Source organism: Streptomyces sp. NBC_01549 (genome assembly GCF_026339955.1).
Taxonomy (GTDB): Bacteria; Actinomycetota; Actinomycetes; order Streptomycetales; family Streptomycetaceae; genus Streptomyces.
This window is the reverse complement of record NZ_JAPEPW010000001.1, coordinates 3,072,348-3,299,875: the sequence shown is the minus strand read 5'-3', so window position 1 is coordinate 3,299,875 and position 227,528 is coordinate 3,072,348. Positions and strand designations below refer to the sequence as shown.

Below are 227,528 nucleotides of genomic sequence, written 5' to 3'. Positions count from 1 at the left end.
CCCCGTGAGGTGGGCGCGGTCCTGGGGTGGCCCGGGGCCTGGCGGATGGCGCGGCGGCACTGGCGGTACGGGGCGGGGGAGCTGCGGCGGTCGGTGTCCAAGGCGGCGTTCACCGGGGCCGTGCGGCGGCTGCTGCCGGCGGTGACGCCGGACGACCTGATCCCGGCCTCGGCCGGTGTCCGGGCCCAGGCCGTCCTGAGGGACGGCTCCCTGGTGGACGACTTCCTCATCGAGGAGGGCCCGCGGACGGTGCATGTTCTGAACGCACCGTCTCCCGCCGCCACGGCGTCGCTCCCGATCGGGCGCGAGGTCGCGCGGAGAGCACTGGAGGTGCTGGCGGGGACGTGACGGGGTGACGGGCCGGGCTCTGAGACGGGTAGGGGCGCCAGGCTGCTCCCGGGGGCGCCGTAAAATCGTCCTCACTGTGTCTGACTCCATTGACTCCCCCGAAGAGCCTCGGTCCAGCTCCGCCGCCGGAGGTGAGCCCTGTCGGCGTGCCCGTGCCAAGGGGGAGCCCCGGTTCCCCGACGGCCCGAAGGCCGACCCCGCCGGATCGCACTTCGAGCGGCGGATCCGGAGTTTCCAGCCGCGGCGCAGCCGGGTCACCACGGGCCAGGCGGACGCGTTGCAGCGGCTGTGGCCCAAGTGGGGACTCGACATCGACGGCCAGCGGGTGATCGATCTCACGGAGTTGTTCGGGGGCGAGCGGCCCGTCGTGCTCGAGATCGGGTTCGGGATGGGCGAGGCCACCGCACGGATGGCGGCGGAGGACCCGGAGACGGGGATCCTGGCCGTCGACGTGCACACTCCGGGCCAGGGCAACCTGCTGAACCTCGCGGACCAGAACGGACTCACCAACATCCGGGTCGGCAACGGTGACGCGATCATCCTGCTCAGGGAGATGCTCACGCCCGACTCACTCGCCGGGCTGCGCGTGTACTTCCCCGACCCCTGGCCCAAGAAGCGGCACCACAAGCGACGGCTGATCCAGCCGGAGTTCCTCACCCTCGCCGCGACCCGCCTCAGGCCCGGCGCCCTGGTGCACTGCGCGACCGACTGGGAGCCGTACGCCGAGCAGATGCTGGAAGTGCTGAGCGCGCACCCGGACTTCGAGAACACCCAGCCGGACGGCGGTTACGCGCCGCGTCCGGACTTCCGGCCGCTGACCCGTTTCGAGGGCCAGGGACTGGAGAAGGGTCATGTGGTGAACGACCTCCTGTTCCGCCGCGTACAGCACCGAGACCAGCACACATCCGGCGGCTGAAGGCCCGCGGACGAACACCACCAGGCGCCGTCGCGGGCAGCGCCCCTCCCTCGTTAGGGTCAATGCCGTGTCCACCTTTCCCGCGTACCCGACGCATCCCGGCGGTCTCACCGGTGGGCCGGCCGAGGGTGCGCTGCGACACGCACACTGGTGGCAGCGGAAGTGGGTGCGCTACGGCGCGCTGATCACCCTGCTCGCGCTCTCCGGCCTCGTCATCCTGGCCCTGGTCCGCCAACAGACCGGCACCGAGGGCTTCCTGGTGGGCCTCGGCCTCGCCGTGCTGCCCGTGCCGCTGCTCGTCGCCGCGTTCCGCTGGCTGGACCGGGTGGAGCCCAGCCCCTGGCGGAATCTGCTCTTCGCGTTCGCCTGGGGCGCCTGCGCGGCGGCGCTGATAGCGATCGTCGCCAACAGTTTCGCGACCAGATGGATAGCGACCGCCACCGCCGACCCGTCCAGCGCCGACACTCTCGGCGCGACCCTCATAGCGCCGGTCGTGGAGGAGTCCGCGAAGGCCGCCGCCGTGCTCCTGGTCTTTCTGTTCCGCCGCCGGGACTTCACGGGGATCGTCGACGGGGTCGTCATAGCCGGAATCACCGCGACCGGCTTCGCGTTCACCGAGAACATCCTCTACATCGGCACCGCCTTCGGCACGGACCAGCTCAGCGGCGACCGTGGTCTGGCCTCCGTCACCGCCGCGACCTTCTTCGTCCGCGTCGTGATGTCGCCCTTCGCGCACCCCCTGTTCACCGTGCTCACCGGCATCGGCTTCGGCGTCGCGGCGCTGTCCGCCGAGCGCCAGCATGTCCGCCGCGTCCTGCTCCCCCTGACCGGACTGCTGCTCGCGATGGGCATGCACTCCATGTGGAACGGCTCGTCGAACTTCGGGGAGTACGGCTTCTACGCGGTGTACGGGGCGTTCATGGTGCCCGCGTTCGGTCTGCTCACCTTCCTCGTCATCTGGACGCGGCAGCGGGAGCTGAAGACCGTACGGACCGAACTTCCGGCGTACGCGGCGGCCGGGTGGCTGACCGCGCCCGAGCCTTACGTACTCGGCTCGATGAAGGCCCGGCGGCTGGCCCGCGAGTACGCCGCCCACCACTTCGGCAAGGCGGCGGCGCGCTCGGTCGCGGAGTACGAGGCGTACGCGACCTCGCTGGCGTTTCTGCGGCACCGGGGGCGCAGCGGGCGCGCCAATCCCGACTTCGTCGTACGGGAGCGGGAGTTGCTGCAGGAGCTGTGGCGACGCCGGGAGGTCGCCCGCCCCTCTCTCGCGTACGCGGCCCACAGAGCGGCCCCGAGCGTGCCCGTACCGCCGCAGCTGCCGCCGTCGTGGCCCGGGTACGGCTACACGCCGGTGCCCGGTCAGCCGAACCCGGCCGGCGCGCCCCCGAACCCCGCGAGCGCGCCCCCGTACGCCGCCGGTGCGACGCCATATCCCGCCCCGGCGACGCCGTATCCCACGTACAACCCCTACCAGTCCTAGGGCCTGTCCGGCGGCTTCAGGCCGACGCTTCCGTCAGCCTGGCCACTTCCGCGTCCGTCAGGGTCAGGTCCGCGACCGCCAGCAGGGCCGGCAGCTGGCCGACCGTCCGTGCGGAGGCGATGGGCGCCGCGACCGTCGGCCGGGCGGAGAGCCAGGCGAGGGCGACCGTGGCGACCTCGGCGTCATGGGCCTGGGCGACCTCGTCGAGGGCGGTCAGGACGCGGATGCCGCGCTCGGTGTCGAGGTGCTTGCCCGCGCCCTCGGCCCGCGCGGAGTCGACCGTCGTACCCGGGCGGTACTTGCCGGTGAGGAAGCCGGACGCGAGCGCGAAGTATGGGACGGCGGCCAGGCCGGTCCGGGAGGCGACCTCCTGGAGCGGGCCCTCGTAGGTGTCGCGTGACACGAGGTTGTAGTGGGGCTGGAGGGCGACGTAACGCGCGAGCCCCTCGCGGTCGGAGAACTCCACGGACTCCGCGAGCCGCTCGGCGGAGATGTTGGAGGCGGCGATCTCCCGGACCTTGCCGGCCCGGACCAGTTCGTCCAGCGCGCCGATGATCTCCTCGACGGGAACCGAGAGGTCGTCGAAGTGGGTGTAGTAGAGGTCGATGTAGTCCGTGCCGAGGCGGCGCAGCGAGGCGTCGGCGGCGGCCTTGATGTTCGCCGCGGACAGGCCCTTGTACTCGGGGTGGGTACTGACCTTGGTGGCCAGGACGACCTCGGAGCGGTTGCCACGCGCGGCGAACCACTTGCCGATGATCGTCTCCGACTCACCGCCCTTGTGGCCGGGGACCCAGGCGGAGTAGCCGTCGGCGGTGTCGACGAAGTTGCCGCCGCCGGCCGTGTACGCGTCGAGCACGGCGAAGGACTGCGCCTCGTCGGCGGTCCAGCCGAAGACGTTGCCGCCGAGGGAGAGCGGGAAGACCTCGAGGTCGGAGGAGCCTAGCTTGCGGAGAGAAGTCATGCCCTAATTCAACAGCCGTACCGGATGGCTGTATTCCGCATGTAGCTCCCCCGGCCTCCGGGGATGATCAGGGGTTCAGGCCCTTACTGTGCAGCCACGCCATCGGGTCGATCGCGCTGCCGCCGCCCGGATGGACCTCCAGGTGCAGATGCGGCCCGGTCACGTTGCCGGTCGCGCCCACGCGTCCGATGACGTCGCCGGTGGCCACCTTCTGCCCCACGCTGACACTGATGGACGACTGGTGGCAGAACCACAGCTCCGTGCCGTCCTCGAGGGTGAGGATCGTGCGGTAGCCGTACGAGCCGGCCCAGCCCGCCTCCGTGATCGTGCCGCTGTGGATCGCCTTGATCAGCGTGCCGGTGGGGGCCGCGAAGTCGAGGCCGGTGTGGTACCCGGAAGACCACATGGAACCGGCGTCACCGAAGCGGGAGGTCAGGGTGTACGAGGAGGTGGGCAGCGAGTAGCTCTTGGCGAGCTCGGCCAGGCGCGCGGCCTCGGCCTTCTGCTTGGCGTCCTCGTCCGCCTTCTTCTTCGCGGCAACGACCTTGGCCTCGGCGTCGTCCTTCTGCTGGGCGGCCAGCGCGACCGCCTTCTTCGCCGCGGCGGACTCGGCGGCGGCCTGGGCCGCCTTGTCGACCTGGTCCTGCTGCGACTCGGCCTGCAGGATGATGCGGGCGCGCAGTGCCTCGCCCGCGTCCTTGTTGCCCTGCGCGGCGTCGGCGCTGGTCACACCGGCGCTGGTGAGCGGGGTGGTCGAGCCCTTCGGCGTGCTGGAACCGCCGTCGGATATCAGCGCCTTGGCGGATTGGGTGACCGAGGAGAGGTCGGGCAGTGAGATGGACACCGGCGGCTTGCCGGGCGCCGCGGTGGCCATGCCGCCCGCGCCGACGGCGGCGATGACACCGACGCCCAGGACCGTGGAGCTGCGCGCGAGTCCCCCGCCGCGCTGCTTGGAGACGCGGTGCCGGCCGCGGAGGGGACGGATGGAATCCTCGGTGGGGTTCCACTCCTCCCAGGGGCCCTCGTCCTTGCCGTAGGCGTAGCCAAAAGTCTGGGTGTCGTTCGGCGGGAACGAAGTGGGCTGGGCAGGCCGGTTGGACGCCACGTGGGCGTGCTCCTTTCCTTCCTTCTCGCCTACCGGGTTAGCTGACGGGTTCGGAGCAGGAAGGTCTCCTACGCGCGTCAACCCACGGTGTCTCCACCGTGAAAGACGCTCGATTCACCCCAAGTTGGTGGTTCCCCGGTTCCCTTGCGGGATTCGGCGCGTGCGCACGGAGCCGACTCTTGTGACGGCTGGGACGACCGCGCTGCGTTATCGAACGTTAATAGACGCGGGTACCGGATTCCAAGCTGTTCGTACTGATCGTTAACCACTTTTGGCCAGGACTTACCGACCATGAGCGGCGGAAATCGGGCGAGTTGGCCACAGCTCCCTACCTGGCAGTTATCTGGCGGTGTGTCAGTCGTTATGCGGAGGGACATCGGCCGGTCACCCCTCGTGACAACGATCAAGAGCGCCCTCCCGCCGCTACGAGCGGCGCACGGCAAGCAGCGCCATGTCGTCCGTCAGGGCGCCGCCCGTGTGCCGCCGGGCCTCCTCGGCGAGCGTGACCAGCAGGGCGTCGGGGCCCGGGAAGGTCCGTCCGGCCAGGCGAGCGGCCGGATCGTAGAAACGTCCCTGTGCGTCGCGGGCCTCGGACAGTCCATCCGTGTGGAAGAGGAGCGTGGCCCCGTGCGGGAACTCCGTCTCCTCCGCACGGTCCGGCCAGGTGCCCAACTCGCCCATGCCGAGCGGCAGTGCGGGGTTCGCGGCGGCGAGCGTGACCAGCGTTCCGTCCGCGTGCAGGAGCAGCGGCGGCGGGTGGCCGCGGTTGACGATCCGTACGAGGCCGCCCTCCCGCGAGATCTCCGCGAGGACGGCGGTGGTGAACCCCTCGAAGGCGTCGAGGCCCTCGCGCCGGGTGCCCTCGCGGGCCAGCGCCCGCTCCAGCCGCTGCGCGACCGCTTCCGGCGTGGCCTCCTGCTCGGCCGCCTCCCGGAACGCCCCGATGACCACCGCGACGGCGGACACCGCCTCCATGCCCTTCCCGCGCACGTCGCCCACCACCAGCCGTACGCCGTGCGGGGAGTCCTGCACGGCGTACAGGTCGCCGCCGATGAACGCGCCCGCCTGCGCCGCCTCGTAGCGCGCCGCGACCTCGAGGCCGCCGATCCGCTCGTCGGGCTTCGGCAGGACGGCACGCTGGGCCGCCTCGGCGATCTGGTGGGCCGAGGCGAGCCGTTCGTCGGTGCGGCGGACGAGGATGTTGATGAGCACGGCCAGCACACCGACGGTCGCCACGGTGGCGACCTCCGTGATCGCGTCCACCTTGAACACGACGCCGAACCGGACGTGGATCGTGAGCACCGAGACGAGCGCGGTGACGCCGGTGAGCAGGGTGCCGCGCAGCGAGAAGAGCGGGGCGGCCACAAGCGGAGCGGCGGTGAAGAGGGGGCCCGCGGTGAAGGCCATCGGGGTGAAGTAGTCGTAGAACGCGCCGACCAGGATGAGCAGCGCGGGCAGTACCCGGACGAGGCTGCGCGCGTACGAGATGCGGCGCCGGTCCGCCTCGGCCGGGTCGGGCAGCGGCTCGCCCCCCAGCCCCGGATCGGGCACGGGGTCCTCGCGCAACCGCCCACCGGACCTGTCGTACGGCTCGTCGCATGGCTCTCCGGCCCGCTGCGCACCTCCTTGCTGCTGCCCCACCCGTCCAGGTTTCCCGGAGCGGGGGCGAGGGGCGAGCGGTGAGGGCCGACCGGGGGATGCGTCGGTCCGGGATGCGTCAGTCCGGGCCCGGCCACCTGACGCCGCCCGCTCCGCCCCGCCCGTGGTGGTGCCCGGCCGGGGCGACGACGGTCCCGCCGTCCGGCACGAGGTCATGACCCCCGTGACAGGCCCCGAGGAACAGCGCGCACACGGCGAGCAGCAGCGCGAGCGCCGACGCGCGCCGCTCCAGCCACCGAAGACAACTCATAGTGAGGAGAAGACTACTGATAGTCGCGTCGGCAGGGAAAACCCGGGCCGGACGGTAAAACGGGAAAACCGGGCCGGTGAAGGGGAAAAACCAAGGGCCGGAACTCGTTTCCGAGTTCCGGCCCTTGGCCTTCAGTAGCGGGGACAGGATTTGAACCTGCGACCTCTGGGTTATGAGCCCAGCGAGCTACCGAGCTGCTCCACCCCGCGTCGTTGAAATTAGTGTACGCCATCCGCGGGGCCCGATTCACCAGGGTTTTCGCGGACGACCGCGAGGCTCCTACCCGGCCGGAAGAAGTGGCCGCCCCTACCCGGCCGCAAGAAGGTGACGGTTCGGCGCCACGGCCCGCTCCTCGAACTCCGGCAGTACGACCACGTCCGCCCCCGCGGCCACGAGCAGCCCGTTCCCGTCGGCCCCCGTCACGAACGTGTCGGGCTCGCGCCACGCGGTGACCACCCGCCGTACCCCCGCGTCGAGGATCAGCCGCGCACAGGGCGCGGGCCGGGACGCCCGCCGCGCGCACGGCTCCAGGCTGCTGTAGACGGTGGCGGAGCCCAGGCGTGGATCCGCGGGATCGATCTTCGCGAGCGCCGCCTCCTCGGCGTGCACGACGGGATCGTCGCCTTCCCGCGAGTGCCCGCGCGCCAGCTCGGTGCCGTCGGCCGCCACCACCACCGCCCCCACGCTGAACGCGGTCTCCGAGGGCGGGCACAGCGCCGCGAGCTCGCAGGCGACCTCCAGCCAGTGCCGGTCCGCGGCGGAGGCGAGAGCGCCGGCCCCGGGTGCGGTGGGGGCGTAGCGGATGAGGACGACGTCCCCGACCGGCCGTGTCTCCACCAGCCGCATCCGCCCGGGCGGATATCCACCCGGCCCGAACAGCCGTGGCGCGTCCGGCTCCCCCACGAAGAGCGGGGCGACGGCGAGCTGCAGTTCGTCCGCCAGCCCCTGCGCCATCAGCTGGGTGTGCACACGCCCCCCGCCCTCGACCATGAGCCGCCGCACCCCGCGTACGTCGTGGAGATGTTCGAGTACGACGCGCCAGTCCAGCTCGGCGCCGGTCGGGACCACGTCGACGTCCAGCCCGCGCAGGGCGTCGCAGGCACGCTCGGCGCCCTTGTCCGTCGTATAGACGACCTTCTCGCCGCCCGTGTGCCAGAACTGGGCGTCCGGGTCGAGGTCGCCGGAGCCGCTGACGGTGACCTTGAGCGGGTACTCCGGGCGTCCCGCGGCGATCCGCGCCGCCCGCCGCTCGGCGGAGTTGACCAGCAGCCGGGGGTTGTCCGCCCGGATGGTGCCGGCGCCGATCAGGATCGCGTCGCTGGCCGCCCGCACCTCGTCGACCCGGTCGAAGTCCGCCGGGCCCGAGAGCAGCAGGCGTTCGGGGCCGGTGTCGTCCAGGAAGCCGTCCAGGGAGACGGCGGCGGACAACAGGACATAGGGGTGGGGCATGACCCTCCAGCTCCGAGCGCACGGTTCAAGTTTTAAACAATACCTACACTGGCGGCATGACGACCCGCTGGCTCTCCCCCGCCGAGCAGCGTGCCTGGCGCGCGTACAACGCCGCCACCTCGCTCCTGGAGGACACGATCGACCGGCAGCTCCAGGCCGAGACGGGCATGCCCCACCTTCACTACTCCATCCTGGCCATGCTGTCCGAGGCGCCGGACCGGCGGCTGCGGATGACCGACCTCGCCGAGATCCTGAAGATCACCCGCAGCCGGCTGACGTACGGCGTGACCCGGCTGGCGAACGACGGTCTGGTACGCCGTGAGGGCTGCCACAGCGACAAGCGCACCCAGATCGCGGTCCTCACGGACGAGGGCATGGCCGTTCTGGAGCGGGCGGCGCCGGGCCACGCGGAACAGGTCATGACGGCGGTCTTCGACCGGCTGACCCCGGAGCAGGTCGGGCAGCTGGAAGAGATCTGCGGGGCCATCACGCGCGGCATCCAGGGAGAGAATCCCGGGGCCTGCGGGGAAGATCTGCCGTGGCGACGGCGTTCCTCGTAAGTCGGCGACGGCGTTCTTCGTCAGCCGCACGGCGACGTTCCTCGTGAGCCGTGCGACACGCAATCGACCAAAGCCGTTGCTTGAACGTTAAAGCACCGTGTACTGTCTGTCTCCGAGGCAGTGCTTCAAATGTGAAGCATAACCGGCGCAACTCGCACCACACCCGCTGACCGGAGAGACAACATGCGCGATTTCCCCACCGCCACGGTGCGCACCCGCGTCACTGTGCCCCTGCGTTTCGGCGACGGCTACTCGGTCGACGCGGAGTTGGTCACCTTCCACGGCCTGACCGACGGCAAGGAACACCTCGCCGTCGTGCTCGGCAAGCCCGGCGCGACCCCGCTGGTGCGGCTGCACTCCGAATGCCTGACCGGTGACGTCTTCGGATCGGCCCGCTGCGACTGCGGTCCGCAGCTGCGCGAGGCGGTGGAACAGATCGCGGAGCGCGGCGGGGTGCTCCTGTACCTCCGTCAGGAGGGCCGCGGCATCGGCCTCTACAACAAGCTCGACGCGTACGCCCTCCAGGACCAGGGCCTCGACACGTACGCCGCCAACGCCGCGCTCGGCCTGCCCGAGGACGGCCGCGACTACACGGCGGCCGCCCAGATGCTCCAGGCCCTCGGCATCGACGACCTGGACCTGCTGTCCAACAACCCGGACAAGGCCGAGCAGCTGCGCGACCTCGGTGTGACGGTCTCCCACCGCGTCCCGACGGGCGTCTTCACCACCGCCCACAACGTGCGTTACCTGCGCGCCAAGGTCCTGCAGACCCAGCACACGCTCCCGCTGCCGGAGCTCACCGCGGGCTGAGCCATCGGGCCCCGCACCCCCAAAGCACACCGAAGCCCCGGGTCAGATCCCTCTGACCCGGGGCTTTTCGGTCCCGTCGACGTTGGCGCCATGCCCTGATTGCCCAAATCACAAGCGCAGCACCTAACACCAGAACCCCAACGACTGGGGGCAGAATCACCCACCCTGGAACGTATCTCGACTCAAGTGAGTCAAAAACGGACTACAGGCGGGCACTTGGCGATCAATTAGTGATGGACCGCGCACATACCGACCTCCAGAATGCACAGCGGCGCGGACCCACCCGGGGACCGCCTGAGCCCCGGGAAGGATCGGCGGGGCCTGGCCCGTTCGTGGCGACCGACGCCAGTGTCCGCTGTTGCGGAAGACGGATTCGAGGTAGGCGGCGGCATCGCCAACACGACGTCCGTGTGCGTGAGTCCGACCCTCGCCGCCCCCACCGCGAAGTTGCTGTCACTGGACGCCGTCCCAGCGCCGTCCCAGCGGGGCGATCGCGTTCTCACGCACCGGTACCTTGCGCGCCGGGGCGCTGCTTCTGGGCGTCGACGACGGCCCGCTCCAGCACGGCGGTGGATTCGATGACCGTGCCGGGCTTGACGCCGTCGGCCTGCTTGACCTGGACAGCGCGGCTGCCGAGATAGGCGTACGTCTTGGGGTCGAAGATCCACTCGGTGCGGTCGCCGCTCTTCTGGTCGACGTGGGCCAGGGCGATGCCCTCGCGTCCCGCGGCGTCCTTGGCATGGTCCACCACCACGACCCCGGGGATCTTGGCCGCGGCCCGGTACAGCGCTGCGTTCAGCTTCGCCGGTACGAGCTCCTCAATGAGCAGGTCACCGACCGTGGTGAAGGCCTGCTGGTCGGGGGAGTTCCCCTGGCCCTTGGTCTCCTTGTAGATCTTCTCCAGCAGGACGTCCGGGTCGGTGGGCAGCGTCTTGAGGTAGTCGTAGGAGGGGGCGCCCAAGCTGGGCTCGACGTCGCTGTCGAGGGTGATGCCGCCCTTGGGCTTGTAGCCGGGCTCGTCCAGCCAGCCCTGCTTGCCGTCGGGGGAATTCCACACCTCACGGATGTGCAGAGGCTGGACCCAGGCCTTGGACTTGTCCGTGTCGGTGTGCGAGACGGAGAGGAAGGAGACCTCGCTCTTGACGTAGACGTACTGGCCCGGGCCGGGTTCGGGCGTCTTGCGCGCCGAGGCGGCGGCGGCGATGTGCTCGACGGTGGAGGCGAGCTGGGCGGTACTGCCGGGCTCGATACGCACGACCGGCGCCTCGACCGGGGGCGGGGTGGCCACGGCCGGATCGACGCCCCCGGAACCGGTCAGCGCGGTGAAGGCGAATGCGCCGGCCAGCGCGGCGGCGGTGACCGGGACACCGATCAGCAGGAGACGGCGTGCCGGGCGGCGGGCCGGCGCAGGGGCGGGCGCGGGGGCGGGTGCGGTGCGCTGGATCTCGTTCATCAGGTGCTCCTCGAGAAGCAGGTGACGGTCGAGCGACAGGTGCGGGTCTCCCGGCGCCGGCAGCAACCGGGCCAGCTCCGCGTGGTCCAGCGACTCCTCACGCCGAGACTTCTTGCGGATCATTCGGACCTCTCCTCGTACGACTCGTGTGACCGGGCCGCAGAAGTGCGGCCGCCCTGTTCTTGTCCGTGGCGCGGTAGCGGTTCCCTGCGTTTCCTCAGGTCTTCGTCGGCCAGCTTGCTCAGCCGCTTACGGGCGCGGAACAGGCGCGAGCGCACGGTGCCGACCGGAACGCCGAGCACGGCCGCCGCCTCCGCGTAGCCGAGCCCGGACCACACACAGAGTGTGAAGACCTCGCGCTCGCTCCGGTTCAGCTTCTTCAGCACCCGCTGGGCGGCAGCCAGCTGGTCGGCATCGGCTATGCGGCCGACGAGTTCGTCGGCGAAGTCCGGGACCGTTTCCTTGGCCGGCAGGCGCTCCAGGGCCCGCTTGTGGCGGCGCGCGGCGCGGGTGGTGTTGCGCAGTACGTTCACGGCGATGCCCATGAGCCAGGGGCGCGGGCTGTCGCCCTCGTCCCGCAGTTTGACGCGCAGCCGCCACGCCTCCAAGAAGGTCAGCGAGACGATGTCCTCGGCGACGGTCCAGTCCCCGGTCACGCGCACCGCGTGCCGGTGGATCAGTCGGGCGTGGTCACGGAAGAGCTCGCGGAACGCCTCGGGGTCGCCTGCCCGTATCCGGGTGTGCAATGAGTAGTCCACGTCCATCCTTGTCCACGCGGCAGGGCAGGTTCCCGTGGCGTGCGTCACACGGTCGGGAGACATGGGCTCCGCGGCCGGCTCGCATCACGGCCGCCGTCTCCGTGGGGTGAGCGACATCTCGGTTCACCAGTTCACCGGAGGCAGATCCGGTTTGGCAGTGCCAGCTGGGCACGTGGAGTCCGCGGTGCCTACCGACGCTGACGGTACTGCCGTTCGGTGTGTGTCGCCGCCGCTGCGAGCTGGAGGCTACCGCTGTGCTGAGTGGGTGGCGAGCCTGCGGTGGTCGAGCGTCGGCGGGCGGCTTCGGTACGACGGTTGGGCGCCGGGTTTCGGCCGGTGTGCTGGATTCGGAACGCTGGGCTCGGGCGAACGCCTTGGATGCAGCCTGCAGTTCGGCGCGCAGATTTGCGGGCGCCGTCTGTGCGGTGGCTTCGATCAGCTCGCCGAGGGCGCTGAAGTGGGCCTGGGCGTGTGTGTCGTCGGCGAGGTCGGTGTGCGGGTGTCGAGTGCGTCGGTGGCTTGGTTTCCTCGGCGCCGGCCTCGTCACCTCCGCCAAGAGAAGGAGCGCGCGGAGTGGGGCGACGCCTGGCAGGACACGGGCAAGGTCTTCACGAAGGAGGACGGTGCCCGGCTCCACCCCGAGACAGTCTCGGAGACCTTCCGCCGCATCCTCGCCACGACCGACCTGCCCCCCATCACGCTGACCTCGGACACCTGCACGAGCCTGCTCCCTGCGCTGGACCGTAGGATCACCGAGAAGGCGGCGAAGCTGATCCGCGGGCCACGGGCGCATCCGCTCACGCATCGCGCACGCAAGGTCCCGAAATCGAAACAGCGCCCGAGCCAGCCGAAGCCGACCCGAGCGCTGCGTAGCAGGTCAGAGGGGTTTTACCCTCTCCCCGCAGCCGTAGACCCTGTGGGACTCGAACCCACAACCAATGGATTAAAAGTCCACTGCTCTGCCAATTGAGCTAAGGGTCCACACGTCGGCCCGGATCGATCCCGTGCCGATGCATCCCCGAGCATAGCCGGACGAGGCCGGGACTCCGATCGGGTATCGGCGACCCGGCCACGCCAACAGCGAACAGCCCTACGGATCAACCGGTTCGGGCGCGTCCTTGCGGGCCGCCACGCGGGCGATCGTACGGGCGTGGCCGGGGTTGAGGAACCAGTGGCGGGCCGAGGCCAGCCACCAGGTCGCGGCGAAGCCCAGGACGACGAGGACCGCGACCGGGGCGTAGTTGAAGGTCTCCCAGGTGACCGGCGAGACCTGCGGCAACATGAACAGCACGGTGATCACGACGACCCAGGCGACCGAGACGACGCCGATCGCGCGCGACCAGCGGCCCAGGTGCCACGGACCCGGCTCGAAGGCCTCCCCCTTGCGCAGCCGCAGCAGCGTCGGGATGACGTACGCGATGTAGAGCCCGATCACGGCGATCGACGTCACGGCCGCGTACGCCGTCACGTTGATCAGGTACGGCAGCCCCAGCACCAGGGCGCCCAGTGCCGCCAGCCACACCGCCGCGACCGGCGTGCGCGTGCGCGGGCTCACGGTGTGCCAGACGTGCGAGAACGGCAACGCGCCGTCCCGCGAAAAGGCGTAGATCATGCGGCTGTTGGCGGTCACGGACGCCATGCCGCAGAAGAGCTGGGCGCCGATCACGACCAGGAGCAGGAGCTTGCCCGCCGTGGCTCCGAGCGCGTCGAGCAGGATCTGCGCCGGCGGCGCACCGGTCGCCGAGCCCAGCTCGTCGTCGTACGACTGGATGGCGAAGGTGAAGCCGAGGAGCAGCACGAATCCGGCTATCCACGAGGTCCAGATCGACTGCACGATGCCCTTCGGGCCCGCGGTGGACGCGTCGTGCGTCTCCTCCGTCATATGGGCGGAGGCGTCGTACCCGGTGAAGGTGTACTGCGCCATCAGCAGGCCGATCAGGACGACGTACACCCCGCTGCCCCAGCCCGTGTTGTTGACGAAGTGCGTGAACACGAAGGACGTGGACTGGTGGTGGTCCGGTACGAAGGCGAGCGCGCCCACGATCACCCCGACGCCCAGCACGTGCCACCACACGCTGATGTCGTTGAGGAGGGCGACGATCCGGACCCCGAAGGTGTTCAGCAGCCCGTGCAGGACGAGGATCCCGGCGAAGAGCAGGATCGTACGGCCCGGCGTGACGCCGAAGTCGAACTGCAGGTTCAGGTACGCGCCCAGGAAGGACGCCGCGCCGAAGTCGATGCCGGCGGTCACCGCGACCTGTCCCAGGACGTTGAACCACCCCGTGAACCAGGCCCAGGCGGCCGCGGACCGCGCCGGGGCGAGCCGGTGGGCCCAGAAGTACAGCCCCGCGGAGGTCGGATAGGCCGAACAGATCTCGGCCATCGACAGCCCCACGAACAGCGTCATCAGTCCGACCGCGACCCATCCCCAGGTGATCACGGCCGGACCGCCGGTGTTCATGCCGAACAGGTACAGCGTCAGGCAGCCCGACAGGACCGAGATGATCGTGAAGGAGACCGCATAGTTGGAGAACGCCGACATGCGGCGGGCGAGAACCTGCGTGTAGCCGAGCTGGGCAAGCCGTTCTTCGTCCGACAGCCCACTCGCCTTGGCGTCATTTGTCATGCCCCCAGCGATTCCCTCGCCGGGGGATCGACATGCGCCAACGGCGGCGTGGGATTGGCTAGAACAGACCCTTGTAGCCCTTCCAGCCGCTGCCGATCTTCACTCGTGAGCCGAACGACCCGTTCCCCTTGCCGTCCTGGCGGTAGAGATTGCCGGAGGTGTCCCGCACGACCAGGTCGTTCTTCCCGTCCCCGGTGATGTCCCCGACGCCGACGACGGAGTTGTACGAGCCTCCCCAGCCCGAGAACACCTTCACCCGCTCCTTGAGCAGACCCGTCCCCGTGCCGTTGTACCGGTACAGCGTCCCGGTCTTGTCCCGCGCCAACACATCACCGAAACCGTCACCGTTCAGGTCGCCGGCTCCGACGATCTTCGTGTAGCCGGTCCACGCCGATCGGATCTTCACGCCCGCCTTCAGCTTGCCCGCGCCGTCGTTGGCGAACAGGTAGACGTCACCGGTCGAGGCCTTGCGCGCCAGCAGGTCGACGCGACCGTCGCCGGTGAGGTCGCCGGGTGCGGTGAGCACGTTGTACGCGTTCCAGCCCGTACCGAGTGAGGTGTGGCTGCTCGCCGGGGTGTACGGGTCACCGCACTTGCCCGCGTAGCGGCGCAGTTCGCCGTTCGGCATACGGACGAGCATCTCGGCGCACCGGTCGCTGCCCATGTCGCCGAACGGGACGGCGACGGTGCCCGCGGGCCAGCCCGACCCGGAGCGCTTCCAGTCGAGGGCGCCCTTGCCTTCGGTGTAGTGCAGCGTGAGGCCGCCCGAGGAGTTGAGCGTGACCAGCTCGCCGTAGTTGTAGCCGCCCTGGTCGTGATGGCCCTGCCGGCCACCGGTGAGCGCGAACTTCCCGCTGGTCGTGTACGTGCCGGCGCCCTCGGCGGCCGTGGCTTTCAGCGTCCAGGTCTTGGGGCCGTTGGACGCGTAAGCGCCGGAGTCCGTCTTCCCGTCCCAGGCGACGTCGATCGACGTACCGCTGCCCTTGATGACACGATCGGTGCGGCCCTGGGCGTCCTTCACCGTGAAGGTCCAGTCGGCGGGTTTGTTGAGCTGCCAGAAGCTGTCCCAGGTGAGGCTGCCGCCCACGCCGACCCTGGCGTCCACCTGGTCGCCGTCCACGTCCGACTCGACCTTCGCGAGCGACTGGGTGGGCACCCCGCTCTGCACGATCCGGATCGCCTTGTCCTGGCCGACGTACGCGATGTCGCCGCCGAACTTGTCCACGGTCCAGGTCTGACGGCGCTGGTCGGCCGTGTTCCCGGCCGGGAGGTCGGCGACCGCGCGAGCGGCCTGAGCCGTTCCGGTGTGGTAGTCCGTCAGCATCAGCTTCCCGGCGCTCCGGTCGTGCTGGACGAGATAGCCGTCGCCGACCAGTGCGGGACCGGAGGGAACCGTGAGGCTCTTGTTCGCCGTACGGTCGTAGACACCCGCGGCGCCGGACGGACCGCAGTTCCAGTAGATCCAGCGGCCGACGACCTGGAGCTCCTTGAGCTTGCAGGGCGCGCCGGTGGCGACGCTCTGGACGGTCTTCTTCTGCTCCAGGTCGTACGCCGTCACGGTCCCGTTGCCCGTGCCGGGTGTCCACAGCACCGAGCCCCACACGGAGGCGGCGGTGATGGAGCGGGTGAGCCGTACGTCCTCGTAGCGGTACGGGTTCACGGCGTCGACGTACTGCTTGCCGGTGGAGGTGGCCTGGTAGACGTAGTAGCGGCCGGTGGCGTCCACGAACCGGCCGCCGGTCACCGCCGGTTCGTCGGCCGAGTCCGAGGTGCTCTCGGTCAGCCAGATCTGGGCGCGTTCCGTGCCGTGCTCGTCGACCGCGAAGTAGCCGACGTGCTGATTGCCGGTGGACCGCAGCGGTACGCAGCTCCCGGCGTCGCACGGCACCCGCTGCACATGGCTGCCGTCCGCGAAGACATCGGCGAACCCGCGGCGGGTCCGCTCCAGCACCGTGGTGCCGTCGGGTGAGATCTGACGGCCGATCACCGACTGGTAGCCGCTCGGGGTGTTCTCCACGCTGGTCAGGAAGCCGCCCGCGTAGTCGATGCCCCACACGCCGTCCGTCTGGACGGGTGTCGGCGTGGTGTCCGCGGCGGCCGGAACCGCGGCGGTCAGCGAACCGGCGCCCAAGGCTGCCAGGCCCACCACGGTGAGTGCGATCCGGCCGCGCCGGGCCGCCGAAGTGCGTGCGCGCACGCGCGTGATCAAGGGTCCCTCCCCAGGGAAACGAGAACGGCATGGCAGCGGGGGCAGATCCTCCCCGCACCCTGTGCGCAGCCGCGTCGAATCCCCCTCGGCCGTGCCCCTCCATGCAAGTGATCGGATGCTAACAGCGGCCACACGGGTGCCGGTAGTGAAAAAGAGAACGGCTGCGGGCCGGCCCCGAACACGCCGGAGGGCCCGTACGACCGGAGTCGTACGGGCCCTCAGAAGCGGATCGGCGTCAGCCGTTGCGATCAGCTGTTGCGATCAGGTGCTGCGACCAGGTGCCGCGATCAGCCGTTGCGCTTCCAGCGGGGCTTCTCGTCGCGGCGGCCGAAGGAACCCGTGCCGGTACCGCTGCCGGTGCCGGTGCCGCGGTGGTCGTCGCGACGGCCGTACGGGCGGTCGTGGCTGCCGGCGCGGAAACCGCTGGAGGGACGGTTGTCCTGACGGTCGCGGTTGAAGGGACGGTCGCTGCCACGGTGACCGCCACGGTCGTCGCGACGCTCGAACGAACGGCCGGCGGCGCCACGGTCGTTGTCGCGGCGGAAGCCGGAACCACCGCGGTCGTCACGACGCTCGAACGAACGGCCGGCGGCGCCACGGTCGTTGTCCCGACGGTCACGGTCGAAGCCGCCACGGTCGTCACGACGGTCGTTGTCGCGGCGGAAGCCGGAACCACCACGGTCATCGCGACGCTCGAACGAACGGCCACCACGGTCATCGCGACGGTCGTTGTCCCGACGGAAGCCGGAACCACCACGGTCATCGCGACGCTCGAACGAACGGCCACCACGGTCATCGCGACGGTCGTTGTCCCGACGGAAGCCGGAACCACCACGGTCATCGCGACGCTCGAACGAACGGCCACCACGGTCGTCACGACGGTCGTTGTCCCGACGGAAGCCGGAACCACCACGGTCACCGCGGTCGTTGTCGCGGCGCTCGTAGTTGCCCCGCTCGTCACGGCGCTGACGCGGCTCGTAGGACGAACGCTCGGCGGCGGGCTGCTCGGACACGGCCGGCGTCTCGGCCGGAGCCTCGGCCACCGCCTGCTCCGCCAGAGCCTCCGCGGCCGCGACGACCGCCGCCTCCGGGTCCTCGCCCCGCTCGCGCGCGGCACGGGCCACCAGACGGTCGGCCTCCCCACGCAGCTCGACCGCACGACGCTGCGCGCGCTCCAGCTCCTTGGTGAGCTGCGCCACCTCGCGCTCGGCCTGCTGCGCGGCGTCGCCCGCCGACTGGGCCTGGACCTCGGTCATCGAGCGGGCGCCGGTGATCTCGGCGACCTCGGGCTCGAAGGCCGTACCGGAGTTGATGATGTGCCGCGCGGCGTCGACGCCCGCGTCCTCCATCAGCCGGAAGATCTGACGGCGCTGGTGCGGCAGCGACAGCGACACGACGGTGCCGGAGCGTCCCGCGCGGGCCGTACGGCCGGAGCGGTGCAGGTAGTCCTTGTGGTCACCGGCCGGGTCCACGTTCAGGACGAGGTCGATGCCGTCGACGTGGATACCGCGGGCGGCAACGTCGGTCGCGACGAGCGCGTTGACGTAACCGTCCTTGAAGTCGGCCAGCGTCCGGGTCCGCGCGCCCTGGGTCATGCCGCCGTGCAGTGCGTCGGCCTTCACACCGGCGTCGCGCAGCTGCTCGGCGATACGGTCGGCGCCCAGCTGGGTGCGGACGAAGATGATCGTGCGGCCCTTGCGGGAGGCGATCGCGGCGGTGACCGGCGCCTTGTCCTTGGGCTTCACGATGAGGATGTGGTGGGACATCGTCGTGACGTTGCCCTGGGCGCTGTCGACCTCGTGCGTGACCGGGTTGGTCAGGTAGCGCTTGACCAGCGTGGAGATCTCGTTCTCCATGGTGGCTGAGAACAGCATCCGCTGGCCGCCGGCCGGGATCTGGTCGAACAGCTCGGTGACCTCGGGCAGGAAGCCCAGGTCGGACATCTGGTCGGCCTCGTCGAGAACGGCCACCTGGACGTTCTCCAGCGAGCAGGCGCCACGGTTGATGATGTCGCGCAGGCGGCCCGGGGTGGCGACGAGGACGTCGACGCCGCGCTCCAGGGCGTAGATCTGGTTGCCCATCGACGTACCGCCGCAGACGACCTTCATCTTCAGGCCGAGGACGTCGCCGTAGGGCTGCAGCGCGTCGGCGACCTGCATGGCCAGCTCACGGGTCGGCGTGAGGATGACGGCGCGCGGCTTCTTCTTCTCGGTGTGACCGCCGGCGAGCCGCGCCAGGGTCGGCAGACCGAAGGAGAGGGTCTTGCCGGAGCCGGTGCGGCCACGGCCGAGGATGTCCTTGCCGGCCAGGGCGTCCGGGATGGTCGCGGCCTGGATCGGGAACGGGGTGGTCACACCGTTCTGGGCGAGCTTGCGGACGACGCCCTCGGGGAGGCCGAGGGAGTCGAAGGTGATCTCGGGGGCGGCGTCGACGGCCTCGACCGTCTCCACGATCTCGACGGTCTCGACGACGGCCTGGATGCCCTCGTTGTTGTCGTTCTCGTTGTTCTCGGGCACGACGACGTGATCAGTACTGGAAACAGACATGCGAAATGCGAACCTTCCGGAGTTCTTCGGCACGCGCCCAAACTCCGTGAAGTCGCAATCGACCGCCTCTATGCGGTCCGGCCACGGCAAGGGAGAGTACGCGCCACACGCGGCGCTCTCTGCAATGGCGCCGGGCAAATGGGATCAAACGATCTACCACCATACGCACCCCCCGCCCCTGAAGGCAAACCGACCCCAAAAGAGCAGGTCAGGTGCGTAGGGAAGGTCTTACGTCTGATGACAGGGGGTGTAACACCTACCGGGGCCGAGCGTATTCCCCACGTCCCCGCCGACTTTCCGGCCACCCCGTTCTACGCCGGTTCGCCCGCCCGCGGCGCCGGCTCCCGCTCCACCAGCTGCGTGGTCTGCTCATGCGCCGAGGACGAGGGCTCCGCCGTGGTCGGATCGGGCGCCGACGTCACGGGCGGTGGCGGGGGAGGGGGCGGCGGAGTCGGCTCGGACGTGGGGTGTGTGGGACTCGGCACCCCGTTCGACGGCGGAGGCTGCTCCGGCTGCCCCTTGCCGTCCCCCTTGCCCGTCGCCTTGGCGGACGGCTTCGCGCCCCCGGAGGCCGACGCGGACGCGGACGCCGATCCGGAGGCCGACTCACCGGGCTTGGCGGAGGCACCGCCCTTCACGCCCGTCCCCGCGTGGATCCCGGCGCCACTCCCGCCCTCCGCGGATCCCCCGCCGGGAGCCCGCCCGCCGTGCCGCCCCGCCGAGTGCGCGGGCCCGGGCCGGCCCGCGTCGTCACCCACGCTCATACAGCCGGCGGCGGACGCGGCGACGATGACCGTGGCGGCCAGACGGACGGATACGTACAAGGCGCGCACGGGCAGCCACCTCCGGATGGGGTCTCCCCTGCTCGGCGGGGCCGAGAGCCTGGGGACGGATCGGGGAGTCCCCCTGCCCAACTCCCGCCGCCCGCAAGAGGACACGCGGGAACATGACACGCGTCCGAGCGCCAAGAAGCGTCCGTTCCCCGCCGCCCGCTCCCCCGCCCGCCCTCACCCGCTCACCCGTAGCCGAGCGCATGCAACCGTTCGTCATCGATCCCGAAGTGATGAGCGATCTCGTGCACCACGGTGACCTCGGTCTCCGCGACCACGTCCTCCCGCGTCTCGCACATCCGAAGGGTCGGCCCCCGGTAGATCGTGATCCGATCCGGCAGCACCCCCGCGTACCACTCCCCGCGGTCGGTCAGGGGAGTTCCCTCGTAGAGCCCGAGCAGCTCGGGATCGGCAGGGTCGGGCTCGTCCTCGACGAACACCGCCACGTTGTCCATCAGCCGCGTCAGCTCCGGCGGAATCCGGTCCAGCGCCTCGGCGACCAGTTCCTCGAACTCCTCGCGCGTCATCTCCAGCACACGGCCATTGTCCGGCACGACCGCCTCGCAGGAGAGTCGACGACAACCCCGTACGACCCCGCATACCCGCCGCCACACTTGGGCATACGGGACCAATGGCCCGCGTCCCCGCTGCCGTCACCACCGCCATGTCCGCCGTCACCACCACCCTGACCCGCAAACGCCACAACCTCCCCTCCGGCCGCTTCCGCCGCACCCCCCGCTTCCGCCCCGTCACCGAGGAACTCGTCCAGGAGCCGAACCCGTACGCCCGGGCGCTCGGCCTGATGGCGGTCGTCCTCCTCGGTGCCTGGCTGGGCCTGCTGATCGTGGGCAATGTCCGTGTCCCGGTCGGCCCCATGAACACCACGATGACCCTGCGCCCCTCGGCCACCGGCGGCACCAAGATCAACGTCTCCCCGCTCGGCGCCTTGGAGCTCAACAGCCACGTCGCACCGGTCCGCCTCGACGTGAACGTCGACCAGCTCGACCCGGTCCGCGCACAGGCCCTGGTCGACCACCCCGAGCGGCTCTCGGGACTGCAGGACGAGGTCGCGCACGACGTCGAGCACGGCACGCTCGACCTGGCCGTACGGTCCTGCGTCGCGGTCGTGTCGGGCGCCACGGCCCTCGGCCTCGCGGTCTACCGCCGCCCGCGCCGCGCCCTGGCCGCCGGTGGCCTGGCCCTCACTCTGCTCACCGCCTCCGGCGCGACGGCCTTCGCCACCTGGAACCCGAACTCGGTCCTGGAACCGAGGTTCTCCGGACTGCTCTCCTCCGCCCCCTCCCTCGTCGGCAACGCCCGCAACATCGTCAGCGAATTCAACGTCTACCAGGAGGAGTTGGCACGCCTGGTGACGAACGTGACAAAGCTCTACGACGTCACGTCCACGCTCCCGACGTACGAGCCGGACCCGTCCACGATCCGGGTCCTGCACGTCTCCGACATCCACCTCAACCCCGCGGGCTGGAAGATCATCGCGTCGCTGGTGAAGCAGTACTCGATCAATGTGATCGTCGACTCCGGCGACACCATGGACCACGGAACGTCGGCCGAGAACGGCTTCCTGGACCCCATCCCCGACCTGGGCGCGCCCTACGTCTGGGTGCGCGGCAACCACGACAGCCTCGTCACCCAGCGCTACCTGGAACGCATGAAGAACGTGCACGTCCTGGACGACGGCCGCGCGATCACGGTCGCGGGCCTGCGCTTCGCCGGCATCGGCGACCCCCAGTTCACCCCCGACCGGTCGGTCGTCCCGGGCGGCGACGCGGCGGAGGATCTGGCCGGCGCCCGCCTGGCCTCCGCCCTTCGCGACCAGCGCACGGCGGGCACCCCCGTCGACATCGCCATCGCCCACGAGCCGTCGGCGGCACGCGGGACGGACGGCGAGGTGCCCCTCGTCCTGGCCGGTCACCTCCACCACGAACAGATGGAGGTCATGAAGTACGGAACCCGCCTGCGCGTCGAGGGCTCGACGGGCGGCAGCGGGCTGCGCGCGATCGAGGGCAAGTACCCCGACCCCATCGAGGCCTCGGTCCTCTACGTCGACCGCGGCACCCGCCGCCTCCAGGCCTGGGACGAGATCAGACTGGGCGGCCTGGGCCTGACGACGGCCGAGGTCAGCCGCCACCTCCCGAAGGAGAACCGACCAGGCGCGCCCCAGTCGTCCACCCCTTCCCCGACCCCCTCCACGAGCACCCCGTAAACCGTTTTGGCGATACCTCCCGCCATCCCATATGCTTCTCACGTCCCCGACGCGCTGAGAAGCGCCCAGGCGGGCCGATAGCCCTCATCGTCTAGCGGCCTAGGACGCCGCCCTTTCAAGGCGGTAGCACGGGTTCGAATCCCGTTGGGGGCACGCAACACCGTGTGCGACACTGTTTTACGCGTCGCACGCAACAGCTTGGTCCTGTGGAGCAGTTTGGAGTGCTCGCCACCCTGTCAAGGTGGAGGCCGCGGGTTCAAATCCCGTCAGGACCGCTGAGGTTTCCCAGGAAACCTCGTGGCTGGGTAGCTCAGTTGGTACGAGCGATCGCCTGAAAAGCGATAGGTCGCCGGTTCGACCCCGGCCCCAGCCACAAGAACGAAAACCCCCTCCGAATCGAATCGGAGGGGGTTTTCGTCGCTCACAGAGAGCCTGAGGGGGGTTCTTGAGACACATCGCCAGAGGAGTGGTGACGGCCGGTGCCGTCCTGGCCGCCACACTCGCGATACCCGGCACGGCCCACGCCGCGGGACCGAACGTCAAGAATGCGTACAGCGACCAGGCCGACTGGTCGGTCCTCGACGTCCGCCTCAACTACAGCGGCTCGATCGACAAGATCACCGCCAAGCTCCGCCCGGTCGGCGACAGCGGGTCGGACGCACCCGTGGCCACGATCACCGACTTCACGCACACGTACGACTACAGCTCGTGGGACGGCACCTGGTCCTCCCAGCCCATCCATCTGGACTCCCTGGGCGACTACACGGTCGACATCGAGGCCACGGACTCCTCGGGCGAGACCACCGTCCAGCAGAACGCCGGCACTCTGCACTACCAGAAGCAGCCCGTCATCACCGGTTACTCGGTCACGCCGACCGAACCGGACATCGAGCACAAGACGGTCACGGCCGCCGGTGACATGGTCGTCCGCGACCCCAGCACCCGCGAGACGGTGCCGCTGCCCGGCGCCACCGTGGACCTCACCTTCGACCAGAACGTCGACGCGACCGCCGTCACGGACGACGCCGGCCACTTCTCCGCCTCCCATGAGACGACGGCGGGCGGCTGGACCTTCGCCGAGTACAACGGCGACCTGGGCTTCGCCGCCAGTCCCTGGGTCGATGTCCGGCCGAAGGCCGCGCCGACCCGGTTCGTCCTCGACAAGAGCAGCTTCCACGTCACCGCGAACGACAAGTTCAACGTCACCGGAACGCTCCAGTACCAGAGCGGCACGGAGTGGAAGCCGCTGTCCGGCGTCCCGCTGCAGATGGACTACAAGGACTGCACCACCTGCAACCCCGTCCAGTCGACCACCGACGCGAACGGACGCTTCTCCTTCACGAAGTACGCGTACGGCAGCAAGAACGTCTTCAAGGTGGCCTTCCAGCCGTACCCGTTCAACCCCTTCATCCAGCGCACCGCGTCCGCCGACGTCACCGTGGCGGTCACCGCGACGACGAAGTTCACCGAGTTCACGGCGCGACTGGACGAGTACGCACAGCTGGACGTCACCGGCATCGCCGACCTGGTCGGACGGGACACCAACGACAAGATCGCCGTCGACATCCAGTACTCGCGCGACGGCAGGACCGGCTGGAGCACCAAGAAGACGGTGCAGACCACCAACGGCTCGCAGTTCATCGTCGAGAAGCTGCCGGGCTACACGGACGGCTACTGGCGGCTGCACTACGCGGGCTCCACCACCAAGGACATCAAGGGCGGCGTCAGCGGCAGCCTGCGCAGGAACCGCGCCCTCACCCGGATCAAGGACGCCAACGCGTCTCCCGAGCCCGTCGCCAAGGGCCGGACGATCACCGTCAAGGGCGTGCTCCAGGAGCGCAAGGCCGGCACCACCGCCTGGAAGGCGTACGGCGCCAAGAAGGTGCAGATCCTCTTCCGGCCCAAGGGCAAGAAGACCTGGTACCTGATGTCCACCGTCACCACGAAATCGAACGGATCCTTCAGCAAGGGCTTCAAGGCCCAGCAGGACGGCACCTGGGTACCCGTCTTCCTGTATCCCGACAGCAAGCACTTCGTGGGCGACGGCACGGAGGACTACGTCGACGTGCGATGACATCCGCGCGGACAGCTGAGGAGGGGCGGACCCGAAAGGGTTCGCCCCTTTCTTCGCGCCGGGACGGGCGCGACCGGTGACGGGCGGCTCGCTTGGCACCGGCGCTCGGCCGCCGCTATGTTCTGCCCGGTCCAGCAGGTTTCTTCGGGGCGGGGAAGACATGAGCCGGAACGTGGCCAGAGTGATTCGGGACACCGAATTGGAGAAGGACCGGGCCCGGTACGGGCTGTTGGCCGTGGTCGTCAGCATTCTCGCGATCTCGGGCGTCGCGATCTTCGGCGTCTGGCGGCTCGACGGCGACAAGGCCGTGATCGTCGGCGTGCTCACCGCCGCGTTCACCGCGGTGAGCAGCATGACCACCGCCTACCTGGGCATCAAGGCCGTCTCCAACACCGCCCAGTCCATGGCCCAGGGCGCCCCCCGTCGCACCCCGGCACCCCCCGAGACACCAACACAGCCGACCGAGCCCCCGACCCCCACACCTCCGGCCCCCCGCGCCCCCTGACCCGCCACCACAGACCGCTCGCCCCACTCACCCGCAGTCGCCGTACGACGCGCGAGGGGCCGTGGCGGTGCGTCGCAAGCCCGTCGCTTACGTTCGGATCGAGCAGCGGCTCCCTTGCCCGGCCCACGTCTGATCCAGCGGCCATGGGCTCGACGTACCGGCACGGCCCCGACCCACCACCGCCACCAGGCGCCCCACGGGTCCCCGGATAAAGCACTCGCCAGTAATTTCGGCGAGGTGAGATCCTGGACGCCGTATGTCTACGCACCCTGCCCCCGCCCTCGGCGATCTCGCCCCCCGCCTGGCCGAGCTGTCCCTGCGCGACGCGCACCGGCTCGGCCGCAGGCTCGAGGGCGCGCGCCGGATCCGCAAGCCCGAGGCCCGGACCGCCGTACTCGCCGAGATCGAGGCGGAGGTCACCAAGGCCGAGGCCCGCATGGCCGAGCGCCGCGCCCGCGTGCCCGCCGTCACGTATCCCGAGCAGCTGCCCGTCAGCCAGAAGAAGGACGTGATCGCGGAAGCCATCCGTGACCATCAGGTGGTGATCGTCGCCGGTGAGACCGGGTCCGGCAAGACCACCCAGATCCCGAAGATCTGCATGGAGCTGGGCCGTGGCGTCCGCGGCATGATCGGGCACACCCAGCCCCGTCGTATCGCCGCCCGTACGGTCGCGGAGCGGGTCGCGGACGAGCTGGACACACCGCTCGGCGAGGCCGTCGGCTGGAAGGTCCGCTTCACCGATCAGGTCAACCCGGACGCCACCTTCGTCAAGCTCATGACGGACGGCATCCTGCTCGCGGAGATCCAGACGGACCGCGAACTGCGCGCCTACGACACGATCATCATCGACGAGGCCCACGAGCGGTCCCTCAACATCGACTTCCTGCTCGGCTACCTCGCCCAGCTGCTCCCCAAGCGCCCGGACCTGAAGGTCGTCATCACCTCGGCCACGATCGACCCGGAGCGCTTCTCCCGCCACTTCGGCGACGCCCCGATCGTCGAGGTCAGCGGGCGGACGTATCCAGTAGAGGTCCGCTACCGCCCGCTCCTCGAAGAGGACGGCGACGACGCCGACCGCGACCAGATCACCGCGATCACGGACGCGGTCGAGGAACTGCAGGCCGAGGGCAAGGGCGACATCCTGGTCTTCCTCTCCGGCGAACGCGAGATCCGCGACACGGCGGACGCGCTCACCAAGAAGCAGTACCGCTTCACCGAGGTGCTCCCCCTCTACGCCCGTCTCTCCCACGCAGAGCAGCACCGCGTCTTCCAGCCCCACACCGGCCGCAGGATCGTTCTGGCGACCAACGTCGCCGAGACCTCGCTCACCGTTCCGGGCATCAAGTACGTCATCGACCCGGGTAACGCCCGTATCTCCAGATACAGCCATCGCACAAAGGTCCAGCGCCTCCCCATCGAGCCGGTCTCGCAGGCCAGCGCCAACCAGCGCAAGGGCCGCTGCGGCCGTACGTCGGACGGCATCTGCATCCGCCTGTACTCCGAGGACGACTTCAACGCCCGCCCGGAGTTCACGGACGCGGAGATCCTCCGTACGAACCTGGCGAGCGTCATACTCCAGATGACGGCGGCCGGCCTCGGCGACATCGAGAAGTTCCCCTTCATCGACCCGCCGGACCACCGCAACATCCGCGACGGCGTCCAACTGCTCCAGGAACTGGGCGCGCTGGACCCGAGCGAGAAGGACGTACGCAAGCGGCTCACACAGACCGGCCGCAAGCTCGCCCAGCTCCCCGTGGACCCCCGGCTGGCCCGTATGGTCCTGGAGGCCGACAAGAACGGCTGTGCGCGCGAGGTCATGGTGATCGCGGCCGCGCTCTCCATCCAGGACCCGCGCGAGCGCCCCGCCGACAAGCAGACGCAGGCGGACCAGCAGCACGCCCGCTTCAAGGACGAGACGAGCGACTTCCTCGCCTTCCTCAACCTCTGGCGTTACGTCCGCGAACAACAGAAGGAACGGGGCTCGTCGGCCTTCCGCCGTATGTGCAAGCAGGAGTACCTGAACTTCCTGCGCATCCGCGAGTGGCAGGACATCTACACCCAGCTGCGCACGGTCGCCAAGCAGATGGGGATCCACCTCAACGAGGACGACGCGGCGGACCAGAGCGTCCATGTCTCCCTGCTCGCCGGTCTGCTCTCGCACGTCGGCATGAAGGACGTGAAGGAGACCGGGGGCGAGAGCGGGAGGAGCACGGGCAAGAACGAGTACCTGGGTGCCCGCAACGCCAAGTTCGCGGTCTTCCCGGGCTCGGCCCTCTTCAAGAAGCCCCCGCGTTTCGTGATGTCGGCCGAGCTGGTGGAGACCTCCCGGCTCTGGGCCCGGGTGAACGCCAGGATCGAACCCGAGTGGATCGAACCCCTGGCGGAACACCTCCTCAAGCGCACGTACAGCGAACCGCACTGGGAGAAGGACCAGGCGGCCGTGATGGCGTACGAGAAGGTCACTCTCTACGGCGTCCCGATCGTCGCCCAACGCAAGGTCAACTACGGTCGTATCGACCCCGAGACGAGTCGTGACCTCTTCATCCGCAACGCCCTCGTGGAGGGCGACTGGCGCACGCACCACAAGTTCTTCGCCGACAACCGCAAGCTCCTGACCGAGGTCGAGGAGCTGGAGCACCGTGCCCGCCGCCGGGACATCCTGGTCGACGACGAGACGCTGTTCGACTTCTACGACCAGCGGGTGCCGGCCCATGTCGTGTCCGGCGCGCACTTCGACTCGTGGTGGAAGCACAAGCACCATGACGAGCCGGAGCTCCTCGACTTCGAGCGCTCGATGCTCATCAACGAGCGAGCCGGTGACGTCAGCAAGGACGACTACCCCGACTCATGGCGTCAGGGCCGCCTGAAGTTCCGGGTGACCTACCAGTTCGAGCCGGGCGCGGACGCCGACGGCGTCACGGTCCACATCCCGCTCCAGGTCCTGAACCAGGTGACGGACGACGGCTTCGACTGGCAGATCCCGGGCCTGCGCGAAGAGGTGGTCACCGAACTCATCCGCTCCCTCCCCAAGCCCATCCGCCGCAACTACGTCCCCGCCCCGAACTTCGCGAAGCGGTTCCTCGACCAGGCCGTGCCCCTTCAGGAGCCGCTGGCGACGACCCTCGCCCGCGAGCTCAAGCGGATGGTCGGCGTGCCGGTCACGGCCGACGACTTCGACTGGTCCCGCGTCCCCGACCACCTGAAGATCACCTTCCGGATCGTCGACGAGCGGCGGCGCAAGCTGGCCGAGGACAAGGACCTCTCGACCCTCCAGCTCCAGCTGAAGCCGAAGGCACGCAAGGCGCTCTCGCAGGCCGCGGCGGCCACGGCGGAGCGCGAGGGCGGCGAGTCCCTGGAACGTACGGGCCTCACGGACTGGACGATCGACACGCTGACGCGTGTCTTCGAGACGCGCCGGGCCGGCCAGCCGGTGAAGGCGTATCTGGCCCTGGTCGACGACGGACCGACGGCGAACACCGTCTCCGTACGCCTCTTCGACACGGAGGCCGAGCAGGCGCAGGCGATGTGGAAGGGCACCCGGCGGCTGATCCTGCGCAACATCCCGGTGAACCCCGCGAAGTTCGCCTCGGACAAGCTCACGAACGCCCAGAAACTCGCTCTCTCCGCCAACCCGCACGGCTCCGTGCAGGCCCTGTTCGACGACTGCGCGATGGCGGCGGCGGACAAGCTGATCGGCGACTTCGGGGGCCCGGCGTGGGACGAGGAGTCGTACCGCAAGCTGTACGACAAGGTGCGCGCCGAGATCGTCGACACGACGGTCCGGACGGTGGGTCAGGTGCAGCAGGTCCTCGCCGCCTGGCAGGCCTGTGAGCGCCGTCTGAAGGCCACCGGCAGCCCCACCCTCCTGACCAACCTCACGGACGTACGGACGCAGCTGAACGCCCTGGTGAAGCCCGGCTTCGTCACGGCGACCGGGCTGCGCCGGCTCCCGGACCTGATGCGCTATCTGGTCGCCGCCGACCGCCGCCTGCAGCAGATGCCGACCGGCGTCCAGCGGGACACCACCCGCATGGAGAAGGTCCACGAGATGCAGGACGAGTACGCGTGGCTCCTGGAACAGATGCCGCAGGGCCGTCCGGTCCCGCAGCAGGTCCTGGACATCCGCTGGATGATCGAGGAGCTCCGGGTCAGCTATTTCGCCCACGCGCTCGGCACGGCGTACCCCGTCTCCGACAAGCGCATCGTGAAGGCGATCGACGCGGCCGTGCCGTAACGAGGCCTGCACGGTGGGTGAGTTCGACCCCGGGCCCACCCTCCTGTACAGTCTGTTCTCGCAGCGCAACGCAAGAAAGCGACTGCGAAACCTGGTCCTGTGGAGCAGTTTGGAGTGCTCGCCACCCTGTCAAGGTGGAGGCCGCGGGTTCAAATCCCGTCAGGACCGCAGTAGATACGAGAGCCCGGGTCTTCGGACCCGGGCTCTCGTGCGTACGCACCTCGGACACCCCGCACACCCGGCCTCCCGGAACCGTCCGCACGCCCGGAATCCCGGCACACGTCCGTCCAGGCCCTCAGCGTGGACACACAGGCCCCGGGGCCTCATGCGCCCCTCAAAGCCTCTTCACGCCCCTCGCGCCACTTCACGCGCCCACGCGCCCCCACGCCCGCATGACCGCCCCTTCAAGGCCCTCCCTCGCCCAGGCCGGACGTCGCCCCCGCCCGGCCGGCGGAGCCCCCCGCATCTTGACGCCGTCACATTCCACGGGTACCCCGGAATCCAGGGCACTCGACCTCCTGGAGGTGGTCCATGGCGGCGTCCGCACGGCACGAGACGCGCGCTCTGCTCCGCGCCCATCTGTCGGCCGCCTCCGGGTACCGCCATCTGACGCGGCACTGCCCGATCTGCCACCAGCTCCTGAGACTGGCCATGGAGCCCTCCGCACACGGCGAGGAGGACGAGGCGGCGGCCGAGGGCGAAACTCCCTTCGAGGCGCACCCGCCCCAACTCCTTTAGCGCAGACGCGTCTCAGGCAACAAGGAGTCTGGCGTGTGACGGGTGTCACCGCATAAGTTTTCAGAACCACGGAACTTACACCCCACCTACAACTGGTCAATTTAATATGTGCAATTGCACCAGTCTCCGAGGGCCCCCACAGGAGATCCGACACCCCTCCCCAGACTCCGACAAGGCCGCTCACAGACCCACCGCGCAGCCCGCTCCCGCGACCTCTCGGCACCTGAGCAGGGCATAAAAAAAATCGCGCTGGACCCGGCGGAGTCCAGCGCGATCGACGACGCACCCTTGTCGCATGTGTAACTGGGTCGGGCGTGAGCCCTGTTGGGGCAGGACCCGCGTCGCTTGGAGCTGTGGTTCGGGCGTCTTGACAGGTTGGGGGACCTACCGAATTGCCCGGTTATGCGATTTTTCAGGCCTCGCTGCGCTGCTGCGGGATACCCGCGAGTAGCGCGCGGACCTCAGCCTCGCGGTAGCGGCGGTGCCCGCCGAGCGTGCGGATGGACGTGAGCTTGCCGGCCTTCGCCCACCGCGTGACCGTCTTGGGGTCGACGCGGAACATCGTGGCGACCTCAGCCGGGGTCAGCAGCGGCTCGGCATCAGGGGTGCGAGCGGTCATGAGCGGCCTCCTCGGGAGAACCGAACCTTCTCGGTTCTTTCCTCTAAATTCTGCACCTTGACCCGCGTTGCCCGAAATGGCGGACGCGAGTCGAGTCGGTTATAGGACGAACGGCTTGTCCTCGGCACTACAACTACACCATCCGTCCAGCCGCGTCGGCCAAACCGATGGAATTGCCCTCCCAGGTGTTCATCAGCGACGGAAGCCGATGGACCATGCCATAGCGGACAGTCACGCCGCTGTGACGATCAGTCACAGGGCGATCAGGAGTCATCAGACCCCCCATAGCGTGCAATGCGGAGATTCCGCCCAAACATGGACGGATAGAGCCCTCCCCCGGGCTCCTTGTCCTATTTTGGCACGAGGAGGGGCAAGCGATGCAAGAGCCAGGTAAGTGCCATCCGTCACGCTTGGCACACCGTCGCCGCAAAAGACCGGATCGGGACCTACGTCCCGCCCTACGGGTTCTTCACCCGTAGTGAGGGTTCTTCAGCGTGCGAGGACCATACGTCAGTTCGTCGAACACCAGTGAGAAGCACATCACACTTCTCATGCGGCAAGCCCACCCCGGCCGTCCCGAGGCACTCGGACGCCCCTCAGTTGGCCGAGCGCCGGTCCCGGACCGAGCGCCAGCGCTCCACGAGCCGCCCGTACGCCTCCCCCGCCGCCGCCCCGTCCCCCTGACGCAGCGCCTCGATGCCCTCGGCGACATCGGCCGCCGAGTGGTCGTCCTCGAGGTGCCCGGTCGGAAGGACGTGCACGAGGCCGCCGTAGTCCAGCTCGACCAGCGAGCGCGGATGGAACTCCTCCAGCCAGCGCCCCACGTCCACCAGGCCGTCGATGAGGGGACCCTCGTCCAGGGTGTCCCGCAGGGTCTTCAGCGCACGTGCGGTCCGTCGCCGCGCCTGCACCATCGGCGTCCGGTAGCGGAGCACCGGCGCGGCCCCGTCGCCGGCCGCCCCCTTCTCGTACCGGCGCTCCTCGTCGGTGACGAGTACGAACCAGTTCAGCGGCACCTGCCAGGTCGAGGTGCGGATCCACGGGCGGGCGTCGGGGTTGCGGGCGAGCCAGCGCTCGTAGTCCAGGGCCGCCTGGCGGCGTACGAGCGGCGGCAGGACCGCGTCCAGGACGGACGCGGGCAGTTCGTCGGCCAGCTCCTCCAGCGCCTGCCAGCCGCGCAGCCGGGTGCGCCAGGGACAGACGCAGAGCACCCCGTCGACACTCAGGACGAACGCGTCCCCGCTCTCGTGCACCGGCACGGGGATCGGCGGGGTGGGCAGCAGATCGGCCAGGGAGCGGCGCAGCTCGTCCTGGTACGACGGGCGCACGGCGCGCCGCGCGTAGCGCGCCCAGTGGCCGCGCTCCGGCTCCGGAAAGGCGGCCAGCGGTTCGTACACGCGCAGATAGCACGCGTACGGGACGATCACCGAGGACACCTTGGGCACCCCTGCTCCCTCCCCAACGGACCGGACCCGAAACCCGGGCGGGATCCCGGGCGGGCGGCATGCGGGCGACCGGGAAATCACTGCAAATCGTCCCACGACCGTGCGGAAACGTACTCCGGGTGGAGGTGATCCTGAACACTGCGCGGATGGCGACCGGGCACAGGCTCTAATCTCATGCCCACGGAAGCCCGCCATCCGCACGGGCACCGTCCACAACCGCCGCAACTTACCTGGGAGTCACCACCGTGACCGACGTAACCGACGGCGTCCTGCACACCCTGTTCCATTCGGACCAGGGGGGTCATGAGCAAGTCGTGCTCTGCCAGGACCGGGCCAGCGGCCTGAAAGCCGTCATCGCCATCCACTCCACCGCTCTGGGCCCCGCCCTGGGTGGAACGCGTTTCTACCCGTACGCGAGCGAGGAGGAGGCCGTCGCCGACGCGCTGAACCTCTCGCGCGGGATGTCGTACAAGAACGCCATGGCCGGTCTCGACCACGGCGGCGGCAAGGCCGTGATCATCGGCGACCCCGAGCAGATCAAGAGCGAGGCCCTGCTCCTCGCCTACGGCCGGTTCGTGGCCTCGCTCGGCGGGCGTTACGTCACCGCGTGCGACGTCGGCACGTATGTCGCCGACATGGACGTCGTGGCGCGGGAGTGCCGCTGGACGACGGGCCGCTCGCCCGAGAACGGCGGCGCCGGCGACTCCTCGGTCCTGACCGCCTACGGCGTCTTCCAGGGCATGCGGGCCAGCGCCCAGCACCTGTGGGGCGACCCGACGCTGCGCGGCCGCAAGGTCGGCATCGCGGGCGTCGGCAAGGTGGGCCACCACCTCGTGGACCATCTGCGCGAGGACGGCGCCGAGGTCGTGATCACGGACGTGCGCGACGAGTCCGTACAGCGGATTCTGGACAAGCACCCGACGGGCGTCACGGCGGTCGCGGACACCGAGGCGCTGATCCGCACCGAAGGTCTGGACATCTACGCCCCCTGCGCGCTCGGCGGGGCGCTGAACGACACGTCCGTGCCGGTGCTCACCGCGAGGATCGTGTGCGGCGCCGCCAACAACCAGCTGGCGCACCCGGGCGTCGAGAAGGACCTCGCGGACCGCGGGATCCTCTACGCGCCCGACTACGTGGTGAACGCGGGCGGTGTCATCCAGGTCGCCGACGAACTGCACGGCTTCGACTTCGCCCGGTGCAAGGCGAAGGCCACGAAGATCTTCGACACCACGCTGGCCATATTCGCACGTGCGAAGGAGGACGGGATTCCGCCGGCTGCCGCGGCCGACCGGATCGCCGAGCAGCGGATGGCGGAGGCGCGCCGCCGCGGATAGCGGAGCCCTCCGTTCCGGCGCATTCCGCGCGTGTCTCGACCCTTGTCAGGGACCCGCCGAGGGGACACTTGGAGAGAACTCTCACTCCCGTCGGCGGGTCGTCCGCCAAGAAGAGGTTAAAATCGCGGTTGACCAGCGGGGACAGGGCACCTCGCAGGTTCTGGGCCAAGGCGCGTCCTGCGGGCGACGTACCGTATGGGCGCGGGCTCAGGTACCGTGGAAGCCCTACGGACCGGTCTCTCCACGGAGAGTCCGTTCCAGATCATGAACGCGTGTCAAGACTCTGGGGCCACCGAGCCCCGTATCCGAGGGGGTCGAGCCATGGGGCGCGGCCGGGCAAAGGCCAAGCAGACGAAGGTCGCCCGCCAGCTGAAGTACAGCAGCGGCGGGACTGACCTCTCGCGTCTGGCCAATGAGCTGGGCGCTTCGACTTCGAGCCAGCCGCCGAATGGCGAGCCGTTCGAGGACGACGACGAGGAAGACGACCCGTACGCCCAGTACGCGGATCTCTACAACGACGACGATGAGGACGAGGACGACCAGTCCGGTCCGCAGTCTCAACGTCGCGGCGCTTGACGCACCAGCGTCCCTCGCACTTTCCGCGATCTCTCGTGGTAGTAGCGGTGAGCAGATCTCTGTTGGCGGATTTCTCGTAGCAACCGCACTTCACCCGGTCCGGGGCCTCAGCGCCGGACCGGGTTTCGTGCTGCTCCGAGGGCCTCAGCTCGCGTAGTCGCCGATGAGGGCCGCGCCCGTCGCGTGCTCGCCGCGCTCGGTGATCTCACCGGCGATCCAGGCGTCCACACCGCGGTCCGCGAGGGTGGCCAGCGCCACGTCCGCCGATTCCTCGGGGACGATCGCGATCATGCCCACGCCCATGTTCAGCGTCTTCTCCAGCTCCAGACGCTCGACGTCGCCGGCCTTGCCGACGAGGTCGAAGACCGGGGCCGGGGTCCAGGTCTCACGGTCGACGATCGCGTGCAGCCCGTCCGGGATCACCCGGGCCAGGTTGGCCGCGAGCCCGCCGCCGGTGATGTGGCTGAAGGCGTGCACCTCGGTGATCTTCGTCAGCGCCAGGCAGTCCAGCGAGTAGATCTTGGTGGGCTCCAGGAGCTCCTCGCCGAGGGTGCGGCCGAACTCCTCGACGTGCTGGTCCAGGCTGAGGTTCGCCCGGTCGAAGAGGACATGCCGGACGAGCGAGTACCCGTTCGAGTGAAGACCGGAGGCCGCCATGGCGATCACCGCGTCACCCGTACGGATACGATCCGGGCCGAGCAGCTGGTCGGCCTCTACCACGCCCGTACCGGCGCCCGCGACGTCGAAGTCGTCCGGACCGAGCAGGCCCGGGTGCTCGGCCGTCTCGCCGCCCACCAGGGCGCAGCCCGCGAGCACACAGCCCTCGGCGATGCCCTTCACGATGGCCGCCACGCGCTCCGGGTGGACCTTGCCGACGCAGATGTAGTCGGTCATGAAGAGCGGCTCGGCGCCGCACACCACGATGTCGTCCATGACCATCGCGACCAGGTCGTGGCCGATGGTGTCGTACACGCCGAGCTGCCGTGCGAGGTCGACCTTGGTTCCCACCCCGTCCGTGGCGGAGGCGAGCAGCGGACGCTGGTAGCGCTTGAGGGCGGAGGCGTCGAAGAGGCCGGCGAAGCCGCCGAGGCCGCCGAGGACCTCGGGGCGCTGCGTCTTCTTCACCCACTCCTTCATCAGCTCTACGGCGCGGTCGCCCGCTTCGATGTCGACGCCGGCAGCCGCGTAGGAAGCACCGGAAGCAGTGGTCTCAGACATTGCCTGGGATCTTTCGGGTTGGTGATACGGGGCTCTGCGGCGCTTACGGGCGACGGATGGCGTCAGCCGCGGCCGTGGCTGCGGGACCCGCGGCCAGCTCGGTCTCCAGGAGCTGCTTGCCGAGCAGCTCGGGGTCCGGAAGCTCCATCGGGTACTCGCCGTCGAAGCAGGCGCGGCACAGGTTCGGCTTGGCGATGGTGGTCGCCTCGATCATGCCGTCGATGGAGATGTACGAGAGGGAGTCGGCGCCCAGCGAGGTGCCGATCTCCTCGATGCTCATGCCGTTGGCGATCAGCTCGGCGCGGGTCGCGAAGTCGATGCCGAAGAAGCAGGGCCACTTCACGGGGGGAGAGGAGATCCGGATGTGGACCTCCGCCGCACCCGCCTCGCGGAGCATGCGCACCAGGGCTCGCTGGGTGTTGCCGCGCACGATCGAGTCGTCGACGACGACCAGGCGCTTGCCCTTGATGACTTCCTTCAAGGGGTTGAGCTTCAGACGGATGCCCAGCTGGCGGATGGTCTGCGAGGGCTGGATGAAGGTCCGGCCGACGTACGCGTTCTTGACCAGGCCGGCGCCGAACGGGATGCCGCTGGCCTCCGCGTAACCGATCGCGGCGGGCGTCCCGGACTCCGGGGTCGCTATCACCAGATCGGCCTCGACAGGGGCTTCCTTGGCGAGCTTGCGGCCCATCTCGACACGCGAGAGGTACACGTTCCGGCCGGCGATGTCCGTGTCAGGGCGGGCCAGGTACACGTACTCGAAGACACAGCCCTTGGGCTTCGCTTCCGCGAATCGGGACGTGCGCAGACCGTTCTCGTCGATGGCGACGAACTCGCCCGGCTCGATCTCACGGACGTAGGCCGCGCCGCAGATGTCGAGGGCGGCGGACTCGGAGGCGACGACCCAGCCGCGCTCCAGGCGGCCGAGGACCAGCGGGCGGATGCCCTGCGGGTCGCGGGCCGCGTACAGGGTGTGCTCGTTCATGAAGACGAGGCTGAAGGCGCCCTTGACCTGCGGGAGGACCTTCGCGGAGGCCTCCTCGACGGTCAGCGGCTTGCCGTCGTCGTCGACCTGGGCCGCGAGGAGCGCGGTGAGCAGGTCGGTGTCGTTGGTGGCGGCCACCCGGGTGGTGCGGCCGTCCTGCTTGGGGAGGTCGGCGACCATCTCGGCGAGCTGCGCCGTGTTGACGAGGTTGCCGTTGTGGCCGAGCGCGATGGAGCCGTGCGCGGTGGCACGGAACGTCGGCTGGGCGTTCTCCCACACGGACGCGCCGGTGGTCGAGTAGCGGGCGTGACCGACCGCGATATGACCCTGGAGCGAACCGAGCGAGGTCTCGTCGAAGACCTGGGACACGAGGCCCATGTCCTTGAAGACGAGGATCTGGGAGCCGTTGCTTACCGCGATTCCCGCGGATTCCTGGCCCCGATGCTGGAGGGCGTAGAGCCCGAAGTAAGTGAGCTTGGCGACCTCTTCACCCGGGGCCCAGACTCCGAAGACGCCGCAAGCGTCCTGGGGGCCTTTCTCGCCGGGGAGCAGATCATGATTGAGTCGACCGTCACCACGTGGCACGCCACCGAGTGTAGGCGAGATCGACCACTGGTCCGAATTGGGGATACGGACCTTTGATGGATCACTCGTCGGCGACGGCTTGTACGGTATTACCGTTTGTGCTGGTCAGCGCGATGGCTCGATGGTTCAGCTCGTATACGACCGTGCTGCCGAAGAGGCCCAGCAGGGTCCTCTCCGTGTCCATGAGTGAGCCGTCGCACATCATCCGGGTGGTCTTGGCGGTGCCGAGGGTGATATGTCCGTCGCGGACGGTGGCCTTGGCGGAGACCTGGTTGCAGCCGAGGCGGCCGGAAAGCGTGCCTTTCGCCTTGTCGAGGGTGAAGTGGGCGTCGGCTCCCTGGGGAAGCGACTGGGCCACGCCACCTTCCTCGAGGGAGGTGACCGTCCACTTCGTGCCGTACAGGGGCGCGTCCGGCTCCTTGGTGAGGCTGACGCGGTCGCCGTCGTCGGTGGTGAGCGTCAGCTTGTCGCCCTTGACCTCGCTGGTGAACGTGTCGTCGGCGTAGACGCGGCTCAGGCTCTCCTCGAAGGTCATGGGGTCCTTCTGGCAGCCCATGTCGGTCGCCTCGATGGTCCCGAAGTCGACGCGGTCACCCTTGAGAGTGACGGTCGAGCCGAAAGTGTTGCAGCCGAGGTTGCCGCTGACGCGACCGTCTTCGCCGATCCGCAGATACGCGCCGTCCGGCGCCTGCCGGGTCCGGCCCTGCGTGGTGAGGGTGTCGACACTCCAGTGGACGCCGGTGACCGGCGACGATCCCGTTCCCACGGAACCGCCGCCCGCCGTCTCGGTGCCGCAGGCCACGGCGAGCGGAAGCAGGGTCAGGACGCTGAGGGTCAGTCGCTGCTTGTCCATGACGGTGTGACGGGAGGGGTGGGGTGGCCGGTTCCCTCCGAGGCGGTGGGGTGAGCTCGGCCGGGGCTCGGCGAGTGGACGGACTCAGGGGGACTCGGTGGACGAACTCACCGGATGGGCTCGGTGGATGGACTCAGCCCATCAGGGGCAGCAGCCCGCCGAGGTCGGCCCGCTCCCCGCTCGCGCTGACCCTCGCCTCGTCCAGCACGGTCTCCCACCGCGTGCGTCCCGTCGCCAGCCGGATCCAGGTCAGCGGGTCGGTCTCCACGACGTTCGGCGGCGTGCCCCGGGTGTGCCGGGGGCCCTCCACGCACTGCACGACGGCGTACGGCGGGATCCGCACCTCCGTCGACGCACCGGGCGCCTTCACTGCGAGCGCGTCGGCGAGCAGCCGGGTGCAGGCGGCGAGGGCCTGGCGGTCGAGGGGGATGTCGAAACCCGGCACGGCGGCGTTCAGGTCGTCGGTGTGGACGACGAGTTCTACGGTGCGGGTGACGACACAGTCGGCTAGCGGCATCGCGCCCGCGCTGGTGGCGAGCAGCCGGGTGCCGGGGTGGGCGTCGAGGTGGGCCGTGAAGTCCCGCTCCACGTCGGCCAGGAAGGCCACTAGGTCGGGGTGCTCCTCGGCCAGTCGGTGGGCTGTGTCCGCGATGGCCCCGGAGTTGGCGGAGGCCGCGAACGGCCAGTCGAGGACCGTGGCGTCCCGCTTCACGGGCTCCGGCTGGTCGAGCAGCCGGGTGACACCTTCGAGCGTCGTGCCGACGTGCGCGACCAGTTCACGCACCGTCCAGTCCCCCAGCCGGGTGGGCAGCGCGAGCCGCTCGGGCGTGAGGACGCGGACGGCCTCCCGTATGTGCCCGAACTGTGCGAGAACCGCGGCGCGCGTCTTGGCGGGATCGTACGTCCGTGTGCGCTTCTTGACCGGGGGCATGGAGGTGAGCCTATGTCTCACGGTGCTCGTTCAGGTCCAGCGCACGGTCCACCAGGACACGAGGCCGGGTCGGAAGACCAGGGGCAATGACCCGTGAGTGTGATCGACGGCCAAAACCGTCCCGCACTGCCGGACCCGGACAACACTGGCCTTCGCCTGGAAGGAAGTGCAACATGACGGTTATGGCCGAGCACACGTCTCAGATGTCGGTGGAGGAGTTCGAAACGATCGCCTCCGCGGCTCCCGAGACCGTCACGTTGGAATTCATCAACGGACGGATCGGGGTCAAGAAGGTGACGGACGGGGACCACAGCACCATGGTGTCCTGGCTGACCCGGCGCTGTATGCAGAGCAGGCCCGACCTGGACCTGTACCAGGCCCAGGGGCTCCGGGTCGATGCGTATCGAGAAGGCAGGGCGAAACCGGACGCGGTGATCGCGCCAGAGGCGCACTTCGCGGGACACGGCGAGTGGGCCGACCCGGACGGGACGCTCATGGTCGTCGAGGTCACCTCGTACGACTCGGACACCGACCGACGGGACCGGCACGAGAAGCCCGCCGCATACGGCCAGTCCGGAATTCCCTTGTACCTCCTGATCGACCGGGACTCCTGCACGGTCACGGTGCACAGCACTCCGGACCGGAAGGTCGGAGGCTACCGCGACATCCACACCGCGAAGTTCGGTGAGAGGGTGCTCATCCCTGACCCGATCGGCATCGAACTCGACACGGAGATCCTCAAGAACTACGTCCGATGAGTCGAGGAAGGCCCCGCCCGGAAACGTGACTCCGGGCGGGGCCTTCCTCGTCGTACGACCGGCGACGGTCAGGCGAGGAGCGCCGGGATGGTCCCCTCGTGTGCCTCGCGCAGCTCAGCCAGGGGGAGTGCGAACTCGCCCTGGACCTCGACCGCGTCTCCGTCCACGACACCGATCCGGGTGACGGGCAGACCGCGCGCACCGCACATGTCGTTGAAGCGGAGCTCCTCCGAGCGCGGGACGGCGACGACCGCGCGGCCCGCCGACTCCGAGAAGAGGAACGTGAACGCGTCGAGACCGTCGGGGACGACCAGCCGCGCGCCCTTGCCGCCGAGCAGCGCGGACTCGACCACGGCCTGGATCAGACCGCCGTCGGACAGGTCGTGCGCGGAGTCGATCATGCCGTCGCGGGAGGCGGAGATGAGGATCTCGCCGAGGAGGCGTTCGCGCTCCAGGTCGACCTTCGGGGGCAGCCCGCCGAGGTGGTCGTGGACGACCTGCGACCAGGCCGAACCGCCGAACTCCTCGTGGGTGTCACCGAGCAGGTAGAGGAGCTGGCCCTCTTCCTGGAAGGCGACCGGCGTGCGGCGGGCGACGTCGTCGATGACGCCCAGCACGGCCACGACCGGGGTCGGGTGGATGGCGACCTCGCCCGTCTGGTTGTAGAGCGAGACGTTGCCGCCGGTCACCGGGGTGCCCAGCTGCTGGCAGGCGTCGGCGAGGCCACGGATGGCCTCGGCGAACTGCCACATGACGGCCGGGTCCTCGGGTGAGCCGAAGTTCAGGCAGTCGGAGACGGCGAGCGGCTTGGCGCCGGTCGTCGCGACATTGCGGTAGGCCTCGGCGAGCGCGAGCTGCGCACCCGTGTACGGGTCGAGCTTGGCGTAGCGGCCGTTGCCATCCGTGGCGATGGCGACGCCGAGCCCGGTCTCCTCGTCGATGCGGATCATGCCCGAGTCCTCGGGTTGCGCCAGCACCGTGTTGCCCTGCACGAAGTGGTCGTACTGGGAGGTGATCCAGGACTTGGAGGCCTGGTTCGGGGAGGACACCAGCTTGAGGACCTGGTCCTTGAGCTCCTCGCTCGTCGCCGGGCGCGGCAGCTTGTTCGCGTCGTCGGCCTGGAGGGCGTCCTGCCACTCGGGGCGGGCGTAGGGGCGCTCGTAGACCGGGCCGTCGTGCGCGACCGTGCGCGGGTCGACGTCGACGATCTTGCCGCCGTGCCAGTAGATCTCCAGCCGGTCACCGTCGGTGACCTCACCGATGACGGTGGCGATGACGTCCCACTTGTCGCAGATCTCCAGGAACCGGTCGACCTTCGCCGGCTCGACGACCGCGCACATGCGTTCCTGCGACTCGCTCATGAGGATTTCCTCGGGAGAGAGCGTCGAGTCCCGCAGGGGTACGTCGTCCAGGGTGACGCGCATACCGCCGGAGCCGTTGGAGGCGAGCTCGGACGTGGCACAGGACAGACCGGCCGCGCCGAGGTCCTGGATGCCGACGACCAGCTTCTCGGCGAAGGCCTCGAGCGTGCACTCGATGAGCAGCTTCTCCTGGAAGGGGTCGCCGACCTGGACCGCGGGGCGCTTGCTCGGCTTGGCGTCGTCGAAGGTCTCACTCGCCAGGATGGAGGCGCCGCCGATGCCGTCGCCGCCCGTGCGGGCCCCGTAGAGGATGACCTTGTTGCCGGCGCCGGACGCCTTCGCGAGGTGGATGTCCTCGTGCTTCATGACGCCGATGGCACCGGCGTTGACGAGGGGGTTGCCCTGGTAGCAGGCGTCGAAGACGACCTCGCCGCCGATGTTGGGCAGGCCCAGGCAGTTGCCGTAGCCGCCGATGCCCGCGACGACACCCGGCAGGACGCGCTTGGTGTCGGGGTGGTCGGCGGCGCCGAAGCGCAGCGGGTCGACGACGGCGACCGGGCGGGCGCCCATCGCGATGATGTCGCGCACGATGCCGCCGACGCCGGTGGCCGCGCCCTGGTAGGGCTCGACGTACGACGGGTGGTTGTGCGACTCGACCTTGAAGGTGACGGCGTAGCCCTGGCCGACGTCGACGACACCGGCGTTCTCGCCGATGCCGACGAGGAGGGCGTCGGACTGCGGGGCCTTCTCGCCGAACTGGCGGAGGTGGACCTTCGAGGACTTGTACGAGCAGTGCTCGGACCACATGACGGAGTACATGGCGAGCTCGGCGCCGGTCGGGCGGCGGCCGAGGATCTCGACGACCCGCTCGTACTCGTCCTTCTTCAGGCCCAGTTCGGCCCAGGGCAGCTCGACATCGGGGGTCGCGGCCGCGTTCTCGACCGTGTCCAGAGGCGTGCGGCTCATACGTTGACCAGCTTCTTGAGGATCGAGGTGAAGAAGGGGAGGCCGTCGGTGCGGCCGGAGCCGACGAGGGGCTCGACGGCGTGCTCCGGGTGCGGCATCAGACCGACGACGTTGCCCGCCTCGTTCGTGATGCCGGCGATGTCGCGTAGCGAGCCGTTCGGGTTGACGTCCACATAACGGAACGCGACCCGGCCCTCCGCCTCCAGCATGTCCAGGGTGCGCTCGTCGGCGACGTACCGCCCGTCCATGTTCTTCAGCGGGATGTGGATCTCCTGGCCGGACTCGTAGTCGGCCGTCCAGGACGTCTCCGCGTTCTCCACCCGCAGCTTCTGGTCGCGGCAGATGAAGTGGAGGTGGTTGTTGCCGAGCATCGCGCCGGGGAGGAGGTGCGCCTCGGTGAGAACCTGGAAGCCGTTGCAGATGCCGAGGACGGGCATTCCGGACTTCGCCTGCTCGATCACGGTCTCCATCACGGGCGAGAAGCGCGAGATGGCACCGGCCCGGAGATAGTCGCCGTACGAGAAACCGCCGGGCAGCACCACGGCGTCGACCTGCTTGAGGTCCTTGTCCTTGTGCCAGAGGGCGACGGGTTCGGCACCGGCGAGCTTGATCGCACGCTGCGTGTCCCGGTCGTCGAGGCTGCCCGGAAAGGTGACGACTCCAATACGAGCGGTCACTTTCCTGCCTCCGCGACTTCCTCGACCTTGACGGTGAAGTCCTCGATCACGGTGTTGGCGAGGAAGGATTCCGCCAGTTCATGGATGCGGGCGAGCGCGGCGTCGTCCACCGGTCCGTCCACTTCCAGTTCGAATCGCTTTCCCTGACGTACGTCGGAGACGCCTTCGAAACCGAGACGCGGCAGTGCACGCTGCACCGCCTGGCCCTGGGGGTCGAGGATCTCCGGCTTGAGCATGACGTCGACTACGACGCGTGCCACTGGCACTCCCGGTGTGTGGTGCTGAGCAGGTCGCTTCAGACTACCCGCACAAAATTTCTACTCGCGTAGATTCGTAGAATCCTACGTGAGCCCGATCACGATCGCGCATCGACGCGGGGGCTGGCGCGGAAAATCCTGGGAAAAATCGCAGAAGACCGGTGGGACCCCATTACCTTCGGACACGCGGAAGGTTTTAGTCGGGCTTCACAATGCAATGCCCGGCACTGTACAAAGGAATTGGCAATAGCCGATACTTTGCCCAATAACAGCCGGACAGTCGGCATCTCCCCGACAACTCCGTGGCGTCCAGGCACGTCATGGGGTGTGATCGCAGAGGTGCCGCACGAAGGGACCGATATTCGTGGCGCAGCGTGTCGTGGTCACTCTCTTTGACGACATCGACGGCTCGGAAGCGGCGGAAACGATCGCCTTCGGACTCGACGGCAAGTCGTACGAGATCGACCTCAATCCAGCCAATGCCAAGAAACTGCGTAAGGCTCTCGCGCCGTTCGTCGAGGCCGGACGCAAGCAGGCGAGGTCCGGGAAGGCCTACACGCACACCGCGTTGACCCCCGACCCCGCCGCGGTCCGCGCCTGGGCCCGTTCCAACAAGCTGGACGTGCCGCCGCGCGGACGCATCCCCAAGAAGGTCTACGAGGCGTTCGCCGAAGCGCACTGAGGGGCGCGCCGCAGGGGTGTGCCGAGGGAGCGCTCCTCAGCGGCGCACTGGATCCGAGGGTCCACCGGACGGCCCGTCGGGGCCTCGCCCCGGCCGGCCATCCACCCCCGCGCACAACCGACTTGCGCTGACCCCCCGCTGATCAGCTAGAGTCTGGAGCACGCCGAGGGGCAAGGCCGAAAAAGCCGGATCCCGAGGAGTCACGCGGGTGTAGTTCAGTAGCAGAACATCCCCCTTCCAGGGGGAAGGCGCAGTGTGCAATTCCTGTCACCCGCTCTGCATCCCTTACCGACCACTCTTGTGGATCAGGTAGGGTGGTGCTCGCACCGACCGGTGAAAGCTGGTCGGAGGCAATGCGGACGTAGCTCAGTTGGTAGAGCGCAACCTTGCCAAGGTTGAGGTCGCGAGTTCGAGCCTCGTCGTCCGCTCCAGGAAGTAAAGACCCCGGTCATCGACCGGGGTCTTTCTCGTGTGCACGCACGACCGTCCACTGACATTTGTCATGCGGAGTGATGACACCGCGCACTGCTGCGGGATCCCGTCCGCGGGGACGCTGATTTCATGAACACGAACGAGCAGGATGACGTGATCGAAATCACTGATCTGCGGCGCGTGTACGGGGGAGACCGGCGAGCCCGCGGAGATTTCGAGGCCGTCCGCGGAATCACCTTCTCCGTGGGCCGCGGTGAGCTCTTCGCGCTGCTGGGGACGAACGGCGCGGGCAAGACCTCCACCGTCGAACTGCTGGAGGGTCTCGCCCCTCCGGCCGGCGGCCGGGTGCGGGTCCTCGGACACGATCCGTACGAGGAGCGCGCGGCCGTCCGGCCCCGGATCGGCGTGATGCTGCAGGAGGGCGGCTTCCCCTCCGAGCTGACGGTCGCCGAGACCGTACGGATGTGGGCGGGCTGCACGAGCGGAGCGCGGCCGACCGTCCAGGCCCTGGAGATGGTCGGGCTTGTCCGGCGGTCCGGGGTACGGGTGACACAGCTGTCCGGAGGCGAGAAGCGCCGCCTGGACCTGGCCCTCGCGCTCCTCGGCCGCCCCGAGGTCCTCTTCCTCGACGAGCCGACGACCGGCCTGGACGCCGAAGGGCGTCGGGACACCTGGGAGTTGGTACGCGAGCTGCGCGACGACGGTACGACCGTGGTGCTGACCACGCACTATCTGCACGAGGCGGAGGAACTGGCCGACCGGCTCGCGATCCTCCACGAAGGGCATATCGCGGCCTCCGGCACCCCCGCCGACGTGACCGCGTCCTCGCCGTCCCGGATCTCCTTCGAACTGCCCGCCGGCTACTTCCTCGGAGACCTGCCCCCGCTCGCCGGACTCGGCGTGACCGATCACGAGACGGCGGGCCGTACCGTCAGGCTGCGCACCAACGAGCTCCAGCGCACCACCACCGCGCTGCTGGTGTGGGCCCAGGAGAAACACATCGAGCTGCGGGGGCTCGATGTGCGGGTCCACCTCCGCCTTCTCCGTCTGGCTGCTCAACGCCGTCTACGAACTCGACGAGGCCCGCGAGACCCGGGCCTGGCTCGCCGTCGCCGAGGAGCGGCTGCGCTTCGGGCGTGATCTGCACGACGTGATGGGCCGCAACCTGGCGGTGGTCGCGCTGAAGAGCGAGCTCGCCGTGCAACTGGCCCGGCGCGGACGGCCGGAGGCCCTGGAGCAGATGGTCGAGGTCCAGCGGATAGCGCGGGAGACCCAGCGGGAGGTCCGCGGGGTCGTACGCGGCTACCGCGAGGCCGATCTGCGCACCGCACTCGCGGGCGCGCAGGGCGTGTTGACGGCCGCCGGTATCGACTGCGAGGTCAGCGGCCCGGTGCCCGGACTGCCCACGGAGATCCAGTCCGCACTCGGCTGGGTCGTGCGGGAGGCGACGACGAACGTGCTGCGGCACGGGGACGCCGGAAGGTGCGCGGTGTCCCTGCGGGTGGCGGAGGGCCGGGTGACCCTCACCGTCGAGAACGACGGAGCGCCCGGTCCTGGTACCGGAACTGGTGCCGGTACCAGGCCTGGTGCCGCTGAGCCGGGACGGGGGTCCGGGCTCGCCGGGCTGCGGGAGCGGCTCGGGGAGGTGGACGGGGTGCTGCGGGCCGGGCCGGCCGGGGGTGACCTGTTCCGCCTGACCGCCGAGGTACCGCTGCCCCCCGACTCGATCCCGGAACAGGCTCCGGCCCCGGAACCGGGTGGGTCGCCCCGACCCGTCCCCCACCCTGTGAGCGAGGTCACTTCATGACGTCCACCCCACCCACCTCATTCGTCCCACCCGTCCCATCCGCACCGCCCGTACGGCTGTTGGTCGCCGACGACGAGCACCTCATCCGGGGTGCGCTCGCCGCGCTGCTGGGGCTGGAGGACGACCTCGTGGTGGTCGCCGAGGCGGCGACCGGGCCCGAGGCACTGGCGATGGCGCTGGCGCACGAGCCCGATGTCGCCGTTCTGGATCTGCAGATGCCGGGGGCGGACGGTGTGAGGGTGGCCACATCGCTACGGGCCGAACTGCCCGGCTGTCAGGTGCTGATCGTGACGAGTCATGGGCGGCCGGGGCATCTGAAGCGAGCGCTTGCGGCAGGTGTGCGCGGGTTCGTCCCGAAGACGGTCAGCGCGCGGCGGCTCGCGGAGGTCATTCGTACGGTGCATGCGGGAAACCGTTATGTGGACCCGGAATTGGCCGCGAACGCGATCTCCGCCGGGGACTCGCCGCTGACCGCGCGTGAGGCCGAGGTGCTCGAGTTCGCCGCAGACGGGGCGCCCGTCGCGGAGATCGCGGAGCGGGCGGCACTGTCCCAGGGGACGGTACGCAACTATCTTTCGTCGGCCGTCCGAAGCTCGGGGCGGAGAACCGTCACGCGGCGGTGCGTCTCGCACGGGAGCGAGGTTGGGTATAGTTGGTCTCGCACCACAGCGCATGCGGACGTAGCTCAGTTGGTAGAGCGCAACCTTGCCAAGGTTGAGGTCGCCAGTTCGAACCTGGTCGTCCGCTCAGAGAAAGAAGCCCCCGGCCCTTCAGGGTCGGGGGCTTCTTTGTGTGCTTCTTCGCGTCCTCAGCTCCAGCTGGTGCCGGTCAGGCGCTCGTACGCCTCGATGTACTTGGCGCTGGTCGCGCCCACGACATGCTGCGGCAGCGGCGGCGGGGGCTGCTCGCTCTTCCGGTCCCAGCCCGACTCTGGAGAGGTCAGCCAGTCGCGCACGAACTGCTTGTCGAAGGAGGGCTGGGCGTGGCCCGGCTCCCATACGTCGGCGGGCCAGAAGCGGGAGGAGTCCGGGGTCAGCACCTCGTCGGCGAGGACGAGCGTCTCGCCCTCGTAGCCGAACTCGAACTTGGTGTCCGCGAGGATGATCCCGCGCTCGCGGGCGATGTCACGGGCGCGGCCGTAGACGGCGAGGGTCGCCTGGCGCAGCTGGGCCGCGGTGTCGGCGCCGACCTGGCGGGCGACCTCCTCGTACGACACGTTCTCGTCGTGCTCGCCGACCGCCGCCTTGGTGGCGGGGGTGAAGATCGGCGCGGGGAGTTCCGAACCGTCGACGAGGCCCTCGGGAAGGGCGAGGCCGCAGACCGTGCGGGACTCGTCGTACTCGACGAGGCCCGAGCCGGTGAGATAGCCACGCGCGACGCACTCGACCGGCACCATCCGCAGGGACTTGCAGATCAGCGTGCGGCCCTCCCAGTCGGTGGGGGCGCCCGGCGGGAGCTCTGTGCTCAGCACATGGTTGGGGACCAGGTCGGCGAGCTTGTCGAACCACCACAGCGAGAGCTGGGTGAGGACCCGGCCCTTGTCGGGGATCTCGGTGGGCAGCACCCAGTCGTAGGCGGAGATGCGGTCACTGGCGATCATCACGAGGTCGCCCTCCTCGTTCTGGTACAGGTCGCGCACCTTGCCGGTGTGCAGATGCACCAGACCCGGGACCTGGAGGGGCTCGGGCTTTTCGACGAATCCGGACACGGTTCCTCCCCGTGGTTCTGTCCAAGTGGCTCGATTCTCCCGTATTCGGGGAGCGACTTTGGCCAGGGGGTGGGCGGGGGCCCGTGGTGGTCGTGCGGGGTGCCCGCTCTCAGTCGCGTTTACAGATGCGGTCGAGGAGGTTCGCGGTGGCTCGCTGGATACGGGTGTCGACGTGGCCGGGACGGTCCAGGGCCGGGGACCATGCGAACGTCCCGGCCGCGAAGACCAGGGCGCTGGAGGGGGCCCGGTAGAGGGAGGTCTCCTGGTGGCGGGTGGCGCCCTCGCTGTCCTGGTACGGGGAGTGGGCGAGGAGGATGCGGCCCTGGTGCTCGGGCAGCGGGGTGCGCGGGAAGTAGCGGTCGGCCTCGCCCGCGACCATGCCGTCGAGTTCCTCGCCCTCGTGTGCGCCGGTCGCCTCCCACAGCCAGTGGTCGGCGTTGCGCACGACCAGGGGGTGGGGTTCCGGGACCCTGCCCGCGTACTGGATCCCGATGAGCTGCTGCTCGGGACGGTCGACTTCGCGCCACAGCGCGGGCCTTCCCGGGCCTCTGCGTTTGCGGCAGGTCAGCAGGCGGTCGGCGACACCGGACGGGGACGGGCCCAACTCCACCTGCCAGTACATGGTGTTGGCGGAGAGGAAGACCAGCGAGGTGCCGCTTTCGCGGGCCAGTTCCACGGTGCGGCGCATGGCCACCGACCAGTACTCGTCGTGGCCCGGGAAGACCAGGCCGCGGTACCGGGTGGGGTCGACGCGGCCGGCGTGCAGGTCGCGGGCGTCGGCGTAGGCGATGTCGTAGCCGTAGCGGTCGGCCCAGCGGATGAAGTCGTAGGCGTGGCCGACGTGGAGGGGGAGGCCCGCGCCGGCATACGGACGGTCGAAGGAGACCGTCGTCGCGGCCTCGGACTCGCCCAGCAGCCGGCCGTTCTCGTCCCAGGCGTGGTAGAGGCTGGCGCCGGTGTGCCCGTCCTCCGGGTAGAGGTTGTACGCCTGCCAGGTGATGTCCGGGAGCAGGAGGAGGAGGTCCGCGGGGTGGTTGTCGCGGACGGTGAACGGGACGTGCGAGCGGTAGCCGTCGACGGTGGTCAGTACGGCCACGTACGCGCCGATGTTCCAGTGGCTCGGGATCTGCAGGCGCCAGGAGAGCCACCAGTGGTGGCAAGAAACGGTTCTGTCGGCGGTGAGAGGTGGCGGCTGGACGATGCCGGACAGGCGGGGGCTGGTGGTGATCTTGCTGGCCCCGTCGCCTCCGTAGTGCCCGATGCGGTAGATGTCGACGCTGAATTCCTGGGGCGGGTCGACGGTGACGTGGAAGTCGATGGCCTCGCCCGGCGCGGCCGCGCCGTTGGAGACGAAGCCCTTGATCTGGCGGTGCACGTCGTCGGCGGAGCGGGGGCCGCCGACGCGGGGGTGGGGGATGGGGGCCTTGCGGGAGCCCTGGAGGGTGGCGGAGCCACGGGAGCCCCCGGCGTGGCCGGCCTGACCGGCGTGATCAATGTGGTCGATGTACCAGGGGACGACGTGGCCGGTGTCGTCGAAGTACTGCTCGTCGCCCCTGAGCCAGGGAACGGGGCCCTGGCCGAAGGGGTCCGTCACGGCGTGCGCGAGTGCCCCCGACTCCCAGCGGCGGATCTGCTCCGACCCCATGCCTGCTCCCCTCCCTCGTGCCCCCGTCGGTGCTGTAAGCCTCTGCCCTGTGCGCGATCGGTCCCAGCACATCACATTACGCACGCACTTCGTCACCGTTCGTCGCGAATTGACGTGACCGGAACACTTCCCTCCGGATGGGAGGGCGGATACAGGTGCCCGGAGAAGGGACGGTGGTGGTGGCGTCAGACCAGGCGGACCGGTTTCTCGGGACGGACGCCCAGGTGCCGGAGCCAGTCCCGCAGAGGCGCCGGGTCACCGTCCTCGACGAGCGTCAGGACCCGCGGCCCCAGATCGGCGGCCCGCGCCCCGCCTACGAGAAGGGCGGGCCCGTCGAGCCAGTCGAGCCCCGGCATCGCCCCCGCGGTGTCCATCGCCGCACAACAGACCATCGCGGTGACATGGTCGGCCAACAGCTCACGCCCACTGCGCGGCGGCTGAAGCGGGAAGAGCGGCAGCATCCCGTCGTCCCAGAACGACCAGTCGGGCCCTGGCTGCTCCGTTCCCCCGCCCGGCCCGGACACGATGGCCGGCGCCGCCGCCTCCTCACGGGCCAGCTCCGCGCTGAGTCCCGCGGCGAGCGCCGCGGTCCGCTCACTCCCGAGCACGAGTTCGCCATCCTCCCCGACCTCCTCCTCGACCTCGGCCTCCGCGTCGCCCGGGACCACGCCCGCGCCGCTCTCCTCGTACGCCCCGCGCCGATCGACGGAGACGTCGGCGTCGGTCTCGGCGTCGGTCTCGGCGTCGTCCGTGGCGGGCGCGGTCAGATGGTCGAGCACGCGTGCCAGCGTCGGGCCGCCCTGGTCGGGCTGGGTCGGATCCGTGGGGTGGCGGACGCCCAGCGCGTCCAGCACCCGGTGCAGACGGGCCGCTTCGGTGCGCCAGGTGCGGTCGACCACCTCGTCCGGATACTCCTGCCAGTCCACCGGCGCCCAGTCGGGCCCGGGCTCCGCGGGCCCGCCGTGGAACAGGCGCGCGGCGAGCAGTGAGGCCGCCTCGTCCACCGAGCCGGGCTCCTCGAGGAGGTCGCAGGCGGGACGCTCGCCGAGGCGGGAGGCGAAGCCCTCGGCCAGCCGGTCACGGCGCGACAGCTCGGTGAGGGCCGCGACGACACCCGCGTCCAGCCGGGACGGCCAGCGGCCCATCCGCCAGGCGGGCAGCGCGACCCGCGTCAGCAGCCGGTCCCAGCCCGCGTACGCCAGGCCGACCTGTTCCTGAGCGACGATCCGCAGACCGTAGTCCACAGCCTGTGCACGCTCGGCCGCCGCGGCGGCCACGCCCCGTTCCATCTCGGCCGCATGGCCTCGGCAGCTGCGCAGCAGCAGGCGGGTCACCCAGCCGACACCGGCGAGGAGCGTGCGGACCAGAGGGCCGCGGGTGGGCTCGGAGGTCACGGCCACGGCCGCGTCCAGACCCCGTACGAAACGGCGTGCCGCGGCTATGTCGGGGTGCGCCGAAGGGCCCGTACCGGCGACGACCGGGGCGAGGACCGCGCGCAGTTCCCCGACCCGCATCCACCACAGAAAGGGCGAGCCGATGACAAGGACGGGAGCCGCGGGGGCTCGGCGGGGGCGCCCGGCCCCGCCTCGTCCCCCTCGTACGCCCGCTATTTCGTCGCGGTGCTCGGCCGGTGGCGGGCCGTGCGCCGGGTGGGTGCGGTCCTCCAGCCAGCTGTCGCAGTCCGGGGTCAGTGCTATCGCCGAGGGCGGTGGGACGTCGAGGCGGTCGGCCAGGTCCCGGACCAGGCGGTAGAGGTCCGGCGCGGACGCCTCCGCGATCGGGACCGTGGGGCTCACGGCGGGCCGCGCGCGGGCGACGACGAGCGCGATGCCCGCGGCGGCGAGCAGCACGAGGACGGCGAGGACCGTCACGATCGAGCGAGTGACGGGCCAGCCTCCGCCGGTGATGTGCCCGGTCGAGCCGCCGACGAGCAGCACGACGGCGACGGCCGCGGGCAGCAGGGCGACGGCCAGCGCCCTGCTGCGGATACGCAGCACGGCGAGCGCCCGGGAGCGCGCGGCCTGCGCGCCCACCTCCACACCCATACCGGTCACGACCGGATGTCACCCCCTGCTGTCGGCCCGGCCCGGGCTGTCTCGCAGCCCGCGCCGAAGGATGCCCTGGTGTTGCTCACTCCCCCACTGTGGCACCCACCACCGACATCGCAATGCCGGTGGGCCAAGTGCCGGAACGCTTTCGCCGCACCCTAGTTGGGGCCTCGGCCCCCGTCAGCCGGATGGGGCATCGCTCACTCGATGGAATGGCTTTGGGGAAAGGTGGATGACCGTGGGCAACGATCAGGCCCCGGATTCCGTACAGAATCCGGGGCCCATAGGTGTGTGCGGGGGTGAGGGGGCTATGCCTCCGTCAGGGGATCTACGCCTCGGTCGTGGCCTCGGTCGCGGCGTCCGTCGCCGCCTTCGCCGCGATGTCCGTACGGTGCTGCGAACCATCGAGACGGATGCGGGAGACCGCCGTGTACGCGCGGGCGCGGGCCTCGGTGAGGTCGGTGCCGGTCGCCGTGACGGAGAGCACCCGGCCACCCGCGCTGATGACCTCGTCGCCGTCGTGCTTCGTCCCGGCGTGCAGGACGTACGCGTGCGGGGCGTCCAGCGCCGCCACCTCGTCGAGCCCGGTGATCGGATCGCCGGTGCGCGGGGTGTCCGGGTAGTTGTACGAGGCCACGACCACGGTGACCGCCGCGTCGTCACTCCAGCGCAGCGGCGGCAGATCGGCGAGGGTGCCCTCGGCGGCGGCGAGCAGGACGCCCGCGAGCGGGGTCTTCAGCCGGGCCAGGACCACCTGGGTCTCCGGGTCGCCGAACCGGGCGTTGAACTCGATCACCCGTACACCGCGGCTCGTGATCGCCAGACCCGCGTAGAGAAGCCCGGAGAACGGGGTGCCGCGGCGGCGCAGCTCGTCGACGGTCGGCTGGAGGACGGTCTCCATGACCTCCTCGACCAGCTTCGGGTCCGCCCACGGGAGGGGCGAGTACGCGCCCATCCCGCCGGTGTTCGGGCCCTCGTCGCCGTCCAGCGCGCGCTTGAAGTCCTGGGCGGGCTGGAGCGGGACGACGGTCTCGCCGTCGGTGATCGCGAAGAGGGAGACCTCGGGGCCGTCGAGGAACTCCTCGATGACGACGCGATCGCAGGCGTTGGCGTGCGCGCGGGCCTTCTCGAGGTCGTCGGTCACGACGACGCCCTTGCCGGCCGCGAGTCCGTCGTCCTTCACGACGTACGGGGCGCCGAAGGCGTCGAGCGCCTCGTCGACCTCCTCGGGCGTCGTGCAGACGTACGAACGCGCCGTGGGGACCCCCGCTCCCGCCATCACGTCCTTGGCGAAGGCCTTGGAGCCTTCCAGCTGCGCGGCCTCCCCGGAGGGACCGAAGCAGGGAATGCCCGCCGCGCGCACGGCGTCGGCGACCCCGGCGACAAGCGGCGCCTCCGGGCCCACGATCACCAGCTCGGCACCGAGCTCCGTGGCCAGCGCGGCCACGGCCGCGCCGTCGAGGGCGTCGACCGGGTGCAACCGGGCCGTCTCCGCGATGCCTGCGTTCCCGGGGGCGCAGTGCAGGGCGGTGACGTCGGGGTCGAGGGACAGGGAACGGCACAGGGCGTGTTCGCGGGCGCCACTACCGATGACGAGGACCTTCACGGGGTCAGCCTATCCGCCGGAGCCGGGTGCCTTTGTGGGGGCTTCCGAAGCGGGGGGTGCGAGGGGTTGGTGCGATCCTCCGAGAGGGGCCGGGTGTATCCGAGGGCGGCGGGGTGCGATGGGGCGCCGCCCGTCCCTTCCCGCACTCCCTTGTTCACTCGTTGGAGAACTCCTCCACCACCGTCGCCCCCAGTTCACGGACGATCAGGTCGTGGCCCGAGAGGGCGGACTCGTCGAGGTCGGGGTCGTCGTCCTCGGGGATGTCGTCCTCGGGGGCCACCGGAGGCGGCTCGTAGGCGGCGGGGGGTGGCGGGCCGGGCGTCGAGGCGGACGCGGACGAAGCCTGGCCCGCGGGCGGGCCCTGCTGCGCGGCGGGGCGCGGAGCCGGGGCCGGAGGCTGCTGGGGAGCGGGACGCGGGGCGGCCGGGGCTCCCCCGTAACCGCCACCACCACCGCTGCCGTAACCACCGCTGCCGCCGCCACCGAACCCGGGACCGGAGGCCGACATCGGTGGCGGTGCCGAGCCACCGGAGGTGTCGACGATCGCCTCGATCTTCCACTGCACGTTGAACTGTTCGGCCAGCGCCTGCTTCAGGACTTCCTCGCTGCCGCTGCTCGCGAAGTTGTCGCGGGCGCCGGCGTTGACGAAGCCGATCTGCAGGGTCGTGCCGTCGTAGCCGGTGACCTGCGCGTTCTGGCTGAGCAGGATCCAGGTGAAGCGGCGGCGGTTCTTCACCGCCTCCAGGATGTTCGGCCAGATCATGCGGGGGTCGACGCCGCCGGCGGCGGTTGCCGGCGCGGCGGCGGATGTGGCCGCGGGACCGGGGCCGGGAGCCGGTGTCGCCGGCGGAGCCGCGGGTGCGCCGGACGCGGCGGGGGCCTGTCCCCCGCCCGCGGGTGTCGCGGTCGGCCAGCCACCCGGACGCCGACCGCTGCCCGCGGCCGTCGCGGTGGGCCAGGCACCTGGCGCGGCTCCCGGCGGGGAAACGGGCGGGGCCGAAGCGGCGGCCGGAGGAGCAGCGGGCGCGGCCGCGGCAGGCGCGGGAGCCGGTGCCGGGGCAGGGGCCGCACCCGGCGCCGCAGCATCCCCACCGGCACCACCGGTCCCGTACGCCCCGCCGCCGGCCCCGTATCCCTCGTTTGCCGTTGCCTGCCCTCCGGGCCCCGTCGACCGCACGGCGGCCCGGGCCGCGGCGACACCGCCGCCCGGCAAAACCGTCGCGGCGCCCGCGGCCGGCGCCCCTCCATGCACCTCGGGACCGGGTACGTACCCCATGGCGGGGGCGCCCGCGCCACCGCCGGAGAAGTTCACCCCGCGCTCGATCCGGTCCAGGCGGGCCATGACGGATCGCTCGTCCCCGTATGCCGCGGGCAGGAGCACGCGCGCGCAGATGAGCTCGAGCTGGAGTCGCGGCGAGGTGGCGCCGCGCATCTCCGTCAGCCCCTCGTTGACGAGGTCGGCGGCGCGGCTCAGCTCCGCGGCGCCGAAGACCCCGGCCTGGGCCTGCATGCGCTCCACGACGTCGGACGGGGCGTCGATGAGCCCTTTCTCGGCGGCGTCGGGAACGGCGGCCAGGATCACCAGATCGCGCAGCCGCTCCAGCAGGTCCGCGACGAATCTCCGGGGGTCGTTGCCCCCCTCGATGACCTGGTCCACGACCTCGAAGGCCGCGGCGCCGTCACCCGCGGCGAACGCCTCGACCACGGAATCGAGCAACGAACCGTCCGTGTAGCCCAGCAGCGAGGTGGCCATGGCGTACGTCACACCGTCGGTACTCGCCCCCGCGAGGAGCTGATCCATGACGGACATGGAGTCACGCACGGAGCCGGCGCCGGCCCTCACTACCAGCGGCAGCACACCGTCCTCGACGGGAATGCCCTCCTGCCCGCAGACCTCGCCGAGGTACTCCCGCAGCGTCCCGGGCGGCACCAGCCGGAAGGGATAGTGGTGGGTCCGCGACCGGATCGTCCCGATGACCTTCTCGGGTTCGGTCGTGGCGAAGATGAACTTGAGATGCTCCGGCGGCTCCTCGACGACCTTCAGCAGGGCGTTGAAGCCCGCCGAGGTGACCATGTGGGCCTCGTCGATGATGTAGATCTTGTACCGACTGCTCGCAGGTCCGAAGAAGGCCTTTTCCCGCAGGTCACGAGCGTCGTCGACGCCACCGTGCGAGGCGGCGTCGATCTCGATGACGTCGATCGACCCCCGTCCGTTGCGCGCGAGGTCCATGCAGGACTGACACTCCCCGCAGGGAGTCGGCGTGGGCCCCTGCTCGCAGTTCAGACACCGGGCCAGAATCCGCGCACTGGTCGTCTTCCCGCACCCGCGCGGACCGCTGAACAGGTACGCGTGATTGACCCGGTTGTTCCGCAGCGCCTGCTGCAACGGGCTGGTGACATGTTCCTGCCCGATGACCTCGGCGAACGACTCCGGGCGATAGCGGCGGTACAGCGCGAGAGACGACACACATACGAGGTTATAGGCGCCCACTGACAACAAGGACCGTTCGCCGAGCACCAGGGCACCCTGGCCCCCGGACCCCCGCCGCATCCCGCCCCGCAAACGCAAGCGCCCCCCACGCACCCGCCAGAGCCAACCTACCCTTGCTGCCTTCCGGCCCTGGGGGAGTTCAGTCAGATAGCGCCACGTGAGGGGCTCCGCACAGAGTACCCGATCCGGGAGGGGGGAACGAGTTCGCGAGCACTCCTCAACGTCTTGTATTGTTTGCCGCGGAGGATTCGCCTAGAGGCCTAGGGCGCACGCTTGGAAAGCGTGTTGGGGGCAACCCCTCACGAGTTCGAATCTCGTATCCTCCGCCAGTGCCTCACCGGGCACGATGTCGAAGGGCCCCACCGTTCGCGGTGGGGCCCTTCGACGTTGTCCGTCTCGGTTTCCGCCCTGAGCCGGCCCCGATGAAGCGCCGACGCCCACCAAGGGGTGACCTGTCTTCGTGCGGCACCCGCGGATCACGGGAGTGCGCCACCCTTGGACCCGGCGCCGGACCGGCTCCGGCGCTCGCTCTCCGGTCTGACGAGGTGCATCCCACATGAATTCCCTGGCGGAATGGCTGAGCAGCCTCGACGGCGCTCGCCTGGCACGCGTGCTCATGGCACGGAAGGACGCCGTGGCCCCTCCGGAGCCGCGCTCGCTGGGGGAGTTGGCCGACCGTCTTCAGCGCCAGGGGCCGGTGGCACTGGCCCTGCCGCGGCTCACGCGCCCGTACCTGCAGGTGACCGAGGCGCTGGCGGCGCTCGGGGCACCCGCTTCCCGCGATGCCCTGGCGAAGCTGCTGGGGGCGGCGGACGACGAGACCACTCGCGAGCTGGACGCCGCGCTGGAGGTTCTGGCCGATCATGCTCTGGTCTGGCCGGACGGCGCGGGGAAGCTCCGCATGGCCGCACCGCTGCGGCGGGCCTGGGACGCGCCTCTGGGGCTCGACGCTCCGCTGGAAGAGCTGCTGACGGGCACGACGTCCGACGAACTGCGCCGCATGCTGGTGACACTGGGCGTCACGCCGCCCGGCACCAAGCCGCAGCGGCTGGCCGCCCTGGTGGAACACCACAGCGACCCGGAGCAGATCGCCTCAGTGGTCGCGAAGGCCCCTGCGGCGGCCCGGAAGCTGCTCGAACGGCGAGCGGGAGCCACGGCGAGGCAGCCTGAGTTCATCATGTTCGGGGTTCCCGGCACCGGCCTGGAACCGGGCGCGCAATGGGCACTGGACCGTGGGCTCCTGGTCCAGGACCGTCACCGCTACGGGCCGGCCCGTATGCCTGCCGAGGTGGCGCTCGCGCTGCGCGGGCCCTCCTGGCAGGCCCCGTTCGAGCCCGTCCCTCCTTCCGTGCGGCTGGTGTCCGTCACCCCGGCGGAGGTGGATCGCGAAGCGTCAGCCGCGGCCACGGCCTTCGTGGCCCGAGCCGTCTCGGTCCTGTCGGCCTGCTCGGCGACCGCGCCGGCCCGGCTGAAGTCCGGCGGGATCGGTGCACGTGAACTGGCCCGGATCGGCAAGGCCGCCCAGGCCGACGACGCCGTCGTACGCATCACCCTCGAGGCCGCGTACGCCGCCGGGCTGCTGGGCCGGGACGGCGATCGCATGGCATCCACCGACACTTACGATGCCTGGGCCGAGCAGGAACCGTCGGAGCAGTTCGCCGTACTGCTTCAGGCATGGCGAAACCTGCCGCTCACCCCCACCCTGGCGCGCGACGAGGACAACAAGGCGCTCCCCGCCCTCGCCGGCGCACCGCCCTGCGACGGCTGCCTGCGGGCCCGCGACGGGCTGCTGGCCGCGGCCGCACAGCTCCCGGCAGGGCAGGGCGCGAGGGTCACCTCGGATCTGGGACCGCTGATCGCCTGGCACCGTCCACTCGCCGACTCATCGCCCCAGGACGGAACGCCGTTCGCCGCCGTGATCCGTGAGGCCGAGCTTGTCGGCGTACTGGCGCACGGTGCCCTGTCCTCCATCGGCATCAACCTGCGGGACGGCGACGCGGAGGGGCTGAGCATCGCGTGCGGGCGGCTGCTGCCCCCGGCCGTCTCGACGGCCCGGATCGGCGCCGACCTCACCGCCGTCGTCACGGGCACACCGTCCGCGCGGCTCGCCGCACTCCTGGACTCCGTCGCCGACCGGGAGACCAGCGGCACGGCGTCCGTGTGGCGGTTCAGCGCCGGTGGCATCCGCCGGGCTCTGGATGCCGGCCGTGTCCCCGACGACATCACCGCCGACCTGACCGCTGTCGCCACCGGGCCGCTGCCACAGCCGCTGTCGTATCTGATCGCCGACACAGCGCGCGGCCACGGGCGCGTGCGCATCGCCCCCGCCGCCTGCGTCATCCACGGCGACGAGCCCGCGCTGCTGGCCGAGCTCGCCGCCCACCGGGGGCTCGCCAAGCTCGGACTACGACACCTGGCGCCGACGGTGCTGGTCAGCCGGAGCCCCCTCGACACGACCCTTGCCGCGCTCCGATCCCAGGGGTACGCCCCTGTCGCCGAGACGTCCGACGGCACGGTACGCATCGACAAGACCCGACCTCGGCGGGCCACCACACCCGTTCCGGCCCCACGAGGCACGGGCGCAAAGGACAGGCGCCGGATCGCGGCCACCCTCGCGGCGATGCCACCGGCCGCCGTCGACCCGAACGCCTTGGCGACCCGACTGCTGGCCGCCGCGCCGACTTCCCCCACTCTCGGCTTCGATCGAGCGGAGGGACCCCCATCGGAAACAGCGCCGTTCGACGGAGGAGGGCCCTTCGCCACGGACACCGAGGAGATCGTCGCGGGGTGGGCGAAGCGACTGCCGTACAGCGATGTCCGCCAGCTCGCCCACGCCATCGACACCGGTGAGGCCATCACCGTCGACTACGTCGCCACCTCGGGCAACCGGACCCTGCGCACCCTCAGCCGCCTCGTACTCGACCCGCCCTACCTCGAAGCCTGGTGTCATCTGCGGGACGCCGAGCGCGTCTTCACCCTCTCCCGCATCCACGGCGTCATGCCCGGGTGAGGCATGCCCGAATGAGGGCCAATCTCTGCCGATTCTCCCGATACTGTCGCCCACAGGGGTCTTCTCATGCGTCGTTTCGTCGGGCGGGACCGTGAGCTGAACGTGCTCCGCAATGTCTTCCAGGCGGTTCACGACGCCGCCGGGTAGGCGAAACCGGGTCAATGCGTCCTCATGCGTGGAAGGCGGCGGGTCGGCAAGTCCAGCCTCGTCGAGGAGTTCCTCCGGCGCACGGAGCGGATGTCCGGGAGTTCCTCCGCGACTCGCTGGACAACCCGATCTCGGCACTGCTGGTCTCCGCCGAGCGGTCACTGGCCGCGGAGTTCCCACCCCAGGCGATGAGCAGGGAAGTCCTGCGAGCCATCGGAAGCGGGGAGCGAACCTTCACCAACATCGCGCGCCGTCGGCAACATCGCCCACACCACTCCCACCCGAGCCACGGATGTCCTGACCGAGAAACGGGTGCCTGACCGAGAAACGGGTGGTGGCAGCCGAACTTCCCCTCTCACTACGGCCGTCGAAGGAACGCCGCTACCGAGTGGCGGACCCTTATCTGCGGTTCTGGCTCGCGTTTCTGGATCCGCACATGGCGGAGATCGAGCGGATGCGGGGAGATCTCACTCTGAGCCGGATCAAGGAGCCGTGGACGAGCTGGCGGGGCCGCGCGATCGAGCCCCTGGTCCGGGAATCCCTCGCCCGTCTCCTGCCGGACGGGCTCCTGCCCGCCGCCCCGGCGATCGGCGGGTACTGGACCCGCAGCAACGACGTGGAGATCGACCTGGTGGGCGCCGACCGGGAGCCTGTGGCCAAGCGGTTGCTCTTCCTCGGCTCGGTCGAATGGCTGGAGAACTCCGCGTTCGACAGCCACGACCTGGCCGCACTGCAGAAGCACCGGGCGGCGATCACCGACGAGCCCGTACCGCTCGTGGCCGTCTCGCGGTGCGGGGTCGGCTGTGCCGGACTCCAGGCGGCATACGGTCCCGAGGAACTGCTCAGCGCCTGGCGCGGCGCGTGAGCAGGGGCTCGGCCTCCGCACCCCGGGCAGGTTCAGCCGCGTAGGGAGTGCAGCATGGCGCCGATCTTCGCCGCGACCGTCTCGGCCGAGCCCTGGGCGTACGACGAGTCCATCGCCTCGTAGGTGATCCGGGCGTAGCTCTGCGCCTCGGCCATGTTCTTCGAGCCGCCTTCGAGCATCGACATGACGGCGGTGTGCGGGAACGGCGAGTGCTTCTTGATGGCCAGCGCGGTGTCGGTGGACAGCTCCGGTTCCACCCCCACGAACGCGCCGTTGCCGAGCTGGAGGATCCAGATCGGTACGTCGGCCGTGCCGGTCGGGGTGAAGTCGTACGTCTTCGCCGGTCCCGTCGGATGTCCCATCGCCATCGTGTCGACCGTGACGGTGTCGGTGAGGAGGCGCACCGTCGAGCCCGAACCGCCGCCGGAGGTCTCGATGGTCTCGCTGACCCGGACGGCCTCGGTGCCCAGCCGCTAGCCCAGCGGGCTGCCGAGCCGAGTGCTCTCGTTCTCATTCTTGGGAACCACAGCTTTCTCCCTCATATTCAAGAAGTCATTGCCCGACCAGCGGAAGACGCCCGAAAAGCCGAAGGCGCCCGACAAATCGAAGACGTCCGTCAAATCGAAGACGCCCGTTAAACCAAAGACGCCCGTTGCGACACGCGGTAAACAGCCAGGGTTCTGCAAATTTCGGCCATCGGTAAAGCGCGAGAACGCCCGACACCAGGCACGCCCGCCGGGCCGCCCCGGACCAGGCAGCCCTCCCGCCGCGTCAGGATCGTCACACCGGAAATCGAGGCCGTCAACAATTGCCGCGCGTTAGCTAAGATTGCACGCCGCGAATTCACGTACGCGACCAGGAAACCTCTGCGTAACCTGTAAAAAAGAGCTGTCTTCTTGAACCGCTTCACAGCATGGGGCGAAACAGTGCCACCCAATAGCCCTGGCAATCACTCTCGAAGGAGCTCATCTTCATGGACAGGCGTACGTTCATGGCCGGATCCGCGACTGCGACAGCGGGCGCTCTGGCGGTGTTCGGCAGCGCGACCCCCGGCTCGGCCGACGCGGCGGACCCGACGGGCTCGGGGGGTGACCACGTGCGGAGCGTCACCGCCATCACGCAGGTCTTCGGCTCCGGGCAGAAACTCGTCGCGGTGGCCGTCGACTACGACCGGGACATCGACGGCTCGACGCTGTCGACGTCGACGTTCGCGGTCACCGACCGCACCGTGACCAAGGTCTACGCGAACCGGACGGCCGGCCTCGCGCGGCGGGGCGAGGACGGCCGCTACGTCATCGTGGAGCTGTCGCCGGACGACACCGCGGCGGCCCTGTGGGTGACACAGCAGGGACCCGGCGCCCCTCCCGGCGACGGATCGGGCGACGGTTCCGGCGATGCCGGCGGCGGGCCCGGGCAAGGGGGTCCGGTGGTCGGCGACACCACGCCGGGAGGAACCATCGTCGCGGCGAGGCCACACTGACCCAGACGGGCACCGTCACCACGACCCACGGCACCCGCTACGCCCCGGACAGCACGGCGCGGTCCACCCACGCGGTGGTGAACCTGATCGTCGACGACTTCCGGCAGTTCTCGTTCAGCGACCCCGCGACCGGACAGACCCTGAAGTACAACCTGTTCGTCCCGAAGAACTACGACCGCCGCAAGAGCTACCCGATGGTGCTGTTCATTGCACGACGCGAGCGTGGTCAACGTCGCGACGGAAGGCCCCCTGGTCCAGGGCCTCGGCGCCGTGTGCTGGGCGAGCCCGGAAGACCAGACACGGCACGAGTCCTTCGTCCTGGCGCCCGAATACGGCTCCGTGGTGATCGACGACACCTACGAGCCCTCGACGCTGTTCGAGGCCACCGCCAACCTCGTCGAGTCGGTGACGCGGCAGTACAGCATCGACCGGAACCGGCTCTACACGACCGGGCAGTCGATGGGCGCGATGATGTCGCTGGGCCTGAACATCAGGTACCCCGACCTCTTCGCGGCCGCGTTCATCGTCGCCGGCCAGTGGCCGGAGACTCAGGCCGCGCCGCTGGCCCAGAAGAAGCTGTGGATCCTCGTCTCCGCTGACGACACCAAGGCATACCCCGGCGAGCAGGCCATCACCGAGGTCATCCAGGACCAGGGCACGCAGGTCAGCACCGCCCTGTGGGACGGCCGGTCCACGGCCGCGGAGTTCGCCGCGGACGTCCGGAGCATGAAGGCACAGAGGACCCCGGTGAACTTCGCCGCCTTCGAGGCCGGCACCGTCGTGCCGTCCGGCTCCACCACCAGCGCGCACATGGCCACCTGGCAGGTCGCCTACACCATCCCCGGCATCCGGGACTGGATCATGCGTCAGTCCCTGTAAGCCCCGGCCCGCTCCGGGCGCTGCCACCCCGACTTCCCCTTGTCCGGGTGGCGGCGCGTGCCGACCGGGTCGCCGGTGGTTTTCCCCGGAGACGAGGGCTCTCCCCCGGGGCGGAGGTACAGCTGGCTACACCCCCGGTTCGGGAGCTCACCTCATCGTTCCGGCGCACGGACGACGGCATCGTTGAACCCAGTTGGTCCCAGAGGTTCACAGCCCCCGTCCGGAAGGAAACCCCATGAACGCGCTGCAGGCCATCGTGGTCCAGCTTCATGCCGACCGACACCAGGCCGGTGCCGCCCTCGTGGATGACCCTGCCCTCGCCGGTGCGCAGGTCGGTGCGGTAGACCGCGCCGTCGGCCCGCGAGCCCATGTAGGCGTACGGCTCGGCGCCGATGGTGATGCCCTCGGGGAGGAACCCGTCGGGGAGCGGGAACTCGGTCGGCCAAGAAGCGGCCCGGGGGGCGGCGGAGGCGGCGCTCGCCGTGCCGGTCCCGGTCGCCACCGCGAGCGCGGCCACGGCGGCACCGCCGAGAAACGCGCGCCGCGAGGGGCGGTCAGGGGAGTGGACCTGGGGCCGGTGGTGGGACTGGGCTGTCATAGTTCCGGGCCTCCATGCGAAGCGGGGTGGAAGTCTTCGGACTCAACAACTCGACGCGCGCCACGAGTTGACGGCCACTGGAGTTCCCCCGCACCCCATCCACCCCTTCCCTTCAAGCCACCCGTACGATCGCCCGTCATGGAGGACCGGCTGGAGCGCGCGGCGAAGCCCGGACATGTGACGCAGGTCACGGGAAGCCGGTGTGAGGTGCCGGACAGCTCATAGGGGTGAGCATTGATATGCGTACCCGGGTACGGGCCGGGGAATCGAGCGCCTTCGCGGAGCTCTTCGACAGCTATGCACGTGCGGTCTACAACCATGCTTTCCGGCTGACCGCCGACTGGTCGACGGCCGAGGACGTGATGGCCGCGACCTTCCTGGAGGCATGGCGGCTGCGCGACCGGGTCGACCCCGAAGGTGGCTCGCTGCGGCCCTGGCTGCTGGGCATCGCCACCAACACCGCGCGCAACCAGTCCCGGAGCAACCGGCGCTACCGGCAGGCGGCCCAGGCCGCCGCCGCGGCCGAGCTGTCGGTGCCCGACCACGCCGAGGACGTGGCCGGGCGGGTCGACGACCGGCGCCGCCTCGCGACCGCCCTCACCGCCCTCGCGGCACTGCGCCCCCCGGAGCGCGAGGTCCTCGCGCTCTGCCTGGGGGAGGGCCTGGACTACGAGGCCGCCGCGGAGGCGCTGGGGATTCCGGTCGGCACGGTCGCCTCCCGGCTCTCCCGTGCCCGCAAGAAGCTGCGCACCCTCACCGACCCCGGGCCGGCGCGCGAAGAACCCGGACCACTGCTGAAAAAAGTTCGCGGAAGACGGGAAGGCGGCCGCCCCGGCCGACAGATAACAGGCGATCGCACCCAAGTGATCCGGCCCGCACAGGAAGGAAACCGATGAACACGAACACGCCCCGGCAGAGTCCGGCCGAGCAGGACGAGAGCGCGAAGCAGCTCCTGTCCCGCACGGCGCGCGATCTCCCGGCGGGCCGTCACCAGTTCCACAAGGAGCGCCTGATGGCCCAGATTCACCAGACCCAGCAGGAAGAGCGCACGGCGGCCGCCGAGGCGGTGGCCCCGGCGCGGACCCGGCGGCTGCGGCTGCCGCGGCCGGCGATCATGCTGCCCGCGCTGGCCGCCGCGCTCGCCGGGACGGTCGTCGCCGGGGTGGTGCTGAACGACAGCGGCGGGGTCAGGGACGCCGGCGTCGCCACCGGACCCGCCCTCACCACCCACATCGGTGCCGCGACCACCAAGGGCGTCCCCCAGCTGCTCGACCAGATCTCGCTGGCGGCGTCCGAGAGCGAGGGAACCCACCCGGCCGTCAAGCCCGGCCAGTACGTCTACATCGAGTCCAAGACGGCCGACTCGTTCGTGAAGACCGTCGACGACAAGAGCAGCCTCGCCAGTCACGCGCTGCACCGCCGTCAGGTCTGGATGTCCTCCGACGGCACCAAGGGCTGGCTGATCGACCCGGCCGTCAACGACAGCTCCGAGGGCGAGACCCTGAGCCTGCCCGACGAACAGGGCAACACCCCGGTCGGGAGCCTGAACCACCCCACGTACGACTACCTGGCCGAGCTGACCACCGACCCCGACACGATCCTGGCCAAGATCTACAAGGAGACCAAGGGCCAGGGCAACACCCCCGACCAGCAGGCGTTCGAAACCATCGGAGACCTGCTCGTCGAGAGCTACCCGCCGGCGGAGCTGTACTCGGCCCTGTTCAAGGCCGCCGCGAAGATCCCCGGAGTCGTCGTGGTGAACGACGCGGTGGACGCGGTGGGCCGGCACGGGATCGCGGTGGCCCGGCTGGACGAGACCAGCGGCGAACGCGAAGAGTGGATCTTCGACAAGAAGACCCATGTCTTCCTGGGCGACCGCTCGGTCAAGGTGACCGCGAGCGCCGGCGAGGACGCTCTGATCAAGCCCGGCACCGTGACCTTCACCAACGCCATCGTCACCCGGGCCGTCGTCGACGGTATGAAGCAGACGCCCTCGGCGACCGGCTGACGTACCACCCGCGGGCGGTACGGACCGGTACGCCGGACGCGGTGCGGGAAGGGACCCGGGTCAGCCGATCTTCACGGTCTTCGACACCGTGACCTGGTCGATGTCGGTGGTGCGGACCGTGGCCTTCATGGTCCAGGTGCCGGCCACCGGGAGAGTGACGCCGTCGGCGGCCCAGTAGCCGCCCTTGTCGGTCAGCTCGGCGTCGATCGGGCCGATCTGCTGGGACTCCAGGGTGAAGGTGAGGCGCAGTTCGGGCACGGTGGCGAAGCCGCCGTCGGGGCCGTAGATCACGGCCTGCACGGAGTTCTCGCCCACACGGCTCGGTGTCAGTTGGATCTGCACCTTGCCGTGTCCGCCCTTCGTGCCCACGTCGAACGGGATCGTCGTCGTCGAGGCCGTGGCCTGCCCGGCGGCCTCGGTGGCGGAGGCCGCCGCGGCCTCGGTGGCCGCCCGGCCCGGCTGGGTACCGGTGAGCAGGGTGGTGATCACCAGCACGACGACGCCGACGACGACCTCGACCAGCACCGATCGCCGCAACGCCCGCCGGTACCGGTCGGCCTCGTCGGAAGCCTCGCCGGAGGTTTTGGCGGAGGTCTTGGCGGAGGTCTTGTCCGTAGTCCTGTCGGAGGGTGAGGGTCCTCGATCCGGATCCGGCGCGTCTTCGTCCGGAGCGTCTTCGTCCGGTGTGTGGCCGTCCGGTGCGTCGTCGTCGGGCGCGCCGCCGGCCCCCTCGGCTCGTACGTCCGCGGTGCGTACGCCGGTGGGGACGGCCGGGGCCCCCACCGTCTCCGGCACCCGCTTCTCCACCCGTACCGTCGCCGCCGTCCGTTCCTCCTCCGCCGCGAGCATCAGCCGTCCCGTCCAGCGGCGCGAGGCCCCCGCCCCCGCGAGCAGCACGAGCACCGCCACCAGCTTGGCGAGGAGGAGTCGGCCGTAGGAGGTGGAGGTCAGCGCGTCCCAGGAGCCGAGGCCGCGCCAGGACTGGTAGACGCCGGTGACGACCAGGACGGTGACCGAGGCGAGGGCGAGGCGGGAGAAGCGGTTGACGACGGCCGCGGGGAGCGGCTCGGCCGACCGGTACAGCGCGGTGAGCAGGGCCCCGAGACCGCCCATCCAGACCGCCATCGACAGCAGGTGCAGCACGGAGGAGACCATCGCCACGGGGACCTGGATCCCGGCGGACGCGTGCTCGGCGACGGCCCAGGTGACGGCGAGGGAGACGGTGAGCAGCCCGCCGAGTGCGAGAACGACCCGCCCCCGCGCCTGCTCCCGTACCGGATAGAACACCGCCGCCCCGAGCAGCACCAGCCGCGCCACCAGGGCCAGTCCCGGCCTGCTGGTCAGGGTCTCGCTGAGGACGGACGGGTCGAAGGCGTCCGCCGGTCCGCTGCCGCGCTCGTACGGTCCGCGCAGGAGCAGCAGCGCGACGGTGGACCCGGCCAGGATCCACCAGCCGGTGAGCAGCAGTCGCCGTACCGGGCCCGGGAATCCGCAGACCAGGACGAAGGTGGCCGCGCCGATGAGGAGGGCCAGACCGCCGTACGCGAAGTAGCGGGCCGCGTCGTAGAGCGTGCCCGCGGCGGTGTTCCCGTCGGGGTCGACGAGGACGGGCGGGGCGGTCGCGGAGGGTTTGCCGATGGAGAAGGTGAAGGCACCGGAGATCGGGTGGCTGTCGGCAGACACGACCCGCCAGGCCACCGTGAAGGTGCCGGTGCCGAGGCCCTTGGGCAGGGTCACGCGGGCGGTGTCGGAACGGTCGCCCGCGTGCCCCGGATCGCCGGTGTGGACGCGCCGGTTCTCCGGGGTGAGCACGCGGAAGGAGTCGTCGAGGAGCCCGATGGACTCGCTGAAGGTCAGCGTCACCTCGGTGGGTGCCGTCTTCAGCACGCTGCCGTCCTGTGGATCGGAGCCGGTCAGCGCGGCGTGGGCGGACGCGCCGCCGACGCCGCCGAAGAGCACCAGGACCAGCACCGTGCCCAACAGCGCGAGCCCTTGGGCGATCCGTCGTCGCTCCCGCTGTCCGCCTCCACGTTCACTCACACGCCGTCTCCGTCGTCTCCGTCGTTCCCGCGGTCTCCGCAGGTCTCCGTGTATTTACCAGAGTCACGGATACGTACGGCCGAATCCGGCGCCGTGCTCACTCCCCCGGCCGCCGGCGGAACCGGCGAGGAAACCGGCGGGGACGCCGTCGCGGAACCCGGGCAGGAACCCCCTGAGAGGGCCGCCTCCCGCGTCAGGAAGGCCAGGCGGGCCCGCTTCTCGGGCAAGTGGACATCGGGGAGGTCGATTTCCGGAAGCACGATCTCCGGGCCAGCCACGAAGCCCTGCCGGACCAGGCGCGTGATCGCCTTCTCGTTGCGCGCGTCGGGTTCCACCACGACCCGCCGCCGGTCGAGGCCGATCAGCACATACGCGGTGAACGCGGTCAGCAGCGCGGACGACCAGCCGGACCGGCCACCGCCGGGCCCCGCGGGACCGATCAGCAGATGGACGCCGACGTCGCCGGGCTCGACGGCGTAGCACTCGCCCACCCGGTCGGCCTCCGGTTCATACGTCTGGAAGAGCGCGGCGGGCTCACCGTCCTTGAGCGCGAGGAAGGCGTGGTGGGTGTCGAGGGAGTCCAGGTGGACGTACGTCTCCAGCACCTGCTGCTTCGTGAGCCCGTTCATGCCCCAGAACACGGCACGCTCCTCGCTCACCCAGCGGTGGATGACGTCCAGGTCGGCGTGCGGGTCGACGGGCAGGACGCGCACGGTCCCGAAGCCGTCGAGCTGTTCCTCGTGCACGGCCTCGCGGTCGGCGCCGTACGGCTCACTGCTCATGGCTGTCCTCAACCTTCTCTGTCTCCTGTTCCTGCGTCAGCCGGCTCCAGTCGGTGATGACCGGGGCCAGCCCTCCCTCGATCCACAAGGGGAGTTGGTCGCGGTGGTGGGCCGAGCCCGGGACGCCCGAGGCGCCGAAGGGGACCACCCAGAGGCTGTGGTCGCGGTCGGCGAGGTCCCAGACGTAACGGGCCGCCGGGCCGCGCGCACTCAGGTCCGTCAGGCCGGGGACCGCCGAGGTGCACAGCACGCAGTCGTGGTCTCCGGAGAGCCCCGGTTCGTCGTACGAGGTGGTCGTGAGCGCGCGCCACGGCGCGAGCCGGTGGGTGTCGCCCCAGACGCCGAGCGGTTGCGCGGCCGCCTCCTCGACGGCCTCGCGGACGAGGGCGGCGCGGTCGATGCCGTACAACTCCTCGGCCTTCAGCAGGTGTTCGAGGGCGAAGCCGACGCGGGGGAGGAGGGCGAGCCAGGGGCGGAAGACCTCGGGGTACGCGGGCGCGTCGGCCAGCGCGGCGAAGGCGGGGTGTGCGGCGAGCCGCCGTACGACCGCGCCGCGCACCGCGGAGTACGCGGCCGCCGCCAGGCTGTCGGCCGTCATCCGGCGGTCCCAGCCGAGCAGCCGGTCCCGCAGGGCGGTCGCTTCGATGCCGAGTCCGTCGAGCGCGGCGAGGTGGTCCATCAGGGGCGCGGCGGAGCCGAGATGGGTGTCCATGTGGACGTCCGCCATGTCCCGGGCCGTCCACTTCGGCCGCTCGTCGAGGAGTTGTCGGATCCGGGCGGCACGGTGCGGCGGGGCGAACTCGACGCCGAGCGGGGTGGCCGGCCCGCGCTGGTTGGCCATCACGGCGGCGCCGTCCTGGACCGTCCCGTACGGCATCTCGTGCCAGCCCCGCCACTCGTGCCCGGGCTCCCAGGCGGCGACGATCCGGGTGCGGTTGTCCGAGCCGCGGAGCGGGACCCGGCCGGCGACCCGGTGCAGTACGCCGCCCTCGGTGTCGGCGGCCTGGACGACGTTCACGGGCTCGGCCCAGTGGTCGAACGCCCGGTCCACGTCGGCGACTTCGCGGGCCCGCAGGAGGGGGAGGAGCGCGCTGAAGCCGAGGTCCTCGGTGACGCGGGGCGGGTAGCGGAGGCTGATGGGTCCGATGCCCTCGGTCCGCTCCGTTCCCCCGATGACGACCGGCCCGCGCGGGGTCTCGACGATCTCGACCTCGACGGGTTCACCGCCGGCCACCTCGACCGTCTCCACGTGCCGGGCCACGGGCCGCCACTCCCCGTCCGGGTCGAGCGCCTCCCATCCTTCCGGTCCCTGAGGTCCGGCGCGTCGCAGCCGCTCCCGGTACAGGTCCTGGTAGTCGGCCATCGCGTTGGTGATGGCCCAGGCGACGGTGCCCGTGTGGGCGAAGTGGGCGATGCCCGGGACGCCGGGGACGGCGAGGCCGACGACGTCGAACTCGGGGCAGGAGAGGTGGATCTGCTGGTAGACGCCGGGGTCCTCGATGAAGCGGTGCGGGTCGCCCGCGATGACCGGCCGCCCGGTGCCGGTCCGCTCGCCCGTGACGAGCCAGCCGTTGCTGCCGGAGGTGCCGGGACCGTCGGCGGCGAAGAGGTCCACGGCCTCCGGCCCGATCCGGCGGACGACCTCCTCCCTCCACAGCTTGGCGGGGAAACCGGCGAAGAGGATGTGCGTGCCGAGCCAGACGCCGAGCGGGGTCCAGGGCTCCCAGCGCCCTACGGCGAGCCCGGTCCTGGCGAACTCCGGTGCGTGCCCGGCGCCTTCGGCCAGCCCCTCGTTGACGCCCTCGACGTACGCGACGACCCAGTCGGCGGTCTCCGGGTCCCGTCTGTCCAGAGCCGCGAAGCAACGTCTCGCGGTGTCGTCGAGCCGGGCCCGGCGCGCGAACCGGTCCCAGTCGACGGCCTCGGCGCCGAGGAAGGCGGCGGAGGTGCCCTGTGACCGGTGCCGTTCGACCTCCAGCTGCCAGGCGCGGTCGAGGGCGGTGACACGGCCTTGGGCGCGGGCGAGGTCGAGGGCGCTGCCCGCGCGCAGGTGGGGGATCCCCCAAGGGTCACGGTAGAGCTCGGCGGTCACAATCCATCCCCACTTTTATCAGGTTAGGCTAACCTAACTTCCATTGTGGCGAAATCGTACGCGAGGGGCGGACAGACGATGGCTCAGGGGCACGGCTGGGAAGGCGCGGTACTCAAGCTGCTGCGCGGCAAGGACTTCGAGTTCACCGTGACCGAGGCCGAGGACATCACCCCGCGCTACCGCCGCCTGCGCCTCACCGACGGCGGCATGCTCGCGGCGACCGGGGTGCACCCGACCATGTGGGTCCGGCTGTGGTTCGACAACGCGGGCAAGCCGCACCAGCGGGCGTACACCCTGGTCGACCCCGACCCGTCGACCGGCACCTTCGGCCTGGAGTTCGCGCTGCACGAAGGGCGCGCGAGCGACTGGGCGCGGGCGGCTAGGGTCTGTCCGGCGGATCAGGTCGCAGGAAACGGGCGGTGCCTCATCGACGCTGGTGAGCGGGGCTTGGTGCGTCCAACTGCAAGGCGGAGGAAGGCGTCGACGCGATGGGGGTCCCCCCGCTCGAGCGAAGTCGAGAGTGGGGGAGTCGGCAACCGACGACAACGCCGCCGATGGACGCACCAAGCCCCGCATCTGCAGCATGATCCGCCGGACAGACCCTAAGCCCGGGGACACCATCGAGGCCACCGTCCACGGCACCGCGTTCACCGAGCCGGACCCCGCCCCGTCCCACGTCTTCGCCGTCGCCGACGCGGCCTCCCTCCCCGCCCTCAACTCCCTCCTCGACGCGGTGGGTACGGCCCCGGCGACGATCTGGTTCGAGACGGACCACGGCACGGACGGGCTCCCGCTCCGCACCCGCCCCGCACTCCACGACCTGCGCCCGGTCCCGCGCCGGGGCGCCCCTCTGGTCGCCCAGGTCAAGGAGTCCCTCCCGGGCCTCCTCGCGGACCAGTCCGCCCCCTACGTCTGGATCGCCTGCGACACCACCACGACCCGAGCCCTCACGGCGTACGTGCGCAAGGAACTCTCCGTCCCGAGGCAACGGGTGAACGCCATGGGCTACTGGCGCACGGCGGCCTGAGAGGCGTTCGGCACCCGCACGCGGGATCATCGAGGCATGGACGTCAGCCTTCACATCGCCCAGGATCCCGAAGCCGACGCGCTGCTCAGCCGCAGTCCCCTCGCCGCCCTGACCGGGATGCTGCTGGACCAGCAGGTGCCGATGGAGTGGGCGTTCAAGGGACCGCGCACGATCGCCGAGCGCATGGGCACGGACGAGCCGGACGCGCACGACATCGCCGCGTACGACCCGGAGAAGTTCGCCGCGCTGCTCTCCGCGAAGCCGGCCGTGCACCGCTATCCCGGGTCCATGGCCAAGCGGATCCAGCAGCTGTGCCAGTACCTCGTGGAGCACTACGACGGGGACGCCACCAAGGTCTGGGAGGGCGTCAAGACCGGCGAGGAGCTTCTGCGGCGGCTCAAGGAACTGCCCGGCTTCGGCGCCCAGAAGGCCCAGATCTTCCTGGCCCTCCTCGGCAAGCAGTTCGGTGTGCGGCCCAAGGGCTGGCGCGAGGCCGCGGAGGCGTACGGCGAACCGAACTCCTTCCGCTCCGTCGCCGACATCACCGGCCCGGAGTCCCTGGCGAAGGTCCGCGCCCACAAACAGGAGATGAAGGCCCAGGCGAAAGCCTCCGGCAAGTAACCCCACGTCCCTCGTCCTCAAACGCCGGACGGGCTGAAGATGCGCGCCAGCGCTTCTGAGGGGCGCGGGGAACTGCGCGACCAGCCCCCACCCGCCCGCAGCCGACGGACGCACCCCGCGGGGTGAGGGGCCCCAGTTCCGTCGGATGGGTCACCGAGGTGGCAGCCCACCCCCACCCGGCCAAAGCATGAGTCATGAGCGAGGCACCGAACCGCCCCCACCAGGGCCCTCAGTACGACGACCGCCACGTCCACGACCGCGAGCCACGCGTCGCCCCCGAAGGCCCCCTGCACCTCATCACCCGCAGCGCCTGGCAAGCCGTCCTGCTCGCCGGCATCGCGGCCCTCACCCTCGGCGTGATGGTGCTGGTCTGGCCGGGCGCCTCCCTGCTCGCCGCAGGCGTGCTCTTCGGGCTCTACCTGCTCGTCAGCGGAGTACTCCAGCTCGTCTCCGCGTTCGGCACCCACGCCGCGACCTCACTGCGCGTCATGGCCTTCATCAGCGGCACCCTCTCGATCCTGCTCGGCCTGTTCTGCTTCCGCGGCCCGATGCAGTCGATCCTCCTGCTCGCCCTGTGGATCGGCATCGGCTGGCTGTTCCGCGGCATCACGCAGACGCTGGCCGCCGCGTCCGACCCGACCGTGCCGGCCCGCGGCTGGCAGATCTTCCTCGGCATCGTCAGTTTCCTCGCGGGGATCGTCCTGATCGTGTCCCCCTTCACCTCGGTCGCCGTCCTCACCCTCGTCGGCGGCTGCTGGCTCCTCGCGGTGGGCGTCACGGAGATCATCACGGCGTTCGTGATCCGCAGCCGCGTCGAGCACATCCCGGCCGTCGTCTGACCGCACGACGGCACCACAGCGGCACCACACGGCACCACGTCGTACGTGTCGTACGTCAACCCCGCGCCTCGCTCGTAGCCCATGAGAGCGGATCTCGCCGCCGACCCGATGAACCACCCACTCCGGATGGGGACACGACCTCCTATGAGCCCCTCTGCGCACCGCCGGCCGCGCCCGTCGCACCGGCACGCATGGATGCGGGTCCTGACGCTCCTCGTCCTCACGATCCTCGCGGCGGGCGCCCACGTCGACCCCCTCGCCACGACCCCTGTCGTGGCCACCGCCGACACCGACTGCGGCACCGAACACGACGTACTCGACACGGCCCTTCGCCCGCCCACCCGGCAGGAGCACCGCCCCCTCACTCCGCTGCGCCCCGCACCGACCGCTCCCTGCGGCCCGGAACCTGCGCCCCACCCCCGTCACCTACCGCCGTCGCACTCCGGCACGCTGCACGCCCTGCGCTCCGTGGTCCTGCGCTGCTGACAGGCCCGGCCCGGCCTCCGGACCGTCCTCACCAGCCAGTCAGCGAACCAGCGAACGCAAGGAACAGCCATGCCCAACGACCCGTACGCGGTCCTGCGCGCCCTCCTGCGCGCGGAAGCCGTCCGCGACACGCCCAAGCCGAAGCCCGAGCTCAGGCCCGCGCCGGACGCCCGGCAGGTACAGGCACCTCCGCCCGAGGAACACGGGAACAACTAGGCACAACGGCACAACCGGGGGAAGCCCGAGGCGACCGCCCCGACGGCGGGCGGTCGCCTCACTCCCATCGACTTGCGGCCGCCGGCTATCGGCTGACGGCTATCGGCAGGCGGCTACCGACCACTGGCTACCGCCTGCGCCGAGCCGTCCCGAAGAGGGAGCGCGTGATCTCCCGGCCGATCTGCGTACCCACCGACCGCGCCAGGGACTTGAAGATGCCGCTGCCGACGACCTGTTCGACGACCGAGGGTTCCTCCTTCGCCCGGCCGCCGCCCTTCGCGGGCGCCCGCCCGGCCCCCGGAGCCGCCTGTGCGGCTGCCTGCGCGGCGGCCGCGTCGCGCGCCGCGAGCTTCTCGTACGCCGACTCGCGGTCGACCGCCTCCGCGTAGCGCCCGTACAGCGGTGACGCCCGCACCGCCCGGTCCAGTGCGGCCGGTTCGACGGGGCCCATCAGGGACCGCGGGGCCCCCAGCCGGGTCGCCGCGACCGGCGTCGGGGCGCCCTTCTCGCTCAGCACGGTCACCACGGCCTCGCCGGTGCCGAGGGCGGTGAGGACCTCCTCCAGGTCGTACACGGAGTTGGGGAAGGTCTTCACCGTGGCCTTCAACGCCTTCTGGTCGTCCGGCGTGAAGGCGCGCAACGCGTGCTGGACACGGTTGCCGAGCTGGGCGAGGACGTCGGACGGCACGTCCTTCGGGGTCTGCGTCACGAAGAAGACACCGACCCCCTTCGAACGAATGAGCCGCACGGTCTGGGTGATCGACTCCAGAAAGGCCTTCGACGCGTCGGTGAAGAGCAGATGCGCCTCGTCGAAGAAGAAGACCAGCTTGGGCTTGTCGATGTCGCCGACCTCCGGGAGGTCGTGGAAGAGATCGGCGAGCATCCACATCAGGAAGGTCGAGAAGAGCTGCGGTTTGTCCTGGACCTCGGGGAGTTCGAGGACGGACACCGTCCCGCGGCCGTCCGACGCCGTCCGCAGCAGCTCGCTCGTGTCGAACTCCGGCTCCCCGAAGAACGGGCTCATGCCCTGTGCCTCGAAGGCCGTCAGGGAGCGCAGGATCACGCCCGCGGTCGCGGACGACAGGCCACCGATGCCCTTCAGTTCGGCCTTGCCCTCGTCCGAGGTCAGGAAGGTGACGACGGCCCGCAGGTCCTTGAGGTCGAACAGTTCCAGGCCCTTCTGGTCGGCGTAGTGGAAGATCAGGCCGAGCGACTGCTCCTGGGTCTGGTTGAGCTGGAGCACTTTGGACAGCAGCACCGGGCCGAAACTGGTGACCGTCGCCCGTACGGGAATGCCGTGGCCCATGCCGCCGAGCGCGTAGAACTCGGCCGGGCAGGCACTCGGGGTCCACTCCTGATGGACCTCTTGGGCGCGCTCCAGCACCTTGTCGTTCGACACGCCCGGCACCGAGATCCCGGAGACGTCACCCTTGATGTCGGCGAGGAACACCGGCACGCCCTGAGCCGACAACTGCTCGGCGATCAGCTGCAGCGTCTTGGTCTTGCCGGTGCCGGTGGCGCCGGCGACCAGGCCGTGCCGGTTGAGCACGGACAGCGGGATGCGGATCCGCGCGTCCGGCAGACACCGCCCGTCCCAGAGCAGTGCGCCCAGGTCGAGCGAGGGTCCGGGGAACGCGTAACCGGAGGCGATCTCCAGGGCCTCCTGGGAGAGCCCGGGAGCGCCGCTCACACCTTCGGGTGCCACCGCGGGAGGTGCTTCGCTGTCGCTCATATCAGGCCCCTGTTCCCGGTTTGCACTGATTTACGACGTCTTTTCCAGCGTCGCACTCCGTCGCCATGGCTGCGCCCGGAAGGTCTGGGCCGGTAGGCTTTCCGTGTGATCTTCAAGCGCATCGGAAACGGACGGCCGTACCCCGACCACGGCCGGGAAAGCACCCGGCAGTGGGCGGACGTCGCGCCGCGCCCGGTCCGCCTCGATCAGCTCGTGACGACCAAGGGCCAGCTGGACCTGGAGACCCTCCTCGCCGAGGACTCCACGTTCTACGGTGACCTGTTCGCGCACGTAGTGAAGTGGCAGGGCGACCTGTACCTCGAGGACGGCCTGCACCGCGCCGTACGCGCCGCGCTGCAACAGCGCCAGGTGCTCCACGCGCGCGTGCTCGAACTCGACTGAGGTCGGGCGCCGGGGACGCGAGGGCTCTTCGAGACCCAAGACCCCCACCCATTGACCCTTTTGGGTTGGACTGGGCCTCAACCGATGATCATTTAGTAGGAATCACCGCCGCGGCACACTACGCTGCGCCCATGAGCATGCTCACTCCCCCTGGCATGGGCGGCCAGTACCGGATCACGGGGGACAAATACCCACGGATGCGCCGACCCCGGGGGCGTCGCAGGCTCGTGTTCCTGGTCGTCGCCTCCGTCACCGCGCTTGGGCTGGTCGGGTGGGGAACCCTGCAGCTCATCGACGTCTTCACGGGCAAGGGCGACAAGGCCACGGCGGCCGGCCCGAAGAGGGACTGCACGTCCGCGGTCGGTCCGTCGGCCGAGGCGACCACGGCGTCCACCACGTCAGGCGTCGCCGGGGCGCTGCCCAAGCCCGGGCAGATCACCGTCAACGTCCTCAACGCCACAGCGCGCAGCGGCCTCGCCAAGCAGACCGCGGACGAGCTGGAGAAGCGCGGGTTCCGCATCGGCGACGTGGGCAACGCGACGGCCACGTACGACAAGAAGGTCGCCGGCGCCGGGGTACTGCTCGGCGCCAAGGGGGCGTCGCGGGCCGCGCTGCCCGTCCTCGGCACACAGTTGTCCGGCGCCGAGGTGAAGACGGACGGCCGCGCCCAGGCCGACCGGGTCGACCTGATCATCGGCACCGCCTTCAAGAGCCTCACGAAGAAGGAGGACGCCGACAAGGCCCTGGCCACCCTGGCCGGGCCCCAACCGGCCGCCTCCGCCTCTCCGAAGAGCTGCTGAACGGCGAAGGCTGTCGGCGGCCCCGTAGGACCGCCGACAGCCCGTGAGAGCGTGCATGACCGGAACGGACCTGAGGGCCCTGTAGGGACCGTTGAAGGGCCCGTTGGGACCGTTGAAGGCCCGGAAGGGCCGGTTGACCCGTCGAGGCCCGTAGGGACCGTTGAAGGCCCCATAGGGCCGTGAGCGGGCCCGCAGAGGTGCGGGAACCTACTCGGCCGCCCCGTACATCCGGTCCCCCGCGTCGCCCAGCCCCGGCACGATGTAGCCGTGCTCGTTGAGCCGTTCGTCGACCGACGCGGTCACGACCGTCACCGGCGTTCCCGCGAGTTCGCGCTCCATGACCTCGACGCCCTCCGGGGCGGCGAGCAGCACCACGGCGGTGACATCGTCGGCGCCGCGCTTGATCAGCTCCTGGATCGCCGCGACGAGCGTGCCGCCGGTGGCCAGCATCGGGTCGAGGACGTACACCTGGCGCCCGGAGAGGTCGTCCGGCATGCGGGTCGCGTACGTGGACGCCTGGAGCGTCTCCTCGTCGCGCACCATGCCCAGGAAACCCACCTCGGCGGTCGGCAGCAGCCGCACCATGCCGTCGAGCATGCCGAGGCCCGCGCGCAGGATCGGCACGACCAGCGGGCGCGGGTAGGACAGCTTGACGCCCGTGGTGGGGGCGACCGGGGTCACGATGTCGACCTGCTCGGTGCGCACGTCCCGGGTGGCCTCGTAGGCGAGCAGGGTGACCAGCTCGTCGGCGAGCCGCCGGAAGGTCGCGGAATCGGTGCGCCGGTCGCGCAGGGTGGTGAGTTTATGGGCGACCAGGGGGTGGTCGACGACGTGGAGACGCATGCCCATAACAGTAGCTGTGCCCCCAGGCCCCTCGCTCTGGCATCAAACCGCCCGTCAGAGGGAAAGTGGGAGGGACCGACCTGGGGTGGTGGGCCTATGCCGGAACGGGAAAAGGAGTCCCCGGAGCAGTTGGAGCGACTTGGGCGAGCCGAGGGGGCCGAACGGGTCGAAAGGACCGAACGGCTTCGCCGCGTCGAACAGGCCCAACAGGCCCGACGGGCCGAGCGGATCGGGCAGGCCGAACCGGTCGGGCAGCCGGAGACGGACACCGAGCGCCGACGGCGGCGTGCCCAGTTCCTCCGGGACCTGACCGAGGCGCGCGAGCTGCGCGACCGCGTCCAGCCCCGCCGCGCCAAGGCCGCTCGCCTCCGTCACGCCATGCGCATGCGCACCTTCCGTTGGTAGCCCCTTCGGTGGCTCCTTCGGCAGCTCCTTGGTGGTCCGCCCACGCCGTGAGAGCGGGGACATGCACACACGACGCCGAGGTCCGCGTACGATCCGCTGGTAGCGATCAAAAGAGGCAGACACAGCAGGCCGAAGACGTCCCCTGAACGCTCTGTTTCTGCCACGATTCCGAGTGGGTGGGGTCTCGGAGCAGCACTCCCCGCCCAATCGACCTCCGCCGGGGGGACCCCCAACCGGCACGCCTATGACCAGTGGGAGAGTCACGGTGTACTTCGCCGCACTGCTCGCGCGCACCGAAGACGGGTGGGAAGCGAGCGACACAGAGCTCGACGATGTGGAGACCCTGTCGGATCTGACCGATCTGGCCCGTGAAGCCTCGGACGAGGACACGGTTCTCGTACTCATCGAGCAGGAGGACGCGTGGTTCGGCGTCGTCCGCGTGGACGGCGAGGAGGACCCTCGCATCTACGTCTCGGACGCCGCAGCCGCTGCCCGCAGCTCGTACGGCGAGATCCTGCTCACGGACGAACTACTAGGACGGGAGCCCGGCGACGACGACGCCGACCTGGACTCCCTCGATCTGGACGGCACCGAGGACGGTGAACCCGACGACGCAGACGACTCCGAGGACGACGAGGAGGAGAGCGTCTCCGGCGAAATCGTCTCGCACAGCCCCGTCGGGGACCGCGAGATCCTCGTCGACCTCGGTGTGAGCGAGAAGGAACTGCTCGCCCTGGACGAAGGCGACGCGCTCAGCACGATCGCCGAAGCCCTGGGAGCGGCGGAGGTCCTGGAGACCGTCCGCTAGGGCCTGTCGATTGGATCAGGTCCCCGGGCCTGATCCAGAAGACAGGTCCCGGTTCCCGTAGTTCCGGGTGAGGCGGTTTCCCGGGCGAGCCCGATAGATTTCCCGGGTGAGCCCGACAAAAGAGACCTTTCCAGCAGATCCGGCAGATCCGGTACGCGACCGCTGGCGGGCCGCGATGCGGCTCGCCCTGGACGAGGCCCACCAGGCCGTCCAGGGCGGGGATGTTCCCGTCGGCGCCGTCGTGCTGTCCACGGACGGCACGACGGTGCTCGCGACCGGGCACAACGAACGCGAGGCCACCGGCGATCCGACGGCGCACGCCGAGGTGCTCGCGATCCGTGGGGCCGCCCAGCGGCTCGGGGAGTGGCGGCTGAACGGCTGCACGCTCGTCGTCACGCTGGAGCCCTGCACGATGTGCGCGGGCGCGCTCGTCCAGTCCCGGGTGGACCGGGTCGTCTACGGCGCCCGCGACGAGAAGGCGGGCGCCGTCGGCTCCGTCTGGGACCTCGTACGCGACCGTCGGCTCAACCACCGCCCCGAGGTGATCGGGGGCGTACTCGAGGACGAGTGCGCGAGCCTGCTCACGCGCTTCTTCCGCGACCACTGACGCCGCTCCCCCGTGACCACCGATCGCGGGACGTTGATCCTTCAAGCGCCGCCGGAAACGGATTTCGAACCACGGCCCACCTTGGGGTAGGGTCTCCCTCGGTAGCGTGTCCGAGCGGCCGAAGGAGCTCGCCTCGAAAGCGAGTGTGGCGCAAGTCACCGAGGGTTCAAATCCCTCCGCTACCGCAGGTAGACGAAGGGTCCGGCTCATCGAGCCGGACCCTTCGTACATCCTCCGTCTCAGTTTCCGTCTCAGTTGGCCTGCGCCGCAGACGGTGCGATGTCGGCGATGACGCCAGTACCTGCGGTCACAAAGTCGCTATGCAGGCGGGCTATCTCTCTACGCAGCGTATTCGCGCGGGCCTGTGCCTCCTCCATGTCTGACTCGTCAGCACGCAGAAAGGCGCCCGCCCATGCGGCGAGACTCTCGACATGCTCGTCTACCTTCAGCCGGAGTTGCAGCGCCTTCCCCTTGACCGCCTCCGGCCCCAACAGGCGGATAGAGAAGTAGGCGCGCAGGACAGCGGTGGCCGACGACCCCACGTTGTCCAGTTCGGGGTTGCCCACCTCACTCTCGCGATGCTCAAGCAAGCGCTGCACCGCAGTCGCAGCCACTCCGTAGGCCTCGTATGCAGCCAGCATTGACCTGTAGGCCTCTAGTAGGGCTTTGTTACGTACCCTGGTTGATCGTTCCGAGGTAGTCTCGTGATGTCCTGTCAGGTGTGACACCTGAGGAGATGGACGAGATCCGCCCCCGCTTGGAGGCGTTCGCAGCCGAGATGCTCGGCACGGTGAAACGCCGGGACCAGCGGGCCAAGGGCGAGCTGTACGTGCGTGGGCTGATGCTGGACGGCAAGCGCAAGTCGATGCAGCCGATGGCCGAGCGTCTGGGCGTGGACCACCAGCAGCTGCAGCAGTTCATCTCCTCCTCCACCTGGGACTACGTCGAGGTGCGGCGCCGGGTCTCGCGGTGGGCAGCGGCGCACATCACCCCGGAGGCGTATGCGATCGACGACACGGGCTTCCCAAAGGACGGGTACGACTCCCCTGGGGTGGCCCGGATGTACTGCGGCGCCTTGGGCAAGCGCGGAAACTGCCAGATAGCGGTCAGTGTCAACTTGGTCAGCGACCACGCCTCAGCGGCCGTCAACTGGCGGCTGTTCATCCCCGACAGCTGGGACGACGCCGCATCCGGGGACGACCCGCTGCTGGCCGAGGCGATCCGCCGACGCCGCCAGCGGGCGGGCATCCCCGACCAGGTCCGCCACAAGGAGAAGTGGCGCCAGGCGCTGGAGATGCTCGACGAGGTCCGCGGCCAGTGGGAACTGCCCGGTCTGCCGGTGGTCGCCGATGCCGGTTACGGCGATGCCACCGGCTTCCGCCTGGGCCTGACCGAACGCGGTCTCGCCTACGCGGTCGCCGTCAAAGGAACCACCACCGCCTACCCCGGTGAGGCGTTGCCCGAGCGTCCGCCCTACAGCGGCCGCGGCCGCCCGCCCCGGCCCGCCTACCCGATGCCGCACAGCACCCTGCGTGACCTCGTCCTGGCCGCCGGGCGGGGCGCCGCCCGCACCGTCACCTGGCGCCAGGGCACCAAGAGCGGTCCGCGCAACCCACGGGCCGACATGCGCTCGCGCTTCGTGGCCATGCGCGTGCGCCCGGCCAACCGCGACATCCCCCGTGACCTGGACGGCAGTCTGCCCGAGTGCTGGCTGCTGGCCGAATGGCCACCCGGCGCCGCCGAGCCCACCGACTACTGGCTCTCCACCCTGCCCGCCGGCACCCCGCTACGCGAACTCGTCCGTATCGCCAAGATCCGCTGGCGGGTCGAGCACGACTACCGTGAGCTCAAGGACGGCCTCGGCCTGGACCACTTCGAAGGCCGCAGCTACCTCGGCTGGCACCGGCACGTGACCCTGGCCGCCCTCGCCCAGGCCTTCTGCACCATGCTCCGCCTCGACCCAAAAGTCCCTGCGCCGGCCTGACCCTCTACGCGGTTCTGCGCGCGTTACAGAAGATCCTGGCCACCTGGACCGGCGCCTGCTCGATATGCGGCCACCCCGCCCCCACACCCGAACCCCACCACAGGACCTAACAAAGCCCTACTAGCCGCTGATCACGAAGCCAATGCCCATGATCCACGGCTGCTTGATCGTGCACCTGCTTCGCTGTCGCCCTTGCCGCCGTCTCGGCCCCGATACGGGCTCCTCGCGCCGCCGCGATGCCACCAATGGCTGCGCCGCCAATCGCGCCCACCAGTCCGACGCCCGCTGTGACGAGCGCAACAATTCCCTCATCCATGACAGCAGGATGCCGATCACCAGCACTGTGCGGCGCCGGTTGCCATAAATACCGAGGGGGGCCGCTTGCGGCCCCCCTTCACAAGGTCAGTTGACTGTCACGAGCGTCCCAGCATGACCGTCGTCATCGTCTTCCGGCCCGTCTCCGTCCGGCTTCCAGATGAGCCCGTCAACCTGCCTGGCCACGTCGCTCCGGACGGAGTCCACCATGTGCTGGTACCGCGCAGCCATGGCCGTGGTCGACCATCCCATGAGCCCCATGACGGCCCGTTCGGAGACTCCGAGGATCAGCAGGACCGTGGCGGCGGTGTGCCGGGCATCGTGCAGCCGACCGTCCCGCACCTTCGCGTCGTCCAGGAGTTCCTTCCAGTCGTCGTAATCCGTTCGGGGTGACGTGCCCCGACCGGTGAGCGTCGCAAAGAGCCAGCCCTCATCCGTCCAGTCGTCACCGGCCGCCGCGCGTTCGGCCTGCTGCTTGGTCTGGTGGGTCCGCAGCAGGTCTACAAGCTGTCCGGGAAGTCCGACCGCCCGCCGTCCCGCGCGGGACTTCGTGTCGGCCGTCTCCGGGTTGGTCCGCTGACGCTGCGGGCAGTACCCGGCTTTCCTCCCGCAGGTGTCGCCGCATCCGTGGGCGTAGCGCGGCCGGCGCCTGCTCCGACGGACCATCAGGATGCCCCGTTCCAGGTCGACATCCGTCCACTTGAGTCCGAGGGCTTCACCCTGTCGGAGTCCGAGGGCGAGGGCGACGGCCCAGCGGGCGGAGTTCCGGCGGTCGTCCGCCGTACGCAGCAACCGTTGAACCTCTGCGACGTTGTACGGCTCGATCTCTTCCTCGCTCACCCGGGGAGCCTTGGCAAGCTGCACCGGATTGCGCGTGAGGTGCCCACGCCGCACAGCCTCATTCAACGCTGTGCGGAAGGTCCGGTGAATCTGATGAATCGTCCCGGCTTTCCGTCCGTCAGCCTGCATGCTCCCGTAGAACCGCTCGATGTGCTCGGGTCCCAGCTTGTCCAGCCGGTGACCCCCGAGAGCGGGGATCAGGTGCGTTCGCACCGCAACCCCATAGCCCACCATCGTGTTCTCGTTCACGGCCAACGGGGCGATGTTCTCGATCCAGTGCGTCAGCCAGGTCTTTACCGTCCAGGCACGGCCAGCCTTCCGGACGGTCCCGCCGTCGCGCTGCTTCTCCAGTTCGCGGACCGCCGTCGTCACCTCAGCGCGGGTCTTGCGTTCCACGTGGCGGCGGTCCGGCGTGCCGTCGTCCCGGATGCCGACGGTGACGCGGCCGTGCCACTTCCCATCCTTGCCGAAGTAGATCGAGGATCGGCCGTTGGGCTGTCGAGTGCGCCGGCTGTTGGTCTCTTCTGCCATGCGTAGGCTCCTCAGGCTGCGATATGGGCGGGGCGATGGTGCGTGCGGCGGCGGGCAACGAACTCAGGCACAGCGTCGGCGGGCACTCGGCGGAGGTGGCCGACGGTGATGGACTCCAGCTCTCCCGAGCTGATGAGCCGATAGCAGACAGTCCGGCCGATCTGGAGGCGACGGGCGGCTTCCTCAACAGTCAGCAGTGCGAGCGTTGGATCTACGGCGGCAGCAATCTGGGCCGTGTGCATTCCGTGGCTCTCCTTCGTCTCTCGATGGGGGGAGAGGAGGGGGGAGGGGCCTCTCTGGCCCCGTTCTCAGAAGTGCGCTACATCCGCTTCGCCGCTACATCGCAGGTCAGCGGCGTGTTTTGTGTAGCGGAGGGGTGGGATGTAGCGGCTACGACACGTTCCGGGTCCGGCTCGCTCGGGGCGTGCCGGGCCTGTGGCGGAGGCGCGTGTAGCCGCTACATCGGTGTCTGCCGCTACGCGGCTGTGCCCTCTGAGCTGGGCAGTAGCGGCTGAAGCGGATGTAGCGCACTTTCAGGAGCGGTCACCGGAGGGGGCGGGCAGTAGCGCTGCCACGCGTCGTGAAGGTCGACGCTGTAGTAGCCCTTGAGGATGCCCCCGGAGGTGCGCATGTTCCGTGAGGCGATGGGGTCCCCGTCGGCGGTGACGTACTCCCCGAGCATCCGGGAAAGGCGCCGGTTGTCGAGCGGTTTGCCGTTGAGGTCGGCCCATGGCGCGTCGTCGAGGGAGTTGAGGCGGTCAAGGACGGCGACGGTGGGCAGGCGGTCGACACCGACCATGATGTGATCGCGCAGGTCGGTCAGCAGTCGCACACCGAGACTGCCCTTGTCACTGAGCTGGGAGGCCTTGACCAGGATCACGCAGGCTTCGCGGGCCCGCTCGGGCCAGTCGCCCCCGACGGCATCCGCGATGGCGAGCAAGGGCTCCCAAACGTCGGCGGGGCGATCGGTGACACCCTCGGGCATCTCCGGCCACGCGCCCATGACCCATCCGCGCGCCTGCTCCGCCCATGCGGCAAGACGGTCGCGCAGGGCGGCGCCTTCCTGCTCATGGAGGCGGGCGCGGAAGGGTTCGACCTTCTCGTTCCTGGCCCTGCGTCGCATGCGGATGATCACGGAGCGGGTCAGGATCGTGTCCGGCAGCGAGCCGAGTCCGGCGACCGCGACTGCCGTGTAGGACGGGAACGGCGTCACGGTCTGACTGTCACCGACGCACCGGTAGGTGACACCCGTACGGCGGTGGCCTGCGTTGAGGAACCCACGCAGTTCCTCGTTGTCCCCCGCCTTGGGACCGAAGACGGTATCGATCTCGTCAAACAGGATCGTCGGCCGTCCGTCCGGTCCGGACACGGCGCGGAAGAGCGCCGGCGCGGACGCGTTCACGGCCACCATGGGGCGCGGCACGAGGGTTTCCACGATCTCCAACGCGCGGGACTTGCCCGAGCCTGGTTCCGGAGAGAGGAACGCCAGGCGCGGGGTGGAGTCGAAGCAGTCGAGCAGGTGAGCGTGCGCGTCCCACAGCGCGACGGCGACGTACGCGGCCTCCGTGGGGAAGACGTTGAAGCGGCGGTGGAAGGCTTCCACCTCGTTGAGCAGGGCGGCCCCGTCGATGGACGGCGCGGGGGTGGTGGGGGTCATGCGGCGGTCCTCCCTTCCTGGGAGCTCCGGATCGGGCATTCGTCGCGGTGGGCGGTGTGGTCGTCGATCAGGGCGAGCACGCGGGTGTGGCCGACGGCGCTGCGGTCCCTGCCGCACAGGCACCGTGAGGTGGCCGTCGGAACGGCGCCGCGCGGGGCGCAGATGTGCAGCCACGCGATGGGGTAGCGGCCGTCTCCCTGCTGCGGGTCAGGGCGAACAGCAATGGGGACGCCTTCGGCGACGCCCTTCGGCTCGCCCACAGCCGTGCGGTGCGCGGCCAGTTCGGCGGGCTTCGGCCCCTTCGCGCGGGGTTGGCCTTCCAAGGGGGGATGGGTTGGTGTGCTCATGCCGCATCCCGGGGACGGGCTTTGCGGATGGAGCCGTCCAGTGCGCTGCGGATCGTGGCCCGGCACTCCGCAGCGGGGAGTCCGTGCGCCTCCCCAGCCGCTTGGAAGGCGTCCTCCACCACGTGCCGGGCGATGTCGCCCCATGCGACGAACCGCCCCACCTTGAAGGCGCACCGGTTCAGCGTGATGTTGCGCTTCGATTCCGGGGCTGCGGACACCACGGCGCATTCCCGCTCCAGCGCGGCGAGTGCCGCGCGGCTGCCGTTGACCGCGGGGAGCCTCAGCGGCCCTGTGGGGCGTACGGGGGCGGGTTTCAGGATGCTCAGCAGCCACGCGGGCAGAGAAGCCGTTACAGGGCCGCTGATGGCTTTGTAGGGTCCGGCGGGGGTGATGCTGCCCGCGGCGACGACGTAGCCGCCCCAGGCGCGGGTGTCGACCAACGGGGCAACGGTTCCTGCCGTGTTGGCCAGCCGCACCCCGGTCGGCGCCGTGAAGTAGAGGTGGCTGCCGCCGCTCGCGGTCCGGGTCCGGTAGGTGTCGGGGACGGCGTGACCGGTGCGCTCGCAGAGCGCCCCGAAGGTCGCCGCGCCGTCAGGCGTGTCCGCATTGCTGTGGGGCTTGGGCATGTCGAGGTCGACGACGAGCAGCCCGGAAGGGCCGGTGGCGATCCCGACGTTGAACGGGGCGTGTGTCCAGGTGGCGCGGATGCGGTCCGGGTCGGTCGTGGCCCGCTGCTCCCACTTGCGGTGTCCGTCGACGCACGCCCCGGCGCGCGAGCAGGATGCCTCCCCATGCAGGGCGGGCCGCTTGGTGGCGGGGAACAGCGGGAAGACGTGCCAGCCGCGCTCAGCGGCGTTCAGGGCGGCGGTCAGTAAGGCCTCTCGCCGGTTGTCCGTGGGTTGGGTCATGCTGGAGACCTCCAACAGGTCTGTTGCGGACTGGTTGGCAAGGGCGGCCCCGGTTCTTGGCGGAATGGGGGGCCGCCCTTGGCGTAGCTACAGGTCGTCGTCGGTGTCGTTGTTGATCGGGCCGCAGTAGCCGAGCGGGCCGGATGCGCTGTGGGCGCGTTCCAGTGCCTGGGCCATGGCGGTGGCGTGGTGTTCGGCTTCCCGCAGGGCGACGGAGACGGCGTCGGCGTGCTGGGTGGGGGTGCCGTGGTCGGCGGTGAGGTGTCCGGTCTGGTGCAGGCGGGCCAGGGCCGTGCCGGTCTGGTCGAAGGCTTGCGGCAGGCCGCGTGCGAGGGTGGTGAACGCGGCGAGCGTCCGGTAGATGGTGCCGGGGTAGGCGAGTTGGGGATCCTTGCCGAAGGTGGACAGGGTGGCGTGGTTGAAGGCGCGGACCGCGTCAGCGGCCGTACGCGGATGCCGAACGGGATCGGTGCTGCCGGTGGCCATGGGCTTCCTTTCGGGGTGGGTCTAGAACGGGGGTTCGTCGCTGTAGCTGCCGGGGCCCCACGGGTCGCGGCCGTCGTAGCGTCGGCGCAGCCAGCGGGGGCGACGGGGCAGGGGCATGAGCACCCAGCGGTGGGTCTCGTTCCAGCAGGTGCAGGGGTCCCACTCGGTACCGGCGTACTCGCCGTTGTGGTCGCCGTAGTCGTAGGCGACCCCGCCCGCTCCCTCGCAGCGCGGGCAGTCGGGGCGGGGCGTGTCGGTGAGGATCAGCGCGCGGCGGGGCCAGTCGGTGAGCTGGATACGCAGTCGGAGCACGGGAGTTGGGCCCTTTCAGCCGTAGAACTTGTTCCGCTTGATGACTGCCTTGCGGATATTGACCGTGGTCCCGCCCTTGTGGCCGCTCGCGCTGAAGACCTGGACAGCGATCCAGCCGCCGAAGATGACGGCGGCGAGCGTGATGAGCTGGGTGATCAGCGCCGTGAGGGCGGTGATGAACGTGGTGAGCAGCAGCAGTCCGCCGCACACCGCGAGGAACCCGACGCCCCCGAGGGCGACGTTCACGGCCGCGCGGGAGACGGCCGGCGGGGTCGCGACCGGTTCGGCCTTGACGGGCTCGATGGCGTAGCCGGTGACGACCCGCCCGTCCGGCAGGACGATGCTCGCCACCGCCGGGATGGTGCCCGGCTGGACGGGAACGAGCGGCGCGGGTGCGGCGATGACGGGCTGTATCGGGGTCGGGTAGTGGACGTCCAGGGCCCGCTGATCGGGCGCCTGGTGGGTGTGGTCGGGGTACATGCGGAATCCCTTCCGGTGCTGGGTTGGGGGAGGCAGGGACACCCCCTGACGGGATGGCTGTGGAGGGGGTTTCAGGGGTCTGACCTGGGGTGCCTCCCCGCCTCCCCAAAACGATGTTTCCGCTGATCAGCGTGGGGGATGCAGGGTGGGGAGGCGGTTGGGGAGTTCTCCCCGCCTCCCCACGGCGGGAGGGTCTGCCTCCCCGCTACCGGGAGGCGGAAGCGGAACCGTCGCTGTCGCGGTCGGCGAGGGCGCGGGCGACGTCGTCACGGCGGATGTTCATCCGCCCGTGCGACTTGTACGGCTCCACGTCGGCGGCCTCCAGCACGCGCTTGAGGTCGACGAACGACCACCCGCCGTAGACGTCCTCGCTGAGGATGGAGAGCCGCTTGACGATGTCCTGCGTGAGCGAGCGTTCCTCGTCTCCGATGACGTCGAAGATGTCGGCGAGGGGGTCTCGCTGCTCGCCCTTGTCGACGGCGCGCAGGGTGGTGATTCCGGCGCGCATGGCCTTGGCGCGGTCGGTGAGGGCTTTGGCCGCGTCGTCGTCGATGTAGTGCGTGCGCACCGTGATGGACGCCTGCCCGGCGGGAATGGCGATGCCGTCGGATGCGACGACCAGGGTTCCCCTGTCGAGGCCGGGGCGCAGCAGGTTGGGTGCGGCGCCCCCGTCAACTGCCTTGTCCCCCAGCGCCATCCGCGCCTGAGACTCCGTGCCCAGCGCGAGGGAAGCGCGGGTGTGGGCGCCCTCGCGCACCAGCTTGGGAAGGTTCTGGTCGGTGGGGTCCTGCGTCCCCTGCCACATCAGCACGTTCACCGCACGGCCCTGGTTGTGAATCTTGCGGACGGCCATGAAATACCGGGACGTGGCCTTGGACCCGCCGTAGGGGCGCTTCTCGTCGTCGACGACCGGGCACATGAACGCCACCTGCGCTTCGTCGACCAGCACGATCAGCGGCGGGAACACCGTTCCGGGCGGGGCCTGGATACGGCGGTTCATCTCCTCCACTGCGCCCTCAACCATCTCCGTGACCTTGATGACGTGGTCATCGGTCGGGCCCTGGATCAGCACGGTGGCCAGTCCGTCGAACATGGCCCAGTCGCCCACGCCCTTGAGGTCGCCCATGAGGAACTGCACCGACTTGTCGAGGGCCAGCCACAGGGCCAGGGAGCGCAGGGCGACGGTCTTGCCCTGGTTGGACAAGCCGGTGATCAGCAGGTGGCGCTGATACACGCTCAGTGCTGCCGCGTCGCCGCGCAGGTCTTGACCCCAGGGGGCGCGGCCCTTGGCGTAGTCCGCGGTCATCGTGTCATCGGTGACCAGCGGAGACGGGCCGATCGGCTCATCCAGTGCACCCGAGTCGGCCACCCACAGCCGTACCGTGCGGGCGGCCTGGGGGATGGTGATGAACACTTCGTGTTCGTGCCGACTCAGGTTCTCAGCGAGCTTGCGCCGCTTGCCCTGCACCTCGTTCGTCGACACCCCAGAGGGGAGCGTGACGTCGACTTCGACGCCGCATCCGGCGATGCGGATCGGACCCAGCATGCTCGCGCCGGCGTCGCCCATTTCCTTGATGGCGTTGCGCAGCGCGGGCACCCCCAGGTCGCGCAGGGCCTTGACGACGATGGACGGGGTGATCGGCTCACCCTCGCCGCTGCGGACATTGGCGGGCAGGGCCCACTGCGGGGCGGCCTGCTGCTTGCTGCCGACGGTCCACAGGGCGAGCAGGGCGAACAACGGGCCGATCGTGAGGGCCGGACCCCATACGACCTGCACGATCCGGATGAGCAGGGCAATGAAGTCGATGGTTGCCCTGAGCGGTGTGATGACGTCGGTGACGTCGTGGTTGTTGATGGCCATCACCACTCCGAGCGCGACCAGCACCCCGATGCTCATCCCGACACCGACCCCGACGCCCTTGGCGGCCTCCACGGGCGAGTGGAGCAGGTCCATGCGGCGGTGGTGGCGGGCGGCGCGGAAGCGCTGCAACCGCTCCTCCCACTCCTCGGCCGCTTCCAGGTTCCCCGCGGCTTCGGCGGCACGGATCATGCGCTCGTAGCGGGCACCGGTCTTGCCGTCCCAGGTCCGGCGGGCCACGATCCGACCCCCGTTGAACGTGTACAGGCCATGCCGGGCGACGGCGCGGGCGGTCGTCTTCGTCGTCTCGTGAGTGACCACGGTCTTGACGGCGCGCCCGGAGCGCACCCACAGCGGCACCGGGGCCGCTGGCGGGGCATCGGGCACGACCGTCAGCACCGTGGGTGCCGTGTCGTCGGTCGGGGGGTCGGTGGGCTTGTGGAGGTGAACGACGTTCTCAGTCATGCTGAGAGTTCTCCTGACTGCCCCTTCGGGGCGGGAGTTGAAGAGGGAGAACCGGGGTGGCCGTGTCCGTGGAAAGAGGCGGTCACCCCGGCGGGTTGTGCGGGCTGGTCACCACCAGCCGGAAGACTTCTTCGCCGCCTTGGCGCGGGCGGCCTCGGTGATGAGCCGCTGCTTCTCGCCGTGCAGGGCGGTCAGCTCCGCGTTCAGCCGCATCTCGACGGCGGAACCGATGGAGTCCATCCGGTCCTCCGCGCCGGTCGTGCTGCGGCCTCGGTGGACGCTGCGGGCGCCTCCGGCCATTGCTCGAGTCATCGCGAGCCGTTCGCGGCCGGTCAGCGGCCACCACTCGCCCCGCCGTACGGCTTCCAGCTTCTTCGTGGTCCGCTGGATCTCTCGGTCCAGACGGCGGGTGTCGGGCTTGCCCATGGTCAACTCCCCTTCAATGACGTGTGGTTGGCGGGCAGGAGCGCGATGTCGGCGAGGTGGCCGGTGCAGCCGTGGGCGCCCAGCCACGCGCCGATGTCGCGCAGGGCCCTGGCCCGGCAGTAGCCGTGCGGACCGGTGACAGTGCCGGAGGCGAACGCGCGGCCCTGGCCGCGTACGGTCACCCAGCCGTGCCAGGAGTAGGCGACGACGTGCGAGGCGATATTGGTGCTGGTCACAGCGGTACTCCTCGGTGTGGTCGACGTGTTCAGGCAGCGCGCTGTTCGTCGTCGGGGTAGGCGCAGGGCACGCACATGCCGAGTGAGGTCGGGATGACGTATCCGGCGTCGGTACGGCACTTGGGGCAGGTGCGGCGGGCACGGTTCGCCTTGGCGAGCGCGGCCCGCTTGGCCGGGGTCATGGGCCGCACCTTCTTGGCGCGGTCGATGCGGTAGAGGTAGGCGGTCAGCGGGCCGCGCCGGTAGCGCGGGCGCAGCACCTGCGCCGCGATCGGCTGACCGCCGGGACGTAAGCCCCGGGCGCGCAGTTGACGGCGAGTCGCGTAGCCGTCGGGGGCCATACGCCACAGGTAGGTGGGGATGCCGTAGCGGGCGCCGCTCGGGTCGTAGCACTTGCCGAACGCCCCGGACATCAGGCGGCCCGGGCGGTGCCGTCGCGTTCAGCTCGCAGGGTCTCGCGCAGGGTCCGGGCGTTCTTCGGCGAGGTGTGCACCGCGAGGCGGATGCCCTCGGCCGTCAGCTTCGCGTCCGGCCAACCGGCGGTCACGCGCCGTGCCTCATCGAGCAATTGATCCGGGGTGCGCTTCGGCCGACTCGATCGGGCAACCTCAGGAACCCGACCCGTCGCCCGGCGGGGGCGAGTCGACTCCGCAGCGGCCACCGCACGCCGCTCGATCGCCGGAGCGGGAGTCGGGGCGGCGGCGGTGGTGACGGGCTTGAGGGGGAGAGTCGACTTCACAAACTCCACGGCCACCGGATCGGGCATCCGCACCGGAGCCACCACCACAGGCGCGGGGGTCGATTCCGCGAGGTCAGCCGTAGACCGATTGCTCACGCTCTCGGTAGATTCCTCCGCATTCGTATTCACGGTGGGGATCGGGGCGGGACGGTGGTGCAGCACCTTCGCGACGAGATCGGAGCCGAAATAGATCGACCCGACCGGAAGCGAGGTGGCCAGCAGCACCAACGCGTAGTTGGCGGGGTCCCAGTCGGCCAACCGGCCCCAGTCGACCGATGCGCCGTGCAGCTCCGGGACCAGGCCGTGAACGTAGTTGAGGACCAGAGAGGCGCCCGTATAGGTGCCCAGCACCCGCAGCGCGAACGTCCGGTTCTTGCCGACCAGGACCAGCGTCGCAATCAGGGCCAGCGCCATCAGCCCGTCGACCACGAACGGATACAGGGTTGCGGCCGTGTGGTCCGCCCCGATCGCATGGGCGATGTCCCGCAGCGCGTTCCACGACACCCGAAACGCCATGCCGACCACGGCGACCAGCGCTAGGACCAGGAATGCCTTTCCCCACCGGTTCATGCCGCACCCCCCGCCGCGAGCAGGGCCGCGAGGATGAGCAGGGCGCCGCCTGCGCACGTCAGATCGACCGCGCGCCGCAGGCCGGTGAACTTGGCGACGGCGATGCGGGACAGACCCGCGATGTCCGCAGCCTGGTCCTCAGCCAGGGTGGCGCTGATCTCCTCGGCGGTGAGCGTCGCCCACAGCGGGAAGCCACGGCCACCGCCCAGGTTCGGACGGACCGACCGCAGCAGCAGACCCGCCGCCGCGACCAGCAGCCCCATCCCGAGACCGCCCGCGACCCAGGCGGGGCCCGTGAGGGGGACGTCCTTCGCGACGGTCCACGCTCCGGCGAGGACGGCACCGACGAACGCCAACAGCAGACCGGTCTTGGTGTCGGTCCGCGCAATCTCCGCCTTCACCTCCGCATGCGCGGCGGTCAGGCTCGACTCCGGGGCGCTCACGCTCCCACCCCCGGCAGGAACGGGGCGGACGCGTTCGCCAGGGCCCGACGGGCGGCCAGCACCCGGCGGCGGGCACGGCGGATACGCCGAACGTCCAGCTCAGACGGCGTGCGGTCCAAGACGATAATCTGCGCGTCGATCAGGTCGACGTCCGCGAGGATCGCGGGCATCTCCAGCTCGATCGCGTCCAGCTCCGCGGCCGTCGGCTCCATCCAGGGCTCGAACGCGGTAACAGCCTCTTGAACAGTGACGATGTGATTCATTGGGTCGTGTTCCTCTCAGCATGGAACGGCCCGAACGCGGCTCCCGGGGTGCCACCCGGGAGCCGCTCACCGTTGAAGTCGGAAGATCCGGCTCCCCTCAGCCCCGCCCGTACGGAGCCGCGCAGTGCGCGCAACCGGACGGGCGGAGGAGGCAACCGACCGCAGCAAATCCGCGCTGCGGGGGCGGGAAGGTGACGCGAAGGGCGTTGCCGCCGCACAGGTCACGTGCGGTCGGCCGCCCGGGTATGTCGTCGGCTCACGCCGACCTCCTTGGATGGCAGCAACACGGCTTCGCTGGTCCGCCGTTGTCACGGTGGACCAACCCCGAGCCGGAGAATCGGGTGCGTCATCGTCACTGCTCTGACGCCAGCAGGGCGGCGCGCATCGGGTGGCATCGCGAGGGGCTGACCTCCAGGAATGGAGGGATGATCCCCAGGGATGTTCTCCAGAGCCGGTGTGCAGCGAAGTGGCCGCCAACGACGAACCTCACCCGGTCGTCACGGGGACGGGGACTTGCACCCCGTCGATCTAGAACGCTGTTGAGTTCTCAACCAATCGGCGCTTCCTTCGTACTCACCCCCGCGGGCTTTCCTCCGGCGCACCTGTACAGCATTGCCGTACGTGACACCCCATCCGACTTGTCTGGAGGAGTGCCCTGGCAAGAGACTGCACGAGTCAGGCTTGGAGAGTCAAGCCCCCTGGTCTAACTTGTACGGAGGAGTCGGAGCGGAGAGGATGCCTAAGTGGTTCGACGCGGCATGACGAAGTCGCAGGAAATTGCCTTTGACCTGCGTGAACAGATCCTGTCCGGTGCCCTGGCAGGGGGTGAAGCACTCCCCAGCGAGTCGAAGATGATGAGCCAGTACGGCTACAGCCGTGAGACTGTCCGCGCCGGAGTCCGTCTCTTGGTAGACGAAGGGCTGGTAGTAACAGGACAAGGTCAGGGGAAGTACGTCCGCGAGGACTACCCGCCTGTCGTGTGGAACTGGACGACTCTGGAGAGTCGGAGTCGTCACGCGAATGCCGTTGAAGGGCGAACGGCCGGCGACCAATGGGCGAGCGCGATCGCGGAGAACGGGAACGCTCCCCGCCAGGACATCACGGTGTCGATCGTTGAGCCTCCGCCCCACGTGCGCGAGCGCCTCGAACTCCCCGCAGACGGTTTGGCTGTAGCGCGCAAGCGTCTCCGATTCATAGACAACCGGCCCTACGCACTCGCCGACTCGTACTTTCCTCAGGAACTCGTGAGCGGCACTCCGCTGATGGAGCCCCGAGACGTCTCAGCGCCCGGCGGCATCCTGGCCTCTGTGGGACTCGTGCAAGCGAAGTACGTGGACGAAATCGCTGTACGCATGCCGACTCGCGAGGAGGCTGCACTACTTGCCCTACCTGCGGCGACACCCGTCGCGGAGCACACCAGAACCGGCTACGACGCGGATGGTCGCCCCCTCCGCTGCATGGTCACCATCCTCCCCGGAGACAGGCACAAGATCCTCTATGAAGTCAGCACGGACTGAATACCTCCGCCCCGCAGCGGCGGAGGATGTACCTGCCCTGTTGGCTCTACGAACAGAGGCCGAAGGATGGCTACGCGACAAGGGCACGGACCAGTGGAGCGACCCAGAAACCGGGGAACGGGCCATCGCGAAATGGCGTGCCAGCATTGATGAGGGGCGTGCATGGGTCGTCGTCGGCGAGGACGATGAGGTGCTCGCTACCGTCAGCCGCGGTCCTGTCGACCGAGATTTCTGGACGGACGCCGACCATCCCGAATCAGCGCTCTACCTATACAAGCTGATCGTCGCGCGCGAAGCATCCGGCCGGCAGCTTGGCACGCGGGTCATCGACTGGATGTCCCGCCTCGCAGCGCTGGAAGGACGGACGTGGGTGCGCATCGACACCTGGCGCACAAACTCAGGGCTGCACTCCTACTACGAGCGCTTGGGCTTCAGGCACGTCCGCACTGAGGCCCCGCCGCACCGTCACTCAGGGTGGCTTGCCCAGCGGCCAGCAGGCGCGCTTGCCATGCCTCACGATCTCCTGCCTGTCCACTCCCACGAAGAGCAGCGCGGAGCTTCGGCCCATGCCCCTGAACTGCCACCCCAAAGGGACTACCGCGCTGATGGACGGGTGGCGGCCCCGTCTCAGTTTCCGTCTCATTCACCCTCGTCCGACGACGTCCACAACGGTTCACGCGACGGCCGAGAGTACGAGGATGAACAAGACTGAACGACTCTGGATCATGCTCTGACCAGCACGAACAGACCTCGAAAGCGAGTGTGGCGCAAGTCACCGAGGGTTCAAATCCCTCCGCTACCGCTTCAGAAGGGCCCCGTCGAAAGACGGGGCCCTTCGTGCGTCCAGGGCGTCCGCGCCGCCGACAGGCCCGGCAAAAGGCCTGGACGCAGCGGGCTGTTGGTCCATAAAAGTGGGGCGAAGGTTACACTCGCCGCCGGCACACGGGGCCCAGTGGGCGCAGCAGTCACAGGGGAGGCCGCGATGGCGGTGAATTCGAAGAAGATCGCCGTCTACATACTCGTGGTCTTCGCGCTGTACGTGATCATCACGGATCCGGCGAAGGCCGCCGATTATGTCCAGATAGGGTTCGAAGGCATTTCGACCGCCGCTCGGTCCATCGGCGACTTCATGACGTGGATCGCCGACGGGGCCAAGAACTGATCGGCCGCCCACGCACGGTCCGTACCACCAGGGAGTACCCGTGATCCGCCATCTGGTCCTCTTCAAGCTCAACGAAGGCGTCGAACGTGACGACCCCCGCGTCGTCGAAGGCGTGGCCGCCTTCCGCGCGCTCGGCGATCAGATTCCCGAGCTGCGGTTCTGGGAGTGCGACTGGAACATCACCGACCGGCCTATCGCGTACGACTTCGCGATCAACTCCGCGGTCGACGACACCGACGCCCTGAAGCGGTACTTGGAGCATCCTGCGCACCAGGCGGGCGTCGCGGTGTGGCGCGAGTTCGCGACGTGGGTGATCGCCGACTATCCGTTCTGAACCGTTCCGACCCGACCCGCTCCGGACCCCTCGCCGTAACCGGCGGGGGGTTTTTCTGCTCCTTATGCCCCAACTCTCCCTAAATCCTGTTCAACACGTGGTTATCCGGTGCTTGCACACAGTGCACATGTCTTGTGATGCTATGACCGCTTTTGACGGATGAGTTGATGGATCTGACGGATCATAGAGGTGGAGTTGACCGTGCCGGCCAGTACTGCGCCTCAAGCACCGCCACAGGAAATCCCCCAGGAACGCGTCACCACAGAACGCATCACCACGGAACGCATCACCACGGAACGCATCACCACAGAACACGTCGCCACGGAGCACGTCGCCACGGAGCACATCGCCACGGAACGCGTCACCCCGGAGCAGGTCACCCCCGAGCGACGCCGTGGCGCCGACACCCGGGCCCTCACCCAGCTGCTCTTCGGCCAGCTCAAGACGCTGGAGCCGGGCACCGCGGAGCACGACCGCGTACGCGGGGCGCTCATCGAGGCGAACCTGCCGCTCGTACGGTACGCGGCCGCCCGCTTCCGCTCCCGCAACGAGCCGATGGAGGACGTGGTCCAGGTCGGCACCATCGGCCTGATCAACGCGATCGACCGCTTCGACCCCGACCGGGGGGTGCAGTTCCCGACCTTCGCGATGCCGACCGTCGTCGGCGAGATCAAGCGGTACTTCCGCGACAACGTCCGCACCGTCCACGTACCCCGCCGGCTGCACGAGCTGTGGGTGCAGGTGAACAGCGCGACGGAGGACCTGACGACGGCCTTCGGGCGCTCCCCCTCGACCGCCGAGATCGCCGAACGGCTGCGCATTACCGAGGAGGAGGTGCTGTCCTGCATCGAGGCCGGACGCTCGTACCACGCGACCTCCCTCGAAGCCGCCCAGGAGGGTGACGGGCTGCCCGGGCTGCTCGACCGGCTCGGCTACGAGGACCCGGCCCTCGACGGGGTCGAACACCGCGATCTGGTCCGCCATCTCCTCGTACAACTGCCCGAGCGCGAGCAGCGGATCCTTCTCCTGCGCTACTACAGCAATCTGACGCAGTCACAGATCAGCGCCGAGCTGGGAGTCTCCCAGATGCATGTGTCAAGGCTGCTCGCCCGCAGTTTCGCGCGGCTGCGATCCGCAAACAGGATCGAGGCGTAACCGACAAGAGCGAATCGCTCAACGTCTCCTTTTCCGACAGTTCAGCGCCGAAAAACCGTCAGACCCCCCTTTTCCAGGGCCGATTCACCCCCTCCATGTCGACATGTCACTACAGCGTGTTGCCGACATGTGACATTCTGCCGGAAGAGCGTTTGGCGCAGCCCCGCCGCCGGTATTCAGGTGGAGGCTGCGTTCCTCCGACGGGAGCGTCCGCCGCTACCGTCCGCGACCCAAAGGGGGTGGCATGTCCGCAGACCAGGGCAGCTCGAAGGTGCTCACGCTCACGAAGAGCGAATCCGCGCCCGACGCGCTTCACGATGTCCCGGCCCTCCCGGCCCCCGATGCCGCTCCGGCACTCGAAGCCGTCCCGGCGCCCCCCGAGACCTCGGGGGCCATCGACACCCGCACCCTGTCCCGCTCCCTGTTCCTGCGGCTCGCCGCACTCGGCGAGAACAGTCCCGAGCGCGCCTACGTCCGGGACACCCTCATCGAGCTCAACCTCCCGCTCGTGCGGTACGCGGCGGCCCGCTTCCGCTCCCGCAACGAGCCGATGGAGGACATCGTCCAGGTCGGCACCATCGGCCTGATCAAGGCGATCGACCGCTTCGACTGCGAACGGGGCGTGGAGTTCCCGACGTTCGCGATGCCGACGGTCGTGGGCGAGATCAAGCGGTTCTTCCGTGACACCTCGTGGTCCGTCCGCGTCCCGCGGCGCCTCCAGGAGCTGCGCCTGGCCCTCACCAAGGCCAGCGACGAGCTCTCCCAGAAGCTCGACCGCTCCCCGACCGTCGCCGAACTCGCCGCGGTCCTGGGCGTGTCGGAGGAGGACGTCGTCGACGGACTCGCGGTCGGCAACGCCTACACGGCCTCCTCCCTCGACTCCCCGGCCCCCGAGGACGACGGCGGCGAGGGCTCCCTCGCGGACCGCCTCGGCTACGAGGACACCGCCCTGGAGGGCGTCGAGTACCGCGAGTCGCTGAAGCCGCTGCTCGCCAAACTCCCGCCCCGCGAGCGCCAGATCATCATGCTGCGCTTCTTCGCCAACATGACCCAGTCGCAGATCGGCGAGGAGGTCGGCATCTCGCAGATGCACGTCTCGCGCCTTCTCACCCGAACCCTGGCCCAGCTCCGCGAAGGCCTCATCTCCGACTGAGACCTCCCCGCCCGAACTCTTCATAATTGACGGATCGTCAGCCACACTGGCGCGATGCGTCGAGCGACCTGGCTCCGTGGCCGTAGAGGCGCCCTGGTGGGCGCCTCTACGGCTGTTGTCTGTCTGGGTGCCGTTCTGGCCGCCTGCGGGGGCGGTGGGAGCGGCGGCGGATACGTGGCGGTGGGAGCGCCCGCCGGTCCCGGACCGGTCGTGGCCCCGACCGGTAACGTCTCACTGACCCCACTGCCCGGGTCCACGCCTCTCACGGAAGCCGCCAAGGGAGCCCCGCGGCAGGGCAGTTCACCCCCACACTCCGGCTCCCCGGGCGGGCCACCAGAGCCCGGCGGCGGGGTTACGTCGACGCCGTCGTCGGGCGACGACGGCAACTCCGCCCGTACGAGCACCGGTTCAGGCACCGCATCCGCGCCATCCGCTCAACCGACCCCGGGATCCACGGCGACCACCAGTCCCCCCGGTTCCACCGGTCCCGCCGTTCTCAGCGTGAGCACTCCCACCCGGGAGGCCACCGACAAGCGCTGGTGCGAGAAGGTGACCGTCTCCTTCCGCAACACCGGTGGCACCGCCGTGCGTTCGGGCACGGTGACCCTCGGGACGCACATCATCGGGGCGCTCGGCATCGACTGGGCGACGATCGACTCGACGCGGGACCTGCCCGCGCCGATCGCCGCCGGAGCGGGCAGCACAAAGACCTGGACGGTGTGCGTCGACGACTGGCGCGTGCCGCTCGGCATGCACATCGAGACGCAGGACGTGTCCGTCCAGTGGAAGTAGCCCGCCTCCACCGGTCCTACCGGCGGGGCGGGTCGGAGCTCATTACGCCAGCGCGAGCCACGCCACGGCGGCTACGACCGCCACGGCGACGACGATGCCGATGATCAGGCCGATGCGGGGCCCCGCCGGGGCGGCCGCCTGCTGCTGTCGGGCCTGGGGCCCTTCGTCGACGAAAGCGCGGAACATCTGGGTGCTACCCGCGGGGTCGTAGTTGCCCTCGGGGCCCTGGGTGTTTGCCATGGCCCAGGACCCTAGCGAATACCCGCTCCCCACCCAAGCGCAGGGTTCCCCTCACCCTCGAACCCCCACACCATGAGCACCCCGCCAGGGGCAGGGGCGGGGGCGGACGCAACGGTCCCCGGCGTGGCCCAGGCGCCCGGGCCACGCCCCCGTAAGGCGAACGCCCCGCAGGACGCCTGGTTCTGGTGCCCTCGTGGGGCCGGGGACGGACGCGGGCCCGGTCGGTCGGTCCACAGTGGCTTCAAAGTCTCGCGCGCCCTCCACCTGCCAGTTTACGTTCGCCAATACTTGTCTTTGCCATCTTTTTAGCCCAGCGCCAGCGAAATCGTTTGCCTGCAGCAACCAACTGGATTTATGGTTGCCCCAAGCAACGAACATGGGAGGTGTGATGGCCGAGCAGGCGCAGTACGAGGAATTGGCTCGTCAGCTCAGCGCCATCGGCGCGGTGAAGCGGGAGCTCGGGCGGATCCTGCCGCACGACTGCCCCGCGGGCTCCGCCGCCGTACTGACCCTCCTCGGCCGGCACGGCGACATGCGGATGAGCAAGCTAGCCGAGCTGCTCGCCGTGGACATGTCGGTGACCAGCCGCCACGTCGCCCACGTCGCCGACCGGGGCTGGATCGAACGCCTCCCCGACCCCGCCGACAAACGCTCCCGCATCCTGCGCCTCACCGACACGGGACGCGAGCGGCTCATCGAACTCTCCCGCCGTTCCTCCCAGCTGTTCGCCGACCGGCTGAGCGACTGGTCCGACCACGAGGTCGGTCTGCTCATCCATCTGATGGGCCGGCTACGCGAGAGCTTCGGTGGCTGCCGTGCCGTACCCCGGCCCCCCTATGTGCCGGAAGCAACCGAACTGACCACCCGTACACCCGCATAAGACAAGAGAAGGAAGCCCATGGCAACGACCACACCAGCCGGTGTGCGGGCTCACGCCAAGCACGGAGGTGGACCCTCCGACGGCACTCCGATGACACATCGCCAGATCATGGAGGCGCTCTCCGGCCTGCTGCTCGGCATGTTCGTCGCGATCCTGTCGTCGACGATCGTCACCAACGCGCTCCCTGAGATCATCGGCGACCTGGGCGGCGGCCAGTCCGCCTACACCTGGGTCGTCACGGCCTCGCTGCTGGCCATGACCGCGACCACGCCTCTGTGGGGCAAGCTCTCCGACCTGTACAGCAAGAAGGCGCTCGTACAGATAGCCCTCGTCATCTACGTGCTGGGATCGGCCGCCGCCGGTCTGTCCCAAAACCCCGGCATGCTCATCGCATGCCGTGTGATCCAGGGCGTCGGCGTCGGCGGTCTGTCCGCCCTCGCCCAGATCGTCATGGCCGCGATGATCTCCCCGCGTGAGCGCGGGCGTTACTCCGGTTACCTCGGCGCGACCTTCGCTGTCGCAACGGTCGGCGGCCCGCTGCTCGGCGGTGTCATCACCGACACCTCGTGGCTCGGCTGGCGCTGGTGCTTCTACGTCGGTGTGCCGTTCGCGTTCATCGCGCTGATCGTGCTGCAGAAGACCCTGCACCTGCCCACCGTGAAGCGGGACGTGAAGGTCGACTGGGGCGGCGCGTTCTTCATCTCCGCCGCGGTCTCGCTGCTGCTGGTCTGGGTCACCTTCGCCGGTGACAAGTACGACTGGATATCGGGGCAGACGTACGCGATGGTGGGAGGCTCGATCGTCCTCGGGCTGCTGTTCGTGCTCGTCGAGTCCAAGGCGAGCGAGCCGATCATCCCGCTGCGGCTGTTCCGCAACCGCACCATCACCCTCTCCTCCCTCGCCTCGCTCTTCGTGGGCGTCGCGATGTTCACCGGCACCGTCTTCTTCAGCCAGTACTTCCAGCTGGCCCGGGACAAGTCCCCGACGATGTCGGGCGTCATGACCATCCCGATGATCGGCGGCCTGTTCATCGCCTCCACGGTCTCCGGCCAGGTCATCACCAAGACCGGCCGGTGGAAGTACTGGCTGGTCAGCGGCACCGTCCTGATCACCGCGGGCCTGGGCCTGCTGGGCACCATCCGCTACGACACGACCTACTGGCACGTCGCGGTCTTCATGGCGCTGCTCGGTCTCGGCGTCGGCATGACGATGCAGAACCTGGTGCTGTCCACGCAGAACCAGGTCGCCCCGTCCGACCTCGGCTCGGCCAGCTCCACGGTGACGTTCTTCCGTTCCCTCGGCGGTGCGATGGGCGTCTCCGCGCTGGGCGCGATCATGTCCACCCGGATCACCGACTACGTCAAGGACGGCCTGGCCGGCCTCGACCCCAAGTACGCGGCCGCCGCGTCGGCTTCCGGCTCCGGCACCATCCCGCACATGGACGCGCTGCCCGCCCCGCTGCGCACCGTCCTGGAGAGCGCCTACGGTCACGGCATCGCCGACGTCTTCATGATCGCCTCCGTCCTGGCGCTGCTCGCCTTCCTCATCGTCCTGTTCATCAAGGAGGTCCCGCTGCGGACCTCGGGCGCGCTGGCCCAGGCCGCGGAGGCCAAGGTGGAGGCTTCGGCCGCCGCCGAGGCACCCGTCTTCGCCGAGGCGCCCGCCGCCGAGGAGAGGAGCCCGAGCTGGGCGGCGGCCGTCGCCGAGACGAGCCCCGAGGTCGGACCCGAGGGCACGCAGCGGCTCGCCGCCGTCGCCACCGCGACACGGGAGAGCGCCCCGCCGCCCGCCTCCGGCGGCATCCCGGTCCGCGGTCACGTCCGCGGCACCGAGAGCGCACCCGTCCCGCAGGCCGCGGTCACGCTGATCTCGCTCGCGGGACGGCAGCTGGGCCGGTCGGTCGCACAGGCCGACGGCTCCTACGCGGTGGACGCGCCCGGCACGGGCTCGTACGTCCTGATCGCCTCCGCCGACGGTTTCCAGCCGCAGGCCTCGACGATCGTCGTGAACGACGAGCCGGTGGCGTACGACATCCTGCTGAGCGGCACGAGCGGGCTGAGCGGGTTCGTCCGGGCCGCCGGGACCGGCACCCCGGTCAAGGACGCCATGGTCATCGTGACCGACGTCCGCGGTGATGTGCTGGCCACCGGGACCACCGGTGAGCAGGGCCAGTTCGCCTTCACCGAGCTGGTCCCGGGTCCGGTGACCATCGCGGTGAACGCGGCGGGCCACCGCCCGCAGGCCCTCCCCGTCGAGGTCGGCGGCGCCGGGGTCACCCGGATCGAGGTCGAGCTCAGCGCGGGAGCCCAACTCCAGGGTGTCGTACGGGCCCCTGCCGGCCCCCTGGCCGACGCCCGGGTCACGCTGGTCGACGCGGCCGGCAACGTGATCGGCACCTCCAGGACCGGCACGGACGGCGCGTACGCCTTCACCGACCTGGACGGCGGCGAGTACACCGTCATCGCGACGGGATACCCCCCGGTGGCGACGGCTCTCACGGTCTCCGGCCGTGGCGTCGACGACCACGACATCACCCTCGCCCACCCCGGCGAGTAGCTGATACCCCGGCCCGTGGGGACGCGCGCACTCTGAGCGGAGGTGCGCCCCCCACGGGCCGGTTTCATCGCGACCAATTTTTACTGCTTTGCAGGGAGAAAACGGGATGGGACTGACCGCACGGATTCGCACACGGGACGGATGGGCCGTGTCGCACGCGGTCGTCACGGTGACCGACATGACCGGAACGCAGGTGCTGCGCGCCGAGGCGGACACCGAAGGAGCCGTGCACGACCCGACCACCCTCACGCCCGGCGCGTACACGGTGATCGTGACCGCGGTCGGCTACGCGCCCGCCGCCTCGAGCGCGATCGTCACGGCGAGCGGCCGGGCCGAGATCGGCAACGTGACTCTCGCCCGCCAGGGCGGCACCGAACTGCCGCCACCCGGCCCCTGGACCGTCGACCCGGCGCACTCCTCCGTCGGCGCCGTCGCCCAACACCTCGGCATCTCCAGCGTGCACGGCCATTTCACGGACTTCTCGGCGGTGATCGAGATCGCCCCGGACGACGTGTCCAAGTCCCGCGTCGAGGCGGTGATCTCGGCCGCCTCCATCGACACCGGCAACGGCATGCGCGACGGCCACCTGAAGTCTCCGGACTTCCTCGACGTCGAGACGTACCCGCAGATCACCTACCGCTCGACCGGCCTGACCCCGGCCGGCTCCGACCGTTGGACCGTCCACGGCGAACTCACCATGCGCGGCATCGCCCGCCCGGTCGACCTGGACCTCGCCTACCTGGGCACGGGCGCGGACCCCTGGGGCGGCACCCGCGCGGCCTTCCGGGCGACGACCGAGCTGCACCGCGAGGACTTCGCCATGAACTACAACCAGGTCATCCAGGCGGGCATCTCGGCGATCGGCACCACACTGAAGGTCGAACTGGACATCCAGGCGGTACAGGGCGAGTACCTCCCACAGGCGTAAGGCGAGTGCCCCTTCACAGCGGGCAGCCTAGGCTGACTCACATGGCACCGAACATCGCTACGAACACCGCCGTGTCCCTGGACGAACTGCTCGACTTCGTACGCCCCCGCCACCGCGCCATCCTGCTGACCCGCCGTACCGACGGCGGCCCTCAGGGATCCCCCCTGACCTGCGGGGTCGACGACGCCGGGCGGATCGTCGTCTCGACCTACCCCGAGCGCGCCAAGACCCGTAACGCCAAGCGGGACGAGCGTGTCAGCCTGATCGTGCTGAGCGACGAGTGGAACGGACCCTGGGTCCAGATCGACGGCACGGCCGAGGTCATCGACTCCCCCGAATCCGTCGAGCCCCTCGTCGAGTACTACCGGAACATCGCGGGCGAGCACCCGGACTGGGACGAGTACCGGGAGGCGATGCTGAAGCAGGGCAAGTCGATCATCCGGGTCACGCCGGTGAAGTGGGGCCCGGTCGCGACGGGCGGCTTCCCCGCCCGGCTGACCCCCCAGGAGTGACCGAGAAGGAGCGGACAGACCCTGGGGCCTGTCCGGCTAGGGCCTGGCGACCATCGTCTCGATCCCCGCGATCAGCGTCTCCAGCGCGAACGTGAAGTCCCGCTCCCGCATCTCCTCGACCGTGTCACCGCCGCGGGCCTCCCTGAGGTCCGCGGCGTTCTCGAAGTTGGCGGAGAACTGCGGCTGTTCGCTGATCGTGCTCATGGCCTGGCGGAAGTACTCGTCCTGGGTCATCCCCGCGGAGGCGCAGCGCTGCACGAAGTGGCCCTCGATGGTGCCGAACCCGTACACGAACTGGAAGACCGCCGAGAGCGCGCCCATCTGACCGTGCGGGGGCAGACCGGTGTTGCGGATCACCTGCTGGACACAGAGCGAGAAGGCCATGGAGTGCGGGCCGATGTTCAGGAAGGTCCCGATGAGCGGGGACACCCAGGGGTGGCGGACCAGCAGGGCGCGATAGCCGGTGGCGAGGGAGCGGAGCTGGTCGCGCCAGTTCTCGCCGGACTCCGCGTCGGGCAGCTCCAGTTCGCCGAAGACCGCGTCGAGGGCGAGTTCGAGCAGATCGTCCTTGGTGTCGACGTACCAGTACACGGACATCGCGGTGACGTTCAGCTCGGCGGCCAGCCGACGCATGGAGAACTTCGCCATGCCCTCGGCGTCCAGCAGTCGTACGGTGGCCTCGGTGATCCGTTCCCGGTCGAGCCCCGACGGCTGCCCGCCCCCGCGTGCCGCACCGGCCCGGGGAGCCTTGCCCTCCAGCCAGACACTGGTCCGCGCCGGACGCTCGGCACGGTCGGCTGCCCTCACCATGGCGCACCATCCTCGGAACTTGGAACCTGGAACTCAGCAGTCGGGGCTCAGCAGTAAGCACTCAGCCCTCGAAAGCGGCGGCAGCGGGTCCGCCCCCTCCCTGATGCTAAGCGGGCGCTACACCGAAGCCGCCACCGCGGAGTCTGCCCTCTCCGCACGCCGCAGCAACGCCGCGGCCAGCAGTCCACCGAGAAGGGCGGCGACCTCGCCCACCAGCCGACTGGTCTCCAGGCCCGACGAGAACGCGTCCGTGATCCGTCCGCGCTCCTCGTCCGAGCCCGCCGAGGCCAGCGCCGCCGGGAGCGAGGCCGCCGCCGCAGGAATCAGCGCCGCGAAACGGGAGTTGAGGATCGCGCCGAGCACCGCCACGCCGAGGCCGTTGCCGAACTCGGCCAGCGTGCCGTTGACGCCCGCGCCCACGCCCGCCTTCTCGGGTGGGATCGCGCTCATGATGGCGTGCGCCATGGCCGGGTTGGCCACGGCCGCGCCCGCACCGATCAGCAGCAGGCCGAGCGGTGTGCCGCCGTACCCGTGCGCGGCGAGCGTGGCGATCGACACCAGCCCGGCCGACATCATCGTCATCATGAGCGCGATCGACACCGGTGCGCCGAGCCGCGCCGTCCACTTCGCCGAGAGGCCGGAGAAGTTCAGCGCCACGACCGCGAGCGGCGCCGTACGCAGTCCGGCTTCCAAGGGGCCGTACCCCAGGACGAATTGGAGGTGCTGGGTGAGGAGGAAGAGGGCCCCGCCCATGTCGAAGGCGATGAGGACGGCTCCCGCGACGGCTCCCGTGAAGCGCCGGTTACGGAAGACGTGCGGGTCGAGCATGGGGTACGGGATCCGGCTCTCCCAGTACGCGAAGGCGGCCGGCGCGAGCACGGCGACCGCGGCCGTGGCCAGGACCCGGCCGGACGTCCGGCCGTGGTCGGGGCCGGAGATGATCGCGTACACGAGTGCGGTCATGCTGATCGTGGAGAGCAGCGCTCCCAGCAGGTCGGGGCGGTCTCCCCGAGGATTTTTCGACTCCGGTACGAGGGCCACCACCGAGACGAGGCCCAGGGCCGCCACCGGCAGGTTGATCAGGAAGATCGCGCCCCACCAGAAGTGGTTGAGCATGAAGCCGCCGAGGAGCGGGCCTGCCGCGAAGCCGAGGGCGTTGACGGCGCTCCAGATGCCGATGGCCTTCGGGTGCTCCGCGGGGGTGAAGATCTGCATGGCGACGGCCAGCGTGGTGGTCAGCAGGAGCGCGCCGCCGACGCCCATTCCGGCCCGCGCGGCGATCAACTGGCCGGTGGAGCCGGCGAGTCCGGCCACCACCGAGCCGATCCCGACGAGCCCCGCGATCAGCATCTTCTTGCGGCCGATGGGGGTCCCCCCGCGCCCTTGAGGCGTGGGGGAGGTCGGCCGCGCTGCCCGCCGTGAGCAGCAGCCCGGACTGCGCCAGCGAGTAGGCGTTGATCATCCACTGGATGTCGGAGGTCGCCGCACCCCGTTCCCGGGTGAGGGAGGGGATCGCCACGTTCAGGACGGTGTTGTCGAGCAGCACGGTCGACTGGGCGAGGCGGATGACGCCGAGGATCAGCCGGCGCTGGGGGTGACCTTGCGCCTGGTCTTCGGGGCGCCCTGAGGGAGTCGTGGACGTGCTGTACACCGTAGAACAGTTCCCATACAGCGTACAACGCGATGCTCCGGGCGTACGAAAAGGGCGGTGGCCCGAAGCTGGATCGCTCCGGGCCACCGCCCCGGGTACAGGACCTGCCGTCAGCTGCTGGTCGGCTGCGTCAGGTCGTAGAAGGTGGCCGAACCGACCGTCACCTTCTTGAAGTTGGCCGTGACCCACGAGCTGATCTGGGAGGAGGTGGAGGTGGTGGAGGAGTTGCCGCCGCCGCCCATGCCGCCGCCCGAGATGAAGTAGTGGATCTTGCCGTCCGTCACGTACTTCTTGAACTGGGCCAGCGTCGGAGACGGGTCGGTGCCGTTGAAGCCGCCGATCGCCATCACCGGCTTGCCGGTGGCGAGCTGGTAGCTCGCGGAGTTCTGGGAACCGATGGCCGCGGCCGCCCAGGTGTAGTCGGCCGCGTTCGTCTCCAGCAGCTTCTTGGCCGCGGAGCCGACGGTCGCGCCGTTGAGCAGACCGCCCACGCCGCCACCGCCCATGCCGCCCTCACCCATCGCGCCACCGCCGGGCATGCCGCCCTGCTGGTTCTGGCCCTGGGTGGTGCCGTTGCCCTGCTGGTTCTGACCGGGGAAGCCGCCGGTTCCACCGGTGCCACCCGTCGGGGGCTGGCCCATGCCGCCACCCTGCTGGGTGGTGCCGTTACCGCCCTGCTGGTTCTGGCCCTGAGTGTTGCCGCCACCGGGGAAGCCGCCCCGCATGCCGCCACCGGGGCCGCCACCCCGGCCGCCCATCGTGCTGGCGCCCGCCGGACCGGCCGTGACGATCGAACCGGTGTGCCCGCTGTTCACCGTGGACAGCGTGTACGCCGTCGGGCCCGCGACCGAGGCCACGAAGCTCAGCCCGACCGCCGCGAGGGCCAGTTGGCGGCCCAGCTTGGCCGCGAAGATCAGACCGAGCGCGCCGACCAGACCGCCGATGAGGACCAGCCACTTCAGCCACGGCAGGTACGTGGGCGTGCGGTTGAGCAGCACGTACCCCCAGGCGGCGGTCGCGGTGACCGCGCCGGCGAGGGTGAGCGAGGCCCAGACCTTGCTCCGCTCCTCCCACAGCACCGTCACACCCATGCCGACGACGGCAGCGATGTAAGGGGCCAGGGCCACCGTGTAGTACTGGTGGAAGATGCCGGCCATGTAGCTGAAGATGATCGCCGTCATCAGCAGGGCGCCGCCCCAGGCGAGGAACGAGCTGCGCGTCAGGTCGGTCCGCCTGGCCTTGCGGGTGAGCACGATGCCCGCGACGAACAGGATCAGCGCGGCGGGCAGCAGCCAGGCGATCTGGCTGCCGATCTCCGAGTTGAACATCCGGTTCCAGCCGGTCTCGCCCCACTGGCCGGTGCCACCGCCGCCGCCACCGACGCTGCCGGTCTCGTCGCCGTTGATGCGGCCGAGGCCGTTGTAGCCGAAGGTCAGCTCGAGGAAGGAGTTGTTCTGCGAGCCGCCGATGTACGGGCGGGAGGACGCGGGCCACAGCTCCACGATCGCGACCCACCAGCCGCCCGCGACGACCATCGCGACCGCCGACAGACCCAGCTGCGCGAACCGCTTCTTCAGCCGCACCGGCGCGCAGACCGCGTACACGACCGCGAGCGGCGGCAGGATCAGGAAGGCCTGCAGGGTCTTCGCGAGGAACGCGAAGCCGACCGCGGCACCCGCCCAGACCAGCCACTTCGTCCGGCCGTCCTCCAGACCGCGGACCACGCAGTAGATCGTGACGGTCATCAGCAGCGCGAGCATCGCGTCCGGGTTGTTGAACCGGAACATCAGCGCGGCGACGGGAGTGAGCGCGAGCACCGCGCCCGCGATCAGACCGGCCGCTGGGCTGAAGCGACGGCGCAGGGCCCCGTACAGAACGCCGACCGTGGCGACGCCCATCAGCACCTCGGGGACGAGGATCGCCCACGAGCTGAGGCCGAAGATCCGTACCGACAGGGCCATCGGCCACAGCGAGGCCGGGGGCTTGTCGACGGTGATGGCGTTGGCCGAGTCGAGCGAGCCGAAGAAGAGGGCCTTCCAGCTCTGGCTGCCCGCCTGGACGGCCGCGGAGTAGAAGGAGTTGGCGTACCCGGAGGCGCTCAGGTTGTAGAGGTAGAGCAGGCCGGTGGCGACGAGCAGACCGAGGAAGGCGGGGCGCACCCAGCGCGGGTCCTCGGGCCGGCCGCGCCAGACGCGGTGGAAGAAGGGCTGCTTGGGCTCACCGGACCGGGGGGCCGCGGTGGGCGCCGCGACGGGCTCCTGCAGAGCCGTCGAGCTCGGCGGCCCCCAGGAGGGCTCGGCGCTCCCGGAGGGACTCAGGCCCCCCTGATAGCTCGTGTCGGGCTGAATCGTCATCGTGCGTCCCTCGCGTCCCTCGGGTCGTGATCGTGCGGGCGCACCGCTTGCAGCTGCATGGTTGCGTCCCCCCAGGTGCGGTCCGCGGCTTCAGCGGCGCGGAACTCGTTGGTCTGGTTGTGGTCGTGGTTGATGTACGGAGCTTGGGGCGCCGTCGAGCCCGGGCGCTGGGGCAGCGGCTGGTGCTGGTGGTGGTGCTGGCCCTGGTGGTGGTGCTGCTGGTGCGCCGCTGTCGTGCTGTAGGCGGGCGAGGCCGGGTTGTGCGAGGCGACGACGGTCGAGGGCGCCGTCTCGTCGCGCCGGTCCGGGAAGACCCAGGCGCGGAAGAGCAGGAACCGCAGCACGGTCGCCGCGAGGTTGGCGGCGATGAGCACCGCGAGTTCGGTGGAGTGCGCCGGGCTGCTCGTCGCCGCGTTCAGGGCGGCGAGCGAGCCGCTGGTGAGGGCGAGGCCGATGCCGAAGACGACCAGGCCCTGCGCCTGGTGCCGCACCGCGCTGCCCCGCCCGCGGACGCCGAAGGTCAGACGTCGGTTGGCCGCGGTGTTGGCGACGGCCGAGACGAGCAGGGCGAGCGCGTTGGCGATCTGCGAGCCCGAGAACGAGCGGAAGGCGCTGTACAGAAGCAGGTAGAAGAGGGTCGACAGGGCGCCCACCACGCAGAAGCCGACGAGCTGGCGGGCCAGCCCCTTGGGTACGTCGGTCAGGTCGCGGTCGCGCGGATCATCCCCGAAGGGGCGCCCGAGCCGGTCGAGCGGGAGCGAACCGGTGGCGAGGGCGCGCCCCACGCGCCACACGCCCTTCAGGTCGTCGGTCGCGGTCTTCACGATGTGCACGGTCGAGTTCGGGTCGTCGACCCAGTCGACCGGCACCTCGTGGATGCGCAGTCCGGCGCGCTCGGCGAGCACCAGCATCTCGGTGTCGAAGAACCAGCCGGTGTCCTCGATCAACGGCAGCAGGACCTGGGCGACATCGCGGCGGATCGCCTTGAAGCCGCACTGCGCGTCCGAGAAGCGGGCCTGCAGCGAACCGCGCAGGATCAGGTTGTAGGTGCGGCTGATGAACTCCCGCTTGGCACCGCGCACCACGCGCGAACTGCGGGCGAGCCGGGAGCCGATCGCGAGGTCCGAGTGGCCCGAGATCAGCGGGGCCACCAGCGGGAGGAGGGCGTTGAGGTCGGTGGACAGGTCCACGTCCATGTAGGCGAGGATCGGAGCGTCCGAGGCCGACCACACGGTGCGCAGCGCGCGCCCACGGCCCTTCTGCTCAAGCCGGAAGGACCTGACCTCCGGTATCTCCGACTCCAGCCGTGCGGCCACCTGAGGGGTGGTGTCCGTCGAAGCGTTGTCCGCGACCGTGATGCGGAACGCGTACGGAAAGGTGCGCTTGAGATGCTCGTGCAGTCTCACCACACACGGCTGGAGGTCCTTCTCCTCGTTGTAGACGGGGATCACTACGTCCAGGACAGGCGTACCGGCGGACCCGGCCGGGAGGTGCTCCCGCGCCGGCAGGTTGCCGGGAGAAGAGTCGGTTCGCATGCGAACGACTCTCGTCAAACGCCCTGTTGCACCCATGTGGTGGCGCTGTGCTGTGCCTGTGAGAACAGTTGCGCCTTTGTTTCCACGAACGGATCGACGGCGATCGCGGGCAGATGAAGGGTGAACACGGTCCGTCCGGGCATGCTGTCCACGGTGACGGCACCGCCGTGCGCGGCCGCGACGGCCTGCACGATGGCCAGTCCCAGGCCCGTCGAGCCGGAGGACCGGGAACGCGAGGAATCACCGCGTGCGAAGCGTTCGAAGACGCGCGGGAGCAGGTCGGGCGGGATGCCGGGCCCGTCGTCCTGGACGTCCACGCACAGCCACGGTCCGTGCCGGTGCACCCGTGCGGTGACGGTCGTACCGGGCGGGGTGTGCGTTCTGGCGTTCGCGAACAGATTGACCATGACCTGCTGCAGCCGTGCGGCGTCCGCCAGCACGAGCGCGGGCTCCTCCGGCAGTTCGAGCCGCCAGTTGTGGTCGCGTCCGGCCGCCCGGGCGTCGCTCACGGCGTCGATGACGAGCGGTACGAGGTCGGTCTGGTCGTACTGGAGCGGGCGTCCGGCGTCCAGCCGCGCGAGCAGCAGCAGGTCCTCGACGAGCAGGGTCATACGCCCGGCCTCGGACTCGATACGGCCGAGGGCGTGCCGGGTGTCGGGCCCGGTCTCCTCGCGGCCGCGTCTGGTCAGCTCGGCATAGCCACGGATCGACGCCAGCGGTGTACGCAGCTCATGGCTCGCGTCCGCGACGAACTGCCGTACGCGCATCTCGCTCTGCTGGCGTGCGTGCAGGGCGCTGTGGATGTGGTCGAGCATGCGGTTGAGCGCGGCGCCGACCTGCCCGACCTCGGTGTGCGGGTCGGCCTCGGACTCCGGAACCCGCTCGTAGAGGGTGACCTCGCCGGTGTGCAGGGGGAGTTCGGAGACGCGGGTGGCGGTGGAGGCGACCTTGCGCAGGGGGCGCAGGGCGAGCCCGACCAGGACACTGCCGGCGATACCGGCGGCGATGAGACCGGCGGCGGTGACGCTGATCTCGACGAGGATCAGCGTGTTGATGGTGTTGGTGACGGAAGCCGTCGGGATGGCGACGTAGTAGGCGCCCCTGGGGCCTTCCTGGTACGTGACGCGGTACTCGCCCAGGCCGGGGATGTCGACGCTGTGCACACCGGTCTTCGACACGGAGCCGAGCGCGGCCAACTGGGCCTCATTGAGCTTGTTGGTCACCATCTCCGGGACGCCGACAGTGGTGGTGGTCGCCCCCTCCTTGGAGATGACCCCCTCGCTGATCCTGCCGTTCTTCACGACGGCGGCGATGGTGTTCTCTTGGTTCGGCCCACGCTTGAGGAAGGTGAATGTGTCGTTCTGCAGGCTGCCGTTGGACTGGTTCTGCGTGTTGTTCGGCGGTAGGCCCCCCGGCTTGTCCGGGCCACCGCCGGTCGCCCGCCCGACGGTCTCGCCCAACGTGGTGTCCAGCTGCCCGTACAGATGGTCCCGCAGCGCGAGGGTCGTCACGGTGCCGATCACCGCACACACCACCGCGATCAGCGTCACCGCGGAGACGACGAGCCGCGTCCGCAGCGTGCGCGGCTGTCGTCCTCGCCCCTGCTTACGCGGCCGTCGTCGCCCGCTCATGACGCCGCGGGCTTGATCAGGTAACCGGCCCCACGCCTGGTGTGGATCATCGGCTCACGACCGGCGTCGATCTTGCGTCGCAGGTAAGAGATGTAGAGCTCGACGACGTTGGCCTGGCCACCGAAGTCGTACGACCACACGCGGTCGAGTATCTGCGCTTTGCTGAGTACACGCCTGGGATTACGCATGAGGAACCGCAGGAGTTCGAACTCCGTCGCGGTGAGGTGGATGTTGTCCCCGGCGCGCGAGACCTCGTGGCTGTCCTCGTCGAGGGTGAGGTCACCGACGACGAGCACGGAGTCGGAGCGCCGGTCGGCGGCGCCGGAACGGCGGATCAGTCCGCGCAGCCGGGCCACGACCTCTTCGAGGCTGAAGGGCTTGGTGACGTAGTCGTCGCCACCGGCCGTCAGCCCCGCGATACGGTCCTCGACGGCGTCCTTGGCCGTGAGGAAGAGGACGGGCACGTCGGGCAGATCACGGCGCAGGCGCCCCAGGACCGCGAGGCCGTCCATGTCCGGCAGCATCATGTCGAGGACAACGGCGTCGGGCCGAAACTCGCGCGCGGTCTGCACCGCGCCCTGTCCGTCACCCGCGCTGCGGATCTGCCAGCCTTCGTAGCGAAGGGCCATGGAGAGCAGCTCGGTGATCGACAGCTCGTCGTCCACCACCAGCACTCGGACGGGGCTCCCGTCCGGCCTCAGCAGTTCGGTGCGCCCCTGGGGCGAGGTCGTGGTCATAGCGGACACCTTGGCGGGGTCCTCTGAGAGCACGCTTTCGGGAACCTGTGATTTTCCTGAGAAACACACAGGTGCCTCTCAGGCAACTCCTGGGAAGATCACGAAGTTCCTGAGAGGGCGTTCCCGGGCGTTCCGGGGCGCCCCGCTCAGACACTGATATGGCGTCCCGCTCAGACACTGATCGCGAAGAGACGAGCACCGTTCGCATAGCAGACCGCCCGCAGCCAGTCGTCCCCAAGACCGAGCCGTTCAAGGGCGTGCAGTTGGTGGACGTACGGATAGGGGATGTTCGGGAAGTCGGTCCCCAGCAGGACCCGGTCACCGAGGGCGGCGAGCCGGGCCCTGGCCTCCCGCGGAAACGGCGCGAACCGCTCGCTGAAGTCCGTGAACGCCATCGTCGTGTCCAGCCGCACCTCCCCGTAGCGCTCCGCGAGGGCGAGGAAGTCCTCGTACTCGGGCATCCCCAGGTGGGCCACGATCAGCCGCAGCCGGGGATGCCGGGCGAGGACACGGGCGACCGGCTCGGGCCCGGTGTGCTTGCCGGGCGCGGGGCCGGACCCGCAGTGCATCACGACGGGGACCCCGGCCTCGGCGAGCAGCCCCCAGGTGGAGTCGAGGAGTTGATCACTCGGGTCGTACGCCCCCACCTGGATGTGCGCCTTGAAGACGCGGGCCCCTTGCTCCACGGCCTCCCGTACGTACCCCTCGACGCCCGGTTCGGGGAACAGGGTAGCGGTGTGCAGACAGTCGGGTGTCCGGCGGGCGAAGTCGACGGCCCAGGAGTTGAGCCACTGCGCCATGCCGGCCTTGTGCGGGTAGAGCATCGCGGTGAAGGCCCGTACCCCGAACCCCCGTATCACCGCGAGCCGTTCGCTCTCCTCCGCGCGGTAGGTGATGGGCCATTCGACGCCGCCGGTCAGCGGGCCGAGCGCGTCGAAGTAGTCCCACACCTTGCGCAGGACGCGCTCGGGCATGAAGTGCGTGTGGACATCGACGAGCCCCGGCAGCCCGAGCCGCTCCCAGAACCGCCGTACATCCTCCACGTCCGTCCCGTCAGTCCCGTCAGCCACGCGCACACTCGCTCCTGCCACTCGGCCCTACCTCCTTGCGCCGCTCGGTCCCCGTGATTCACTCAGTCCCCGTGTCCTACTCGGCCGCCGTGCCGTGCTCAGTCCCCGGAGTCCGCTCGAACTCATGGCTCCGCTCGACCTTGGCGATGTGCAGGGTGTAGCGCTCGTACCATTCGGCGCGGCCGCGCCGCTGCGCCGCGCGGTGCTCGGCGTGCCCGCTCCACTCCCGGATCGCGTCCGCGTCCCGGAAGTACCCGACGGTGATCGCCAGCCCGCCCGGCGTGCGCGCGTAGTCCATGCCGAGGTAGCCCGGGATGCCCTTCACCAACTCCTCCATGCGCTCGGCGGTCTCTGCATACCCTCCGTCGTCGTCGATCCGGACGGAGGTGAACACGGCGGCGTAGTAGGGGGGTTCGTGGGCTGCGACAGGTGCAATGGAGTGATCGCTCATGGCAACCACTGTCGGGCCGGGTCTCCCCACCCGTCCAGGTCCTTTCCGAACGGGATCCAAGAGGGATCCAACTCTTGACCCTCAGAGAACGGCATCCGTGCAGGCACTCACACGCGGGCACTCAGAAAAGTCCGTCCTGCAGCACACTCCCGTCTTCCCACTCCCTTACGGGAACCGTCAGTCGCCCACCGCTGACCGCGGTCAGCTCCCACCCGGTCATGAGTCGCGTATCCACGACGACGACCCCACGCCCGGTCGCCAGATGCAGATCGGGCCCGGCGGCGGCGAGCAGCTCCCCGCTCACCACGCCACCGGCGACGAGCTCGCTCACGACACCGACGGCGGCCGGGAGCCCCTCGAGCCCGAACGCCTCTGTGTGATCGACGGCCTGAAAGGGCGCACGCTCCAGGGAGTCGGGCCAGCCATCGAGCTCCATGACCCGCGCGTGCAGCTCCCGGATCTCCTCCAGCCGCTCACCCGCCCCCGGCAACGCGGCCCGCACCATCCTCTTCTCGGCGTACGGAATCCGATCCGGCACCCGAAGCGCGGCCCGCAGCAACTCCTCGGTCCGCCGCGCCGCCATCAACGGCCCCTGCCCGAGCCAGCTGAAGACGACGGCCCCCTGCTCCAGCAGCCGCGCCGGCCCGCGCGCGACTCCGGTGATCCCGACCTTGACCAAGCCCGGCCCGAACCACGCGAGGTACACGCGGTACGGCCGCGGGTCGTCGGCCATCGTGTCGGCGGCCACGGAGTGCGCCCGGTCCAGCCGCGCGCACTCCTCACAGCGGGCCCCCGCACTCCGCCCCGACACCACCGCCCACACGGGACACGCGTTCCCCCGCGCCCCCACACACGTCCGTATGCCCTCGTCCACCACCCCAAAGGCCACCCGCTTCCCCCAGGACAGCGCACTGCCCCGCCCGCCGCCCCAGATCAGCACGGGGCCGCCGTCCGACCACCGCAGGCCCGAACATCTCCACGTCTGTGCCATCACTCACGAGCGTAGGCGTTGCCACTGACAACGGAGTCGACGATCAGGCTGCCGCTCGGGGACCTGTCGGGCAGCCGTTCAGGAGGCGGACTCGGTCACGGGTTCACCGCTCGCGGATTCACGGCCGAGGACCACGTCCGACCGGACCGCGGGCCTCCCACGCCCGGCCAGCCGGCACCCCACACACCCGGGATGCCCCTCCCGCGCGCCGCGGTCCCTGACCCGCAGTCCCCACTCCGAGGCGGGCCGACGCCCCGGCGGCTTGCCCCACCCGGCGAGATGGAGCACCCAGGTGACCAGCACGCTCACAGCCACGACCGCCAGCCCGCCCCACTCGCCGGGGGCGTTGTCGGCGCAGACCCCCAGCCCGATGCCCGCCACGCCCACGGTGGCGATCCCGAATCCGACCCAGCCCGCGAGGGTGTGCCCCTCGTCATGCTTACTCACGTAATGCCTCCCTCTGTCCGAACAGCGGAGCTTCGTGACATGAGGGACTAGAATCCCTCACAGGCTAAGAAATCTACCCCAAAAACATCTCACGCACTAAGGGAAATGCACATGCAGCAGGGCACGCCGCGCCCACCCGCGACTCCGGCCCAGGCGCTGAGCGCCATGGACCACCTCGTCGCGACGGGCATGATCGGCCAGCAGGAGATGGCCCAGCGGCTGCACCTGAACGTCACCGACCTCACCTGCTTCGGCTTCGTCCTGGAGGCGGGCGACACCCTGCTCACGGCCGGCGACCTCGCGGAGCGGGCCCACGTCACGACGGGCGCCGTCACGGGGATCCTCAACCGTCTCGAGCGCGCCGGGTACGTCACCCGTCGCCCCGACCCCGACGACCGCCGCCGCGTCCGCGTCGCCGCGAACCCGGACGCGGTCGCCCGTGTCATGGCCCTCTACGAACCGCACTACGCCCGCGTCACCGAACTCTTCTCCGACTACTCGCCCGCCGAAATCGCGGTCCTGTACGACTGGTTCACCCGTACGGGAAAGTTGATGAGCGAATACCTGGAGGAATTGCGGAAGCGCGACTGAGCCATTGCGCCTTCGCCTAGCGTGGAGAGGGCCCGAAGTCGCAAGTATGGGATGCGACTTCGGGCCCTTCTCGTTCGCCCGCCGCTCTGCTGTCGGTGAAGCCGAGATCCCTGGCCACGCCCCCCGCCGGGAACCAGTACTCCCCCCTCCGCCAACGTGAGCCTCCGCACCCACACCGGAAACCCGCCGCGACCGCGTGCGAGCGGGGGATTGTGCTCAGAACACTGCCATCGGTCAAGTCCCGACTTCTCGCGTCACGCGATTCAGGGGCATGACGCCATTCAAGGGGCCGGGCCTAATGGATATACGCACTCCACGGCCGGAAATCCGTGAGTCGCGAGCCATCCGGCAACATATTGTCCACCCTCCCCCCACTTTTATGGGATGTGAATTTCCATGACTCGCCGTTCCCATCTCCAGCGCATCACGCTGCTCACCGCCTCGACCACCATGGCCCTCGGAGGCGCGGTATTGCCCAGCAGCGCCTTCGCCGCCACGTCGGCGCCGCACACGGCCGCCACCACGATCACCGCCGATCACGACGCTCACCATCAGCACGCCGGCGCGGCCTCCGCCAAGCAATGGGTGGAGACCACCGACGCCGCGAGCAGCATCAAATTCCGGCTTCCCGGAAAGCCCGAGGTCGAGAAGCTCACCAAGGCCAAGGACGGCGTGAACGGTCGCCTTTACATGATGGAGACCGATGACGGGATCGTCGGCCTCGCGGTCGTCGACCTGCCCGGCGCCCAGGCGTACCTCGATGACGGTCTTCGGGGGTTCGTCGACGGCTACAACGAGAACTGCGCGTCCTCCAGTGAAAAGCTCGCCAGTACCGGCGTCCACAAGACCACGGTCGACGGCCGGCCCGCCCTCGACGCGCATCTCTCCGCCCCTGACGGCACCGTTGGTTCCGCACGCCTGATCGCCGGCGACACCCACTACGTCGAGGTCCTCTCCCTCGGCCCGAAGGAGAACGGGAAGCCCATGAGCGAGACGTACCAGCAGCTCCTCACGAGCCTCCACATGCCGGACACCAGCCCCACCCGTGCCGGCTGACGCCGACGCCGGCAACATCACGATCGACAAGGTCGTCGTCAACGGCGGCAAGCCGGTCGTGGCCGGTACCACCAAGGCGCCGCGCTCGAAGCACGGGGCCTCAACCCACCCTCTTGCCCGCGCACGCCCCTCGCGGAAGTGCACCGGCCTGTACCCGAGTTCGGCAGGCCGAGCGTAAGGACCGCCTGGTCCCGTGTCCTCCAGGACGAACCGCCCTGGTGACGCGGCGCGCCCAGCAGAACGCCGACCGGAAAGCGACCGATGATCTCCGGCAGGACCGACACGGGCTGATCTTCACCACGAAGTACGGCACCCGATCGAGCCGCGGAACCTGACCCGCATGTTCGCCCTGCGGCCCGCCGCGGAACACTCGGCACGCGCGGATCGCCATGACCCGTTGCCGTACTTCGCTGCTGTACGGCACGAAAAAGCCCCGCTCCGGTGACCGGAACGGGGCTTTCACCTGTGTGCACTCGGCAGGATTCGAACCTGCAACCTTCTGATCCGTAGGCGCGTTCACTCCCGATGCGCGTTCCGCGGACCAGTCCATCCGTGGCTGTGATCCGGCCGAACCGACGGGCATGGGTCCGTGGATGTGCACCGGTGTACGTGGCTGTTGATGTCAGCCGTTGATGTCAGCAGAGCCAACAGCGGCGCAGGAACGGCGACGGCCCGCACCATTGGTGCGGGCCGTCGGTATGCCCTGAATCAGCTGATGGGCGGGCTGTAGCGCAGAACCCAACCGGGGCTGGGACGGTGGACGGTGACCTCAACGGCGCGACCGGTCTTCGTGTAACCGGTGTGCGTGATCTGAAGCAGGTTGCTGCCGACCTCGACTCCGAATGCCTCTGCTTCGACCGAGGTCGCCGCGTACAGCGTGATCTCCTCAATCGCTTCGGTCTGCTCGAATCCCGCGTCGCGCATCCGGCTGATGATGCCGCCGAGACCCGGGTCAGGACTCTCAATGCTTGCGGCCTCTGCCACGTCCACGGGGACGTACGAGTCGGCAAGCTGGACCAAGCGGTCACCGTCGTACATGTGCCTGGCACGGATCACGGTCTGGTCAGCGCTCGCGATACCGAGAAGTTCGGCGACCTGAGAGGGCGCGGTGTCGCGACGGATCGCGGTTTCCACGCGGGGAGCCCCCCCGAGTCGCTTGATCTCGGTCTCGAAAGCCCCACGGCTTTCGCCGGCCTCGCGACGCGCCGTGCGGTAGCGCTCCGTGGCATCGCGGACGATGGCGGTGTTGCTGCTCACTTCGGTCTTTCCTCTCAGACGGCGGGCTGGTCAATGGGCCACTCATAGCTGAGCGACCAGAGGGTGATGGGCATGACGTGGACGCAGACTTCCACGGCCCTGCCGCTCTCGGTCAGGCCGACATGGGTGATCTCGTAGACCAGCCTGTCGGCTGAGACGCCAAGCGACTCGGCTTCTTCCTTGCTCGGAGGCCGTACATCCACGGACTCCCGGATACGGGTCTGCTGGTACCCAAGCTCAGCAAGACGAGACTTGCTACCGCCGTCCCCGGTGTCCTGCTGCTCAAGTTGCGTATCGAACGCCACGTCACCAGGGAAGTACGAGGTAGCCACCTGCACGACGGTGGCATCAGCACGCATGACCCGTGCTCGGACAAGTGCCTTTGCGGCGTGATGGATGCCCAGGATCTGGGCGACTCGCTTCGGTGGCCGCTCCCGACTGATGACGGTTGACGCGCTCGACGTCATCCCGAGCCTGGCAATCTCCGCCGCGAACGCGCCTCGCGCGCCGGCTTCTTCCCGAGCCGACTTGATGTAGCGGCCAGTCCCGTCCCGGTGAATCTTGCCGAGGATCGGAGAGACGAACGTGCCTTCACCCCTGCGCGAGATGATCAGGCCCTCGTCTTCCAGCACCCGGTACACGTCGCGCGCGGTTTGGTAGGCGACACCTTCGGACTCCTGAAGCTCCCGAACCTTGGGCAGCGCAGAACCCGGGGGATACACCCCCTCCAGGATCTTCGCCCGAAGCTCAGCGGCGACCCGCTGGATCTTCGGAACCTTGATCTCTTCCACGCCTGACTCCCTTGGTGTGTGACTCGCGACCCCAGTGTTGCAGAACTAGTCCTACAAGGATAGCCGGGATCACTTCGCAACCGCTCGAACGATCTTCAGAGTCTCTGAACTAGTTCTATTGACGGCCGCTCCGGAGCGTGCCTTAATCATCACAGCGCACCGCAGAACTAGTTCAGCGGAGCGACTGGAGGGGCCTTCTTTGGGCTGCTCCGACAACTCCACAGCGTGATCCGCCACAGACGTGACGGCCGTGACCATGCCGGCCGAGGTGAGCGGAGACCAGTCGGTCACCTCCCGTCAGGGACACGCACCGACTCAAAAGAACGGATCTGCCCAAGGGCACACACGCCACGCGAAGAGACCGAGATGCGATTCCTCGGAAGAGCGGGACTGAGGCACAGATCCATATCGCGCAGTACGGGCTGTCACCTCCCGCAAAAGGTGTCCGGCGCGGCTCAGGGCCGCGCACCTTCTTGACCTAGATCGCTCCGCCGCGCTCGATGCGGCGGCCGGTTGCCTCCTCCGCCCGTCCGGCCCTGGTGGTCGTACGGGCGGGGTTGAGGGGAGCCGGATCTTCCGACTTCAACGGCGAGCGGCTCCCGGGTGGCACCCCGGGAGCCGCGTTCGGGCCGTTCCACGCTGAGAGGAACACGACCCAATGAATCACATCGTCACTGTTCAAGAGGCTGTTACCGCGTTCGCCGACTTCATGGAGCCGACGGCCGCGGAGCTGGACGCGATCGACCGTGAGATGCCCGCCATCGAGGCGGACATCGACCTGCTGGACGCGCAGATCATCGCCCTGGACCGCACCCCCACCGAGCTGGACACCCGCCGCATCCGCCGGGCCCGCAGCGTGGCGCTGGCCATGCGGCTGGTGCTCGCCAACCAGGTCGCGCCGCTGGTTCCGGGGGTGGGCGCGTGAGCACCCCTCAGACGCTCGCCACCGCGCACGCGGAGGTGAAGGCGGAAATCGCGCGGACCGACACCAAGACCGGTCTGTTACTGGCGTTCGTCGGCGCCGTGCTCGCCGGCACGTGGACCGTCGCCAAGGACGTCCCGCTGACCGTTCCCGCGTACGTCGTGGGAGGGCTCGGGATGGGCCTGCTGGTCGCCGCGGCTGACCTGCTGCTGCGGGCGGTCCGGCCGAACCTCGGTGGTGGCCGCGGGTTCCCGCTGTGGGCGACGCTCACGGCCGAGGAGATCCGCACCACCCTCGCCGGCGACCCGGCCGCGGACATCGCAGGTCTGTCCCGGATCGCCGTCGCCAAGTTCACCAACCTGCGCCGGGCAGTCCATCTGACCCGCGCGGGCGGCGCCCTGCTCATCCTCGCGGCCCTGCTCGCCCTCGGGGGTGCGGCATGAACCGCACGGGCAGGATCCTGCTGGTGACGGCGCTGGTCGCGGTCGTCGCGATGGCGTTCCGCGTCTCGTGGAACGCGTTGCGGGACATCGCCAACGCCATCGGCGCGGACCACACCGCCGCGACGCTCTACCCGTTCGTGGTCGACGGCCTCATGGCCCTCGCCCTCGTCGCCACGCTCGTTCTGGCCGGACGGGACCGGACGTTCGCGCTGAGGGTGCTGGGCACCTACACGCTCGCCTCACTGGTCCTCAACTACGTCCACGGGCTCGTTCCCGAGCTGCACGGCCAGACGGTCGACTGGGGCCGACTCGCGAACTGGGATCCGGCGAACTGGGCGCTCGTGCTGCTGGCTACCTCTCTTCCGGTCGGGTCGATCTACTTCGGATCCGATCTGGTCGCGAAGGTGCTGCACCACCGCCCCGCCCCGATCCCCACCCCGGGCACCAATAGGGAGGAATCGACCGAGACCATGAGCAATCGGTCTACCGCTGACCTCGCGGAATCGACCCCCGCACCTGTGGTGGTCGCTCCGGTGCGGATGCCCGATCCGGTGGCCGTGGAGTTCGTGAAGTCGACTCTCCCCCTCAAGCCCGTCCCCACCACCGTCGCCCCGACTCCCGCCCCCGCGATCGAGCGGCACACGGTGGCCGCGGCCGAGTCGACCCGCCCCCGCCGGGCGACGGGTCGGGTTCCCGAGGCAGCCCGATCGCCGCGGCCGAAGCGCACGCCGGACCAACTGCTCGCCGAAGCCCGCACGGTGACCGCCGACTGGCCGGACGCGAAACTCACAGCCGAGGGGATCCGCCTCGCGGTGCACACCTCGCCGAAGAACGCCCGGATCCTGCGCGAGACCCTCCGAGCTGAACGCGACGGCGCCACCACGGCCGTCTGATGGGCGGGTCGTTCGGCAAGTGCTACGACCCTTCCGGCAGTCAGTTCGGCATCCCCACCTACCCCTGGCGCTACGCCCCCAAGGGGCTCGCCACCCGCCGCCAACTCCGCGCCCAGGGCTTACGCCCCGGCGGTCAGCAGATAGCCGCGCAGGTCCTGCGCCCGCGCTACCGGCGCGGCCCGCTGACCGCCTACCTCTACCGCATCGACCGCGCCAAGCCCGTCCGGCCCATGACCCCGGCGAGGTGGGCAGCGCTCGCCAAGGCCAACCTGGCGCGCCGCACCTGTCCGAAGTGCCGCACGGACGCCGGATACGTCATCCCCACCTCGCTCGGCATGTGCGTGCCTTGCGCCTACCCCGACGACGAACAGCGCGCCGCCTGAACACGTCGACCAGACCCAGGAGTTCCGCTGTGACCAGCACCAACACCACCCCGCCCGCCGTCGCCTACTCCTGGCACGGCTGGGTGACCGTACGCGGCCAGGGCCGCGCGTTCGCCTCCGGCACCGTCACCGGCCCGCACGGCTACTGCCGCGCCCGGGCCCTGCGCGACATCGGCGCCTGGCTGGACGCCCGCGGCTGCACCGGTCGCCTCGCCGACATCGCCCTCCTGCCCGCCCACCACACCTCGCCGAAGGGGAGTTGACCATGGGGAAGCCCGACACCCGCCGTCTGGACCGCGAGATCCGGCAGACGATGAAGAAGCTGGAAGCCGTCCGCCGGGGCGAGTGGTGGCCGCTGAACGGCTCGGAGCGGCGCGCCATGGCGCGCTCGCTGGCCGGCGGCGCCTACCGGGCCGCCCGCGGCCGCAGCACGGGCCGTGCCGAGGAGCAGATGGACAGCACGGGTTCGGCGGCTGAGATGCGGCTGAACGCGGAACTGACCGCCCTGCACGGCGAGCGCCAGCGCCTCATCACCGAGGCTGCCCGCGCCAAGGCCGCCAAGAAGTCTTCCGGCTGGTTCTGACCAGCCCGCACCACCCGCCGGGGTGACCGCCACCTGCCACGGACACGGCCACCCCGGCGCCCTCCACAACTCCCGCCCTCGAAAGGGCAGACAGGAGCACCCTCAGCATGTCTGAGAACGTCGTTCACCTCCACAAGCCCACCGATCCTCCGACCGACGACGCGGCGCCCACGGTGCTGACCGTCGTGCCCGACGCCTCGCCGGCGGCCCCGGTGCCGCTGTGGGTGCGCTCTGGCCGCGCTGTAAAGACCGCGGTCACGCACGAGACCACCATGACAACCGCCCGCGCGGTGGCACGGCACAGCCTCTACACGTTCAACGGGGGCCGGATCGTGGCCCGCCGTACCTGGGACGGCAAGACCGGGGCCCGCTACGAGCGCATGATCCGTACGGCGGAAGCCGCGGGGAACCTGGAAGCGGCCGAGGAGTGGGAGGAGCGGTTGCAGCGCTTCCGCGCCGCCCGCCACCACCGCCGTATGGACCTGCTCCACTCGCCCGTAGAGGCCGCCAAGGGCGTTGCGGTCGGCACCGGGGTGAGCATCGGGGTGCTGGTCGCGCTCGGGGTCGTGATGGCCATCAACAACCACGACGTCACCGACGTCATCACACCGCTCCGGGCGACCATCGACTTCATCGCCCTGCTGATCCGGATCGTGCAGGTCGTATGGGGTCCGGCCCTCACGATCGGCCCGTTCCTCGCCCTGCTCGCCCTGTGGACCGTCGGCAGCAAGCAGCAAGCCGCACCCCAGTGGGCCCTGCCCGCCAACGTCCGATCCAGTGAGGGCGAGCCGATCACCCCGTCGATCGTCGTCAAGGCCCTGCGCGACCTCGGGGTGCCTGCACTGCGCAACGCCATCAAAGAGATGGGCGACGCCGGCGCGTCCATGCTGTCCCCGATCGTGATCGCCGGATGCGGTGTGGAGGTCGACGTCACGCTCCCGTCAGGGGTGTCCACGGTCGAGGTGCAGCAGCGCCGCAGGAAGCTTGCCGAGAACCTCGCCCGACACGAGCACGAGGTGTTCATCACCATCCCGACCGCGGCGCGTACGGTGCGGCTGTGGGTGGCCGACTCCGGGGCGCTGGACGAACCGATCGGCCCGTCCCCGCTGGTCACGGACGAGACGATGACCGCCGACTACGCCAAGGGCCGCGCCCCCTGGGGACAGGACCTGCGCGGCGACGCGGCCTCCCTGAGCCTGTACCAGCGGCACCTGCTCATCACAGGTCTGTCCAACCAGGGCAAGACCGCCTCCCTTCGGGCGCTGGCGCTGTGGGCCGCGCTGGACAAGCGGGTTGAGTTCCGGATCGCCGACCTGAAGGGTGTGGGTGACTGGGCCATGTTCGACGGCCTGGCCACGGTGCTGATCCAGGGTCCGACCGATGAGCACGTGATCGAGGCGACCGAGATGGTTGAGGACGCCCTCGACGAGATGAACCGCCGGATCGAGGCGCGACGGCTGGACCCGTCGGCAGTGTTCGACCCGCTGATCTGCATCGTGGACGAAGCGCAGGTGGCGTTCATGTGCCCGGCCGTGGACGACGAGAGGCGCCCCTACGGCGGGTCCAAGGCAAAGTCCCGGTACTTCATGGGCGTCCGCAAGATCCACAACCAGGGCCGTGCGGTCGACGTGCTGATGTGGCAGGGCACGCAGGACCCCACCGACCAGAACCTCCCCAAGCTGGTCCGCGAGGGTGCCCACACCCGCGCCTCGCTCGCCCTGGGCACCGAGTCGCAGGCCGTCATGGCGCTCGGGGAGAAGGCCGTCAACGGCGGTGCCGCCCCGCACCTGCTGCGCCAGGGACTGGACAAGGGAACCCTGGTCATCGCCTCCGACGGGATCGCCATCCCCAAGGGCCAGTCCTCCCTCACCGTGCGCACGCACTACATCGACGACGACGAAGCCAAGGCCATCACCACCCGCGCCAAGGCACTGCGCGACGGCGTCACCACCCTCCACAGCATCGAGCGCGCTGAGGAGCGTGACCCGCTGGCGGACGTCTTCGACGTCATGGGCGACGCGGATCGCTCGTACACGCAGGACGTCCTCAAGCGGCTCGCGATCCTGAACGAGGACGCATACGGGGGCTGGACCTTCGGCGACCTCAAGCGCGTGCTGGAGGCCGACGGGGTGGAGGCGTACAAGTCCCACGGCCGCATGGTCGTCCGCCGTGACGACGTCGTCCGCGCCCTCGACGACCGCGACCGCGAGGGTTCCGCTTCCGCCTCCGAGTAGCGGGGAGGCGCACCCTCCCGCGGCGGGGAGGCGGGGAGAACTCCCCAACCCCCTCCCCAACCCGCATCCCCCACGTTGATCAGCGAAAACACCGATTCAGGGAGGCGGGGAGGCACCCCAGGTCAACCCCCGAAAACCCCCTCCACACGCCCCCGGCAAGGGGGTGCGTCCGCCTCCCCGACCCATGCCCAGAAGGGATTCCGTATGTACCCGGAACACCTCGGCCACCTGCCCGCCGAACGGGCCGTGACCATCCACCAACCCGTACCCCTCGCCCCCGTTCAAGCGGCGCCCCTCTTGCCCGTGCAGCCCGCCGGCATCCCGGCGGTGGCGAGCATCGTCCTCCCGGACGGCCGCGTCGTCACCGGCTACGCCATCAACCCCGTCCAGCCGGAACCGGTCGCGGCCAAGCCGGCCGTCTCGCGCGCGGCGGTGAACGTCGCCCTCGGGGGCGTCGGGTTCCTCGCTGTGTGCGGCGGACTGCTGCTGCTCACCACGTTCATCGCCGCCCTCACCGCGCTCATCACCCAGCTCATCACCCTCGCCGCCGTCATCTTCGGCGGATGGATCGCCGTCCAGGTCTTCGGCGCGAGCGGCCACCGCGACGGGACCACGGTCAACATCCGCAAAGCCGTCTTCAAGCGCAACCACTTCCACGGCTGAACAGCCCTCGAAAGGAAGCCATGACCGCGCCCGCAACGAAGCCCGCCGTCTGGACCGACGGAGACCCCCTCATGGAAGCCATCGCCCTGGCCGTCTGGGAGCACTGCAACAGGGACGGCTACAACACCGTCGTCGACGACCCGCGCAACATCGCCGCCGTCGCGGCATCCGTCGCCCGGCAGCACGCCATCACCGACCACCAGGCCAAGAACCAGTAGCTACGCCAAGGGCGGCCCCCGTCTCGCCAAAGCCATGGGCCGCCCTTGTCCACCAGCCTTCAACAGACCTGTGGAGGTCTCCAGCATGACCCAACCGACCGACAACCGGCGAGAGGCCTTACTCGCCGCCGCGCTGAACGCTGCCGGCCGCGGCTGGCACGTCTTCCCGCTCCGTCCCGGCACCAAGCGCCCCGCCCTCCACGGAGAGGCCACCTGCCCGCGCACCGGAGCATGCGAGGCAGGCCACCGCAAATGGGAGCAGCGCGCGACGACCGACCCCGACCGCATCCGCGCCACTTGGTCGCAGGGCCCGTTCAACGTCGGTATCGCCACCGGTCCTTCCGGGCTGCTGGTCGTCGACCTTGACATGCCCAAGGACAACAGCAATGGGGACGCGCCTGACGGCGCGACGACCTTCGGGGCGCTCTGCGAGCGCACCGGTCACGCCGTCCCCGATACCTACCGGACGCGGACCGCGAGCGGCGGATGGCACCTGTACTTCGCGGCGCCGTCCGGGGTGCGGCTGGCCAACACGGCAGGAACGATCGCGCCGTTGGTCGACACCCGCGCGTGGGGCGGGTACGTCGTCGCCACGTGCAGCATCACCCCCGCCGGACCCTACGAAGCCATCAGCGGCCCCGTGGCGACCCCTTTGCCCTCGTGGCTGCTGAGCATCCTGAAACCGGCCCCCAAGCCCGTACAGGCCCCCTCAGCGCCCGTAACGGCACAATCCCGCCGATACGCTGACACAGCGCTCGGCAGTGAAGTCCGCAACGTCTCCGGGGCCCAACTCGGCCAGCGCGAGGCGAGGTTGTTCCGGGCGGCGCGAGCCATGGGGCGCTTCATCGCGTGGGGCGACCTCCCCCGGCACGAGGTAGAGCAGGCTCTTCAGGAGGCCGGCGAGGCGGTGGGACTGCCGCCGTCCCAGTGCCGCGCCACCCTCCGCAGCGCCCTCAACTGGTCCATCGCCCACAACCAGCGCCGGCGGGACGCGGCATGACCGCCCCCTCCCGTCCCCCTCTGAAGAGCATCACTGCCACCCCGAACGGCCAGCAGCACGCCGACGAGGCTGCGGCACGGACGGCCGTGGGCGAGCCGAAGGACGTCGCCGAAGGCGTCCCCATTGCCGTTCGCCCTGACCCGCAGACCGGAGACGGCCGCTACCCCGTCGCGTGGCTCCACATCTGCGCCCCGTACGGGGCCACCCCGTCCGCGTCGTCTCGGTGCCTGTGCGGATGGAACCGCCGGGCGTTCGGCCGGACCCGCGTCCTGGCCCTGATCGCCAACCACACCGCCCACCGAGACGTCTGCCCGCTCCGCAGCCCCCAGGAAGGGAGGGACACCGCATGACGGACCGCCCCGCCCCCGAGACCGAGGAACTCCCCGCGCCGTCCCACCCCATGGCCGTTGCCCGCCGCCTGCTGCCCGACTGGCAGACCGAGGGCGGACAGCTCATCTGCCGACGCTGGCGCGCATCCTGGATGCGCTGGAACGGCACCTGTTGGCGCGAGATCGACGAAGCACAGGTACGCGCCCACATGTACGAGCGGCTTGAGCACGCCATCTACCGGGTGCCCGCCAAGGACGACGAGACCGAGGAACGCGACTGGGCACCGACCAAGCAGAAGATCAGCAATCTGCTGGACGCCCTCGGAGCCATCACGCTCCTGCCGACCGACACCGACGCGCCCGCGTGGCTCGACGGCGCCGGCGCGAGCGAGCCGGACGGCGGTCCGATCGTGGCGTGTGCCAACGGCCTGCTCCGGATCCGTGACCGCGCGCTGCTGCCGCACACCCCCGACTTCTTCAACCTCGTGTCCGTCCCGTTCGCCTACGACCCCGTCGCCACGGCGCCGGAATGGGAACACTTCCTGTCCGAGGTCTGGCCTGACGACCCCGACGCGATCACCGCACTACAGGAGTGGTTCGGCTACATCCTGTCCGGACGCACCGACCTACAGAAGATCCTGCTCATGGTCGGCCCCTCCCGCTCGGGCAAGGGCACCATCGCACGGGTGCTGAAAGCGCTGGTCGGCAAAGAGAACCTTGCTGGGCCCACGCTGGCAGGGCTGGGGACGAACTTCGGTCTGTCGACTCTGGTCGGCAAGTCGCTGGCGGTCATCTCCGACGCTCGGCTGTCCGGCAACGACAACAGTCAGGTCGTGGAGCGGCTGTTGACCATCTCGGGTGACGACACGATCGATGTCGACCGCAAGTACCGCGAGCAGTGGACCGGGAAACTGCCCTCCCGGCTGATGATCCTGTCCAACGAACTGCCGCACTTCGGCGACTCCTCCGGGGTCATCGCCAACCGGTTCGTCCTGCTTAGCATGCGGGTCTCGTGGCTGGGCAGGGAAGATCCCACCCTCACCGACCGCCTCATTGCCGAGATGCCCGGCATCCTCAACTGGGCATTGGAAGGGCTCGCCCGACTCCAGCGCACCCGCCGGATCACGGAACCCGTCTCCAGCCGCGACGCGGTCACCACCATGCGTGAGACCGCGTCCCCCACCAGCGCGTTTGTACGCGAGCGCTGCACCACCGGCCCGACGTGCACGGTTCCCGTGGACGATCTGTGGGCCGTCTGGCGGGAATGGGCGGAGGACAACGGAGTCCGCGCCGGCACGAAGCAGGTGTTCGGCCGCAACCTCCTGTCCGTCATCCCCCAGCTCAACCGCACGCGTCCCCGTGCCCCGTCGGGCGAACGGATCGCGACGTACAACGGCATCGCCGTCAGCGGTTGAGCCCACAATTTGCCGGGTCGCGGCCCATCGCGGCCCACCATCCCTGACCTGCGGTTTTCCCACACTCCACTACGCCCCATCGCGGCCCACCCCACACGGGGCGTGGGCCGCGATGGGCCGCGCAACAGTGGGACAAAACCGCAGGTCACAGCCTTGGGTCGCGATGGGCCGCGACCCACAGCATTGTGACGCCAACCACACCCCGGACCGCCCTCCCCTCACCCCAGGGAGATCCCTGCATGACCACCGCCATGCCCCCAAGCCACGAGGCACTCAAGGTCCCCGAGGTCATGACCGCCCTGCGCCTCAGCCGCAGCAAGGTCTACGACCTCATTCGCTCGAAACAGCTCGCAAGCTTCACGTCCGGCCGCGCTCGCCGCGTCCCGGTCGACGCCGTACGCCAGTACATGCGCAACCGCATTGAGGAGAGCGACTGATGGCCAAGCGCGCCAACGGTGAGGGAACGATCAGCAAGCGTGCGGACGGCAGGTATCACGCCGCTGCCTACGTCTACCGCCCGGACGGGACCCGCACCCGGAAGTTCGTCTACGGCAAGACCCGCAAGGAAGTGGCTGACAAGCTCACGGAGTTGCAGGAGAAGACCCGCCAGGGCATCCCTGCCGCGGAGTCCACGATGGCGTTCGGGGACTACCTCACCTACTGGCTCGCCACCATCGCGCCGCAGCGGCTCAAGCCGTCCACGCTGAACAGTTACGAGGGTTTGACCCGCCTGTACATCCGCCCCGCCCTCGGCAAGAAGCGGCTGAACCGGTTGTCGCCGGCGGACGTGCGCCGGTTCCTGGGGGAGTTCAAGGACTCCTGCCTGTGCTGCCTGCGCGGCGCGGACCAGGAGCGCCCCGAGGACAAGCGTTCGTGCTGCGCCGTGGGCCGCTGCTGCAAGCGCCGTCCGTCCGCCCGGACCGTCCAGTACATCCACGCCGTCCTCCGGTCCTCGCTCCAGCAGGCGATCCGGGAGGAACTGATCGCGCGGAACGTCGCGCGGATCGTGGAAACCCCCACCGTCACCCGCAAGGAGGTGCGTCCGCTGGACGCCGCAGAGGCTCGCCTCATGCTCAAGACCGCCCGTTCCCACCGCCTCTACGCCCTGTGGCTGCTACTCGTGTCCACGGGCCTGCGGCGGGGCGAGGCGCTCGCCCTAACCTGGTCGGACGTCGACCTCACGAACGGTCAGCTCCGCGTCCGCCGGAACGTACAGCGCATCCGGCGTGAGCTGATCTTCGGCAGTCCCAAAACCATGCGCTCCATTCGCACGGTGTCCCTCCCAAAGCACTGCATGCGGGCACTCACGCAGCACCGAGCCCAGCAGGAGCGGGAACGCACGGTTGCGGGGAAAAAGTGGCAGCCTGCCCCGGGGCACCCGGACGGGCTGATCTTCACGACGGCGACCGGCCGCGTCACGGACCCCCGCAGCCTGAACCGGATGCTCACCATCCTGTGCCGGGACGCCGGCGTACGACGCGTGCGCGTTCACGATCTTCGGCACACCTGCGCGTCGCTCCTGCTCGCTCAAGGCGTGGACGCTCGCACGATCATGGAAACTCTCGGCCACAGCACGATCACGATGACGCTCGACACCTACGCGCACGTCATGAGCACGACGCTCAAGGCTGCCGCCGACCGGATGGACGACGCCCTGAAACTGGACGACTCGGAGGAGGAATCAGACGACGAGCAGGAGCCGGGCACCGAGAAGTGATCGGCGTTTCTGGCCGCGTTGATGTCAGCGGTTGATGTCAAAGGCCCCCTGGGATGATCCCGGGGGGCCTTTGAGCTGTGTGCACTCGGCAGGATTCGAACCTGCAACCTTCTGATCCGTAGTCAGATGCTCTATCCGTTAAGCTACGAGTGCTTGTTCTGTTGTTTCCTACTTCGTCCCGCTTCCCGGGCTTTCGGCCCGCTCGCGGCGACAGGAAGAACATTACATGACTGCCGCCGCCATGTGAAATCCGTTTGCCGCACCCCTTGTGAGCTGGGCAAACGCGCTCCGGAGGGTCGCAACGCCGAAGCCCCGGTCCAGGTGGACCGGGGCTTCGGATCTTGCGGCGGAGGCGGAGGGATTTGAACCCTCGATGGGCTTTAAGGCCCAAACCGCATTAGCAGTGCGGCGCCATAGACCGGACTAGGCGACGCCTCCAGCACAACCGTCCGCGCGAGCGCGAGTGGTGCGTGCAGATGATGACACAGCCGGGTGGGCTGTCACCAATCGGTTCCCACGGTACTAGGCAGTCGGGCCACAGAGCAAAGCCATGAGGAGTCGGAGCGCCGTGGCCCCGGAGTGGTGAGGAGCCGGAGGCCCGGAGAGGCGGGATGGGAGTGCCGGGGTGCCGCGGAGGTGCGGAGTACCGGGGTCCCGCGGAGGCGCGGGGGCAAGGGTCCCGTGGAGCGCGGGCGTCGGTCGCGCGCAACCGCTCAGGCCCCCTCGCGTTAGTCAGGTCATGTTGCATCGTCTCGTCCTCACCGCCGCCGCGTCCGTCGCGGCACTGTCCGCCGTGCCCTCCATGCCCGCCGTCGCCCAGGCCGGAGCCGTCCGCGCGGAACCGGCCTCCCTGAGCCTGATGCCTCCGCCGGCCCGCGGCGAGGATTCCGGGGACCGGCTGACCGTGACCGTCCACCACACGGAGGGCGGCGACGGGACGTACGAACTGCGGTGTCATCCCGGTGGCGGCAGTCACCCGGACGCGGGCAAGGCGTGCGCGACGCTGGACCGGCGGACCACCTGGGGCAAGGGCCCCTTCGCCCCCGTGGCGCCCGGCACGATGTGCACGATGATGTACGGCGGTCCGGCCACCGCCCATGTGACCGGGACCTGGGCCGGGCGGCCCGTCGACGCGCGGTTCGACCGGGCGAACGGCTGCCAGATCGCGCGCTGGGACGCCCTCGTGCCCCTACTCCCGGGCTCCGCCCACAGCCGCGGCACGGCTCGGTCATGGTGACACCATGGTTCGGCGGGGTAGGAAGAGAGAAGGGGCGAAATGCGCGGTCACAGGTTCTTCCGTTGTTCTGCGTGCGACCTCCCTCTCATCCGGCGTCGCGAGCGCAACCTCTGCCCGTAGACTCCCTCGCGTGACACGCTGCGGGCAGGTTGGCAAGATGGCCCTCGCGGTCGGCAAGGTGCGGTAACAGGGAGGAAGCGTCTCGTGAGCAGCAGGCCATCCCGAGGCGCTGCTCGCCTCGCAGCCATACTGGACGCGCTGCCTGATGCGTTGGTGCTGGTCAACGCCAATGGCACGGTCGTCAACGCCAACACCATCGCCCTGGAGGCCTTCGAGGCCCCGGGTACGGCTCTGGTGGGCCGGGGGCTGCTCGATCTGCTGCCGCAGTTCGACTCGCGGCTGATCCCCGGGTCCATGCGGCGGCCCGACACGATCGACCAGCGCGGGCGGACCAAGCCGACCAGGATGATCGCGCGGCGGACCGACGGCAGCGAGTTCCCGGTCGAGGTCACCAGTGCGAATCTGGAGAACGGCCAGCAGGCCTACGACAGTTACGGCCCCACCCCTGACGAGCTGCTCATGCTCGTCGTACGCGATCTGTCAGGCACCGTCGACACCGAGGCCGAACTCGCGCGTTCGCAACGACAGACCGAGATGATCCTGCGCGCGGCGGCCGAGGGTGTCGTGGGCACGGACACGGAGGGACGGGTCGTCCTCGTCAATCCGGCGGCCGCTCAGATACTGGGATACCGGGCCAGTGATCTCGGCGGCCAGGACCTGCACGCCCTCATCCTCCACTCGCGCGCGGACGGCGAGCCCTTCGCGTACGAGGAGTCCCCGCTCGCCGACACCCTGCGCTCCGGGCGGAAGCACCGGGTGCGCGGGCAGGTGTTGTGGTCCAAGTCCGGGGACCAGGTGCCGGTCGATCTGACGACCGCTCCGGTGCGCGACGGGGACCAGCTCGTCGGCGCCGTGATGACCTTCACCGACCGGCGGCCGTACGACACTCTCATCGAGGAGAAGGACGCCGAGGCCACCCGGCACGCGGAAGACATCGAGCGGATCGGCGAGGAGCACGCGGCGGAGCTGGAGGAGCTGCGCGAGCGGCACGCCGCCGAGCTCGCCGAGGTGCGTGAGCAGCACGAGGAGGAAATCGCCGCGGGCGACGAGCGGTACGCGGCGCTCGGCGAGCGCGAGAAGGACCGCTACGAGGCCCTGACCGCCCGGCACGAGCAGCTCCTCTCCGTGCTCGGCCAGTCCCTGCGCGGGCCCCTCGACCAGCTGCGCGGCGAGCTCTCCAAGCTCGCCGCCGACGACGCCGGACAGCTGTGGCCCGAGGCCAACCAGGTGCTCCACCACCTCGCGGCGGGCTACTCGCGGATCACGACCCTCGTCGACAACGTGCTCGGCTATCAGCGGCTGGACGCGGGGGCCGAGCAGATCGTCCGTACGAACGTGATGCTGGACGCGGTCGTCGCGGCCGGTGTCGACGGGGCCGTCGAACTGATCGGGCCCGGGCGCGTGCAGTTCGCCGTGCACGCACCGCCCATCGAGGCCGAGGTCGACCCGCAGCGGCTCGCACAGGCGCTGGCGCACCTCATCGCGGACGTGGCCGGCGTCGACGCGACCGGCAACGCGCCGGTGTCCGCGGGCGGCTACATGGACAACACCGTCGTCGTGGCCGCGGCGCAGCGCGGCGAGGTCGTACGGATCGAGGTGCGCGGGCCGTACACCGGGGGAGACCCGGTGCACGAGCCGATCGTGCGCGGGATCGTGCGCGCGCACGGCGGTGTGCTGCAGACGCACGAGGTGCCGGGGATGAGCGGCAGCGCGTTCGTGCTGGAGGTGCCGATCGGCGACGGGGCCGGCGCGATGGCGCCCCAGGCCCCGGTGTCAACCGGTGCCGAGATCGCCCTTCCCGAGCAGGCCTCGCACCAAAGCGGCGGCAACCAGGGCGGTGGCAGGCGGCGGGCCCGGCGGTCCTCCGTGGACGCCTTCCTGGAGAGCGAGGTCGCCACCGCGGAGCCAGCGGCGGTCGAGGGCGGTGCGAGCGCTCCCACCGGGCGGCGCAGGCGCCGTACGGCCGCGGAGCAGGAGGCCGCCGAGGTGTCCGTGCCCGCGCAGGCCGAGGGCCCCGGCGATGACGGCGGTGCCGTCGCCACCGGGCGCCGTCGTGGGCGGCCGAGCCCGGTCGAGGGCGCGGACGGCGATGACGCCGAGGGCGTGTCGGAGGGCGCGGTCGTCATGGCGGCCGAGCACGCGGCGGGAACCGCGGCCGTGGGTACGGGGCTGGGCGGGACGGTGCCTCCGCAAGGCGTTCCGGTGGCTTCTCCGCAAGGGGTTCCCGTGCCGTCCGGGCGGCGCGCACGGCGTAACGGCGAACAGCACGCGCTGCCGCCCGCGTTGCCCGCGGCCCCCAGCGCCCCGAGCGCGCCCGGTACCCCGGGTGCCCCGGAGACCGTTCCTGCCGAAGGTGCCGGTGCGCAGCCCACCGGACGGCGTCGGCGGGCGCTGGCCGCGGCGGCCGAGCGGGCCGCGGCGCAGGAGGGGAGCTCCCGGACCGTGTTCGCGCTCCCGCCCGCGGAGGCGGACCGCTCACCCGAGTACATCCAGGCCGAACAGGCGCAGCAGGCCCAACGGGCCCAGCAGCAGCTCCTGGAGCAGGCGGGTGACGCCGTCGGCGCCGTCGCCGGTCATGACCAGGGGGACGAAGGCCGGCACGACGGGATGCTGCACGACCCGGCCGACGATCACACTCCGCCGCAGCCGCACCCGGTTGCCGCTCCGTCGGGGCTGCGGACCCGTCAGGCCCCTGCGCCCGCCCCGGCTCGGCCGAACGCGGCGGCGGTTCCGCCTCAGGGCGTCCCTGTGCCGGCCGCCCCCGCGCCCGGCGCCCCGGCGCAGGCCGTCCCCGCGCAGGCTCCGGCCCCGTGGCCGGCCCCGAACGCCGACGACACCTCCGGCGTCGGCACCCCCATGCCGCCCGGCGTTCCCGTTGCGCCCGGTACCCCGGTGCCGCCGGGAACGCCCGTACCGCCGGGCGCGTCCACGGCAGCGGCCGCCCGTCAGGCTCAGCCTCAGGCACAGGCTCCCGCCCTCGGCGCTCCCCTCCCGCCGGAGCAGCCCGCGCGGCCGAAGCCCCAGAGCCGGCCGTCGGCTCAGCCGCGGGTCGCCCAGCCGCTGCCCGCCGAGGCCGCCGCGCCGATCGACCCCAACTCGACGCAGGGGCGCGCGTTCAGCGTGCGGACGCTCGGGCAGGGCGTGCCGTTCAGCCGCCAGACCGCGCCGAACCAGCCGGGGGCCGTGCCGGCCCAGGCGCAGGCACTGCAGTCCGCGACGCCTCCCCCGCACCAGACCAATGGCTCCGGCCGCCGCCGCAAGCTCGGTACTCCCCCCGAGCCCGCCTCGGAACGCCCCGAGACGACGGCGCGCTCGCACCCGCAGGCCGGGCAGAGCGCCACCGCTCCGGGCTCGAGGCTGGCCGGAGCCACCGACGGCGCCGGTCGGTCGTACGCCATAGGAGCCCCGGACAAGAACGCCGACGAGGGTCCTGAGCCGCTGGACGGTCCCGGTGGCGCGGTCGAGGTCGCCGACCAGCCGCAGCCGCGGCCCGTGGACGACGAGCTGCCTCCGGAGCCGCTGGACAACCCGCGCCGCCTCCTTGTGTGGCCCGCGCCGGACGTGACGACCCAGCAGGCGCTGAGCGACCGCGGCTACCGGCCCGTCATCGTGCATTCGCGCGAGGAGGTGGACGCGCAGATCGCCGCGTTCCCAGCCGCGCTGTTCGTGGACCCACTGACCGGTCCGATCACGCGCACCGCACTGCAGTCGCTGCGCCAGGCCGCCGTCGCCGCCGAGGTCCCGGTGCTGGTGACGGCGGGACTGGGGCAGGCGACGCGGGAGGCGGCGTACGGTGCCGACCCCGCCGTACTCCTGAAGGCGCTCGCGCCGCGGGACTCCGAGCAGCACCCGCCGCGCGTGCTGCTCATCGAGGAGCACGCGGAGATCGCGCTGGCGTTGACCTCGACGCTGGAGCGGCGCGGAATGCAGGTGGCGCGGGCGTCCACGGACGAGGACGCGGTCACGCTGGCCTCTCAGATGCGGCCGAACCTGGTCGTGATGGATCTGATGCAGGTACGGCGTCGGCGCGCCGGGATCGTGGACTGGCTGCGGGCGAACGGGCAGTTGAACCGCACCCCGCTCGTCGTCTACACCGCGGCCGTCGACCAGGCCGAACTGCCGCGCCTCGCCGCGGGTGAGTCGGTCCTCTTCCTCGCCGAGCGCTCGACGAGCGTCGAGGTGCAGGAACGGATCGTGGATCTGCTCGCGCGCATCGGCACGAACTGACCCGCCATGCTCCGGACCTCGAACTGAGTCCATTCATACGACGGTTGGGGTGCTGTTTCACGTGAAACAGCACCCCAACCGTCATTCCGTCACCGAGGACCTCAGAGCTGGGTGACGTCCAGCGTGCCCTCCGCGTACTGCCTGCGCAGCACCTTCTTGTCGAACTTGCCGACGCTCGTCTTCGGGACCGCCTCGATGATCGTCCAGCGCTCGGGAAGCTGCCATTTGGCGATCTTGCCCTCCTCGGCGAGGAAGGTGCGCAGCGACACGAAGTCGGCGGTGACGCCCTCCCTGAGGACAACCGTGGCGAGAGGACGCTCGCCCCACTTGTCGTCGGGAACGGCGACGACGGCGGCCTCGGCGACGGCCGGATGGGACATCAGCGCGTTCTCCAGGTCGACGGAGGAGATCCACTCGCCGCCCGACTTGATGACGTCCTTGGCGCGGTCGGTGAGGGTCAGGAAGCCGTCGTGGCTGATCGTCCCGACGTCACCGGTCTTGAGCCAGCCGTCCTCGCTGAACTTGTCGGCGGGGCGGACCGGTTCGGCGCCCTGGCCGCCGTAGTACGCGCCCGCGATCCAAGGGCCGCGCACCTCCAGCTCGCCCGCGGACTCGCCGTCCCAGGGGAGGCGTTCGCCGCCGGGGCCGGTGAGTCGGGCCTCGACGCCGGCCGGGAAGCGGCCCTGGGTGAGGCGGTACGCGAACTCCTCGTCCGTGCCCATGACACTGGCCGGCGGCCGGGCGATCGTGCCCAGCGGGGACGTCTCCGTCATGCCCCAGGCGTGGCAGACGCGCATGCCCAGCTTGTCGAAGGCCTCCATGAGGGAGGAAGGGCAGGCCGAGCCGCCGATGGTGACCTGGGTGAGGGAGGAGACATCCCGGGGCTTGGCGTGCAGTTCGCCGAGCAGGCCCTGCCAGATGGTGGGAACGGCCGCGGCGTGCGTCGGCCGCTCGGACTCGATCATCTCGGCGAGCGGCGCGGGCTGGAGAAAACGGTCCGGCATGAGGAGGTTGACGCCGGTCATGAACGTGGCGTGCGGCAGGCCCCAGGCGTTGACGTGGAACTGGGGGACCACGACGAGCGAGGTGTCCTGGTCGGTGAGCCCCATCGACTGGGCCATGTTGACCTGCATGGAGTGCAGGTAGATCGAACGGTGGGAGTAGATGACGCCCTTGGGGTCGCCGGTGGTGCCGGAGGTGTAGCACATGGCCGCGGCGGCCCGCTCGTCCAACTCAGGCCAGTCGTACGCGGTCGGCTTGCCCGCGATCAGCTCGTCGTACTCATGCACCTGGACGCTCGCGCCCTCGAGCAGCGAACGGTCACCGGGACCCGAGACGACCACGTGCTCGACCGTGGGCAGATGGGGGAGCAGCGGCGCGAGCAGCGGGAGCAGCGAGCCGTTGGCGATGATCACGCGGTCGGCGGCGTGGTTGACGATGAAGACGAGCTGCTCCGCGGGGAGGCGGAGGTTGAGCGTGTGCAGGACCGCACCCATGGAGGGGATCGCGAAGTACGCCTCGACGTGCTCGGCGTTGTTCCACATCAGCGTCGCCACACGGTCGTCGTCCTCGACGCCGAGGTCCTCGCGCAGAGCGTGCGCGAGCTGGGCGGCCCGGTCGCCGATCTCGGCGTAGGAACGGCGCTGTGGCTCTCCCTCACCCGTCCAGGTGATCACCTGCGATGTGCTGTGGATGGCCGACCCGTGGGTCAGGATCCTCGAGATCAGCAGCGGTACGTCCTGCATCGTGCTCAGCACGGCGTCCTCCCGGGGCGACATTGCCTACGAGGCGGTAAGGGATGCGCTGATTCTGCGCACATACCACGCGGTATGTCACTAGCTCCGGGCGATCGATCAGGTCACAGGGGTCATTCGGCTCGGACGGGAACTTCTCCGCGGGGGCCGTTCGGTCCGGATGGCCGAAGGTCAGCGCACGGGCTCCAGCTCGGGGTCCTCGCGCAGCTTGCCCAGCGCCCTCGACACCGCCGACTTGACCGTGCCGACGGAGACGCCGAGCACCTCCGCGGTCTGTACCTCGCTCAGATCCTCGTAGTACCGCAGGACGACCATGGCCCGCTGCCGCGCCGGCAGCTTCATGATGGCGCGCCACATCGCGTCGTGCAGCGCCTGCTGCTCGGCCGGGTCCCCGGCGGGGACGTCCTCCGGCTCCGGCAGCTCGTCGCACACGAACTCGTCGACCTTGCGCTTGCGCCACTGCGAGGTCCGGGTGTTCAGCAGCGCACGTCGTACATAGCCGTCGAGCGCGCGATGGTCCTCGATCCGCTCCCACGCGACGTAGGTCTTGGTCAGCGCGGTCTGCAGCAGGTCCTCGGCGTCGCTCGGGTTCGCGGTCAGCGAGCGGGCGGTACGCAGCAGCACCGGCTGGCGGGCCTTCATGTACGACGAGAACGACGGGTACGGAAGGGTCCGCGTCCCGACGCTCGAACCGCTGGTGCGGACGAGTGTGGTCATGGCTCCACGCTAGGAGTGACCCCTACTCTTTCGGATCGGCCGCAGGTCCCGAAGAGGTGTCCCCCTCAGGTTGTAGGAGGGGGGTTGACCCCACCTCCTGAGGGTGGACGAGCGGCGCCCGCACCCTGAGGGTTCACCCCTGAGAGACCCGTACGGCAGTAGTACGGCCGCGACTGCGGTACTACCCGGGTGTCCCCGACAGGCCCCGGGGGCCCTGTGACGCGAGGAAAGGCGGGGCGAGCCCGACACCGTACTCACCCCCCGTCCGCCCCCAGGATCAACCCCGATGTGGGAACCCCGGTGCCCGCGGTGACCAGGGTGCTGCGGGCGCCCGGTATCTGATTCACGGACGTGCCGCGCAGTTGTCGTACGGCCTCGGCCACCCCGTTCATCCCGTGCAGATACGCCTCCCCCAGCTGCCCGCCGTGGGTGTTCAGCGGCAACCGCTCCTCGGCGACGAAGTCCGCGGCTTCCCCCGGCTTGCAGAACCCGAACTCCTCCAGTTGCATCAGCACGAACGGCGTGAAGTGGTCGTACAGGATGCCCACGTCGATGTCCGTAGGGGTCAGCCCCGAGGTCCGCCACAGCTGTCGCGCCACCACCCCCATCTCCGGCAGCCCGGTCAGCTCGTCCCGGTAGAAGCTCGTCATCTGTTCCTGCGCCCGGCCCGCGCCCTGGGCGGCCGCCGTGATCACGGCGGGCGGCTGCGGCAGCTCCCGGGCACGCTCCACGGAGGTGACGACCAGCGCCTGGCCGCCGTCCGTCTCCTGGCAGCAGTCCAGCAGCCGCAACGGCTCCACGATCCACCGCGAGGCCGCGTGCTCGGCGAGGGTGATCGGTCTGCCGTGGAAGTACGCCGCCGGGTTCGTCGCCGCGTACTTGCGGTCCACCACGGCGACGTGGCCGAACGCCTCGGGGGTCAGTCCGTACGCGTGCAGATACCGCTGGGCCACCATCGCCACCCAGGACGCCGGGGTGAGCAGTCCGAACGGCAGGGCCCAGCCCAGCGCGACCCCCTCGGCCGACGGCTCCCGCTGCTGCACCCCCGCTCCGAATCTCCGCCCCGACCGCTCGTTGAACGCCCGGTAGCAGACCACGACCTCGGCCACCCCGGACGCCACCGCGAGCGCCGCCTGCTGGACGGTCGCGCAGGCCGCCCCGCCTCCGTAGTGCACCCGGGAGAAGAAGGACAGGTCTCCGATCCCGGCCGCCTGGGCGACGGTGATCTCCGGGCTGGTGTCCATCGTGAACGTGACCATCCCGTCCACCTCGGCCGGCGTCAGCCCCGCGTCGTCGAGTGCCGCCCGCACCGCCTCCACGGCAAGCGTCAGCTCGCTGCGCCCGGAGTCCTTGGAGAACTCGGTGGCTCCGATCCCGACGATCGCCGCCCGGCCGCCGAGCCGGTCCCTCGTGCGCACGCTCACGAGACACCTCCGGGCGGCACGGTGACCGTCACGGTCCCGGTCACATGTCTGCCGATGCCGTTCGCCCCGACGACCCGCACGGTCGCGGTGTCACCGTCGACCTCCTCGACCTTGCCGGTCAACACCATCGTGTCACCGGGGTAGTTGGGCGCCCCGAGTCGTATCGCCACCTTCCGGAGGACGGCCTCCGGCCCGAAGTGGTCCGTGATGTACCGCCCGACGAGGCCGTTGGTGGTCAGGATGTTCATGAAGATGTCGGGGGAGCCCTTGTGCCGTGCCAGCTCGGCGTCGTGGTGGACGTCCTGGTAGTCCCGGGACGCGATCGCCCCGGCCACGATCAGCGTGCGCGTGATCTCGATCTCCAGCGGAGGCAGCTCGTCACCGACCCGCACGCGCTCCCCCGCTCCGACCCGCAGGCGCTTCCCTTCTCCGCCCCGCACGCGCTCTCCCTCTCCGACCCGCACGCGCTCCCCTTCTCCGGCCCTCACGTCTCCGCCTCCCCGCTCGCGATCAGCTCCCCCAGCTCCTGGAGGACCTCGCTGCCGCACCCCAGGTAGGCGTCCAGCTGCCGTCCCCACAGGAAGTGCCTGTGCACGGGGTGCTCCAGGTCGGCGCCCGTCCCGCCGTGCAGATGCTGGCCCGTGTGCACGACCCGCTGACCCGCCTCGGACGCCCACCAGGCCGCGGTCAGCGCGTGCGTCGCGTACGCGAGCCCCGCGTCGCGCCGCCACGCCGCCTCGTACGCCGTCACCCGTATCGCCTCGGTGTCCATGTACGCGTCCGCGGCCCGGAGCTGGACACCTTGCTTGGCGGCGAGCGGACGTCCGAACTGCTCACGTGTGTTGGTGTGCTCCACGGCTCGTGCCAGCGACCCGGCGCACACCCCGGCCTGCAGCCCCGCGAAGGCGGTCCGGGCGGTGGCGAGCACGTCGTCGTACGCGTCCCCCCCGCCCACCGGCTCACCCGGCGTCCCGTCGAGCGTCAGCCGTCCCGCCGCCCAGGGCGCCGTCAGCTCGACCGGCGCACACCGCGCGTCGGCGGTCCGCACCAGCCACAACCGGCGCCGGTCGTCCGCGACGAGCACATGGGTGGCGTCCCGCAGCCACGGCACCACGGGGACTGTTCCGCTCAACCGCCCCGCCGCGTCCGCCCGTACGCCCTCCGGCTCGAAGACCGCCCCGCACACCACCGCCGTCCCGTCCCCGATCCCGGGCAGCAGCCGATCGCGCTGCTCCGGTGAACCGTGGGCCGACACCGCCAGCAGCCCGTACACACAGCTCGCCGCGAACGGCACCTGGGCCGTGGTCCGCCCCTGCTCCTCCAGGAGCAGCACCAGGCCAAGGAGCCCCGTCTCCGCCACGGCCGCCACCAGCCCGGCCGCGCACAGCGCCTTCCACGTCTCGGCGTCGCTGCCGGTGCCGGCCGCGGCGAGCCGCTCCGGGGTGGAGAGGTCGCCGAAGATCCGCGCGGCCAGGTCGCGGGCGGCCGCCTGTTCCTCGGCGGGCGTGAAGTCCATGTCAGCCTCCCCCCTCCGCACCGGCCCGGAAGACCGGCAGCACCAGCTCCTCGTCGTACCGCTCGAACCGGAGCCGCACAGGCATCCCGATCCGCACCTTGTCGTAGGGCACCCCGATGACGTTGCTGACGATCCGGACGCCCTCGGCCAGCTCGATCAGCCCCACCGCGTACGGCGGGTCGAAGGCCGGGAACGGCGGATGGTGCATGACCACGTACGAGTAGACCGTCCCGTCACCGCTCGCCTCGACCGTGTCCCAGTCCAGGGAGCCGCACGCACCGCATCCCGGCAACCAGGGAAACCGCAGCGTCCCGCAGCCTCCGCACCGCTGGATCAGCAGCTCATGCCGGCCGACGCCCTCCCAGAACCCGGCGTTGTCCCGGTTGACGACCGGGCGCGGCCGGGCCGCCCTCGACCTGGCGCGCGCCGGGGCGTACTTGAGGATCCGGAACCGATGCGTACCCGCCGGCTCCCCGTTCGCCCGTACGTCCATCCGCGTCGTGACGAAGTACCCCGTGCCCAGCTTGGTGGTCTTGCGCTCGGAGACCGACTCGATCACCGCGACGAAGGTGATCTCGTCGCCGGGGCGCAGCGGACGCAGATACTCCTGCTCGCAGTCGGTGGCGACCACGGAGGTGCAACCGGCCTCGTCGAGCAGGCCGAGCAGCTCGTCGTAGGCGTCCGAGCGGCCCGCGTGCCCGGAGAGGCCGCCCATCGTCCACGCCTGGAGCATGGTGGGCGGCGCCACGGCGTCCGGACCCGCGTACGCCGGACTGGTGTCGCCCATCGCCTCGCACCAGTGCCGGATCATCGCCTCGTTGACCAGGTCCTTGCCCATGCCCTCGACGGCGGCCGCGCGCCCCTCGTACGCCTTGAGCCGCGCCACCGGCTCGACCCCCTCGTCGCTCACCGCCGCCCCCTCGTCATCCCGAGCCGCATGGTCGCCACGATCTCCCGCTGCACCTCGCTCACCCCGCCCCCGAACGTGTTGATCTGCGCCGCCCTGTTCATCCGCTCCAGCTCGCCGTCCCCGAACACCCCCGGCGATTCGGAGCGCACCAGCGCCTGCGCACCCACGACTTCCTGACACATTCGGTACGAAGCGACCGCCGATTCCGTTCCCGCGACCTTCACGCCGCTCGCGTCGCCCGGGGCCAGTCGGCCGGCCCCCACATCCCCCACCAAACGCCAGTTGAGCAGGCGTGATGCCGCCAGCCGGGCATGCACCTCGGCCAGCCGAAAACGCACCCAGGGCTCGTCAACCCGACGCCGTCCCGTCACCGGATCGGGGGTGCTCGCCGCCTGCAGCGCGACCGCGTAGAAATCCTCGGCCTGCATGCCGATCGCGGCGAGGGCGACCCGCTCGTGGTTGAGCTGGTTGGTGATGAGCTCCCAGCCGCCGTTCTCCTCGCCGACGAGGTTCGACGAGGGGACGCGGATGCCGTCGTAGTACGTGGCCGTGGTGGTCAGCCCGCCCACCGTCTCGATCGGCGTCCAAGAGAACCCTGGCGCGTCCGTGGGCACGAGGACGATCGAGATGCCCCGGTGCTTGGACGCGCCGGGGTCGGTGCGGCAGGCGAGCCAGATCCAGTCGGCCTGCTGGGCGTTGGAGGTGAAGATCTTCTGCCCGTCGATCAGCCAGGACGCGCCCTCCCGCACGGCGCGCGTGCGCAGCGAGGCCAGGTCCGTGCCCGCCGAAGGCTCCGAGTACCCGATCGCGAAGACGAGGTCGCCCCTGAGGATGCGCGGCAGGAAGTACTCCTTCTGCGACTCGCTCCCGTACTTCATGAGGGTCGGCCCGACAGTGTTCAGCGTGACCATCGACACCGGCGCACCGGCCCGGTACGCCTCGTCGAAGAACACGAACTGCTCGTCGGCTCCGCGCCCTTGGCCGCCGTACGCGACGGGCCAGCCGATGCCGAGCAGTCCGTCGGCGCCGATGCGGCGCAGCAGCGCGCGCTGTCTGCCGGGGTCGTCGGCGGGCGGGGGACCGTCGGGCATCAGGTCCCGGAAGTACGTACGCAGTTCGGCGCGCAGCCGTTGCTGGCGCTCGGTGGGGGCGAGGTGCACGGCGGCGGCCCTCCCGGACCTCGTACGAACAAGGTTTTCTGACTGTCCGTCAGATATCGGGAGCTGTCAAGGTCACGACGGGCCCGTCGGGGCCGGACACGCGAAAACGCCTGCGCGACGGCACCGAAGTACCGTCGCACAGACGCGTAACTACCCCACAGAGCACCCCACACGGTGCTTCAAGGCCGGTGAGCCCGTCGAGGTCGGGCGAACCAGCCCCGGTTCACCAGAGGTTGGTGAAGTTAATGACGGTGTGCGACTGATCGATGGCCGTGAACGCGGAGTTCTTGACCTGAGCCGTGTTGCTCTGGTTCGAGGCCCCGGAGCCGACCGCTTGCTGCTGCGTGGTCGAGGAGTTGCCCTTGTTGTCGTGTCCGACCCCGCTGCCGCTGACGGTTGCCACGCCCGCGTTCGATCCGTCGTCCGCGAACGCGCCGTTGTCCGCCGCGGCGACACCCGTGAAGAGGGCGGCAGCGAGGGGCAGGGCCGAGACGGCGGCGAGAACACGGGCGGTGCGGATGCTTGCCATGTGAATTCCTCCAAGAACCGGATGTACGGACCGGCGCGAACCGGGAAGTACTGCTCGTTCCAAGGTGGTTGGCCGACCACCCCGGCGCTGATCACGACGTCGCGAGTCCAGAGTTGCCCACCGGATCCCCGGCGAACCACCCCGGAAGCCGTGATTCGCCCTCAAGCGTGAGTACATGTCGATAAACCCTCTTCATGACAAGAAACCCCAGATCACGCCGGATCGGACAGTTCGCCCCCGGACACCACCGGACGCCCCAAGAGAGGAACCGTTCCGTCACTTTTCTTCCCAGTCCCTGCCGAATCCCCTTCCGGCGCCCCCGCGCCCGGCGGGCCCTTCCCTTTTTCGAACACTCGTACGAACATGGATGCATGGCCACCATCGACCGGCAGGCCACGACCCTGGCCTTGGCCCATGCCTTGTCCGCCGCTGAGCGCGGCCTCGCGGTGATCCCGTTGTCCCGCACGAAGCTCCCGGCCCTGCGCTCCCCCCACCGCGACGACCCCGATCCCGACCCGACGACCCCTCCCTGTCACGGCGAATGCGGTCGCTGCGGACACGGCGTGTACGACGCCTCCACCGACCCCCGCCGCATCCGCGCGCTCTTCGCCGCCGCGCCCTGGGCCACCGGCTACGGCATCGCCTGCGGCCTCGACCCGCACCACCTCATCGGCATCGACCTCGACACCAAATCCGGTACGGACTCCTCGGCCGCCCTGCGCGAACTGGCTCTGCGCCACCTGTTCACGATCCCGGAGACGGTGGTCGTGCTGACCCCGAGCGGCGGCCGCCACCTCTGGCTGACCGGACCGCCCGACGTGGTCGTCCCCAACTCGGCGAGCCGACTGGCCCCGGGTATCGACATCCGCGGCGCCGGCGGCTACCTGGTCGGCCCCGGCTCCCGCACCGAGCACGGCGTGTACGGAACGGCCCCTGGCACCGCCCTGTTGGCGCCCGCGCCCTGTCCCCGCGAACTCCTGCGCCTGCTCACGCCCCCGCCCCCGCCCCGGGCACACCACCACGCGCCCCCCGCAACCGGCCAACACGGGCAGGGGCTGGTCCAGTTCGTGCTGGCCGCCCACGAGGGCCAGCGCAACACCCGCCTCTTCTGGGCCGCCTGCCGCGCCTACGAGAACGGCATCGGCCCGGAACTGACCACCGCACTCGTCGAGGCCGCCCTCCGCACCGGCCTCACCGAACGCGAGGCCCGCGCGACGATCGCCTCGGCGTCCCGGATGGCGTTACCCCACCCCGGACAGTGACCGAGAAATACTCGAGATCGGAATGCTCCCTTCCTTTTCGCTTCCCTCAAAATCCGAGAGCCCAGAAGTTCGGTCACAAGGCCCGACCCGGCATCCAGCAGCCGTGCCCCCGTTGTGCCCCCGCCGTGCCCGATTGGGCGGGAGACCTCGAAGAACAGCGGACACCCGCGACGCACCACGCAACACGACGGCCCCTGACCGAATTGCCTGGTCAGGGGCCGTCAATCTACGCGGTGGGTGTGGGATTTGAACCCACGGTGACATCGCTGCCACGACGGTTTTCAAGACCGTTCCCTTAGGCCGCTCGGGCAACCCACCTCCGCTCCGTCCCACCTGGGACGGAGCGGGTACAGCCTACCGGCTCCAGACGTTTCGCAGCGGCCGTGGCCCACACGGGGTCCACTGGCTCTGTTCCGCACCCCATGCCCACTGCGCCGATCATCAGCACCCGGTCCGCGGCCACAAGCCGACGCGGGTGAGCCTAGGGCTGTGCTGGCCTTGTCGGCATCCCCAGAAAGAAAGGCCCCGCTGGGCCCTGTGCCCGCGCTCTCCCGCGGACTCCGTGGAGCAGGAGCGCAGAGAGGACCCAGCGACCGGTCTACTTCTGCGACCCGGCCAGTGCCTGGCAGCGCGGCTCGAACGAAAACACCAACGGACTGCTGCGGCAGCACTTCCCTAAGGGCAACGACCTTTCGGTGCACGACCGCGAGCACCTGGACGCCGTCGCAGCCGAACTCGACAACTGCCCACGCGAGACGCTCGGCTGGGAAACCCCAGCCGAGCGTCTGCATAAACCGCTCGCCACCACACGTCAATGATCACGTGTTGCGACGATCCCTTGAATCCGCCTTGTATCCAGGGGCGCAGTTTCCTCATGAACGTGAGACTTCGCTTCTCAGAAGCCGCCGACGTTGCAATACAGCCATGAGAACGAGCGGCTGTTATCGAGCCTGGTGACTGCGGCCCTTGTGGCCGTTACCCTTCGATCCCTTGTCGTCCTTATGCCCCTTCGGTCCCCTGTCTCCCTTATCCCCCTTCGGACCCTTGTCCCCCTTGTGCCCCCACGGTCCCCTGTCTCCCTTATCACCCTTCGGACCCTTGTCCCCCTTGTGTCCCCACGGTCCCCTGTCTCCCTTATCCCCCTTCGGACCCTTGTCTCCCTTCGGTCCGGGAGGCCCAGAGGGGCCGGCGGGTCCGGTCGGTCCGGCAGGCCCAGAGGGGCCGGCGGGTCCGGTCGGTCCGGCAGGCCCAGAGGGGCCGGTGGATCCGGTCGGTCCGGCAGGCCCAGAGGGGCCGGTGGATCCGGTCGGTCCGGCAGGCCCAGAGGGGCCGGTGGATCCGGTCGGACCAGCAGGCCCAGAGGGCCCAGTGGATCCGGTCGGACCAGCAGGCCCAGAGGGCCCAGTGGATCCGGTCGGACCAGCAGGCCCAGAGGGCCCAGTGGATCCGGTCGGACCAGCAGGCCCAGAGGGCCCAGTGGATCCGGTCGGACCAGCAGGCCCAGAGGGCCCAGTGGATCCGGTCGGACCAGCAGGCCCGGCCGGGCCTGTCATACAAACCGCCCTCGTGATGACGTTGTGGTCCAGCGTGACCGCACCATTACGTGCCAGCGCCCGGCCCTCGATCGCCGCGTTGGTGTTCACCGTGATGGACGTCAGGGCCAGAATATTGCCCTTGACCTGCGTTCCACAGTTGAGCGGGGTTCTCGGGGGTGTGGCAGGGCATCGGTGCAGGTCAGGCGGTTGCACCTAGCGCGAAAGGCCGAAAACGCCTAGTGGCACGATGTTGTCACCCCCATGCCTGTGACATGGAATGATGTGCGTATCGTCTAGCGGCATGTATGTGAAGACGACGTCCCGGCGGAACAAGGACGGGCAGACGGTCCGGTATCTGCAGCTGGCCCACAACGAGTGGGACCCGGCCGTGGGGCGTTCGCGTACGAAGGTGCTGCACTCCTTCGGCCGGGAGGACGAGCTCGACCGCGAGGCGGTGCGCCGACTGGTCGGCGCGCTCTCGAAGCTGCTGGACCCCGCGTCCGCGCTGGCCGCGACCGGCTCGGGAGACCTGTCACTGATCAGTTCCAGGCCGTGCGGCGGGGTGCACGCGCTGGACGGACTCTGGCACCGGCTCGGCCTCGACGGTGTCGTGCACCGCCAACTGGCCGGGCGGCGGCTGGATCCGCGCGTCGAACGGGTGCTGTTCGCGCTGGTCGCCAACCGGGCCCTGGCCGCCTCCAGCAAGCTCGCCGCGACCGAGTGGATCGCCGACGACGTCCACATAGACGGCCTGGAGGCGATCAGTGACGAAGCCTGCTACCGAGCCATGGATTACCTGCTGACCATCGAGCCGGCCCTGGCCAAGGAGACGTACTTCCAGGTCACCGACCTGCTCAACCTGGAGGTGGACCTGCTGTTCTTCGACACCAGCTCCACGTACTTCGAGACCGAGGACGCCGACGAACCTGTCGCCCGCGACGAACACGGCGAGCGCCTGGCCGCCGACGCGCCGGCCGAAGACGCGGTGCGACACGACGGGTTCCGCACCCACGGCAAGTCCAAGGACTCCCGCGACGATCTGCCCCAGGTCGTCATCGGCATGGCCGTCACCCGCGACGGGATCCCGGTGCGGGTGTGGTCCTGGCCCGGCAACACCGGTGACCAGGCCCTGATCCGGCAGGTCCGCGACGACCTGCGCGAGTGGACGCTGTCGAAGATCGTGTGGGTCGCCGACCGCGGCTTCACCTCCGCCGCCAACCGCCGGGCGCTGATGCGCGGAGGCGGCGGCTACATCATCGGCGAGAAACTCCGCACCGGATCACCCGAAGTACGCGCCGCCCTCTCGCGGCAGGGCCGCTATGCGTCCGTGCGCGACAACCTCCAGGTCAAGGAGGTCAACATCGGAACCGACGACCGGTTCGTGATCTGCTTCAACCCCGACCAGGCCACCCGCGACGCCGCGATCCGTCAGCGGATGGTCACCCAGCTCACCGAGGCGATCGAGGCCACGGACAAGCTGCCCAGGCCCGAACGCGACAAGCTGGCTGGGGTGTTGTCCACCAAGCCCGGTCTGAAACGGTTCTTGCGCACCACCCCGAGCGGGCTGCTGCGGGTGGACAAGAAGAAGATCGCCGCCGAGGCCAACCTCGACGGGAAGTACCTCCTGCGCTCCTCGGATCCGAAGCTGTCGGCCGAGGACATCGCCCTGGGTTACAAACAGCTCCTGGAAGTCGAGCGCGGCTGGCGCGACATGAAGCAAATTCTCGATCTCCGCCCCGTTTACCACCGCCGCGAGGACCGCATCCGCGCCCACGTCCTGCTCTGCTGGCTCGCCCTGCTGCTGATCCGCGTCGCCGAGACCTCCACCGGCCAGACCTGGAACCGCCTGCGCGCCGAACTCCAGCGCCTGCACGCGGTCACCTACACCGGCCCGGCCGGCACCTTCCGCCAGTCCACCGACCTCACCAAGCCCCAGCGCGACATCTTCACCGCCCTGAACGTCACCCCGCCCAAGAAGATCATCGATCTGACCGCAGGCCGCTGACCAGGCACTATCCCCCCGCCTAGTGACACGCCATCTCGGCGTGCTCACAGGCGTTTCCGCAGGTCAACCCACGTTTTCGTTCCCTAGTCGACACCGCTAACTGTGGAACTCAGGCTTGAAGAAGGAATTGGTGTCGATGGTGGCGGAGCTCCCCACCTGCCAGAACACGTTGCAGGCCTGCGCTCCATTGACGAGCAGGACGTTGCTCGCCGGGGCCGTGATCAGAGTGGAGGCGATCTTGAAGATGAAGACGGCGTTCGGGTCACCCTTGGCATCGAGAGTGACAGTCCCGGTGAGATTCAGCGACGACGAAGCGTTGTAGACGCCGGGAACCAGCGTGAGTCCTCCGATGTTGCCCGGGGAAGTCAGGTTGGTGTTGGTTGCCCTGCTGGCCGCGTCGTTGTAGGCGATGGCCAGGTCGGACTGAGCCTGAGCGGCGGCGGCATCGGCGACGTGCTGCACTCCGTTGACGATTCCGGGCGGAAAGCCCGTCACCGAGTTCCCGGGGCTGACTCCCAGGTCGCCGTTGACGACCGTGGGGGGGACTGGGGGGACGACCACATTGGTGACCGTTGTACCGGCCAGGACCGCGTAACTCATGGCGGTCCCCAATCCCACGGGGGCCTCAGCTGCGCGCGCAAGGTTCGAGATCAAAGTCATCGTCAGTAGCAGCGCGGCCGTGGGCAGCATGACGATAGTCGCTCTGAACCTCCATGTTCGCCGCCTGCCCGGAGGAGCGGAGGGGATGGCATCCACTGCCATGGACGAGTCCTTCCTTGTCACCGTTGACCTCATCGCCAGGCTTCCTGGCAGCTGAGGTGAGCTCTGGTCAGGCCACAGGCCCCTGTACTCGCGACGAGATCTCACAGAATCGTGACACGTCGTCACTTAACTGCAGGAAATACCTATATCAATGGAAGTAGTACCTTCGAGGTCACAGGAGTTGCGATGGCGTGGAGTTCGCCCTACCGGCGGATGCCGACGGATCAACCGGGCCATCGACGCAGCAGGATGCCGAGCACAATCACGCCGCGCCCTGGCCCCATCAAGCCCCTGATCTACGCCAAGCCGGCCAACGGGATCACGGACTCCCAACACCACGTCTTCCGCGCCGATGGCGCGACCTACGCCGGACCGCCCACGGAGAAGAACGAGTCCGACCGCATCGAGTGGATCCCCCTCAGCGAGGTGCGGGGCATGATCGACCGCCGCGAGATCGTGAGCAGTGGATCCCTCGTCGGTCTCCTGTACCTGCTCATGGACGAAGCGATCCGCTGACCGGTGGGAGGAGCTCCCGTAGCCGCGCCTCGAAGGCCAGGGCTACGGGCTCTTGCCTGTGCGGGGCCAACTGGTCGTAGAACTCCCGACACTCGCTCGGACGCCACCGCCGACGCGGGCACCAGAGCCTGCGTGGCGGTGTCGCACGCCTGATCAAGCTTGCCCCGGTCCGACTGCGTACGAGCCAGCCAGAACGCGTGAAACGCACGACCACGTTGGTTGGTGCGGTCTTCCTGCCGCAAAGCGTCCGCGATCAAGGGTTCGGCAGTCGCTGCTTCGCCCAGTCGGCCGTGGGCGATGCCCGTGTCCACGATGAGCTTCGGCTCATCGAAGTAGCTCACCCATGACGGGTCCGGGTCGCTTACTCCGATCTGCTCGAAGTGGCGGTGCGTCGTCCCGTGAAGGCGCCCGGTGAGCTGGGCGAGCTGATCAACGCGATACTCAGCCACGCTCCGGAGGATCGGCCGACGATCTACGAGGTAGGCAAGGCCCTGAGCCGATCCCGAAGCCCCGGTTCATCCGGCGCCGCTCACGCGGCGGGAGTCAACAACAAAAGACCCGACCACCCCTCAGCCGGGACAGCATTCCGGGTGGACCGCTCGTGGATTCCCTGATCAGGACCCCTCGGTGCCTGAGGTGCCAGGACGGTCGGCGTGCTCGGATGCGAGTGCGGCTACAACCCTGGCATTCTGTTGCCGAGTTGGAGAGGACGACCCTTGCAGCACGGCCGACGGCAAATCGGTTCTGACCTCAGCCACCGAAAGTCAGCCACAGTGACGGGTGGCCGAACGAGCACCCGTCACGTGTGTCTCCAGCAACCCCGTACCGCCCTCAGCCTCGCTTCCCGAATACGTCACAGGCTGCGCTCCTTCCGGCCTGCGCGTTGTCGACCCACACACGGCGCTTGGCGCAGCCTCGGGTCAGGTTGCAGGACGGCGGCCGATGGGGCGGTGTTGAAGAAGCGGGCCCGCAAGGCGACCCGGCCGGCGCCGATTCCGCCGGTCTCTCGTGAGGCTAGTCCGTGAGCACATCAAGGAGTTCGGCACCGCCGAGGACGGCCGGCTCTTTCGCGCAGCCCAGGGCGGCCACCTCCTTTCCAAGGAGTACGGGGAGACGTGGAAGGTCGCCCGGCCGGCAGTGCTGACGGAGTCCGAGGCGGCCTCGCCGCTGGCTGACGTGCCGTACTCCTTACGCCACGCGGGCGTCTCGCTCTGGCTTGAGTCCGGCGTCTCCCCTGCCGAGGTCGCGCGGCTGGCGGGCCACAGCATCGCGGTCCTGTTCCGCTTCTACGCCAAGGCCATCCACCGCAACCAGCAGCGCGCGAACGAGCAGATCGAAAGAGCCCTGGAGGCTGCCGACGGCGAATAGGCCGGGCAGTCTGTCCAACCAGAGGCGCCATCCGCATCCCACACCGGGGAGAGGATGGCGCCTGCTCGCTGTCCTGCGCATGCTCCACGCTCCGGACGTCACAAGGCCGCTGACCAACGGACTCCCGCCCCAGCCCGCCAGTTCTTGGTCCAAGCCCGGCTCGCGCCTCCCTTACAAGCGAGTCGCGTCCGTGCTCATCACCACGGCGAGATCATTTCTCCCCGTCCGGTGTCCCGTTCAGGAAAGTCTTGGACGGTCGTATCGAACCTTGAGCGGCGCCCCCACAGCCCCCGGCGACTCGAGTCAATCAAAAAGGGCAACGAGCCCGTTCACCCAGATCGCGAGGAACGCGAGGACCGCCACCAGGCATCCAGCCCCTGCCAGCAAGTCGGCGAAGGCGCTGCCCCTGCCGTCTGTCTTCCGGCCGGATGACGCCGTGTCCCAGTCGACGGGGTGCCCCATGGCATCGGAGCAGGCTGCTCGTACTGCTGCCAGTTGTTGTCTGGCAAAGGCCGATTGGGCCAGCGACTCAGGGCCATGCCAGGCAAGTGCCCGCATACGTTGCGGAGCGGTGCGGTATCTCGCCTCGAAGGCCGTGGTCTCAGATGCGTCCCGGTCCTGTTCGAGGTACATCCAGCGGCCCGCTTCCGCGGGCTCTCCGTACAGTCGGTACACCTCGGCCAGGCGGCGACGGAGCATCAGGTCGTTCGGAAAGGACGACACCAGCCCGCGCAGGCGCTGACGCGCGACGGGAACCCGGCCGGCGGCCAGGTCTGCATCGACTCGGGCAAGGGTGTCTCTCAGCGGCATGAGCGCATGATCGGGTACCACAGTGACCGCCGTCCACCGTATAAGCCCTGGTCGGTGGGCAGTTCATCGGTTTCGTCACGGCGCACCATTCGGTCCACGCCTGGTCCACACGCACTGATCGACAGCGTGACAGAACAAGATCAAGGTGAGACAGACTCCACGCAGAAGGGGTGCCTCTCAGCGAGAGGCACCCCTTCTGACCAGCATGTCTATGACCTGCGGAGTGAGCGAGATGCGGACTCACGGGGACGCTTTCGCGTCCTCACGTTTTCAAGACCGTACCTCAGGCCGCTCGGGCAACCCACCCCGCGCCACCGACGAGCGCCGGTGGTGCGGGACAAGACCAACCGGTCAGCTGTCGCCCTCGCGCTGTCCGAGGGTGACCTCGGCGGTGTGGGTCTTTCCGTCGCGCGTGTACGTAAGCTTGACGACGTCTCCGGGCTGGTGGGTCCAGATCTCGCCGATGAGGGTCGGGCCGCTGTCGATCACCTGGTCGTCGAGCTTGGTGATGACGTCGCCGGGCTTGAGGCCGGCCTTGTCGGCGGGGCCGCCGGAGGTGACCGCGGCGGAGCCGCTCGCGCCCTGCTCGGTGATCTTCGCGCCGCCGGTGCCGTCCTCGAGGGAGACCGAGGCGCCGATCACCGGGTAGACCGGCTTGCCGGTCTTGATCAGCTGCTGGGCGACGTGCTTCGCCTGGTTGATCGGGATCGCGAAGCCGAGGCCGATGGAGCCGGACTGGCTGGTGCCGCCCAGGCCACCGCTGCCCGAGGACTGGATAGCCGAGTTGATGCCGATGACCGCGCCCTGGGCGTCCAGGAGAGGGCCACCGGAGTTGCCCGGGTTGATCGAGGCGTCCGTCTGCAGGGCGCTCATGTAGGAGGCCTTACTGCTGGCGCTTCCGTCGCTGGAGGCCACGGGGCGGTTCTTGGCGCTGATGATGCCCGTGGTCACCGTGTTCGAAAGGCCGAAAGGCGCACCGATCGCGATCGTGGAGTCGCCGACCGCCACCCTGTCGGAGTCACCCAGGGTGAGCGGCTTCAGGTCCGACGGCGCGTTCTTGAGCTTGATGACCGCGACGTCGTAGCCCTGCGCGTGGCCGACGACCTCGGCGTCGTACTTCTTGCCGTCGGGGAACGTCGCGGTGAGCTTGCCGCCGTCGACCGCTTCCGCGACGACGTGGTTGTTGGTGAGGATGTGGCCCTGAGTGTCGAAGACGAACCCGGTGCCGGTGCCGCCCGAGCCGCTGCTGCTCTCGGCCTCGATGGTGACGGTGCTCGGCAGCGCCTTGGCGGCCACGTTCGCGACCGTGCCCGAGGCCCGCTTCACATCGCCGCTGCTGCTCGGCGCGGAGACCGTCGTCGAGTCGGTGGAGCTGTCGTTGTTCTTGGCCAGCGAGTAGCCGATGCCACCGCCGACACCGCCCGCGACCAGCGCGGCCACCAGGATCGCCGCGACCAGGCCACCGCGTCCGTTCTTCCGCTTCGGCGCGGGCTGCTCGTAGGAGGAGCCCCACCCGCCCGCTCCCGAGCCGCCACCGTCCGCGTACGAGGGCACGGCGGGCGGCGGGGGAGGCCAGCCCGCCTGGGCGGCGGAGACCGGCGCCCCGGGAGCCCCGGAGCCGTACCCGTGCGCCTCAGGAGCCCCGGCACCCATCGGCGCCGCGTACGCCGGTGTCTGCTCCGGTGCGCCGGGGGCGCTCGGAGGCACCGCCGGGATCTGGGCGGTCGGTGCGCCCCCCTCGGGCGCAGCACCCTGCGCGGAAGCAGCGGGAGATTCCACCGGCACAGGAGGTGCGGACGGGGCCGGGGGTACTGCAGTGCCCTCGTTCTCGGTGCTCACAGCTCTTCTCCTCGATCCACGGCTGTTGTTCTCGGTCGCACTCGGTCACGCTCACTCACGCTTGTCGACGGGTCCGGCGCGATGCAGCTGTGCTGGTGTGCATGTGCTTTTTGTACGCCGTCAGCTTTTCCCACGGGACGTCAGAGCACCATAAGCGGTGGCTGTGGGTCCAGGACCATCCTTTATACCGGGCTTTTTATAGTAAAAAGAAACATTCATGGTGTCTCGGCCCCCGCGTCGCCCCCGTGACGGTGGCACCATGACGCGGTGACCCACGCACGACAGCACCCGATTCAGGTCGTCGCCCACCGCGGGGCCTCCGAAGAGGCTCCCGAGCACACCCTGGCCGCGTACAAGAAGGCGATAGAGGACGGTGCGGACGCCCTCGAGTGCGATGTACGGCTGACCGCGGACGGACACCTCGTCTGTGTGCACGACCGCCGCGTCAACCGTACGTCCAACGGCCGCGGAGCCGTCTCCGCCCTGGAGCTCGCCGAGCTCGCCGCCCTGGACTTCGGCTCCTGGAAGAACCGCGACGAGTCCCCTGACTGGGAGTACGCCCCCGGGGACCCCGAGGACACCTCCGTCCTCACCCTGGAGCGGCTGCTCGAACTCGTCGCCGACGCGGGCCGCCGCGTGGAGCTGGCCATCGAGACCAAGCACCCCACGCGCTGGGCGGGCCAGGTCGAGGATCGGCTGCTGTTCCTTCTGAAGCGCTTCGGGCTGGACGCCCCGGCGAGCGCCGCCACCTCACCGGTACGCGTCATGAGCTTCTCGGCCCGCTCCCTGCACCGCGTCCGGTCCGCGTCCCCGACGCTGCCGACGGTCTATCTGCTGCAGTTCATCTCGCCCCGGCTGCGCGACGGACGGCTGCCGGCCGGTGTCCGGATCGCGGGCCCCTCGATGCGGATCGTACGCAGTCACCCCGGCTACATCGAACGGCTGAAAAGAGCCGGTCACCAGGTCCACGTCTGGACGGTGAACGAACCCGAGGACGTCGATCTCTGCCTTGAGCTGGGCATCGACGCCATCATCACCAACCGCCCGCGCGCGGTGCTGCGCCAACTCGGTCGCTGACCTCGCGCTGGACCGTCCGAAAGCCGCCGTCGAAGACGCGGCGGCCGGCCCCGAAGTATCGACAATCAATGCCGAGATCCAGCCATGCGATTACAGGGAGTGCACCGGCGCGTTCGGTCCGTGTTCGATCGTTACGAGTGCGTCAGCAGACGTGGACCGGCCGGTTTCCGGTCCAGTCCACGGGGGCATCCACACCGTGGCGTGGGGCAAAGGAGGTCTCGGGGGTGGCGTTGGTGGTGGCACAGGAGGTGCCCACGTCGTCGAGCATGGCCGTTCCCCATGGCCCTGCGGGCGTGGGGAAAGCAAGACATCGGATGCGGGATCAACTGCGTACCGGTGGAGTGGCGGAATCGGTCATCGACGACGCCGTACTGATCCTTTCCGAACTTTTGAGCAATGCGTGCCGGCACGGCAGGCCCCTGGGCGACGCCCTCTCCGGGGACGGTGACGTCCGGGCCGCGTGGCGCGTCGACACGTCCGGGAGGCTCACCGTCGAGGTGACGGACGGCGGTGGTCCGACCCGCCCGGCTCCGGCCACGCCCTCGGTCACCGCACACGGCGGCCGCGGGCTGAACATCATCACGGCACTGGCCAAGGACTGGGGCGTACGGGACGACATACGCGGAGAGGTCACCGTGTGGGTCGTCGTCCAGGACGACGTGACGGACACGACTGCCTCGCGGCGGCGCGACGATTTCGCTACGCGCGTCGCGTCACCGGGTGTAGCGGGGCTGCCCGGGCTGGACTTCGCGGACGCCTTCGACGACTTGGACTGACGACCGCGCGGACGCCTTCGACACCTTGGACCGGCGACCGCGCACGGACCGACCACCGCGCACACCAGGTGGGCCCGGACCGAATCCGAGACAGAAGTCCGAGTCGGAAAGTAACGAGACGGAAGTCCGGAGGGAACCCCGGACGGAAGGCCCGGTTCCATGACGACTCGGTGCGTTGTCCACAGGGTCCCGTCAGTCGACGTACGAGCGGCTAGGCTCGCGCCAGTACGAGACGAGCCGTGATCGGGAGACACCCACGATGGCCAAGAAGCGACCCCAGACGAAGGCCAAGCAGCCTCAGCTCAAGGACGGGGAGATCCCGGTAGTCGGCGCTCGCGAGCCCTGCCCCTGCGGCAGTGGCCGCCGCTACAAGGCCTGCCACGGCCGGGCGGCCGCGCACGCGGTGACCGAGCTCGTCCAGCGCCCCTTCGAGGGCCTGCCCAGCGAGGGCGACTGGGTCGCGCTGCGCGAACTGGTGCCCGCCGCGACGGTCGAGCTGAAGCTCAAGGAGAGCCTGCCCGAGGGAGTTCCCTCGGTGACGCTCGCCACCGTCCTGCCGATGGCCTGGCCCGCGCTGCGCCGCGACGACGGCTCGGTCCTGCTCGGCCTGCAGAACGACACGGCGTCCGGCGACATCAGCCGCGACCTCGCCGACACCCTTCAGCGCGCGCTCACGGCGCAGCCCGGCACCCCGGTCCCGGGCCGCCGCGCCCCGGCCGAGGGCCCGCGACTGCAGGAACTGCTCGACCCCGAAGGCGCGTTCGAGCCAGTTGTGCACTCGGGCTTCGAGTTCTGGGTCCCGGACGCGGAGCACTCGACACCGGAGGTCACCGCCTCCCTGGAGCGGGCCAACGCGGCGGCCATCCCGACCGTGAAGCTCTCCGGCGTGGACGCGGCGTACTGGTGCGAGACCCCCGACAAGAACCACCTGCGCTGGGTGATGCCGTACCCCGAGGAACAGCTTCTGGACGCGCTCGCGCGGCTGCACGCGGCCGGTCGCTCGAGCCTCGGTGAGGGCACCCGGCTGGTCGGCTCCTTCCGTGCGCACGGGCTCACGGTGCCGGTCTGGGACCTGCCGACAGGCGTCACGGCCGACGATGTGGAGAAGCCGGCGGCCGAGTTCGCCGAGCGCCTCGCGACCGCCCTGGCCTCGGACGCACCGCTCACCGTGGACGAGCGGCGGGCGCGTGGCGGCCTCACGAACCGACAGGTCACACTCAGCTGACACACAACTGGGACACTGACCGACCGGTCAGCTGGTCGGTCAGTGAGGAGCAGGTGACCCCGGTCACAACTCCCGGCGGCGACAGGTAAATCCGTGTCCGAATAGCCGAGATCGAATTTGCGAACCGCCGATCTCTTGTTACCGTTCGAGTAGCCCGGTTGCTGGTGCATCCCCCGTCGCCAGCAACCGGGTCTTTCCGTGTACGGATTTCCCTGCGGCGTCAACCGCCTTGCTACGGGGCCGAGTTGCTCCTCGAGGCGCTCTCCGGACCGCTGCCCGAGGCGCTCTCCGCCTCGCTTCCCGACCGCAGGAGCATCGGCCCGCTCCCGGCGCTCCTCGCGAACTCCGCGACCGCCGTGTACGCCCCCACACCCCCCGCCGTACGCCCTCTGGGCGTCTCGCACACCCCCGGGTCGTCCCCGGCGCCCACCACGCAGTTGATCTCCACGGTGCGGCCACCGGGGCCCATGAGGCTCAGCGCGGAGCTCAGCTCGTCACCGGTCGCGTTGCGGTAGTAGGTGCGCGCCCAGGTGTCCTCCCCCTGGGTCATGACACAGGTCTGCGCCTCGATGCCGTCGGCGGAGGAGAGCTCGGGGCCGCACCGGGCGGCGGTGGCCCGGCCGAGGCCCAGAAGCCGGGGCGTGGGGGCGGAAGCGGGAGGGGTCGCGGAAGCGGGAGGGGTCGCGGAAGCGGAACGGGACGCGGCGGGTGCGGCCGTCGCCTTGTCGTCGATCCGCCGGGACCCGCGTACCGCCTCGGAGCTCCCGTCACCGACGGGTCCTGCGGAGGCCACGGTCAGTGGCAGGACGACTGTGAACACCACGAGGCCCGCCAGCGCCACCAGACGGACTTTTTGGGGGTCCGTCCCGGCGCGTGGCGACGATGGGGCTCTGTGTCCCCCGGAATGACGCTGCATAGTGCGGAACATAACGAGCGCGGGTGGGCGCGCGGCTCACCGCGCGCCGGGGCACCCTACAACTCGGGCGCGCTCACACCCGTACGAGTGAGCGCCTCCACCACGGCGTCCACCACGGCCTCCACACCGGGCACCCAGGGCGCGGCCGAGCCGGGCAGCGGTGCGCGCTCCCAGCGGATCTGCCCCTGGCCGGTCTCGGACGGGGGCAGCGCGATGTAGCCGCCCTCGCCGTGGAAGCGCAGGGACCCCGGCACGAAGTCCTTGGCGTAGAGGAGCTCGCCCAGCTGCTCCATGGAGTAGGGCGCGACCAGGATCGCCCAGCGCGTGGGGGCCGCGACGACCGGGCCGAGGCGCATGCCCTTGCGGTCGAGCGCGTCGAGTGCGCGGGCCGCCGCGAGGGCGGGCAGGCTCACCGCGCAGGGGGCCCTGCCTCCGGTGGCCAGCACGATGGGTGCCGACGGCCGGTTGGTCCACCACCAGCGCACCATGCGCGCGTCGGTGGTGGCCGCGAGAAGGCCGGGGTCGAAGGGGTGAGCACCTGGCACCGTGCACTCCGGGTCCGGGCAACCGCAGCGGGCACGCCCCTGCGGGTCTGGTGCCACACCCGGGAGTACGGGCCACTGCCAATCGGTCGCGAAGGTCAGGGCCGCGCTGAGCATCTCAGGCCTGCCGTTGTTTCGCCTGGACAGGAGCCTGCGTCGCCTTCCGAGGATCTCGCGCATGAGCGCTCGTTCCTTTCCGTTGCACGCCTGGCAACACCGTGGATCACATCACACCATGTGTCGATCACTTCACTGTGCGTACCTGCTGGCGCATCACACCCTTGCGCAAGGCAAGGGGAACCCATCTGGGCCGAGCATTGGCTGCGTCCGCGTCCATACTGCGTCTGTCTAAAGCATGGGCATGGCGTGGGGTGGCGGCGCCTGGCGTTTTGCCGTCCCGCTGTTTCTTGCCGCCTCCGCCACGGGAGGATGGGGCACGGTCGTCGGTGGTTAAGACGCCCGGGTCCGTCGCCAGGTTCCGGGCGGATCCCAACCGCCCCTGGCCTTCACCGAGTACGTACCCATCACGACCGCTGTGACGCTCCGTCGAACGAGGCCAGTCGACCTCAATAACCGGTTACCCGAGTCAGTTTTAAGCCAACTTTGCTTTCCCGCAAGGGTTACCGAGGGTCTCATGGACACCAGGAATCCCAGCAGGACAATGCTGGACATCCCCTCACGAGTGCGTGTACATGTGGAGACACTGCTAGCGGCGCAGAACTACATGGGGGTTTGCGATGCTATTGAGCAATACGCACCGGTCGGAAAGCCGGACGCCATGAACGCCCCTCACGTTCCGAAAGTGGCCGGAATCGATTCAACGGTTCCCGCGCCCGCACACACTGTCGCGCCGACGACCTCCGGTACGGGTTCCGGCACGGGTTCCTCTTCCGCCGCCTCGTCCACCGGCCCGGGAGCCGTTCTCCAAGATCGGCTCGCCGGCTGGGTCTCCGACCTCACCACCCTCCACGAACTCACCGAGCGCCTGGTGCGCACCGCGACGCTGAACGACGCGCTGCAGGAGCTGCTGCGCGCCGGAGCCGCCCTCGTGGGCGCCCGGCGCGGTCTCGTCGTCTTGGAACCGGGCGACGGACTCGGCCCGGACACCACCATCGGCCTGGGCCTAGCCCGCGCCGACCTGGGCCACATCGAGACCGTCCCCCGCAGCTCCATGTCGTACGGCAGGATCCTGGACGGACTGCCCGGCGGCGAGGGTGAGATCTCCCAGCCCGACCTCCTCTCCGAGGACGGGCTCGACCCCCGCCACCGCGAGGTGGCCGCCCGGCTCGGCTACGCCGCGAGCTACGCGCTGCCCCTGTCCACCAAGGCGGCGGGCCGGCTGGGCGCCGCCGTATGGCTCTACGACGAACCCGCCGAACCGGTGGAGCGCCAGCGCCACCTCGTCGGCCTCTACGTCCGCTACGCGACCGAACACCTCGCACGACTGCTGGAACTGGACCGCACACGCGTGTGCATGAAGACGATCTCCCAGGAGCTGCTTCCGCCGCGGCTGCCCCGGGTCCCCGGTGTCCAGCTCGCCGCCCGGCACCGCACGGGTCCGCGCGGCGGCGGCGACTGGTACGACGCGCTGCCGCTGCCCGACGCCGCACTCGGCCTCGCGGTCGGCTCCGTCACCGGGTCCGGACCCAGCGCCGTCGCCGCGATGGGCCGGCTGAGGGCCTCCCTGCGGGCGTACGCCGTGATGGAGGGCGAGGACCCCGTCGCCGTCCTGTCCGACCTCGAACTGCTGCTGCGTCTGACCGAGCCCGCCCGCTCCGCGACCGCCCTCTTCGCGTACTGCGAGCCCGCACTGCGCAAGATCACGCTCGCCGGTGCAGGCCACAGCCCGCCGCTGGTGGTCGGTGCGCGGCGCACGGAGTTCGTGGAGACCTCCCTCTCCGCGCCCCTGGGCATGCTCGCCTGCTGGGAGGCGCCCAGCGTCGAACTGACGGCCGAGCCCGGCGAGACCGTGCTGCTCTACACCGATGGCCTGCTGCACCGCACCGGTGACCCCATGGACCGCGCCTTCGCCCGGCTGCACGCGGCGGCCGCGAGCGTCCCCAGGGCGCTGCGTGAGGACTCCGGCGCGCTCGCCGACCACGTTCTGCGGTCCGTGCTGCCGGACGGGCTGGACGAGGCGGACAGCGCGGAGGACGTCGTACTCCTGGCGGCGCGCTTCGAGTGAGGCCCTGCCGGCGCGTACGAGTCAGGTCCTGGCGGCGCGCTTCGAGTGAGGCCCTGCCGGCGCGTACGAGTCAGGTCCTGGCGGCGCGCTTCGAGTGAGGTTCTCGCGCCGCCGCGCTGAGCTCCGCGCGTAACAGGACTTCCGGCCCTGGGCCCACTCCTGTACGACCGTACGATGATGAGTGTCCCCCTGCTCGAGAACAGCGGAGAGCCGGGGTGAAGTTCCAGAGTCGTATCTAGGAGGCAGACCGTGTCGGAGGCGCTCAACCCGGAGACCCCGGAAGCCGTGCTCGACGATGCCGCTGACGAAGCGGGCGAAGAAGAGCCGATCAAGCAGCGCAAGAACGGCCTGTACCCGGGCGTGTCCGACGAGCTCGCCGAGAACATGAAGTCCGGATGGGCCGACACCGAGCTGCGCGGCCTCGAGCCGATCGCGCAGGCCGAGTACACCGCCGCCCGCCGTACCGCACTCTCCGCGCGCTTCCCGGGCGAGCGTCTGGTGATCCCGGCGGGCAACCTGAAGACCCGCTCGAACGACACGGACTACCCCTTCCGCGCCTCGGTCGAGTACGCGTACCTCACCGGCAACCTGACCGAGGACGGCGTCCTGGTCCTGGAGCCCACCGTTGACGGGCACAACGCGACGATCTACCTGCTGCCGCGCTCCGACCGCGAGAACGGCGAGTTCTGGCTGTCCGGGCAGGGCGAGCTGTGGGTCGGCCGCCGTCACTCCCTCACCGAGGCCGAACAGGTGTACGGCATCCCCGCCTCCGACGTACGCGAACTGGCCGACAAGCTGCGCGCGGCCACCGGCCCGGTCCGGGTCGTGCGCGGCTACGACGCCGGCATCGAGGCGGCCCTGACCGACAAGGTCACCGCCGAGCGCGACGAGGAACTGCGGGTCTTCCTCTCCGAGGCGCGGCTGATCAAGGACGACTTCGAGGCCGGTGAACTGCAGAAGGCCGTCGACTCGACGGCGCGCGGCTTCGAGGACGTCGTGAAGGTCCTGGACAAGGCCGAGGCGACCAGCGAGCGCTACATCGAGGGCACCTTCTTCCTGCGCGCCCGGGTCGAGGGCAACGACATCGGCTACGGCTCGATCTGCGCCGCGGGCCCGCACGCGTGCACGCTGCACTGGGTGCGCAACGACGGACCCGTGCGCTCCGGAGACCTGCTGCTGCTCGACGCGGGAGTGGAGACGCACACGCTCTACACCGCCGACGTCACGCGCACGCTGCCGGTCAACGGCCGCTACAGCGAGATCCAGAAGAAGATCTACGACGCCGTGTACGAGGCCCAGGAGGCCGGTATCGCGGCCGTGCAGCCAGGTGCCAAGTACCGCGACTTCCACGACGCCGCGCAGCGCGTGCTGGCCGAGAAGCTCGTCGAGTGGGGTCTGGTCGAGGGCCCGGTCGAGCGCGTCCTAGAGCTCGGTCTGCAGCGCCGCTGGACCCTGCACGGCACCGGCCACATGCTCGGCATGGACGTCCACGACTGCGCCGCCGCGCGGACCGAGACGTACGTGGACAGCACGCTGGAGCCGGGCATGTGCCTGACCGTCGAGCCGGGCCTGTACTTCCAGGCGGACGACCTGACCGTCCCCGAGGAGTACCGGGGCATCGGCGTGCGCATCGAGGACGACATCCTGGTGACCGAGGACGGCAACCGGAACCTGTCCGACGGGCTGCCGCGCCGCTCCGACGAGGTCGAGGCGTGGATGGCGGCGCTGAAGGGCTGAGACAGTGACTGTCGGAGGCTGATACGACACTGATGGCCGGGTACCTGTGAGGTGCCCGGCCATTGGCCTGTCCAGTGGTCTGTCCAGTGGTCTGTCTAGGGGGAACGGCTTTTCGTGAACAACGGTGTGGTGGACGACTTCTGGTCCGGTGTCGGGGTGGATCTGCATCTGGAGCCGGACGCGGCGGCGGGGCGCAGGACCGGGCTCGAACGGGCTCTGCGGGACGCGGTGCGCGACGGACGGCTCGCCCCGGGCACGCGGTTGCCCCCGACCCGGCGGCTCGCGGCCGAACTCGGCATCTCGCGCGGAACGGCCAAGGGGGCGTACGACCAGCTGGTCGCCGAGGGGTATCTGACGGCCCGGCAGGGGTCGGGCACCGAGGTCGCGGAGCTTCCCGCGGACGCCGTGTCGCAGGCCGTCGGGGCTCCCCGCGCGCGTGCGCCCCGTTTCGATCTGCGGCCCGGCAGCCCGGACGTCGGTACGTTCCCGGCGGCGGCGTGGCTGCGGGCGCTGCGCCGCGCGATCGCGACGGCGCCCTCCCTGGCGTACGACTACGGGGACCCACGCGGCCGGATCGAGCTGCGGACGGCACTCTCGGGCTACCTGGGACGGGCCCGGGGCGTGATCGCGCCGCCCGAGCGCATCGTGATCACCTCCGGGTACGTGCAGGGGCTCGCGCTCCTCACGCGTGTGCTGGACGGCGGGGTGGTCGCGATGGAGGACCCCGGGCTGCCGTTCCACCGGGACGTGGTGCGGCGCGGCGGGGGCACGGTGGTGCCGCTGAACGTGGACGAACGAGGCGCCTGCGCGGTGGAGTTGGCTTCCTCACACGCGGACGCGGTCGTCGTCACGCCCGCCCATCAGTACCCGACCGGGGTGACCCTGCATCCCGAACGGCGGCGGGCGCTCACCGACTGGGCACGCGCGCGGGGCGGACTGATCGTCGAGGACGACTACGACGGTGAGTTCCGCTACGACCGGCAACCCGTCGGTGCTCTCCAGGGCATGGCACCGGGGCAGGTCGCCTACTTGGGCACGGCCTCCAAGACGCTCGGGCCCGCGCTGCGGCTCGGCTGGATGGTGCTGCCGCCGCACCTGGTCGACGCGGTGGCCGACGTGAAGCTGCACAGCGACCATCACACCGAGTCCGTCGGCCAGTTGGCGCTGGCCGAGATGATCACCGGCCACGCGTACGACCGTCATGTGCGTGCCTGCCGGCTGCGGTACCGGCGGCGCCGGGACCAGCTCCTGGACCGGCTGGGGGCGCGCCGGAGCGTACGCGGCATCGCGGCCGGGCTGCACGCGCTGGTGGACGTGGCGGACGAGGCCGAGGTGCTGGCGCGGGCGGAGGAGGCGGGACTCGCGGTCGGGCATCTCGGCGAGCACTGGCACGAGCGCGGCGAGGGGCGGCCTCAGGGCTTGGTCGTGGGCTACGGGACTCCCCGGGAGCGGATCTATCCGGAAGCGCTGGAGGCGTTGGGGCGGGTGCTGGACGGGAGCCGGAAAGTACCGGACGGGAGATGACGGACGTCATGCGCCGGGCACGAATTGGGGCATGAAAATGCCTGAGTATTGGGCCTGTTGACGGGTCCACCAGGACCGTAGCGTCGAATCCATGACGACTCCGGCAGCATCCGCCAAGTCGGGCCGCCTCGTCTCGCCCGCGGGACCGGGGCGCGTCCTGGCCCTCGCCCAGCTGAGCAACTCCGTGGGGGACGGCGCCTATTACGTGACCTCCGCGCTGTACTTCACACACGTCGTCGGACTGGCCCCCGCGCGCGTGGGGCTCGGGCTGACCGTCGCCTGGGCGATCGGCTCCCTCGTGGGCGTACCGCTGGGAAGACTCGCCGACCGCCGCGGGCCGCACGGCACGGCGGTGCTGCTGGCCCTCGCGACCGGAGCGGCGGTGGCGTCCTTCCTGGTCGTCCGCGGCTTCCTGCCCTTCGTCCTCGCGGCCTGCGCGTACTCCTCCGCGCAGTCGGGGCTCGGGGCGGCCCGCCAGGCGCTGCTCGCCGGGCTGATACCGGCCGGCGAGCGGACCGGGCTGCTCGCCCAACTGCAGTCGATTCTCAACGCCGGTCTGGCGGTGGGGGCGGGTCTCGGCGGACTCGCGCTGCGCCCCGGGACACGGGATGCCTATCTCGGGGTATTCGCGCTGGACGCGATGAGTTTCCTGCTCTGTGCGGGGGTGCTGCTGAGGCTGCCGCCCGTGCCACGAGTGACCGTGCGGCGCGGTCACTCGGCCGGCGTCCTGCGCGACCGTCCGTACGTGCTCGTCACGTTCCTCAACACGGTGCTGCTGCTGCGGATGCCGCTGCTCAGCCTGGGTATCCCGCTGTGGATCACCGAGCGCACCGAGGCGCCCGCCTGGCTGGTCTCCGCGCTGTTCGTCCTCAACACCGGTGCGGTGATGCTCTTCCAGGTGCGGATGGCGCGCGGTGTCACGGGGCTCGACTCGGCCACGCGCGCGATACGTCGTTCCGGGCTCGTGATGCTGGTGTCCTGCGTGGTCTTCGCACTGTCGGCCGGCGCCTCGCCCTGGGGCGCGGCCGGGGTTCTGGTGGCGGGCGCGGTGCTCCAGGTCGTCGCCGAGATGCAGCAGTCGGCGGGTTCCTGGCAGTTGGGTTTCGACCTCGCCCCGGCCGAACGCATGGGCGAGTACCAGGGTTTCTTCGGCACGGGCGTCACGGTGGCCCGTACCGCGGGACCGCTTGTCCTGACCGCACTGCTGGTGGGCTGGGGGACGCCGGGATGGCTGCTGCTGGGGGGCCTGATGCTGGGGGCGTCCTGCGCGATGGGGCCGGCCGCGCGGTGGGCCGCCGCACGCGAGGTGACAGCCCACCGCGGAAGCCAGGCCCGGAACCAGGGCCAAGATCAAGGCCAAGACCAGGGCCAAGACCAGGATCAGGATCGGAACCAGGACCAGGACCAGGACGGGGTCAGGCAGCAACCCGTACCGGTGAACTGACCACCACCGGGAGCGAGTCCACGAACAGGGCGCCCGCGAGCAGTCCCCCCGTGCCACGAGGGCTCCACGCGCGCGTGTGGAGGTCGTCGTCGAAGGCGGCCAGGGCGGCGCGGCCTGCCTCCATCGCCGTACCGCCCGCCTCCAGCACGCCCCGGGCACCCTCCTGGACGTGCCGGAGCCCGTGCGGGCCCGCCGTGTACAGCAACTCGGTGTCCTGGAGGGTGGACATGACGGTGAGGAGGGCGTCGAGCCGGGCGCACGTCTCGGACGCACCGGCGGAGCGGGAGGTGGCGAGCGCGTCCAACGCCCGCCGGACGTGCGGGAATCCGGCGCGTGCCTCGCCCCGCGCCCCGGCCGCGCCGTACTTCGCGGACACGGACGACCCCCGGGAGGGCCGACGGGGCGCCCGCCGGTCGGGGTGCGCCGTGATCCGCTTGGCGGTGGCGGTGACCTCGGAACCCTTGGCTCCTGGGTCCAGGACGGCCGCCGCGACCAGGAAGCCCAGGACCCACAGCGCCCCTCGGTGGCCACCGCCCGCCAGGGCCACCGAGTGCTCGGTGGAGCGGCCGATCGCGCCCAGTTCCGTGCGGAGTTCGGGCGTGGGTCGGCCGATGCGGCGGGCGGCGGCCGCCATGGCCGCGAGGCCGGGCGTCAACGCCTTGGCCGACCAGCGCAGGGAACACAGGTCCCGGCCGGTGGCCCGGGCGTCGAGGTCGCGCGGATCGGGCAGGCCGGGCTTGGGGGTGAGCTCCAGTTGCCCTGTGAGCGCGGCCACGGCGGCCCGCGCCAGCGTCTCGTCCTCGCGGCTGCTCATGGGCGAACCCTACGAGGACGCCGAGGCGGACGGACTGGCACTGTCGCTCGCGGCGTCACTCGGGGCGCCGCTCGGCGGCGTACCGGTCGGAGCGTCGCCGGGCGCGCCGCTCGGGGGCGTACCACCGCCCCCGCTGCCCGCGCCGGTGCTCTCGGCGTCGGGGTCGATGCCCAGGGTGATGGACCCCTTGAAGCCCTTGGACGGGTCCTTCTTGTGGACCGGTCTCAGGGTGAGCAGTCCGCTGGAGGTGCCGCCGCCGTCATACACCATGTCGTCGGCGAGCTTGGTGTAGCTGCCGGTGTGCTTGGAGTACGGCTCCAGGGCCTGCACCTCGGCGGCGAAGTCGTCGTCGAAGAAGAGCTGGCCGGTGAAGTTGACCTTGCCGCCCTCGTAGGTGCCGTCCGCCTTCTCGCCGCCGGTGTGGACCCTGACGTGGATGTGCGTGGTGCGGGGCGTGTACCAGCCGGGGAAGATCGTCTCGAACTTGACGACCCCGTTGGCGTTGGCGATCTGGTAACCGCGCAGATACGTCTGGTCGTTGGCCGTCGAGCCGTCCTCGCTCTCGGCGGGCGCGGAGCCGCCGGGGTTGGCGGTGGTGTAGCCGGAGTAGTAGCCCCAGGCGTCGCAGTGCCAGATCTCCACGGCCGCGCCCGCGACCGGGCCGCAGGACTCGGTGGTGTCCTGCACCGTGATGCGCAGCGTCAGCGGGACGCCGCCCTTGCCCTCGGTGATGTCCTTGCGCACCAGAGCGCCGTCCAGGTAGTACGGCCCCTCCGTGACGCTGGACATCAGCACGCACTGACCGCTGCTGGTGGAGGTCGCCGAGGCCGTCGCCTCGGCGTCGGCGGCGGTGGTCGTCTCGTCGGCGAACGCCGATTGGTAGCCCGCGACCGCGAGCCCGCCCGCGGCGACCGTGCCGCCGGTCACCGCGAGCGCACGGCGCCGGGTGATCGAAGTGTCTTTGTGGCTTCTCGTCATGATCGGAAAGCTAGGAACGGCAGCAGTCAGGGGCATGGGGTGGGGCTGTGCGGAGGGTAAGAATCCTGAGAAAGCTGAAGTCGACGGAAAATCGCCCTCTCCAGGGAGCGCGAAAACGCCGACGGTGTCGCCACGACGCGGAAGGTGTCACCACGCGTACGGCAGGTCCACCTCGATCACCGTCGGACCCCCGACGGGGCTGGTCAGCCGCACGGTCCCGTCGAGCGCCGCGACCCTCCGTCGTATGCCGAGCAGTCCCGAGCCGGCCGCCTCGTCGGCGCCGCCGCGGCCCTCGTCACGAACGCCCACGCTCAACCCCGTCGGCGTACGGGCGAGCCGGACCGCCGCCCGCTCCGAGCCGCTGTGCTTGCCGACGTTCGTCAGCGCCTCGGTCAGCACGAAGTACGCGGCGGCCTCGATCGCCGCCGGGGCCCGGACCCCGCTGTGCGCCCCGTCCTCCAGACCGTCCACGTCCATGGTCACGTCGAGCCCGCTGCTCGCCGCGAGCGCCCGCGCCGCCCCGACGAGACCACGGTCGGTGAGGATCGGCGGGTGGATCCCCCGGACGACGTGACGCAGTTCGGTCAGCGCCTCTTCGGCCTGGTCCTGGGCCTCGTCGAGGAGTTCGCGCGCGGCGTCCGGGTCACGTTCGTATGCCCGTTTGGCGATGCCGATCCGCATGGAGAGCGACACCAGCCGCGCCTGCGTGCCCTCCTGCAGGTCCTGCTCGATGCGGCGCAGTTCGGCCTCGTGCGCGGCCACCGCACCCGCCCGGGTCTCGGTCAGTTCCTCGACCCGCTCGGCGAGCAGCGCCTTGGGTGAGGGCTTGAGCAGAGCGGTGGACCATGCGGCGTCGAGATCCGCGAGACGGCTGATCAGCGGGAGGACCAGCGGTGGACGGCCCAGCACACCCTGCCGTACGCCATCGACGAGCAGGCCCGCCGGCCACAGCGGCAGTGCGAGTGCGACCAGGAAGCCGTAGGCGTAGTGGGCGACCATCCAGCGCAGGTCGTTGAAGGTGCCCGGGTCACGGACCGCCGTGCGCAGCCGCCGCCGGAGCGGGCCCTCGACGCGCTGGTACGCCTCGGGGATCTCCCGGCCCGTCCATTGGGCGACCTGGCGCCGCTTGGCACCGGCGAAGCGGCGCACCAGGAGCACCGTCTCGGGCAACAGTCCGGCACCGACCACCGCGAGGGTGGCGACCGCCGTGAACAGCAGCACCGTGATGAAGATGATCGAGCCGAACGCCAGTACGGCGGCCCGTCCCAGTTGGGCCGTGGCTCGCGCTGCCTGCCGCACTGTCTTTCCCATGCCGCCCAGGCTAGGCAGACCCGGCGCGGCTGCGCGGGAGAGCGGGCTCCGGACAGATGGTGTAGCCCGCTACACCACAGGTTCGGGAGAGCACTCACTCGTGGCGGCGAGCTTCCGACGGGATCGTTGAATCCGGAAGCTCACGCCCCTAAAGACTCCCCGCCGAAGGAAAAGGTCCCATGAAGTCGCTGCTCTCCTCCCGTCCGGTGCTCTGGTTCCTGTTCCAGGACCACGAAACGCAGGACCACGGCACGCAGGCCCGCGAAGCACAGGTCCGCGAAGCACAGGCCCGCGAAGCACAGGTCCGCAGGACGCCGACCCCGGCCTGACGCGTCTGCGACCCCGCCCCCTCGCAGCACGCCGCCGCTCGCTGCCCCGAACACAGACCTTGGAGACCCCTCCCGTGGCTACTTTCCTCTATCGACTGGGCCGTACGGCCTTCCGAAGGCGCTGGTACGTCGCCCTCATATGGGTGGCCGTCCTGGCCGCGGTCGGTTTCGGTGCCGCCAAGGCACCCGCCACCGCCGACGATTCGAACTCCATGCCGGGGATCGAGTCCCAGAAGGCGTTCGACCTCATGGAGCAGCGCTTCCCCGGGACGACCGCCGACGGGGCGAACGCCCGGATCGTCTTCGTGGCCCCCGACGGTCAGAAGATCACCGCCGCCGACAACAAGAAGACCATCGAGAAGCTCGTCGACCACGCGGCCGACGGCTCGCAGGTCGCGAGCGCGGTCAGCCCCTTCCAGGCGAACGCGGTCAGCAAGGACGCGACGACGGCGTACGCCACCGTCACCTACAAGGTGAAGGCCGACGACCTCACCGACGCCAGCAAGAACGCGCTGAAGGACGCCATCGCGCAGGCCAAGAAGTCCGGCCTGACGGTCGAGGCCGGCGGCACCGCGCTGGCGACCCAGCCCTCCGCGGGCGGCTCGGCCGAGGCGATCGGTATCGCCATCGCCGCCGCCGTCCTGATCATCACCTTCGGTTCGCTGACCGCCGCCGGACTGCCCCTGCTCACCGCCATCATCGGTGTCGGCGTCTCGATGGCCGCGATCATGGCCCTGTCCAGTGCGCTCGGCCTCTCCTCCACCACCGGCACGCTCGCCACCATGCTCGGTCTCGCCTGCGGAATCGACTACGCCGTCTTCATCGTCTCCCGCTACCGCGAAGAACGCGCCAAGGGCCACACCCCGCGGGAAGCCGCCGGCCTCGCCACCGGAACCGCCGGATCCGCCGTCGTCTTCGCCGGCCTCACCGTCGTCATCGCCCTCGTCGGCCTGTCCGTCGTCGGCATCCCCATGCTCACCAAGATGGGCCTCGCCGCCGCCGGAGCCGTCATCGTCAGCGTCTTCATCGCGCTGACGCTCGTCCCCGCCCTCCTCGGCTTCTGGCCCAACGCCGTGCTCTCCCGCCACTCCCGCAAGCACGGACAGGCCAAGGAGAACGGCGAGAACAACGGCGGCAGCCGCTGGGCCCGCTTCGTCCTGCGCCGCCCGGTGCCCGTCCTGCTCGCCTCGGTCGCCGCCCTGGGCACACTCGCCGTACCCGTCATGGACCTCCAGCTGGGCATGCCCGGCGCCGAGTCCAAGCCCACCTCCACCACCGAACGCCGCGCCTACGACGACCTCGCCAAGGGCTTTGGCCCCGGCTTCAACGGCCCCCTGTCCATCGTCATCGACGCCAAGAACGCCCCCGACCCCAAAACCGCGGTCAAGGCCATCGAGCAGAAGATCAAGGCCACCGACGGGATCGTCTCCCTCTCCCCCGCACGCTTCAACCCCGCGGGCGACACCGCCGTCTTCTCCGCCGTCCCGTCCACCGCACCCACCAGCGAGAAGACCCAGGACCTCGTCAAAACCATCCGCGACGAACGCCCCGCCACCGAGGCCTCGACCGGCGCCGAGTTCGAGGTCACCGGCACCACCGCGCTCAACATCGACATCGCGCAGAAAACCCAGAACGCGCTGATCCCCTACCTGATCGTGGTCGTCGGCCTGGCCATCCTGCTCCTGACGGTGGTATTCCGCTCCCTCCTGGTCCCGGTCAAGGCGGCCGTCGGATTCCTCCTCTCGGTACTCGCCGCCCTCGGCTCCGTCGTCGCCGTCTTCCAGTGGGGCTGGCTGGCCTCACTCCTCGGCGTGGAGACCACCGGTCCGATCATGAGCATGATGCCGATCTTCCTGGTGGGCATCGTCTTCGGCCTCGCGATGGACTACGAGGTGTTCCTCGTCGCCCGGATGCGGGAGGCCTACGTCCACGGCGACAGCCCGCACCAGGCGGTCGAGACCGGCTTCCGCCACAGCGCCCGCGTCGTGGCCGCCGCCGCACTGATCATGACGGCCGTGTTCTCCGGCTTCATCGGCGCCGGAGAATCCATGATCAAAATGATCGGCTTCGGACTCGCGATCGCCGTCCTGTTCGACGCGTTCGTCATCCGCATGGCCTTCGTACCAGCCGCCCTCGCCCTGCTCGGCAAAGCCGCCTGGTGGATGCCACACCGACTGGACCGGATCCTGCCCAAGGTCGATGTGGAAGGCGAAGCACTCACCCACCAGCCCGCGATCGCCGCGACACAGAACAACCCGGCCGCACGGGAGTCGGCCCACATCTGACCGTCCAGCGCCCGGGAGGTCCACCCGCGCTCGGCACAGGCCTTAAACGGCCATCAGGGGTACGTCCTTCTTCCACTTGAGGATCTTGTCGAAACTGACCACCGCGCCGCCCCGCCCCGGCTCGTTGCCGATCTGGACGTGATCGGCGAGTTCCCGGATCAGGCACAGCCCCCGGCCGTGCTCCGCGTCGCCGCGGACCGGGCGGAGCGCGAGACGGGCTCGGCCCGGGGCGAAGCCCGGGCCGGAGTCGGAGACCTCGATGCGGCACTTCTCGCCGTCGAGATAGGCGGTGACCCGATAGGCCTCCGACGCGGTGCCGGGAGCGGCGTCCCCGCCGTGCTCCACCGCGTTGGCGCAGGCCTCACTGAGGGCCACGGAGAGGTCGTACGAGACGTCCGGATCGACACCCGCCGTCTCCATCGTGCCGAGCAGCAGGCGTCTCGCGAGCGGAACGCTTGCGGCCTCACGCCGCAAATGGAGTGACCACCAGATGCTCATGCTCCAGCCTCCCGGCCGCGGCTCGACATACCGTTACGTATTGCCGCAAGCACCTGTGCGCAATCGCCCGCATGACGTGATGCCGCCCATACGGCGGATGCGCACGCCACAAAGATCGGTGTATGTGCGGGTGGTTCGCCCCAGATCGTCATCTTTCGGACCACGACTCGCGGACCGACATTTTGCGGACCTGCCGTAGGTGGCGGGTAGGGCCAGTGCGATGATGAGCCCGCCATGACTGCCCCCCACCAACGCAGGACGCGCTCCGGATACGAGCTCCGGATTCTGCGGGCCGCGGTGTTCGCCGCGGTCTGTGTCGTGCTGGCCGCGGCCGGTCATGGGCTCGCCTCCTGCGCCACCGTCCCGCTGTGGACGCTCGGCGCCGGATTCCTCGCGGTCTTCGCTGTCGCGGCCTCGCTGGCGGGGCGGGAGCGCTCGCTGCCGGGCATCGCCGCGCTGCTCGCGATCGGCCAGACCGTCCTGCACACGCTGTTCGGACTCGGCGGGACCGCCACGGCGTCGGCCTCCGGCTCCATGTCGATGGCCGACACCTCACTCGTGGAACGTGCCGCACGCCTCGTGTGCGGCACGACCGCGGCGGCGATCAGCCCGGCTCAGGCCATGAAGATCCTCGCCGACGCACGGCTCGACACGGGCATGACCTCGTCCATGCCCATGCCCCACTCCACGGACGCGATGGCGACCGCCACGGGGTCCTCGATGTCCGTGCTGCCGTCCCTACCGATGCTGCTCGGCCACGTCCTCGCGGCCGTCGCCGCCGGATGGGTGCTGCGCCACGGTGATCTGGCGCTGCTGCGCCTGATCCGACTGTCCGCGCACGGAGTCGCGGAAGGGGCGCTCATGCGGTCCCTGCGCGGGGCGCTAGCGCTCGTACGCGCCCTGCGGGCCGGACTTCCGGGTGCGCCCGACGCGGCACCGCGCGCCCGGCGCACCGCGCTTCTGACGCCGCCCAAGCCCCGTACCGCCGAGCTCCAGCACAGCGTCGTCCGCCGCGGACCGCCCCACTCCACCGCTCTCGTCCTCGCCGCCTGACACGACGCGCCACTCCACCGGACCGATCCGACGGGGGTGCCGTCGTGCGGCACGCGCGCGTGCACGCGATGACACCCCCCCGGGGCCGCATCGCACCGTCCGCACGCGCCCCCCTTCTCATCGGACTGAAAGTGGAGTGCTCTCTTCCATGAAGGCTTCCCGTATCGCCGCCGCCGGCGCCGTCGCCGCCTCGGCCGTCCTCGCCGTCTCCGCCCCCGCCTTCGCGCACGTCAGCGTGCAGCCGGAGGGCCAGGCCGCCAAGGGCGGTTACGCCGTCGTCGACTTCAAGGTCCCCAACGAGCGCGACGACGCCTCGACCAACAAGGTCGAGGTGAACTTCCCGACCGACCACCCGCTCGCCTCCGTCATGCCGCAGCCCCTCGACGGCTGGTCCGTGAAGGTCACCAAGAGCAAGCTGGCCAAGCCGCTCACGATGCACGGCGAGAAGATCTCCGAGGCCGTCACCAAGGTCACCTGGACCGCCACCGGCAAGGGCATCGAGCCGGGCTTCTTCCAGAAGTTCCCGCTCTCCGTCGGCGCGCTGCCCGAGGACACCGACGAACTCGTCTTCAAGGCGATCCAGACGTACGACAACAAGGAGGTCGTGCGCTGGATCGAGCCGCAGCAGGAGGGCAAGGAGGAGCCCGAGAACCCGGCTCCGGTGCTCACGCTCTCCGCCGCGTCCGCGGACGGGCACCACGGGTCCTCCGCAACCGCCGAGGACGCCTCCGACACCTCCACGGCGGCCCCCGCCTCGTCCACCTCCGCCTCGTCCTCGGACGGCGCTGACACCACCGCGCGCGTCCTCGGTGTCGTCGGCATCGTCGTCGGCGCGGCGGGCGTGGCGTACGGCGTTCTGGCCGGCCGGCGGCGCACCGCGGGCTGAGGCCCACCGCACCCCTCCTTTGTGCACCGGCAGGTCGTACGCCCTCGTCAAAGGGGTCGTACGACCCCGGTGCACACCGGAGCCCTCACATCTGGGACATTTTTCTATGCGCAAGAAGACGTATGCCGCGGCCGCCCTGTTCGCCGCGGCCGCACTGACCCTCTCCGCCTGCGGCAGCGGCGACGACAGCAACAAGCCGATCGCCGACGTGTCCGCCGAGGCCGGCACGGGCAAGGCCGCCACGGTCCTCGACAAGGCGTTCGAGAAGCCCGACCTCGTCCTCACCGACACGAACGGCAAGAAGTACGACTTCCGGGCCGAGACCAAGGGCGTCCCGACGCTCATCTACTTCGGCTACACCCACTGCCCCGACGTCTGCCCGACGACGATGAGCAACCTCGCCGTCGCCAAGAAGCAGCTGCCCAAGGCCGAACAGGACAAGTTCAAGGTCGTGTTCGTCACCACCGACCCGGCGCGCGACACTCCCGCCGCGCTCGGCAAGTGGCTCAAGGGGATCGACCCCGCCTTCGTCGGCCTCACCGGCGACTTCCCCACCGTCCAGGCGGGCGCCCGCACTCTCGGCATCTCCATCGAGCCGACGACGAAGGACAAGAACGGCAAGCTCGTCTCCGTGCACGGCACCCAGGTCATCGCGTTCTCACCGAAGACCGACGGGGGCTACGTGATCTACGGAGAGGACGCCACCGTCGACGACTACACCAAGGACCTCCCCAAGCTCATCAAGGGAGAGAATCCGTGAGCCGATCCGGAGCCCCTTCGAGGCGTCTCGCGGGATACGTGGCGCTGACCGCCACAGCGCTGGCGCTGGCGGGCTGCGGCTCCGACGACTCCTCCTCGCACAGCGCGGACAAGCCCGAACTGAAGATCACCGGCGCCTATATGCCCGCCCCCGTCATGGACACCATGGCGGCCGGCTTCTTCACCGTCACCAACTCCGGCGGCGCCGACACCCTGACCTCCGTCACCAGCGGCCTCGCCTCCGACGTCACGCTGCACTCCACCAAGGGGGGCGCGATGGAGGAGCGGAAGTCGTTCGCCGTGCCCGCCGACGGGTCACTGGACTTCGCGAGCGGCGGCAACCACCTCATGTTCGAAAAGCTCACCCACAAGCCCCTGGAGGGCGAGAAGGTGTCGGTGACGCTCCACTTCACCAAGGCGGGCGCGGTGAAGGTCTCCATGCCGGTGAAGTCCGCGACGTACAACCCCAAGACCGGGCACTGAGGGAGGGATCACCGTGACACAGACCATCGCTCCCCATGCGCCTGCCACCACCACTGGAGGGGTCGCTTTTCGGGTACGGGCACTGCTCTTGCTGCTCCTCGCCGTGGCCGGCGCGGTCCTGGCCGGCGCCACGCCCGCCTCCGCGCACGCCGCACTGACGGGCAGCACCCCCCAGCAGGGAGCGGTGGTCAACCAAGCACCCACCCAGGTCTCGCTGACGTTCTCCGAGAGGGTCGCCCTGTCCGACGGCTCGGTGCGCGTGCTCGACCCCAAGGGCAAGCGCGTCGACACCGGCAAAGCGGTCGACCTGGGCGGCACCACCTATGGCGTGAAGCTCCACTCGGGGCTGCCCGACGGCACGTTCACCGTCACCTACCAGGTGGTGTCGGCGGACAGCCATCCCGTATCCGGCGCCTTCACCTTCTCCATCGGCGCACCCTCGCAGACCTCCGTCGCGCTCTCCGACCCCGCCGTGGGCGGCGGAGTCGTCGGCGCACTCTATGGGATCGGACGGTATGTCTCGTACGCCGGATTCATCCTCCTGGTGGGTGGCGCGGCCTTCGTACTGACCTGCTGGCAGCGCGGCGCCGGCGTCCGTCCGGTGCAACGACTCGTGGTCTCCGGGTGGCTCGCGCTGACCGGCGCCACCCTCGCACTGCTGCTCCTGCGCGGCTCCTACGTCGGCTCCGGCAAGGTCGGCGACATCTTCGACCTGACACTGCTCGGACAGGTGCTGCAGACCAAGGCGGGAGCGGCACTGGTCTCACGGCTGCTGCTGCTCGCCGCGGGCGCGCTGTTCATCGCGGTGCTCTTCGGGGCGTACGCGCGGCGCGACGGGGCCCACACGTCGGATGAGGCCGAGGCGACCGACAAGGGCGCGCTGTCCGGCGAGGGCGAGCGCGAGGTGTCCGGCGAAGGCGACGCCGATGTCGAGAGGAAGGATCTCGCGTTCGGGCTCGCGATCGGCGGCACCGTCGTCGCGGCGGGCCTGGCGGCGAGCTGGGCGATGGCCGAGCACGCCTCCACCGGTATCCAGCCGGGCCTCGCGATGCCCGTCGACGTGCTGCACCTGCTGGCGGTCGCCGTCTGGCTGGGCGGCCTGTCGACGCTGCTGGTCGCGCTGTTCCGGGCGCCCGCCGAGGCGCAGATCGAGGCGGCGACCGTACGGCGCTTCTCACGCGTCGCGTTCGGCAGCGTGACCGTGCTGGCCGCGACCGGGATCTACCAGTCCTGGCGCCAGGTCGGCTCCTGGTCGGCCCTGACCGGAACGTCGTACGGGCAGCTGCTGCTCGTCAAGGTCGGCCTGGTGGCCGTCCTCATCGGCATCGGGTGGATCTCGCGGCGCTGGACGGCGCAGCTGTTCGAGGCACCCGAGGCGAAGGCCATGGCGACGGCCGGGGCCACGGCCGGAGCGACGGCTTACGCCGGACAGCGGACGAAGCAGTCGACGAAGGTGCCCGCGAATTCCAGAAACTCGAGCTCCAAGGACTCGACCTCCGGGGGCTCGACCTCGGGGGGCTCGACCTCGGGGAACTCCCGGCGCGCCGCTCAACTGGCCCGGCAACAGGCTGCCGTGGCCACCGCGCGTCAGAAGCGCCTCCGCGACGCCGACCCGGCACGGGCAGGCCTGCGTCGCTCGGTGCTCGCCGAGGCGGGCGTCGCCGTCGTCCTGCTGGCCGTGACGACCGTACTGACGTCCACCGAGCCGGGGCGTACGGAGGAGACGGCCCAGCAGTCCACCACGTCCTCCTCACAGCGGTCCGGGTCCCTCTCACTGAAGCTCCCGTTCGACACGGGCGGCCAGGACGGCAAGGGCACCGCGGAGGTCACCCTCGACCCGGCCCGCGTCGGCGGCAACGAGATGCACGTCTACGTGGAACGGCCGAACGGCAAGGCCTTCGACATCCCCGAGGTGAAGGTCGCCTTCACCCTGGAGGCCAAGAAGATCGGCCCGCTGCCGGTGACCCCCGACCGCATCGCCACCGGCCACTGGTCGGCGATCGGGGTGCAGATCCCGATGGCGGGCGACTGGGAGATCGCGGTGACCGTACGCACCTCCGATATCGACCAGACGACCGTCACCAAGAACGCGAAGATCGGCTGAACCTCACCATGGCTGACCAGTCCACTCCGGAAGCCACCTCGGAAAATGCCCTTTCAGGAGAGGCCGTTTCCCAGAAACCCTCTTCTGTTTCCCAGAAGCCCTCTTCTGGAGGAGTCTTTTCCCGGCGCCGACTGCTCGGCACCGCCGGTGCCACCGGTCTCGCCCTGGGCGCGGCCGGAGGTGCCGCCGGTTACGCGGCCGCACCGTCCACCGACAAGGCCGCGCCCCTGACCTCGCTCGGCGCGGACACGGTGATGTTTCACGGGAAACATCAGCCCGGCATCACCACCGCGCTCCAGGCCCGTGGCCACCTCGTCGCCTTCGACCTGGCCGCGGGCGCGGGCCGCAAGGAGGCCGCCGCACTGCTGCGCCGCTGGTCGACGACCGCCCAGCGGCTGATGGCGGGCGAGGCCGCCACGCAGGACGACACGGACGTCGCCCGTGACGCCGGACCGTCGTCCCTGACGGTCACTTTCGGCTTCGGAAACAGCTTCTTCGCGCGGACAGGCCTGGAGAAGCAGCGCCCGGTCGCCCTCGACCCGCTGCCCGACTTCTCCTCCGACCACCTCGACAAGTCACGCAGCAACGGCGACCTGTGGGTGCAGATCGGCGCCAACGACGCCCTGGTCGCCTTCCACGCCCTGCGCACACTCCAGAAGGACGCGGGCAGCGCTGCCCGGGTGCGCTGGCAGATGAACGGTTTCAACCGCTCGCCCGGCGCCACGGCCCAGCCGATGACGGCCCGCAACCTGATGGGCCAGATCGACGGCACCCGCAATCCGAAGCCGTCCGAGGCCGACTTCGACCAGCGCATCTTCGTGCCCGCCGCCGGCGACCCGGCGTGGATGGCGAACGGCTCGTACGCCGTCGTACGCCGGATCCGGATGCTTCTCGACGACTGGGAGAAGCTCTCGGTCAAGGCCCAGGAGGACGTCATCGGGCGGAAGAAGTCCACCGGGGCGCCGCTGACCGGCGGCACCGAGACGACCGCGATGAACCTCGACAAGACCGACGCCGACGCCAACCTGGTCGTTCCTCTCAACGCGCACGCCCGGATCACCCGGCCGGACCGGAACGGCGGCGCCGCGATGCTGCGCCGCCCGTTCTCCTTCCACGACGGCTTCGACACGGGCGGGGTGCCCGACGCCGGCCTGCTCTTCGTCTGCTGGCAGGCGGATCCGCTGCGCGGCTTCGTCCCGGTGCAGCGCAAGCTCGACCGCGGCGACGCCCTGTCGACGTTCATACGCCACGAGGCGAGCGGGCTGTTCGCGGTGCCGGGCGGGGCGGCGGAGGGGGAGTACGTGGGGCAGCGGCTGCTGGAAGGGTGATCCCGGGCAGAGCGGGCCCTATTAGGGTGACGAGTATGTCGGCGACGCGCTACACCTATCTCGGCCCCGAGGGAACGTTCACCGAGGCCGCCCTCCGCACGCTCCCGGAAGCCGCGACACGGGAGCTGGTGCCCATGGTGTCCGTGCCGGCCGCGCTCGACGCGGTGCGCGGGAGCGAGGCCGCGGGCGCGCTCGTCCCGATCGAGAACTCGGTCGAGGGCGGTGTCACCGCCACCCTCGACGAGCTCGCCAAGGGCGAGCCGCTGATGATCTACCGCGAGGTCGTCCTGCCGATCGCCTTCGCCCTGCTGGTCAGGCCCGGCACCGCCCTGAAGGACATCAAGACGGTCACCGGCCATCCGGTCGCCCAGCCGCAGGTACGCAACTGGCTCGGCACCAACCTGCCGAACACCGTGTGGGAGTCGGCGGCCTCGAACGCGGACGGCGCCCGCCTGGTCCAGGAGGGCCGGTACGACGCGGCCTTCGCGGGCGAGTTCGCGGCGGCGACCTACGGGCTCGAGCCACTGGTGACCGAGATCCACGACGCGGCGAACGCCGAGACCCGCTTCGTGCTGGTCGGCCGTCCGGCCCGGCCCGCGGCCCCGACCGGCGCCGACAAGACGTCCGTGGTCATCTGGCTCGGCGACGACCACCCGGGTGCACTGCTCGAACTCCTCCAGGAGTTCGCCGTGCGTGGCGTCAACCTGATGCGGATTGAATCGCGGCCCACCGGCCAGGGCATCGGCAACTACTGCTTCTCCGTGGACGCGGAGGGCCACATCACCGACCGCCGCGTGGGCGAGGCACTGATGGGCCTCAAGCGCATCAGCCCCCAGGTGCGCTTTCTCGGGTCCTATCCGCGGGCCGGGGTCGCCCTGAAGGACGTACGGCCGCTGCGGCCCGGAACATCGGACGGCGATTTCTCGGCGGCATCGGACTGGCTGGCGCGCTGCCAGGACGGACGGTTCTAGGCCGTTCCAGGCTTTCTGTGGCTCCGGGCCTGTTCCAGGCCCCATTGCACTGGTCCTACCTGCAGATTTTCCTCATCCACAGATGTTATCCACAGGTGTGCTTCTCGACCTGGGGACAAGTCGACAACGAAGCACTACATCATCGACAAATCGGCCTACAGGGCCCAAGTTCGTCCACAGCCCCGCACGTCACCCCTCGTCCACTCTTTTCCCTTGATCAATCCTTTGGAGCGAAGCATTTCCACTCGAACGTGGGTGTACGGATGGTTTGACCCGGGAATTCTTCGTCCCGCATGCGGCTTTCGGAAGGATCACCTCCGAAGTCCACAGATCTTCCGCACAGCCTGTGGATAACTCTGCGGGAGCGTGAACCCTGTGGACAACCTCTTCTCAAGTACCGCTCTTCACAAGGGAATCCAGTCAACCTCCTGGTTACCGTCTGCCCCGTTTCAGGGAGTACCGTCCCTTTTATTGACGCGGACCGACTCTGATGGGCGATCATTGACGAGCGTCGGCGATCAAGAAAAATTCGGTCCGGCATTTCACTCATAACGCCACAGAACCGACGGAGCGGAATATCGAGTCGATGGCCGGAAGCGCGCACCGGTAGCCTTGAGGGGTGATTGACCTTCGCCTGCTCCGTGAGGACCCCGACCGTGTTCGCGCCTCCCAGCGCGCCCGTGGAGAGGACGTCGCCCTCGTCGACTCCCTCCTCTCTGCCGACGAGCGGCGCAGGTCGTCCGGCGTCCGCTTCGACGAGCTCCGATCCGAGCAGAAGGCGCTCGGCAAGCTGATCCCCAAGGCCTCCGGCGACGAGAAGGCCGAGCTGCTGAAGAAGGCCGGGGAGCTCGCGGCCGCCGTCAAGGCCGCCGACGCCGAACAGCACGAGGCGGACGAGGAGACCAAGCGTCTGCTCCTCCAGCTCGGCAACCTGGTCCACCCGGACGTCCCGGTCGGCGGCGAGGAGGACTTCGTCGTCCTGGAGACGCACGGCACGATCCGCGACTTCGGCGCCGAGGGCTTCGAGCCCAAGGACCACCTGGAGCTCGGCGAGGCGCTCGGTGCCATCGACGTCGAGCGGGGCGCCAAGGTCTCCGGCTCGCGCTTCTACTACCTGACGGGTGTCGGCGCGCTCCTGGAACTCGCCCTCGTCAACGCCGCGATCGCGCAGGCCACCGAGGCCGGCTTCACCCCGATGCTGACCCCGGCCCTGGTCCGCCCGCGCGCCATGGAGGGCACCGGCTTCCTCGGCCAGGCCGCGGAGAACGTGTACCACCTGGAGAAGGACGACTACTACCTGGTCGGCACCTCCGAGGTCCCCCTCGCGGCGTACCACATGGACGAGATCCTGGACGCCGGCCAGTTGCCGCTGCGCTACGCCGGCTTCTCGCCGTGCTTCCGCCGCGAGGCCGGTACCTACGGCAAGGACACCCGCGGCATCTTCCGTGTGCACCAGTTCGACAAGGTCGAGATGTTCTCGTACGTCGACCCCGAGGACGCGGAGAACGAGCACAAGCGGCTCCTCGACTGGGAGAAGCAGTGGCTGACCGGCCTCGAGCTGCCCTTCCAGGTCATCGACGTGGCCTCGGGCGACCTCGGTGCCTCCGCGTCCCGCAAGTTCGACTGCGAGGCGTGGATCCCGACCCAGGGCAAGTACCGCGAGCTGACCTCAGCCTCGAACTGTGACGGCTTCCAGGCCCGCCGCCTGTCCGTGCGCATGCGCGACGGCAAGAAGGTCCAGCCGCTGGCGACGCTGAACGGCACGCTGTGCGCCGTCCCGCGCACGATCGTGGCGATCCTGGAGAACCACCAGCTGGCCGACGGCTCCGTGCGGGTGCCCGAGGTGCTGCGTCCGTACCTGGGCGGCCGTGAGGTCCTGGAGCCGATCTCCAAGTGACCGCCGCCGCCGGGTCGACCGGTTCGTTCCCCTACAAGCTCGTCGCGACCGATCTCGACGGCACGCTGCTGCGTTCCGACGAGACGGTCTCGGAGCGCACGCGTGAGGCACTCGCCGCGGCGGGCGCCGCGCACATCGTCGTCACCGGGCGCGCGGTGCCCTGGACCCGGCACATCCTCGACGACCTCGGCTACGAGGGTCTCGCGGTGTGCGGCCAGGGCGCGCAGGTGTACGACGCGGGGGAACACCGGTTGCTCACCTCGGTGACGCTGGACCGGCAGCTCGCCGGGCTCGCGCTCGCCAAGATAGAGGCGGAGGTCGGCCCACTGCTGCTGGCCGCGAGCCGCGACGGCCTCGACGGTGAGGTGCTGGTCGGCCCCGGCTACCGGCGGCTGGAGGGACAGCTGCCGGTCGTCCCGATCAGGGACGCGGCGGACCTCTGGTCGGCCCCTCTGAACAAGCTGTACGTGCAGCACCCGACGCTCTCCGACGACGAGCTGGCCGCGGTGGCGGCGGAGGTCGCGGGCGGTCTCGTCGGCGTCACCATGGCGGGCGCGGGGATAGTGGAACTCCTCCCCCTCGGCCTCTCCAAGGCCACGGGGCTGTCTCTCGCCGCCCGCCGCCTCGGTGTGAAGGCCGCGGACACGATCGCCTTCGGTGACATGCCCAACGACATCCCGATGTTCGCGTGGGCGGCCCACGGCGTGGCCATGGCGAACGCCCACGACGATCTCAAGGCGGTCGCGGACGAGGTGACGTCCTCGAACGAGGAGGACGGCATCGCGGTGGTGCTGGAGCGGTTGCTGGGTCAGCGGGTGAGGGCGCAGCCCGCGGCGCCCGGTGCCCCGTAGAACACCCCGACTCTGCCAAGTTCCAGTGACAACGTCTCGCGGAGGATGCGCGGATCGAACGCGCGCGGGGTTGACCCCGACCACGGCTTAGCAAGCCGGTGCCTTACCTCTCGGCCAATCCTCCGGGTGGGCGGCCCGCGCGGCGTACGCGCGCTCGAAGCGGCCGCCCCGGGCAGCCCCCCGTGCGGGCGGGCTCCACGGAGAGGTAACTACTCCGGAGCCTGCCGCGGGCTGCCCTGTAGGGAGCTCGACGGACTGCTACTGATGGGCATCGTCGCGCTCCTCTCCCAGAACGTAGCGCCGGCTCGATGCGGCGACGTGGACATAACTACTGTGCCCGTACGCCGACTTGGGCGCCACTGAATAAAGCCGCTCCCCAAGGGGGTTACCGGCGGCGCCACCTGCGCCGACGGGCCTTGCTGAAGAACCATCCCGCGGGCGGCTCGTCGGAGCGCCAGGGCTGCGGATCGGGTCCCCCCTCGCGCCAGCGGGCGGCGAGCATACGGGCGCGGGCGGACGGTTCGGTCGTCTCCGCCGAGCGTATGAAGCTCTCGTCCAGTACGAGGTCGTCCCAGACGTCCTCGGTCTCCCTCTGTCCTTCGCCTTGCGGTTCCGCCATCCCCGTTCCTCCTAGCCGCGCGTCCCCTCGGCCCAGTGTGCCGGGCCAGAGGTGAAGCCACTGTCAAGAAAAAAGGGGGGCGCCACGCGCGCGTACGTGGCGACGACCAGTACACGCGCGTGGAGCCCCCGGCTCACTCCTCGCCGGCCAGCGTCAGCGACCGCAGTCGCTGCCCGGCGTACCAGGTGGCGAGCACGGTGACCACGACCAGGAACACCGTCGCGGTGGGCAGGCCCACGTCCGAGGTGACGAGGTCGCCGCCGGTGACCTTGTGGCCCACGGCGAGCGCCCACTGCTGGACGCTGAGCGTGCGCGCGCCGGACACCAGCGACCCGAACAGGGCCTCCCAGACCAGCGCGTAGACGAGCCCGAAGACCACCGCGTGCCGGGTGACCGTCCCCAGCAGCAGGAACAGCGCGGCGTACGCGATCGAGGCGACCAGCGCCGCCACGGTGTAGGCGACGGCGACCTGCTGGCCGTTGCCGTTCAGGATCATGCCCGCGATGAACGTCGGCAGGGCGGAGAACGCCATGGTGACGGCGATCGCGACGATCAGCTTGGTGAAGATGATCGTCGGCCGCTTCAGGGGCTTGGCCAGCAGATACACCACCGAGCCGTCGTCGATCTCGGGGCCGATCGCGCCGGTGCCGGCGATGACGCCGATGATCGGCACCATCGTGGCGAGCGCGAAGCCGCCGAGCAGGTCCGAGGCCACCTGGTCGTCGGCTCCGGCGAAGCCGCGTACGGCCGCGGAGATCACGATGAGCAGGACGGGCAGTGCGCAGAGGATGAGGGCCCGGCGGCGGCCGAGCAGGGCTCGATACGTGAGCCGGGCGACTGTGGGGTCGTACATCTTTGGCCTCCTACGCCGCGACGAGATACGAGAAGACGGACTCGAGGGACTCGTCGGACGGCGAGACCGTGAGCAGCCGGATGCCGTGCTCGCGCGCGACGCGCGGCAGCAGCGCCGTGAACCGGCCGAAGTCGACCGCCTGGATGCGCAACGCGCCCTCGGCCAGGTCCACTTCGATGCCGGACGTCGACGGATCGGCGATCAGCGCGGCGGCCAGTGCCCGGTCGTCGCTGGAGCGCACCAGGTAGCGGTGCGGACGGTCGGTCATCAGGCGGCGGATGCGGCGGAAGTCCCCGCTGGCCGCGTGGCGTCCGGCGACGATCACCTCGATGTGGGCGGCGAGTTGTTCGACCTCTTCGAGGATGTGGGACGAGAACAGCACCGTGCGGCCCTCGTCGCCCATGCGGCGCAGCAGGTCCATGAGCTGCATGCGCTGGCGCGGGTCCATGCCGTTGAAGGGCTCGTCGAGCAGCAGCAGGGACGGGTCATGGACGAGGGCGGAGGCCATCTTCACGCGCTGCCGCATGCCCTTGGAGTACGTGGAGATCTTGCGGTCCTGCGCGTACTCCATCTCGACCGTGGCGAGCGCCCGTTGGGCGGCCTTCGCTCCCAGGCCGTGCAACTCGGCGTTGGCGACGACGAATTCCTGGCCCGTGAGGAAGTCGTACATCGCCTCGCGCTCCGGGACGATGCCGATGTGCTTGTAGATCTGTTCGTTGCGCCAGACCTGCCGGCCGTCGAGGGTGACGGTGCCGGTGGAGGGGGCGAGGAAGCCGCCCATCATGTTGATGAGGGTGGACTTCCCGGCGCCGTTCGGGCCGAGCAGGCCGGTGACGCCGGGGCCGATCGTCATCGTGATGTCGTTGACCGCCACCACGTTGCCGAACCAGCGCGAGACATGGTCGATGTTGAGCGTGGTCACAGCCCGACCTTTCGGTAGCGGCGCAGCAGGAGACCGTAGGAGCCCGCGATGAGCCCCAGGACGGCGACGAGGAAGACGACTCCCTGCCCGGACGAGGGGCCCTCCCCGCCGGGGAAGGCGGAGGTGGCGCCGAGGAAGGCGGTCTGCACCCCGTCGATGAGCGTGATGGGAGAGAAGAGGCCGAGCCAGGGGACGGCCGAGGAGCTGGACTGCTCGTAGGCGATGGCCTGGACGGTCGACACGGCTCCGTAGGAGATGGTCAGCGCCGCTATGACGGCCGCGATGCCGAAGCCGCGGCGTGGGGTGATCGACGAGATGACCAGGCCGATCCCGGCGAAGAGCAGTGACAGCAGTGCCACCGAGACCAACCCCTGTCCGAAGCCCTTCGTCTGGTCGGAGAAGTCGAGCTTCGCCAGAAGTGCCCCTACGTAGAGCACGATCAGCGGCGCGGCCGTCAGGATGAACAGCGCCGAGGCCAGCGCCGCGTACTTGGCGCGTACGTAGTCGACGATCTCGATGGGGCGTGAGAAGTACAGCGGTACGGTCTTGAAGCGCAGGTCGCGCGAGACGGACTGGGGTCCCTGGGAGGCGACGTACAGGCCGATGACGGCCTGCATGATGACCGCGTAGCGCGTGTAGTCGACCGGCAGGGCCTTCGCCTTGGTGGCGACCGCGACGGCCACCATGATGAGTGCGGGGACGCACATCACCACGAAGAGCAGCATCGGCAGCACCTTGGACTTGACCGAGCGGCCCAGGCCGTAGGAGCCGCGCAGGGACTGCGAGTACAGCGAGCGGCGGGCGTAGCCGCGGCCCAGGCGCGGGCCGTCGTAGTGGCGGTAGCCGATGTCGTGGATCCGGGTCTGCTCACCGCGTGGGGTGAGGGACTGCTCAACTGCCATGGCTCACTGCCTCCTTCCGTACGCCCTGCGCGTCCGTCGCGTCCGTCTGTTCCTCGCGGAAGACCTCCGCGATGTGGTGCCTGCGCTGTTCCATCCGGATCAGGCCGAGGCCGAGGTCGGCGACGACGTCGCGGACGAGGTCGTAGGTCTCCTCGCCCTCGGCGGTCAGCAGCAGGATGTGTCCGGCGCCCGGCAGTCCGCTGCCGTCGTGGGTCTCGACCCCGCGCGCGTGGAGCGCCTCGCGGGCCGCGCTGGTGCCGTCCGGGTGCTCGTCGGTGTCGGTGACCTCGATGGCCAGGGTCGTCGTGGTCTGGGTGAAGTCCGTGGTGGAGCTGGACCGCAGCAGCTTGCCGCCGTCGACGACCACGACGTGGTCGCAGGTGCGCTCCAGCTCGCCCAGCAGGTGCGAGGTCACCAGGACGGAGATCCCGAACTCGGTGTGGATACGGCGGATGAGGCCGAGCATCTCGTCGCGGCCGACCGGGTCGAGGCCGTTGGTCGGCTCGTCGAGGAAGACCAGCTGGGGGTCGTGGACGAGGGCCTGCGCGAGCTTGACGCGCTGCTTCATGCCAGTCGAGTAGCCACCGATGGGGCGGTAGCGCTCCTCGTACAGTCCGACGTGGCGCAGGGTGTCCGCGGTGCGCTCGCGGGCCGCGGTCGGCGGGAGCCCGGACATGCGTGCCATGTGGACGACGAACTCGGTGGCCGAGACGTCGGGGGGCAGGCAGTCGTGCTCGGGCATGTACCCGACCCGCTCGCGGATGGCGCCGCCTTGGGTGGCGACATCGAGACCGAGCACTTGGGCGCGGCCCTCGGTGGCGGGGGAGAGACCCAGCAGGATCTTGATCAGTGTGGACTTGCCGGCTCCGTTGGCTCCGACGAGTCCGGTCACACCGGGCCCGACGTCCACGGAGAGCCGGTCAAGAGCGGTCACCCGGGGGTACCGCTTGCTCAGGCTTTCGGTCGCGATCACAGTCACGTTGTCGAAGGTAGTGGCGCACGCCACAGCGGTCGTCAACCCACGGAGCTGGATCCGCGTCAGCCTCGAGTCGTACGGGCCCGTAGGGGTCCCCCTGAAGTCGAACAACCGGCGAGGGTTTATCCACATCGAGCCGGTTGTCCACAGGCGCCGCGCAGGTCTATTGACGCATCCTCTAACAACTGTCACATTCGCCAGTGTCACGTTACGGACACGTACCGTGCGGCGCTGGGCGAAGGAGAAGTGACCACGTGACTCTCGAAGGCGCGCGCGAGCGCCGGGTGCGGACGGGTGGGATCGAGCTGTGTGTCGCCGAGCTGGGCGATCCGGCCGGGCCCACGGTGGTGCTCGTGCACGGCTATCCGGACTCCAAGGAGGTGTGGTCCGCGGTCGCGACCCGCCTGGCCGAGCGTTTCCACGTGGTGCTCTACGACGTCCGTGGCCACGGCGGGTCGACGGCCCCGCGGCCGCTGCGGGGCGGGTTCACCCTGGAGAAGCTGACGGACGACTTCCTGGCCGTCGTGGACGCGGTGAGCCCCGACCGGCCGGTGCACCTGGTGGGGCACGACTGGGGTTCGGTGCAGTCCTGGGAGTTCGTCACGGTCGCGCGCACCCAGGGCCGGATCGCCTCCTTCACCTCGATGTCCGGGCCGTCCCTCGACCACTTCGGCCACTGGATCAAGCGGCGGGTACGGCGGCCCACCCCGCGCAGGGTCGGCCAGCTCCTCGGTCAGGGCGCCAAGTCCTGGTACGTGTACCTGCTGCACACGCCCGTGCTGCCCGAGCTCGCCTGGCGCGGCCCCCTCGGCAAGCAGTGGCCGAAGATCCTGCGGCGGGTCGAGAAGGTACCCGCGGGCGACTATCCGACCGCTTCGCTGCCGACGGACGCGGCGCACGGCGCCTGGCTGTACCGCGACAACGTACGGGCCCGGCTGAAGAGGCCACGCCCGGACGCCTACGCGCACGCGCCCGTGCAGCTCGTCACACCCCTGGGGGACGCGTTCCTCTCCGAGCGGCTCTACGACGGCCTGGAGGAGTGGGTCCCGCGGCTCGTGCGTCGCACCCTCCCGGACAAGCACTGGATCCCGCGTACCCGGCCCGACCAACTGGCGGCCTGGATCACGGACTTCGTGCACGCCAACGAGGACGGTGTGCCGGTGCGGGGCACCCTGGCGACGGGCAAGTATGCCGACCGGTTCGGCGGACAGCTCGTGCTGGTCACCGGCGCCGGCAGCGGCATCGGGCGGGCCACCGCCTTCGCGTTCGCCGAGGCCGGCGCGCGCGTGGTGGCCGTCGACCGGGACGCGCAGGGCGCGGCCCGTACGGCGGAGATGTCCCGGCTGATCGGCTCCCCCGAAGCGTGGGCCGAAACGGTCGACGTCTCCGACGAGCAGGCCATGGAGAAGCTCGCCGAGAAGGTCGCCGACGAGTACGGCGTGGTGGACGTGCTGGTGAACAACGCCGGGATCGGGCTGTCCGGGTCCTTCTTCGACACGACTCCGGAGGACTGGAAGAAGGTCCTCGACGTCAACCTGTGGGGCGTGATCCACGGCTGCCGGCTCTTCGGCAGGCAGATGGCCGAGCGCGGCCAGGGCGGCCACATCGTCAACACCGCGTCGGCGGCGGCGTACCAGCCTTCGAAGGCGCTGCCCGCCTACAGCACCTCCAAGGCGGCCGTGCTGATGCTCAGCGAGTGCCTGCGCGCGGAGCTGGCCGGGCAGGGCATCGGCGTCTCGGCGATCTGCCCGGGCTTCGTCAACACGAACATCACCTCGACGGCGCACTTCGCCGGGGTCGACGCGACCGAGGAGAAGCGCCGCCAGAAGAAGTCGGCGCGGCTGTACGGGCTGCGCAACTACCCGCCGGAGAAGGTGGCCGACGCGATCCTGCGCGCGGTGGTCCGCAACCAGGCGGTCGTGCCCGTCACCCCCGAGGCGCGCGGCGCCCGCCTGATGTCCCGCCTGGCACCCAGGGCGCTGCGCGCGATCGCACGGATGGAGCCACCGCTGTGAGGTTCGCCGCCGTCCGCAACAGGACCGTACGCAAGGGCCTGTTGCCCCTCCAGGAGGAGCTCGGCACGGCCATGTCCCGCTGTCCGCGGCGGTCGTACCATCCCTCGCAGGAGGGCTCGCCGCGCGGGACCGTCGCGTAGTACCCAGGGGGTCGGGAGGCAGGCAGCGTGAACGACGAGCCGGTCGGGGTCGCGTACCGCATCGAGGATCTGGCGCATCACAGCGGCGCCACGGTACGGACGATCCGCGCCTATCAGGACCGCGGGCTGCTTCCCCGTCCCGAGCGGCGCGGTCGCGCCAACGTGTACGCGGACGCGCATCTGGCCCGGCTGCGGCAGATCGCCGACCTCCTGGACCGCGGCTACACACTGGCGTCCATCAAGGAGCTCCTGGAGGCCTGGGACGCGGGCCGGGGTCTGGGCGGGATCCTCGGTCTGGTCGCGGAGGTCGACGGACCGTGGACCGACGAGGAGGCCGTGCGGATGTCGCGGGCCGAGCTGGACGAGCGGTTCGGTGGCAGCCCGGACGACGCGGCGGTGGCGGAGGCGGTGGAGCTCGGTGTCCTGGAGCGTGTCCCCGGCGACGCCGAGGTGTATCTGGTCCCGAGTCCCCAAGAGCTCGCCGTTGCGGCGGAGTTGTACGCGGCGGGCGTTCCGTTGTCCGCGATCTCGGGCCATCTGCGGGAGTTGCGGGGCAAGGTCGAGCACATCGCCTCGCGTTTCCTGGAGTTCACGACCGAGCATGTCTTCGCGCGCTATCTCGGTGAGCATCCGCCGAGCGACGCGGAAGCGACCGAGGCGGCCTCCCTCGTACGCCGTCTGCGACCGCTCGCCCGGCAGACGGTGGACGCGGAACTGGCGCGCGCCATGCGACTGTTCGCGAACCGGCACCTGCGTGATCACCTGGGAACTCGGCAACCCCACGGCCCTACGGACGGGAAACGTTCCGTGGCGCTCCCCGTCGCCACAACGCTGGCTGTGGAGGCCTTGGTTGGCGCCGGGCAGGTGGCGGCCTTCGTCACGGCGGCTGCGGAACGGGAGGTCCAGGCAAGGACCTTGGACCACCTCACCTCAAATCACAACAATCACAACATTGTTGACGAAACACCGTAAATCTCCTGCGAGTTGTCCACAGATTCGTCAATTCACCTGTGGATAACCGGACTTGCTTGTGGATCAAACCTCCGAAGCAAAATCAAATGCGTGATCCGCCTCTCGCCAGGCACGCTGGCAGGATGAACGAACCGATGGATGAAAGACGCACCGTGAAGGTGTCGAAGTACCTCTCGAAGCATCTGCGGCATCAGCCCGAGCGGATCGGGCTCACGCTCGGCGAGGGAGGCTGGGTCGAGATCGACGCGTTGATCGCGGCAGCGGCGGCGCACGGCTTCCGCATCACCCGCGAAGAGCTCGACCATGTGGTGGCCACGAACGACAAGCGACGCTTCGCCGTGGCGGGCACCCGTATCCGCGCCAGCCAGGGCCACTCCGTCGAGGTCGACCTCGGGCTGCCCCCGGCGACTCCGCCGGCGTATCTCTACCACGGCACCGTGGCCCGCAACCTGGACGCGATCCGGGCCGAGGGCCTGCGGCCCATGAACCGGCACGACGTGCATCTCTCGCCCGACCGCGAGACCGCGACCCGCGTCGGCGCCCGCCGCGGCCGCCCCGTCGTGCTCGGTGTGGACGCCGCCGCCATGCACCGCGACGGCCATGTATTCCGGGTGAGCGCGAACGGGGTGTGGCTCACCGAGGCCGTACCACCGGGGTACCTGCGCTTCCCCGGCCCGCACTGATCGTCCGCCGCCCGTCCGGTCATGGAGCGATCATGCGCCGGCCACGACCACCCCGCGACTCCGCTTACGCTCGATGCATGAGTCTGCGTCTGAGCACTGTGACCCTGCCGTACCTCCGCTGGCACGAGGGCGGGCGTGCCGCCTGGCAGCGTGCCGAGCAGCTCGGCTTCCACACCGCGTTCACGTACGACCACCTGTCGTGGCGGACCTTCCGGGACGGCCCCTGGTTCGGTGCCGTCCCCACACTCACCGCCGCGGCCGCCGCAACCGAGCAGCTCCGCCTGGGCACCCTCGTGACCTCGGTCAAGCCTTTTTCGCCTATCGCAGCCTGACCTGGGAGGATTCCCTGCTGGGCCGGCGTGCCAGCAACAGCACTTCCCTGCTCAGATGCCGATGAGCCGGACTCGGTCACCGCACAGTCGGGCCATGTCGTCGACGTCGGACGTCAGGATGGCCACTGGCCCGGGCTGGCGCAGTGCCATCTCGGCAACAGTCGCGTCGATCGCGTACTTGTGGCCGTGCAGACCTGCGGCCTTGAGCAGTTCCGCGGACGCTTTCGCTGCGTTCTCGGTCACCGGCTCGACCTTGACGCGGGACAGCACCCACCGCAGTCGGGGCATGTTCACCCGCGCATGGCTGACTTCCACGATGGTGTTGGCGCCGATGACGAAATCGGCACCCATGCTGTGGAACACCTGGAACATCGCGAGGATCTTGCGGTCCTGGGCAATCCAGGCGGAGACCCCCTGGGAGTCCAGGACGACGGTCTCGACGTGGTCGTTCACGCCGCGCTCGCCGACCCGTCGGCGTCCGCCGTCCCGAAGATCCTTGAGCGGGCCTCAGCCAGCTCCTCCTCCGTGAACGCCCCGTGCTCCTCCTGGTGACGCTGCAGGTCGGCACCGAGCAGCTGGTGGCGCAACTGACGCGCCACCGCCTCGGCCACATAACCGGAGACGTTGTCGGTGAGCTTCCTCAGCTCGGCGACCTGCTCGGTCGGCAGCGTCACCGTGATACGAGTCGTGTCAGCCATGACGTGAGCATACTGCGATATGCGCACCAGGTCATTCCGACCTGCGGTTCCTCCGCTCCGATGGGCCGCGGCCTGCGGCGGCCGGGGCCTCAACGGGAATCGGTGACTGTCAGCGGCCGACGGCAAGCGCACTGAGGCGGTCCCCGATCACGGAGACACCGGGGCGGGGTTCGTTCGCGTAGTACCACGGCTTGCGTCGGCGCAGCAGCGCCTCGCCGTGCTCGCTCCAGGTGAATCCGGGCTTCCTCAACAGCTTCCGGAACACCGCGTCGGCCGTCTCCGGATGGGCGGCGGCCAGTCGGCGGATCGGCAGTGGCGCGATCGACTCCTCGCGCAGGTACGCGCGCAACAGGTCCTGGTACTGCCTGCGGCCCGCGAGAGCCGGATCCGCGAAGAGGTCCCGCAGCATCCCGTAGTCCGCGTAGAAGTTGAGCCCGTCGACCTCGTCGTAGATGACGCCGATGGTGTCCGACTCCGCGAGTTCTCGCGGCAGCTCGAAAAACGGCAGGTCCAGGCCGGGAAGCCGCCTGCCCCAGGTACGGTCGGGCTGTCCGGCGACGGCTGCCTCTTGGCGCTGGCGGTAGTAGCCATTGAGGAGGTCCTCAGCTTCGGCAGGCGGAAGGACCAGTTCGTCGCCGCCGCAGAACTCGACAAACGCGGCCCGGTCCTCCCGCATCCGCTGCCATCCCTGCTCAAGCTTTTCGGGATTGCGGAAAACCAGTTCGGGCCGACTGGTGGTCAGGTGGAGAGCGGCCTGGGCGATCTCGGTGGCGCTGGACTTGGGATAGCTCGACATCGCCCCGGACACCAGCCACGCCCCGCCGGCCGAGTGGACCGGTACCAGGCAGGTGTGGAGGAAGCCTCCCTTGGACACTCCATGGAACGCCGCCCGCCCGACATTCGAGTACGTGCGGTACTCCAGGTCGTCGACCAAGTTCAGCAGGACGACGGCATCCCCTTCCTTACGCTGGATCTCGAAGATGCCCTCCACCGCGTCCCGCCAACCGAGCAGCATCTCCCGGTCGACCGCGGTCAAGTCCTTCCGTCCAGCGACGAAGCGGTCCACCACGGTCGAACCGTCCGGCAGGCGGTACCGCAGGATGAAGTGGTCGATGATCCGGATCGCCTCGCCCTCGTCCAACTGCCGCTCAGGCCCTGCGGCCTCCAGCAGGAGGGGCGTCAACCACCGGTCAAAGCGGGCGCTCTGCCCGAAGGCGACCAGCTGCCCTTTCAACTCGGCACTGCGCTCGATGAGGTCGGTCAGCGACGGTTCGCCGCCGCCCTGATGCCAGCCTTGTACGACGTCAGCCACGTTGCCCTTCCACACAAGCCGGTTCCGCGTGGGGTGTGAGGTGCTCGGCCTCAACCGGCCCAGTGACGGTACGCCTCGATCCACTCCGCGCCCTCGGGCGCCGGGCTGGGCAACGGCAGCTCCAGGATTCCGATCGATTGCCGAATGCCGCCGCGAGAGCACAGAGCGACGATCCGTCCGTCCGGCGTGAGGTCAATGCCGTCCACGGTTACCTCGCCGCCGAGAACCGCCGTGGTGAAGGGCAGGCCGAGATGTTCCTCAAGCATGGTGAACAGACCGGTCAGCTGCTCGTCCTCGTTGTAGGCGTCGACAGTCGCCTCTTCGATCATGGCCTCAAGCACGACCGTATCCACCACACCCATGGGGCAACACTAGCGACCCTCGGGATGACACCGGGCGGCCATGGCGCTGCTGGTATCCCACCTCCGGGACGACGAGGGCGGATGGTGGCCCGTGGCACCGGCCGGCACCGACCTCATCGCGGCACTCACCAGGGTCTGGGCGTAACGCTTCAGTCAACGACCTGAACGAGATATGACCGCCACCTTGAGCCCCAGGTGGACCATCCAGATCAGGGAGCGAGGAGGCACAAGTTCACCTCAGTCAAGCCTTTTTCGCCTATCACAATGTGACCTGCGAAAACGAGGCTGCGCTGAGGGCGGAATGCCCCAGTGAGACCCACGGGTGAGAGTCAATGGCCGCTTACCCCAGCTGGGCGGGTGCCTCCATGGCGATCTGCTCGAAGACCTTCTCGTCGGCGGCAAAGTCCGAGTCGGGAATCGGCCAGTGGACGACGATCTCGGTGAAGCCCAGTTCCTGGTGCCGGCCCGCGAAGTCGACGAAGGCACCGAGGGACTCCAGCGGACGGCCACGGTCCGGGGTGAAGCCGGTGAGCAGGATCTTGTCGAGGTCGCTGACGTCCCGCGCGTGCTCGGCGCACACGTCCGCGAGCCGCTCGGCCTGTCCACGCAGTGCCTGGAGGGACTGCTCCGGCGTGCCGTTCTCGTACAGCTTCGGGTCGCCGGTGGTCACCCACGCCTGTCCATACCGCGCGGCCAGCCGCAGCCCACGCGGGCCGGTGGCGGCCACCGCGAAAGGCAGCCGGGGCCGCTGCACGCACCCGGGGATGTTGCGCGCCTCGTGCGCCGAGTAGAAGTCGCCCTCGTACGAAACCCCGTCCTTACCGTCCTCGGTCAACAGCCGGTCGAGCAGTGGCACGAACTCGGCGAGCCGGTCGGCACGCTCGCGCGGGGTCCACGGCTCCTGGTCGCTCTTCAGGAGGGTCGTCGCGTCGAAGCCGGTGCCACCCGCGCCGATGCCGAGGGTGACCCGCCCGCCGGAGATGTCGTCGAGCGAGATCAGCTCCTTGGCGAGGGTCACCGGGTGCCTGAAATTAGGCGACGTGACGAGGGTGCCCAAACGCATCCGCTCGGTAACACTCGCGGCGGCCGTCAGCGTCGGCACCGCGCCGAACCACGGCCCGTCCCGAAACGAACGCCAGGACAGGTGGTCGTAGGTGTACGCGGTGTGGAACCCGAGCTCCTCCGCACGCTGCCAGGCGGCACGACTCCCCTCGTGCCAGCGGCGGTACGGCAGGATCACGGTGCTCAGACGCAGACTCATGACTCAAAGCCTACGGCCGCACCAAGGGCGGTCTGACAACTCCGGCCGGGCCCCAACCCGACACACGACGGCGTCTCGTTCCGTCCGGTCCCGCTGCCATGACGCTGCCGACTCGGTGGGGTGCTGCAACCAGAACCGCCACCACGGTTCACGGGGTTCTGGGGTCTATCATGATTTAGGTGTTTTTAGGCCCTTTGGCCTAGTGGTTTTTGGTTGGTCCGACTGGCTTATACCCGTCCGGCGGTAAGGCGGCCGTCGAAGAGCTGGTCGAACTCGTTCAATGCTGCCTTCCACTTGTTGTTCCAGCGTTTGCGTCCCCGGCCGGAGGGGTCGAGGGCGAGGGTGGCCAGGTAGATCCTCTTGAGTGCTGCCTGTTCGTTGGGGAAGTGTCCGCAGGCGGTGGCCGCGCGGCGGTAGCGGGCGTTGAGGGACTCGATGCTGTTGGTCGTGTAGACGACCTCGCGGATGGAGTCGGGGAAGGCCAGGAAGGGTACGAACTCGCTCCAGGCGCGCTGCCAGACGGTGGCGATCGAGCCGTATTTGTGGCCCCACTTGGCGTCGAACTCGTCGAGCCGCTCGCGGGCCTGGGCCTCGTTGACGGCGGTGTAGACGGGCTTGAGGTCGGCGGCGACCTCGGGCCAGTCCCGCCGGGAGGCGTAGCGCAGGCTCTGCCGGATCAGGTGAACGACGCAGCGCTGCACAACGGTTTGGGGCCACACGTTCGCGACCGCGTCCGGCAGAGCGGACAGCCCGTCACAGACGAGCATGAGGACGTCTCTGACCCCGCGATTACGCAGGTCGGTGAGGACTTGCTGCCAGAACTTGGCGCCCTCGCCACCGTCGCCGGCCCACAGGCCGAGGATATCGCGGTAGCCGTCGGCGGTGACCGCGATGGCCACGTAGATCGGCCTGTTGGCGACCTGCCCGTCCCTGATCTTGACGTGGATGGCGTCGACGAAGACGACCGGGTAGACCGCGTCGAGCGGGCGGGTGCGCCACTCGTTCATCGAGTCCAGGGCCTTGTCGGTGATCGTGGAGATCGTCTCCTTGGACGTCTTCATCCCGTACACCTCCTCAAGGTGCGCGACGATCTCCCCGGAGGTCATGCCGCGGGCGGTCAGCGAGAGCACCATCTCGTCCAGAGCACCGGTGCGACGGGCACCCTTGGGCAGGATGCGGGGCCGGAAAGTGCCCAGCCGGTCACGGGGGATCTGCAGCGTGATCGGCCCGACCTCACTCATCACCTTCTTCGTGCGATACCCGTTACGGCCGTTGCCGCCCGAACGCGAGCCCCGCCCGCCGCCGCGCTCGGCCTCGGCGGCCAGATGCTCATCCAGCTCGGCCTCCAGGGCGGCCTGCATCAGGTGCTGCGTGATCGCGGGCAGCAGACCGTCCTCACCGACCAGCCTCAGCCCACCACCGCGGACCCTGTCCTGGGCCAGCAGCGTCAGCGCGTCCAGCAGGTCCAGGCCCAGCCCGTCCACGGACTCCTGCGTTCTCCTCATGCCCGCACCGTCCGCGGCCGCCCCGTCAGTGGCAAGCGACACGCCGCCCACCGTCTCGAGAGAGTGAGTCTTCTGGATCGTCATCAGGTGTCCCTTCCGGTGAAGTTCCCACCTAATTCATGACACTCCCGGGTTCTGCCCGGTCGCTTCGGTGTCACAGCCAGCCGTTGCGTCGGAAGGCTCGGTAGATGACGGCGCAGATGACGATGATGCCGCCGATCGCCAGGGGGTAGCCGTAGGTCCAGCGGAGTTCGGGCATGTGGTCGAAGTTCATGCCGTAGACGCCGACGATGCCGATGGGTACGGCGATGAGGGCGGCGATGGCGCTGATGCGGCGCATGTCGTTGTTCTGCTGGACACCGGTCTGGGTGAGGGCGAGGGAGAGGGCGGTGTCGGTCACCTCGGTGAGCGCGGTGATGCGTTCGGCGGCCTGAGTGAGGTGGTCGTGGACGTCGCGGAGGTATGTGGCGATGTCCTTGTCCACGCCGGGCAGCCGGCCTCCGGCGAGTTCCCGCATCGGTCCGGTGAGGGGGACCACCGCGCGGCGTAGTTGGAGGAGTTCGCGTTTGAGCTGGTAGATGCGGCGGATGTCGTAGGACTGATGGGGCCTGTAGGTGTCGCCCTCGGCCTCGTCCACGTCCGTCTCGACGGCGGTGACGACGTCCAGGTACTGGTCGACGACGGTGTCGGCGATGGCGTGCAGTACGGCGGCGGGGCCGTGCGCGAGCAGTTCCGGGCGGCTCTCCAGGGCGCGGCGGACGCCGGTGAGTCCCGGGGAAGGGCCGTGGCGTACGACGACGATGAAGCGCGCGCCCATGAAGACCATGATCTCGCCGGTGTCGACGATCTCGCTGGTGGCGGTGAGGCGTTCGTGCTCGACGTAGACGACGGTGTGCAGGACGAGGAAGAGGGTGTCGTCGTAGCGTTCGAGCTTGGGGCGCTGGTGTGCGTCGAGGGCGTCCTCAACGGCCAGGGGGTGCAGGCCGAAGGCGCTCGCGACGGTCTGGAGCTGGTCTTCGGTGGGTTCGTGCAGGCCGATCCAGACGAAGCTGTCCGAGGTGGCACGGCAGGCGTGCATGGCCTGGTCGAGGGGGAGGAGGCCCGGTCGGCGCTTGCCGTGTTCGTACAGGGCGCAGTCGACCACGGAGTCCGGGTTCGGCCGGGGCGGGGGTGTCGATGGTGTACTGCTGGCCGTCATGGCGTCTCCTCGCGACGGGCGCGGCCTGGTGCGCGTACTGCCGGTTACGATACTTGCATGGAGACGCAAGTTAGGTCATGGGACGCCGCCGGAGCCGATCGGGCGGTCGCCGTGCTCAAAGCGGTGGCCGATCCGTCGCGCTACCGGCTCCTGTGGGCGCTGAGCGGGCAGGAACTGCCGGTGAGCGCGCTCGCGGAGATGATCGGCGCCCACGTCGCCGCCACCTCCCAGCACCTGGCGAGGCTCCGGGCGGCCGGTCTGGTCGATTCCCGGCGGGAGGGCACGCGCATCTACTACCGGGCGGCCGCCCGGGTGCGCGGCCTGCTGGAGGAGGCAACGCTGGTGGCCAACGCCTCCGTGGACCAGGCTGCCGGGGAGGACCTCGACGCGGGGTCCGTGCCGGCGGCCGTCGCACAGGAAGGGCCCGCGCGTTCGCGGCGGGTGGCGCGCGCTCCTCGACCCGCCACCGAGCACTAGGACTGCGGTGCAGGAGTGACCCCGCCGTTGTCGAGGCGGTACTCCTGCGGGTCGGCGTCGTACGCGTACAACTCGGCGTATCGGCCCCAGTCCGTCGCCGTCTCCAACTGTTGGGTGACCTGCTCGCTCGTGTAGTGGTGGGCGAGTAGGTCGCGGAAGAACCCGGCGCGCAGGGTGCCCTCGGCGTTCTGCCGCAGGCTGGTGGTGATCAGCTTGACCAGGGGTGTTCCCAGGGCCGCCTCGGAGAAGATCGTCTTGGAGTCCTGGACGTCGGCTCCGGCGTAGGCGGTGCCGCGCTCGGTCAGGAGCAGGTCGTCGTCGCTGATCTTGGCGAAACCGAGCAGTTCGAGGGCATCGACCAGCGGCAGCACGTCGTCGATCTCCAGGCCGAGGTCGTCGGCGAGATCGGCCAGGTCGCAGCGGCCGTCGCGGTGGGCGACCATCTCGGCGAGGCCGGAGAGCCCGTCGACACTGGCCACAGGGAGCGGAGTGTTGGCAGTGGTGCGCTTGTCGAGCTCGATGCCGTCGGGGCGGCCCGGGATGCGGGTTTCCTTGGCGCGGCCGGTCATCACCCGGTAGACGCGGTCGATGAGGTCCTCGAAGGCGGGCGCGTTGCGGTCGCGGGGCCGCTCCAGGCCGACCTCGAAGGTTGCCTTGATGGTGCCGGGGCGGGAGCCGAGGACGACGATCCGGTCCGCCATCAGCACCGCCTCCTCGATGTTGTGGGTGACCAGCACGATGGCGCGGGTGGGGAACTGGCCCGACTCCCACAGCTCCATCAGCTCGCCGCGCAGGTTCTCGGCCGTGAGAACGTCGAGCGCGGAGAACGGCTCGTCCATCATCAGGACGTCCGGCTCGACGACCAGTGCCCGTGCGAAGCCGACGCGTTGGCGCATGCCGCCGGACAGCTCCTTGGGGTAGGCGGACTCGAAGCCGTCCAGGCCGATCAGGTCGATGGCCTGGACGGCGGCCTCGGCACGCCGGTCTGCGGGTACACCCTGGGCCTCCAGCCCGAGTTCGACGTTCTGCTGCACGGTCAGCCAGGGCAGCAGCGCGAAGGTCTGGAAGACCATCGCGCTGCCGGGGTTCGCCCCGGTCAGCGGCTGGTCCCGGTAGGAGATGGTGCCGGAGCTGGCCGGGATGAGGCCGGCCAGGCAGCGCAGCAGCGTGGACTTGCCGGACCCGGACTTGCCGAGCGGCGCGACCACTTCGCCGGCGCGTATCTGCAGGTCGATGCCGGCGAGGACGGGCAGTTCACCGTCGGCGCCCGCGTACGTCTTGGTGAGGCTGACGGTTTCGAGCAGGACGTCGCCGTCGGCGGCGCGGGGCGGCTTGGGGGTGGTGGTCGTGGTGGCGGCGCGGAGCTTGCGGAGGGTCTTCAGTGCCATGGCGCTCTCCAGAAGGGAGGGAAGTCTGTGGGGGTTCAGAGGGCGTAGCGGCTGTCGGCGAGCCTGTACAGGCGGCGCCACAGCAGGCGGTTGAGGCCGACGACGTACAGGCTCATCACCGCCACGCCTGCGATCAGGTGTGGGAAGTCGCCGCTCGCGGTGGCCTTCGCGATGTACGCGCCCAGGCCGGTGGCGGTCAGGGTGGTGCCGCCGAAGACGACGACCTCGGAGACGATCGAGGCGTTCCAGGCGCCGCCGGACGCGGTGATGCCGCCGGTGACGTACGACGGGAAGATGCCGGGCAGGATCAGCCGCTTCCACCGCTGCCAGCCGCGTACGCCCAGGTCGTCCATCGCCTCGCGCAGATCGGACGGGATCGACATGGCGCCGGCGATGGTGTTGAAGAGGATGTACCACTGGGCGCCGAGTGCCATCAGCAGGATGCCGCCGACGTTGATCGACAGGCCGGTCTTCAGGAAGAACCAGACGGCCAGCGGGAAGAGGAAGTTGGCGGGGAAGGACGCCAGAACCTGCACCACGGGCTGGGCGATGCGGGTCAGTCGCGGTGAGAAGCCGATCTTCACGCCGATCGGCACCCAGATCACCGTCGCGCCGGCGACGAGCACGATGACGCGGGCGAGGGTGACCAGGCCGAGCAGCAGCGGTTCGCCGAAGACGCCGAGGCCGGTGTGGTCGTGGAGGTAGTGGCCGAGGTCGATCAGGCCCCACAGGATCAGCGCGCCCGCGACGAGCGCGAAGGTGATGTCGCCGGTGCGTTGCCGTGCGGGGCCGCGGCCTGTTCCTCGTCGCCGCTCTGGCCGACCGCTACGGCGCCGAGCCGACGCTCAGGCCGAGCCGGGGCAGCACAGGGCTGGAGTCGAAGACCTCGATGCGCAGGACGGTCTCGATGAGCCGCACGGTCATCGAGACCTGGCCGGGACCGGCGTGCCGGACCGCGTTGGTGACCAGCTCGCTGATCACCAGCTCGGCCGTGTGCACCACCTCGTCGTCCAGCTCCACCTTCCAGCCCGCTATCGCGCCCACGGCCTGGTGCCGGGCATCGTGACCGCGGTGGGTGTGGCGGGTACGGAGAGAGTGAGCTGGTGCGCTGCCATGAGCGGCCTCCCGAGGTTGGTGCGGCCACCTCACGCAACCAGCTCGTCGCGGTGGGTGGTTAGCCCAGGTGCCGACGCTGCATCGGTTATGCAGGAGCTGCATCACGGCGAAGTACGGCTGATCTACGCTCGGTTGAGCAGGCAGGATCGGCGACGGCGGAAGGGGCCGTGGCAGATGGCCGAAGCACACAGCGAAGCGAGACGGATCGGCGAAGCGATCCGTCAGACGCGGGTGTTACAGCGGCGCTCGCAGAAGGATGTCGCCGCCGCGCTCGGATATCACCAGTCCAAGGTGAGCCGCCTGGAGAGCGGCCGTGGGACAGAGGACATCCGCGTCCTACGCGCCGTCGCGCAGGAACTCAGGATTCCGCCCCAGCAGTTGGGCCTCGCCGCTGCGCCCGATGCCTCCGCCGCCGATCTCGAAGCAGAGGACATGCACCGCCGTACCTTCCTCGCCGCGAGCATTGCTGCGCTCGCGACCCCGGCCGGCGCAGCCGCCGCCCACAACGACCTCGTACAAGCCCTCCTGCCCGGCCTGAGCCCGGCGAGCACCGGCGCCCCCTTGGATACGGCAGTTCTCCGCGAGCGGGTCGGCATGGCCCGCAGGCTCTTCTACACCTGCGACTACACGGAACTGGAACGCACCCTGCCCAGCCTGATCGCCGACCTGCGGCTGGCCTCCAGCGGCTCGTCGGACGGGCATGTGCTGTGCGCGCTGCTGGCAACGACGTACCAGACCTCGACCAGCCTGCTGCTCAAACAGCACGACCAAGGCAACGCCTGGCTCGCGGTCGGCCGGGCGATGGCCGAGGCCGAACGCTCCGGCGACCCGGTGGTCCTCGCCTCCAGCGTCCGCGTCCAGGCCCACGTCCTGGCCCGCGAGAAGCACACCACCCAGGCCGTCACCCTCGTCCGGCACACGGCCGATCAGCTCACCGGCTCCTACGATCGGCGCTCTCCGAAGTACCTCGCGGCCGTGGGGCTATTGCTGCTGCGCGGCGTGACGGCGGCCAGCGGTGGTGGCGACCGCGTTGCCACGGAGGAGTTTCTCGCCGAAGCCAAGGAAGTGGCCCGGTACGTGTCCCTCGACCGCCCCGACGCATGGGCGAACTCCAGCCCCACGAACGTCGCGTTGCACGAGCTCAGCGCCTTGGTGGCCTTCGGCGATGCGGGCCTCGCCCTCCAGGCGGCTCGCCCACTCATGCGCCGGCACATCCCCGTTCCGGAGCGTCGGGCTGCTCTTTGGGTGGAGGCTGCCCGCGCCTACAGCCAGCAGGGCCGCCTCTCTGACGGCTACCAGGCCCTGCGCATCGCCGAGACCTGTGCCGCCCAGGACGTCCGCCGCCCCGCCGTTCGCGACCTGGTCGCCGACATGGCTGCCCGCGACCGCCGTCGTACGCTGCCGGAACTACACCACTTCAGCCGCCGACTGGGAGTCCCCGCGTGACCGAGCAGAACGCCCCGGACAAGCAGCCCTTCCTGTACGTCGTCGTGTGCGCGTGCGGCATCGCCGGCGACGTCGGCAAGCTGATCACCGCGGCGCAGGAACGGCACTGGGACGTCGGCGTGATCGCCACTCCGCAGGGTCTGGGCTTCCTCGACGTCGAGGCGATCGAGGCTCAGACCGGCTACCCGATCCGCTCTGCCTGGCGCACGCCGGGCGAGGCTCGCCCCCTGCCGCCCGCGGACGCCATCGCCGTCGTCCCGGCGACCTTCAACACGGTCAACAAGTGGGCCGCCGGCATCTCCGACACCCTCGCCCTGGGCATCCTGTGCGAGGCGTACGGCATGGGCATCCCCACCGCCGTTCTCCCCTATCTGAACGCGGCACAGGCCGCCCACCCCGCGTACCGGCAGAGCCTGGAACGGTTGCGTGGGATGGGCGTCCTGATCGGCAGCTACGAGCCCCACAAGCCCAAGGCCGGCGGCGGCGCCGACCGCTTCCGCTGGGAGGAGGCGCTGGAGCTGCTCGCCCCTGCGCTCGCTGCCGGGGAGTGACTACCGTCGGCGCGTTGGTGCCTGACTCGGCTGCGGAAGGGTCGGTGCGGCAGCAGCGGCAGGGCGCTGGTCAGGCTGATGAGGTGCGGCGATCGGGGCGGGAAGGTCCGCAAGCCGCCTGAGCCGCCAGATGAGGACATCGCTGACGGACTCCGCTGTGGACAGTTCGCGAAAGTCGACTGCTTGCTTCAGGAGTGCGGCGGCGTTGCGGCTGGCCTGTTCCGCCTCGTGGAGGCTGGCGGCCAGGGCGGGCCAGCCCGGCTCGTCCTGGAGCCGTCGGGCCACCTCCGTCGGCAGCACGGACAGGACTGACCGCGCGTGCCTGCGCTGCAGCGGAGCGGGCAGGCTCTGGCCGTTCGCGTGCATGACCGCCATGGGCGCTTGGGCCGCCGCGCTGTAGGCGGCGCGGAGGTGTTCGGCGGTGCGTTGGGAGGCTTCGGCCTGCTGGGCGTGGCCGCGGGCGGCATACCAGCGGGCGGCGGCCATGGCGGCCAGGAGCAGGACGTCCAGAACCATGGCGGCGGCGGTTCCGTCCGCGCCGCGGCCGAGGGCGGGGCCGGAGTGGACGATCTGACGGGCCGCGCGGCGCAGGGCCTGCATCTCAGCATCCCGGGCCTGGATGTGGGAGCGGGTGGCGCGCTCGAAATACCGCGCGGCGTCTCGTAGTTCGGTGCCAGTATGACCGGGCGAGGTCTGGGCGAGCGCGTCGAGGACCTCACCGACCCCCTTCATGTGGGCCGCGACCGTCCCGTCGTCGGCGGAGACCATCGCCACCAGGACGTCCTCGGTGACCTCGGCGGCGAAGAGGCGGGCCCGGGCGGGCGCCGACCTGCCGACGGGCGTTGCAGGGGTGGGATGTTCGGCCTCGGCGGCGGTGTGCGTGAACCGTTTGCGGATCTTGGGCAGGGACAGGTCCGGCGCGAGTGTGGAGCCTGCGAACCAGATGGGTTCCTGGTCGCCGTTGCGGTCACCGACGATTGCGACCTTGTAGCCCAGGACATCGCCGGACGGGGCGATGCGCTTGTTGATGCGTACGCCTTCGGCTGCGAGCCGGTCGAAGAACTCGGCCTCGTCGGCTGCCCCGGCCAGAGCGCGGTGGACGTGTTCGCGCAGCAGCTCGCGGGAGGCATCTTCCTGGCCGAGGCGTTCGGCCTTGAGTGCAGATCTTTTGAGGGTCTGGCCCACCTGCGGTTTTGTACGGATCGAGTTCATCGTCCCACGAAGCCCATCGCGGCCGACCTGCCCGTCTGTCTCTCACAGCACCCGTTGATCCGCGTCGGCGCCGTACGGCCGGGCGTAACTGACACGGCGTAGCCCTGCTGGATCACGAACCCGCAGGTCACGCTCGTGCCAGACACCCTCAAAAGATCTGCACCCTTCGGCCTTGTGGCGTTCGGCGCTGGTGGGGCGTTTGGCAGCGGTGCCGTCGCCTTCCTTGAGGCGGCGCAGGCCGAAGTCCTTCTCGATCTTGCGGCATTCGGCCTGTGCGCGGGTGCCGTCCTTGTGGTGGCGGGGGCGGGTGCGGTCAGCGCGGACGAGGGTGGCGACGATGTGGATGTGGTCGGGGGCGTGGCGCACGGCAATCCACCGGCAGGCTTCGTCGTCGCCTTCGGGCGCGATGCCGGTGGCGTTGAGGACGCGGCGGGCGACGGTGGCCCACTCGTCGTCGCTGAGGTGGCGGTCGCCGGGCGCGGTGCGGACGGGGCAGTGCCATACGTGCTTGGCGGGGGCCTTGTCGCCGAGGGCGTTGACCCACTGGTCGAGGTCGGCGGCGAGGCCGGTGAAGGTGGCGTCGGGGTGGCGGCCGGGGTCGAGGACGAAGGGGTCGTAGGCGGCGACGATGTGCGGGTCGACGTGGGCTTCGATGTCGCTGGTTCGGTAGAGGTAGTGGAGCAGACCGATGGTGCGGCTGCCGCGGGAGACGTCGGGGACCAAGGGGTTCAGCTCACCAGCTTCTGGGCGGTGGCCTTGACGGTCGTGGCGGCTTGGCGGATGTCGTCGAGGGTGCGCTGGAGGTGGATGGCGTCGCCGCCGGAGTCCACGATCTTGGCGATCTGGTTGAGGTTGTTGCCGACGCGGGCGAGCTGGACGCGAGCGGCGTCGAGGCGGTCGAGGGCGCCGTCCTGGTCGAGCCGGGGGCGGCCGTGGAGTTCGGCGTGGACGGCCTGGGCGATGAAGCGGGCCTTGGAGATGCCCTTGGCCTCGGCGGCGGCGTCGATCTGAGCGGCCTCGCTCTCGCTGGCGCGGAAGGTCTGTCGCTTGCCGCGCTGCTTGTCCTGGCGGGAACGGCGACGGGCCGGCCGCTTCCCCTTCTGCACCCGGCCGCCCTCGGCCGGGGCTTCCGGGTCCCGCGCCTCCTGGTGTGGGCCCTCCTCCGCCACCCCCGGGGCGGAGGCAAGCGCGATGGACCGGCCCTTGGACGGTCCATCGCTACAGCTTGCTGCGCTCGTGGCTGGGGTGGTGGTCATCGCCTGCTGGGGCATGGGGAGTTCGTGGTGTCCGTCGTGCATTGGGGTTCGTCTCCATGGAGTCGTGCGGGATGCGGGCCGTACTCGTGGCCGTGGAGCCGGGGACGGCTGAGCCGGAGTCGGCTCTGCGAAGGCCGCGAGAGGCGGCGACGGGGCGGCCCTTGGAGGTTGGCGTGGTTCGGGCGAAGAAGCGCAGCCCCAGGAGCGGGTCGGCGGCGGCACCCTGGCGTTCTGCGCTCATCCGGCGACGGCGTTCTTGGCGGCGTCCAGTTCCGCCCTGACAATGTCGGTGGCCTTCTGGGCGTCGTCCTTACTGATCGTGTAGCCCTTGGCCCTGACCGCCTTCTCCAAGGCGGGGCGGGGGACTTGCCCCGCCTCGGCACCGATAGCGCGGGCGATGGCCAGCAGCTCCTCGTCGGGGACGGTGCGTTTCCGCTGACCCGTCCTGGGCGCCTTCTTGGCGGTCGGCGTCATGGCGGTGGCGGGCTTCGCCTCGGGCGTGGGTGCGTTGCTCGCTTTGGCGGGCGACGCGGTGTCGGCGTCGTCCGCCTGCCCGTGGCGGATCTGGCGGTCCGGCCTTGGCGTGGCGGCTTCGGCGGGTGGCATGGCGGGGGTCGCTTCCGCCATGGCGCCATTGCCGCCGAGGTGGCGGTTCATGACGAGGTAGAGGTGGACGGCGCCGGCGAGGGCCAGCGGGGCGATGCCGGACAAGGCACCGACGGTGGCGTTGTTGAGGTGGAGGCGGGTCCCCTCGTTGAGGCCGACGGCGTGTACGACGTTGGCCCCGATGCTGGTGAGGGTGGCCACGCCGACAAGCGCCCACACGTACAGGCGGGAGCGAAGCGGAGCCCCACGCAGGATGAGCAGGGCGACGATGCCGATGGCGATGAAGCCGTCGATCACGAGAGGGAAAAGGTAGGTGAGCAGCCCGCGTACGTGGCTGGCGACGGCCAGAACTCCTCCAGCTTCACCGCGGCGATGCGCCGCACGCACTTCTTGTCGCCGTTGCGACTCTTGCGCGTGCACAGGTAGGAGGGCACGGCGCCGACCTTCGTGCCGGACATGAGCGTGCCGCAGCGCGAGCACATGACCAGGCCGCGCAGCAGATAGAAGCGGCGCAGCTCCAGGTTGGTCTGGTGGATCGCGGAGCGGTACTCACGCCGGGCCCGGGTCTCCTCCCAGGTGCCCCGGTCGATGATCGCGGGCCACTTGCCCGGCCCGACCTCCGCGCCTTGGTGCATACGGATGCCGACGACGTGGCGGGAGTCGAGGAGCGCGCGGACCGTGCCCTGCGACCACTCCTTGCTGTACACGGTCTTGATGCCGCGCTTGTGGAGGACCAGCGCGATCGCGCTCGGGCTCTGGCCCTTGAGGTAGCGGTCGAAGACCTCTCGGACGATCTCGGCCTCGTCCTCCTTGATGGTCACGCCGTCCATCTCGTATCCGAAGCGGCGCTTGCCCGAGTGCGGCAGACCGTTCTCGGCACGCTCCTTCAGCGCCGACTTCAGCCGCCGCGAGGTGTCGTCGGACGACCGGCAGGCATGGGCGACCTCGATCCGCAGGATGAACCGGTCGTCGGGGTCCGACAGATCCCGCCGGTTCGCCTCGCCGTGCAGCATGATCTGGTGCTCGTCCGAGACCTGGAGCAGCTCCTCCAGGTCCCTGGGCTGCCGCATCAGGCGGTCCGGGTGGTACGCGATGACGTGCCGGAACTCGCGGCGCTGGGCGCGTTCGAGAAGCTGGTCCCAACCCGGCCTCTTCCGCCCCCGGCTCCACGCCGACCGGCTGTTGTCCACGAAGACGTGGGCAGGGTCGATCGTGAGCCCCCTACGCTCGGCGATCTCCCGGCAGATGCGTTCCTGCCGATCGACGCCGGTCTGGTCGTCGTTCGTCCGCCTGGGATATCCGGCAGTAGAGAGCCGCAGGCTCACCTGGGGTTATGGTCGGCTCGTGGGGCCTGGGTCGTCGCATGGGACCGATGGTATGAGCACGCAGTGGGCTCGCCGAACTTCCGGCACCCGGTGACCCTCGCCAAGGAACTGATCTCCCTCGACGACATCTCGAACGGCCGGATCACCCTGGGCATCGGCGCGGGTGGCAACGGATTCGACGCCACGACGCTTCTGAAGAGCGACCAGGAGCCCTGGACCCCGCGCGAGCGCGCCGACCGCTTCGGCGAGTTCGTACCGCTGCTCGACCGCCTCCTCACCGAGGACTCGGTCTCCCACGACGGCGACTTCTACTCGGCGCACGAGGCGCGCAACATCCCGGGCTGTGTCCAGCGGCCCTGACTGCCCTTCGCGGTGGCCGCCACCGGCCCGCGCGGCATGAAGCTCGCCGCCCGGTACGGACAGGCCTGGGTGACGACCGGCGACCCCAAGCTGTACGAAACGGGTAGCCCTGAACAGTCGGTTCAGGCCATTCGCGGGCAGGCCGAGAAGCTGGCCGCCACCTGCGCCGCGGTCGGCCGCGACGCGTCCGAGCTCGACAAGATCCTGCTCACCGGCTTCACCCCGGACCGCGGCCGTCCGCTGGAGTCCCTCGACGCGTTCGTCGACTTCGCCGGCAGGCACGCGGAGCTGGGCTTCACCGACATCGTGATCCACTGGCCCATCCCCGACTCGGACTTCGCCGCCGACGAGAGGGTCTTCGAGCGCATCGCCATGGAGGCACCGGCGCAGCTGGCCTGACAGCCGGTGCCGCCGCGGCCGGCGACAGCGAGGTGTAACGGTACTGGTGAGAGCGGCAACCACTCACATGTGCGGGCTCCCGCACGGCCGTGCGGGCATATGCGCGAGAATGGCCCGGTGACCTCAGCGACCCGACAGCCCGAGACCCCGGCCGCCACCCTTCCCCCGCGGCTGATCGCCACGGACCTCGACGGCACCCTCCTGCGCGACGACAAGTCCGTATCTGAGCGCACGGTCGCCGCCCTCGCCGCCGCCGAGGAGGCCGGCATCGAGGTCTTCTTCGTGACCGGCCGCCCGGCGCGCTGGATGGACGTCGTCAGCGACCACGTCCACGGCCATGGCCTGGCGATCTGCGGCAACGGCGCCGCCGTGGTCGACCTGCACGGCGGCCCCGGCGCCCACCGGTTCGTCAAGGTCCGGGAGCTGGCGCGGGAGAACGCGCTCGACGCCGTACGACTGGTGCGTGAGGCGGCGCCCGGCACCGTGTTCGCCGTCGAGCAGACGTACGGCTTCTACCAGGAGCCCGCGTACCCCAAGCTGCACATGGAGATGCCCGACACCCTCGCGTCCGCCGAGAAGCTCCTGGCCCCGGACGCCCCCGGCGCCGGCGAACCGGTGCTCAAGATCCTCGCCTTCCACCACGAGCTCGACCCGGACGCCTTCCTCACCGTGGCCCGCGACGCCGTCGGCGACCGCGCGACCATCACCCGTTCCAGCCCCAGCGCCCTGCTGGAGATCAGCGGCCCCGGCGTCTCCAAGGCCAGCACGCTCGAACTGTGCTGCGCGGAGCGCGGTATCTCCCCCGAGGAGGTCGTCGCCTTCGGAGACATGCCGAACGACGTCGAGATGCTGACCTGGGCGGGCACCTCGTACGCGATGGGCAACGCGCACCCCGCCGTGATCGCCGCGGCCTCCGGCCGCACGGTCGCCAACAACGAGGACGGGGTGGCCGTCGTCATCGAGAAGATCCTCGCCGAGCGGCTGTAGGAACGCGTCGGCCGGGGAGGACCGACTAGAGCGGCCCCGCCCGCGGAGCGTACGGCGCCTGCCACACCACCGTCGTACCGGCACCGTCCCCTCCGAGCCCCGGCCCGTACCAGCTGTCGCCGCCCAGGGACTCGGCGCGCCGCCTGAGGTTCCGCAGACCGCTGCGCCGACCGCCCTCGGGGATGCCGACGCCGTCGTCCGCGACGGTCAGCCGGACGCCCTGCCGCCCGTCCGGCAGGACGACGGTCGTGTCGACGACGACGTCGATGCGGGAGGCACCGGCATGCCGGAAGGCGTTGGAGAGGGCCTCCCGCAGGGCCGCGATGAGGTTCTTGCCCGTGGGTTCGCCGACCGCCGCGTCGACGGGCCCGACAAAGCGGTGCGCGGGCTTGAACCCGAGCGGCACGGCGGCCATGTTGATCTCGCGCAGCACCCGGGTGCGCAGCCCGGATGGCACTTCGGCAGGGCCCCGTTGGAGTGCGAAGACGGCGGTGCGGATCTCCTGGATGGTGACGTCGAGCTCGGCGACCGCCTTTTCGACACCCTCCCGCACCTCGGGCACGGGGGAGTTGCGCTGCGCGCTCTCCAACATCATCCCGGTGGCGAACAGCCTCTGGATGACGAGGTCGTGCAGGTCACGGGCGATGCGGTCACGGTCCTCATAGACCGCGAGCCGCTCCCGGTCGCGCTGCGCCTCGGCCATCATCAGCGCGAGCGCGGCCTGCGAGGCGAAGTGCGCGGCGAGGGTACGCTCGGCCTCGGCGAAAGGACGCCCGCCCCGTTCCCGTGAGGTGACGAGGGCTCCCAGGAGGCGGCCGCCGCTCTGCAGGGGAAGCATCATGGTCGGCCCGTACTCGTGGGCGAAGTCGGCGGGCATACGCGGATCGGTGGCCGCGTCGTCGACGAACACGGCCTCTCCGGCGAGGAGTTCGGCGACCAGTTCGCTCTCCGGCGGGACGACGGCTCCGAGCACCTTGGACGGGCGGTCCATGGCGACCGCGCTGATCTCCAGGCCGCCCTCCGCGGCGGGCAGCAGCACGATTCCGGCGGCTGAGCCGGAGAGCCCCCGGGCCTGTTCGGCGACGACCTGGAGAGCGTCCTCGGCATCGTCGGCCGACAGGAGTGCCCGGGTCACGGCCACCGACCCGTCGATCCAACGCTCGCGCTGCTGGGCAGCCTCGTACAGCCGGGCGTTGCCGATCGCGATACCCGCCTCCGCGGCCAGCACACGGACCATGTCGAGGTCGTCGTCGCCGAACGGGCCGCCGCCCCGTTTCTCCGCCAGGTACAGATTCCCGAAGATCTCCCCCCGCACCCGGATCGGGACCCCCAGGAAGCTGCGCATCGCCGGATGGTGCTCGGGGAATCCGCACGAGCGCGCGTCCTCGTCGAGCTGCGCGAGCCGTACCGGCGTCGGGTCGTGAATGAGCGCCCCGAGCAGCCCCTTGCGTCCGTCGGGCAGCTGCCCGATCCGCCGGGCGGTCTCCTCGTCGACGCCGTGGAAGACGAAGTCCGCGAGTCCCTCTCCGTCTTCCGCCGCGACCCCGATGGCGGCGTAGCGCGCGTCCGCCAGCTCGGCCGCCTTCTCGCAGATCCGGTCCAGCGTCGAGTGCAGCTCCAGTCCCGACCCGATCGACCGCACCGCCTCCAGCAGCCGCGGCACGTCCGGGCCGCCGTCCGGGCAGGGGGAGGCGGGAACCACCGACATGCGTCGAGAGTAGCCAGGACCCTTTGACCTGAAAAGTCGGATTGACCTGGAAAGTCGGAGCGTGCCCCGGGGAGCGTCCCCTGGGAAGTTCTAGCGCGCCGCCGCCCCGACCAGCAGATCCCCCGCGGCCTCCCGCTCCAGCATCTCCCGCAGCGGTCCCTCCACCACGGACAACTCGGCGTACGCGCCCCGCTGCGCCACCCGGCCCGCCGCCAGCACGATCACCTCGTCCACCGCCGCCAGACCGGCCAGCCGATGCGTGATCAGCAGCGTCGTACGGCCCTCGGTCGCCGCCAGCAGGTCCGCGGTGAGCGCGTCCGCCGTCGGCAGGTCGAGGTGTTCCGCGGGCTCGTCGAGAACGAGCACGGGGAAGTCGGCCAGCAGCGCGCGGGCGAGCGCCAGCCGCTGGCGCTGGCCACCGGACAGCCGCGCCCCGTGCTCACCGATCAGCGTGTCGAGCCCGTCGGGCAGTCCGTCCGCCCACTCCAGGAGCCGGGCCCGCGCGAGCGCGTCGCGCAGTTCGGCCTCGGTGGCCTCCCTCCGGGCCAGCAGCAGGTTCTCACGCACCGTGCTGTCGAAGAGGTGCGCGTCCTGGGCGCAGAGCCCGACCAGTCGGCGCACGTCGTCGCCGTCCAACCCGTACGCGTCCGTGCCACCCAGCGTGTACGTCCCCGCCTCCGCGTCCAGGAACCGAAGCAGCACCTGTGCGAGCGTGGTCTTGCCGGCGCCGGAGGGGCCGACGACGGCGATCCTGCGGCCCTGTTCGAGGGTCAGGTCGAGGCCGGCGAGCGCGTCCCGGTCCTGTCCGGCATGGCGTGCCCTGAGCCCCCGCACACGCAGCGGGAACGGCGACGCGGGCGCCGACTGCGGCACCTCCGGTTCGCGTACGGGATCGGGGGCGTCCAGCACCTCGTACACACGCTCCGCGCTCCTGCGCACCCGCTGCCGGTACTGGGCGGCGAGCGGCAGCCCCAGGACGGCCTCGAACGCCGCCAGCGGGGTGAGAACGACCACGGCCATCGCCACGCCGCTCAGTCGCCCGTCGGCGACGGCCTGGGCGCCCACGAGGGCGGCCGCCGCGACGGTCAGTCCGGTTGTCAGCGCGGTGAGCCCGTCGCCGAGCGCGGTCGCGGTGGCGGCCCGGGAAGCGATGCGGGTCAGCACGGTGTCGGCCCGCCGCGCCTCGGCCGTACGGGCGGGCAGCGCGCCCGTGACCGTCAGCTCGGCCGTCCCGGTGAGGAGGTCGGCCACCTGGGTCGCCAGGGCGCCGCGGGCGGGGGACAGCCGGTGCTCCGCCCGGCGCGCCACGGCGCCGGTCAGGAGCGGGACGCCGACCCCGGCCGCCAGCAATCCGGCGGCGAGGGCGGCCCCGGCCTCGGGGAGCAGCCAGGCGGTGAAGCCGACGGAGGCTGCGGACACGAGGAGTGCCGCGCCGGCCGGCAGCAGCCACCGCAGCCAGTAGTCCTGGAGGGCGTCCACGTCGGCCACGAGCCGCGACAGCAGATCGCCCCGCCGCGTCGTCCGCAGTCCGGCGGGGGCCAGGCGCTCAAGGCGCCGGTAGACGGCGACCCGGGTGTCGGCCAGCATCCGCAGCACCGCGTCGTGCGACACGAGCCGCTCCGCGTACCGGAAGACGGCCCGGCCGATCCCGAACGCCCGCGTGGCCGTCACGGCCAGCATCAGATACATCACCGGCGGCTGCTGCGACGCCCGCGAGATCAGCCACCCCGAGGTGGCCATCAGCCCGACGGCACTTCCGAGGGCGAGGCTCCCGAGAAGGAGGGCGAGCGCGAAACGGCCGCTCCGGGGGCCGGCCATCGCGCGGACCCGGGCGAGCACGCCTCCGCGCCGCCGAGGGGCCGCGGAGGCCTCTTCCACAGCGGGGGCGGGCACGCCCTCCGGCTCGGCGACCGGCCGGAGCTCCTTCGTACCCTCGCGGTGGACGGAACCGGCCGCGACGACCGGCGCTCCGGCCTCGAGCCGCACCACCCGGTCCGCCACCTCCAGCAGCGCGGGCCGGTGCACCACCAGCAGCACCGTCCGGCCGACGGCGAGCCTGCGCACCGCCGCCACGACCTCCGCCTCCGTCGCCCCGTCCAGCGAAGCCGTCGGCTCGTCGAGGAGCAGCACGGGCCGGTCCGCGAGAAAGGCCCGGGCCAGCGCGAGACGTTGGCGCTGCCCGGCGGACAGGCCGCTGCCGTCCTCGCCGAGGACCGTCCGGACCCCGTCGGGCAACGCGTCCACGAACTCCAGCGCCCCCGCGTCACGCAGCGCCCGCCGCACCGCCGTGTCGTCGGCGTCGGGCCGGGCGAGCCGTACGTTCTCGGCGATCGAGCCGGCGTAGAGGTGCGGCCGCTGGGGCACCCAGGCCACCCGGGACCGCCATTCCTCCACATCGGCCTCAGCGAGATCGACTCCCCCGATCCGCACCCGTCCGGCGGTGGGCGCCACGAACCCCAGCAGTACGTTCAGCAGCGTCGACTTGCCCACGCCGCTCGGTCCGACGAGGGCAACCGTCTCACCGGGCTCGACCGTGAAGGAGACATCGGAGACCGCGTCCCCGGAGCGCCCCGGATACCGGACCGTCACTCCCTCGAAGCGGATCTCCCCCTCCGGCGCGACGAGCGAGCCGGTGGCCGGCACCGGGGTCTCCAGCACCGAGAAGATCTCCTCCGCCGCCGCGAGCCCCTCGGCGGCGGCGTGGTACTGCGCCCCCACCTGCCGCAGCGGCAGATACGCCTCGGGGGCGAGGACGAGGATGACGAGCCCGACGTACAGATCCATGTCGCCGTGGACGAGCCGCATCCCGATGGTCACCGCGACCAGGGCGACCGAGATCGTGGCGAGCAGTTCCAACGCGAAGGACGACAGGAAGGCGATCCGCAGCGTCCGCATGGTCGCCTGGCGGTACTCGCCGGTGATCCGCCGGATCGACTCGGCCTGCGCCTTCGCCCGCCCGAAGACCTTGAGCGTGGGCAACCCGGCGACCACATCCAGGAAGTGCCCCGAAAGCCGGGACAGCAGCCGCCACTGACGGTCCATCTGAGACCGGGTCGCCCAGCCGATCAGCGCCATGAAAACGGGGATGAGCGGCAGGGTGACGACGATGATCGCCGCCGACACCCAGTCCTCGGTGACGATCCGCGCGAGCACCGCCACGGGCACCACGACCGCGAGCCCCAACTGGGGGAGATAGCGCGAGAAGTAGTCGTCGAGCGCATCCACTCCCCGCGTGGTGAGGGCGACCAGCGACCCGGTCCGCTGCCCGCTCAACCACCCGGGACCGAGCGCGGCGGCCCGCTCCAGCAACCGCCCCCGCAGCTCAGACTTGACCGCCGCGCTCGCCCGGTGCGCGGCGAGCTCGGTGAGCCAGGCGACCATCGCCCGCCCGATCGCGACCGCGACCAACAGGACCAGCGGGGTCCGGAGTTCGGAGGCCGGGTGACCGTGCTGGAAGGCGCCGACGACGACTTCGGCGATGAGCATCGCTTGGGCAATGACCAGCGCCGCTCCGGCCGCGCCCAGCCCCACGACCGCCATGAGGAAGAAGCGAGTGGCACGGGCGTACCGCAGCAGACGCGGATCGATTGGTTTCACGTGAAACACACCCTTGACTCATCCGGCATGTTTCACGTGAAACATGCCATTGGATCCGACTTGGTCCATGAGGCCGGATTCATCCCATACGGCCGGACTCAGTGAGCGACATCGGCGGCGATGTGATGCGTACCGATCCGCTTGCGGAACACCCAGTACGTCCACGACTGGTAGAGCATGACCATCGGTGTGGCGATTCCCGCGCACCAGGTCATGATCCTCAGGGTGTACGGGGACGACGAGGCGTTGGTGACCGTCAGGCTCCAGTCCGCGTTGAGCGAGGACGGCATGACGTTCGGGAAGAGCGTGAGGAAGAGCATCGCGACGGCCGCCACGATGGTGAGCCCCGACAGTGCAAACGCCCAGCCCTCGCGCCCCGTCTGGGCCACCGCGATGGCCGCGAAGAGGGCGACCACGGCCACGACCAACGCGACCAGGGACTTCGCGTCGCCGTTGTCGGCCTGGGTCCAGATCAGGAAGACGAGCGCCAGCACGGCGGTCACCAGCCCGACCCCGAGCGACAGCTTGCGCGCCCGCTCCCGGATGCCCCCGACGGTCTTGAGCCCCACGAACACGGTCCCGTGGAAGGTGAACAGCGTCAGCGTGACCAGGCCGCCCAGGAGCGCGTACGGGTTGAGCAGGTCACCGAAGTTGCCCACGTACTCCAAGTGCTTGTCGATCTTCACTCCGTGCACGATGTTGCCGAAGGCCACGCCCCACATGAACGCGGGGATGAGCGAGGTCCAGAAGATCGCCGCCTCCCAGTTGCGCTGCCAGTTCTCCTCGGGCCGCTTCACCCGGTACTCGAAGGCGACCCCGCGCACGATCAAGCAGACCAGGATGAGCAGCAGCGGCAGATAGAACCCGGAGAAGAGCGTGGCGTACCACTCCGGGAAGGCGGCGAAGGTCGCTCCGCCCGCCGAGAGCAGCCACACCTCGTTGCCGTCCCAGACGGGTCCGATGGTGTTGATGAGGACCCGCTTCTCGGCGCGGTCGCGGGCCAGCAGTTTGGTGAGGACGCCGACCCCGAAGTCGAAACCCTCAAGGAAGAAGTAGCCGGTCCACAGGACCGCGATGATGACGAACCAGACGTCGTGGAGTTCCATGACTCAGCAGCTCCCTGGGCCTAGTAGGAGAAGGCCATCGGCTTGTCGGCGTCATGGGGGTCGCCGCCGATCTTGGTGGGCGGGTTGAGGTCGGCCTCGGTGAGCTCCGGCGGACCCTGCTTCACGTACTTGAGCATCAGCTTCACCTCGATGACGGCGAGGATCGCGTAGATGAGGGTGAACACGATCAACGAAGTCAGCACCTCCGCCTGGGAGACCCCGGGCGACACCGCGTCCCGGGTCCTCAACAGGCCGTACACCACCCAGGGCTGACGCCCCGTCTCGGTGAAGATCCAGCCCCAGGAGATACCGATGAGCGGGAAGATCAACGTCCACTGGGACAGCCGCCACCACCAGACGCCGAGCTTCGGCGTCAGCTCGGTGTTCTTGGTGAGCATGAGCTTCGGGACGTCCTCGTCCCCGGTGCAGTGTTCCGGTGCCAGCCACAGCTTCCGCCTGGTCAGCCAGAGGCCGGCGGTGCACAGGGCCATCGAGACCCCGCCGAAGCCGATCATCCAGCGGTACGCCCAGTAGGCGGTGGGAATGTTGGGCCGGTAGTCGCCAGGCCCGAACTTCTCCTGCTCGGACTTGTTGATGTCGTTGATGCCGGGGATCTTGGCGTTGAAGTCGTTCTTGGCGAGGAAGGAGAGTATCCCGGGGATCTCGATGGCGACGGTGTTGTGGCCCTTGGCGACATCGCCGTACGCGAAGAGCGAGAAGGGTGCGGGCTGCTGCGAGTCCCACAGGGCCTCGGCGGCCGACATCTTCATCGGCTGCTGTTCGTACATCACCTTGCCGAGGGTGTCGGCGCTGACGACAGTGAGGATCGTGCCGACCAGTGCGGTGATCAGTCCCAGCCGCAGCGACATCCGCATGGTGCGGACGTGCCTCTTCTTGCGCAGGTGAAAGACGGCGATGCCGGTCATGAAGGCGCCGCCGACCAGGATGGACGCGCTGATCACATGCCAGAAGTTGACGAGCGCCGTCTCCTGGAAGAGCACCTTGGGGAAGTCGACCAGCTCGGCACGCATCGTGCCGTCCGCCTTCTTCACCAGTCGGTAGCCGACCGGATGCTGCATGAAGGAGTTGGCCGCCATGATGAAGTACGCCGACAGGATCGTGCCGATGGAGACCACCCAGATACAGGCGAGGTGGACCTTCTTCGGCAGCTTGTCCCAGCCGAAGATCCACAGCCCGATGAAGGTCGACTCGAAGAAGAAGGCGATCAGGGCCTCGAAGGCCAGCGGGGCACCGAACACGTCACCGACGAAGCGCGAGTAGTCGGACCAGTTCATGCCGAACTGGAACTCCTGCACGATGCCGGTCACGACACCCATGGCGATGTTGATCAGGAACAGCTTTCCCCAGAACTTGGTCGCCCTGAGGTAGTGCTCCTTGCCCGTCCGCACCCAGGCGGTCTCCAGAATCGCCGTGAGAGCGGCGAGCGAGATCGTCAGAGGGACGAAAAGGAAGTGGTAGACGGTGGTGATGCCGAACTGCCACCGAGCCAGAGTCTCCGGTGCCAAAGCCAGTTCCACGTCGTCAGTCTCCTTACGCCGCCGTGGTTACAGCGGCAGTTTGCCCCTTTTGCTACATACATCGCGGGACAATCGGGACACGCTTGTGAACGCGTTCACATTCACAAGCAATTATGACGCACCAGCTTTCGACCTTCGAAGGGGGGTCCCCTTTTGCGTCAACCCCTCGGAAGGTCTCGAACACACCAAGGTGTCCTCCGGGCCGACGACGAAAGCCCCGGTGCTCCGGCGTCCTGAGACACCGCGGCACCGGGGCCGTGAGACACCGGAGCCCCAGGAGCGTGCGGTACCGAGCCCCTGGGGTGTGACGTCAGAGCTCCTTGCGGAACCCGTCGACCGCCTTCAGGAAGATGTCGTTCGCCTCGGCCTCGCCGATCGTCACACGTACCCCTTCCCCGGCGAAGGGCCGTACGACGACCCCGGCCTGCTCACAGTGGGCGGCGAAGTCGAGCGTGCGCTCCCCCAGCCTGAGCCACACGAAGTTGGCCTGCGTCTCGGGCACCGTCCAGCCCTGACCGCGCAACGCCTCGACCACGCGGTTGCGCTCACACACCAGGGAGCCGACCCGGCCGAGCAGCTCGTCCTCGGCGCGCAGCGAGGCGACCGCCGCGTCCTGCGCGAGCTGGCTCACACCGAAGGGCACCGCCGTCTTACGCAGCGCCGCCGCCACCGGCTCGTGCGCGATCGCGAAGCCGACCCTCAGGCCCGCGAGCCCGTACGCCTTGGAGAAGGTTCGCAGCACACAGACGTTGGGCCGGTCACGGTAGATCGAAACGCCGTCCGGAACCTCGATGTCCCGGATGAACTCGCGGTACGCCTCGTCCAGAACCACCAGGACATCATTGGGCACCCGGTCGAGGAATCGTTCCAGCTCGGCCCGGCGCACCACGGTGCCGGTCGGGTTGTTCGGGTTGCAGACGAAAATCAGCCGCGTCCTGTCGGTGATCGCGTCGGCCATCGCGTCCAGGTCGTGCACCTCGTCCGAGGTCAGCGGCACCCGTACCGAGGTCGCCCCGCTGATCTGCGTGATAATCGGGTACGCCTCGAAGGACCGCCAGGCGTAGATGACCTCGTCGCCGGGTCCGCTGGTCGCCTGCAGCAGCTGCTGGGCCACCCCGACCGAACCGGTGCCGGTCGCCAGGTGCGAGAGGGGAACCCCGAAGCGGTCCGACAGCTCGCTCATCAGCCCCGTGCACGCCATGTCCGGGTAGCGGTTGAACGTGCCAGCCGCCGCGGTCACACTCTCCATCACCCCCGGCAGCGGTGGGTAGGGGTTCTCGTTGGAAGACAGCTTGTACGCCACCGCGCCGGCCGCGGCGGGCTTGCCCGGCTTGTAGGTGGGGATACCCTCCAGCTCGGCACGCAGCTTGGGGCTCGTCTCGCTCACCGCAGTCCTCCTCGCGACCACCGCTGGCTCATGTCCACCATCGGCTACCAATACTTCTCACCTTATGAGGATTCGGCGCCGCTGCGAATGGGCTGGGGACAACCACGCGACGCCCTGCCGCGGGCCGGGGATCGGCCTCGTGCGCCCTGGTGATCATCGTCATACTCACCGGCGGTCGTCGCCGCACGGACCCCGTGGTCATCCTCGTACGAAGGCGTACGAAATGGGGGGCGCGTCGCCGTCAAGACCGTGCGCTGGTGGCTCACGCCGTAGCGCGCATCACCCGTGAAGGTGAGTTGAGACCTCTTCGAAACATGACCCACTTGGCAGGCCCATGCGCGCCGACGCGTCACGTACTGCCATTGGATCGTTTAACTGACTTGGTTTCAAAGGTAGAATGACCTTTTTGATCATGCAGAAACGTGCCTGTCAACGCGTGCATATGCGTCCGCACTACCCCACCGCATGAGCCCTACTATCGGCTCGCCATGACAGCAGCAGGGAAGCACCAGGTGAGCCGGGCGGAGACTACCCGCCGAGGCGGTCGACCGGGCCGGGCGGGAATCAGAGACGTCGCCGCGGCCGCAGGCGTCTCCATCACAACCGTCTCCGACGCCCTCAACGGCAAGGGCCGGCTCCCGGACGCCACCCGACGCCACGTCCGCGAAGTCGCCGACCGGCTGGGCTACCGCCCGTCCGCCGCCGCCCGAACCCTCCGTACCGGCAAGTCCGGCCTCATCGGCCTGACCGTGACCACCTACGGGGATGAACCTTTCACCTTCACCGAATTCGCCTACTTCGCCGAGATGGCCAGAGCCGCCACCTCCGCCGCACTCGCCCGCGGCTACGCCCTGGTCATCCTCCCCGCCACCTCACGCCACGACGTCTGGTCCAACGTCGCCCTCGACGGAACCGTCGTCATCGACCCCTCCGACCAGGACCCCGTCGTCAGCGAACTCGTCCGCCAGGGCTTACCCGTCGTCTCCGACGGCCGCCCCGCCGGCACCCTCCCCGTCACCGCCTGGGTCGACAACGACCACGAAGCCGCCGTCCTGGACATCCTCGACCACCTCGCGGATGCCGGCGCCCGCCGCATCGGCCTCCTCACCGGCACCTCCACCGACACCTACACCCACCTGTCCACCACCGCGTATCTGCACTGGTGCGAGCGAGTCGGACAGGATCCGGTGTACGAGGCCTACCCAGCCCACGACCCGTGTGCGGGCGCAGTCGCCGCGGACCGACTGCTGGCCCGGCCCGACCGCCCCGACGCGGTCTACGGCCTCTTCGACCCCAACGGCACCGATCTGCTGGCCGCGGCCCGGCGCTACGGCCTGCGCGTCCCGGACGACCTGCTGCTGGTCTGCTGCAGCGAGTCCACCGTCTACGCCAGCACCGAGCCGCCCATCACCACCCTCTCGCTCAAACCACGCCGTATCGGTACCGCCGTCGTCCAGCTCCTCATCGACGCCATCGAGGGAGCCGAAACCGAACAACCCGTCGAGCAGGTCATACCGACGGAGTTGATCGTGCGGACCTCCTCCGAGCGGCGTCCGCCCCGTACGACGGTCAGCCCGCCCCGGTCAGCCGAGAAGGGGTAGCCCGGGTCATCCGGGCAGGAGTGGCTCGGCGTACGCTGAGGTTGACGTCCGTCAGATGTGCGGCGGGGCATCCACCAGGGAAAGCTCCGCCCAATTCGGGCGAAAACCGTGGCGAACAGGGTTCCTGCTCCGATTCACCACCCCTGGGTCATCACATGGCGCGATCCGCATTCCTATGATGGGCCCACGACACCGCGGGCCGCTGCGACCAGGCAGTCCGATCCGGTGCAGATGCGGCGCGATGGTGGTGGAGGGGTCGATGACTCAGGGGGCCGGTCAGGGACCCGAGGTGGTGCGGACGGAGACGTTGCGCGACTTCCGGGTGCCCGCGTACATCCACGAGACCGGTTCGTACGCGCCGAGCACGCCTCCCGGCGAGGCGGTCGGCGTCGACGAGGAGCCCGAGGGCTACACGCCCACCCGGCGCGACCTGCCCGTCATCAACCGGGGCGACACGGTGCAGGTCGTCGTGGACCCCGCCGCCGTGGCGGCCCCGCAGCCCGCCGACGGGCCGGGCCCGCTGTTCGTCGTCGGCGACGTGCACGGCTATCTCGACCAGCTGATCGCCGCGCTCCAGGAGCAGGGCCTCGTCGACGCCGCGGGCAACTGGTCCGCCGGCACCGCGCGCCTGTGGTTCCTCGGCGACTTCACCGACCGCGGCCCCGACGGCATCGGGGTGATCGACCTCGTGATGCGGCTGTCCGCCGAGGCGGCAGCGGTCGGCGGCTACTGCAAGGCGCTCATGGGCAACCACGAGCTGTTGCTGCTCGGCGCCAAGCGGTTCGGCGACACCCCCGTCCACTCCGGCGCGGGCACCGCCACCTTCCAGGCAGCCTGGCTGCTCAACGGCGGCCAGAAGACCGACATGGACCGCCTCCAGGACCACCACCTGCAGTGGATGGCACGCCTGGACGCCATGGAGCAGGTCGACGGGCACCTCCTGGTGCACTCCGACACCACCGCCTACCTCGACTACGGCGACTCGATCGAAGCGGTCAACGACACCATCCGCGAAACCCTCACGCGCAACGACGCGGACGAGTGCTGGGACCTCTTCCGGAAATTCACCAGACGCTTCGCCTTCCGCGACGACGGGGGCGCCGAGGCCGCGCTCTCCCTGCTGGACACCTACGGCGGCACCCGCGTCGTCCACGGCCACAGCCCCATCCCGTACCTCCTGGGCGAGGTCGGCTCGGAGGAGGGCGAGGACGCCGCGGGCCCCGTGGTCGAGGGACCACATCTTTACGCCGACGGACTGGCCATCGCGATGGACGGTGGCGTGACCATGGCCGGAAAACTGCTGGTCCAGCAACTGCCCCTGGATAGCTGAGGGTTCTTCGGGCAGGCATCCCCCAGGGAGGACAGCGCTGGCCAGGGGGCAATTTCTGGAAACCCCCTGTCACGGCGTGCCTTCACCGCTCTACCATCGGCTTATCCGTAGCAGGCTCCCCTCCGTTTCTGCCCGACGGCTCGTCAGCGTGCGAGCCACCAGCCCTACGGAGCATCGGGGGATGCACATGAACAGCGTTCCGCAGCACCTGCTGAGCGAGGACCGCCAGGATTACGAGCGGATCCTCGATGAGGCGCTGCGCTCCGCCCCACACCGTCCGGAACTCGCCGCTGTCGGCCAGCGGCTCAACGCCGAACAGCTGCGCACCATGGCGCTCAACGCCACCGCACTCGTCACGGTGGCCGCGGCGACCGAGTACGCGCATTACGTGAAGGTCCGCGAGGAACTGCGCCGCCCGGCGCCGTCCACCCCAACCGTGAACGAAGGAGCTGGCTCCGCGGAGCCCGGCACGACCGCGGTGGGGCTCGCCGCCACCATGGGGGAGGTCACCGAGACCGCCGGAGCCGGCGCCATCGCGGTCGTCGCGGTGCTCGCCCCCGTCCTCGCCGGCACAGCAGCGGCCATCTTCCTGCTCGTGGGATTCCTCCTGAAGGCCCTCACCCCCGAGCTGGCGTTCGCCCAGACCCTCCTGACCACCGGGTGGGTCTTCGGCGCGGTCACGGCGGCCGCGATCCTGGTCGCCGCGATCGGGCTGCTGCTGACCGCTCTGCGCAACGGCTCGCCCTCGCTCCAGGCCGGAGCGCCCGACGAGCTGAACGAGGAGGTGGCCCAGGCCAGGGAAGCCTGGCACGAGGCCCTGCTGGAGCGCGGCATCATGCCATTCCTCCGGGAGGCCCTCGCCGATCCGGGCGCGGCGGCACTGAGCCGTCCGTCACCGACGCCGACCACCGGTCGTATGCCGCACCTCGGCTACAACCGGCCGGGGTTCAGCAGCCCAGACGGCGGGCCCGCGGCCGGCCCGCGCCCGAGCTTCACCAGCCCGGACTTCACGAGCCCGGACTTCGGGGGGCCCGAGCACCAGCCGGAGTGACACCCGGTGGGCCGACACCGGGGTGACGGGAAACGAGGGGCCTGCGCCGATACGGCGTGGGCCCTTTTGCCGCCGCCCGCCCCTTCACCGGCGCCCACTCCGCTCGTCCCTCTCGTACGGTCCCGGCGCGCCCCGTCAGATGATGCCCAGCCCCCGGGCCGCCGTCATCCAGGCCGGGAACTGGGAGAGCAGCCGGTCGTACAACTCCGGGTCCGGTACGCCGCCGATGTCGTCCACCGCGAAGAACCCGACGTTGTCGACGCGTCGGCCGGGCAGCGTGTCGAACCGCTCCAGCACGCCGTAGTTCGACCGCCCCAGGCCCACGAGCTGCCAGAAGATCGGCTCCTCCACCGCGTCTCTCAGCTCCTGCTCGATCTCCTTGTTCCGATAGACACCTCCGTCGGAGAAGAACAGCACCAGCGTGGGATCAACGGCCGGATGTTCTCGCACATACGTACGTACTGCGGCGATCGCCTTCTGCTCCTCGTTCTGGATACCGACCGACCGCATGTCCACCTGTCCCGGCAGCAGGCCCTTCCGCGGCTTCTTGCTCCGCCGGAACAGGCTGAGCTCGCCGACCCGGACATGGAGGCTCAGCCACTCGGGCAGCTCGCCCAGAGTCAGGTCCGGCAGCTGGGCCGCGTGGGAGGCGAACGTCCACGCCTGCATCACCCCGTCGTCGTCCAGCTGCGCCGCCACCGCGGCCATTCGCTCCACCACGTCGGCCACGACGCCCTTCGAGTACAGGAAGGACATGGAGCCGGAGGCGTCGAGGATCAACACGACGCGCGCCGTGACCCCCTCCGCCCCGTGCTTCCGCAGGCTGACCGCCACCTGCTCCTTGCGCAACGAGAGTCGCTTGCGCATGTCCACGGGCAACCGCTCCTCGCCCTTGCTGAGACGCGGGGAGGAGGCCGGGGACACCGGGGGTGCCGGGGGTGCCGGCGGGGCGCCCGCATCGGTGGAGGCAGCCGTCCGCGAGCCCGACGCCGACAGCGCGGGCGACACCGTCGCCGTGCCCCCGGGCGAAACCGCCGGCTCCGACCCGGACGCACCGGCCCCGTCGGACTCCACGCTGATGCCGAATTCGGTGGCGAGACCAGCCAGCCCGGACGCATACCCCTGTCCGACCGCCCGGAACTTCCACTGACCGCCCCGCAGATACAGCTCGCCCCCGATGAATGCCGTCTCCGTCGTGGCCTCCATCTCGAAGCGTGCGAACTCCTGCCGGGTCCCGGCATCGAGCAGCCGCAGCGTCAGTCCCGACAGCTCGCCGAAGGTGCCTCCGTCGGCCGAGGCGCACAGGACGACACGCTCGATCCCCGGTTCCAGGGCGCGCAGGTCCACCTCGACGGTGTCCGTCGTGCCACCGCCGTCCAGCTGCTTCCCGAGATGCCGTACGGCGCCGGAGGCGTGCTGCGGCTGGTTGTAGAAGACGAAGTCCCCGTCATCCCGCACACGTCCGCCCCGGCCGAGCAGAAGCGCCGAGGCATCCGCGCCCGGCGCACCGGCCCCTCCTCTCCAGCCGAGCACGGCCCGCACCGCCCCGGCGGCGACGGGAAGGTTGGCGCCCTTGCTCATGGATGTCGATGCCATGCGCCCAGTCTGCCGAGAGAAGCCGGCCCGGGACCCGTTCGATACGCCTGATGTAGGCGGCGAACGGCTCCGGGCGCGACTCGGCGAGCGTTCGGCTCAGTCCGCGAGCGGCAGATAGACCCGGTTGCCCGTGGCCGCGAACTCCCTGGACTTCTGCGCCATGCCCTCCTCGATCTCGGCCTTCGTGCCTCCGTGCTCACGGCGGATGTCCTGCGAGATCTTCATCGAACAGAACTTCGGGCCGCACATGGAGCAGAAGTGCGCCGTCTTGGCGGGCTCGGCCGGGAGGGTCTCGTCGTGGAACTCTCGTGCTGTGTCCGGGTCGAGGGCCAGGTTGAACTGGTCCTCCCACCGGAACTCGAAGCGTGCGTCGGACAGCGCGTCGTCCCATTCCTGCGCACCTGGGTGCCCCTTGGCGAGGTCGGCTGCGTGGGCGGCGATCTTGTAGGTGATGACGCCGGTCTTGACGTCGTCACGATTGGGCAGGCCCAAGTGCTCCTTGGGCGTGACATAGCAGAGCATGGCCGTGCCCCACCAGGCGATCATCGCGGCACCGATGCCGGAGGTGATGTGGTCGTACGCCGGCGCGACGTCCGTCGTCAGCGGGCCGAGCGTATAGAACGGAGCTTCATCACAGATCTCCTGCTGAAGGTCGATGTTCTCCTTGATCTTGTGCATCGGGACATGTCCCGGGCCCTCGATCATCGTCTGTACATGAAAACGCTTCGCGATCGTGTTGAGTTCCCCGAGCGTCCTCAACTCCGCGAACTGAGCAGCGTCGTTGGCGTCCGCGATCGACCCGGGCCGCAGCCCGTCGCCGAGCGAGTACGTGACGTCGTACGCCGCGAGGATCTCGCAGAGTTCCTCGAAGTTCTCGTACAGGAACGATTCCTTGTGGTGCGCGAGGCACCAGGCCGCCATGATCGAGCCGCCGCGCGAGACGATGCCGGTCTTGCGGTTAGCGGTGAGCGGCACGTACGGCAGCCGCACGCCCGCGTGGACCGTCATGTAGTCCACGCCCTGCTCGGCCTGCTCGACGACCGTGTCCTTGTAGATCTCCCAGGTCAGCTCCTCGGCGCGGCCGTCCACCTTTTCCAGAGCCTGGTAGAGCGGCACCGTGCCGATGGGGACGGGGGAGTTGCGCAGGACCCATTCCCGCGTGGTGTGGATATTGCGCCCGGTGGACAGGTCCATGACCGTGTCCGCGCCCCAGCGGGTCGCCCAGTTCATCTTCTCGACCTCCTCCTCGATGGAGGAGGTGACGGCGGAGTTGCCGATGTTGGCGTTGACCTTCACCAGGAACCGCTTGCCGATGATCATCGGCTCGATCTCCGGGTGGTTGACGTTCACCGGCAGCACCGCGCGACCGGCGGCGATCTCCTCGCGTACGACCTCGGGGTCGACGTTCTCGCGGACCGCCACGAACTCCATCTCGGGCGTGATGTCGCCCCGCCGGGCGTACGCGAGCTGCGTGACCGCTTCTCCGGGACGGCCCCGACGGGGCTGACGTGGCCGCCCCGGGAAGACCGCGTCGAGGTTGCGCAGGCCTCCGCGCGGCGACGTGTGCTTGATTCCGTCGTCCTCGGGACGGACGGGACGGCCCGCGTACTCCTCGGTGTCGCCACGGGCGATGATCCAGTTCTCGCGCAGCGGCGCGAGACCCCTGCGTACATCGGTGTCGAGGCTCGGATCGGTGTACGGACCGGAGGTGTCGTACAGCGTGACGGACTGCCCGTTGGTGAGGTGAACTTGACGGACCGGCACCCGCAGGTCGGGACGCGAACCCTCGACGTATCCCTTGTGCCAGCCGATCGACTTCCCGGCCTCCCGCGGCTGTTCGCCCTCGGGCGCGGCAGGCGCCCCACCCGTCTGGCTGGAGGCAGGCGTGCGTACGTCCTTGTTGGTCATGAGACCTACTCCCTACGCCGGCATTACCCGGTAACAGGTTCGGCGGTCGACGCAGCGGATTCCGTCTGCCGACGTCTGTTGTGAAACGTCACTCGTTCCACGTGAAACATCGCTAAGACGGAGGTCAGCGCCCTCTCAGCCCGGTGCTCCGAGCTCCCGCGTGTGCAAAGGTGCCTCCACGCTAGCGTCATATCTGGCGCGGTGAACAGAGGGCCTTCGCCGTTCTTGCGATGATCGGTCGGTGACCACAACGCATCAGTCGCCGTTCCCGCCGTCCGAGCCGCCGCGCCGACGCGGTCCCGGAGACGGCCCTGGACATCGCTCCGGAGCCGGACACGGGCCGGGCGATGGCCACGGCCCCGGAGGCGGGCATGGGCACGGACCGGGTGAAGGACGCGGGCACGGCGCCGGGGACGAACCCGGGCCTGGGTCCGGGGACGGGCCTGGGAATGGGCACGGGCCTGGGAATGGGCACGGGCCTGGGGACGGGCACGGGGCGGGGCACTCGCACAGCCACAGCCATGGACCCGCCGTGCCCGTCTCCAAGCATCTGCGCAAGGTCATCGCGGCCATTCTGATCCCCTTCGCCGCCGCGGTCGTTGTGGGTCTCGTGGTGCTCTGGCCCGGTGGCGCCCCGTCCCACGAACGCACCGGCGTCGGCTTCGACCGGCAGACCCAGCAGGCCACGGTCACCAAGGTCGACAAGGTCAGCTGCAAGTCCGTGAACGCGTCGGGGGAGACCCCGACCGGCGACACGTCCACCGCCGAGGGCTCCTCCGCGCAGCAACAGGCGACGGGCGACTGCAAGAAGGCGACGATCCGGATCGACACCGGCAAGGACAAGGGCCGCACGTTCACGGAGATCATCCAGCCGGACCAGTCACGGCAGCTGCACGAGGGCGAGAAGGTCGTGGCCGCGTACGAGCCCTCCGCGCCCAGGGATCTGCAGTACTCGGTCACCGATGTGAACCGGAAGTTCCCTATGGCGCTGCTCGCCGGGATCTTCGCGCTGGCCGTCGTCGTCGTGGGCCGGATGCGCGGTGTCATGGCTCTGATCGCACTGGCCATCAGCTTCCTGATCCTGACCTTCTTCATCCTGCCGGCGATCCTGCAAGGCTCGAACCCGCTGGTCGTGGCCGTGGTCGGGGCGAGCGCCATCATGCTGATCGCGCTCTACATGTGCCACGGCCTCTCGGCCCGTACGTCGGTGGCGGTGCTCGGCACCCTGCTCTCCCTGGTGCTGATCGGCATCCTCGGCTCGGAGTTCATCGGGTGGGCGGCGCTGACCGGCAACACGGACGACAACACCGGTCTGATCCATGGCCTGTACCCGTCCATCGACATGAGCGGTCTGCTGCTCGCGGGCGTCATCATCGGTTCGCTCGGTGTCCTCGACGATGTGACCGTGACGCAGACGTCGGCGGTCTGGGAGCTGCACGAGGCCAGCCCGACGATGGGCTGGCGCGACCTGTACCGCGCGGGTATCCGGATCGGCCGTGACCACATCGCGTCGGTCGTCAACACGCTCGTCCTGGCGTACGCGGGTGCCGCGTTGCCCCTGCTGCTGCTCTTCTCGATCGCGCAGAGCAGTGTGGGCACGGTCGCCAACAGCGAACTGGTCGCCGAGGAGATCGTGCGCACCCTGGTCGGCTCGATCGGTCTGGTCGCCTCGGTGCCGGTGACCACGCTGCTGGCCGCCCTGGTGGTCTCAGCGGACCGCCCGGCGGCCCCGGCCGCCGCTGCGGAGCCTGTCGAGAGCAAGGCGCCGGCACGCGGCGGGAAGGGCCGTCGCCGCAAGCACTGACGCCTCCCCGCGCTCACGTCACCGGCGAGGAAGCGTTACGCCACTTATGGGGGTGCAGGAATGTCAGCCTGCGCTCTGTTCCTCGGCGAGGATGCGATCCAGTGCCTCGTCGAGGTGGGCGTCGAAGTCGGCGAGGGAACGCTCCTGCCCCAACGGCACCAGCTTGTCCGTGCGGTCGAGGAACGCCACGAGTGGCGCGGCACCGGACCGGAACAGCGCGTGGTCGCCACCCACCTGAAGCCGGATCAGCACCTCGCCGAACGCCTCCGGATCGGCGGGGGCGATGTGCACATCCCCGTCACCGCACGGCCGGCCCACGCCGTCGATCAGCAACTCCCGCCCGAACGCCCAGGTCACAGGCGCGTCGCCGGGCAAGTGGAAGGTCAGCCGCACGGCGTAGGGATCACAGGTCTCGTACCGAAGCTCCACCGGAATGCGGAAAGAGAGCTCCTCCGAGACGAGGAAGCTCATCATGACCTCTGCCTGTACCGACTCGCGCATCGCCTACCCCGTCGTTTGCCGTCGACTGGCCAGGAATCATCCCCCTGACTCTGGTGAAATATTGCTCAAAGTGCACAAGAGATCACAAGGAGTGAGTTTTCAGATGCTGATAGAGATCGCGAGTGTCCCCAGAAGTCTGTCGATCTCACATTGCAATTGTCGTGCCGCAGGTAGCAGTCGATCGGCCTGGTGAATAGGAAGAGAAATAGCCATTGTGGCGGCAGTTGTGCCGACCGTGAGGGGAAGGGCCGCGCAGACCGTTCCCAGCGCGTACTCCTGGCGCTCGATGACGGGCTCCATCCGTCCCGTCCGCTCCAGACGCCGCAGCAAGCCAGCGTTGTCACGCACCGTGTACGGAGTGATCGACTGCACAGGGTAGCGGTCGAGATGATCCCGGCGGGCCTTCTCATCGAGCTGGGACAGCAGGCACTGGCCGACCGCATGGGCGTGGCCGGTCTCCCGGAAGTCCGCCCACTCCTCCACCGCCGGATTCCCCGGGGTGTCGGCGACGCACATGACCTCGATCTCGCCGTCACGGTAGACCGCGTAGTACACGGGCACACCGATCGAATCGCGCCACTGGGCGAGCGCCTCGCTCACCGTGCTGCGACGTTTCTGCTGCGCTCCGCTGCTGCCCAACCGCTCGGCGGCCTCACCGAGGAAGAACAGTCCCTTGTCACGGCACAGATAGCCCTCGTGGACCAGGGTCCGCAGCAGGTGGTACGCCGTCGGCAGCGCAAGCCCTGCCTCCCGGGCGAGCTGCTTCGCCGGGGCGCCGTGCTGGCGCGCGGCAACGGCCTCCAGGAGACGCATCGCCCGCTGCACGGAGCCGATCAGCGTCGTGGGATGCGGCTCCGCCGACACGGCTTCCAGAGGAGGAGTGCGCGCATCCAGCAGGGGGGTGCGTGCCTCGGCAGGTGAGGTGCGCGGTTGGGCGGGCGGGAGACGTGTCCCCGCCGAAGCGCTGGACCGCTGCAGGGGTGGGGCGGGTGATTGTGCGGGTGCGGTGTCAACCGTGGCCAAGGGGCACTCCCGAAGCACGAGGGGAACCGCCCGTGCGGGGAAACACGGGAGGGGGCTGTGCGCTGCCCGCGGGGAGTCGGCCCCGCGTCGAATTCCGGACTGTAACCGCCCATCACCGCATGCAGACGGCCTCGCCGGAAAACTTCCCTCGGCCGAGGGAACCTTGAGTTCCCTTTCCCTGTATGCCCGTTACCCGTTGCTCACCCGGTTGTGTCTCACCAGTCGCTGCGCGACGACGAACTCGACATGAACTTCCGTACTACGTAGATCAATCCGCCGACGAGGGCGACGAAGATCAGGACCTTGAAAAGCAGGCCGATCAACACACTGAGCACGCTGACTATCACCGTGCCGAACACGACCAGAGCGATGACCGGCACCGCGATCCACTTCACCCACCACGGCATCCCGCCGAAGATCTCTCGCATCGCCCTTGTCCTTAGCCTCTCTACGCCCGTGGCCCCAAGTCCGGGACTCTGATTCCGGGTTCTGTGATGTCCTGCATCCGATGCTAGGGCCGTGAGGCGGCCAGCGGGGACCCTGCACCCCTTGTCCTCCCCTGACCGTTCCCCTAGGGAACCCTGAGACCCTCGTCAGCTCTCGGGCGGAGAGAACACCACCAGAACCCGCAGGTCCTCGGTGATGTGGTGGAACTTGTGGGCGACCCCCGCGGGCACGTACACGACGCTGCCCCGTGCGACCTGGGTGGTCTCCAGGCCGACCGTGATCGAAGCGCGGCCGCTCACGACGAAGTACACCTCGTCCTGCTGGTGCGGCTTCTGCGGGTCGGGCGCGCCCGCGTCGAGCGCGTACAGGCCGACCGACATGTTCCGTTCGCGCAGAAACTGCAGGTAGGCACCGTCGTTGGCGGCGCGTTCCGCCTCCAGTTCGTCCAGCCGGAATGCCTTCATCGCCCTCGTCCGCTCCTGTGCTCCGAAAGCTGTGTCCACAGCCTTGCTCGCCCGTCGATCTCTTCTGCCACGATCAGACACATGAAGAATTTCGTAGTCAAGACGATCGCCAACGCGGGGGCCCTGGCCATCGCGGTGTGGCTGCTCGACAAGATCACCCTGACAGGGACCAGCACAGGCAAGAAGGTCGGCACGCTGCTGGTGGTCGCCCTGCTCTTCGGCCTGGTGAACTTCCTGGTCAAGCCGGTCGTGAAGGTGCTGACCTTCCCGCTCTTCATTCTGACGCTCGGCCTGATCACTCTCGTGGTCAACGCCCTGATGCTGCTGCTCACCTCGTGGCTGGCCGACAAGCTCAACCTGAGTTTCCATGTGGAGGGCTTCTGGACCGCCGTGTTGGGCGGCCTGATCATCTCGGTCGTGTCCTGGGCGCTCAATGTCGTGCTGCCCGACGGCGAGGACTGAGGGTCTCCGATGTCCTATCGCGTCTGTTTCGTCTGTACCGGCAACATCTGCCGCTCGCCGATGGCCGAGTCCGTCTTCCGTGCCCGCATAGAAGAGGCCGGACTCGACGGCCTGGTAGAGATCGACAGCGCGGGCACGGGCGGCTGGCACGAGGGCGACGGTGCGGACTCGCGCACCGTCGCCGTCCTGGAGGCGGCGGGCTACGAGAGCGGCCATACCGCCCGACAGTTCCACACCTCGTGGTTCTCCCGCCTCGACCTCGTCATCGCCCTCGACTCCGGCCACCTCAAGGCCCTGCGCCGGCTCGCGCCCACTCCCGAGGATGCCGCGAAGGTCCGGCTGCTGCGGTCGTACGACCCCGCCGCGGGCGACGACCTGGACGTTCCCGATCCGTATTACGGACTCATGGACGGCTTCGGGGAGTGTCTTGAGATGGTGGAGACGGCGAGCCACGGATTGCTCGCCGCAGTACAGCAAGAACTGGAGGGACGGGCGGCATGACGTCAGGGGATTTCGTCACGGGAAGCGGCGACGGCACGCGAGCGGTACGGGCGGGGCTGCCCGACCCCGTCAAGTACGAGCCGACGCTTCCGGGCCCGGTCTTCGCCGCGCACTTCCATCTGCCGGGCGATCCGACCGGCCCGTACACCTACGGTCGTGACGAGAACCCGACCTGGACGCTCCTGGAGCGCGCCATCGGCGAGTTGGAGGCGCCCGGGCGGGACGGTGTCACGACGCTCGCCTTCCCCTCCGGGATGGCCGCCATCTCGGCGGTGCTCTTCTCCCAGCTGAAGGCAG

At 69.9% G+C, this 227,528-nt stretch carries 205 protein-coding genes, 16 tRNA genes, 1 other RNA gene, 17 pseudogenes and 2 riboswitches (2 of these 241 cut by a window edge); of the genes and pseudogenes, 115 read left to right on the top strand and 124 right to left on the bottom strand.

The window, feature by feature from the left end; translation table 11 throughout:
- The 3 genes from lhgO to OG819_RS14685 all read left to right on the top strand — a co-directional run.
- Positions 1-348, top strand: partial view of an L-2-hydroxyglutarate oxidase gene (gene lhgO, locus OG819_RS14695; RefSeq protein WP_323139344.1) — the final stretch only. 867 nt of this gene lie to the left of the window's left edge; the window shows 348 of its 1,215 coding nt (coding positions 868-1,215); its start codon lies off the left edge, out of view; the stop codon is at positions 346-348.
- A 76-nt stretch (positions 349-424) separates the two neighbouring features.
- Complete coding sequence (trmB, locus tag OG819_RS14690) at positions 425-1,264, top strand: tRNA (guanosine(46)-N7)-methyltransferase TrmB (RefSeq protein ID WP_266626089.1); 840 nt, start codon at positions 425-427, stop codon at positions 1,262-1,264.
- A gap of 67 nt (positions 1,265-1,331) precedes the next feature.
- A complete protein-coding gene (locus OG819_RS14685) occupies positions 1,332-2,747 on the top strand; it encodes a PrsW family intramembrane metalloprotease (RefSeq protein ID WP_266649753.1) in 1,416 nt (471 codons plus the stop codon).
- A gap of 16 nt (positions 2,748-2,763) precedes the next feature.
- Here the strand turns inward: OG819_RS14685 and OG819_RS14680 are convergent, their stop codons facing one another.
- The 6 genes from OG819_RS14680 to OG819_RS14655 all read right to left on the bottom strand — a co-directional run bounded on the left by OG819_RS14680 (position 2,764) and on the right by OG819_RS14655 (position 8,171).
- Entirely contained in the window at positions 2,764-3,708 is a 945-nt protein-coding gene (locus OG819_RS14680; protein WP_266649751.1) for an aldo/keto reductase, read from the bottom strand.
- 67 nt (positions 3,709-3,775) lie between these two features.
- Positions 3,776-4,813 carry a M23 family metallopeptidase gene (locus tag OG819_RS14675; RefSeq protein ID WP_266626095.1) on the bottom strand — a complete coding sequence of 346 codons (1,038 nt, stop codon included), beginning with the start codon at positions 4,811-4,813 and terminating at the stop codon, positions 3,776-3,778.
- Positions 4,814-4,824: 11 nt separating this feature from the next.
- A riboswitch (cyclic di-AMP (ydaO/yuaA leader) is annotated at positions 4,825-4,982 on the bottom strand.
- Positions 4,983-5,236: 254 nt separating this feature from the next.
- Entirely contained in the window at positions 5,237-6,454 is a 1,218-nt protein-coding gene (locus tag OG819_RS14670) for a PP2C family protein-serine/threonine phosphatase (RefSeq protein ID WP_266649749.1), read from the bottom strand.
- 76 nt (positions 6,455-6,530) lie between these two features.
- Entirely contained in the window at positions 6,531-6,722 is a 192-nt protein-coding gene (locus OG819_RS14665) for a hypothetical protein (RefSeq protein WP_266433023.1), read from the bottom strand.
- Positions 6,723-6,857: 135 nt separating this feature from the next.
- A tRNA-Met gene (locus tag OG819_RS14660) sits at positions 6,858-6,931 on the bottom strand.
- A gap of 97 nt (positions 6,932-7,028) precedes the next feature.
- Complete coding sequence (locus OG819_RS14655; protein ID WP_266626110.1) at positions 7,029-8,171, bottom strand: dihydrofolate reductase family protein; 1,143 nt, start codon at positions 8,169-8,171, stop codon at positions 7,029-7,031.
- 56 nt (positions 8,172-8,227) lie between these two features.
- On the opposite strand from OG819_RS14655, the gene OG819_RS14650 reads away from it, so the two are divergent.
- On the top strand, positions 8,228-8,731 hold the full coding sequence (locus tag OG819_RS14650) for a MarR family winged helix-turn-helix transcriptional regulator (RefSeq protein WP_266626112.1): 504 nt from the start codon (positions 8,228-8,230) through the stop codon (positions 8,729-8,731).
- A gap of 183 nt (positions 8,732-8,914) precedes the next feature.
- Positions 8,915-9,541, top strand: coding sequence for a GTP cyclohydrolase II (ribA, locus tag OG819_RS14645; RefSeq protein ID WP_266433017.1), 627 nt, complete (start codon positions 8,915-8,917; stop codon positions 9,539-9,541).
- Positions 9,542-10,040: 499 nt separating this feature from the next.
- Here the strand turns inward: ribA and OG819_RS14640 are convergent, their stop codons facing one another.
- From OG819_RS14640 to OG819_RS14600, 9 genes and pseudogenes are all read right to left on the bottom strand, one after another.
- The gene (locus tag OG819_RS14640) at positions 10,041-11,117 is read right to left on the bottom strand and encodes a CU044_5270 family protein (RefSeq protein ID WP_266626113.1); all 1,077 of its coding nucleotides are present in this window, start codon (positions 11,115-11,117) and stop codon (positions 10,041-10,043) included.
- Positions 11,114-11,758 carry an RNA polymerase sigma factor gene (locus OG819_RS14635; RefSeq protein WP_266649747.1) on the bottom strand — a complete coding sequence of 215 codons (645 nt, stop codon included), beginning with the start codon at positions 11,756-11,758 and terminating at the stop codon, positions 11,114-11,116. Before OG819_RS14635 ends, OG819_RS14640 begins: the two co-directional genes overlap by 4 nt.
- Positions 11,759-12,098: 340 nt before the next feature.
- Positions 12,099-12,277 (bottom strand): annotated as a pseudogene (locus OG819_RS14630) (mobilization protein); the annotation flags it as partial.
- Between the two features lie 383 nt (positions 12,278-12,660).
- Positions 12,661-12,733: transfer RNA gene (locus tag OG819_RS14625), tRNA-Lys, on the bottom strand.
- Positions 12,734-12,842: 109 nt separating this feature from the next.
- Entirely contained in the window at positions 12,843-14,378 is a 1,536-nt protein-coding gene (locus OG819_RS14620; RefSeq protein ID WP_266626116.1) for an amino acid permease, read from the bottom strand.
- 58 nt (positions 14,379-14,436) lie between these two features.
- Entirely contained in the window at positions 14,437-16,575 is a 2,139-nt protein-coding gene (locus OG819_RS14615) for an FG-GAP-like repeat-containing protein (protein WP_266649745.1), read from the bottom strand.
- A 299-nt stretch (positions 16,576-16,874) separates the two neighbouring features.
- The gene (locus tag OG819_RS14610) at positions 16,875-19,133 is read right to left on the bottom strand and encodes a DEAD/DEAH box helicase (protein WP_266649743.1); all 2,259 of its coding nucleotides are present in this window, start codon (positions 19,131-19,133) and stop codon (positions 16,875-16,877) included.
- Positions 19,134-19,444: 311 nt separating this feature from the next.
- Positions 19,445-19,966, bottom strand: a complete 522-nt coding sequence (locus tag OG819_RS14605) for a hypothetical protein (RefSeq protein WP_266626122.1) — start codon at positions 19,964-19,966, stop codon at positions 19,445-19,447.
- A 182-nt stretch (positions 19,967-20,148) separates the two neighbouring features.
- Entirely contained in the window at positions 20,149-20,499 is a 351-nt protein-coding gene (locus OG819_RS14600; RefSeq protein WP_067377126.1) for a metallopeptidase family protein, read from the bottom strand.
- A gap of 95 nt (positions 20,500-20,594) precedes the next feature.
- Here OG819_RS14600 and OG819_RS14595 point away from each other — a divergent pair, with 95 nt between their 5' ends.
- From OG819_RS14595 to OG819_RS14555, 9 genes are all read left to right on the top strand, one after another.
- The gene (locus tag OG819_RS14595; protein ID WP_266626127.1) at positions 20,595-22,187 is read left to right on the top strand and encodes a metallophosphoesterase; all 1,593 of its coding nucleotides are present in this window, start codon (positions 20,595-20,597) and stop codon (positions 22,185-22,187) included.
- Between the two features lie 80 nt (positions 22,188-22,267).
- A tRNA-Glu gene (locus OG819_RS14590) sits at positions 22,268-22,340 on the top strand.
- A 47-nt stretch (positions 22,341-22,387) separates the two neighbouring features.
- Positions 22,388-22,462, top strand: a tRNA-Asp gene (locus OG819_RS14585).
- Between the two features lie 24 nt (positions 22,463-22,486).
- Positions 22,487-22,560, top strand: a tRNA-Phe gene (locus tag OG819_RS14580).
- Positions 22,561-22,632: 72 nt separating this feature from the next.
- Complete coding sequence (locus tag OG819_RS14575) at positions 22,633-24,261, top strand: hypothetical protein (RefSeq protein WP_266649741.1); 1,629 nt, start codon at positions 22,633-22,635, stop codon at positions 24,259-24,261.
- A 160-nt stretch (positions 24,262-24,421) separates the two neighbouring features.
- Positions 24,422-24,766, top strand: coding sequence for a hypothetical protein (locus tag OG819_RS14570; protein WP_266626131.1), 345 nt, complete (start codon positions 24,422-24,424; stop codon positions 24,764-24,766).
- Between the two features lie 256 nt (positions 24,767-25,022).
- A complete protein-coding gene (gene hrpA / locus OG819_RS14565; protein WP_266649739.1) occupies positions 25,023-29,000 on the top strand; it encodes an ATP-dependent RNA helicase HrpA in 3,978 nt (1,325 codons plus the stop codon).
- Between the two features lie 93 nt (positions 29,001-29,093).
- Positions 29,094-29,168 (top strand) — tRNA-Asp (locus tag OG819_RS14560).
- A gap of 363 nt (positions 29,169-29,531) precedes the next feature.
- Positions 29,532-29,738, top strand: coding sequence for a DUF6274 family protein (locus OG819_RS14555; protein ID WP_266649737.1), 207 nt, complete (start codon positions 29,532-29,534; stop codon positions 29,736-29,738).
- 412 nt (positions 29,739-30,150) lie between these two features.
- Here the strand turns inward: OG819_RS14555 and bldC are convergent, their stop codons facing one another.
- Entirely contained in the window at positions 30,151-30,357 is a 207-nt protein-coding gene (bldC, locus tag OG819_RS14550; RefSeq protein WP_003949541.1) for a developmental transcriptional regulator BldC, read from the bottom strand.
- Positions 30,358-30,953: 596 nt separating this feature from the next.
- Positions 30,954-31,802, bottom strand: a complete 849-nt coding sequence (locus tag OG819_RS14545; RefSeq protein ID WP_266649735.1) for a hypothetical protein — start codon at positions 31,800-31,802, stop codon at positions 30,954-30,956.
- A 245-nt stretch (positions 31,803-32,047) separates the two neighbouring features.
- Here OG819_RS14545 and OG819_RS14540 point away from each other — a divergent pair, with 245 nt between their 5' ends.
- Positions 32,048-33,136 carry a Glu/Leu/Phe/Val dehydrogenase dimerization domain-containing protein gene (locus OG819_RS14540; RefSeq protein WP_266626139.1) on the top strand — a complete coding sequence of 363 codons (1,089 nt, stop codon included), beginning with the start codon at positions 32,048-32,050 and terminating at the stop codon, positions 33,134-33,136.
- A gap of 321 nt (positions 33,137-33,457) precedes the next feature.
- Complete coding sequence (locus tag OG819_RS14535; protein WP_037615441.1) at positions 33,458-33,712, top strand: DUF3073 domain-containing protein; 255 nt, start codon at positions 33,458-33,460, stop codon at positions 33,710-33,712.
- 144 nt (positions 33,713-33,856) lie between these two features.
- On the opposite strand, the gene purM is transcribed toward OG819_RS14535, so the two are convergent.
- From purM to OG819_RS14515, 4 genes are all read right to left on the bottom strand, one after another.
- Entirely contained in the window at positions 33,857-34,930 is a 1,074-nt protein-coding gene (purM, locus tag OG819_RS14530; RefSeq protein WP_266626141.1) for a phosphoribosylformylglycinamidine cyclo-ligase, read from the bottom strand.
- A gap of 43 nt (positions 34,931-34,973) precedes the next feature.
- Positions 34,974-36,500, bottom strand: a complete 1,527-nt coding sequence (purF, locus tag OG819_RS14525) for an amidophosphoribosyltransferase (protein ID WP_101404199.1) — start codon at positions 36,498-36,500, stop codon at positions 34,974-34,976.
- A gap of 61 nt (positions 36,501-36,561) precedes the next feature.
- Positions 36,562-37,353 (bottom strand): META domain-containing protein, encoded by a 792-nt coding sequence (locus OG819_RS14520; RefSeq protein WP_266626149.1) that lies wholly within the window; start codon positions 37,351-37,353, stop codon positions 36,562-36,564.
- 133 nt (positions 37,354-37,486) lie between these two features.
- The gene (locus tag OG819_RS14515) at positions 37,487-38,284 is read right to left on the bottom strand and encodes a maleylpyruvate isomerase family mycothiol-dependent enzyme (RefSeq protein ID WP_266649733.1); all 798 of its coding nucleotides are present in this window, start codon (positions 38,282-38,284) and stop codon (positions 37,487-37,489) included.
- A 173-nt stretch (positions 38,285-38,457) separates the two neighbouring features.
- Here OG819_RS14515 and OG819_RS14510 point away from each other — a divergent pair, with 173 nt between their 5' ends.
- Positions 38,458-39,042, top strand: coding sequence for a Uma2 family endonuclease (locus OG819_RS14510; protein ID WP_266626153.1), 585 nt, complete (start codon positions 38,458-38,460; stop codon positions 39,040-39,042).
- A gap of 68 nt (positions 39,043-39,110) precedes the next feature.
- On the opposite strand, the gene purL is transcribed toward OG819_RS14510, so the two are convergent.
- The 3 genes from purL to purS are packed head-to-tail and all read right to left on the bottom strand — an operon-like array spanning position 39,111 to position 42,306.
- Positions 39,111-41,369: a phosphoribosylformylglycinamidine synthase subunit PurL gene (gene purL / locus OG819_RS14505; RefSeq protein WP_266626155.1), complete on the bottom strand. Its 2,259-nt coding sequence runs from the start codon at positions 41,367-41,369 to the stop codon at positions 39,111-39,113.
- Positions 41,366-42,046, bottom strand: a complete 681-nt coding sequence (purQ, locus tag OG819_RS14500) for a phosphoribosylformylglycinamidine synthase subunit PurQ (RefSeq protein WP_266626157.1) — start codon at positions 42,044-42,046, stop codon at positions 41,366-41,368. Before purQ ends, purL begins: the two co-directional genes overlap by 4 nt.
- The gene (gene purS, locus OG819_RS14495) at positions 42,043-42,306 is read right to left on the bottom strand and encodes a phosphoribosylformylglycinamidine synthase subunit PurS (RefSeq protein ID WP_005482678.1); all 264 of its coding nucleotides are present in this window, start codon (positions 42,304-42,306) and stop codon (positions 42,043-42,045) included. Before purS ends, purQ begins: the two co-directional genes overlap by 4 nt.
- Positions 42,307-42,667: 361 nt before the next feature.
- Between purS and OG819_RS14490 the strand changes: the two genes are divergently transcribed.
- The 5 genes and pseudogenes from OG819_RS14490 to OG819_RS14470 all read left to right on the top strand — a co-directional run.
- The gene (locus tag OG819_RS14490) at positions 42,668-42,985 is read left to right on the top strand and encodes an Lsr2 family protein (RefSeq protein WP_266583655.1); all 318 of its coding nucleotides are present in this window, start codon (positions 42,668-42,670) and stop codon (positions 42,983-42,985) included.
- 204 nt (positions 42,986-43,189) lie between these two features.
- Positions 43,190-43,261: transfer RNA gene (locus tag OG819_RS14485), tRNA-Gly, on the top strand.
- A 79-nt stretch (positions 43,262-43,340) separates the two neighbouring features.
- Positions 43,341-43,416: transfer RNA gene (locus OG819_RS14480), tRNA-Gly, on the top strand.
- Between the two features lie 130 nt (positions 43,417-43,546).
- Complete coding sequence (locus OG819_RS14475; protein ID WP_266649731.1) at positions 43,547-44,557, top strand: ABC transporter ATP-binding protein; 1,011 nt, start codon at positions 43,547-43,549, stop codon at positions 44,555-44,557.
- A pseudogene (locus OG819_RS14470) lies at positions 44,448-45,224 on the top strand (sensor histidine kinase); the annotation flags it as partial. The gene OG819_RS14475 and the pseudogene OG819_RS14470, both read left to right, overlap by 110 nt.
- A gap of 17 nt (positions 45,225-45,241) precedes the next feature.
- Here the strand turns inward: OG819_RS14470 and OG819_RS14465 are convergent.
- Positions 45,242-45,409, bottom strand: coding sequence for a hypothetical protein (locus OG819_RS14465; protein ID WP_266652946.1), 168 nt, complete (start codon positions 45,407-45,409; stop codon positions 45,242-45,244).
- On the opposite strand from OG819_RS14465, the pseudogene OG819_RS14460 reads away from it, so the two are divergent.
- Both OG819_RS14460 and OG819_RS14455 read left to right on the top strand, forming a co-directional pair.
- A pseudogene (locus OG819_RS14460) lies at positions 45,329-45,876 on the top strand (DNA-binding response regulator). The gene OG819_RS14465 and the pseudogene OG819_RS14460 sit on opposite strands and share 81 nt — an antisense overlap.
- 22 nt (positions 45,877-45,898) lie before the next feature.
- Positions 45,899-45,971, top strand: a tRNA-Gly gene (locus tag OG819_RS14455).
- A gap of 61 nt (positions 45,972-46,032) precedes the next feature.
- Here OG819_RS14455 and OG819_RS14450 read toward each other — a convergent pair.
- From OG819_RS14450 to ffs, 6 genes are all read right to left on the bottom strand, one after another.
- The gene (locus OG819_RS14450; protein ID WP_266649729.1) at positions 46,033-46,932 is read right to left on the bottom strand and encodes a phosphoribosylaminoimidazolesuccinocarboxamide synthase; all 900 of its coding nucleotides are present in this window, start codon (positions 46,930-46,932) and stop codon (positions 46,033-46,035) included.
- A gap of 109 nt (positions 46,933-47,041) precedes the next feature.
- Positions 47,042-48,577, bottom strand: coding sequence for a N,N-dimethylformamidase beta subunit family domain-containing protein (locus tag OG819_RS14445; RefSeq protein WP_266649727.1), 1,536 nt, complete (start codon positions 48,575-48,577; stop codon positions 47,042-47,044).
- A gap of 185 nt (positions 48,578-48,762) precedes the next feature.
- A complete protein-coding gene (locus tag OG819_RS14440) occupies positions 48,763-50,622 on the bottom strand; it encodes a hypothetical protein (protein WP_266652694.1) in 1,860 nt (619 codons plus the stop codon).
- A 331-nt stretch (positions 50,623-50,953) separates the two neighbouring features.
- Entirely contained in the window at positions 50,954-52,231 is a 1,278-nt protein-coding gene (purD, locus tag OG819_RS14435; protein ID WP_266626168.1) for a phosphoribosylamine--glycine ligase, read from the bottom strand.
- A gap of 154 nt (positions 52,232-52,385) precedes the next feature.
- The gene (locus OG819_RS14430; protein WP_266649725.1) at positions 52,386-54,698 is read right to left on the bottom strand and encodes a DNA polymerase III subunit gamma and tau; all 2,313 of its coding nucleotides are present in this window, start codon (positions 54,696-54,698) and stop codon (positions 52,386-52,388) included.
- 95 nt (positions 54,699-54,793) lie between these two features.
- An RNA gene (gene ffs, locus OG819_RS14425) (signal recognition particle sRNA small type) lies at positions 54,794-54,892 on the bottom strand.
- Between the two features lie 71 nt (positions 54,893-54,963).
- On the opposite strand from ffs, the gene OG819_RS14420 reads away from it, so the two are divergent.
- The 3 genes and pseudogenes from OG819_RS14420 to OG819_RS14410 all read left to right on the top strand — a co-directional run bounded on the left by OG819_RS14420 (position 54,964) and on the right by OG819_RS14410 (position 58,744).
- Positions 54,964-55,051 (top strand) — tRNA-Ser (locus tag OG819_RS14420).
- 227 nt (positions 55,052-55,278) lie between these two features.
- Positions 55,279-57,732, top strand: coding sequence for a helicase-associated domain-containing protein (locus OG819_RS14415; RefSeq protein ID WP_266649723.1), 2,454 nt, complete (start codon positions 55,279-55,281; stop codon positions 57,730-57,732).
- A 66-nt stretch (positions 57,733-57,798) separates the two neighbouring features.
- Positions 57,799-58,744 (top strand): annotated as a pseudogene (locus OG819_RS14410) (DUF234 domain-containing protein).
- Positions 58,745-58,776: 32 nt separating this feature from the next.
- Here OG819_RS14410 and OG819_RS14405 read toward each other — a convergent pair.
- Complete coding sequence (locus OG819_RS14405; protein WP_266649721.1) at positions 58,777-59,112, bottom strand: hypothetical protein; 336 nt, start codon at positions 59,110-59,112, stop codon at positions 58,777-58,779.
- Positions 59,113-59,717: 605 nt separating this feature from the next.
- On the opposite strand from OG819_RS14405, the gene OG819_RS14400 reads away from it, so the two are divergent.
- Together OG819_RS14400 and OG819_RS14395 are read left to right on the top strand one after the other, a co-directional pair.
- A complete protein-coding gene (locus OG819_RS14400; protein WP_266649720.1) occupies positions 59,718-60,224 on the top strand; it encodes a twin-arginine translocation signal domain-containing protein in 507 nt (168 codons plus the stop codon).
- 207 nt (positions 60,225-60,431) lie between these two features.
- Entirely contained in the window at positions 60,432-61,103 is a 672-nt protein-coding gene (locus OG819_RS14395) for a PHB depolymerase family esterase (protein WP_266649718.1), read from the top strand.
- A 247-nt stretch (positions 61,104-61,350) separates the two neighbouring features.
- Here OG819_RS14395 and OG819_RS14390 read toward each other — a convergent pair.
- A pseudogene (locus tag OG819_RS14390) lies at positions 61,351-61,701 on the bottom strand (twin-arginine translocation signal domain-containing protein); the annotation flags it as partial.
- A gap of 239 nt (positions 61,702-61,940) precedes the next feature.
- Here OG819_RS14390 and OG819_RS14385 point away from each other — a divergent pair.
- On the top strand, positions 61,941-62,597 hold the full coding sequence (locus OG819_RS14385) for an RNA polymerase sigma factor (RefSeq protein ID WP_266432936.1): 657 nt from the start codon (positions 61,941-61,943) through the stop codon (positions 62,595-62,597).
- The gene (locus OG819_RS14380) at positions 62,594-63,709 is read left to right on the top strand and encodes a CU044_5270 family protein (protein ID WP_266649716.1); all 1,116 of its coding nucleotides are present in this window, start codon (positions 62,594-62,596) and stop codon (positions 63,707-63,709) included. Before OG819_RS14385 ends, OG819_RS14380 begins: the two co-directional genes overlap by 4 nt.
- A gap of 60 nt (positions 63,710-63,769) precedes the next feature.
- Here OG819_RS14380 and OG819_RS14375 read toward each other — a convergent pair whose 3' ends face one another.
- From OG819_RS14375 to OG819_RS14365, 3 genes and pseudogenes are all read right to left on the bottom strand, one after another.
- Complete coding sequence (locus tag OG819_RS14375; protein ID WP_266649714.1) at positions 63,770-65,749, bottom strand: copper resistance protein CopC; 1,980 nt, start codon at positions 65,747-65,749, stop codon at positions 63,770-63,772.
- A gap of 170 nt (positions 65,750-65,919) precedes the next feature.
- Positions 65,920-66,531: pseudogene (locus tag OG819_RS14370) on the bottom strand (GNAT family N-acetyltransferase); the annotation flags it as partial.
- On the bottom strand, positions 66,521-68,623 hold the full coding sequence (locus OG819_RS14365; RefSeq protein ID WP_266649712.1) for a penicillin acylase family protein: 2,103 nt from the start codon (positions 68,621-68,623) through the stop codon (positions 66,521-66,523). The gene OG819_RS14365 and the pseudogene OG819_RS14370, both read right to left, overlap by 11 nt.
- Before the next feature lie 78 nt (positions 68,624-68,701).
- On the opposite strand from OG819_RS14365, the pseudogene OG819_RS14360 reads away from it, so the two are divergent.
- The 6 genes and pseudogenes from OG819_RS14360 to OG819_RS14335 form a co-directional block, all read left to right on the top strand.
- Positions 68,702-69,007 (top strand): annotated as a pseudogene (locus tag OG819_RS14360) (siderophore-interacting protein); the annotation flags it as partial.
- A 220-nt stretch (positions 69,008-69,227) separates the two neighbouring features.
- Positions 69,228-69,650 (top strand): annotated as a pseudogene (locus OG819_RS14355) (siderophore-interacting protein); the annotation flags it as partial.
- A 36-nt stretch (positions 69,651-69,686) separates the two neighbouring features.
- Positions 69,687-70,271, top strand: coding sequence for an HhH-GPD-type base excision DNA repair protein (locus tag OG819_RS14350; protein ID WP_266626186.1), 585 nt, complete (start codon positions 69,687-69,689; stop codon positions 70,269-70,271).
- 194 nt (positions 70,272-70,465) lie between these two features.
- Positions 70,466-71,110: an HdeD family acid-resistance protein gene (locus tag OG819_RS14345; protein ID WP_266649710.1), complete on the top strand. Its 645-nt coding sequence runs from the start codon at positions 70,466-70,468 to the stop codon at positions 71,108-71,110.
- Between the two features lie 195 nt (positions 71,111-71,305).
- Positions 71,306-71,596, top strand: coding sequence for a hypothetical protein (locus OG819_RS14340; protein ID WP_266649709.1), 291 nt, complete (start codon positions 71,306-71,308; stop codon positions 71,594-71,596).
- 69 nt (positions 71,597-71,665) lie between these two features.
- The gene (locus tag OG819_RS14335) at positions 71,666-71,812 is read left to right on the top strand and encodes a hypothetical protein (protein ID WP_266432917.1); all 147 of its coding nucleotides are present in this window, start codon (positions 71,666-71,668) and stop codon (positions 71,810-71,812) included.
- A gap of 127 nt (positions 71,813-71,939) precedes the next feature.
- Here OG819_RS14335 and OG819_RS14330 read toward each other — a convergent pair whose 3' ends face one another.
- Positions 71,940-73,544 (bottom strand): helicase HerA-like domain-containing protein, encoded by a 1,605-nt coding sequence (locus OG819_RS14330; protein ID WP_266626193.1) that lies wholly within the window; start codon positions 73,542-73,544, stop codon positions 71,940-71,942.
- 105 nt (positions 73,545-73,649) lie between these two features.
- Here OG819_RS14330 and OG819_RS14325 point away from each other — a divergent pair, with 105 nt between their 5' ends.
- Together OG819_RS14325 and OG819_RS14320 are read left to right on the top strand one after the other, a co-directional pair.
- A complete protein-coding gene (locus tag OG819_RS14325) occupies positions 73,650-73,946 on the top strand; it encodes a type II toxin-antitoxin system VapB family antitoxin (RefSeq protein ID WP_003999914.1) in 297 nt (98 codons plus the stop codon).
- 155 nt (positions 73,947-74,101) lie between these two features.
- The gene (locus OG819_RS14320; RefSeq protein WP_266652693.1) at positions 74,102-74,746 is read left to right on the top strand and encodes a LytR C-terminal domain-containing protein; all 645 of its coding nucleotides are present in this window, start codon (positions 74,102-74,104) and stop codon (positions 74,744-74,746) included.
- 207 nt (positions 74,747-74,953) lie between these two features.
- Here OG819_RS14320 and upp read toward each other — a convergent pair whose 3' ends face one another.
- On the bottom strand, positions 74,954-75,589 hold the full coding sequence (gene upp, locus OG819_RS14315; protein ID WP_054235115.1) for a uracil phosphoribosyltransferase: 636 nt from the start codon (positions 75,587-75,589) through the stop codon (positions 74,954-74,956).
- A 96-nt stretch (positions 75,590-75,685) separates the two neighbouring features.
- Here upp and OG819_RS14310 point away from each other — a divergent pair, with 96 nt between their 5' ends.
- The 4 genes from OG819_RS14310 (at position 75,686) to OG819_RS14295 (ending at position 77,594) form a co-directional block, all read left to right on the top strand.
- Entirely contained in the window at positions 75,686-75,994 is a 309-nt protein-coding gene (locus OG819_RS14310; RefSeq protein WP_266635182.1) for a hypothetical protein, read from the top strand.
- Positions 75,995-76,259: 265 nt separating this feature from the next.
- Positions 76,260-76,802 carry a hypothetical protein gene (locus OG819_RS14305; protein ID WP_266434062.1) on the top strand — a complete coding sequence of 181 codons (543 nt, stop codon included), beginning with the start codon at positions 76,260-76,262 and terminating at the stop codon, positions 76,800-76,802.
- A 175-nt stretch (positions 76,803-76,977) separates the two neighbouring features.
- Positions 76,978-77,409, top strand: a complete 432-nt coding sequence (gene tadA, locus OG819_RS14300; protein WP_266634478.1) for a tRNA adenosine(34) deaminase TadA — start codon at positions 76,978-76,980, stop codon at positions 77,407-77,409.
- Positions 77,410-77,509: 100 nt separating this feature from the next.
- Positions 77,510-77,594: transfer RNA gene (locus OG819_RS14295), tRNA-Ser, on the top strand.
- Positions 77,595-77,660: 66 nt separating this feature from the next.
- Here the strand turns inward: OG819_RS14295 and OG819_RS14290 are convergent.
- Positions 77,661-78,050, bottom strand: a complete 390-nt coding sequence (locus OG819_RS14290; protein ID WP_266649707.1) for a hypothetical protein — start codon at positions 78,048-78,050, stop codon at positions 77,661-77,663.
- A 95-nt stretch (positions 78,051-78,145) separates the two neighbouring features.
- Here OG819_RS14290 and OG819_RS14285 point away from each other — a divergent pair, with 95 nt between their 5' ends.
- Positions 78,146-79,393 carry an IS701 family transposase gene (locus OG819_RS14285; RefSeq protein ID WP_266652542.1) on the top strand — a complete coding sequence of 416 codons (1,248 nt, stop codon included), beginning with the start codon at positions 78,146-78,148 and terminating at the stop codon, positions 79,391-79,393.
- Between the two features lie 402 nt (positions 79,394-79,795).
- Here OG819_RS14285 and OG819_RS14280 read toward each other — a convergent pair whose 3' ends face one another.
- From OG819_RS14280 to OG819_RS14210, 15 genes are all read right to left on the bottom strand, one after another.
- The gene (locus tag OG819_RS14280; protein ID WP_266649705.1) at positions 79,796-81,079 is read right to left on the bottom strand and encodes a tyrosine-type recombinase/integrase; all 1,284 of its coding nucleotides are present in this window, start codon (positions 81,077-81,079) and stop codon (positions 79,796-79,798) included.
- 11 nt (positions 81,080-81,090) lie between these two features.
- A complete protein-coding gene (locus tag OG819_RS14275; RefSeq protein ID WP_266649703.1) occupies positions 81,091-81,321 on the bottom strand; it encodes a helix-turn-helix domain-containing protein in 231 nt (76 codons plus the stop codon).
- Between the two features lie 233 nt (positions 81,322-81,554).
- Positions 81,555-82,736, bottom strand: coding sequence for a DUF3631 domain-containing protein (locus OG819_RS14270; RefSeq protein WP_266649701.1), 1,182 nt, complete (start codon positions 82,734-82,736; stop codon positions 81,555-81,557).
- Complete coding sequence (locus tag OG819_RS14265) at positions 82,733-83,083, bottom strand: hypothetical protein (protein WP_266649700.1); 351 nt, start codon at positions 83,081-83,083, stop codon at positions 82,733-82,735. The genes OG819_RS14270 and OG819_RS14265 overlap by 4 nt, the downstream gene beginning before the upstream one ends.
- Positions 83,080-83,991 (bottom strand): bifunctional DNA primase/polymerase, encoded by a 912-nt coding sequence (locus OG819_RS14260; protein ID WP_266649698.1) that lies wholly within the window; start codon positions 83,989-83,991, stop codon positions 83,080-83,082. Before OG819_RS14260 ends, OG819_RS14265 begins: the two co-directional genes overlap by 4 nt.
- 87 nt (positions 83,992-84,078) lie before the next feature.
- Positions 84,079-84,477: a hypothetical protein gene (locus tag OG819_RS14255; protein WP_266649696.1), complete on the bottom strand. Its 399-nt coding sequence runs from the start codon at positions 84,475-84,477 to the stop codon at positions 84,079-84,081.
- Positions 84,478-84,498: 21 nt separating this feature from the next.
- Complete coding sequence (locus OG819_RS14250; RefSeq protein ID WP_266649695.1) at positions 84,499-84,789, bottom strand: hypothetical protein; 291 nt, start codon at positions 84,787-84,789, stop codon at positions 84,499-84,501.
- A gap of 15 nt (positions 84,790-84,804) precedes the next feature.
- Complete coding sequence (locus OG819_RS14245) at positions 84,805-85,269, bottom strand: hypothetical protein (protein ID WP_266649693.1); 465 nt, start codon at positions 85,267-85,269, stop codon at positions 84,805-84,807.
- A 205-nt stretch (positions 85,270-85,474) separates the two neighbouring features.
- Positions 85,475-87,592 (bottom strand): FtsK/SpoIIIE domain-containing protein, encoded by a 2,118-nt coding sequence (locus OG819_RS14240; RefSeq protein WP_266649691.1) that lies wholly within the window; start codon positions 87,590-87,592, stop codon positions 85,475-85,477.
- A gap of 108 nt (positions 87,593-87,700) precedes the next feature.
- Entirely contained in the window at positions 87,701-88,018 is a 318-nt protein-coding gene (locus OG819_RS14235) for a hypothetical protein (protein WP_266649689.1), read from the bottom strand.
- 2 nt (positions 88,019-88,020) lie between these two features.
- Positions 88,021-88,254: a hypothetical protein gene (locus OG819_RS14230; RefSeq protein ID WP_266649687.1), complete on the bottom strand. Its 234-nt coding sequence runs from the start codon at positions 88,252-88,254 to the stop codon at positions 88,021-88,023.
- A gap of 29 nt (positions 88,255-88,283) precedes the next feature.
- Positions 88,284-88,667 carry an RRQRL motif-containing zinc-binding protein gene (locus OG819_RS14225; protein ID WP_266649685.1) on the bottom strand — a complete coding sequence of 128 codons (384 nt, stop codon included), beginning with the start codon at positions 88,665-88,667 and terminating at the stop codon, positions 88,284-88,286.
- Positions 88,667-89,563, bottom strand: coding sequence for a DUF2637 domain-containing protein (locus OG819_RS14220; protein ID WP_266649684.1), 897 nt, complete (start codon positions 89,561-89,563; stop codon positions 88,667-88,669). Before OG819_RS14220 ends, OG819_RS14225 begins: the two co-directional genes overlap by 1 nt.
- Complete coding sequence (locus OG819_RS14215; protein WP_266649683.1) at positions 89,560-90,006, bottom strand: Pycsar system effector family protein; 447 nt, start codon at positions 90,004-90,006, stop codon at positions 89,560-89,562. Before OG819_RS14215 ends, OG819_RS14220 begins: the two co-directional genes overlap by 4 nt.
- Entirely contained in the window at positions 90,003-90,269 is a 267-nt protein-coding gene (locus tag OG819_RS14210; protein WP_266649681.1) for a DUF6284 family protein, read from the bottom strand. Before OG819_RS14210 ends, OG819_RS14215 begins: the two co-directional genes overlap by 4 nt.
- Positions 90,270-91,027: 758 nt before the next feature.
- On the opposite strand from OG819_RS14210, the gene OG819_RS14205 reads away from it, so the two are divergent.
- The 7 genes from OG819_RS14205 to OG819_RS58575 all read left to right on the top strand — a co-directional run bounded on the left by OG819_RS14205 (position 91,028) and on the right by OG819_RS58575 (position 96,382).
- Positions 91,028-91,786 (top strand): GntR family transcriptional regulator, encoded by a 759-nt coding sequence (locus OG819_RS14205; protein WP_266649680.1) that lies wholly within the window; start codon positions 91,028-91,030, stop codon positions 91,784-91,786.
- Complete coding sequence (locus OG819_RS14200; RefSeq protein WP_266649678.1) at positions 91,767-92,498, top strand: GNAT family N-acetyltransferase; 732 nt, start codon at positions 91,767-91,769, stop codon at positions 92,496-92,498. Before OG819_RS14205 ends, OG819_RS14200 begins: the two co-directional genes overlap by 20 nt.
- Before the next feature lie 270 nt (positions 92,499-92,768).
- The gene (locus OG819_RS14195; protein ID WP_067377012.1) at positions 92,769-92,948 is read left to right on the top strand and encodes a hypothetical protein; all 180 of its coding nucleotides are present in this window, start codon (positions 92,769-92,771) and stop codon (positions 92,946-92,948) included.
- 40 nt (positions 92,949-92,988) lie between these two features.
- Positions 92,989-93,282, top strand: a complete 294-nt coding sequence (locus OG819_RS14190; protein ID WP_266583693.1) for a Dabb family protein — start codon at positions 92,989-92,991, stop codon at positions 93,280-93,282.
- Between the two features lie 201 nt (positions 93,283-93,483).
- On the top strand, positions 93,484-94,437 hold the full coding sequence (locus OG819_RS14185) for an RNA polymerase sigma factor SigF (RefSeq protein WP_266649675.1): 954 nt from the start codon (positions 93,484-93,486) through the stop codon (positions 94,435-94,437).
- 244 nt (positions 94,438-94,681) lie between these two features.
- A complete protein-coding gene (locus tag OG819_RS14180) occupies positions 94,682-95,590 on the top strand; it encodes an RNA polymerase sigma factor SigF (RefSeq protein WP_266626199.1) in 909 nt (302 codons plus the stop codon).
- Between the two features lie 501 nt (positions 95,591-96,091).
- A complete protein-coding gene (locus tag OG819_RS58575) occupies positions 96,092-96,382 on the top strand; it encodes a hypothetical protein (protein WP_323138146.1) in 291 nt (96 codons plus the stop codon).
- A gap of 42 nt (positions 96,383-96,424) precedes the next feature.
- On the opposite strand, the gene OG819_RS14170 is transcribed toward OG819_RS58575, so the two are convergent.
- Positions 96,425-96,622, bottom strand: coding sequence for a hypothetical protein (locus OG819_RS14170; RefSeq protein ID WP_054235117.1), 198 nt, complete (start codon positions 96,620-96,622; stop codon positions 96,425-96,427).
- Positions 96,623-97,010: 388 nt separating this feature from the next.
- Between OG819_RS14170 and OG819_RS14165 the strand changes: the two genes are divergently transcribed.
- From OG819_RS14165 to OG819_RS14150, 4 genes are all read left to right on the top strand, one after another.
- Positions 97,011-97,502, top strand: coding sequence for a MarR family transcriptional regulator (locus OG819_RS14165; RefSeq protein ID WP_266649673.1), 492 nt, complete (start codon positions 97,011-97,013; stop codon positions 97,500-97,502).
- Between the two features lie 18 nt (positions 97,503-97,520).
- Positions 97,521-100,058 (top strand): MFS transporter, encoded by a 2,538-nt coding sequence (locus OG819_RS14160; protein ID WP_266649671.1) that lies wholly within the window; start codon positions 97,521-97,523, stop codon positions 100,056-100,058.
- Between the two features lie 106 nt (positions 100,059-100,164).
- Complete coding sequence (locus OG819_RS14155) at positions 100,165-100,986, top strand: YceI family protein (protein ID WP_266432900.1); 822 nt, start codon at positions 100,165-100,167, stop codon at positions 100,984-100,986.
- A gap of 41 nt (positions 100,987-101,027) precedes the next feature.
- Positions 101,028-101,498, top strand: coding sequence for a PPOX class F420-dependent oxidoreductase (locus OG819_RS14150; protein ID WP_266583703.1), 471 nt, complete (start codon positions 101,028-101,030; stop codon positions 101,496-101,498).
- A 36-nt stretch (positions 101,499-101,534) separates the two neighbouring features.
- On the opposite strand, the gene OG819_RS14145 is transcribed toward OG819_RS14150, so the two are convergent.
- The 10 genes and pseudogenes from OG819_RS14145 to OG819_RS14100 all read right to left on the bottom strand — a co-directional run bounded on the left by OG819_RS14145 (position 101,535) and on the right by OG819_RS14100 (position 113,175).
- Entirely contained in the window at positions 101,535-102,308 is a 774-nt protein-coding gene (locus OG819_RS14145) for a TetR/AcrR family transcriptional regulator (RefSeq protein WP_266649668.1), read from the bottom strand.
- A 117-nt stretch (positions 102,309-102,425) separates the two neighbouring features.
- Positions 102,426-103,959, bottom strand: a pseudogene (locus OG819_RS14140) (MFS transporter).
- Positions 103,960-104,069: 110 nt separating this feature from the next.
- A complete protein-coding gene (locus tag OG819_RS14135; RefSeq protein WP_266649666.1) occupies positions 104,070-106,313 on the bottom strand; it encodes a glycosyltransferase family 39 protein in 2,244 nt (747 codons plus the stop codon).
- Positions 106,310-107,848: a bifunctional glycosyltransferase family 2/GtrA family protein gene (locus OG819_RS14130; RefSeq protein WP_266649664.1), complete on the bottom strand. Its 1,539-nt coding sequence runs from the start codon at positions 107,846-107,848 to the stop codon at positions 106,310-106,312. Before OG819_RS14130 ends, OG819_RS14135 begins: the two co-directional genes overlap by 4 nt.
- 14 nt (positions 107,849-107,862) lie before the next feature.
- On the bottom strand, positions 107,863-109,479 hold the full coding sequence (locus OG819_RS14125; protein ID WP_266649663.1) for a HAMP domain-containing sensor histidine kinase: 1,617 nt from the start codon (positions 109,477-109,479) through the stop codon (positions 107,863-107,865).
- Positions 109,476-110,216, bottom strand: coding sequence for a response regulator transcription factor (locus OG819_RS14120; RefSeq protein ID WP_266626219.1), 741 nt, complete (start codon positions 110,214-110,216; stop codon positions 109,476-109,478). Before OG819_RS14120 ends, OG819_RS14125 begins: the two co-directional genes overlap by 4 nt.
- Before the next feature lie 170 nt (positions 110,217-110,386).
- Positions 110,387-111,286, bottom strand: a complete 900-nt coding sequence (locus OG819_RS14115; RefSeq protein WP_266649661.1) for an amidohydrolase family protein — start codon at positions 111,284-111,286, stop codon at positions 110,387-110,389.
- A 76-nt stretch (positions 111,287-111,362) separates the two neighbouring features.
- Positions 111,363-111,737 carry an antibiotic biosynthesis monooxygenase gene (locus tag OG819_RS14110; RefSeq protein ID WP_266649659.1) on the bottom strand — a complete coding sequence of 125 codons (375 nt, stop codon included), beginning with the start codon at positions 111,735-111,737 and terminating at the stop codon, positions 111,363-111,365.
- A gap of 121 nt (positions 111,738-111,858) precedes the next feature.
- Positions 111,859-112,728, bottom strand: coding sequence for a DUF2797 domain-containing protein (locus OG819_RS14105; protein WP_266649657.1), 870 nt, complete (start codon positions 112,726-112,728; stop codon positions 111,859-111,861).
- A 78-nt stretch (positions 112,729-112,806) separates the two neighbouring features.
- On the bottom strand, positions 112,807-113,175 hold the full coding sequence (locus OG819_RS14100; RefSeq protein WP_266649655.1) for an HGxxPAAW family protein: 369 nt from the start codon (positions 113,173-113,175) through the stop codon (positions 112,807-112,809).
- A gap of 105 nt (positions 113,176-113,280) precedes the next feature.
- Between OG819_RS14100 and OG819_RS14095 the strand changes: the two genes are divergently transcribed.
- The 3 genes and pseudogenes from OG819_RS14095 to OG819_RS58570 all read left to right on the top strand — a co-directional run.
- Positions 113,281-113,766 (top strand): MarR family winged helix-turn-helix transcriptional regulator, encoded by a 486-nt coding sequence (locus tag OG819_RS14095; RefSeq protein WP_266626228.1) that lies wholly within the window; start codon positions 113,281-113,283, stop codon positions 113,764-113,766.
- Between the two features lie 396 nt (positions 113,767-114,162).
- The gene (locus OG819_RS14090) at positions 114,163-114,822 is read left to right on the top strand and encodes a hypothetical protein (RefSeq protein WP_266626230.1); all 660 of its coding nucleotides are present in this window, start codon (positions 114,163-114,165) and stop codon (positions 114,820-114,822) included.
- 212 nt (positions 114,823-115,034) lie between these two features.
- Positions 115,035-115,177: pseudogene (locus tag OG819_RS58570) on the top strand (site-specific integrase); the annotation flags it as partial.
- Between the two features lie 353 nt (positions 115,178-115,530).
- Here OG819_RS58570 and OG819_RS14085 read toward each other — a convergent pair.
- Together OG819_RS14085 and OG819_RS14080 are read right to left on the bottom strand one after the other, a co-directional pair.
- A complete protein-coding gene (locus tag OG819_RS14085) occupies positions 115,531-116,079 on the bottom strand; it encodes a UTRA domain-containing protein (RefSeq protein ID WP_266649653.1) in 549 nt (182 codons plus the stop codon).
- Positions 116,080-116,093: 14 nt separating this feature from the next.
- The gene (locus tag OG819_RS14080) at positions 116,094-116,870 is read right to left on the bottom strand and encodes a GntR family transcriptional regulator (protein WP_266649651.1); all 777 of its coding nucleotides are present in this window, start codon (positions 116,868-116,870) and stop codon (positions 116,094-116,096) included.
- 658 nt (positions 116,871-117,528) lie between these two features.
- Between OG819_RS14080 and OG819_RS14075 the strand changes: the two genes are divergently transcribed.
- The 14 genes from OG819_RS14075 to OG819_RS14010 all read left to right on the top strand — a co-directional run bounded on the left by OG819_RS14075 (position 117,529) and on the right by OG819_RS14010 (position 127,670).
- Positions 117,529-117,795, top strand: a complete 267-nt coding sequence (locus OG819_RS14075; protein ID WP_266649649.1) for a DUF6284 family protein — start codon at positions 117,529-117,531, stop codon at positions 117,793-117,795.
- Entirely contained in the window at positions 117,792-118,235 is a 444-nt protein-coding gene (locus OG819_RS14070; RefSeq protein WP_266649647.1) for a Pycsar system effector family protein, read from the top strand. The genes OG819_RS14075 and OG819_RS14070 overlap by 4 nt, the downstream gene beginning before the upstream one ends.
- On the top strand, positions 118,232-119,128 hold the full coding sequence (locus tag OG819_RS14065; protein ID WP_266649646.1) for a DUF2637 domain-containing protein: 897 nt from the start codon (positions 118,232-118,234) through the stop codon (positions 119,126-119,128). The genes OG819_RS14070 and OG819_RS14065 overlap by 4 nt, the downstream gene beginning before the upstream one ends.
- The gene (locus OG819_RS14060; protein WP_266649644.1) at positions 119,128-119,511 is read left to right on the top strand and encodes an RRQRL motif-containing zinc-binding protein; all 384 of its coding nucleotides are present in this window, start codon (positions 119,128-119,130) and stop codon (positions 119,509-119,511) included. Before OG819_RS14065 ends, OG819_RS14060 begins: the two co-directional genes overlap by 1 nt.
- A 29-nt stretch (positions 119,512-119,540) precedes the next feature.
- A complete protein-coding gene (locus tag OG819_RS14055; protein ID WP_266649642.1) occupies positions 119,541-119,774 on the top strand; it encodes a hypothetical protein in 234 nt (77 codons plus the stop codon).
- Between the two features lie 2 nt (positions 119,775-119,776).
- Entirely contained in the window at positions 119,777-120,094 is a 318-nt protein-coding gene (locus OG819_RS14050) for a hypothetical protein (protein WP_266649640.1), read from the top strand.
- A 107-nt stretch (positions 120,095-120,201) separates the two neighbouring features.
- Complete coding sequence (locus tag OG819_RS14045) at positions 120,202-122,328, top strand: FtsK/SpoIIIE domain-containing protein (RefSeq protein WP_266649638.1); 2,127 nt, start codon at positions 120,202-120,204, stop codon at positions 122,326-122,328.
- 204 nt (positions 122,329-122,532) lie between these two features.
- The gene (locus OG819_RS14040; RefSeq protein WP_266649636.1) at positions 122,533-122,991 is read left to right on the top strand and encodes a hypothetical protein; all 459 of its coding nucleotides are present in this window, start codon (positions 122,533-122,535) and stop codon (positions 122,989-122,991) included.
- 20 nt (positions 122,992-123,011) lie between these two features.
- A complete protein-coding gene (locus OG819_RS14035; protein WP_266649634.1) occupies positions 123,012-123,209 on the top strand; it encodes a hypothetical protein in 198 nt (65 codons plus the stop codon).
- A gap of 85 nt (positions 123,210-123,294) precedes the next feature.
- Positions 123,295-124,209: a bifunctional DNA primase/polymerase gene (locus OG819_RS14030; RefSeq protein ID WP_266649632.1), complete on the top strand. Its 915-nt coding sequence runs from the start codon at positions 123,295-123,297 to the stop codon at positions 124,207-124,209.
- Positions 124,206-124,559 carry a hypothetical protein gene (locus tag OG819_RS14025; protein ID WP_266649631.1) on the top strand — a complete coding sequence of 118 codons (354 nt, stop codon included), beginning with the start codon at positions 124,206-124,208 and terminating at the stop codon, positions 124,557-124,559. Before OG819_RS14030 ends, OG819_RS14025 begins: the two co-directional genes overlap by 4 nt.
- Entirely contained in the window at positions 124,556-125,953 is a 1,398-nt protein-coding gene (locus tag OG819_RS14020) for a phage/plasmid primase, P4 family (protein ID WP_266649629.1), read from the top strand. The genes OG819_RS14025 and OG819_RS14020 overlap by 4 nt, the downstream gene beginning before the upstream one ends.
- Positions 125,954-126,192: 239 nt before the next feature.
- Positions 126,193-126,390 (top strand): helix-turn-helix domain-containing protein, encoded by a 198-nt coding sequence (locus tag OG819_RS14015; RefSeq protein ID WP_261688600.1) that lies wholly within the window; start codon positions 126,193-126,195, stop codon positions 126,388-126,390.
- On the top strand, positions 126,390-127,670 hold the full coding sequence (locus OG819_RS14010; RefSeq protein WP_266649625.1) for a tyrosine-type recombinase/integrase: 1,281 nt from the start codon (positions 126,390-126,392) through the stop codon (positions 127,668-127,670). The genes OG819_RS14015 and OG819_RS14010 overlap by 1 nt, the downstream gene beginning before the upstream one ends.
- An 80-nt stretch (positions 127,671-127,750) precedes the next feature.
- On the opposite strand, the gene OG819_RS14005 is transcribed toward OG819_RS14010, so the two are convergent.
- Positions 127,751-127,823, bottom strand: a tRNA-Arg gene (locus OG819_RS14005).
- Between the two features lie 194 nt (positions 127,824-128,017).
- Positions 128,018-128,108, bottom strand: a tRNA-Ser gene (locus OG819_RS14000).
- A 301-nt stretch (positions 128,109-128,409) separates the two neighbouring features.
- Here OG819_RS14000 and OG819_RS13995 point away from each other — a divergent pair.
- Both OG819_RS13995 and OG819_RS13990 read left to right on the top strand, forming a co-directional pair.
- Positions 128,410-128,907, top strand: a complete 498-nt coding sequence (locus OG819_RS13995) for an SSI family serine proteinase inhibitor (RefSeq protein ID WP_266649622.1) — start codon at positions 128,410-128,412, stop codon at positions 128,905-128,907.
- A 204-nt stretch (positions 128,908-129,111) separates the two neighbouring features.
- A complete protein-coding gene (locus OG819_RS13990; protein ID WP_266626248.1) occupies positions 129,112-133,254 on the top strand; it encodes a PAS domain-containing protein in 4,143 nt (1,380 codons plus the stop codon).
- A 101-nt stretch (positions 133,255-133,355) separates the two neighbouring features.
- On the opposite strand, the gene OG819_RS13985 is transcribed toward OG819_RS13990, so the two are convergent.
- The 8 genes from OG819_RS13985 to OG819_RS13950 all read right to left on the bottom strand — a co-directional run bounded on the left by OG819_RS13985 (position 133,356) and on the right by OG819_RS13950 (position 141,264).
- Positions 133,356-135,032 carry a long-chain fatty acid--CoA ligase gene (locus OG819_RS13985; protein ID WP_266649617.1) on the bottom strand — a complete coding sequence of 559 codons (1,677 nt, stop codon included), beginning with the start codon at positions 135,030-135,032 and terminating at the stop codon, positions 133,356-133,358.
- A 147-nt stretch (positions 135,033-135,179) separates the two neighbouring features.
- Positions 135,180-135,725 (bottom strand): SigE family RNA polymerase sigma factor, encoded by a 546-nt coding sequence (locus tag OG819_RS13980; RefSeq protein ID WP_266432847.1) that lies wholly within the window; start codon positions 135,723-135,725, stop codon positions 135,180-135,182.
- A 254-nt stretch (positions 135,726-135,979) separates the two neighbouring features.
- A complete protein-coding gene (locus tag OG819_RS13975) occupies positions 135,980-137,149 on the bottom strand; it encodes a lipid-transfer protein (RefSeq protein ID WP_266626252.1) in 1,170 nt (389 codons plus the stop codon).
- Complete coding sequence (locus OG819_RS13970) at positions 137,146-137,541, bottom strand: MaoC family dehydratase (protein ID WP_266634482.1); 396 nt, start codon at positions 137,539-137,541, stop codon at positions 137,146-137,148. The genes OG819_RS13975 and OG819_RS13970 overlap by 4 nt, the downstream gene beginning before the upstream one ends.
- Before the next feature lie 92 nt (positions 137,542-137,633).
- Complete coding sequence (locus OG819_RS13965) at positions 137,634-138,665, bottom strand: acyl-CoA dehydrogenase family protein (protein WP_266649615.1); 1,032 nt, start codon at positions 138,663-138,665, stop codon at positions 137,634-137,636.
- 1 nt (position 138,666) lies between these two features.
- Positions 138,667-139,503: a bifunctional MaoC family dehydratase N-terminal/OB-fold nucleic acid binding domain-containing protein gene (locus tag OG819_RS13960; RefSeq protein ID WP_266634484.1), complete on the bottom strand. Its 837-nt coding sequence runs from the start codon at positions 139,501-139,503 to the stop codon at positions 138,667-138,669.
- Positions 139,504-139,571: 68 nt separating this feature from the next.
- Entirely contained in the window at positions 139,572-140,735 is a 1,164-nt protein-coding gene (locus OG819_RS13955; protein ID WP_266649614.1) for an acyl-CoA dehydrogenase family protein, read from the bottom strand.
- A 223-nt stretch (positions 140,736-140,958) separates the two neighbouring features.
- The gene (locus OG819_RS13950; RefSeq protein WP_266626258.1) at positions 140,959-141,264 is read right to left on the bottom strand and encodes a hypothetical protein; all 306 of its coding nucleotides are present in this window, start codon (positions 141,262-141,264) and stop codon (positions 140,959-140,961) included.
- Between the two features lie 371 nt (positions 141,265-141,635).
- Here OG819_RS13950 and OG819_RS13945 point away from each other — a divergent pair, with 371 nt between their 5' ends.
- The gene (locus tag OG819_RS13945; RefSeq protein WP_266649612.1) at positions 141,636-142,526 is read left to right on the top strand and encodes a bifunctional DNA primase/polymerase; all 891 of its coding nucleotides are present in this window, start codon (positions 141,636-141,638) and stop codon (positions 142,524-142,526) included.
- A gap of 231 nt (positions 142,527-142,757) precedes the next feature.
- Here the strand turns inward: OG819_RS13945 and OG819_RS13940 are convergent.
- Positions 142,758-142,844 (bottom strand) — tRNA-Ser (locus tag OG819_RS13940).
- Positions 142,845-143,122: 278 nt separating this feature from the next.
- Here OG819_RS13940 and OG819_RS13935 point away from each other — a divergent pair.
- Positions 143,123-143,344, top strand: a pseudogene (locus OG819_RS13935) (transposase); the annotation flags it as partial.
- Positions 143,345-143,467: 123 nt separating this feature from the next.
- On the opposite strand, the gene OG819_RS13930 reads toward OG819_RS13935, so the two are convergent.
- On the bottom strand, positions 143,468-144,274 hold the full coding sequence (locus tag OG819_RS13930; RefSeq protein WP_266649610.1) for an ice-binding family protein: 807 nt from the start codon (positions 144,272-144,274) through the stop codon (positions 143,468-143,470).
- A gap of 88 nt (positions 144,275-144,362) precedes the next feature.
- On the opposite strand from OG819_RS13930, the gene OG819_RS13925 reads away from it, so the two are divergent.
- Positions 144,363-146,066: an IS1634 family transposase gene (locus tag OG819_RS13925; protein WP_266647505.1), complete on the top strand. Its 1,704-nt coding sequence runs from the start codon at positions 144,363-144,365 to the stop codon at positions 146,064-146,066.
- Positions 146,067-146,162: 96 nt separating this feature from the next.
- On the opposite strand, the gene OG819_RS13920 is transcribed toward OG819_RS13925, so the two are convergent.
- Positions 146,163-146,756, bottom strand: a complete 594-nt coding sequence (locus OG819_RS13920) for an ice-binding family protein (protein WP_266649609.1) — start codon at positions 146,754-146,756, stop codon at positions 146,163-146,165.
- A gap of 342 nt (positions 146,757-147,098) precedes the next feature.
- On the opposite strand from OG819_RS13920, the pseudogene OG819_RS13915 reads away from it, so the two are divergent.
- Positions 147,099-147,344, top strand: a pseudogene (locus OG819_RS13915) (NUDIX hydrolase); the annotation flags it as partial.
- Here OG819_RS13915 and OG819_RS13910 read toward each other — a convergent pair.
- Positions 147,322-147,727 (bottom strand): annotated as a pseudogene (locus OG819_RS13910) (hypothetical protein); the annotation flags it as partial. The pseudogenes OG819_RS13915 and OG819_RS13910 sit on opposite strands and share 23 nt — an antisense overlap.
- A gap of 6 nt (positions 147,728-147,733) precedes the next feature.
- Between OG819_RS13910 and OG819_RS13905 the strand changes: the two are divergent.
- A pseudogene (locus OG819_RS13905) lies at positions 147,734-147,841 on the top strand (protein kinase family protein); the annotation flags it as partial.
- Between the two features lie 511 nt (positions 147,842-148,352).
- Positions 148,353-148,712 carry a hypothetical protein gene (locus OG819_RS13900; RefSeq protein ID WP_323139343.1) on the top strand — a complete coding sequence of 120 codons (360 nt, stop codon included), beginning with the start codon at positions 148,353-148,355 and terminating at the stop codon, positions 148,710-148,712.
- 303 nt (positions 148,713-149,015) lie between these two features.
- Here OG819_RS13900 and OG819_RS13895 read toward each other — a convergent pair whose 3' ends face one another.
- The 3 genes from OG819_RS13895 to OG819_RS13885 form a co-directional block, all read right to left on the bottom strand.
- The gene (locus tag OG819_RS13895; protein WP_266649608.1) at positions 149,016-149,522 is read right to left on the bottom strand and encodes a DUF6584 family protein; all 507 of its coding nucleotides are present in this window, start codon (positions 149,520-149,522) and stop codon (positions 149,016-149,018) included.
- Between the two features lie 219 nt (positions 149,523-149,741).
- A tRNA-OTHER gene (locus tag OG819_RS13890) sits at positions 149,742-149,830 on the bottom strand.
- 43 nt (positions 149,831-149,873) lie between these two features.
- Positions 149,874-151,361, bottom strand: a complete 1,488-nt coding sequence (locus tag OG819_RS13885; protein ID WP_266649607.1) for a trypsin-like peptidase domain-containing protein — start codon at positions 151,359-151,361, stop codon at positions 149,874-149,876.
- Between the two features lie 267 nt (positions 151,362-151,628).
- Here OG819_RS13885 and OG819_RS13880 point away from each other — a divergent pair, with 267 nt between their 5' ends.
- Positions 151,629-152,438, top strand: coding sequence for a glycerophosphodiester phosphodiesterase (locus OG819_RS13880; protein ID WP_266626267.1), 810 nt, complete (start codon positions 151,629-151,631; stop codon positions 152,436-152,438).
- Positions 152,439-152,580: 142 nt separating this feature from the next.
- Here the strand turns inward: OG819_RS13880 and OG819_RS13875 are convergent, their stop codons facing one another.
- On the bottom strand, positions 152,581-152,706 hold the full coding sequence (locus tag OG819_RS13875; protein ID WP_266434156.1) for a hypothetical protein: 126 nt from the start codon (positions 152,704-152,706) through the stop codon (positions 152,581-152,583).
- On the opposite strand from OG819_RS13875, the gene OG819_RS13870 reads away from it, so the two are divergent.
- Together OG819_RS13870 and OG819_RS13865 are read left to right on the top strand one after the other, a co-directional pair.
- On the top strand, positions 152,663-153,214 hold the full coding sequence (locus OG819_RS13870; protein WP_266649606.1) for an ATP-binding protein: 552 nt from the start codon (positions 152,663-152,665) through the stop codon (positions 153,212-153,214). The two genes, OG819_RS13875 and OG819_RS13870, sit on opposite strands and share 44 nt — an antisense overlap.
- A 259-nt stretch (positions 153,215-153,473) precedes the next feature.
- Positions 153,474-154,439: a DUF5926 family protein gene (locus OG819_RS13865; protein WP_266583749.1), complete on the top strand. Its 966-nt coding sequence runs from the start codon at positions 153,474-153,476 to the stop codon at positions 154,437-154,439.
- 232 nt (positions 154,440-154,671) lie between these two features.
- Here OG819_RS13865 and OG819_RS13860 read toward each other — a convergent pair whose 3' ends face one another.
- Together OG819_RS13860 and OG819_RS13855 are read right to left on the bottom strand one after the other, a co-directional pair.
- Entirely contained in the window at positions 154,672-155,280 is a 609-nt protein-coding gene (locus OG819_RS13860) for a hypothetical protein (protein WP_266649604.1), read from the bottom strand.
- Between the two features lie 131 nt (positions 155,281-155,411).
- Entirely contained in the window at positions 155,412-156,077 is a 666-nt protein-coding gene (locus OG819_RS13855; RefSeq protein ID WP_266432812.1) for a bifunctional DNA primase/polymerase, read from the bottom strand.
- 481 nt (positions 156,078-156,558) lie between these two features.
- Between OG819_RS13855 and OG819_RS13850 the strand changes: the two genes are divergently transcribed.
- The 4 genes from OG819_RS13850 (at position 156,559) to OG819_RS13835 (ending at position 162,787) form a co-directional block, all read left to right on the top strand.
- On the top strand, positions 156,559-158,082 hold the full coding sequence (locus OG819_RS13850) for a PP2C family protein-serine/threonine phosphatase (RefSeq protein ID WP_266634488.1): 1,524 nt from the start codon (positions 156,559-156,561) through the stop codon (positions 158,080-158,082).
- 285 nt (positions 158,083-158,367) lie between these two features.
- A complete protein-coding gene (locus OG819_RS13845) occupies positions 158,368-159,819 on the top strand; it encodes an aminopeptidase P family protein (RefSeq protein WP_266634490.1) in 1,452 nt (483 codons plus the stop codon).
- Between the two features lie 129 nt (positions 159,820-159,948).
- Entirely contained in the window at positions 159,949-161,343 is a 1,395-nt protein-coding gene (locus tag OG819_RS13840; protein WP_266652692.1) for a PLP-dependent aminotransferase family protein, read from the top strand.
- 91 nt (positions 161,344-161,434) lie between these two features.
- Positions 161,435-162,787, top strand: a complete 1,353-nt coding sequence (locus OG819_RS13835; protein ID WP_266649602.1) for an MFS transporter — start codon at positions 161,435-161,437, stop codon at positions 162,785-162,787.
- On the opposite strand, the gene OG819_RS13830 is transcribed toward OG819_RS13835, so the two are convergent.
- The 3 genes from OG819_RS13830 to OG819_RS13820 all read right to left on the bottom strand — a co-directional run bounded on the left by OG819_RS13830 (position 162,759) and on the right by OG819_RS13820 (position 165,890).
- On the bottom strand, positions 162,759-163,601 hold the full coding sequence (locus OG819_RS13830) for a triphosphoribosyl-dephospho-CoA synthase (protein WP_266649600.1): 843 nt from the start codon (positions 163,599-163,601) through the stop codon (positions 162,759-162,761). The genes OG819_RS13835 and OG819_RS13830 overlap by 29 nt on opposite strands.
- A 9-nt stretch (positions 163,602-163,610) precedes the next feature.
- Positions 163,611-164,579 (bottom strand): intradiol ring-cleavage dioxygenase, encoded by a 969-nt coding sequence (locus tag OG819_RS13825; protein WP_266626278.1) that lies wholly within the window; start codon positions 164,577-164,579, stop codon positions 163,611-163,613.
- A gap of 147 nt (positions 164,580-164,726) precedes the next feature.
- A complete protein-coding gene (locus tag OG819_RS13820; protein WP_266626280.1) occupies positions 164,727-165,890 on the bottom strand; it encodes a sensor domain-containing protein in 1,164 nt (387 codons plus the stop codon).
- 179 nt (positions 165,891-166,069) lie between these two features.
- Between OG819_RS13820 and OG819_RS13815 the strand changes: the two genes are divergently transcribed.
- Positions 166,070-166,219, top strand: coding sequence for a hypothetical protein (locus OG819_RS13815; protein ID WP_266649598.1), 150 nt, complete (start codon positions 166,070-166,072; stop codon positions 166,217-166,219).
- Positions 166,220-166,293: 74 nt separating this feature from the next.
- Positions 166,294-168,504, top strand: a complete 2,211-nt coding sequence (locus tag OG819_RS13810) for an MMPL family transporter (protein ID WP_266649596.1) — start codon at positions 166,294-166,296, stop codon at positions 168,502-168,504.
- A gap of 42 nt (positions 168,505-168,546) precedes the next feature.
- On the opposite strand, the gene OG819_RS13805 is transcribed toward OG819_RS13810, so the two are convergent.
- Positions 168,547-169,002 (bottom strand): ATP-binding protein, encoded by a 456-nt coding sequence (locus OG819_RS13805; RefSeq protein ID WP_266626286.1) that lies wholly within the window; start codon positions 169,000-169,002, stop codon positions 168,547-168,549.
- A 234-nt stretch (positions 169,003-169,236) separates the two neighbouring features.
- Between OG819_RS13805 and OG819_RS13800 the strand changes: the two genes are divergently transcribed.
- The 9 genes from OG819_RS13800 to OG819_RS13760 all read left to right on the top strand — a co-directional run bounded on the left by OG819_RS13800 (position 169,237) and on the right by OG819_RS13760 (position 179,334).
- Positions 169,237-170,055: a hypothetical protein gene (locus OG819_RS13800; RefSeq protein WP_266626288.1), complete on the top strand. Its 819-nt coding sequence runs from the start codon at positions 169,237-169,239 to the stop codon at positions 170,053-170,055.
- Positions 170,056-170,203: 148 nt separating this feature from the next.
- Positions 170,204-170,941 carry a YcnI family protein gene (locus OG819_RS13795; RefSeq protein ID WP_266649594.1) on the top strand — a complete coding sequence of 246 codons (738 nt, stop codon included), beginning with the start codon at positions 170,204-170,206 and terminating at the stop codon, positions 170,939-170,941.
- 106 nt (positions 170,942-171,047) lie between these two features.
- Positions 171,048-171,701, top strand: a complete 654-nt coding sequence (locus OG819_RS13790; protein WP_266432791.1) for an SCO family protein — start codon at positions 171,048-171,050, stop codon at positions 171,699-171,701.
- Positions 171,698-172,183 carry a copper chaperone PCu(A)C gene (locus OG819_RS13785; RefSeq protein ID WP_266626292.1) on the top strand — a complete coding sequence of 162 codons (486 nt, stop codon included), beginning with the start codon at positions 171,698-171,700 and terminating at the stop codon, positions 172,181-172,183. Before OG819_RS13790 ends, OG819_RS13785 begins: the two co-directional genes overlap by 4 nt.
- A gap of 13 nt (positions 172,184-172,196) precedes the next feature.
- On the top strand, positions 172,197-174,287 hold the full coding sequence (locus tag OG819_RS13780) for a copper resistance protein CopC (protein ID WP_266649592.1): 2,091 nt from the start codon (positions 172,197-172,199) through the stop codon (positions 174,285-174,287).
- Positions 174,288-174,295: 8 nt separating this feature from the next.
- A complete protein-coding gene (gene efeB / locus OG819_RS13775; RefSeq protein ID WP_266649590.1) occupies positions 174,296-175,615 on the top strand; it encodes an iron uptake transporter deferrochelatase/peroxidase subunit in 1,320 nt (439 codons plus the stop codon).
- Positions 175,616-175,650: 35 nt separating this feature from the next.
- Positions 175,651-176,586 carry a prephenate dehydratase gene (gene pheA, locus OG819_RS13770; RefSeq protein WP_266626298.1) on the top strand — a complete coding sequence of 312 codons (936 nt, stop codon included), beginning with the start codon at positions 175,651-175,653 and terminating at the stop codon, positions 176,584-176,586.
- A gap of 619 nt (positions 176,587-177,205) precedes the next feature.
- Positions 177,206-178,483 carry a serine--tRNA ligase gene (gene serS / locus OG819_RS13765; protein WP_266626300.1) on the top strand — a complete coding sequence of 426 codons (1,278 nt, stop codon included), beginning with the start codon at positions 177,206-177,208 and terminating at the stop codon, positions 178,481-178,483.
- Positions 178,480-179,334, top strand: coding sequence for an HAD family hydrolase (locus tag OG819_RS13760; RefSeq protein WP_266649588.1), 855 nt, complete (start codon positions 178,480-178,482; stop codon positions 179,332-179,334). Before serS ends, OG819_RS13760 begins: the two co-directional genes overlap by 4 nt.
- 39 nt (positions 179,335-179,373) lie before the next feature.
- On the opposite strand, the gene OG819_RS13755 is transcribed toward OG819_RS13760, so the two are convergent.
- From OG819_RS13755 to OG819_RS13730, 6 genes are all read right to left on the bottom strand, one after another.
- Positions 179,374-179,458 (bottom strand) — tRNA-Ser (locus tag OG819_RS13755).
- Between the two features lie 261 nt (positions 179,459-179,719).
- Positions 179,720-179,953, bottom strand: coding sequence for a hypothetical protein (locus OG819_RS13750; protein WP_095853733.1), 234 nt, complete (start codon positions 179,951-179,953; stop codon positions 179,720-179,722).
- A gap of 133 nt (positions 179,954-180,086) precedes the next feature.
- Entirely contained in the window at positions 180,087-180,806 is a 720-nt protein-coding gene (locus tag OG819_RS13745) for an ABC transporter permease (protein ID WP_266626304.1), read from the bottom strand.
- Between the two features lie 10 nt (positions 180,807-180,816).
- Positions 180,817-181,728: an ABC transporter ATP-binding protein gene (locus OG819_RS13740; protein WP_266583785.1), complete on the bottom strand. Its 912-nt coding sequence runs from the start codon at positions 181,726-181,728 to the stop codon at positions 180,817-180,819.
- A complete protein-coding gene (locus tag OG819_RS13735) occupies positions 181,725-182,630 on the bottom strand; it encodes an ABC transporter permease (RefSeq protein ID WP_266583787.1) in 906 nt (301 codons plus the stop codon). Before OG819_RS13735 ends, OG819_RS13740 begins: the two co-directional genes overlap by 4 nt.
- Positions 182,620-183,603 carry an ABC transporter ATP-binding protein gene (locus OG819_RS13730; RefSeq protein ID WP_266634494.1) on the bottom strand — a complete coding sequence of 328 codons (984 nt, stop codon included), beginning with the start codon at positions 183,601-183,603 and terminating at the stop codon, positions 182,620-182,622. The genes OG819_RS13735 and OG819_RS13730 overlap by 11 nt, the downstream gene beginning before the upstream one ends.
- A gap of 257 nt (positions 183,604-183,860) precedes the next feature.
- Between OG819_RS13730 and OG819_RS13725 the strand changes: the two genes are divergently transcribed.
- From OG819_RS13725 to OG819_RS13705, 5 genes are all read left to right on the top strand, one after another.
- Entirely contained in the window at positions 183,861-185,621 is a 1,761-nt protein-coding gene (locus OG819_RS13725) for an SDR family oxidoreductase (protein ID WP_266626307.1), read from the top strand.
- Positions 185,618-185,761 (top strand): hypothetical protein, encoded by a 144-nt coding sequence (locus OG819_RS13720; RefSeq protein ID WP_266626309.1) that lies wholly within the window; start codon positions 185,618-185,620, stop codon positions 185,759-185,761. The genes OG819_RS13725 and OG819_RS13720 overlap by 4 nt, the downstream gene beginning before the upstream one ends.
- Before the next feature lie 27 nt (positions 185,762-185,788).
- Entirely contained in the window at positions 185,789-186,733 is a 945-nt protein-coding gene (locus OG819_RS13715; protein ID WP_266626311.1) for a MerR family transcriptional regulator, read from the top strand.
- 134 nt (positions 186,734-186,867) lie between these two features.
- Positions 186,868-187,416 (top strand): RNA 2'-phosphotransferase, encoded by a 549-nt coding sequence (locus OG819_RS13710; protein WP_266626313.1) that lies wholly within the window; start codon positions 186,868-186,870, stop codon positions 187,414-187,416.
- 77 nt (positions 187,417-187,493) lie between these two features.
- Positions 187,494-187,748, top strand: coding sequence for an LLM class flavin-dependent oxidoreductase (locus tag OG819_RS13705; RefSeq protein WP_266649586.1), 255 nt, complete (start codon positions 187,494-187,496; stop codon positions 187,746-187,748).
- Between the two features lie 51 nt (positions 187,749-187,799).
- On the opposite strand, the gene OG819_RS13700 is transcribed toward OG819_RS13705, so the two are convergent.
- The 7 genes from OG819_RS13700 to OG819_RS13670 all read right to left on the bottom strand — a co-directional run bounded on the left by OG819_RS13700 (position 187,800) and on the right by OG819_RS13670 (position 194,084).
- The gene (locus OG819_RS13700; RefSeq protein ID WP_266626317.1) at positions 187,800-188,201 is read right to left on the bottom strand and encodes a DNA-binding protein; all 402 of its coding nucleotides are present in this window, start codon (positions 188,199-188,201) and stop codon (positions 187,800-187,802) included.
- The gene (locus OG819_RS13695; RefSeq protein ID WP_266626318.1) at positions 188,198-188,446 is read right to left on the bottom strand and encodes a hypothetical protein; all 249 of its coding nucleotides are present in this window, start codon (positions 188,444-188,446) and stop codon (positions 188,198-188,200) included. The genes OG819_RS13700 and OG819_RS13695 overlap by 4 nt, the downstream gene beginning before the upstream one ends.
- A 109-nt stretch (positions 188,447-188,555) precedes the next feature.
- Positions 188,556-189,758, bottom strand: a complete 1,203-nt coding sequence (locus OG819_RS13690; RefSeq protein ID WP_266626319.1) for a hypothetical protein — start codon at positions 189,756-189,758, stop codon at positions 188,556-188,558.
- A 50-nt stretch (positions 189,759-189,808) separates the two neighbouring features.
- Positions 189,809-190,120 carry a hypothetical protein gene (locus OG819_RS13685; RefSeq protein WP_266626321.1) on the bottom strand — a complete coding sequence of 104 codons (312 nt, stop codon included), beginning with the start codon at positions 190,118-190,120 and terminating at the stop codon, positions 189,809-189,811.
- Between the two features lie 340 nt (positions 190,121-190,460).
- The gene (locus tag OG819_RS13680; RefSeq protein ID WP_266626323.1) at positions 190,461-191,381 is read right to left on the bottom strand and encodes an LLM class flavin-dependent oxidoreductase; all 921 of its coding nucleotides are present in this window, start codon (positions 191,379-191,381) and stop codon (positions 190,461-190,463) included.
- 227 nt (positions 191,382-191,608) lie between these two features.
- On the bottom strand, positions 191,609-192,970 hold the full coding sequence (locus OG819_RS13675; protein WP_266647762.1) for an IS256 family transposase: 1,362 nt from the start codon (positions 192,968-192,970) through the stop codon (positions 191,609-191,611).
- Positions 192,971-193,040: 70 nt separating this feature from the next.
- Positions 193,041-194,084, bottom strand: coding sequence for a magnesium and cobalt transport protein CorA (locus tag OG819_RS13670; protein WP_266649584.1), 1,044 nt, complete (start codon positions 194,082-194,084; stop codon positions 193,041-193,043).
- Between the two features lie 57 nt (positions 194,085-194,141).
- Between OG819_RS13670 and OG819_RS13665 the strand changes: the two genes are divergently transcribed.
- Positions 194,142-194,561, top strand: a complete 420-nt coding sequence (locus OG819_RS13665) for a metalloregulator ArsR/SmtB family transcription factor (RefSeq protein WP_266649583.1) — start codon at positions 194,142-194,144, stop codon at positions 194,559-194,561.
- Here OG819_RS13665 and OG819_RS13660 read toward each other — a convergent pair.
- The 3 genes and pseudogenes from OG819_RS13660 to OG819_RS13650 form a co-directional block, all read right to left on the bottom strand.
- On the bottom strand, positions 194,558-195,949 hold the full coding sequence (locus tag OG819_RS13660) for a nitrate/sulfonate/bicarbonate ABC transporter ATP-binding protein (protein ID WP_266649578.1): 1,392 nt from the start codon (positions 195,947-195,949) through the stop codon (positions 194,558-194,560). The genes OG819_RS13665 and OG819_RS13660 overlap by 4 nt on opposite strands.
- Before the next feature lie 35 nt (positions 195,950-195,984).
- Positions 195,985-196,734 (bottom strand): annotated as a pseudogene (locus tag OG819_RS13655) (ABC transporter permease subunit); the annotation flags it as partial.
- A 40-nt stretch (positions 196,735-196,774) separates the two neighbouring features.
- Complete coding sequence (locus OG819_RS13650) at positions 196,775-196,993, bottom strand: ATP-binding protein (protein WP_266649574.1); 219 nt, start codon at positions 196,991-196,993, stop codon at positions 196,775-196,777.
- Between the two features lie 246 nt (positions 196,994-197,239).
- On the opposite strand from OG819_RS13650, the gene OG819_RS13645 reads away from it, so the two are divergent.
- Positions 197,240-198,511, top strand: a complete 1,272-nt coding sequence (locus OG819_RS13645; protein ID WP_266649572.1) for a helix-turn-helix transcriptional regulator — start codon at positions 197,240-197,242, stop codon at positions 198,509-198,511.
- The gene (locus tag OG819_RS13640; protein ID WP_266649570.1) at positions 198,508-199,062 is read left to right on the top strand and encodes a flavoprotein; all 555 of its coding nucleotides are present in this window, start codon (positions 198,508-198,510) and stop codon (positions 199,060-199,062) included. Before OG819_RS13645 ends, OG819_RS13640 begins: the two co-directional genes overlap by 4 nt.
- Here OG819_RS13640 and OG819_RS13635 read toward each other — a convergent pair whose 3' ends face one another.
- From OG819_RS13635 to OG819_RS13610, 6 genes and pseudogenes are all read right to left on the bottom strand, one after another.
- On the bottom strand, positions 199,063-200,247 hold the full coding sequence (locus OG819_RS13635) for a hypothetical protein (protein ID WP_266649568.1): 1,185 nt from the start codon (positions 200,245-200,247) through the stop codon (positions 199,063-199,065).
- Between the two features lie 192 nt (positions 200,248-200,439).
- Positions 200,440-200,997 (bottom strand): annotated as a pseudogene (locus OG819_RS13630) (mobilization protein); the annotation flags it as partial.
- Positions 200,998-201,002: 5 nt separating this feature from the next.
- A complete protein-coding gene (gene mobC / locus OG819_RS13625) occupies positions 201,003-201,443 on the bottom strand; it encodes a plasmid mobilization relaxosome protein MobC (protein WP_266649567.1) in 441 nt (146 codons plus the stop codon).
- A gap of 49 nt (positions 201,444-201,492) precedes the next feature.
- Positions 201,493-201,771 (bottom strand): hypothetical protein, encoded by a 279-nt coding sequence (locus OG819_RS13620; RefSeq protein WP_266649566.1) that lies wholly within the window; start codon positions 201,769-201,771, stop codon positions 201,493-201,495.
- On the bottom strand, positions 201,768-202,433 hold the full coding sequence (locus OG819_RS13615) for a hypothetical protein (RefSeq protein WP_266649564.1): 666 nt from the start codon (positions 202,431-202,433) through the stop codon (positions 201,768-201,770). The genes OG819_RS13620 and OG819_RS13615 overlap by 4 nt, the downstream gene beginning before the upstream one ends.
- Positions 202,430-203,461 (bottom strand): recombinase family protein, encoded by a 1,032-nt coding sequence (locus OG819_RS13610; RefSeq protein WP_266649562.1) that lies wholly within the window; start codon positions 203,459-203,461, stop codon positions 202,430-202,432. The genes OG819_RS13615 and OG819_RS13610 overlap by 4 nt, the downstream gene beginning before the upstream one ends.
- Before the next feature lie 63 nt (positions 203,462-203,524).
- Here OG819_RS13610 and OG819_RS13605 point away from each other — a divergent pair.
- Together OG819_RS13605 and OG819_RS13600 are read left to right on the top strand one after the other, a co-directional pair.
- Positions 203,525-204,220: pseudogene (locus tag OG819_RS13605) on the top strand (LLM class flavin-dependent oxidoreductase); the annotation flags it as partial.
- 99 nt (positions 204,221-204,319) lie between these two features.
- The gene (locus OG819_RS13600; RefSeq protein WP_266626333.1) at positions 204,320-205,207 is read left to right on the top strand and encodes a Cof-type HAD-IIB family hydrolase; all 888 of its coding nucleotides are present in this window, start codon (positions 204,320-204,322) and stop codon (positions 205,205-205,207) included.
- 25 nt (positions 205,208-205,232) lie between these two features.
- Here OG819_RS13600 and OG819_RS13595 read toward each other — a convergent pair whose 3' ends face one another.
- From OG819_RS13595 to hisC, 5 genes are all read right to left on the bottom strand, one after another.
- Positions 205,233-206,915: a GAF domain-containing protein gene (locus OG819_RS13595; RefSeq protein ID WP_266649561.1), complete on the bottom strand. Its 1,683-nt coding sequence runs from the start codon at positions 206,913-206,915 to the stop codon at positions 205,233-205,235.
- A gap of 90 nt (positions 206,916-207,005) precedes the next feature.
- Complete coding sequence (cydD, locus tag OG819_RS13590) at positions 207,006-210,512, bottom strand: thiol reductant ABC exporter subunit CydD (RefSeq protein WP_266649559.1); 3,507 nt, start codon at positions 210,510-210,512, stop codon at positions 207,006-207,008.
- 98 nt (positions 210,513-210,610) lie between these two features.
- The gene (gene cydB, locus OG819_RS13585; protein ID WP_266649557.1) at positions 210,611-211,618 is read right to left on the bottom strand and encodes a cytochrome d ubiquinol oxidase subunit II; all 1,008 of its coding nucleotides are present in this window, start codon (positions 211,616-211,618) and stop codon (positions 210,611-210,613) included.
- Positions 211,619-211,638: 20 nt separating this feature from the next.
- A complete protein-coding gene (locus tag OG819_RS13580; RefSeq protein WP_266649555.1) occupies positions 211,639-213,156 on the bottom strand; it encodes a cytochrome ubiquinol oxidase subunit I in 1,518 nt (505 codons plus the stop codon).
- A gap of 310 nt (positions 213,157-213,466) precedes the next feature.
- Positions 213,467-214,543 (bottom strand): histidinol-phosphate transaminase, encoded by a 1,077-nt coding sequence (gene hisC, locus OG819_RS13575; RefSeq protein WP_266626342.1) that lies wholly within the window; start codon positions 214,541-214,543, stop codon positions 213,467-213,469.
- A 488-nt stretch (positions 214,544-215,031) separates the two neighbouring features.
- Here hisC and OG819_RS13570 point away from each other — a divergent pair, with 488 nt between their 5' ends.
- The 3 genes from OG819_RS13570 (at position 215,032) to OG819_RS13560 (ending at position 218,525) form a co-directional block, all read left to right on the top strand.
- Complete coding sequence (locus OG819_RS13570) at positions 215,032-216,144, top strand: LacI family DNA-binding transcriptional regulator (RefSeq protein WP_266649554.1); 1,113 nt, start codon at positions 215,032-215,034, stop codon at positions 216,142-216,144.
- Between the two features lie 259 nt (positions 216,145-216,403).
- On the top strand, positions 216,404-217,474 hold the full coding sequence (locus tag OG819_RS13565) for a metallophosphoesterase (RefSeq protein WP_323139342.1): 1,071 nt from the start codon (positions 216,404-216,406) through the stop codon (positions 217,472-217,474).
- Between the two features lie 181 nt (positions 217,475-217,655).
- A complete protein-coding gene (locus OG819_RS13560; protein ID WP_266649553.1) occupies positions 217,656-218,525 on the top strand; it encodes a hypothetical protein in 870 nt (289 codons plus the stop codon).
- A 135-nt stretch (positions 218,526-218,660) separates the two neighbouring features.
- Here the strand turns inward: OG819_RS13560 and OG819_RS13555 are convergent, their stop codons facing one another.
- Complete coding sequence (locus OG819_RS13555; protein WP_266649551.1) at positions 218,661-220,121, bottom strand: VWA domain-containing protein; 1,461 nt, start codon at positions 220,119-220,121, stop codon at positions 218,661-218,663.
- A gap of 96 nt (positions 220,122-220,217) precedes the next feature.
- The gene (gene thiC, locus OG819_RS13550) at positions 220,218-222,029 is read right to left on the bottom strand and encodes a phosphomethylpyrimidine synthase ThiC (protein WP_266649549.1); all 1,812 of its coding nucleotides are present in this window, start codon (positions 222,027-222,029) and stop codon (positions 220,218-220,220) included.
- A riboswitch (TPP riboswitch) is annotated at positions 222,022-222,199 on the bottom strand. (Overlaps the previous gene by 8 nt.)
- Before the next feature lie 71 nt (positions 222,200-222,270).
- Between thiC and OG819_RS13545 the strand changes: the two genes are divergently transcribed.
- A complete protein-coding gene (locus OG819_RS13545; RefSeq protein WP_266649548.1) occupies positions 222,271-223,833 on the top strand; it encodes a YibE/F family protein in 1,563 nt (520 codons plus the stop codon).
- A gap of 63 nt (positions 223,834-223,896) precedes the next feature.
- Here OG819_RS13545 and OG819_RS13540 read toward each other — a convergent pair whose 3' ends face one another.
- From OG819_RS13540 to OG819_RS13525, 4 genes are all read right to left on the bottom strand, one after another.
- Complete coding sequence (locus OG819_RS13540; protein ID WP_067376783.1) at positions 223,897-224,334, bottom strand: SsgA family sporulation/cell division regulator; 438 nt, start codon at positions 224,332-224,334, stop codon at positions 223,897-223,899.
- Positions 224,335-224,433: 99 nt separating this feature from the next.
- Entirely contained in the window at positions 224,434-225,198 is a 765-nt protein-coding gene (locus OG819_RS13535; protein WP_266626355.1) for an IclR family transcriptional regulator, read from the bottom strand.
- A gap of 374 nt (positions 225,199-225,572) precedes the next feature.
- Complete coding sequence (locus OG819_RS13530) at positions 225,573-225,785, bottom strand: DUF5326 family protein (RefSeq protein ID WP_054236469.1); 213 nt, start codon at positions 225,783-225,785, stop codon at positions 225,573-225,575.
- Between the two features lie 165 nt (positions 225,786-225,950).
- Entirely contained in the window at positions 225,951-226,268 is a 318-nt protein-coding gene (locus tag OG819_RS13525; RefSeq protein ID WP_095853716.1) for a cupin domain-containing protein, read from the bottom strand.
- A gap of 81 nt (positions 226,269-226,349) precedes the next feature.
- On the opposite strand from OG819_RS13525, the gene OG819_RS13520 reads away from it, so the two are divergent.
- The 3 genes in view from OG819_RS13520 to OG819_RS13510 are tightly spaced (at most 9 nt apart) and all read left to right on the top strand, a layout consistent with a single transcriptional unit that may run on beyond the window.
- Positions 226,350-226,730 carry a phage holin family protein gene (locus tag OG819_RS13520; protein ID WP_266626359.1) on the top strand — a complete coding sequence of 127 codons (381 nt, stop codon included), beginning with the start codon at positions 226,350-226,352 and terminating at the stop codon, positions 226,728-226,730.
- A gap of 9 nt (positions 226,731-226,739) precedes the next feature.
- Complete coding sequence (locus tag OG819_RS13515) at positions 226,740-227,231, top strand: low molecular weight protein-tyrosine-phosphatase (protein ID WP_266626361.1); 492 nt, start codon at positions 226,740-226,742, stop codon at positions 227,229-227,231.
- Positions 227,228-227,528 carry the start of a cystathionine gamma-lyase gene (locus tag OG819_RS13510; protein ID WP_266626363.1) on the top strand. 845 nt of this gene lie beyond the right edge of the window, so only the first 301 of its 1,146 coding nucleotides appear in the window; it begins with the start codon at positions 227,228-227,230; the stop codon falls past the right edge of the window. The genes OG819_RS13515 and OG819_RS13510 overlap by 4 nt, the downstream gene beginning before the upstream one ends.

Excerpts from the sequence above, each read along its gene's own strand:
- OG819_RS14680 (WP_266649751.1), bottom strand. The coding sequence starts at position 3,708 with ATGACTTCTCTCCGCAAGCTAGGCTCCTCCGACCTCGAGGTCTTCCCG.
- OG819_RS14665 (WP_266433023.1), bottom strand. The coding sequence starts at position 6,722 with ATGAGTTGTCTTCGGTGGCTGGAGCGGCGCGCGTCGGCGCTCGCGCTG.
- OG819_RS14655 (WP_266626110.1), bottom strand. The coding sequence starts at position 8,171 with ATGCCCCACCCCTATGTCCTGTTGTCCGCCGCCGTCTCCCTGGACGGC.
- OG819_RS14650 (WP_266626112.1), top strand. The coding sequence starts at position 8,228 with ATGACGACCCGCTGGCTCTCCCCCGCCGAGCAGCGTGCCTGGCGCGCG.
- ribA (WP_266433017.1), top strand. The coding sequence starts at position 8,915 with ATGCGCGATTTCCCCACCGCCACGGTGCGCACCCGCGTCACTGTGCCC.
- OG819_RS14640 (WP_266626113.1), bottom strand. The coding sequence starts at position 11,117 with ATGATCCGCAAGAAGTCTCGGCGTGAGGAGTCGCTGGACCACGCGGAG.
- OG819_RS14635 (WP_266649747.1), bottom strand. The coding sequence starts at position 11,758 with ATGGACGTGGACTACTCATTGCACACCCGGATACGGGCAGGCGACCCC.
- OG819_RS14620 (WP_266626116.1), bottom strand. The coding sequence starts at position 14,378 with ATGACAAATGACGCCAAGGCGAGTGGGCTGTCGGACGAAGAACGGCTT.
- OG819_RS14610 (WP_266649743.1), bottom strand. The coding sequence starts at position 19,133 with ATGTCTGTTTCCAGTACTGATCACGTCGTCGTGCCCGAGAACAACGAG.
- OG819_RS14595 (WP_266626127.1), top strand. The coding sequence starts at position 20,595 with ATGGCCCGCGTCCCCGCTGCCGTCACCACCGCCATGTCCGCCGTCACC.
- OG819_RS14570 (WP_266626131.1), top strand. The coding sequence starts at position 24,422 with ATGAGCCGGAACGTGGCCAGAGTGATTCGGGACACCGAATTGGAGAAG.
- hrpA (WP_266649739.1), top strand. The coding sequence starts at position 25,023 with ATGTCTACGCACCCTGCCCCCGCCCTCGGCGATCTCGCCCCCCGCCTG.
- OG819_RS14555 (WP_266649737.1), top strand. The coding sequence starts at position 29,532 with ATGGCGGCGTCCGCACGGCACGAGACGCGCGCTCTGCTCCGCGCCCAT.
- bldC (WP_003949541.1), bottom strand. The coding sequence starts at position 30,357 with ATGACCGCTCGCACCCCTGATGCCGAGCCGCTGCTGACCCCGGCTGAG.
- OG819_RS14535 (WP_037615441.1), top strand. The coding sequence starts at position 33,458 with ATGGGGCGCGGCCGGGCAAAGGCCAAGCAGACGAAGGTCGCCCGCCAG.
- purM (WP_266626141.1), bottom strand. The coding sequence starts at position 34,930 with ATGTCTGAGACCACTGCTTCCGGTGCTTCCTACGCGGCTGCCGGCGTC.
- OG819_RS14520 (WP_266626149.1), bottom strand. The coding sequence starts at position 37,353 with ATGGACAAGCAGCGACTGACCCTCAGCGTCCTGACCCTGCTTCCGCTC.
- OG819_RS14515 (WP_266649733.1), bottom strand. The coding sequence starts at position 38,284 with ATGCCCCCGGTCAAGAAGCGCACACGGACGTACGATCCCGCCAAGACG.
- OG819_RS14510 (WP_266626153.1), top strand. The coding sequence starts at position 38,458 with ATGACGGTTATGGCCGAGCACACGTCTCAGATGTCGGTGGAGGAGTTC.
- purL (WP_266626155.1), bottom strand. The coding sequence starts at position 41,369 with ATGAGCCGCACGCCTCTGGACACGGTCGAGAACGCGGCCGCGACCCCC.
- OG819_RS14475 (WP_266649731.1), top strand. The coding sequence starts at position 43,547 with ATGAACACGAACGAGCAGGATGACGTGATCGAAATCACTGATCTGCGG.
- OG819_RS14445 (WP_266649727.1), bottom strand. The coding sequence starts at position 48,577 with ATGGGGTCGGAGCAGATCCGCCGCTGGGAGTCGGGGGCACTCGCGCAC.
- OG819_RS14440 (WP_266652694.1), bottom strand. The coding sequence starts at position 50,622 with ATGGGTGTGGAGGTGGGCGCGCAGGCCGCGCGCTCCCGGGCGCTCGCC.
- OG819_RS14415 (WP_266649723.1), top strand. The coding sequence starts at position 55,279 with ATGAATTCCCTGGCGGAATGGCTGAGCAGCCTCGACGGCGCTCGCCTG.
- OG819_RS14405 (WP_266649721.1), bottom strand. The coding sequence starts at position 59,112 with ATGGCGATGGGACATCCGACGGGACCGGCGAAGACGTACGACTTCACC.
- OG819_RS14400 (WP_266649720.1), top strand. The coding sequence starts at position 59,718 with ATGGACAGGCGTACGTTCATGGCCGGATCCGCGACTGCGACAGCGGGC.
- OG819_RS14385 (WP_266432936.1), top strand. The coding sequence starts at position 61,941 with ATGCGTACCCGGGTACGGGCCGGGGAATCGAGCGCCTTCGCGGAGCTC.
- OG819_RS14380 (WP_266649716.1), top strand. The coding sequence starts at position 62,594 with ATGAACACGAACACGCCCCGGCAGAGTCCGGCCGAGCAGGACGAGAGC.
- OG819_RS14350 (WP_266626186.1), top strand. The coding sequence starts at position 69,687 with ATGGACGTCAGCCTTCACATCGCCCAGGATCCCGAAGCCGACGCGCTG.
- OG819_RS14345 (WP_266649710.1), top strand. The coding sequence starts at position 70,466 with ATGAGCGAGGCACCGAACCGCCCCCACCAGGGCCCTCAGTACGACGAC.
- OG819_RS14340 (WP_266649709.1), top strand. The coding sequence starts at position 71,306 with ATGCGGGTCCTGACGCTCCTCGTCCTCACGATCCTCGCGGCGGGCGCC.
- OG819_RS14335 (WP_266432917.1), top strand. The coding sequence starts at position 71,666 with ATGCCCAACGACCCGTACGCGGTCCTGCGCGCCCTCCTGCGCGCGGAA.
- OG819_RS14330 (WP_266626193.1), bottom strand. The coding sequence starts at position 73,544 with ATGAGCGACAGCGAAGCACCTCCCGCGGTGGCACCCGAAGGTGTGAGC.
- OG819_RS14320 (WP_266652693.1), top strand. The coding sequence starts at position 74,102 with ATGGGCGGCCAGTACCGGATCACGGGGGACAAATACCCACGGATGCGC.
- upp (WP_054235115.1), bottom strand. The coding sequence starts at position 75,589 with ATGCGTCTCCACGTCGTCGACCACCCCCTGGTCGCCCATAAACTCACC.
- OG819_RS14310 (WP_266635182.1), top strand. The coding sequence starts at position 75,686 with ATGCCGGAACGGGAAAAGGAGTCCCCGGAGCAGTTGGAGCGACTTGGG.
- tadA (WP_266634478.1), top strand. The coding sequence starts at position 76,978 with ATGCGGCTCGCCCTGGACGAGGCCCACCAGGCCGTCCAGGGCGGGGAT.
- OG819_RS14290 (WP_266649707.1), bottom strand. The coding sequence starts at position 78,050 with ATGCTGGCTGCATACGAGGCCTACGGAGTGGCTGCGACTGCGGTGCAG.
- OG819_RS14285 (WP_266652542.1), top strand. The coding sequence starts at position 78,146 with ATGGACGAGATCCGCCCCCGCTTGGAGGCGTTCGCAGCCGAGATGCTC.
- OG819_RS14280 (WP_266649705.1), bottom strand. The coding sequence starts at position 81,079 with ATGGCAGAAGAGACCAACAGCCGGCGCACTCGACAGCCCAACGGCCGA.
- OG819_RS14275 (WP_266649703.1), bottom strand. The coding sequence starts at position 81,321 with ATGCACACGGCCCAGATTGCTGCCGCCGTAGATCCAACGCTCGCACTG.
- OG819_RS14270 (WP_266649701.1), bottom strand. The coding sequence starts at position 82,736 with ATGACCCCCACCACCCCCGCGCCGTCCATCGACGGGGCCGCCCTGCTC.
- OG819_RS14265 (WP_266649700.1), bottom strand. The coding sequence starts at position 83,083 with ATGAGCACACCAACCCATCCCCCCTTGGAAGGCCAACCCCGCGCGAAG.
- OG819_RS14260 (WP_266649698.1), bottom strand. The coding sequence starts at position 83,991 with ATGACCCAACCCACGGACAACCGGCGAGAGGCCTTACTGACCGCCGCC.
- OG819_RS14255 (WP_266649696.1), bottom strand. The coding sequence starts at position 84,477 with ATGGCCACCGGCAGCACCGATCCCGTTCGGCATCCGCGTACGGCCGCT.
- OG819_RS14245 (WP_266649693.1), bottom strand. The coding sequence starts at position 85,269 with ATGTACCCCGACCACACCCACCAGGCGCCCGATCAGCGGGCCCTGGAC.
- OG819_RS14240 (WP_266649691.1), bottom strand. The coding sequence starts at position 87,592 with ATGACTGAGAACGTCGTTCACCTCCACAAGCCCACCGACCCCCCGACC.
- OG819_RS14235 (WP_266649689.1), bottom strand. The coding sequence starts at position 88,018 with ATGGGCAAGCCCGACACCCGCCGTCTGGACCGAGAGATCCAGCGGACC.
- OG819_RS14225 (WP_266649685.1), bottom strand. The coding sequence starts at position 88,667 with ATGTCCGGGGCGTTCGGCAAGTGCTACGACCCGAGCGGCGCCCGCTAC.
- OG819_RS14220 (WP_266649684.1), bottom strand. The coding sequence starts at position 89,563 with ATGAACCGGTGGGGAAAGGCATTCCTGGTCCTAGCGCTGGTCGCCGTG.
- OG819_RS14210 (WP_266649681.1), bottom strand. The coding sequence starts at position 90,269 with ATGAATCACATCGTCACTGTTCAAGAGGCTGTTACCGCGTTCGAGCCC.
- OG819_RS14205 (WP_266649680.1), top strand. The coding sequence starts at position 91,028 with ATGACGAAGTCGCAGGAAATTGCCTTTGACCTGCGTGAACAGATCCTG.
- OG819_RS14200 (WP_266649678.1), top strand. The coding sequence starts at position 91,767 with ATGAAGTCAGCACGGACTGAATACCTCCGCCCCGCAGCGGCGGAGGAT.
- OG819_RS14195 (WP_067377012.1), top strand. The coding sequence starts at position 92,769 with ATGGCGGTGAATTCGAAGAAGATCGCCGTCTACATACTCGTGGTCTTC.
- OG819_RS14180 (WP_266626199.1), top strand. The coding sequence starts at position 94,682 with ATGTCCGCAGACCAGGGCAGCTCGAAGGTGCTCACGCTCACGAAGAGC.
- OG819_RS14170 (WP_054235117.1), bottom strand. The coding sequence starts at position 96,622 with ATGGCAAACACCCAGGGCCCCGAGGGCAACTACGACCCCGCGGGTAGC.
- OG819_RS14165 (WP_266649673.1), top strand. The coding sequence starts at position 97,011 with ATGGCCGAGCAGGCGCAGTACGAGGAATTGGCTCGTCAGCTCAGCGCC.
- OG819_RS14160 (WP_266649671.1), top strand. The coding sequence starts at position 97,521 with ATGGCAACGACCACACCAGCCGGTGTGCGGGCTCACGCCAAGCACGGA.
- OG819_RS14155 (WP_266432900.1), top strand. The coding sequence starts at position 100,165 with ATGGGACTGACCGCACGGATTCGCACACGGGACGGATGGGCCGTGTCG.
- OG819_RS14150 (WP_266583703.1), top strand. The coding sequence starts at position 101,028 with ATGGCACCGAACATCGCTACGAACACCGCCGTGTCCCTGGACGAACTG.
- OG819_RS14145 (WP_266649668.1), bottom strand. The coding sequence starts at position 102,308 with ATGGTGAGGGCAGCCGACCGTGCCGAGCGTCCGGCGCGGACCAGTGTC.
- OG819_RS14135 (WP_266649666.1), bottom strand. The coding sequence starts at position 106,313 with ATGACGATTCAGCCCGACACGAGCTATCAGGGGGGCCTGAGTCCCTCC.
- OG819_RS14130 (WP_266649664.1), bottom strand. The coding sequence starts at position 107,848 with ATGCGAACCGACTCTTCTCCCGGCAACCTGCCGGCGCGGGAGCACCTC.
- OG819_RS14125 (WP_266649663.1), bottom strand. The coding sequence starts at position 109,479 with ATGAGCGGGCGACGACGGCCGCGTAAGCAGGGGCGAGGACGACAGCCG.
- OG819_RS14120 (WP_266626219.1), bottom strand. The coding sequence starts at position 110,216 with ATGACCACGACCTCGCCCCAGGGGCGCACCGAACTGCTGAGGCCGGAC.
- OG819_RS14110 (WP_266649659.1), bottom strand. The coding sequence starts at position 111,737 with ATGAGCGATCACTCCATTGCACCTGTCGCAGCCCACGAACCCCCCTAC.
- OG819_RS14105 (WP_266649657.1), bottom strand. The coding sequence starts at position 112,728 with ATGGCACAGACGTGGAGATGTTCGGGCCTGCGGTGGTCGGACGGCGGC.
- OG819_RS14095 (WP_266626228.1), top strand. The coding sequence starts at position 113,281 with ATGCACATGCAGCAGGGCACGCCGCGCCCACCCGCGACTCCGGCCCAG.
- OG819_RS14090 (WP_266626230.1), top strand. The coding sequence starts at position 114,163 with ATGACTCGCCGTTCCCATCTCCAGCGCATCACGCTGCTCACCGCCTCG.
- OG819_RS14075 (WP_266649649.1), top strand. The coding sequence starts at position 117,529 with ATGAATCACATCGTCACTGTTCAAGAGGCTGTTACCGCGTTCGCCGAC.
- OG819_RS14065 (WP_266649646.1), top strand. The coding sequence starts at position 118,232 with ATGAACCGCACGGGCAGGATCCTGCTGGTGACGGCGCTGGTCGCGGTC.
- OG819_RS14060 (WP_266649644.1), top strand. The coding sequence starts at position 119,128 with ATGGGCGGGTCGTTCGGCAAGTGCTACGACCCTTCCGGCAGTCAGTTC.
- OG819_RS14050 (WP_266649640.1), top strand. The coding sequence starts at position 119,777 with ATGGGGAAGCCCGACACCCGCCGTCTGGACCGCGAGATCCGGCAGACG.
- OG819_RS14045 (WP_266649638.1), top strand. The coding sequence starts at position 120,202 with ATGTCTGAGAACGTCGTTCACCTCCACAAGCCCACCGATCCTCCGACC.
- OG819_RS14040 (WP_266649636.1), top strand. The coding sequence starts at position 122,533 with ATGTACCCGGAACACCTCGGCCACCTGCCCGCCGAACGGGCCGTGACC.
- OG819_RS14035 (WP_266649634.1), top strand. The coding sequence starts at position 123,012 with ATGACCGCGCCCGCAACGAAGCCCGCCGTCTGGACCGACGGAGACCCC.
- OG819_RS14030 (WP_266649632.1), top strand. The coding sequence starts at position 123,295 with ATGACCCAACCGACCGACAACCGGCGAGAGGCCTTACTCGCCGCCGCG.
- OG819_RS14025 (WP_266649631.1), top strand. The coding sequence starts at position 124,206 with ATGACCGCCCCCTCCCGTCCCCCTCTGAAGAGCATCACTGCCACCCCG.
- OG819_RS14020 (WP_266649629.1), top strand. The coding sequence starts at position 124,556 with ATGACGGACCGCCCCGCCCCCGAGACCGAGGAACTCCCCGCGCCGTCC.
- OG819_RS14015 (WP_261688600.1), top strand. The coding sequence starts at position 126,193 with ATGACCACCGCCATGCCCCCAAGCCACGAGGCACTCAAGGTCCCCGAG.
- OG819_RS14010 (WP_266649625.1), top strand. The coding sequence starts at position 126,390 with ATGGCCAAGCGCGCCAACGGTGAGGGAACGATCAGCAAGCGTGCGGAC.
- OG819_RS13995 (WP_266649622.1), top strand. The coding sequence starts at position 128,410 with ATGTTGCATCGTCTCGTCCTCACCGCCGCCGCGTCCGTCGCGGCACTG.
- OG819_RS13985 (WP_266649617.1), bottom strand. The coding sequence starts at position 135,032 with ATGTCGCCCCGGGAGGACGCCGTGCTGAGCACGATGCAGGACGTACCG.
- OG819_RS13980 (WP_266432847.1), bottom strand. The coding sequence starts at position 135,725 with ATGACCACACTCGTCCGCACCAGCGGTTCGAGCGTCGGGACGCGGACC.
- OG819_RS13965 (WP_266649615.1), bottom strand. The coding sequence starts at position 138,665 with ATGGACTTCACGCCCGCCGAGGAACAGGCGGCCGCCCGCGACCTGGCC.
- OG819_RS13960 (WP_266634484.1), bottom strand. The coding sequence starts at position 139,503 with ATGGGCAAGGACCTGGTCAACGAGGCGATGATCCGGCACTGGTGCGAG.
- OG819_RS13950 (WP_266626258.1), bottom strand. The coding sequence starts at position 141,264 with ATGGCAAGCATCCGCACCGCCCGTGTTCTCGCCGCCGTCTCGGCCCTG.
- OG819_RS13945 (WP_266649612.1), top strand. The coding sequence starts at position 141,636 with ATGGCCACCATCGACCGGCAGGCCACGACCCTGGCCTTGGCCCATGCC.
- OG819_RS13925 (WP_266647505.1), top strand. The coding sequence starts at position 144,363 with ATGTATGTGAAGACGACGTCCCGGCGGAACAAGGACGGGCAGACGGTC.
- OG819_RS13920 (WP_266649609.1), bottom strand. The coding sequence starts at position 146,756 with ATGCTGCCCACGGCCGCGCTGCTACTGACGATGACTTTGATCTCGAAC.
- OG819_RS13895 (WP_266649608.1), bottom strand. The coding sequence starts at position 149,522 with ATGCCGCTGAGAGACACCCTTGCCCGAGTCGATGCAGACCTGGCCGCC.
- OG819_RS13875 (WP_266434156.1), bottom strand. The coding sequence starts at position 152,706 with ATGCTCGACGACGTGGGCACCTCCTGTGCCACCACCAACGCCACCCCC.
- OG819_RS13865 (WP_266583749.1), top strand. The coding sequence starts at position 153,474 with ATGGCCAAGAAGCGACCCCAGACGAAGGCCAAGCAGCCTCAGCTCAAG.
- OG819_RS13855 (WP_266432812.1), bottom strand. The coding sequence starts at position 156,077 with ATGCGCGAGATCCTCGGAAGGCGACGCAGGCTCCTGTCCAGGCGAAAC.
- OG819_RS13850 (WP_266634488.1), top strand. The coding sequence starts at position 156,559 with ATGCTGGACATCCCCTCACGAGTGCGTGTACATGTGGAGACACTGCTA.
- OG819_RS13835 (WP_266649602.1), top strand. The coding sequence starts at position 161,435 with ATGACGACTCCGGCAGCATCCGCCAAGTCGGGCCGCCTCGTCTCGCCC.
- OG819_RS13830 (WP_266649600.1), bottom strand. The coding sequence starts at position 163,601 with ATGAGCAGCCGCGAGGACGAGACGCTGGCGCGGGCCGCCGTGGCCGCG.
- OG819_RS13825 (WP_266626278.1), bottom strand. The coding sequence starts at position 164,579 with ATGACGAGAAGCCACAAAGACACTTCGATCACCCGGCGCCGTGCGCTC.
- OG819_RS13820 (WP_266626280.1), bottom strand. The coding sequence starts at position 165,890 with ATGGGAAAGACAGTGCGGCAGGCAGCGCGAGCCACGGCCCAACTGGGA.
- OG819_RS13815 (WP_266649598.1), top strand. The coding sequence starts at position 166,070 with ATGAAGTCGCTGCTCTCCTCCCGTCCGGTGCTCTGGTTCCTGTTCCAG.
- OG819_RS13805 (WP_266626286.1), bottom strand. The coding sequence starts at position 169,002 with ATGAGCATCTGGTGGTCACTCCATTTGCGGCGTGAGGCCGCAAGCGTT.
- OG819_RS13800 (WP_266626288.1), top strand. The coding sequence starts at position 169,237 with ATGACTGCCCCCCACCAACGCAGGACGCGCTCCGGATACGAGCTCCGG.
- OG819_RS13795 (WP_266649594.1), top strand. The coding sequence starts at position 170,204 with ATGAAGGCTTCCCGTATCGCCGCCGCCGGCGCCGTCGCCGCCTCGGCC.
- OG819_RS13790 (WP_266432791.1), top strand. The coding sequence starts at position 171,048 with ATGCGCAAGAAGACGTATGCCGCGGCCGCCCTGTTCGCCGCGGCCGCA.
- efeB (WP_266649590.1), top strand. The coding sequence starts at position 174,296 with ATGGCTGACCAGTCCACTCCGGAAGCCACCTCGGAAAATGCCCTTTCA.
- pheA (WP_266626298.1), top strand. The coding sequence starts at position 175,651 with ATGTCGGCGACGCGCTACACCTATCTCGGCCCCGAGGGAACGTTCACC.
- OG819_RS13750 (WP_095853733.1), bottom strand. The coding sequence starts at position 179,953 with ATGGCGGAACCGCAAGGCGAAGGACAGAGGGAGACCGAGGACGTCTGG.
- OG819_RS13745 (WP_266626304.1), bottom strand. The coding sequence starts at position 180,806 with ATGTACGACCCCACAGTCGCCCGGCTCACGTATCGAGCCCTGCTCGGC.
- OG819_RS13735 (WP_266583787.1), bottom strand. The coding sequence starts at position 182,630 with ATGGCAGTTGAGCAGTCCCTCACCCCACGCGGTGAGCAGACCCGGATC.
- OG819_RS13710 (WP_266626313.1), top strand. The coding sequence starts at position 186,868 with ATGGATGAAAGACGCACCGTGAAGGTGTCGAAGTACCTCTCGAAGCAT.
- OG819_RS13705 (WP_266649586.1), top strand. The coding sequence starts at position 187,494 with ATGAGTCTGCGTCTGAGCACTGTGACCCTGCCGTACCTCCGCTGGCAC.
- OG819_RS13695 (WP_266626318.1), bottom strand. The coding sequence starts at position 188,446 with ATGGCTGACACGACTCGTATCACGGTGACGCTGCCGACCGAGCAGGTC.
- OG819_RS13685 (WP_266626321.1), bottom strand. The coding sequence starts at position 190,120 with ATGGGTGTGGTGGATACGGTCGTGCTTGAGGCCATGATCGAAGAGGCG.
- OG819_RS13680 (WP_266626323.1), bottom strand. The coding sequence starts at position 191,381 with ATGAGTCTGCGTCTGAGCACCGTGATCCTGCCGTACCGCCGCTGGCAC.
- OG819_RS13675 (WP_266647762.1), bottom strand. The coding sequence starts at position 192,970 with ATGACGATCCAGAAGACTCACTCTCTCGAGACGGTGGGCGGCGTGTCG.
- OG819_RS13670 (WP_266649584.1), bottom strand. The coding sequence starts at position 194,084 with ATGACGGCCAGCAGTACACCATCGACACCCCCGCCCCGGCCGAACCCG.
- OG819_RS13665 (WP_266649583.1), top strand. The coding sequence starts at position 194,142 with ATGGAGACGCAAGTTAGGTCATGGGACGCCGCCGGAGCCGATCGGGCG.
- OG819_RS13660 (WP_266649578.1), bottom strand. The coding sequence starts at position 195,949 with ATGGCACTGAAGACCCTCCGCAAGCTCCGCGCCGCCACCACGACCACC.
- OG819_RS13645 (WP_266649572.1), top strand. The coding sequence starts at position 197,240 with ATGGCCGAAGCACACAGCGAAGCGAGACGGATCGGCGAAGCGATCCGT.
- OG819_RS13620 (WP_266649566.1), bottom strand. The coding sequence starts at position 201,771 with ATGAGCGCAGAACGCCAGGGTGCCGCCGCCGACCCGCTCCTGGGGCTG.
- OG819_RS13600 (WP_266626333.1), top strand. The coding sequence starts at position 204,320 with ATGCGCGAGAATGGCCCGGTGACCTCAGCGACCCGACAGCCCGAGACC.
- OG819_RS13595 (WP_266649561.1), bottom strand. The coding sequence starts at position 206,915 with ATGTCGGTGGTTCCCGCCTCCCCCTGCCCGGACGGCGGCCCGGACGTG.
- cydB (WP_266649557.1), bottom strand. The coding sequence starts at position 211,618 with ATGGAACTCCACGACGTCTGGTTCGTCATCATCGCGGTCCTGTGGACC.
- OG819_RS13570 (WP_266649554.1), top strand. The coding sequence starts at position 215,032 with ATGACAGCAGCAGGGAAGCACCAGGTGAGCCGGGCGGAGACTACCCGC.
- OG819_RS13565 (WP_323139342.1), top strand. The coding sequence starts at position 216,404 with ATGACTCAGGGGGCCGGTCAGGGACCCGAGGTGGTGCGGACGGAGACG.
- OG819_RS13560 (WP_266649553.1), top strand. The coding sequence starts at position 217,656 with ATGCACATGAACAGCGTTCCGCAGCACCTGCTGAGCGAGGACCGCCAG.
- OG819_RS13555 (WP_266649551.1), bottom strand. The coding sequence starts at position 220,121 with ATGGCATCGACATCCATGAGCAAGGGCGCCAACCTTCCCGTCGCCGCC.
- thiC (WP_266649549.1), bottom strand. The coding sequence starts at position 222,029 with ATGACCAACAAGGACGTACGCACGCCTGCCTCCAGCCAGACGGGTGGG.
- OG819_RS13540 (WP_067376783.1), bottom strand. The coding sequence starts at position 224,334 with ATGCGCGAGTCGGTACAGGCAGAGGTCATGATGAGCTTCCTCGTCTCG.
- OG819_RS13530 (WP_054236469.1), bottom strand. The coding sequence starts at position 225,785 with ATGCGAGAGATCTTCGGCGGGATGCCGTGGTGGGTGAAGTGGATCGCG.
- OG819_RS13525 (WP_095853716.1), bottom strand. The coding sequence starts at position 226,268 with ATGAAGGCATTCCGGCTGGACGAACTGGAGGCGGAACGCGCCGCCAAC.
- OG819_RS13520 (WP_266626359.1), top strand. The coding sequence starts at position 226,350 with ATGAAGAATTTCGTAGTCAAGACGATCGCCAACGCGGGGGCCCTGGCC.
- OG819_RS13515 (WP_266626361.1), top strand. The coding sequence starts at position 226,740 with ATGTCCTATCGCGTCTGTTTCGTCTGTACCGGCAACATCTGCCGCTCG.